At 72.9% G+C, this 224,039-nt stretch carries 230 protein-coding genes, 3 tRNA genes and 2 pseudogenes (2 of these 235 cut by a window edge); 139 read left to right on the top strand and 96 right to left on the bottom strand.

Annotated features, from left to right (window positions below):
- The 5 genes in view from ACLQ2U_RS10700 to ACLQ2U_RS10680 are tightly spaced (at most 48 nt apart) and all read left to right on the top strand, a layout consistent with a single transcriptional unit that may run on beyond the window.
- Positions 1–205 carry the 3' portion of a carbohydrate binding domain-containing protein gene (locus tag ACLQ2U_RS10700; protein ID WP_425750416.1) on the top strand. Its footprint begins 1,604 nt before the window's first position, so only the last 205 of its 1,809 coding nucleotides appear in the window; its start codon lies beyond the left edge, outside the window; the stop codon is at positions 203–205.
- A 12-nt stretch (positions 206–217) separates the two neighbouring features.
- Complete coding sequence (locus ACLQ2U_RS10695) at positions 218–823, top strand: hypothetical protein (RefSeq protein WP_425750415.1); 606 nt, start codon at positions 218–220, stop codon at positions 821–823.
- 37 nt (positions 824–860) lie between these two features.
- Positions 861–1,736: a hypothetical protein gene (locus ACLQ2U_RS10690; RefSeq protein ID WP_425750414.1), complete on the top strand. Its 876-nt coding sequence runs from the start codon at positions 861–863 to the stop codon at positions 1,734–1,736.
- 48 nt (positions 1,737–1,784) lie between these two features.
- On the top strand, positions 1,785–2,084 hold the full coding sequence (locus ACLQ2U_RS10685; protein ID WP_425750413.1) for a hypothetical protein: 300 nt from the start codon (positions 1,785–1,787) through the stop codon (positions 2,082–2,084).
- On the top strand, positions 2,081–2,365 hold the full coding sequence (locus tag ACLQ2U_RS10680; protein WP_425750412.1) for a hypothetical protein: 285 nt from the start codon (positions 2,081–2,083) through the stop codon (positions 2,363–2,365). The genes ACLQ2U_RS10685 and ACLQ2U_RS10680 overlap by 4 nt, the downstream gene beginning before the upstream one ends.
- Here the strand turns inward: ACLQ2U_RS10680 and ACLQ2U_RS10675 are convergent, their stop codons facing one another.
- Entirely contained in the window at positions 2,366–2,566 is a 201-nt protein-coding gene (locus ACLQ2U_RS10675; RefSeq protein ID WP_425750411.1) for a hypothetical protein, read from the bottom strand.
- Between the two features lie 22 nt (positions 2,567–2,588).
- Here ACLQ2U_RS10675 and ACLQ2U_RS10670 point away from each other — a divergent pair, with 22 nt between their 5' ends.
- Both ACLQ2U_RS10670 and ACLQ2U_RS10665 read left to right on the top strand, forming a co-directional pair.
- Positions 2,589–2,864, top strand: a complete 276-nt coding sequence (locus ACLQ2U_RS10670) for a holin (RefSeq protein ID WP_425750410.1) — start codon at positions 2,589–2,591, stop codon at positions 2,862–2,864.
- Complete coding sequence (locus ACLQ2U_RS10665) at positions 2,861–3,109, top strand: hypothetical protein (protein ID WP_425750409.1); 249 nt, start codon at positions 2,861–2,863, stop codon at positions 3,107–3,109. The genes ACLQ2U_RS10670 and ACLQ2U_RS10665 overlap by 4 nt, the downstream gene beginning before the upstream one ends.
- Positions 3,110–3,184: 75 nt before the next feature.
- Here ACLQ2U_RS10665 and ACLQ2U_RS10660 read toward each other — a convergent pair whose 3' ends face one another.
- The 3 genes from ACLQ2U_RS10660 to ACLQ2U_RS10650 form a co-directional block, all read right to left on the bottom strand.
- Positions 3,185–3,655, bottom strand: a complete 471-nt coding sequence (locus ACLQ2U_RS10660) for a hypothetical protein (protein WP_425750408.1) — start codon at positions 3,653–3,655, stop codon at positions 3,185–3,187.
- Between the two features lie 169 nt (positions 3,656–3,824).
- A complete protein-coding gene (locus ACLQ2U_RS10655; RefSeq protein ID WP_425750407.1) occupies positions 3,825–3,959 on the bottom strand; it encodes a hypothetical protein in 135 nt (44 codons plus the stop codon).
- A 133-nt stretch (positions 3,960–4,092) separates the two neighbouring features.
- Complete coding sequence (locus tag ACLQ2U_RS10650; protein ID WP_425750406.1) at positions 4,093–4,323, bottom strand: hypothetical protein; 231 nt, start codon at positions 4,321–4,323, stop codon at positions 4,093–4,095.
- Positions 4,324–4,428: 105 nt separating this feature from the next.
- Here ACLQ2U_RS10650 and ACLQ2U_RS10645 point away from each other — a divergent pair, with 105 nt between their 5' ends.
- From ACLQ2U_RS10645 to ACLQ2U_RS10580, 14 genes are all read left to right on the top strand, one after another.
- The gene (locus tag ACLQ2U_RS10645; RefSeq protein ID WP_425750405.1) at positions 4,429–4,605 is read left to right on the top strand and encodes a hypothetical protein; all 177 of its coding nucleotides are present in this window, start codon (positions 4,429–4,431) and stop codon (positions 4,603–4,605) included.
- Between the two features lie 53 nt (positions 4,606–4,658).
- The gene (locus ACLQ2U_RS10640; RefSeq protein ID WP_425750404.1) at positions 4,659–4,817 is read left to right on the top strand and encodes a hypothetical protein; all 159 of its coding nucleotides are present in this window, start codon (positions 4,659–4,661) and stop codon (positions 4,815–4,817) included.
- Positions 4,818–4,893: 76 nt separating this feature from the next.
- Positions 4,894–5,115 (top strand): hypothetical protein, encoded by a 222-nt coding sequence (locus tag ACLQ2U_RS10635; protein WP_425750403.1) that lies wholly within the window; start codon positions 4,894–4,896, stop codon positions 5,113–5,115.
- Positions 5,112–5,291 (top strand): hypothetical protein, encoded by a 180-nt coding sequence (locus ACLQ2U_RS10630; RefSeq protein ID WP_425750402.1) that lies wholly within the window; start codon positions 5,112–5,114, stop codon positions 5,289–5,291. The genes ACLQ2U_RS10635 and ACLQ2U_RS10630 overlap by 4 nt, the downstream gene beginning before the upstream one ends.
- On the top strand, positions 5,291–5,620 hold the full coding sequence (locus ACLQ2U_RS10625; protein ID WP_425750401.1) for a hypothetical protein: 330 nt from the start codon (positions 5,291–5,293) through the stop codon (positions 5,618–5,620). Before ACLQ2U_RS10630 ends, ACLQ2U_RS10625 begins: the two co-directional genes overlap by 1 nt.
- Positions 5,617–6,540: an ABC transporter permease gene (locus ACLQ2U_RS10620; RefSeq protein WP_425750400.1), complete on the top strand. Its 924-nt coding sequence runs from the start codon at positions 5,617–5,619 to the stop codon at positions 6,538–6,540. Before ACLQ2U_RS10625 ends, ACLQ2U_RS10620 begins: the two co-directional genes overlap by 4 nt.
- Positions 6,540–6,752, top strand: coding sequence for a hypothetical protein (locus tag ACLQ2U_RS10615; protein WP_425750399.1), 213 nt, complete (start codon positions 6,540–6,542; stop codon positions 6,750–6,752). The genes ACLQ2U_RS10620 and ACLQ2U_RS10615 overlap by 1 nt, the downstream gene beginning before the upstream one ends.
- Positions 6,745–6,966 carry a hypothetical protein gene (locus tag ACLQ2U_RS10610; protein WP_425750398.1) on the top strand — a complete coding sequence of 74 codons (222 nt, stop codon included), beginning with the start codon at positions 6,745–6,747 and terminating at the stop codon, positions 6,964–6,966. Before ACLQ2U_RS10615 ends, ACLQ2U_RS10610 begins: the two co-directional genes overlap by 8 nt.
- A gap of 14 nt (positions 6,967–6,980) precedes the next feature.
- Positions 6,981–9,032, top strand: coding sequence for a cell division protein FtsK (locus ACLQ2U_RS10605; RefSeq protein ID WP_425750397.1), 2,052 nt, complete (start codon positions 6,981–6,983; stop codon positions 9,030–9,032).
- A 141-nt stretch (positions 9,033–9,173) separates the two neighbouring features.
- Positions 9,174–9,428 (top strand): hypothetical protein, encoded by a 255-nt coding sequence (locus ACLQ2U_RS10600; protein WP_425750396.1) that lies wholly within the window; start codon positions 9,174–9,176, stop codon positions 9,426–9,428.
- Positions 9,425–9,670, top strand: coding sequence for a hypothetical protein (locus ACLQ2U_RS10595; RefSeq protein ID WP_425750395.1), 246 nt, complete (start codon positions 9,425–9,427; stop codon positions 9,668–9,670). Before ACLQ2U_RS10600 ends, ACLQ2U_RS10595 begins: the two co-directional genes overlap by 4 nt.
- 48 nt (positions 9,671–9,718) lie before the next feature.
- Positions 9,719–10,129 (top strand): winged helix-turn-helix domain-containing protein, encoded by a 411-nt coding sequence (locus ACLQ2U_RS10590; protein ID WP_425750394.1) that lies wholly within the window; start codon positions 9,719–9,721, stop codon positions 10,127–10,129.
- A gap of 374 nt (positions 10,130–10,503) precedes the next feature.
- Positions 10,504–11,385, top strand: a complete 882-nt coding sequence (locus ACLQ2U_RS10585) for a hypothetical protein (RefSeq protein WP_425750393.1) — start codon at positions 10,504–10,506, stop codon at positions 11,383–11,385.
- A gap of 127 nt (positions 11,386–11,512) precedes the next feature.
- On the top strand, positions 11,513–11,944 hold the full coding sequence (locus ACLQ2U_RS10580; protein ID WP_425750392.1) for a hypothetical protein: 432 nt from the start codon (positions 11,513–11,515) through the stop codon (positions 11,942–11,944).
- An 81-nt stretch (positions 11,945–12,025) separates the two neighbouring features.
- Here ACLQ2U_RS10580 and ACLQ2U_RS10575 read toward each other — a convergent pair.
- Positions 12,026–12,112 (bottom strand) — tRNA-Ser (locus tag ACLQ2U_RS10575).
- Positions 12,113–12,329: 217 nt separating this feature from the next.
- Here ACLQ2U_RS10575 and ACLQ2U_RS10570 point away from each other — a divergent pair.
- The gene (locus ACLQ2U_RS10570) at positions 12,330–13,307 is read left to right on the top strand and encodes an NAD(P)H-quinone oxidoreductase (protein WP_425750391.1); all 978 of its coding nucleotides are present in this window, start codon (positions 12,330–12,332) and stop codon (positions 13,305–13,307) included.
- Between the two features lie 15 nt (positions 13,308–13,322).
- Here ACLQ2U_RS10570 and soxR read toward each other — a convergent pair whose 3' ends face one another.
- Entirely contained in the window at positions 13,323–13,802 is a 480-nt protein-coding gene (gene soxR / locus ACLQ2U_RS10565) for a redox-sensitive transcriptional activator SoxR (protein ID WP_425750390.1), read from the bottom strand.
- Positions 13,803–13,848: 46 nt separating this feature from the next.
- On the opposite strand from soxR, the gene ACLQ2U_RS10560 reads away from it, so the two are divergent.
- Complete coding sequence (locus tag ACLQ2U_RS10560) at positions 13,849–14,565, top strand: transketolase (RefSeq protein WP_425750389.1); 717 nt, start codon at positions 13,849–13,851, stop codon at positions 14,563–14,565.
- Positions 14,565–15,464: a transketolase family protein gene (locus ACLQ2U_RS10555; protein ID WP_425750388.1), complete on the top strand. Its 900-nt coding sequence runs from the start codon at positions 14,565–14,567 to the stop codon at positions 15,462–15,464. Before ACLQ2U_RS10560 ends, ACLQ2U_RS10555 begins: the two co-directional genes overlap by 1 nt.
- Here ACLQ2U_RS10555 and ACLQ2U_RS10550 read toward each other — a convergent pair.
- Positions 15,450–16,157, bottom strand: coding sequence for a glycosyltransferase family 2 protein (locus ACLQ2U_RS10550; protein WP_425750517.1), 708 nt, complete (start codon positions 16,155–16,157; stop codon positions 15,450–15,452). The genes ACLQ2U_RS10555 and ACLQ2U_RS10550 overlap by 15 nt on opposite strands.
- Positions 16,158–16,280: 123 nt before the next feature.
- On the opposite strand from ACLQ2U_RS10550, the gene ACLQ2U_RS10545 reads away from it, so the two are divergent.
- The gene (locus ACLQ2U_RS10545; protein WP_425750387.1) at positions 16,281–18,530 is read left to right on the top strand and encodes a phospholipid carrier-dependent glycosyltransferase; all 2,250 of its coding nucleotides are present in this window, start codon (positions 16,281–16,283) and stop codon (positions 18,528–18,530) included.
- Between the two features lie 139 nt (positions 18,531–18,669).
- Positions 18,670–20,268, top strand: a complete 1,599-nt coding sequence (locus tag ACLQ2U_RS10540; RefSeq protein WP_425750386.1) for a ricin-type beta-trefoil lectin domain protein — start codon at positions 18,670–18,672, stop codon at positions 20,266–20,268.
- Between the two features lie 50 nt (positions 20,269–20,318).
- On the opposite strand, the gene ACLQ2U_RS10535 is transcribed toward ACLQ2U_RS10540, so the two are convergent.
- The 6 genes from ACLQ2U_RS10535 to ACLQ2U_RS10510 form a co-directional block, all read right to left on the bottom strand.
- On the bottom strand, positions 20,319–20,927 hold the full coding sequence (locus tag ACLQ2U_RS10535) for a hypothetical protein (protein ID WP_425750385.1): 609 nt from the start codon (positions 20,925–20,927) through the stop codon (positions 20,319–20,321).
- 56 nt (positions 20,928–20,983) lie between these two features.
- A complete protein-coding gene (locus tag ACLQ2U_RS10530; RefSeq protein WP_425750384.1) occupies positions 20,984–22,456 on the bottom strand; it encodes a sensor histidine kinase in 1,473 nt (490 codons plus the stop codon).
- Positions 22,449–23,141: a response regulator transcription factor gene (locus ACLQ2U_RS10525; RefSeq protein ID WP_425750383.1), complete on the bottom strand. Its 693-nt coding sequence runs from the start codon at positions 23,139–23,141 to the stop codon at positions 22,449–22,451. Before ACLQ2U_RS10525 ends, ACLQ2U_RS10530 begins: the two co-directional genes overlap by 8 nt.
- Positions 23,142–23,209: 68 nt before the next feature.
- Positions 23,210–23,716, bottom strand: coding sequence for a hypothetical protein (locus ACLQ2U_RS10520; protein WP_425750382.1), 507 nt, complete (start codon positions 23,714–23,716; stop codon positions 23,210–23,212).
- 232 nt (positions 23,717–23,948) lie between these two features.
- Positions 23,949–24,938 carry a phosphotransferase gene (locus tag ACLQ2U_RS10515; protein WP_425750381.1) on the bottom strand — a complete coding sequence of 330 codons (990 nt, stop codon included), beginning with the start codon at positions 24,936–24,938 and terminating at the stop codon, positions 23,949–23,951.
- A gap of 88 nt (positions 24,939–25,026) precedes the next feature.
- On the bottom strand, positions 25,027–26,199 hold the full coding sequence (locus ACLQ2U_RS10510; protein ID WP_425750380.1) for a thiolase family protein: 1,173 nt from the start codon (positions 26,197–26,199) through the stop codon (positions 25,027–25,029).
- A 98-nt stretch (positions 26,200–26,297) separates the two neighbouring features.
- Between ACLQ2U_RS10510 and ACLQ2U_RS10505 the strand changes: the two genes are divergently transcribed.
- Positions 26,298–26,729: a PH domain-containing protein gene (locus ACLQ2U_RS10505; protein ID WP_425750379.1), complete on the top strand. Its 432-nt coding sequence runs from the start codon at positions 26,298–26,300 to the stop codon at positions 26,727–26,729.
- A gap of 43 nt (positions 26,730–26,772) precedes the next feature.
- Here the strand turns inward: ACLQ2U_RS10505 and ACLQ2U_RS10500 are convergent, their stop codons facing one another.
- Both ACLQ2U_RS10500 and ACLQ2U_RS10495 read right to left on the bottom strand, forming a co-directional pair.
- Positions 26,773–27,714 carry a rhomboid family intramembrane serine protease gene (locus ACLQ2U_RS10500; RefSeq protein WP_425750378.1) on the bottom strand — a complete coding sequence of 314 codons (942 nt, stop codon included), beginning with the start codon at positions 27,712–27,714 and terminating at the stop codon, positions 26,773–26,775.
- A gap of 27 nt (positions 27,715–27,741) precedes the next feature.
- On the bottom strand, positions 27,742–28,269 hold the full coding sequence (locus tag ACLQ2U_RS10495) for a peptidylprolyl isomerase (RefSeq protein WP_425750377.1): 528 nt from the start codon (positions 28,267–28,269) through the stop codon (positions 27,742–27,744).
- 84 nt (positions 28,270–28,353) lie between these two features.
- Here ACLQ2U_RS10495 and ACLQ2U_RS10490 point away from each other — a divergent pair, with 84 nt between their 5' ends.
- Together ACLQ2U_RS10490 and ACLQ2U_RS10485 are read left to right on the top strand one after the other, a co-directional pair.
- The gene (locus tag ACLQ2U_RS10490; protein ID WP_425750376.1) at positions 28,354–29,181 is read left to right on the top strand and encodes a hypothetical protein; all 828 of its coding nucleotides are present in this window, start codon (positions 28,354–28,356) and stop codon (positions 29,179–29,181) included.
- A 115-nt stretch (positions 29,182–29,296) separates the two neighbouring features.
- Complete coding sequence (locus ACLQ2U_RS10485) at positions 29,297–30,163, top strand: polysaccharide deacetylase family protein (protein ID WP_425750375.1); 867 nt, start codon at positions 29,297–29,299, stop codon at positions 30,161–30,163.
- 7 nt (positions 30,164–30,170) lie between these two features.
- Here ACLQ2U_RS10485 and corA read toward each other — a convergent pair whose 3' ends face one another.
- The 3 genes from corA to ACLQ2U_RS10470 form a co-directional block, all read right to left on the bottom strand.
- A complete protein-coding gene (corA, locus tag ACLQ2U_RS10480; protein ID WP_425750374.1) occupies positions 30,171–31,313 on the bottom strand; it encodes a magnesium/cobalt transporter CorA in 1,143 nt (380 codons plus the stop codon).
- 546 nt (positions 31,314–31,859) lie between these two features.
- Positions 31,860–32,954 carry a PLP-dependent aminotransferase family protein gene (locus ACLQ2U_RS10475; RefSeq protein WP_425750373.1) on the bottom strand — a complete coding sequence of 365 codons (1,095 nt, stop codon included), beginning with the start codon at positions 32,952–32,954 and terminating at the stop codon, positions 31,860–31,862.
- 180 nt (positions 32,955–33,134) lie between these two features.
- Positions 33,135–33,524, bottom strand: a complete 390-nt coding sequence (locus tag ACLQ2U_RS10470) for a cyclic nucleotide-binding/CBS domain-containing protein (RefSeq protein WP_425750372.1) — start codon at positions 33,522–33,524, stop codon at positions 33,135–33,137.
- A 113-nt stretch (positions 33,525–33,637) separates the two neighbouring features.
- On the opposite strand from ACLQ2U_RS10470, the gene ACLQ2U_RS10465 reads away from it, so the two are divergent.
- The 5 genes from ACLQ2U_RS10465 to ACLQ2U_RS10445 all read left to right on the top strand — a co-directional run bounded on the left by ACLQ2U_RS10465 (position 33,638) and on the right by ACLQ2U_RS10445 (position 37,430).
- Positions 33,638–34,087 carry an NUDIX domain-containing protein gene (locus tag ACLQ2U_RS10465; RefSeq protein ID WP_425750371.1) on the top strand — a complete coding sequence of 150 codons (450 nt, stop codon included), beginning with the start codon at positions 33,638–33,640 and terminating at the stop codon, positions 34,085–34,087.
- Entirely contained in the window at positions 34,084–34,854 is a 771-nt protein-coding gene (locus ACLQ2U_RS10460) for a hypothetical protein (protein WP_425750370.1), read from the top strand. Before ACLQ2U_RS10465 ends, ACLQ2U_RS10460 begins: the two co-directional genes overlap by 4 nt.
- An 89-nt stretch (positions 34,855–34,943) precedes the next feature.
- A complete protein-coding gene (locus ACLQ2U_RS10455; RefSeq protein WP_425750516.1) occupies positions 34,944–35,675 on the top strand; it encodes a sugar phosphate nucleotidyltransferase in 732 nt (243 codons plus the stop codon).
- The gene (locus ACLQ2U_RS10450; protein ID WP_425750369.1) at positions 35,663–36,730 is read left to right on the top strand and encodes an iron-containing alcohol dehydrogenase family protein; all 1,068 of its coding nucleotides are present in this window, start codon (positions 35,663–35,665) and stop codon (positions 36,728–36,730) included. The genes ACLQ2U_RS10455 and ACLQ2U_RS10450 overlap by 13 nt, the downstream gene beginning before the upstream one ends.
- Positions 36,705–37,430, top strand: coding sequence for a CDP-alcohol phosphatidyltransferase family protein (locus ACLQ2U_RS10445; RefSeq protein ID WP_425750368.1), 726 nt, complete (start codon positions 36,705–36,707; stop codon positions 37,428–37,430). Before ACLQ2U_RS10450 ends, ACLQ2U_RS10445 begins: the two co-directional genes overlap by 26 nt.
- A gap of 21 nt (positions 37,431–37,451) precedes the next feature.
- Here the strand turns inward: ACLQ2U_RS10445 and ACLQ2U_RS10440 are convergent, their stop codons facing one another.
- The gene (locus ACLQ2U_RS10440; RefSeq protein ID WP_425750367.1) at positions 37,452–38,708 is read right to left on the bottom strand and encodes a glycosyltransferase family 4 protein; all 1,257 of its coding nucleotides are present in this window, start codon (positions 38,706–38,708) and stop codon (positions 37,452–37,454) included.
- A gap of 24 nt (positions 38,709–38,732) precedes the next feature.
- On the opposite strand from ACLQ2U_RS10440, the gene ACLQ2U_RS10435 reads away from it, so the two are divergent.
- The 4 genes from ACLQ2U_RS10435 to ACLQ2U_RS10420 all read left to right on the top strand — a co-directional run bounded on the left by ACLQ2U_RS10435 (position 38,733) and on the right by ACLQ2U_RS10420 (position 43,455).
- On the top strand, positions 38,733–39,593 hold the full coding sequence (locus ACLQ2U_RS10435) for an Fpg/Nei family DNA glycosylase (RefSeq protein WP_425750366.1): 861 nt from the start codon (positions 38,733–38,735) through the stop codon (positions 39,591–39,593).
- A 270-nt stretch (positions 39,594–39,863) separates the two neighbouring features.
- Positions 39,864–41,429, top strand: coding sequence for a sugar transferase (locus tag ACLQ2U_RS10430; RefSeq protein ID WP_425750515.1), 1,566 nt, complete (start codon positions 39,864–39,866; stop codon positions 41,427–41,429).
- A gap of 38 nt (positions 41,430–41,467) precedes the next feature.
- Positions 41,468–42,691 carry a sensor histidine kinase gene (locus tag ACLQ2U_RS10425; RefSeq protein WP_425750365.1) on the top strand — a complete coding sequence of 408 codons (1,224 nt, stop codon included), beginning with the start codon at positions 41,468–41,470 and terminating at the stop codon, positions 42,689–42,691.
- Positions 42,688–43,455 carry a LytR/AlgR family response regulator transcription factor gene (locus tag ACLQ2U_RS10420; protein WP_425750364.1) on the top strand — a complete coding sequence of 256 codons (768 nt, stop codon included), beginning with the start codon at positions 42,688–42,690 and terminating at the stop codon, positions 43,453–43,455. The genes ACLQ2U_RS10425 and ACLQ2U_RS10420 overlap by 4 nt, the downstream gene beginning before the upstream one ends.
- On the opposite strand, the gene ACLQ2U_RS10415 is transcribed toward ACLQ2U_RS10420, so the two are convergent.
- Entirely contained in the window at positions 43,409–45,619 is a 2,211-nt protein-coding gene (locus tag ACLQ2U_RS10415) for a protein kinase domain-containing protein (RefSeq protein ID WP_425750363.1), read from the bottom strand. The two genes, ACLQ2U_RS10420 and ACLQ2U_RS10415, sit on opposite strands and share 47 nt — an antisense overlap.
- Before the next feature lie 189 nt (positions 45,620–45,808).
- On the opposite strand from ACLQ2U_RS10415, the gene ACLQ2U_RS10410 reads away from it, so the two are divergent.
- A complete protein-coding gene (locus ACLQ2U_RS10410) occupies positions 45,809–46,399 on the top strand; it encodes a LuxR C-terminal-related transcriptional regulator (protein WP_425750362.1) in 591 nt (196 codons plus the stop codon).
- 8 nt (positions 46,400–46,407) lie between these two features.
- Here the strand turns inward: ACLQ2U_RS10410 and ACLQ2U_RS10405 are convergent, their stop codons facing one another.
- The 9 genes from ACLQ2U_RS10405 to ACLQ2U_RS10365 form a co-directional block, all read right to left on the bottom strand.
- Positions 46,408–47,319 carry a type II secretion system F family protein gene (locus tag ACLQ2U_RS10405; RefSeq protein ID WP_425750361.1) on the bottom strand — a complete coding sequence of 304 codons (912 nt, stop codon included), beginning with the start codon at positions 47,317–47,319 and terminating at the stop codon, positions 46,408–46,410.
- A 4-nt stretch (positions 47,320–47,323) separates the two neighbouring features.
- Entirely contained in the window at positions 47,324–49,225 is a 1,902-nt protein-coding gene (locus tag ACLQ2U_RS10400) for a type II secretion system F family protein (RefSeq protein ID WP_425750360.1), read from the bottom strand.
- Entirely contained in the window at positions 49,222–50,592 is a 1,371-nt protein-coding gene (locus ACLQ2U_RS10395; RefSeq protein WP_425750359.1) for a CpaF family protein, read from the bottom strand. The genes ACLQ2U_RS10400 and ACLQ2U_RS10395 overlap by 4 nt, the downstream gene beginning before the upstream one ends.
- Entirely contained in the window at positions 50,589–51,761 is a 1,173-nt protein-coding gene (locus ACLQ2U_RS10390; protein ID WP_425750358.1) for an AAA family ATPase, read from the bottom strand. The genes ACLQ2U_RS10395 and ACLQ2U_RS10390 overlap by 4 nt, the downstream gene beginning before the upstream one ends.
- A complete protein-coding gene (gene cpaB / locus ACLQ2U_RS10385; RefSeq protein ID WP_425750357.1) occupies positions 51,758–52,549 on the bottom strand; it encodes a Flp pilus assembly protein CpaB in 792 nt (263 codons plus the stop codon). Before cpaB ends, ACLQ2U_RS10390 begins: the two co-directional genes overlap by 4 nt.
- 35 nt (positions 52,550–52,584) lie before the next feature.
- Positions 52,585–53,631 carry a pilus assembly protein TadG-related protein gene (locus tag ACLQ2U_RS10380; protein ID WP_425750356.1) on the bottom strand — a complete coding sequence of 349 codons (1,047 nt, stop codon included), beginning with the start codon at positions 53,629–53,631 and terminating at the stop codon, positions 52,585–52,587.
- Positions 53,632–53,678: 47 nt separating this feature from the next.
- Positions 53,679–54,008 carry a TadE/TadG family type IV pilus assembly protein gene (locus ACLQ2U_RS10375; RefSeq protein WP_425750355.1) on the bottom strand — a complete coding sequence of 110 codons (330 nt, stop codon included), beginning with the start codon at positions 54,006–54,008 and terminating at the stop codon, positions 53,679–53,681.
- Positions 54,009–54,112: 104 nt separating this feature from the next.
- The gene (locus ACLQ2U_RS10370) at positions 54,113–54,325 is read right to left on the bottom strand and encodes a Flp family type IVb pilin (protein WP_425750354.1); all 213 of its coding nucleotides are present in this window, start codon (positions 54,323–54,325) and stop codon (positions 54,113–54,115) included.
- Between the two features lie 195 nt (positions 54,326–54,520).
- A complete protein-coding gene (locus ACLQ2U_RS10365) occupies positions 54,521–55,258 on the bottom strand; it encodes a prepilin peptidase (RefSeq protein ID WP_425750353.1) in 738 nt (245 codons plus the stop codon).
- A gap of 105 nt (positions 55,259–55,363) precedes the next feature.
- On the opposite strand from ACLQ2U_RS10365, the gene ACLQ2U_RS10360 reads away from it, so the two are divergent.
- From ACLQ2U_RS10360 to ACLQ2U_RS10335, 6 genes are all read left to right on the top strand, one after another.
- Entirely contained in the window at positions 55,364–56,026 is a 663-nt protein-coding gene (locus ACLQ2U_RS10360; RefSeq protein WP_425750352.1) for a DUF5701 family protein, read from the top strand.
- Positions 56,027–56,130: 104 nt separating this feature from the next.
- Positions 56,131–56,808: a response regulator transcription factor gene (locus ACLQ2U_RS10355; RefSeq protein WP_425750351.1), complete on the top strand. Its 678-nt coding sequence runs from the start codon at positions 56,131–56,133 to the stop codon at positions 56,806–56,808.
- A complete protein-coding gene (locus ACLQ2U_RS10350) occupies positions 56,805–57,887 on the top strand; it encodes a HAMP domain-containing sensor histidine kinase (RefSeq protein WP_425750350.1) in 1,083 nt (360 codons plus the stop codon). The genes ACLQ2U_RS10355 and ACLQ2U_RS10350 overlap by 4 nt, the downstream gene beginning before the upstream one ends.
- Complete coding sequence (locus ACLQ2U_RS10345; RefSeq protein WP_425750349.1) at positions 57,884–59,668, top strand: DUF4153 domain-containing protein; 1,785 nt, start codon at positions 57,884–57,886, stop codon at positions 59,666–59,668. The genes ACLQ2U_RS10350 and ACLQ2U_RS10345 overlap by 4 nt, the downstream gene beginning before the upstream one ends.
- A 78-nt stretch (positions 59,669–59,746) precedes the next feature.
- Entirely contained in the window at positions 59,747–60,196 is a 450-nt protein-coding gene (locus ACLQ2U_RS10340; RefSeq protein ID WP_425750348.1) for a hypothetical protein, read from the top strand.
- A 1-nt stretch (position 60,197) separates the two neighbouring features.
- Positions 60,198–61,838: a sodium:solute symporter family transporter gene (locus tag ACLQ2U_RS10335; RefSeq protein ID WP_425750347.1), complete on the top strand. Its 1,641-nt coding sequence runs from the start codon at positions 60,198–60,200 to the stop codon at positions 61,836–61,838.
- A gap of 32 nt (positions 61,839–61,870) precedes the next feature.
- Here ACLQ2U_RS10335 and ACLQ2U_RS10330 read toward each other — a convergent pair whose 3' ends face one another.
- A complete protein-coding gene (locus ACLQ2U_RS10330; RefSeq protein WP_425750346.1) occupies positions 61,871–62,737 on the bottom strand; it encodes a hypothetical protein in 867 nt (288 codons plus the stop codon).
- Positions 62,730–63,230, bottom strand: coding sequence for a SigE family RNA polymerase sigma factor (locus ACLQ2U_RS10325; RefSeq protein ID WP_425750345.1), 501 nt, complete (start codon positions 63,228–63,230; stop codon positions 62,730–62,732). Before ACLQ2U_RS10325 ends, ACLQ2U_RS10330 begins: the two co-directional genes overlap by 8 nt.
- Positions 63,231–63,373: 143 nt before the next feature.
- Here ACLQ2U_RS10325 and ACLQ2U_RS10320 point away from each other — a divergent pair, with 143 nt between their 5' ends.
- The 5 genes from ACLQ2U_RS10320 to ACLQ2U_RS10300 all read left to right on the top strand — a co-directional run bounded on the left by ACLQ2U_RS10320 (position 63,374) and on the right by ACLQ2U_RS10300 (position 68,246).
- Positions 63,374–64,138, top strand: coding sequence for an ABC transporter ATP-binding protein (locus ACLQ2U_RS10320; RefSeq protein WP_425750344.1), 765 nt, complete (start codon positions 63,374–63,376; stop codon positions 64,136–64,138).
- A complete protein-coding gene (locus tag ACLQ2U_RS10315; protein WP_425750343.1) occupies positions 64,123–65,814 on the top strand; it encodes an ABC transporter permease in 1,692 nt (563 codons plus the stop codon). The genes ACLQ2U_RS10320 and ACLQ2U_RS10315 overlap by 16 nt, the downstream gene beginning before the upstream one ends.
- Positions 65,815–65,958: 144 nt before the next feature.
- Positions 65,959–66,471, top strand: coding sequence for a SigE family RNA polymerase sigma factor (locus tag ACLQ2U_RS10310; protein ID WP_425750514.1), 513 nt, complete (start codon positions 65,959–65,961; stop codon positions 66,469–66,471).
- The gene (locus ACLQ2U_RS10305; RefSeq protein WP_425750342.1) at positions 66,464–67,696 is read left to right on the top strand and encodes a hypothetical protein; all 1,233 of its coding nucleotides are present in this window, start codon (positions 66,464–66,466) and stop codon (positions 67,694–67,696) included. Before ACLQ2U_RS10310 ends, ACLQ2U_RS10305 begins: the two co-directional genes overlap by 8 nt.
- A gap of 34 nt (positions 67,697–67,730) precedes the next feature.
- Positions 67,731–68,246, top strand: a complete 516-nt coding sequence (locus tag ACLQ2U_RS10300; RefSeq protein ID WP_425750341.1) for an SRPBCC family protein — start codon at positions 67,731–67,733, stop codon at positions 68,244–68,246.
- A 6-nt stretch (positions 68,247–68,252) separates the two neighbouring features.
- Here the strand turns inward: ACLQ2U_RS10300 and ACLQ2U_RS10295 are convergent, their stop codons facing one another.
- The 3 genes from ACLQ2U_RS10295 to ACLQ2U_RS10285 are packed head-to-tail and all read right to left on the bottom strand — an operon-like array spanning position 68,253 to position 69,228.
- Positions 68,253–68,447 (bottom strand): DUF397 domain-containing protein, encoded by a 195-nt coding sequence (locus ACLQ2U_RS10295; protein WP_425750340.1) that lies wholly within the window; start codon positions 68,445–68,447, stop codon positions 68,253–68,255.
- Entirely contained in the window at positions 68,444–68,626 is a 183-nt protein-coding gene (locus ACLQ2U_RS10290) for a Scr1 family TA system antitoxin-like transcriptional regulator (protein ID WP_425750339.1), read from the bottom strand. Before ACLQ2U_RS10290 ends, ACLQ2U_RS10295 begins: the two co-directional genes overlap by 4 nt.
- Positions 68,623–69,228 (bottom strand): helix-turn-helix domain-containing protein, encoded by a 606-nt coding sequence (locus ACLQ2U_RS10285; protein ID WP_425750338.1) that lies wholly within the window; start codon positions 69,226–69,228, stop codon positions 68,623–68,625. Before ACLQ2U_RS10285 ends, ACLQ2U_RS10290 begins: the two co-directional genes overlap by 4 nt.
- A 195-nt stretch (positions 69,229–69,423) precedes the next feature.
- Here ACLQ2U_RS10285 and ACLQ2U_RS10280 point away from each other — a divergent pair, with 195 nt between their 5' ends.
- The 13 genes from ACLQ2U_RS10280 (at position 69,424) to ACLQ2U_RS10220 (ending at position 81,788) form a co-directional block, all read left to right on the top strand.
- On the top strand, positions 69,424–69,651 hold the full coding sequence (locus ACLQ2U_RS10280; protein ID WP_425750337.1) for a hypothetical protein: 228 nt from the start codon (positions 69,424–69,426) through the stop codon (positions 69,649–69,651).
- 184 nt (positions 69,652–69,835) lie between these two features.
- A complete protein-coding gene (locus tag ACLQ2U_RS10275) occupies positions 69,836–70,462 on the top strand; it encodes a flavin reductase family protein (protein ID WP_425750513.1) in 627 nt (208 codons plus the stop codon).
- 174 nt (positions 70,463–70,636) lie between these two features.
- The gene (locus ACLQ2U_RS10270) at positions 70,637–71,008 is read left to right on the top strand and encodes a DUF485 domain-containing protein (RefSeq protein WP_425750336.1); all 372 of its coding nucleotides are present in this window, start codon (positions 70,637–70,639) and stop codon (positions 71,006–71,008) included.
- Positions 70,986–72,659, top strand: a complete 1,674-nt coding sequence (locus ACLQ2U_RS10265; RefSeq protein WP_425750335.1) for a solute symporter family protein — start codon at positions 70,986–70,988, stop codon at positions 72,657–72,659. The genes ACLQ2U_RS10270 and ACLQ2U_RS10265 overlap by 23 nt, the downstream gene beginning before the upstream one ends.
- Positions 72,660–72,783: 124 nt before the next feature.
- Positions 72,784–73,761, top strand: coding sequence for an NAD-dependent epimerase/dehydratase family protein (locus ACLQ2U_RS10260; RefSeq protein WP_425750334.1), 978 nt, complete (start codon positions 72,784–72,786; stop codon positions 73,759–73,761).
- Between the two features lie 78 nt (positions 73,762–73,839).
- On the top strand, positions 73,840–75,090 hold the full coding sequence (locus ACLQ2U_RS10255; RefSeq protein ID WP_425750333.1) for an LCP family protein: 1,251 nt from the start codon (positions 73,840–73,842) through the stop codon (positions 75,088–75,090).
- Positions 75,091–75,288: 198 nt separating this feature from the next.
- Positions 75,289–76,503 carry an LCP family protein gene (locus ACLQ2U_RS10250; protein WP_425750332.1) on the top strand — a complete coding sequence of 405 codons (1,215 nt, stop codon included), beginning with the start codon at positions 75,289–75,291 and terminating at the stop codon, positions 76,501–76,503.
- Positions 76,504–76,706: 203 nt separating this feature from the next.
- Complete coding sequence (locus tag ACLQ2U_RS10245) at positions 76,707–77,648, top strand: LCP family protein (protein ID WP_425750331.1); 942 nt, start codon at positions 76,707–76,709, stop codon at positions 77,646–77,648.
- 58 nt (positions 77,649–77,706) lie between these two features.
- The gene (locus ACLQ2U_RS10240; RefSeq protein WP_425750330.1) at positions 77,707–78,042 is read left to right on the top strand and encodes a rhodanese-like domain-containing protein; all 336 of its coding nucleotides are present in this window, start codon (positions 77,707–77,709) and stop codon (positions 78,040–78,042) included.
- A gap of 10 nt (positions 78,043–78,052) precedes the next feature.
- Positions 78,053–78,844, top strand: coding sequence for a glycerophosphodiester phosphodiesterase (locus tag ACLQ2U_RS10235; RefSeq protein ID WP_425750329.1), 792 nt, complete (start codon positions 78,053–78,055; stop codon positions 78,842–78,844).
- A gap of 52 nt (positions 78,845–78,896) precedes the next feature.
- Complete coding sequence (locus tag ACLQ2U_RS10230; RefSeq protein ID WP_425750328.1) at positions 78,897–80,354, top strand: PAS domain-containing sensor histidine kinase; 1,458 nt, start codon at positions 78,897–78,899, stop codon at positions 80,352–80,354.
- A 71-nt stretch (positions 80,355–80,425) separates the two neighbouring features.
- Positions 80,426–80,842 (top strand): ATP-binding protein, encoded by a 417-nt coding sequence (locus tag ACLQ2U_RS10225; protein ID WP_425750512.1) that lies wholly within the window; start codon positions 80,426–80,428, stop codon positions 80,840–80,842.
- Positions 80,843–80,903: 61 nt separating this feature from the next.
- Positions 80,904–81,788, top strand: a complete 885-nt coding sequence (locus tag ACLQ2U_RS10220; RefSeq protein ID WP_425750327.1) for a DUF5926 family protein — start codon at positions 80,904–80,906, stop codon at positions 81,786–81,788.
- A gap of 63 nt (positions 81,789–81,851) precedes the next feature.
- Here ACLQ2U_RS10220 and ACLQ2U_RS10215 read toward each other — a convergent pair whose 3' ends face one another.
- Positions 81,852–83,093 carry an arginine deiminase gene (locus ACLQ2U_RS10215; protein WP_425750326.1) on the bottom strand — a complete coding sequence of 414 codons (1,242 nt, stop codon included), beginning with the start codon at positions 83,091–83,093 and terminating at the stop codon, positions 81,852–81,854.
- A gap of 163 nt (positions 83,094–83,256) precedes the next feature.
- On the opposite strand from ACLQ2U_RS10215, the gene ACLQ2U_RS10210 reads away from it, so the two are divergent.
- The 5 genes from ACLQ2U_RS10210 (at position 83,257) to pheA (ending at position 86,720) form a co-directional block, all read left to right on the top strand.
- The gene (locus ACLQ2U_RS10210; protein WP_425750325.1) at positions 83,257–83,994 is read left to right on the top strand and encodes a hypothetical protein; all 738 of its coding nucleotides are present in this window, start codon (positions 83,257–83,259) and stop codon (positions 83,992–83,994) included.
- Between the two features lie 181 nt (positions 83,995–84,175).
- Complete coding sequence (locus ACLQ2U_RS10205; protein ID WP_425750324.1) at positions 84,176–84,634, top strand: hypothetical protein; 459 nt, start codon at positions 84,176–84,178, stop codon at positions 84,632–84,634.
- A gap of 75 nt (positions 84,635–84,709) precedes the next feature.
- Positions 84,710–85,099, top strand: a complete 390-nt coding sequence (locus ACLQ2U_RS10200) for an ACT domain-containing protein (protein ID WP_425750323.1) — start codon at positions 84,710–84,712, stop codon at positions 85,097–85,099.
- An 81-nt stretch (positions 85,100–85,180) separates the two neighbouring features.
- Entirely contained in the window at positions 85,181–85,753 is a 573-nt protein-coding gene (locus tag ACLQ2U_RS10195; protein WP_425750511.1) for a hypothetical protein, read from the top strand.
- Between the two features lie 10 nt (positions 85,754–85,763).
- Positions 85,764–86,720: a prephenate dehydratase gene (gene pheA / locus ACLQ2U_RS10190; RefSeq protein WP_425750322.1), complete on the top strand. Its 957-nt coding sequence runs from the start codon at positions 85,764–85,766 to the stop codon at positions 86,718–86,720.
- Between the two features lie 43 nt (positions 86,721–86,763).
- Here pheA and ACLQ2U_RS10185 read toward each other — a convergent pair whose 3' ends face one another.
- The 3 genes from ACLQ2U_RS10185 to ACLQ2U_RS10175 all read right to left on the bottom strand — a co-directional run bounded on the left by ACLQ2U_RS10185 (position 86,764) and on the right by ACLQ2U_RS10175 (position 88,523).
- Positions 86,764–87,486, bottom strand: coding sequence for an AIM24 family protein (locus ACLQ2U_RS10185; protein WP_425750321.1), 723 nt, complete (start codon positions 87,484–87,486; stop codon positions 86,764–86,766).
- Between the two features lie 93 nt (positions 87,487–87,579).
- Entirely contained in the window at positions 87,580–87,924 is a 345-nt protein-coding gene (locus ACLQ2U_RS10180) for a metallopeptidase family protein (RefSeq protein ID WP_425750510.1), read from the bottom strand.
- Positions 87,925–88,091: 167 nt separating this feature from the next.
- Positions 88,092–88,523, bottom strand: coding sequence for an OsmC family protein (locus ACLQ2U_RS10175; RefSeq protein WP_425750320.1), 432 nt, complete (start codon positions 88,521–88,523; stop codon positions 88,092–88,094).
- A gap of 126 nt (positions 88,524–88,649) precedes the next feature.
- Here ACLQ2U_RS10175 and ACLQ2U_RS10170 point away from each other — a divergent pair, with 126 nt between their 5' ends.
- From ACLQ2U_RS10170 to ACLQ2U_RS10160, 3 genes are all read left to right on the top strand, one after another.
- Positions 88,650–89,369, top strand: a complete 720-nt coding sequence (locus ACLQ2U_RS10170; protein ID WP_425750319.1) for a hypothetical protein — start codon at positions 88,650–88,652, stop codon at positions 89,367–89,369.
- A 203-nt stretch (positions 89,370–89,572) separates the two neighbouring features.
- Positions 89,573–90,394, top strand: coding sequence for an HAD family hydrolase (locus ACLQ2U_RS10165; protein WP_425750318.1), 822 nt, complete (start codon positions 89,573–89,575; stop codon positions 90,392–90,394).
- Complete coding sequence (locus tag ACLQ2U_RS10160) at positions 90,394–91,206, top strand: Cof-type HAD-IIB family hydrolase (RefSeq protein WP_425750317.1); 813 nt, start codon at positions 90,394–90,396, stop codon at positions 91,204–91,206. Before ACLQ2U_RS10165 ends, ACLQ2U_RS10160 begins: the two co-directional genes overlap by 1 nt.
- Before the next feature lie 29 nt (positions 91,207–91,235).
- On the opposite strand, the gene ACLQ2U_RS10155 is transcribed toward ACLQ2U_RS10160, so the two are convergent.
- The gene (locus tag ACLQ2U_RS10155) at positions 91,236–91,838 is read right to left on the bottom strand and encodes a bacterial proteasome activator family protein (protein ID WP_425750316.1); all 603 of its coding nucleotides are present in this window, start codon (positions 91,836–91,838) and stop codon (positions 91,236–91,238) included.
- A gap of 82 nt (positions 91,839–91,920) precedes the next feature.
- On the opposite strand from ACLQ2U_RS10155, the gene ACLQ2U_RS10150 reads away from it, so the two are divergent.
- Together ACLQ2U_RS10150 and ACLQ2U_RS10145 are read left to right on the top strand one after the other, a co-directional pair.
- A complete protein-coding gene (locus ACLQ2U_RS10150; RefSeq protein ID WP_425750315.1) occupies positions 91,921–92,718 on the top strand; it encodes an alpha/beta hydrolase family protein in 798 nt (265 codons plus the stop codon).
- Positions 92,719–92,795: 77 nt separating this feature from the next.
- Positions 92,796–94,016 (top strand): ABC transporter substrate-binding protein, encoded by a 1,221-nt coding sequence (locus ACLQ2U_RS10145; protein WP_425750314.1) that lies wholly within the window; start codon positions 92,796–92,798, stop codon positions 94,014–94,016.
- A 79-nt stretch (positions 94,017–94,095) separates the two neighbouring features.
- Here ACLQ2U_RS10145 and ddaH read toward each other — a convergent pair whose 3' ends face one another.
- Positions 94,096–94,929 carry a dimethylargininase gene (gene ddaH / locus ACLQ2U_RS10140; RefSeq protein ID WP_425750313.1) on the bottom strand — a complete coding sequence of 278 codons (834 nt, stop codon included), beginning with the start codon at positions 94,927–94,929 and terminating at the stop codon, positions 94,096–94,098.
- Positions 94,930–94,988: 59 nt separating this feature from the next.
- On the opposite strand from ddaH, the gene ACLQ2U_RS10135 reads away from it, so the two are divergent.
- From ACLQ2U_RS10135 to ACLQ2U_RS10125, 3 genes are all read left to right on the top strand, one after another.
- Positions 94,989–95,447, top strand: coding sequence for an Lrp/AsnC family transcriptional regulator (locus ACLQ2U_RS10135; RefSeq protein ID WP_425750312.1), 459 nt, complete (start codon positions 94,989–94,991; stop codon positions 95,445–95,447).
- A 118-nt stretch (positions 95,448–95,565) separates the two neighbouring features.
- Entirely contained in the window at positions 95,566–97,470 is a 1,905-nt protein-coding gene (locus ACLQ2U_RS10130; protein WP_425750311.1) for a beta-propeller domain-containing protein, read from the top strand.
- A 77-nt stretch (positions 97,471–97,547) separates the two neighbouring features.
- Entirely contained in the window at positions 97,548–98,504 is a 957-nt protein-coding gene (locus ACLQ2U_RS10125; protein WP_425750310.1) for a zinc-binding dehydrogenase, read from the top strand.
- Positions 98,505–98,586: 82 nt separating this feature from the next.
- On the opposite strand, the gene ACLQ2U_RS10120 is transcribed toward ACLQ2U_RS10125, so the two are convergent.
- The 3 genes from ACLQ2U_RS10120 to mobA all read right to left on the bottom strand — a co-directional run bounded on the left by ACLQ2U_RS10120 (position 98,587) and on the right by mobA (position 100,748).
- On the bottom strand, positions 98,587–99,690 hold the full coding sequence (locus tag ACLQ2U_RS10120; protein ID WP_425750309.1) for a T3SS (YopN, CesT) and YbjN peptide-binding chaperone 1: 1,104 nt from the start codon (positions 99,688–99,690) through the stop codon (positions 98,587–98,589).
- Between the two features lie 90 nt (positions 99,691–99,780).
- The gene (locus tag ACLQ2U_RS10115; protein WP_425750308.1) at positions 99,781–100,035 is read right to left on the bottom strand and encodes a DUF6457 domain-containing protein; all 255 of its coding nucleotides are present in this window, start codon (positions 100,033–100,035) and stop codon (positions 99,781–99,783) included.
- Positions 100,032–100,748 (bottom strand): molybdenum cofactor guanylyltransferase, encoded by a 717-nt coding sequence (mobA, locus tag ACLQ2U_RS10110; protein WP_425750307.1) that lies wholly within the window; start codon positions 100,746–100,748, stop codon positions 100,032–100,034. Before mobA ends, ACLQ2U_RS10115 begins: the two co-directional genes overlap by 4 nt.
- A gap of 114 nt (positions 100,749–100,862) precedes the next feature.
- Between mobA and fdhD the strand changes: the two genes are divergently transcribed.
- Positions 100,863–101,720, top strand: a complete 858-nt coding sequence (gene fdhD / locus ACLQ2U_RS10105; RefSeq protein ID WP_425750306.1) for a formate dehydrogenase accessory sulfurtransferase FdhD — start codon at positions 100,863–100,865, stop codon at positions 101,718–101,720.
- 5 nt (positions 101,721–101,725) lie between these two features.
- On the opposite strand, the gene ACLQ2U_RS10100 is transcribed toward fdhD, so the two are convergent.
- Positions 101,726–102,781: a DUF4192 domain-containing protein gene (locus ACLQ2U_RS10100; protein ID WP_425750305.1), complete on the bottom strand. Its 1,056-nt coding sequence runs from the start codon at positions 102,779–102,781 to the stop codon at positions 101,726–101,728.
- Positions 102,782–102,963: 182 nt separating this feature from the next.
- On the opposite strand from ACLQ2U_RS10100, the gene ACLQ2U_RS10095 reads away from it, so the two are divergent.
- From ACLQ2U_RS10095 to ACLQ2U_RS10075, 5 genes are all read left to right on the top strand, one after another.
- Positions 102,964–103,878 carry a fructosamine kinase family protein gene (locus ACLQ2U_RS10095; RefSeq protein WP_425750304.1) on the top strand — a complete coding sequence of 305 codons (915 nt, stop codon included), beginning with the start codon at positions 102,964–102,966 and terminating at the stop codon, positions 103,876–103,878.
- Complete coding sequence (gene moaA / locus ACLQ2U_RS10090) at positions 103,875–104,888, top strand: GTP 3',8-cyclase MoaA (protein WP_425750303.1); 1,014 nt, start codon at positions 103,875–103,877, stop codon at positions 104,886–104,888. The genes ACLQ2U_RS10095 and moaA overlap by 4 nt, the downstream gene beginning before the upstream one ends.
- Before the next feature lie 3 nt (positions 104,889–104,891).
- Complete coding sequence (locus ACLQ2U_RS10085) at positions 104,892–105,137, top strand: MoaD/ThiS family protein (RefSeq protein WP_425750302.1); 246 nt, start codon at positions 104,892–104,894, stop codon at positions 105,135–105,137.
- Positions 105,138–105,148: 11 nt separating this feature from the next.
- Complete coding sequence (locus ACLQ2U_RS10080; protein WP_425750301.1) at positions 105,149–106,423, top strand: metallophosphoesterase; 1,275 nt, start codon at positions 105,149–105,151, stop codon at positions 106,421–106,423.
- A 94-nt stretch (positions 106,424–106,517) separates the two neighbouring features.
- On the top strand, positions 106,518–109,706 hold the full coding sequence (locus tag ACLQ2U_RS10075; RefSeq protein WP_425750300.1) for a UvrD-helicase domain-containing protein: 3,189 nt from the start codon (positions 106,518–106,520) through the stop codon (positions 109,704–109,706).
- Positions 109,707–110,005: 299 nt separating this feature from the next.
- Here the strand turns inward: ACLQ2U_RS10075 and ACLQ2U_RS10070 are convergent, their stop codons facing one another.
- Entirely contained in the window at positions 110,006–110,989 is a 984-nt protein-coding gene (locus ACLQ2U_RS10070) for an EamA family transporter (protein WP_425750299.1), read from the bottom strand.
- A gap of 333 nt (positions 110,990–111,322) precedes the next feature.
- On the opposite strand from ACLQ2U_RS10070, the pseudogene ACLQ2U_RS10065 reads away from it, so the two are divergent.
- Both ACLQ2U_RS10065 and ACLQ2U_RS10060 read left to right on the top strand, forming a co-directional pair.
- A pseudogene (locus tag ACLQ2U_RS10065) lies at positions 111,323–111,802 on the top strand (LppU/SCO3897 family protein); the annotation flags it as partial.
- A 140-nt stretch (positions 111,803–111,942) separates the two neighbouring features.
- Positions 111,943–113,184 carry an AAA family ATPase gene (locus ACLQ2U_RS10060; protein ID WP_425750298.1) on the top strand — a complete coding sequence of 414 codons (1,242 nt, stop codon included), beginning with the start codon at positions 111,943–111,945 and terminating at the stop codon, positions 113,182–113,184.
- A 9-nt stretch (positions 113,185–113,193) separates the two neighbouring features.
- On the opposite strand, the gene ACLQ2U_RS10055 is transcribed toward ACLQ2U_RS10060, so the two are convergent.
- Positions 113,194–113,739 (bottom strand): GNAT family N-acetyltransferase, encoded by a 546-nt coding sequence (locus ACLQ2U_RS10055; RefSeq protein ID WP_425750297.1) that lies wholly within the window; start codon positions 113,737–113,739, stop codon positions 113,194–113,196.
- A 134-nt stretch (positions 113,740–113,873) separates the two neighbouring features.
- On the opposite strand from ACLQ2U_RS10055, the gene ACLQ2U_RS10050 reads away from it, so the two are divergent.
- Both ACLQ2U_RS10050 and ACLQ2U_RS10045 read left to right on the top strand, forming a co-directional pair.
- Positions 113,874–114,419, top strand: coding sequence for a DoxX family protein (locus ACLQ2U_RS10050; RefSeq protein WP_425750296.1), 546 nt, complete (start codon positions 113,874–113,876; stop codon positions 114,417–114,419).
- Between the two features lie 203 nt (positions 114,420–114,622).
- On the top strand, positions 114,623–116,068 hold the full coding sequence (locus ACLQ2U_RS10045; protein ID WP_425750295.1) for a glycosyltransferase 87 family protein: 1,446 nt from the start codon (positions 114,623–114,625) through the stop codon (positions 116,066–116,068).
- Positions 116,069–116,192: 124 nt separating this feature from the next.
- Here the strand turns inward: ACLQ2U_RS10045 and ACLQ2U_RS10040 are convergent, their stop codons facing one another.
- From ACLQ2U_RS10040 to ACLQ2U_RS10020, 5 genes are all read right to left on the bottom strand, one after another.
- A complete protein-coding gene (locus ACLQ2U_RS10040; RefSeq protein ID WP_425750509.1) occupies positions 116,193–116,624 on the bottom strand; it encodes a molybdenum cofactor biosynthesis protein MoaE in 432 nt (143 codons plus the stop codon).
- Positions 116,621–117,880: a molybdopterin molybdotransferase MoeA gene (locus ACLQ2U_RS10035; RefSeq protein ID WP_425750294.1), complete on the bottom strand. Its 1,260-nt coding sequence runs from the start codon at positions 117,878–117,880 to the stop codon at positions 116,621–116,623. Before ACLQ2U_RS10035 ends, ACLQ2U_RS10040 begins: the two co-directional genes overlap by 4 nt.
- A gap of 89 nt (positions 117,881–117,969) precedes the next feature.
- Positions 117,970–118,440, bottom strand: a complete 471-nt coding sequence (locus ACLQ2U_RS10030) for a MogA/MoaB family molybdenum cofactor biosynthesis protein (RefSeq protein WP_425750293.1) — start codon at positions 118,438–118,440, stop codon at positions 117,970–117,972.
- Positions 118,437–118,928: a cyclic pyranopterin monophosphate synthase MoaC gene (moaC, locus tag ACLQ2U_RS10025; protein ID WP_425750292.1), complete on the bottom strand. Its 492-nt coding sequence runs from the start codon at positions 118,926–118,928 to the stop codon at positions 118,437–118,439. The genes ACLQ2U_RS10030 and moaC overlap by 4 nt, the downstream gene beginning before the upstream one ends.
- A 240-nt stretch (positions 118,929–119,168) precedes the next feature.
- Entirely contained in the window at positions 119,169–122,174 is a 3,006-nt protein-coding gene (locus ACLQ2U_RS10020) for an AfsR/SARP family transcriptional regulator (protein WP_425750291.1), read from the bottom strand.
- A 595-nt stretch (positions 122,175–122,769) separates the two neighbouring features.
- On the opposite strand from ACLQ2U_RS10020, the gene ACLQ2U_RS10015 reads away from it, so the two are divergent.
- From ACLQ2U_RS10015 to ACLQ2U_RS09995, 5 genes are all read left to right on the top strand, one after another.
- On the top strand, positions 122,770–125,292 hold the full coding sequence (locus ACLQ2U_RS10015; protein WP_425750290.1) for a putative bifunctional diguanylate cyclase/phosphodiesterase: 2,523 nt from the start codon (positions 122,770–122,772) through the stop codon (positions 125,290–125,292).
- Positions 125,289–126,593: a glycosyltransferase 87 family protein gene (locus ACLQ2U_RS10010; RefSeq protein ID WP_425750289.1), complete on the top strand. Its 1,305-nt coding sequence runs from the start codon at positions 125,289–125,291 to the stop codon at positions 126,591–126,593. The genes ACLQ2U_RS10015 and ACLQ2U_RS10010 overlap by 4 nt, the downstream gene beginning before the upstream one ends.
- Before the next feature lie 10 nt (positions 126,594–126,603).
- Entirely contained in the window at positions 126,604–127,236 is a 633-nt protein-coding gene (locus ACLQ2U_RS10005; protein WP_425750288.1) for a phosphoribosyltransferase, read from the top strand.
- 29 nt (positions 127,237–127,265) lie between these two features.
- Positions 127,266–127,664 carry a zf-TFIIB domain-containing protein gene (locus ACLQ2U_RS10000; RefSeq protein WP_425750287.1) on the top strand — a complete coding sequence of 133 codons (399 nt, stop codon included), beginning with the start codon at positions 127,266–127,268 and terminating at the stop codon, positions 127,662–127,664.
- 92 nt (positions 127,665–127,756) lie between these two features.
- Positions 127,757–128,437: a maleylpyruvate isomerase N-terminal domain-containing protein gene (locus ACLQ2U_RS09995; protein WP_425750286.1), complete on the top strand. Its 681-nt coding sequence runs from the start codon at positions 127,757–127,759 to the stop codon at positions 128,435–128,437.
- Positions 128,438–128,523: 86 nt separating this feature from the next.
- On the opposite strand, the gene dnaB is transcribed toward ACLQ2U_RS09995, so the two are convergent.
- Entirely contained in the window at positions 128,524–131,280 is a 2,757-nt protein-coding gene (dnaB, locus tag ACLQ2U_RS09990) for a replicative DNA helicase (RefSeq protein WP_425750285.1), read from the bottom strand.
- A 396-nt stretch (positions 131,281–131,676) separates the two neighbouring features.
- Here dnaB and ACLQ2U_RS09985 point away from each other — a divergent pair, with 396 nt between their 5' ends.
- A complete protein-coding gene (locus ACLQ2U_RS09985) occupies positions 131,677–133,215 on the top strand; it encodes a hypothetical protein (protein ID WP_425750284.1) in 1,539 nt (512 codons plus the stop codon).
- A gap of 139 nt (positions 133,216–133,354) precedes the next feature.
- Here ACLQ2U_RS09985 and rplI read toward each other — a convergent pair whose 3' ends face one another.
- The 4 genes from rplI to rpsF all read right to left on the bottom strand — a co-directional run bounded on the left by rplI (position 133,355) and on the right by rpsF (position 135,004).
- Positions 133,355–133,801 carry a 50S ribosomal protein L9 gene (rplI, locus tag ACLQ2U_RS09980; RefSeq protein WP_425750283.1) on the bottom strand — a complete coding sequence of 149 codons (447 nt, stop codon included), beginning with the start codon at positions 133,799–133,801 and terminating at the stop codon, positions 133,355–133,357.
- A 14-nt stretch (positions 133,802–133,815) separates the two neighbouring features.
- The gene (rpsR, locus tag ACLQ2U_RS09975; RefSeq protein WP_007073789.1) at positions 133,816–134,055 is read right to left on the bottom strand and encodes a 30S ribosomal protein S18; all 240 of its coding nucleotides are present in this window, start codon (positions 134,053–134,055) and stop codon (positions 133,816–133,818) included.
- 41 nt (positions 134,056–134,096) lie between these two features.
- Positions 134,097–134,633, bottom strand: coding sequence for a single-stranded DNA-binding protein (locus ACLQ2U_RS09970; protein WP_425750282.1), 537 nt, complete (start codon positions 134,631–134,633; stop codon positions 134,097–134,099).
- An 80-nt stretch (positions 134,634–134,713) separates the two neighbouring features.
- On the bottom strand, positions 134,714–135,004 hold the full coding sequence (gene rpsF / locus ACLQ2U_RS09965) for a 30S ribosomal protein S6 (protein ID WP_067301247.1): 291 nt from the start codon (positions 135,002–135,004) through the stop codon (positions 134,714–134,716).
- A gap of 625 nt (positions 135,005–135,629) precedes the next feature.
- On the opposite strand from rpsF, the gene ACLQ2U_RS09960 reads away from it, so the two are divergent.
- Positions 135,630–136,412 carry a deoxyribonuclease IV gene (locus tag ACLQ2U_RS09960; RefSeq protein WP_425750281.1) on the top strand — a complete coding sequence of 261 codons (783 nt, stop codon included), beginning with the start codon at positions 135,630–135,632 and terminating at the stop codon, positions 136,410–136,412.
- Between the two features lie 5 nt (positions 136,413–136,417).
- Positions 136,418–138,394: a hypothetical protein gene (locus ACLQ2U_RS09955; protein WP_425750280.1), complete on the top strand. Its 1,977-nt coding sequence runs from the start codon at positions 136,418–136,420 to the stop codon at positions 138,392–138,394.
- Between the two features lie 120 nt (positions 138,395–138,514).
- Here ACLQ2U_RS09955 and ACLQ2U_RS09950 read toward each other — a convergent pair whose 3' ends face one another.
- Positions 138,515–140,014: a glycosyltransferase family 87 protein gene (locus ACLQ2U_RS09950; RefSeq protein WP_425750279.1), complete on the bottom strand. Its 1,500-nt coding sequence runs from the start codon at positions 140,012–140,014 to the stop codon at positions 138,515–138,517.
- Positions 140,015–140,120: 106 nt separating this feature from the next.
- Entirely contained in the window at positions 140,121–142,580 is a 2,460-nt protein-coding gene (locus ACLQ2U_RS09945) for a transglycosylase domain-containing protein (RefSeq protein WP_425750278.1), read from the bottom strand.
- A gap of 22 nt (positions 142,581–142,602) precedes the next feature.
- Between ACLQ2U_RS09945 and ACLQ2U_RS09940 the strand changes: the two genes are divergently transcribed.
- Positions 142,603–143,010 (top strand): hypothetical protein, encoded by a 408-nt coding sequence (locus ACLQ2U_RS09940; RefSeq protein ID WP_425750277.1) that lies wholly within the window; start codon positions 142,603–142,605, stop codon positions 143,008–143,010.
- Between the two features lie 139 nt (positions 143,011–143,149).
- On the opposite strand, the gene ACLQ2U_RS09935 is transcribed toward ACLQ2U_RS09940, so the two are convergent.
- Complete coding sequence (locus tag ACLQ2U_RS09935) at positions 143,150–143,608, bottom strand: DUF5318 domain-containing protein (RefSeq protein WP_425750276.1); 459 nt, start codon at positions 143,606–143,608, stop codon at positions 143,150–143,152.
- A gap of 174 nt (positions 143,609–143,782) precedes the next feature.
- Here ACLQ2U_RS09935 and ACLQ2U_RS09930 point away from each other — a divergent pair, with 174 nt between their 5' ends.
- Together ACLQ2U_RS09930 and ACLQ2U_RS09925 are read left to right on the top strand one after the other, a co-directional pair.
- A complete protein-coding gene (locus ACLQ2U_RS09930) occupies positions 143,783–144,421 on the top strand; it encodes a PadR family transcriptional regulator (RefSeq protein ID WP_425750275.1) in 639 nt (212 codons plus the stop codon).
- 23 nt (positions 144,422–144,444) lie between these two features.
- Positions 144,445–145,524: an inositol-3-phosphate synthase gene (locus ACLQ2U_RS09925; protein WP_425750274.1), complete on the top strand. Its 1,080-nt coding sequence runs from the start codon at positions 144,445–144,447 to the stop codon at positions 145,522–145,524.
- A 71-nt stretch (positions 145,525–145,595) separates the two neighbouring features.
- On the opposite strand, the gene ACLQ2U_RS09920 is transcribed toward ACLQ2U_RS09925, so the two are convergent.
- Together ACLQ2U_RS09920 and ACLQ2U_RS09915 are read right to left on the bottom strand one after the other, a co-directional pair.
- The gene (locus ACLQ2U_RS09920) at positions 145,596–145,769 is read right to left on the bottom strand and encodes a hypothetical protein (RefSeq protein WP_425750273.1); all 174 of its coding nucleotides are present in this window, start codon (positions 145,767–145,769) and stop codon (positions 145,596–145,598) included.
- A complete protein-coding gene (locus ACLQ2U_RS09915; RefSeq protein ID WP_425750272.1) occupies positions 145,766–146,245 on the bottom strand; it encodes a methylated-DNA--[protein]-cysteine S-methyltransferase in 480 nt (159 codons plus the stop codon). Before ACLQ2U_RS09915 ends, ACLQ2U_RS09920 begins: the two co-directional genes overlap by 4 nt.
- A gap of 397 nt (positions 146,246–146,642) precedes the next feature.
- On the opposite strand from ACLQ2U_RS09915, the gene ACLQ2U_RS09910 reads away from it, so the two are divergent.
- From ACLQ2U_RS09910 to ACLQ2U_RS09895, 4 genes are read left to right on the top strand one after another with little or no spacing between them, the layout of a single operon-like run.
- Positions 146,643–147,164, top strand: a complete 522-nt coding sequence (locus tag ACLQ2U_RS09910) for a SigE family RNA polymerase sigma factor (protein ID WP_425750271.1) — start codon at positions 146,643–146,645, stop codon at positions 147,162–147,164.
- The gene (locus tag ACLQ2U_RS09905) at positions 147,161–148,249 is read left to right on the top strand and encodes a TolB family protein (RefSeq protein ID WP_425750270.1); all 1,089 of its coding nucleotides are present in this window, start codon (positions 147,161–147,163) and stop codon (positions 148,247–148,249) included. Before ACLQ2U_RS09910 ends, ACLQ2U_RS09905 begins: the two co-directional genes overlap by 4 nt.
- A gap of 30 nt (positions 148,250–148,279) precedes the next feature.
- Positions 148,280–148,801, top strand: coding sequence for a hypothetical protein (locus ACLQ2U_RS09900; protein WP_425750508.1), 522 nt, complete (start codon positions 148,280–148,282; stop codon positions 148,799–148,801).
- A 28-nt stretch (positions 148,802–148,829) separates the two neighbouring features.
- Positions 148,830–150,350: a flotillin family protein gene (locus ACLQ2U_RS09895; protein ID WP_425750269.1), complete on the top strand. Its 1,521-nt coding sequence runs from the start codon at positions 148,830–148,832 to the stop codon at positions 150,348–150,350.
- 75 nt (positions 150,351–150,425) lie between these two features.
- On the opposite strand, the gene ACLQ2U_RS09890 is transcribed toward ACLQ2U_RS09895, so the two are convergent.
- Positions 150,426–151,889: a CCA tRNA nucleotidyltransferase gene (locus tag ACLQ2U_RS09890; protein ID WP_425750268.1), complete on the bottom strand. Its 1,464-nt coding sequence runs from the start codon at positions 151,887–151,889 to the stop codon at positions 150,426–150,428.
- A 129-nt stretch (positions 151,890–152,018) separates the two neighbouring features.
- Here ACLQ2U_RS09890 and murJ point away from each other — a divergent pair, with 129 nt between their 5' ends.
- From murJ to ACLQ2U_RS09855, 7 genes are all read left to right on the top strand, one after another.
- Positions 152,019–153,761: a murein biosynthesis integral membrane protein MurJ gene (murJ, locus tag ACLQ2U_RS09885; RefSeq protein WP_425750267.1), complete on the top strand. Its 1,743-nt coding sequence runs from the start codon at positions 152,019–152,021 to the stop codon at positions 153,759–153,761.
- A 447-nt stretch (positions 153,762–154,208) separates the two neighbouring features.
- On the top strand, positions 154,209–155,819 hold the full coding sequence (locus tag ACLQ2U_RS09880) for a protein kinase family protein (RefSeq protein ID WP_425750266.1): 1,611 nt from the start codon (positions 154,209–154,211) through the stop codon (positions 155,817–155,819).
- A gap of 43 nt (positions 155,820–155,862) precedes the next feature.
- Positions 155,863–156,657: an RNA polymerase sigma factor SigM gene (sigM, locus tag ACLQ2U_RS09875; protein WP_425750265.1), complete on the top strand. Its 795-nt coding sequence runs from the start codon at positions 155,863–155,865 to the stop codon at positions 156,655–156,657.
- Positions 156,654–157,664: a hypothetical protein gene (locus ACLQ2U_RS09870; RefSeq protein ID WP_425750264.1), complete on the top strand. Its 1,011-nt coding sequence runs from the start codon at positions 156,654–156,656 to the stop codon at positions 157,662–157,664. The genes sigM and ACLQ2U_RS09870 overlap by 4 nt, the downstream gene beginning before the upstream one ends.
- A gap of 178 nt (positions 157,665–157,842) precedes the next feature.
- Positions 157,843–158,796: a thioredoxin-disulfide reductase gene (gene trxB, locus ACLQ2U_RS09865; protein WP_425750263.1), complete on the top strand. Its 954-nt coding sequence runs from the start codon at positions 157,843–157,845 to the stop codon at positions 158,794–158,796.
- A gap of 34 nt (positions 158,797–158,830) precedes the next feature.
- Positions 158,831–159,154 (top strand): thioredoxin, encoded by a 324-nt coding sequence (gene trxA / locus ACLQ2U_RS09860; RefSeq protein ID WP_425750262.1) that lies wholly within the window; start codon positions 158,831–158,833, stop codon positions 159,152–159,154.
- Between the two features lie 201 nt (positions 159,155–159,355).
- Complete coding sequence (locus ACLQ2U_RS09855) at positions 159,356–160,513, top strand: N-acetylmuramoyl-L-alanine amidase (protein ID WP_425750261.1); 1,158 nt, start codon at positions 159,356–159,358, stop codon at positions 160,511–160,513.
- Between the two features lie 34 nt (positions 160,514–160,547).
- Here the strand turns inward: ACLQ2U_RS09855 and ACLQ2U_RS09850 are convergent, their stop codons facing one another.
- The gene (locus tag ACLQ2U_RS09850; protein ID WP_425750260.1) at positions 160,548–161,216 is read right to left on the bottom strand and encodes a GNAT family N-acetyltransferase; all 669 of its coding nucleotides are present in this window, start codon (positions 161,214–161,216) and stop codon (positions 160,548–160,550) included.
- 294 nt (positions 161,217–161,510) lie between these two features.
- Between ACLQ2U_RS09850 and ACLQ2U_RS09845 the strand changes: the two genes are divergently transcribed.
- The gene (locus ACLQ2U_RS09845) at positions 161,511–162,818 is read left to right on the top strand and encodes a PLP-dependent aminotransferase family protein (RefSeq protein WP_425750259.1); all 1,308 of its coding nucleotides are present in this window, start codon (positions 161,511–161,513) and stop codon (positions 162,816–162,818) included.
- Positions 162,819–162,826: 8 nt separating this feature from the next.
- Positions 162,827–163,825 (top strand): D-alanine--D-alanine ligase family protein, encoded by a 999-nt coding sequence (locus ACLQ2U_RS09840; RefSeq protein ID WP_425750258.1) that lies wholly within the window; start codon positions 162,827–162,829, stop codon positions 163,823–163,825.
- A gap of 136 nt (positions 163,826–163,961) precedes the next feature.
- Here the strand turns inward: ACLQ2U_RS09840 and ACLQ2U_RS09835 are convergent.
- The 9 genes and pseudogenes from ACLQ2U_RS09835 to rpmH all read right to left on the bottom strand — a co-directional run.
- Positions 163,962–164,690: pseudogene (locus ACLQ2U_RS09835) on the bottom strand (hypothetical protein); the annotation flags it as partial.
- 2,087 nt (positions 164,691–166,777) lie between these two features.
- Positions 166,778–167,806, bottom strand: a complete 1,029-nt coding sequence (locus ACLQ2U_RS09830) for a ParB/RepB/Spo0J family partition protein (RefSeq protein WP_425750257.1) — start codon at positions 167,804–167,806, stop codon at positions 166,778–166,780.
- 27 nt (positions 167,807–167,833) lie between these two features.
- Entirely contained in the window at positions 167,834–169,174 is a 1,341-nt protein-coding gene (locus tag ACLQ2U_RS09825; protein ID WP_425750256.1) for an AAA family ATPase, read from the bottom strand.
- 230 nt (positions 169,175–169,404) lie between these two features.
- On the bottom strand, positions 169,405–170,142 hold the full coding sequence (gene rsmG, locus ACLQ2U_RS09820; protein WP_425750255.1) for a 16S rRNA (guanine(527)-N(7))-methyltransferase RsmG: 738 nt from the start codon (positions 170,140–170,142) through the stop codon (positions 169,405–169,407).
- 82 nt (positions 170,143–170,224) lie between these two features.
- The gene (locus tag ACLQ2U_RS09815; protein ID WP_425750254.1) at positions 170,225–170,803 is read right to left on the bottom strand and encodes a protein jag; all 579 of its coding nucleotides are present in this window, start codon (positions 170,801–170,803) and stop codon (positions 170,225–170,227) included.
- A gap of 214 nt (positions 170,804–171,017) precedes the next feature.
- Positions 171,018–171,998 (bottom strand): membrane protein insertase YidC, encoded by a 981-nt coding sequence (gene yidC, locus ACLQ2U_RS09810; RefSeq protein WP_425750507.1) that lies wholly within the window; start codon positions 171,996–171,998, stop codon positions 171,018–171,020.
- A gap of 5 nt (positions 171,999–172,003) precedes the next feature.
- A complete protein-coding gene (gene yidD / locus ACLQ2U_RS09805) occupies positions 172,004–172,258 on the bottom strand; it encodes a membrane protein insertion efficiency factor YidD (RefSeq protein WP_425750506.1) in 255 nt (84 codons plus the stop codon).
- A gap of 32 nt (positions 172,259–172,290) precedes the next feature.
- Complete coding sequence (gene rnpA, locus ACLQ2U_RS09800) at positions 172,291–172,707, bottom strand: ribonuclease P protein component (protein WP_425750253.1); 417 nt, start codon at positions 172,705–172,707, stop codon at positions 172,291–172,293.
- A gap of 35 nt (positions 172,708–172,742) precedes the next feature.
- Positions 172,743–172,880: a 50S ribosomal protein L34 gene (gene rpmH, locus ACLQ2U_RS09795; RefSeq protein WP_007453904.1), complete on the bottom strand. Its 138-nt coding sequence runs from the start codon at positions 172,878–172,880 to the stop codon at positions 172,743–172,745.
- 636 nt (positions 172,881–173,516) lie between these two features.
- Here rpmH and dnaA point away from each other — a divergent pair.
- The 5 genes from dnaA (at position 173,517) to ACLQ2U_RS09770 (ending at position 180,023) form a co-directional block, all read left to right on the top strand.
- Complete coding sequence (dnaA, locus tag ACLQ2U_RS09790; RefSeq protein WP_425750252.1) at positions 173,517–175,367, top strand: chromosomal replication initiator protein DnaA; 1,851 nt, start codon at positions 173,517–173,519, stop codon at positions 175,365–175,367.
- 784 nt (positions 175,368–176,151) lie between these two features.
- The gene (gene dnaN, locus ACLQ2U_RS09785) at positions 176,152–177,285 is read left to right on the top strand and encodes a DNA polymerase III subunit beta (RefSeq protein WP_425750251.1); all 1,134 of its coding nucleotides are present in this window, start codon (positions 176,152–176,154) and stop codon (positions 177,283–177,285) included.
- A gap of 40 nt (positions 177,286–177,325) precedes the next feature.
- Positions 177,326–178,198 (top strand): phosphogluconate dehydrogenase (NAD(+)-dependent, decarboxylating), encoded by an 873-nt coding sequence (gene gnd, locus ACLQ2U_RS09780; protein WP_425750250.1) that lies wholly within the window; start codon positions 177,326–177,328, stop codon positions 178,196–178,198.
- A 15-nt stretch (positions 178,199–178,213) separates the two neighbouring features.
- A complete protein-coding gene (gene recF, locus ACLQ2U_RS09775; protein ID WP_425750249.1) occupies positions 178,214–179,347 on the top strand; it encodes a DNA replication/repair protein RecF in 1,134 nt (377 codons plus the stop codon).
- Between the two features lie 58 nt (positions 179,348–179,405).
- Entirely contained in the window at positions 179,406–180,023 is a 618-nt protein-coding gene (locus ACLQ2U_RS09770) for a DciA family protein (protein ID WP_425750505.1), read from the top strand.
- Positions 180,024–180,026: 3 nt separating this feature from the next.
- Here ACLQ2U_RS09770 and ACLQ2U_RS09765 read toward each other — a convergent pair whose 3' ends face one another.
- A complete protein-coding gene (locus tag ACLQ2U_RS09765; RefSeq protein WP_425750248.1) occupies positions 180,027–180,272 on the bottom strand; it encodes a hypothetical protein in 246 nt (81 codons plus the stop codon).
- A gap of 74 nt (positions 180,273–180,346) precedes the next feature.
- Between ACLQ2U_RS09765 and ACLQ2U_RS09760 the strand changes: the two genes are divergently transcribed.
- Positions 180,347–180,820 carry a MarR family winged helix-turn-helix transcriptional regulator gene (locus ACLQ2U_RS09760; protein ID WP_425750247.1) on the top strand — a complete coding sequence of 158 codons (474 nt, stop codon included), beginning with the start codon at positions 180,347–180,349 and terminating at the stop codon, positions 180,818–180,820.
- A gap of 24 nt (positions 180,821–180,844) precedes the next feature.
- Here the strand turns inward: ACLQ2U_RS09760 and ACLQ2U_RS09755 are convergent, their stop codons facing one another.
- Complete coding sequence (locus ACLQ2U_RS09755) at positions 180,845–181,399, bottom strand: hypothetical protein (protein ID WP_425750246.1); 555 nt, start codon at positions 181,397–181,399, stop codon at positions 180,845–180,847.
- Positions 181,400–181,924: 525 nt separating this feature from the next.
- Between ACLQ2U_RS09755 and gyrB the strand changes: the two genes are divergently transcribed.
- From gyrB to ACLQ2U_RS09725, 6 genes are all read left to right on the top strand, one after another.
- A complete protein-coding gene (gene gyrB / locus ACLQ2U_RS09750; RefSeq protein WP_425750245.1) occupies positions 181,925–183,871 on the top strand; it encodes a DNA topoisomerase (ATP-hydrolyzing) subunit B in 1,947 nt (648 codons plus the stop codon).
- Positions 183,872–183,999: 128 nt separating this feature from the next.
- Positions 184,000–186,522: a DNA gyrase subunit A gene (gene gyrA / locus ACLQ2U_RS09745; RefSeq protein WP_425750244.1), complete on the top strand. Its 2,523-nt coding sequence runs from the start codon at positions 184,000–184,002 to the stop codon at positions 186,520–186,522.
- A 3-nt stretch (positions 186,523–186,525) separates the two neighbouring features.
- Positions 186,526–187,416 (top strand): DUF3566 domain-containing protein, encoded by an 891-nt coding sequence (locus ACLQ2U_RS09740; protein WP_425750243.1) that lies wholly within the window; start codon positions 186,526–186,528, stop codon positions 187,414–187,416.
- Between the two features lie 140 nt (positions 187,417–187,556).
- Positions 187,557–187,630, top strand: a tRNA-Ile gene (locus ACLQ2U_RS09735).
- Positions 187,631–187,675: 45 nt separating this feature from the next.
- Entirely contained in the window at positions 187,676–187,804 is a 129-nt protein-coding gene (locus ACLQ2U_RS09730; protein ID WP_218105107.1) for a DLW-39 family protein, read from the top strand.
- Between the two features lie 42 nt (positions 187,805–187,846).
- Positions 187,847–187,922, top strand: a tRNA-Ala gene (locus tag ACLQ2U_RS09725).
- A 273-nt stretch (positions 187,923–188,195) separates the two neighbouring features.
- Here the strand turns inward: ACLQ2U_RS09725 and ACLQ2U_RS09720 are convergent.
- On the bottom strand, positions 188,196–190,406 hold the full coding sequence (locus tag ACLQ2U_RS09720; RefSeq protein ID WP_425750242.1) for a hypothetical protein: 2,211 nt from the start codon (positions 190,404–190,406) through the stop codon (positions 188,196–188,198).
- Between the two features lie 377 nt (positions 190,407–190,783).
- Here ACLQ2U_RS09720 and ACLQ2U_RS09715 point away from each other — a divergent pair, with 377 nt between their 5' ends.
- Positions 190,784–191,203 carry a DUF2267 domain-containing protein gene (locus tag ACLQ2U_RS09715; protein ID WP_425750241.1) on the top strand — a complete coding sequence of 140 codons (420 nt, stop codon included), beginning with the start codon at positions 190,784–190,786 and terminating at the stop codon, positions 191,201–191,203.
- A 792-nt stretch (positions 191,204–191,995) separates the two neighbouring features.
- Here ACLQ2U_RS09715 and ACLQ2U_RS09710 read toward each other — a convergent pair.
- From ACLQ2U_RS09710 to ACLQ2U_RS09700, 3 genes are all read right to left on the bottom strand, one after another.
- The gene (locus ACLQ2U_RS09710; RefSeq protein ID WP_425750240.1) at positions 191,996–193,078 is read right to left on the bottom strand and encodes a hypothetical protein; all 1,083 of its coding nucleotides are present in this window, start codon (positions 193,076–193,078) and stop codon (positions 191,996–191,998) included.
- Positions 193,075–193,641: an RNA polymerase sigma factor gene (locus ACLQ2U_RS09705; protein ID WP_425750239.1), complete on the bottom strand. Its 567-nt coding sequence runs from the start codon at positions 193,639–193,641 to the stop codon at positions 193,075–193,077. The genes ACLQ2U_RS09710 and ACLQ2U_RS09705 overlap by 4 nt, the downstream gene beginning before the upstream one ends.
- A gap of 295 nt (positions 193,642–193,936) precedes the next feature.
- Positions 193,937–194,344, bottom strand: a complete 408-nt coding sequence (locus tag ACLQ2U_RS09700) for a DUF6896 domain-containing protein (RefSeq protein ID WP_425750238.1) — start codon at positions 194,342–194,344, stop codon at positions 193,937–193,939.
- 903 nt (positions 194,345–195,247) lie between these two features.
- On the opposite strand from ACLQ2U_RS09700, the gene ACLQ2U_RS09695 reads away from it, so the two are divergent.
- Positions 195,248–195,769: a nucleotidyltransferase domain-containing protein gene (locus ACLQ2U_RS09695; RefSeq protein WP_425750237.1), complete on the top strand. Its 522-nt coding sequence runs from the start codon at positions 195,248–195,250 to the stop codon at positions 195,767–195,769.
- 55 nt (positions 195,770–195,824) lie between these two features.
- On the opposite strand, the gene ACLQ2U_RS09690 is transcribed toward ACLQ2U_RS09695, so the two are convergent.
- From ACLQ2U_RS09690 to ACLQ2U_RS09680, 3 genes are read right to left on the bottom strand one after another with little or no spacing between them, the layout of a single operon-like run.
- On the bottom strand, positions 195,825–196,178 hold the full coding sequence (locus tag ACLQ2U_RS09690; RefSeq protein ID WP_425750236.1) for a hypothetical protein: 354 nt from the start codon (positions 196,176–196,178) through the stop codon (positions 195,825–195,827).
- Between the two features lie 37 nt (positions 196,179–196,215).
- Positions 196,216–196,473 (bottom strand): hypothetical protein, encoded by a 258-nt coding sequence (locus ACLQ2U_RS09685; protein ID WP_425750235.1) that lies wholly within the window; start codon positions 196,471–196,473, stop codon positions 196,216–196,218.
- Positions 196,474–196,524: 51 nt separating this feature from the next.
- The gene (locus ACLQ2U_RS09680; RefSeq protein WP_425750234.1) at positions 196,525–196,752 is read right to left on the bottom strand and encodes a hypothetical protein; all 228 of its coding nucleotides are present in this window, start codon (positions 196,750–196,752) and stop codon (positions 196,525–196,527) included.
- A 135-nt stretch (positions 196,753–196,887) separates the two neighbouring features.
- Here ACLQ2U_RS09680 and ACLQ2U_RS09675 point away from each other — a divergent pair, with 135 nt between their 5' ends.
- On the top strand, positions 196,888–197,841 hold the full coding sequence (locus ACLQ2U_RS09675) for an L-threonylcarbamoyladenylate synthase (protein WP_425750504.1): 954 nt from the start codon (positions 196,888–196,890) through the stop codon (positions 197,839–197,841).
- A 58-nt stretch (positions 197,842–197,899) separates the two neighbouring features.
- Here the strand turns inward: ACLQ2U_RS09675 and ACLQ2U_RS09670 are convergent, their stop codons facing one another.
- Entirely contained in the window at positions 197,900–199,438 is a 1,539-nt protein-coding gene (locus ACLQ2U_RS09670; protein ID WP_425750233.1) for a protein kinase domain-containing protein, read from the bottom strand.
- A 358-nt stretch (positions 199,439–199,796) separates the two neighbouring features.
- Between ACLQ2U_RS09670 and ACLQ2U_RS09665 the strand changes: the two genes are divergently transcribed.
- Positions 199,797–200,216: a CBS domain-containing protein gene (locus ACLQ2U_RS09665; protein ID WP_425750232.1), complete on the top strand. Its 420-nt coding sequence runs from the start codon at positions 199,797–199,799 to the stop codon at positions 200,214–200,216.
- Between the two features lie 136 nt (positions 200,217–200,352).
- On the opposite strand, the gene ACLQ2U_RS09660 is transcribed toward ACLQ2U_RS09665, so the two are convergent.
- Positions 200,353–204,771 carry an HAD-IC family P-type ATPase gene (locus ACLQ2U_RS09660; protein ID WP_425750231.1) on the bottom strand — a complete coding sequence of 1,473 codons (4,419 nt, stop codon included), beginning with the start codon at positions 204,769–204,771 and terminating at the stop codon, positions 200,353–200,355.
- A 215-nt stretch (positions 204,772–204,986) separates the two neighbouring features.
- Between ACLQ2U_RS09660 and ACLQ2U_RS09655 the strand changes: the two genes are divergently transcribed.
- The 6 genes from ACLQ2U_RS09655 to ACLQ2U_RS09630 all read left to right on the top strand — a co-directional run bounded on the left by ACLQ2U_RS09655 (position 204,987) and on the right by ACLQ2U_RS09630 (position 209,161).
- Positions 204,987–205,247, top strand: coding sequence for a hypothetical protein (locus tag ACLQ2U_RS09655; protein ID WP_425750230.1), 261 nt, complete (start codon positions 204,987–204,989; stop codon positions 205,245–205,247).
- Positions 205,248–205,330: 83 nt separating this feature from the next.
- Positions 205,331–206,707, top strand: coding sequence for an MFS transporter (locus tag ACLQ2U_RS09650; RefSeq protein ID WP_425750229.1), 1,377 nt, complete (start codon positions 205,331–205,333; stop codon positions 206,705–206,707).
- Positions 206,708–206,758: 51 nt separating this feature from the next.
- Complete coding sequence (locus ACLQ2U_RS09645) at positions 206,759–207,430, top strand: GAP family protein (RefSeq protein WP_425750228.1); 672 nt, start codon at positions 206,759–206,761, stop codon at positions 207,428–207,430.
- Between the two features lie 79 nt (positions 207,431–207,509).
- Positions 207,510–208,295 carry an SDR family oxidoreductase gene (locus ACLQ2U_RS09640; protein ID WP_425750227.1) on the top strand — a complete coding sequence of 262 codons (786 nt, stop codon included), beginning with the start codon at positions 207,510–207,512 and terminating at the stop codon, positions 208,293–208,295.
- Between the two features lie 37 nt (positions 208,296–208,332).
- On the top strand, positions 208,333–208,527 hold the full coding sequence (locus ACLQ2U_RS09635) for a hypothetical protein (RefSeq protein ID WP_425750226.1): 195 nt from the start codon (positions 208,333–208,335) through the stop codon (positions 208,525–208,527).
- Positions 208,528–208,612: 85 nt separating this feature from the next.
- Entirely contained in the window at positions 208,613–209,161 is a 549-nt protein-coding gene (locus ACLQ2U_RS09630) for a YbaK/EbsC family protein (protein ID WP_425750503.1), read from the top strand.
- A 56-nt stretch (positions 209,162–209,217) separates the two neighbouring features.
- Here the strand turns inward: ACLQ2U_RS09630 and ACLQ2U_RS09625 are convergent, their stop codons facing one another.
- The 5 genes from ACLQ2U_RS09625 to ACLQ2U_RS09605 all read right to left on the bottom strand — a co-directional run bounded on the left by ACLQ2U_RS09625 (position 209,218) and on the right by ACLQ2U_RS09605 (position 213,096).
- The gene (locus ACLQ2U_RS09625) at positions 209,218–209,850 is read right to left on the bottom strand and encodes a DsbA family oxidoreductase (RefSeq protein WP_425750225.1); all 633 of its coding nucleotides are present in this window, start codon (positions 209,848–209,850) and stop codon (positions 209,218–209,220) included.
- A gap of 20 nt (positions 209,851–209,870) precedes the next feature.
- Positions 209,871–210,296, bottom strand: coding sequence for a SufE family protein (locus ACLQ2U_RS09620; protein WP_425750224.1), 426 nt, complete (start codon positions 210,294–210,296; stop codon positions 209,871–209,873).
- A 65-nt stretch (positions 210,297–210,361) separates the two neighbouring features.
- Positions 210,362–210,787, bottom strand: coding sequence for a CBS domain-containing protein (locus ACLQ2U_RS09615; protein ID WP_425750223.1), 426 nt, complete (start codon positions 210,785–210,787; stop codon positions 210,362–210,364).
- A gap of 56 nt (positions 210,788–210,843) precedes the next feature.
- A complete protein-coding gene (locus ACLQ2U_RS09610) occupies positions 210,844–212,613 on the bottom strand; it encodes a proline--tRNA ligase (protein ID WP_425750222.1) in 1,770 nt (589 codons plus the stop codon).
- Between the two features lie 54 nt (positions 212,614–212,667).
- On the bottom strand, positions 212,668–213,096 hold the full coding sequence (locus ACLQ2U_RS09605) for a hypothetical protein (protein ID WP_425750221.1): 429 nt from the start codon (positions 213,094–213,096) through the stop codon (positions 212,668–212,670).
- Positions 213,097–213,138: 42 nt separating this feature from the next.
- Between ACLQ2U_RS09605 and ACLQ2U_RS09600 the strand changes: the two genes are divergently transcribed.
- Entirely contained in the window at positions 213,139–213,426 is a 288-nt protein-coding gene (locus tag ACLQ2U_RS09600; RefSeq protein ID WP_425750220.1) for a DUF1905 domain-containing protein, read from the top strand.
- Between the two features lie 12 nt (positions 213,427–213,438).
- Here ACLQ2U_RS09600 and ACLQ2U_RS09595 read toward each other — a convergent pair whose 3' ends face one another.
- From ACLQ2U_RS09595 to ACLQ2U_RS09585, 3 genes are all read right to left on the bottom strand, one after another.
- The gene (locus ACLQ2U_RS09595) at positions 213,439–214,200 is read right to left on the bottom strand and encodes a DinB family protein (RefSeq protein ID WP_425750219.1); all 762 of its coding nucleotides are present in this window, start codon (positions 214,198–214,200) and stop codon (positions 213,439–213,441) included.
- A gap of 103 nt (positions 214,201–214,303) precedes the next feature.
- Positions 214,304–214,492, bottom strand: coding sequence for a DUF397 domain-containing protein (locus ACLQ2U_RS09590; RefSeq protein WP_425750218.1), 189 nt, complete (start codon positions 214,490–214,492; stop codon positions 214,304–214,306).
- Complete coding sequence (locus ACLQ2U_RS09585) at positions 214,483–215,283, bottom strand: helix-turn-helix domain-containing protein (RefSeq protein WP_425750217.1); 801 nt, start codon at positions 215,281–215,283, stop codon at positions 214,483–214,485. Before ACLQ2U_RS09585 ends, ACLQ2U_RS09590 begins: the two co-directional genes overlap by 10 nt.
- 404 nt (positions 215,284–215,687) lie before the next feature.
- Here ACLQ2U_RS09585 and ACLQ2U_RS09580 point away from each other — a divergent pair, with 404 nt between their 5' ends.
- From ACLQ2U_RS09580 to ACLQ2U_RS09570, 3 genes are all read left to right on the top strand, one after another.
- Complete coding sequence (locus ACLQ2U_RS09580; RefSeq protein ID WP_425750216.1) at positions 215,688–216,032, top strand: hypothetical protein; 345 nt, start codon at positions 215,688–215,690, stop codon at positions 216,030–216,032.
- Positions 216,033–216,129: 97 nt separating this feature from the next.
- A complete protein-coding gene (locus ACLQ2U_RS09575) occupies positions 216,130–216,897 on the top strand; it encodes an SGNH/GDSL hydrolase family protein (RefSeq protein ID WP_425750215.1) in 768 nt (255 codons plus the stop codon).
- Positions 216,898–216,899: 2 nt separating this feature from the next.
- Positions 216,900–217,346, top strand: coding sequence for an imidazolonepropionase-like domain-containing protein (locus tag ACLQ2U_RS09570; protein WP_425750214.1), 447 nt, complete (start codon positions 216,900–216,902; stop codon positions 217,344–217,346).
- Positions 217,347–217,485: 139 nt separating this feature from the next.
- Here the strand turns inward: ACLQ2U_RS09570 and ACLQ2U_RS09565 are convergent, their stop codons facing one another.
- The gene (locus ACLQ2U_RS09565; RefSeq protein ID WP_425750213.1) at positions 217,486–218,691 is read right to left on the bottom strand and encodes a hypothetical protein; all 1,206 of its coding nucleotides are present in this window, start codon (positions 218,689–218,691) and stop codon (positions 217,486–217,488) included.
- Positions 218,684–219,211, bottom strand: a complete 528-nt coding sequence (locus ACLQ2U_RS09560) for a SigE family RNA polymerase sigma factor (protein WP_425750212.1) — start codon at positions 219,209–219,211, stop codon at positions 218,684–218,686. The genes ACLQ2U_RS09565 and ACLQ2U_RS09560 overlap by 8 nt, the downstream gene beginning before the upstream one ends.
- 114 nt (positions 219,212–219,325) lie before the next feature.
- Between ACLQ2U_RS09560 and ACLQ2U_RS09555 the strand changes: the two genes are divergently transcribed.
- Positions 219,326–220,228: a sulfurtransferase gene (locus ACLQ2U_RS09555; RefSeq protein WP_425750211.1), complete on the top strand. Its 903-nt coding sequence runs from the start codon at positions 219,326–219,328 to the stop codon at positions 220,226–220,228.
- A 50-nt stretch (positions 220,229–220,278) separates the two neighbouring features.
- Here ACLQ2U_RS09555 and ACLQ2U_RS09550 read toward each other — a convergent pair whose 3' ends face one another.
- The 3 genes from ACLQ2U_RS09550 to ACLQ2U_RS09540 form a co-directional block, all read right to left on the bottom strand.
- Positions 220,279–221,457 carry a hypothetical protein gene (locus ACLQ2U_RS09550; RefSeq protein ID WP_425750210.1) on the bottom strand — a complete coding sequence of 393 codons (1,179 nt, stop codon included), beginning with the start codon at positions 221,455–221,457 and terminating at the stop codon, positions 220,279–220,281.
- Positions 221,454–221,999 (bottom strand): SigE family RNA polymerase sigma factor, encoded by a 546-nt coding sequence (locus tag ACLQ2U_RS09545; RefSeq protein WP_425750209.1) that lies wholly within the window; start codon positions 221,997–221,999, stop codon positions 221,454–221,456. Before ACLQ2U_RS09545 ends, ACLQ2U_RS09550 begins: the two co-directional genes overlap by 4 nt.
- A gap of 76 nt (positions 222,000–222,075) precedes the next feature.
- On the bottom strand, positions 222,076–222,645 hold the full coding sequence (locus tag ACLQ2U_RS09540) for a TetR family transcriptional regulator (protein ID WP_425750208.1): 570 nt from the start codon (positions 222,643–222,645) through the stop codon (positions 222,076–222,078).
- Positions 222,646–222,746: 101 nt separating this feature from the next.
- On the opposite strand from ACLQ2U_RS09540, the gene ACLQ2U_RS09535 reads away from it, so the two are divergent.
- Both ACLQ2U_RS09535 and ACLQ2U_RS09530 read left to right on the top strand, forming a co-directional pair.
- Positions 222,747–223,910: an FAD-dependent oxidoreductase gene (locus ACLQ2U_RS09535; RefSeq protein ID WP_425750207.1), complete on the top strand. Its 1,164-nt coding sequence runs from the start codon at positions 222,747–222,749 to the stop codon at positions 223,908–223,910.
- A gap of 9 nt (positions 223,911–223,919) precedes the next feature.
- A protein-coding gene (locus tag ACLQ2U_RS09530) for a VanZ family protein (RefSeq protein WP_425750206.1) crosses the window boundary here: on the top strand, positions 223,920–224,039 show its 5' portion. Its footprint extends 453 nt past the window's final position; only the first 120 of its 573 coding nucleotides appear in the window; it begins with the start codon at positions 223,920–223,922; its stop codon lies off the right edge, out of view.

Genomic DNA, 224,039 nt, shown 5'->3' with positions numbered 1-224,039 from the left:
CCGCCTGGGTGCGACGCGCACCCCGCCCGGCGGTGGGACGCCGATCGAGCGGGAGGTGTGGCTGCGCGGCATCAGCCACCAGACGGGGGACGGCCTCGCCGACTGGACGACCGAGTGGGTGTTCCAGTCCGCGGCCGAGTCGTCGTGGCTGGTGCTGGACAACCCGACGTCCGGGGTCCTGGACGACAACATCCTCGCCTACTGACCTGGGGGAAACGTGCCTTTCAAGACGTTCGGCGCCGGTGACGTCCTCACCGCAGGCGACGTGAACGACTACCTGATGGAACAGGCGGTCATCACCTGCACGTCCGGGACTAGGCCGTCGTCCCCGGGCGAGGGCATGACGATCTACGAGACGGACACCGACCGGATCTACACCTACGACGGCACGACGTGGCGGGTGGTGGTGCGGCTCGGCGCGTGGGTGGCGTACACGCCGACGGTCTCGCCGGCGTCCGGCAGCTTCGTCATCGGCAACGGCACGCTCCTGGCCCGGTACACGCTGCTGGGCCAGGCGGTCTGCTTCAAGATGAAGCTCACGTTCGGGTCGACGACCACCATCGGCTCTGGCTCGTCGTACTCGTTCGGGCTGCCGCCGGTCACCCGGGACACCACCGTCGACGATGTGTTCCCCGCGATCCTGATTGACTCGTCGGCGTCCACGGTCGGCTACCGCTCGTCGTCGGCGTTCTCGTTCACCACGAACGACTTCGGGATCATCCTGCACGAGGGATCCACCGGGCAGTTCGTGGGCCCGACAGCGCCGTGGACGTGGGCCAACGGTGACATCATCCGCGTCTCCGGCACCTACCAGGCCGCCTGATGCGCGGCCCGATTCCCGTCTGGGCGGAGGTACCCCAGTGACGTCGGCACCTGCGAACCTGCTGGCCGTGCGCCGGCTGCTGCTCGACCACCTGCACATCGAGGCGGCGGCGCTCGGCATCACCGGCGACCCTGACCACCGGGGTGGCTACCACTGCGGCGCCGACCGGGTGCTCCCCGAGGACTACTCGGTGGTGGAGTCGGCGCGGGACCGCACCGGCCTGGCTGACTGGGCGTGCGCCCTGGACGTCGGCGACTTCTCCGTGAGCGTCGCTGGGAAACGGCACACCCTGGCCACCTTCAGCATGTGGCTGGTCGCCCAGTGCAAGGCGAACGCCGCCGACACCCGCGACATCCGGGAGATCATCTACTCCCCGGACGGGCAGGTGGTGCGCCGCTGGGACCGCCTCGGCCGGCGCACCTCCGGCGACAGCTCGCACCGCTGGCACACGCACATCTCCTACCACCGCGACGCCATCAAGGCCGGCCGCGACCAGAGCGCCGTGATGCGCCGCTACCTGACCGAGATCGGACTACTGGAGGACGACATGCCGACGCTCGACGAGATCCGCACCCTGCTCCGGCAGGAGCTCGGGACCGTGCCTGGGGCTGTCATGGGCAGCCCGTCCGCGCCCTGGGTGAAGGGCAGCATCTCCGCCGGCGGTGCCATCTTCGAGATCCACGGCCAGGCCAAGGCCATCCGCGCCGGCCAGGCCGCGCTGCTCGCCGCCGTCGAGGGCGTCGACACCGAGCAGGTGCTCGCCCGCATCGACCAGCTGGCCGCCGAGGACCAGGCCCGCGATGAGCAGCTGGCCGAGCTGGTCCGCGCCGGACTGGCCGGCGAGGTGGCCGCCGAGGAGGTGCTCCGCCGCATGGGCGAGATCCTGACCGCCGGCACCACCCCCCAAGGGTGAGCCCCGCAGATTCGGCGGTGCTGCTGGCGGGAAGGTTAGGACCTGTGCGTGGCGATGAAAACAGAACGCCTCATCCGGATCGCCCTGGACGTCGGATGCATCCTCGTGGGACTGGGCGGGATCGTGCACCAGACAGTCCTCGTCCCACCCGGGCAGGCGTCAGCGGCGCTGCTGGGCACGTTCGTGGCGGTGCTGGGGATCCCGGCCGGCGTGGGGCTGCTCTCGCTGCGCAGCAATGGCGGAACGACTACAACCAGCGGGCCATCGCCATCTCCAGCGCCGGACTCACCGCCGCCACCATCATCATCGCCGTCGCAGGCGCCGTCCGAGGCGGGTGAGCGGCAGTGACGCGACCGGAGCCGGGGGCCGAGCGCGAACGTGAGCTGCGGAGACGCCTACGGCGGAGCTGGGACCTGCTCGCGGTGTCCTTCGTGTGTGCGTTCCTCGCCGCCGCCTCGTCGATGATCTACGCCAACAAGGTGTCGCGGGACAGCCAAAGGCAGTGGTGCGGCGTCGTGACCACCCTTGACGACGCGTACAAGGTGACGCCTCCGCAGACGCCGGCCGGGGTGAAGATCGCCCGGGACATCAAGCGGCTGCGCGACCAGTTCGGCTGTCCTCCCCGGTAGCTACTCGCCGTGGACGTGGTCGGGGTCGTAGACCAGCTCGTCGCACTCCCGGCACGTCCACACCCGCACGCCCCACCGGCAGGTCGGGCACGCCTGCGTGGACGGCGCCCATTCGTCATGCCCGGACAGGCACGGCTGCGGCGACCATTCCCGCCACACCCGCGAGCCGTCCGGCTTGCGCACGTATCCACCACGCACCACGACTCTGACTCTAGGAGCACCGATGGGCACCTCCTACCTGCGCACCCGCGAATTCTGGGCCGGGGCCCTCGAGCGGGCCGTCCGCGCCGCCGCCTGGACCATCGCCGCCGTACTCGGCGTGCCCAACGCCGGCGAGGCCGTCGGCGTCGACGTCCTCCACGTCGGCTGGCGTGACGCCGCCACCCTCGCCCTGGGCGCGGCCGTGGCGTCGCTGGTCGCCTCCATCGTCGCCGGGAAGGTCGCCGGCCCCGGCGGCTCCCCGTCGCTGGTCGACGACCGGCCCAACACACTGCGGTGAGCGGCTGGACCTGGCTGTGGCTGGCCTGGATCGCCTGGTTCCTGCTGGTCGAGGGCATGGCCCTGTTCAACAGCAATCCCGGCGACACGCTCTCCGAGCACGTGTGGGCTTGGTTCGGCACCCAGCGCCGCAAGCCGGGCGAGCCCGAGCGGCGACGCTCCGGCTGGACGCAGATCCGCCGGGTCATCCTCCTCAGCTTCATGGTCTGGCTGACCGTGCACTTCCTCACCGGCGGCTGGGCCTAACCTGCCCTGCACGTACTGCGCCCCCTGCTGGCTCTTCGGAGCTGGCAGGGGGCGCTTCGTCGTGTTCAGGGCCGCTCAGACGCAGGTCGCGTTCTGCCACGCCGCGTAATCGTCGTGCACCTTCCGCGCAGCTACTGCCACCGCCAATGCCGTCTTGTCGTCCGCTTTGCCGCCGATCGTCAACTCCGCGTTGAGGATCGCAAGGTCCAGGTTGTACTGCGCGATCGCCGACGCCAGCGCCTTGGACGGCTGATCGGCGTGCCCCTCCACCGCGCGGAGATACGCCTCCCCGTCCTCCATCGCCATCTTGACGTCCAGCTCGGTGATTCCGGCAGCGTCCACCGCCGACTGCGGCACCGGGGGGCCCTGCCACGCCCGGTGGGCTCGGTCGATGTTGGCGCACTCGATTTCGATGGCGGCGGGCCGGCCAGTCGTGGCGGCCGTGCTGGGGGATGGGGCTGCGGACGGCTCGGGGTCGCTGGAGCAGCCGGCCAGCGCGGCGACCAGGAGCAGCGCGGCGGGGAGAAGGCGGCGGGTGCGGGTCATGCCGGGCACCGTAGCGCCGCCTGTCAATGCCGGTTGGGGCGTGCCGCGGTTGCCAGGTAGTCGCGGCGCATCCGGCGGCGGTCCCGGCGGCACTGGCCGCACGCCCACGGCAGCAGCCACCACCGGCCGCAGATCCAGCACGTCATACCGCGCACCGTATCCACAGGCGTCAAACCAGCTCGACCGGGCGCGACTTCTCGCCGACCAGCAGGACCCGGCGGCCCCGCCCGCACCAGTCGGTGACCACGTAGGCCAGTCCGGCGAGGACGACGGCGAGGCCGACACCGGCGAGGTAGAACGCCACGGGAGGCTCCTTCGGATCGAGATTACGTCTCACATGAGACGTTAACCGATCCGAGCAAGCGTTTCAACTGACACACAAACCGGCCCCACTGCCTCCCGCTGGGAGGTGGTGGGGCCGGTCTTGTCGTCGCTGGTCAGGCTGAGCGTGGCCCGAACTTCCGGTTCAGCGTGGCCCGGTTGAACCGCGGTGGCGTCTCGTCGCCGCAGAGGTCCGTGTCGAGCACCTTCGCGTCGCGTGCCCGCTTGATCGACTGCCATGCCTTCTCTTCAGCAGCCTCGGCGGCCTGAGCGTCGGCGACAGCCTCGGCGAGCAGTGCCTTCTGCTCGTCGGTGTAGACGGTCTTGGGTCGGATCACGTCGGTCACGCTATCAGCTCCTTGTCTCAGTTGACACAGCAACCCTCGCGGCGTTAGCGTCTCATCAGAGACACGAACACGCAAGCGAGACCGAAGGAGCCCGAGTTGTTCCAGATGAGCACGAAGACCCGCAAGGCCCGAGCCGCGTACCGGGCGGCGCGCCGAGGGCTGAACCTCGACTGCGGCCACGACTACGAGTGCGCCGAGTACGTGTTCGCCCAGGACCGCGTCATCCGCGCCGAGAAGCGCCTCCCGTGGTGGAAGCGCCTCGACATCGACCTGACCGTCTGACCCACACAAGGCGGCCCCCGGGCAGCGATTCGAACGCGAGATGGAGGAACCGGATGGCCAGCACGGACAGCGAGACCCCGGCGGGCGTCCTCGCCCACATCGGGCGCGACAAGACCACCGAGAGCAAGGCCCAGCGGGCCACCGAGCGGGACCAGCGCAACACCGAGGCCCGCGACCGGTACGAGTTCCGCACCAACGAGTGGCCCAGGTAACCCACCAACGTAGGCGGCCCCCGGGCAGCGATTGCACCGCTGACCGAGGGCCTTGATCGGGAGGAAGCCCCGACCCATGGAAATGATCCCCCACGCGGCCACGCCCGCGCAGCCCACCACGAAGCGCAACTACCCGATGCCCCGCCCGGCCGATGACCCCCGGTTCACGTTCGGCCTCGTCATCGACGTGTCCCAGGCGCTGACGGAGCGCGGCTACCCGCAGCCGACCGGCGCGGACCTGGCGGAGCTGCAGCAGGCCCTGTTCCGGTTCCTGTACCGCGAGGGCGGTGACCGGTGAACGGCTACTTCGTCCTGGTCCTGATCGTCGGCCCGATCCTCGCTGGCGGGCCGCCCCTGCTCGCCATCTGGCTGTGCGAGCGGCACGCCAACCGGTACGCCGCCGCCGTCCGCAAGCAGCACGCCCAGCCCATCCCGGCGCAGACCCGCCCCCGCCAGAAGGCGCTGGTCCGCTGATGTGCCGCACCGTGCTGATCCCCTGCGACCGGCAGCACTCGACCAGCGACGGCGGCTCCTTCGCCGCCGTCCTGGCCGGCGTGGCCATCGCGCAACTCGCCCGCGCCACCTGGTGGATGCTGAAGCACTTCACCATCGGCCTCTACGTCATCGCCGCATGGACCGCCCCGCGCGTCTGGCGGCTCACCCGCACGGCGTACCGCGCCGGCCGGCGCCGCTGGCTGACCCGCACCGTCGTCCTCGACCGCGAGCCGGTCGCCGCGATCACCGCCACGACCACCCTCCCGGTCCTCGCTGACCTCCGTCTGAAGGAGCCCGCGAACTCATGACCACCACCATCGAGCCCACCGACCTCGACCTGCTGGTCGACCCGTGGGCCCACGCCGAACCCATCACCCCGCCGCCGGCACCCGACCCGGCCGGCGACGGACTCCGCCCCGCCGTCCGGACGATGCTCGCCGAGCTGGACGCCCACTTCGGCGGCGAGGACCCGGGCAGCATCGACAAGGCGGCCACCGCCATGAAGGCCGTGTCGAAGACGCCGGAGTCGTGGGGGTCGCGCGGCCAGGTCGCCGACGCGGTGAAGGCGTACCGCGCCAAGCACGGCATCGAGGCGAAGCCGGCGGCGAAGAAGGAGCCCGCCCGTACCGCCCCGCCGAAGCAGAGCCGTACCGCAGCGGTACGCCCGACGCCGACCCCGCCCGTACCGCCCGTGGTACAGGCCGACCCGCCCACCGTGGTACGCCAGCCCGTACCACCGCCGCCCACCGTGGTACAGCCGCAGCCCGTACCGCAGCCCGAGCCGGTGGTACGTACCGCGCCGCGCAAGCCGGTCGTCGTGTGGCCGGTCGTGATCCTCGCCCAGCCCGCGTTCATCGCCGTGTGGTCCGGGTGGGTCGGGCTCGGCGGACTCACCGGCTTCGGCGTCGTTCACCCCCTGCCCGGCATCGCCGACTGGATCAGCCTCAACACCGCCATCACCCTGCCGATCGGCGTGGAGACGTACGGCGCGTACGCCCTGTACGTCGCGCTGTCGGGTCGGGTGCCCACTCGGGCTCGGCGATTCGCCACGTGGTCCGCCATCGGCTCCCTGGTCATCGGCGCGCTCGGCCAGGTCGCCTACCACCAGCTCGTCGCCGCCGGCGTGAGCGCCGCCCCCTGGTGGATCACCACGGCCGTGTCGGTCCTGCCCGTCGCCGTGCTCGGCATGGGCGCCGCCCTCGCCCACCTCGTACGAGAGGACGCGTGATGAGCCTCGCCGACATCGTGGGCGTGGGCCTGGGGCTGGCCCTCGCCGCACTGGTCGCACTGCTGGCGCTGGCCTGGCTCGTCTTCCACATCCGCTCCCGCCGCGAAGAGGCCGCCTACCAGCGGCGTAAGACCGCGAAGGCAGCCGAGATCGCCCAGCTCAACGCCCAGTTCCACGCCCCCGCCCACGACAAGGAGGCCCGCAATGGCTGACCGCTGCGAGATGTGCCCCGCCCTCCGCGCCGAGAACGCCATGCTCCGGTCCCAGATCACCCTGCTGCAGGCCACGATCTCCCGGCTCATCGGCGGGACCACCGGAACCATCGCCCTCATCGACAACGAACTCGAAGAGCCCACCATGCCCCGCCACCAGCTCATCCCCGTCGTCAGGGAACGGCTCGTCGACGTCCTGTCCAGCGCCTACTAAGGGAGGTGACCACCATGAGCACCGACGTGATCCCCCACGAGCAGATCGAAGACGCCGAAACCGTCACCGTCTACCTGCCCACCCAGGGCGGACCGGTCGACCCCGACGACGCCATCTCCACCACCTGGGCGACCATCACCGGCACCGACGGCAGCGACCGCACCCCGATCATCCCGGCGTGGATGCGGTCCAAGCCCCAGCGCGGCGCGACCCTCCGGCAGATCGGCGGGACCGTCGCGTACCACGCCCTGTTCCACGCCAGCCGCTCCCCGAAGTACCTCGCCAAGGTGGCGTGGTACGCCCCGCAGGGTGCGGGGCGGGCCGTGGCGTCGACGTTCTGGTGGACGGTCGGCGGGAAGCAGAACTACAACCTCCGCCAGGACGTTGCCAACAAGAACGACGCGTTCACGTGGAAGGACCTGAACAAGGTCCGGGCGAAGGAGTCCAAGGCCCACTGGTGGCTGGTCGTACCAACCCTCGTGGTTGTCGCCGCCGCCGCCGCCGTGGCGTACCACACCGGCGCCGTACCACGGATCGGGTGGTACGCCATCGCCGCCGCGCTGACCCTGCTCGCCGCATACCACGGCCGCCCGGCGGACAAGCCCATCCTCGACCGGGTCAGCCACGGGCCGCGGTTCACCAAGCTCACCGGCACGGCGGTCCGCGACGCCGTCGTCGCACTGTCCGTCGGCGTCAAAGAGCCCGGGCAGATCACGTTCCCGCCACCCGGCATCCACCGCGACGGCCCGGGCTGGATGGCCCGGTTCAACCTGCCCGGCGCGATCGTCGCCACCGCGGTGCTGGAGAAGCGCGACGGCCTCGCCGCAGCGCTGCGCCTGCCCGTTGATCAGGTGTGGCCGGAGGTCGGCGGCGACCACCCCGGGCAGGTCGCCCTGTGGGTGGGTTTCCAGTCGGCGTCGAAGATGGGCCAGCCCCGCTGGTCCCTGGCCGCCGACAATGCCCGGACCAGCGTCTTCGAGTCCCACGAATTCGGCACGGACCAGCGGCAACGCCCCGTCAAGACGTCCCTGTTCGCGCGGAACTTCCTCGTCGGCGGTGTGCCCGGGTCCGGGAAGTCGTACGGCGCCCGCACCCTGGCGATCATCGCCGCCCTCGACCCGACGTGTGAGCTGAAGATCGCCGAGTTCAAGGGCACCGCCGACTTCGGCGACCTCGCCCACCTGTGCACCACCTACGCGTGCGGGGTGGACGACCAGGCCCTCGGCGTGGGCATGGAGATCCTGGCCTGGGGCCTGGCTGAGGCTGAGCGGCGCGGCGAGCGGATCCGTAAGGCCCGCGAGCGGGGCGAGGCGCCGGAGGGGAAGGTGACGCCGGAGCTGGCCGCCCGCCGCGGGTCCGGCCTGCACCCGGTCGTCATCGTCATCGACGAGGCGCACGAACTGTTCGGCGACACCACCGTCGGCAAAGAGGCCGCGATGGCCGCAGAACGCCTGATCAAGCGGGGTCGAGCGCTGGGCATCATCATCGTCCTGGCCACGCAGATCCCCGACAAGACGTCGCTGCCGCCGAACATCACCCGCTGCGTCACCGTCCGCTGGTGCATGGCGGTGCAGGACCAGGTCGCGAACGACATGATCCTGGGCACCGGGGCGTACAAGCGGGGCCTGACCGCGACGTCGTACCGGCCGGGTGACGACGCGGGCTGGGGTGTCATGACGGGCCTGACCAGGCCCACCACCGTGCGGTCGCAGTTCCCGGACCCCGAAACCGCGGCCTCGATCGTCGCCCGCGCCACTGCGCTGCGCGGCGGTGGCGTGGTCGGGAAGACCAGCAAGGAGAAGGTCAAGGCCAGGGACATGCTCGCCGACGCGTGGGCGTGCCTGCGCCCGGGGGAGTCCGGCATGCCGTGGGCGGTCCTCGCCGAGCGTCTCGCCGAGCTGGCGCCCGAGTTCTACACCGGCATCACCGCGGACATGGTCCGCGAGTCCCTGGCCCGCTACGACGTGCCGACCCAGGACGTGAAGGTGGAGGGCCGCAACATCAAGGGCGTCCGCCGGACCGCCCTGGACGCCGCCCAGCAGGCCCGCCAGATCGCCGACAAGTAGGTCGCGGGCCCGGTCGCGGCGCCCACCCCAGTCGCGGGTCCGCGACTGGGGCCGCGCCGGGCCTGACCTGCGTAGACAGCCGATAGTCGCGGTCGCGGCACCCTCGCCGCGACCCCCGAAATCAGCCCCTGGAGGCACCCTGTGACCCTCACGCTCGCCGCGACCGCCATGCTCGCCGCGTACGCCCTGCTGTGCGCGGTGAAACCGTTCGGGAAGTGCCGACGCTGCGCCGGCAAAGGCCACCGCACGACCGCCGTCCGCAAGCGCCCCCGCCCCTGCCGACGCTGCAAGGCCAGCGGCCTGCGCCGGCGCTGGGGGCGCAGCCTGTACGTGTGGGCGAAGAAGACGTACAAGCCGATGGTCGACCAGAAGCGCCGCGCCAGGGCGGCGGCGTGAGGGGCGGCTGGGTCGGGTGGACGCTGCTCGCCGCCCTGGTCCTCGCGTACCCGGTGTCCTGCCTGATGTACCCGCAGCGGGACTGCCGCTGGTGCAAAGGCAGAGGCGTGCGCCGGCCGGAGTCGGACCCGACGCTGTCCCGCAAGTGCTGGTGGTGCAAGGGCAGCCCGCGGCGGGACCGGTTCGCCACCCGACTGTGGAAGCGGCGCCGAAGACGAGCGGCGCGGTCGAAATTGAGCTAGCCGGGTAGCCCGCTAGCGCCCAACCAGCCGGGCCCTAGCCTCCGGGGCGTGATCTACCCGGGGCAGGGCCCGGTCGGCTACGCGGAGCTGGCCGAGATCCTCCGCGCGCAGATCACCTCCGGGCAGATCAGACCCGGCCAACGCCTCCCGTCCGAGGCGACCCTCGCCCAGACGTACGGGGTGGCCAGCAAGACCGCCCGAGCAGCGCTGATGCAGTTACGCAACGAGGGCCTGGCCGTGTCGGTGCGGGGCTACGGTGTGGTCGTGCGGGAGCACGTCGAGCCGGAACTGGTGACTGTCGACCCGGGTGACGCGGTGTCGGCCCGCAACCCGACGCCCCGCGAGCGCGACGAGTACGACGTGCCCGAAGGTGTGCCGCTGATCGTGGTCCACCACCCCGACGGTCTGCAAGATCTGTACCCGGCGGACAGGCACCGGATCGTCTTCCAGGCGGGCTGAACGGACGCACCCCCATCTGACTAGTTCGGGGCGATCTTGCAATCCGTAACAGTCAGATCACTCATGTTCGCCATCTGCGTGACCGGACCGGTAGGCCTTGCCGTGGCAAGGCTCCGCGACGGATCTTCACATGGCGCGAAGTGACCGGCCGGTAGCTGGTCACAGGGGACGAATCGTCACCGATCTTGATGGCTGAACGGACACGACCCATAGCCGAGCGTGCAAATGGCGGACACTTGTACGACGATGGACGCTTCGCCGAGCAAGGTCCACACTTGCCCGACGGAACCTTTCCCCAGCCTTAACCGGACTGGTGAGAGGATCGGGGGAAGTCCCAGCCACGGGACCGAAACGCCTTCGGGGAGGTGACGGCCATGCAGCACCACACCATCCGACGCGTGCTCCTGGCCGGAGCCTTCACCGCCGGCGCCTGGATCGGCCTCTCGGCCCTCGACGCCGACGACGCCCACGCCGCCGACAAGAAGCCGGCCGCCGCGGTCCAGCTCCCCGAGCAGGCCAGCGACAAGGCCAAGGCCGCCGTCACCAAGGTGTCCAAGCCGAAGTGCGAACCCGGCAAGAAGCCGGCCAAGCCCAAGCCGCCGGCCGAGGACCAGGGCGACGAGCCCGTCCCCAAGCCGGACCCGAAGCCCACCGAGGACCAGCCGCCGGCCGACAAGCCGGACAAGCCCGCCGAGGACAAGCCCGCCGAGGACCCCAAGCCCGAGCCAGACCCCATCGTCGAGCTCCCGCCGCTGGACCCGCCGCTGCCCGAGCTGCCCACCATCCCGCTGCCGCCGCTGCCCGAGCTGCCGCCGGCCCCGACCGCGCCGGCTCCGACCGCGCCCGTCGTCATCGGCCCCGTCGCCGGCACCACCCCGGCCGCCACGCCCGCCAACCCGCCGCCCGGCCCAGCCGTCGCCGCCCTCATCACCGCGCTCACCGCCGGCCCCGACCAGCCAGCCCTGTGCGGCGACCCCGACGACGCCCCGCCGATCGACCGGGACGCCCTCCGCGCCCTCCTGCGTGTGCCCGACGAGCCGCCGGCCGCCGAGCGCACCAGCAAGCCGTGCCAGCCTGAGCCCGCCGACAACGCCACCAGCGGCGCCACCGCCAGCAGCGGCCAAACCGGCGCCACCCACGCCGCCGACCTCACCGGCAGCCACGTCCCGCCCACCCTGGCCCGCCTCGAACACGCCCGGCCGCGGTCGACGATCCCCGCCTCCCGACACACCAGCGTCGAGCCCGGCCCAGCCTGAGCCGCCCCCTGCCCGCCTTCCCGCGGGCACACGCCGGCCGCCACCCCCTGGGCGCCCGGCAGGAGGCGGCTACCCCCCGGCCTCCGATCAAGCCACCACAGCACAACCGATCGGAGCTGATCAGACCGTGTACCACCCGAAGCGCCCCACCCCGTTGTCGTACGGCATCGCAGGCGCGATCTGCACCGCCGGAACCATCGCCGTCTTCGCCCGCGTCCTCCACAACTTCACCCCGTTCACGCTGGCCGAGCCGTTCGACACCCTGACGTTCGCCGTCGGCGCCACCTACGCCGTCGCGGGGCCCTTCCTCGGCGCCTGGCTGGCCATCAAGGTCTCGCGACGGGAAAACGCCGCCCTCCGCGCGCAGGTTGACCGGATGCGCGACGAGCGGCGCACCTTCGACAGCCTCGTCGAGCACATCGAGAAGGTCGACGCCCAGGCGGAGGTCACCACCGTCGTGGTGCGCAAGCTGCTCAAGGCGATGGAGGAGAAGGCGGCGGAAGAGGACACAGTGTTCCTCGCCAAGCTGCACTCCATCAACGGAGGGGGCGGCGCCTAGTCCCCCCACCAGCCCCCCACCAGCAAACAGCCCCCGTCGGCAAACGGGGGCTGAGCTGCGTAAAGGGAGATCCACGACGGGCGGAGGGTGTGGGATTCGAACCCACGAAGACATCGCTGCCTTACCGGTTTTCAAGACCAGCGCCATCGGCCACTAGGCGAACCCTCCCGGACCGCCACCCGAGGATGCGCGGCCGGTGCCTAGTCTGCCACGGACGCCGCACGGACGAACCGACCTCCCACCCCCCGTGTGGCAGCAGGGCAACGGTGATCATGTCGACCACCAGGATCGGGGCGGGCGATCGGTCCACAGTGGGCGGATTTTCCGGTGGGGGGATATCCCGACCCGGACGTGGCCCGGGGGATGGATCGGGTAAGACTGGGCCATGCGCGCGATCACGATCCCGGAACCCGGCGGCCCCGAGGCACTCGTCTGGGCCGAGGTGCCCGATCCCGAGCCCGGCCCGGGTGAGGTGATCGTCGACGTCCGGGCCAGCGCGGTGAACCGGGCGGACCTGCTCCAGCGGCAGGGGCACTACCCGCCGCCGCCCGGCGCGCCCGCGTACCCCGGTCTGGAGTGCTCCGGGGTGATCGGCGCGACCGGCCCCGACGTGACCGGCTGGGAGGTCGGCCAGGAGGTCTGCGCGCTGCTGGCCGGCGGCGGGTACGCGGAGCGGGTGGCCGTCCCGGCCGGGCAGCTGCTGCCGGTGCCGGCCGGCGTCGACCTGGTCGACGCGGCGGCGCTGCCCGAGGTGGCCTGCACGGTCTGGTCGAACGTGGTGCGGCTGGCCCGGCTCGGCACGGGCGAGACGCTGCTGGTGCACGGCGGCGGCAGCGGGATCGGCACCTTCGCCATCCAGCTCGGGGTGGCGCTCGGCGCGACCGTGGTGGTCACCGCCCGGTCGGCGAAGCACGACCGGCTGCGCGAGCTGGGCGCCGCGCACACCATCGACTACCGGGAGCAGGACTTCGTCGAGGAGGTACGCCGGGTCACCGACGACCGGGGCGCCGACGTCATCCTCGACATCATGGGCGCCTCCTACCTGGGCCGGAACGTGGCGGCGCTGGCCGACGGCGGCCGGCTGGTGGTGATCGGCATGCAGGGCGGCCGCAAGGGCGAGCTGGACCTGGGCGCGCTGCTGGCCAAGCGGGCATCGGTTGCCGCCACGGCGCTGCGCTCCCGGCCACCGGAGGACAAGGCGGAGATCGTCCGGGGAGTCCGGGAGCAGGTGTGGCCGCTGGTGGAGTCCGGCGCGGTCCGGCCGATCGTGGACCGGCGGCTGCCGATCACCGACGCGGCGCAGGCGCACCGGCTGGTCGAGTCGAACGACCACGTGGGCAAGGTGCTGCTCACGGTCGGCTGACGGCGCGGGGCAGCCTCACCGCCCGGCCGGCGAGGCCGAGGGAGCGGCGACGGCCGGCGGCCGGGGCAGGACCAGCCGGGCGCCCGGCCCCTCGCCGGCGAGCGAGTCCCCCGGGTTGTAGAGGGTGCAGCGCTGCAACGACAGGCAGCCGCAGCCGATGCAGCCGTCCAGGTCGTCGCGGAGCTTGCCGAGCAGCCTGATCTTCTCGTCCAGCCGCTCCCGCCAGGTGCGGGAGAGCGCGGCCCAGTCGTCCGGGGTAGGGGTACGCGAGGACGGCAGCGAGTCCAGCGCGTCCCGGATCTCCTCCAGCGAGATGCCGACCTGCTGGGAGATCCGGACGAACGCCACCCGGCGCAGCTCGGTGCGGGCGTACCGGCGCTGGTTGCCGCCGGTGCGCTCGGCCCGGATCAGGCCGAGCCGCTCGTAGTAGCGCAGCGCCGAGGGGGCCACGCCGCTGCGTGCCGCGAGCTGCCCGATGGTGAGGGATCCGTGCATCACACCGCCTTGAGTTGAAGTGAACTTGAGATTGCAGGCTAGCCGCATGACCATCACGACCGCCACCGCCCCACCCGGCCGGACCGTGCCGGGACCGGTCGCCACGCCGCTGGAACGGCTGCGCGCCGGCCGCGAATTCGGCCCCAACGTGTACTCGACGATCGACGTGCTCTGGGTGCTCCACGACCGGATCCTGCGGATCACCCCGACGACCGTCGACGACCCGGAGCGGGACCGCTTCCTGCTCTCCAAGGGCCACGCCGTCGCCGGCTACTACGCGGTCCTCGCCGCCAAGGGCTTCGTCCCCGCGAACTGGCTGGACGACCAGGGCGGCCCCGACAGCCGCCTCGGCGACCACCCGGACCGGCTGCTGGTGCCCGGGGTGGAGATCGGCTCCGGCTCGCTCGGCCACGGCCTGGGGCTCGGCGTGGGCACCGCGCTCGGGCTGCGTGCCCAGGGCCTCGGCGACCCCCGGGTGTACGTGCTGCTCGGCGACGCCGAACTCGACGAGGGCTCCAACCACGAGGCGATCGCGTACGCCGGCGCCACCGGGCTGGCCAACCTGACCGCGATCGTGGTCGACAACCGGTCCGCCAGCCACGGCTGGCCGGGCGGGGCGGCCAGCCGGTTCACCGTCAACGGCTGGACCGCCGCCACCGTCGACGGGCGCGACCACGACGCCCTGCACACCGCCCTGACCGGGCACGACCAGCACCGGCCGCACGTCGTCGTCGCGGTCGTCACCGACGGGGAGCAGCCGTGATGCGGGAGACCTTCATCGACACCATGACCGACCTGCTGGCGGAGGATCCGCGTACGGCGGTCGTGCTGGCGGACATCTCCGCCGCGTCGTTCGCCCCGGCGGCCCGGCGGCACCCGGACCGGGTGCTCAACGTCGGCATCCGGGAGCAGCTGCTGGTCGGGGTGGCCGGCGGGCTGGCGCTGACCGGGCTGCGACCGGTGGCGCACAGCTACGCCCCGTTCCTGGTGGAGCGGGCGTACGAGCAGATCAAGCTGGACCTCGACCACCAGGGCGTCGGCGCGGTGCTGGTCAGCGTCGGGGCGTCGTACGACCGGGCGGCGGCCGGCCGGACCCACCTCTCCCCGGCCGACGTGGCGCTGATCGACACGCTGCACGACTGGACGGTGCACGTGCCCGGGCACCCGGGCGAGGTGGCCGGCCTGCTGCGGCGCGCCGTGGCGGCGGACGGCTTGGCGTACCTGCGGTTGTCGACGCAGGTCAACGGGCGGGCGTACCCGGGGAGCGGCGAGCTGCGGGTGGTGCGCGACGCTGGGCCGGGCGCGGCGCTGCTGGTGGCGGTCGGACCCATGCTGGACGCGGCGCTCGCGGCGGTGGCCGACCTGCCGGTCACCGTGGCCTACACCCACCGCCCGCGGCCGTTCGACGTGGGCGGCCTGCGGGCGCTGGCCGGTACGGAGGTGATCCTGGTCGAGCCCTACCTGGCCGGGACGTCGGCCCGGGTGGTCGGCGCGGCGCTCTCCGACCGGCCGCACCGGCTGCTCAGTCTGGGGGTGGGTCGGGCGGAGCTGCGGCGGTACGGCTCGGCCGACGACCACACCCGTTGGCACGGGCTGGATGCGACCGGCCTGCACCGGTCGGTCGGCGACTTCCTGTCGCCGGCGCTGTCAGCCGCGGGCTGAGCCGGCGGGACGGCGGCGGGTGCGCTCCCGGCCGAGGATCCAGAGCGCCTCGACGCCGTCCTTCCAGGTGATCTTCTTGCCCTCCTCGCGACCGCGGGCCCGGTAGCTGATCGGCACCTCGTAGGGGCGGATCCGCTGGCGCAGCAGCTTCCCGGTCACCTCCGCCTCCATGCCGAAGCCGCGGGAGCGGATCTCCAGCGAGCGGTAGAGCTCCACCGGCATCAGCTTGAAGCAGGTCTCCAGGTCACCGATGTAGGAGTTGAAGAGCACGTTGGCGACCATCGTGACGCCCTTGTTGCCCATCACGTACCAGAAGCTGTAGGCGCTGTGGCTGCCGAAGGTCCGATTCCCGTAGACCACGGTGGTCCGGCCGTCGAGGACCGGGGCGAGCAGGCGGGGGATGTCCTGCGGGTCGTACTCCAGGTCGGCGTCGAGGATGACCATGTATTCACCCTCGGCGTTGTCCACCGCCGTCTTGATCGCCGCGCCCTTGCCCGCGTTGCGCTGGTGGGTGATCACCCGAAGCCGCGTGTCGTCGGCCCGCCCGAGGATCTCACCGGTGCCGTCCCGGCTGCCGTCGTCGACCACGACCAGCTCGATCTCGCACGGGTAGTCGACCGCCAATGCCTGCTTGAGGGCATCCGCGATGCGTTCTTCCTCGTTGTAGACCGGCATGAGGATCGAGAGCTTCACGGGGATCTCCACGGTGGCGACAGCATGTCGGCCCTAGCCTAGCCTGGCAGGTCAGTCCCACCGAGCCCGCCACCACGGACATCCGCCGGTCGGGCATCAGGAACATGGTGTTTACTTCCGCCCATGTCGGCAGCCGGCTCCCTGTTGGCGGTGACGCCCGTCGCCGCGCTCGCCCCGCCCTCCGGCGTGCTGTGGCCCCGCCGGGACAGGGTGATCGCGCCGCTGCGGCTGGCCGTCGTCCGCGCCGCGCTGCTGACCGGCATGTTCGCCGTGCTGACCGTGGAGCTGCTCGGCGCCCGGCACGCGCTCACCCGGCCGGCCTTCGTCGCGGCGTGGCTGCTCTTCCTGGTCGGGGTCGCCGGCGCGGCCGGGTGGCGGCGCCGCCGGGCCACCGTCCGCCGGGAAACGGCGGTCACCGCGACCCGGCGCGCCACGCTGGTGGGGGCGGGCGCGCCGGCCGCCGCGCCGGCCACTCTCGACGGCCCGGCCGCCGGGTCCGGCCCGACGGTCTCCCCGGGGCCGGCGTCCCTGCGGCGCGACGTCGCGACGGCCCTGGCCGGCTGGTCCGCCCGGCTGGCCCACGTCCGGCGTACGGCCGGCCGGGGCGAGCGGCTGCTGGCCGGCACGGTCGCCGGGCTGGTGCTGGTGGAGCTGTTCGTCGCCCTGCTGGCCGAGCCGAACAACTTCGACTCGCAGACCTACCACCTGCCGAAGGTGGAGCACTGGGTCGCCCAGGGCAGCCTGGACTTCTGGCCGACCGCGATCCACCGGCAGGTGACCATCCCGCCCGGCGCGGAGTACCTGCTGCTGCACCTGCGCCTGTTCACCGGCGGGGACCGGCTGCACAACCTGGTGCAGTGGGCCGCCGGGATCGGGTGCCTGGTGGTGGCCACCCGGGTGACCGCGCAGCTCGGCGGTGGGCGGCGGGCCCAGTTGTTCACCGCGTTCGTGCTGGCCACCACGCCGATGGTGGTGCTCCAGTCGACCAGCACCCAGACCGACCTGGTGGCCGCCGCCTGGGCGGCCTGCGCGGCGACGCTGGCCCTGGACGGGCTGCGCCGGCGAGCCGGCCTCGGCGCGCTGCTGGCGCTGGGCGCCGCGACCGGGCTGACCGCGCTGACCAAGACCAGCGGACTGCTCGTGGTCGGTCCGCTGCTGGTCCTCTGGGGTGTCGCCCAGCTCCGGCTGGCGTTCCGACCGGGAGCGACGCGGTCAAGACCGGTCGGAGCGGACGGTTCCGGCGGCGACCCGGGCCCGGCGCCCACCGGACCGGCGGACCGTGATGCGCGGGTCCGGCCGGCGGCCGGGGTGGCGCGGACGGCCGGTAGCTCGCTGCTGGTGCTGCTGGTCGCCGCGGTCGCGGTGGGACCGTTCCTGGCCCGGGAGATGGGAGAGTTCGGGCACCCGCTCGGGCCGCCCCGGTTGCGCGAGTCCGTCCCGATGGAACGGCACGACCCGGCGTCGATCCTGGTCAACGCGCTGCGGATCGGGCACACCGCGGTCGACACCCCGCTGGCCCCGCTGCGGGCCGGCAGCGCCGAGGCGATCATGGCCGGCTCCCGGGCGTTCGGCGTCGACCCGCAGGACCGGGCGATCACGTTCGGCCGGGCCGTCTTCCCGGTGCCGGCCTGGTATCCGGACGAGGACCGGGTGGCGTTCCCGCTGGCCGGGTCGCTGGCGCTGGTCGGCGCGATCGGCGCGCTGGCCCGGCCGGCCCGGATCAGTCCGGCGCGGCCGAGCGCGCTGCGCGCGTACGCGGTCGTGGTGGTGGTCGCCGTCGGGCTGCACACCGCGATGATCAAGTGGCAGCCGTGGGGCAACCGGCTGCTGCTCTACGCGCTGGTGGCGGCCGTACCGCTGGCCGGGCTCTGGCTGGACGCGCTGTTCCGGCGCCGGCCGGTCCCGGGCCGACGGTCGGTGGCGGCGGGGCTGGCGGTGACCGTGCTGGCCACCTCGGCGCTGGCCGGCGTGCTGACCCTCTCGTACGGCTTCCCGCGCCGGCTGGTCGGCGCCGGCTCGGTCGTCACCACCCCGGAGTGGGACACCCGCTTCCTGCGCCGGCCGCAGTGGGCGGCCGAGTTCCGCTGGGCGGCCGCGGCGGTCCGGGGCACCGGCGCCCGCCGGATCGGCCTGGTGCAGCAGAACGACAACTGGGAGTACCCCTGGTGGCTGCTGCTGCGCGATGCCGACGGCGGGCCGCCGGAGCTGGTGGCGTTGCAGTCGGTGCTCCCCGAACGGCCGCCCGCCGACCCGGCCTCGGTGGACGCGATCGTCTGCACCGGTACCCGCGCGGCCTGCGCACGGCTGGCCCCGCCGAACTGGCGGGTCGAGTTCCGCGACCACGTCGGCTACGCGCTGCCACCGTCCCGCTGAATCACCCACGGTCCGGCGGACACCGCGGCGCGCAGATGGCGGAAACCTTTCCCGAGACATATTCACATCACTGAGTCCCGCGCGTTACCTTCCGGTAACTCGATCGACGCCCCGCGATCGAGCCGAAAGGAGTGCGTCGATGCTTGGCACCCCCACCAGGCGCGCACCGGCGATCCGACGGCGGACCCTGGCCGTCGTCTCCGCCGCCGCCCTCGTCCTGCCGATGCTCCTCGGGCCGGCGTCCCCCGCCACCGCCGACGACCGTCCGACCGTCCAGCCACTCCCGACCAACCTCGAGGCGGTCCGCGCCGCCGAGGCCACCGCGCTCTACGGCTCACCGGAGATCCGGCCGCTGGAGCAGCGCCGCACCGCCCTGGTCACCATGGGCGACAGCGAGATCTCCGGCGAGGGCGTGGGCAACTACGTCCCCGGCACCCACCAGAACGGCAACTGGTGCGACCGCTCGTACGACCAGGCCGTCTTCCGTACCGGCATCCCCTCCGACACCCAGTACAACCTGGCCTGCTCCGGGGCCACCCCGTGGAACCTGGTCGCCGGCGGTCCCACCCAGCACAACGAGCTCAACCAGGGCGACTACCTCGCCGTCAAGGCCCGCAACACGCAGGTCAGGCTGATCTGGGTGGTGGTCGGGGCCAACGGCGACGGCACCATCCAGTTCGGACCGGTGGCCACCGACTGCGCGGTCCGCCGGGTCTTCTTCCAGGGCCCCTGCTACCCGACCTACACCGACGAGTGGACCATCCGCACCGACGGCAGCCGAGGCGCCGTCGAGGAGGCGCTCGCCTCCATCCGGCAGACCATGACCGACGCCGGCTACCTCCGCTCGGACTACGAGCTGGTGCTCATGTCGTACCCGAGCCCGGGCAGCCCGGACGTGGAGGACAACCCGGACTTCCCCGGCTGGTACGGCGGTGGCTGCCTGCTCTACCTCGCCGACACCGCGTTCGCCCGGAACAAGGCGGTGCCGCTGTTCGAGTCGGCGCTGCGCGCGGCGGCGACCAACACCGGCACCCGCTACCTGGACGCCAGTCGGCTCTTCCACGGCCACGAGGTGTGCACCGACAACACCTCGGTCCGCGGCCTCTACATCGAGGTGGGGATCTGGGACGAGAACGCCGCCCGGCAGTCGTTCCACCCCAACGCCCGCGGGCACGGCATGTTCGCCCAGTGCATCACCCAGTTCTGGAACTCCGGCCAGCAGCGGGCCACCTGCGTCGACCCGGCCAGCACCGGCAGCGGCGTGCTCTACACCGGGCTCCTCGAGTTCAAGCAGCTGCGCAACGCCGCCACCGGCACCTGCGTGGACGGCAAGGGGTACAACTCGCGCAACGGCACCGCCCAGCAGTCGTACGCCTGCCACGGCGGGCGCAACCAGGGCTTCTGGTACGACCCGACCCGGCAGTCGCTGCACTCCGAGCTCTCCCACGACCGCTGCCTGGACGCGGCGGGCGGCTCGCTGACCGCCAACACCGCGGTCAACATCCACGACTGCCACGGCGGCGCCAACCAGAAGTTCGTCTTCGCCGGCAACCAGCTCAAGCCGGCCGGCGCGACCAACCTCTGCGTGGCGTTCGACAACCCGTGGTTCGGCACCCCGAGGCTGCGGCTGGCGACCTGCTCCACCAGCGCCCGCCAGCAGTGGTCCTTCGAGTCCCGGTCGTTCCCGAACCCCGTCGGGTACGGGCACGACGACTTCATCGGTTCCCGGGTCTACTGACCGACGACGGGAGCGGCCGTCCCCTGCCGGGGACGGCCGCTCCCGCGTGCTCACTGCTGCTTGAACGGGACCACGATCAGTCGGGCCGTACCGCCGTCGCCGTCCTTGGCACCCGCGACACCGACGGTCGTACCGACCGTGATGTCGCTGGACCGGACCGTGGTGCGCCGCTCGATCACCCGCAGGTCGTCGCCGAACGTCCAGGTCATCGTGAAGCCGTCGGAGGACTTCACGGTCATCGAGTCGCCGTCGATGGCGGTCACCTGGCCGCGCTGGACGGCGACGGTCTTCGTGCCGCCGTCCTTGGTCTGCACCACGGCCTCGCCGTGCAGGGTGTTCTTCCGCAGCAGCACCCGGGCCTGCCGCCGCTTGCGCCACTCCTCGGCCCGCTCGCCCCGCTTGCGCTTCGGGCCCGGGGAGGCCTCCGGGGCGGGCGACTCCGACGCCGACGGCGCGGCGGCGGCGCGCACGTCCAGCTCGCCGGGGTCGAAGCCCATCGCGGCGAGCGCCTGGCCCTCCGCACCCATCGCCGCGGCCACGTCGACCGCGGCCGCCTTCGAGGCGTCCTGCGCCACCTGGGCGGGGCCGCAGCCCGTGAGACCGAGCGCGACCCCGGCGACCAGCGCGGTGGTGGCGGTGGCGAAACCCCAACGTGCCATGATTCTCCCTCTCGTCCGTGGTGCAATCAGCGTCCCCGACCCGGATGGGCGCGGGGTCAGGCCGATGTTCGGGTCAGGTAAGGATGCGCGGGGAGCCGGACGGTGAACGCCGCCCCGCCCTCCGGGGCGTGCCCGGCCGCGATGTCCCCGCCGAGCCGGCGGACCAGCCCGGCGGCCAGCGCCAGCCCCAGGCCGCTGCCCACCTTCCGCACCCCCCGGTAGCGCTGGTGCAGCGCCCCGCGCTCGAAGGCCACCGCGAGGTCGTCGTCGGTGAAGCCGGGCCCGCCGTCGCGGACCTCGACCACCCCGCCGGCCGCCGGGTCCGCACCGGCCGGCCGGACGGCGAGCACCACCGGCGCCCCCGGGGGTACGACCCGCAGCGCGTTCTCCAGCAGCCCGTCCACCACCTGCCGGATCCGCCCGGGATCGGTGTACGCCGGCACCGCCGCGGCCGGTACCTCCACCCGGAACGGCACCCCGAGCGCCGCGCACCGGTCCGACCAGGTGCGCTCGGCGTCCGCGGCCAGCCGGGTGAGGTCGACCGGGACCGGTTCCAGCGGGAAGTCCGCCGCCTCCAGCCGGGCCAGCGCGAGCAGGTCGCTGACCAGCCGGTCCAGGTGCTCGGCCTCGGCGAGCATGGTCCGGCCGGTGCCTGGCGCCTGGTCCGCGTCGATCACCCCGTCGGCCAGCGCCTCGGCCCAGCCCCGGATCGCGGTCAACGGGGTGCGCAGCTCGTGCGAGACGGAGAGCAGGAACTCCCGCTGCCGTCCCTCGCTGGTGGCCAGCGCGGCGGCCAGCCCGTTCAGCGCGTACGCCAGGTCGGCCACCTCGTCCGGCGGCTCCACCGGCACCCGGACCGCCCGGTCGCCGGCGCGCAGCCGGGCGGCGGCGGTGGCCGCGACGCGGATCGGCCGGGCCAGCCGGCGGGCGAGGAGCAGCCCGGCCGCCACCCCGGCGGCGAGCCCGGCCAGCAGCGGCAGCCAGAGGGTGCGCAGCACCTGCCGCCAGGGGCCCTCCGGGGTGGCGCGGGTGAGCACCACCCCGTCGCCGCCGGGCAGGGCGCGTCCCTCGACCAGGGCCCGCTCGCCGTCGACAAGCCTGCGGCCGGAGACGTTCCCGCCGGCGGAGACCCGGGTCACCACCTGCCGGGGCAGCCCGGGCCGGTCGACCTGGCCGCCCCGGACGACCCACACCTCGATCTCCTGCTGCCGCAGCTGGCGGATCAGTCGATCGCCGCCGGCGTCGCGCTGCCGGGCCGGGCGGACCCGCAGCACGTCGGCGGCGAGCCGGGCCTGCGCGGCGAGCGCCTCCTGGTCGCGCCGTTCGGCGCCGCGGACCGCCAGGGGGACCGCGACCAGCGCGGTGACCAGCACCGACACCAGCGCCACCGCGCAGGTGACCAGGACCGCGCGGGCGGTCAGGGTACGACCGAACCGGAGCCGGGGGGGCGCGGGCACCGGGCGGGCCCCGATCACCGGCAGCGCGACGGTGGGCTCGTGCGGCCGGTGCGGGGCGACGGGCTCAGCCATCGGCCGCGTACCCGACGCCACGGTGGGTGCGGATCACGCTGGCCGCGCCGAGCTTGGCCCGGACCTGCGCGACGTGCACGTCGACGGTCCGGGTGCCGGCGTGCGCCGCGTACCCCCAGACGCCGGCCAGCAGCTCCTCCCGGGTGAAGACCCGGCCGGGCCGGGCCATCAGATGCGCGAGCAGGTCGAATTCGGTGGAAGTGAGCTGCACGGGCACGCCGGCTGCGGTGACGGTGCGGCGGGCCGGGTCGAGGGTGACCGGGCCGACTGTGCGTGGCCGCTCGGCTCCCTCGGGGGCGCCGGCGGTGCGGCGCAGCACCGCGCGGACCCGGGCCACCAGCTCGCGCGGGCTGAACGGCTTGGTGACGTAGTCGTCCGCGCCCAGCTCCAGGCCGACGATCCGGTCGACCTCGTCGTCGCGGGCGGTGAGGAAGATGACCGGCGTCCAGTCTCCCGACTCCCGCAGCCGGCGGCAGATCTCGGTGCCGGCCAGGCCGGGCAGGGCGATGTCGAGCACGCAGGCCACCGGGCGCAGCCGGCGGGCGGCGGCCAGCCCCGCCGTGCCGTCCCGTTCCAGGTGCACACCGAACCCGTCCCGGCCCAGATAGAGCCGGACCAGCTCGGCGATGGCCGGCTCGTCCTCCACCACGAGGACGAGCCCGCGCGGCGCGGCGTCGACGGTCACCGGCCCATGATGACCGACCGCCGGGCACAGTGGCCGTACGGCTGTGTTCGGGTCAGGTAAGGATGCGGTCAGCGGGCCGCGACGGGGCGCAGGCCCGGCGCGGCGGCCGGCGTCTCGCCGATGGTGGCGACGACCCGCTCCTCGGGCTTGCGCAGCCGGGTGCGGAAGGCGTGGTGGAGCAGCGTGTCGAGCTGCCACACCTGCTTCGGGTGCTGGGTACGGATGACGAACCGCTCGCGGGCCCCGTCGATCGCGGTGGCGGCAAGCTCGACGGAGTGCGACCGCGGGTCCGGGCTCCAGGTGACGTTGCTCAGCTCGCGGAGTTCGGTGTTGAGGTGCAGGCGCAGCCGGTGCAGCACCCGGGTCTGCTGGGTGACCACCATCCGGCGGTGGGTGAGCAGGAGGAGGTATTCGCCGGCCACGGGGCGGTCGGGGCGACTGCACCGGGTGACCAGGATGGTGGCGTCGCCGGAGCCGACGCACTGCCGGAAGACCGGCATGTTCCGGCTCACCGTATGGACCGCCAACCCGGTCTCGGCGGCGGCCGGGAGGAACGTTCGCGAGAACACGTCCATGCCCTGGTCAACGAGCAGTGACCTGCGGTGATGTGGGTCACTGCCGACTTTTGGAACTTCCACGCCGCCGAGTCGCACCCCCGGTGCGACATCCGGCCGGCGGCGGGTCGGCGGTCAGGAGGTACGCGGCCCGGACACGCCATGACTGCCGTCACAGCGCCGGGCGACGGCGCACGGGTCGGCGCTCAGCGCGGGCCGGCGCCGGCGCCGGCGGTCAGAGCGGGGCCGGCGGTCAGAGCGGGCCGGGGGCGAACAGCTCCTCCAGCCAGCCGGGCACCGCCTCGGCGTACTCCGTGCGCGCCGGGTCCGGGGTGTCCAGGGCCCGCCGCCAGGAGAGCGACCGGCTGACCACGGTCACCCGCGTCGCCAGTCCGGCGGCCTCCCGCAGGGTGGCCCGGTCGTACCGGTCCGTCCACGCCTCCAGGTACGCGTCACGAAGCCGCGCCAGCGCCGGGTCGCCCCGGTCCAGGTCGAAGCCGTGGGCCACCGAGCGGAGCGTCACCAGCAGGGTGCCGAAGGGGTGGGCGACGGAGGCGTCCCCCCAGTCGAAGATGCGGTACCCGTCGTCGGTCACGAAGATGTTGCCGTCGTGCAGGTCGTCGTGCTGGATCGTGGCCGGGACGCCGACGTCGGCGAGCCGCCGGCAGTCCGCGGCGTACCCGGCCCGGTGGGCGCGCAGCCGGTCGTACGCCTCCCGGGTCAGCCCGTTCTCCGCCCCGAGCAGCAGCGACCCCTCGTCGTCCAGCAGCGCCCCGAACAGCTCCGGCAGCACCTCCGGCCGGTGGTCGGGCACGCCGGCGGCCAGCATCGCGTCGACCCGGGGGGCGGTGGCGAGCTGGAGGTCGGCGTACGCCGGCAGCACCCGCTCCCAGCGGGTGAGGTCCCGGTCACCGCCCAGCACGTCGCGCAGGCTCGGGCCACCGTCGGGCAGCAGCGACCAGCCCCGGTCGACGTCCACCGCGAGTGGGCCGAGCACCCGGTCCGGCGCGAGCCGGGCCAGCTCCGTCAGGAGCGCCGCCTCGTGCCGGGTGCCGGGGTTGTTGGCCTTGAACCAGAACGGACCGACGTCGGTGGGCACCCGCCAGACCAGCGACCAGGGGCGGACCCGGGGCTCGACCGGGCCGGTGACCCGCCGGCCGAGCTGCTCGCCCACCCAGTCCAGGGCGGTCGCCTGCCAGTCGGGGTCGGTCCAGTCGGTCTGCGGCGCCGAGGTCGCGGTCACCTCGGCAATCTAGGCCGAGGACCGGCCACGGGCGAGGGATTTCCGCCCCGTCGGGAGGTCGACGCCTGCTGCGGCGGGTCGGGTCGGGTCAGAGCAGCTCGACGATGGTGGCGTTGGCCATGCCGCCGCCCTCGCACATGGTCTGCAGGCCGTACCGGAGGCCGTTGTCCCGCATGTGCTGGAGCATCGTGGTCATGATCCGGGCGCCGGACGCGCCGAGCGGGTGGCCCAGGGCGATCGCGCCGCCGCGCGGGTTGAGCCGCTCCGGGTCGGCCTCGGTCTCCGCCAGCCAGGCCAGCGGCACCGAAGCGAACGCCTCGTTCACCTCGTACACCCCGATCTCCTCGATGCCCAGCCCCGCGCGGCGCAGCGCCTTCGCGGTGGCCGGGATGGGGGCGGTGAGCATGGTTACCGGGTCGTCGGCGGCGACCACGGCGGTGTGGATCCGGGCCAGCGGGCGCAGGCCGTGCCGGCTGGCCCACTCGCTGGTGGTGACGGCGAGCGCGGCGGCGCCGTCGGAGATCTGCGACGCGGACCCGGCGGTCACCACGCCGTCCGCGCGGAACGGGGTGGCCAGCTCGCCGAGCTTCTCCAGCGAGGTGTCCCGGCGGATGCCCTCGTCGGCGGCGAACTTGGCGCCGTCGGCCAGGGCCACCGGGGCCAGCTCCGGGTCGAACGCGCCGGCGTCCTGCGCGGCGGCCGCCTTCTCGTGGCTGGCCAGCGCGAACTCGTCGAGCTGGGTCCGGGAGAAGTGCCAGCGGGCGGCGATCAGCTCGGCCCCGACGCCCTGGTTGAACGGCAGCGGCTGGTCGTCGGCGAAGCCCTCGACGCCCCGGTAGCGCTCGCGGAGCTGGTCGCTGAACGGCATCCCGCCGCCCACGCTGGAGCCCATCGGCACCCGGGTCATCGACTCGACGCCACCGGCCACCACCAGGTCGGCCTGGCCGGAGAGGACGGTGGCGGCGGCGAAGTGCAGCGCCTGCTGGCTGGAGCCGCACTGCCGGTCGAGGGTGGTGCCAGGGACCGACTCGGGCCAGCCGGCGGCGAGCACACCGTTGCGGGCGATGTTCCAGGACTGCTCCCCGACCTGGGAGACGCAGCCCCAGACCACGTCGTCGACCTGGCCGGGCTCGATCCCGGTGCGCTCGGCGAGGGCGCGCAGCACGTGCGCCGAGAGGTCGACCGGATGCACGGTGGCCAGGCTGCCCTTGCGCCGCCCGACCGGGGTGCGTACCGCGCCGACGATGACTGCGTCACTCATATCTACTCCCCGGTAACCTGGCTGCGTCGATCCTACGTCCTCGGCGGGCCGTCGTCCTCCCCCGGGAACCGGGGACGTCCGGCTGGCATGCTGGACCCGTGCATCCACCATCGTCCCCGGCCCACCAGTGGCGGGTGCCGGCGGCCCTGCCGGCGGCGAAGCTGGCCGGCGCGGCCGTGCTGGTCCTGCTGGGACTCCTGCTCTCCGACGGCGACCGGGTCCGGCTGGTGCTGGCCGTGACGGCCGGCGTGGCGCTGGTCGGGTGGGCGCTGCGGGACCTGCTCGCCCCGGTACGCCTCGCCGTCGACCCGGAGGGCGTCACCGTCATCCACGGCTTCGCCGGCCGGCGGCGGCTGCCCTGGCCGGCGGTGGAGGCGATCACCGTGGACCGGCGTACCCGGCTCGGGCTCTCCGCCGAGACGCTGGAGATCGACGCCGGGGAGTCGCTGCACCTCTTCGGCCGGTACGACCTGGACGCCCCGCCCGCCGAGGTGGCCGAGGCGCTCCGGGCGGCCCGCCCGTCGGGCTGAGCCACCGCCGGCCGCGCCGAGCCGACCCGCGCTGAGCGAAGGCTCAGCCGGTCAGTGCGGCGGTGCGGACCAGCACCAGGCCGAGCAGCGCGACCAGGATGATCCCGGTGCCGGCGGCCTGGAACACGGACCGCTTCATCCGCGGCGCGTACGCCAGCACCCAGCCCATCGCCGCGCCAGTGACCAGGCCGCCGATGTGCCCCGGGATGGAGATGCCCGGCACGGTGAACGTGAAGATCAGGTTGATCACCAGGATCGGCACGATCGCCGAGGTGTCCCGGCCCAGCCGGCGCATCAGCACGAACACGGCGGCGAAGAGCCCGAAGATGGCCGTCGAGGCGCCGGCCGAGGCCGCGTTCGGGTTGCTGAACAGGTAGGCCGCGACGTTGCCACCGAGGCCGGCGACCAGGTAGAGGGCGAGGAACCGCAGCGGCCCGAGCAGGGCCTCCAGGTCCCGGCCCAGCACCCAGAGCGCCCACATGTTCAGCAGCAGGTGCACCAGGCCGTAGTGCAGGAACATCGCGGTGACCAGCCGGTACCACTCGCCGGCGGCCACGCCCTCGACCGGGAACTGCGGCGGCCACTGGGCCAGCACCGCGCCCCAATGGGTCAGCGGGGTACCGCCGCCGAGCAGGCCACCGAGGCCGGCGCCGCCGGCCATCGAGTCGCCGCCCCGGTCGCTGGCGATCGACAGCACCATGGCCAGCACGTTCAGCGCGATCAGGGTGCGGGTGACCAGACCGCGGCGGCCGGCGGCACCGCCACCGAAGGCGGTACGCGCCGGCCGCACGCTGCGGCGTCCCTCGTTCACGCACTCCGGGCACTGGTGGCCGACGGAGGCGTCCCGCATGCAGGCCGGGCAGATCGGCCGGTCGCAGCGGGTGCACCGGACGTACGTCTCCCGGTCCGGGTGGCGGTAGCAGACCGGAGTGGTCGGCACCGGCCCACCGGTGGCGTCGCCGGTCGGCCCGGGGCGTTCAGTCATGCGTGCAAAGGTACCTCGCGGAGGCAATCAGGCCGTGCGCTCGATCTCGACCCGCTCGATCACCACGTCCTGCAGCGGCCGGTCGCTCGGGCCGGTCGGGGTGTTCGCGATCGCGTCGACGACCTTCACCGAGTCCTCGTCGGCCACCTGGCCGAAGATGGTGTGCCGGTTGTTCAGGTGCGGCGTCGGCGAGACGGTGATGAAGAACTGCGAGCCGTTGGTGCCCGGCCCGGCGTTCGCCATCGCCAGCAGGTACGGCCGGTCGAAGCGCAGCTCCGGGTGGAACTCGTCGGCGAACTTGTAACCCGGGCCCCCCCGGCCGGTGCCGGTCGGGTCGCCCATCTGGACCATGAAGCCGCTGATCACCCGGTGCGAGATGGTGCCGTCGTAGTACGGCCCGCTGCCCGGCTGACCCGTCCGCGGGTCGGTGTATTCGCGGTTGCCGTCGGCCAGGTCGACGAAGTTACGGACCGTCTTCGGAGCGTGGTTGGGGAAGAGCTCCAACCGGATCGGGCCAGCGTTGGTGTGCAAGGTGGCGTAGACAGCCTCGGCCACGGGTACTCCTCACTCGTTGGTCAGTTCCATGCGGATCCTCCCATGTGCCCGATCTGGCAGTGCGGAGGCATCCGAAGATGGAGGATGACGAAGGAACAACTCCCAGGAGGTGGGACCGTGTTTGGAATCGGGCGGCGCAAGACCCAGGGGCAGCTCGCGAAGGCCGAACTCAACCAGGGCATCGGCCACCTGCGCCAGGCCGCCACGTACGCGGCGAAGGGTGCCGGCGCCACTGTCGGCCCGCGGGTCCAGGCAGCCCGGGGTGCCGTCGCGCCGACCGCCGTGATCGTGCGGGGCCGGGCGTCGAGCGGTTTCGCATCGACCGTCGCGGCCCTCGCGCCGCTGGCCCTGGCCGTGCGCAACGCGCGGGCCGAGGCGGCGGGCAAGGCGGTGGCCGGCCGGAAGGCCGCCGCCGCGAAGCAGTCCGCGGTGAGCAGGAAGGTCAAGGCGAAGAACCTCAAGGCCGCCAAGAAGAAGCGGAAGTCGTCGGGCGGCATGATGACCGGCCTGCTGGCCGCCGGCGCGGTCGCCGGCGTGGCCGGCGCGATGGCCATGCGTCGTCGCCGCGAACAGCAGGAGTGGGCCGAGTACGACCCGACCCGCGGCGTCGCGCCGGTGAGCGACGAGGTCGACACCCTGGTGGTGCAGACCCCGTCGACGAACGGCGGCAAGGTCACCGAGGCCTCGACGACGTCCAGCGGGGCCGGCACGGCCGGCGGCCCGACCGGCGCGGGCAGCTCGACGGTGGCCGGTGGCGCCAGCGCCTCCACCACCACTCCGGGCAGCCAGCCGGTGATCCACGAGGACGACAGGGTCCCCTCGGTCGCCGAGGGCGCCACGGACGTCACCGGTCGCCCGGCGGACGACCTGAGCAAGGCGCTCGGCAAGAACGCGGCGAAGTCCCGCCGCTGACATCCGGGCCATCGCCGGCGGCGCGGGAGTGATCTCCCGCGCCGCCGGCGTACCTGGGCGGGTGACCGTCGTCATCGGATCGTCCGGCGAGCACCCGGCTCCTACAGTGCAGGGCATGCCGACGCCCACGACCGACCCCGGCCCCCCGGCACCCGCGCCGGATCCGGAGCCGGTCCGCCGGCCGCCGCGCACCGGCGCGGTGTCCCGGCGGACGATCCTGGCCGGCGCCGTCGCCGCGCTGGGCGGCGCGGGCGCGACACTGACCGGCGAGATCGGGTACGACGAGGCGACCGCCGACAGCAAGCTGCCGTTCTACGGCGGGTACGCGTCCACCGTGCACGCCGACCGGTGCACCCCGCCCCGCGCCTCCCGGGTGGAGGTGGTGTGGGGAGTGAACACCACCCGGCGGCTGATCGCCCTCACCTTCGACGACGGGCCCGCGCCGAACTGGACCCCTCAGATCCTGTCGATCCTGGCCGAGGCGGGCGCCCGGGCCACCTTCTTCATGGTCGGGCGGAACGCCCGCCGGCACGGCCACCTGGTCGCCGACCGGCTCGCCGGGCACGAGGTCGGCAACCACACCTGGGCGCACCGGGACCTGGCCCGGATGACGTACGAGGAGAGCCGCGCGGCGATCAGCCGGGCGCACGACGAGCTGACCCGACTCTGCGGCCGGGAGCCCACCCTGCTCCGCCCGCCGTACGGGCACCTCGGCGGCAGTACCCTGCTCGCCGCGAACGACCTGGGCTACCAGGTGGTGCTCTGGAACCGGCAGATGCTCGAGTCGCAGTACACCCACGACCCGGCCGGCCTGGTCGACTACGTCGTCGGCTCGTGCACCCCGGGGACGATCCTGCTCGCCCACGACACCGGGCCCGCCGACCGGCTGATCGCCGTCCGTGGCCTGGCCGTGATGATCAAGGGACTGCGCGCCCAGGGCTTCGACTTCGTCACCGTCTCCGAGCTGCTCGCCGCCGGTTGATCCGCCGCTACAGCCAACCGTTGCGGCGGAACAGGCGGTAGAGCGTGAACGACGACACCAGCATCAGGGCCCATACGCCCGAATAGCCGTACGTCCACCCCAGCTCGGGCATGTTCTCGAAGTTCATGCCGTAGATGCCGGCGATCGCGGTCCACACCGCGCCGATCGCGGCCCACGCGGCGATCTTGCGCATGTCGTTGTTCTGGTCGACGGTGACCTGGGCCAGCCGTGCCTGGAGGATCGAGTTGAGCAGGTCGTCGTAGGAGTTGACCTGCTCGACGGTGCGGCTGAGGTGGTCCTGCACGTCCCGGAAGTAGCGCCGGATCTCCTTCGGCACGTCCCGGTTGACCTGCGAGGTGACGGTGAGCAGCGGCCGCTGCAGCGGAGTGACCGCGCGCTTGAACTCCACCAGCTCGCGCTTCATCTGGTAGATCCGCTGGATCCGACCGCTGCCCTGCCGGTCGAAGACGTCCGCCTCCAGCACGTCCAGGTCGTCCTCCAGCTGGTCGGCCACCTCGAGGTAGAGGTCCACCACCCGGTCGGTGATCGCGTACGCCACCGCCCACGGACCGTGCACCAGCAGCTCGCGCTTGGCCTCCAGGTCCGCCCGTACCGGGGCGAGCCGGCAGGCATCGCCGTGCCGGACGCTGATCAGGAAGTTCGGCCCGATGAAGAGCATCACCTGGCCGGTCTCGACCACCTCGGAGTTCTCGGTCAGCTCCGTGTGCTCGCAGTACCGGGCGGTCCGCAGCACCAGGAAGACGACCTCGCCGAACCGCTCCAGCTTGGGGCGCTGCTCGGCCTTGACCGCGTCCTCGACCGCCAGCTCGTGCAGGCCGTACGTCTCGGCGATGGCGGACATTTCGGCCTGCTCCGGCTCGTGCAGCCCGATCCAGACGAACGCGTCGCGCTCCTGGCGGGCGGCCTCCAGCGCGTCGGCGTAGTGCCACTCGCCGGGCTGGCGCTCCCCGTCGACGTAGAGACCGCAGTCCACGACGCCGCTGCGCCCCGGGTCGGTCGCCGCGGGCGTACCCGGGGAGCCGTCGGCGTTGAGGATGCGGGACATCGCGCGGACCGGGGCCGCCCAGGCGCGGGGCCGCAGGGCCCGCCCGGCGTTCGGCACCGGCGACCGCTCCGCTCGGTCCGTCATGGCATCCCCCTCCCCACGCTGCTGCGGCTTGCAGGCTACGCCGCCACCGAGATGTCGGCCCGCCCGCGAGGCGCGGCCGCCGCGGTGGCGGTCCGGCGGACCCGGTCCGAGGGTGATCGTCGCCACAGTCGGCCGGATGGCGGCGGCGGCGCGGGCGGCCGAGGAGCGGACCCGGGCGGGACGGCGGGAGGCCGACGGCCGTCCGGGGCTCCGAGGCACGTCGCGCGCACCGGCCCGGGGCGGCACCGTTCGACGGGTGGGCTCGACGGCCGTTCCCCGGGTGATCCCGGGGAACGGCCGTGGGGGCACCGGGCGGGCCGTACCGCGTCAGGGGGGTGAGGGGGCGACACGGCCCGCCCGGCGCCGTTGGGGGCGGGGGTGGTGCTGTGGAAGGTCGCGGCCCGGCGGACCGGCGCGGTGGCGACCTCGTGGTCGGCCCGCCGGTCGGGGCGTGAGCGACGCTCGCAGCATTGTGGGCCGCCGGCCGGCCCGAGGGGGAGCCCCGAGCCGGCCGGCATCGCAGAATTGTCGGAAACCCGACAGAAATCAGCTGCGGACGGCAGCCACCGCCTCCGCGAGCCGCCGGACACCCTCGTCGATCCGGTCGGCGGTCACCGCGGAGAAGGCCAGCCGGAGCGCGTGCCGGCCACCGTCGATCATGAAGTCGCTGCCCTTGACCACCGCGACGCCCCGCTCGGCGGCCGCCGGGGCGAGCTTCTCGACCAGCACGTCCTCCGAGAACTCGACCCAGAGGAAGTAGCCGCCGTCCGGCTCCACGAACCGGGCCTCGGGCAGGTGCCGGCGCAGCGAGTCGGCGAGCACCCCGGCCCGCTCGCCGAGGGCGATCGACACCGTCTCGATCGACCGTGCGATGTCCCCGGAGACGCAGAACTGGTGCACGATCGCCTGGGAGACCATGCCCGGGGAGATGTAGAGGCTGGTCGCCTTCTTGGCGATGTCGGCGATCAGGTCCGCCGGCCCGACCAGGTAGCCGACCCGGACGCCGGGGCAGACCGTCTTGGTGAAGCTCGACGCGTGCACCACCACGTTGCCGGTGTCCATCGAGAGCATCGACGGCAGCGGATCGCCCCGGAACCGGATGTCGGCGTACGGGTCGTCCTCGAAGATGGTGAACTCGTACTCGGTGGCCAGGTCGAGCAGCTCACGCCGCTTCTCCAGGGAGAGGGTCACCCCGGCCGGGTTCTGGTAGTTCGGGATGACGTGCGCCAGCCGGGGACGCACCCCGGACTCCAGCAGCTTGCGCAGCTCCGCGGTGTCCAGACCGTCCGGCTGGATGGAGACGCCGTGGATCTCGCCGCCCATCCGCTGGAGATTGAGCAGGGTCCGGTCGTACGTCGGACGCTCCACCACCACTGCGTCGCCCCGCCGCACCAGGTGGTCGAAGAGGAACGCGTCCGCCTGGAGCGAACCGTTGGTGATCAGCACCTGGTCCGGCTCGACGCCGTGCTTGTCGGCGATCCACTTCCGCAGCGGCGGGTAGCCGACGGCGGTGCCGTACGCCGTGATCCCGGCGGGATCGGCGTCGAAGGCGCGGACGGCGGCGGCCTTGAGCCCCTCGACATCCACGATGTCCAGCGAGGGAGCTCCACGGGCGAACGAGATCAGCTGCTCGGCGGTCATGCGCACGAGCCTAGGGCCTGCCCCGGCCGATCCGACCGGCATACACGCCAAGTTCAACATGCGGGCGGCGGATCGGTCGGCGGATCCGAGTCAGGTTCTGGTTTTGCCTGGTACGGACGGGGTTTCGCGGATCGGCCGGGAACCGTCGGGGGAGGGCGCGACGGTTCCCGGCCCCCCGGGTCAGCGCAGCGCGAGCCCCTGCTGCGCCCAGACCCGCATCAGGTCACGGACCGAGATCACCCCGGCCACCTCCCCACCGTCCAGCACCACCAGGTGCCGGAAGCCGCCCCGGGCCATCGCCACGGCCGCCTCCTCCACCGTCCACTCCGGACCGGCGTAGACGACCTCCCAACTCACGTGCGCCCTGGTCCGCTCGACGTCGCAGTCCAGATCGGCTCCGATCGCGTTGAGCACGTCGCGCTCGGTCATGATCCCGATCCCCTCGGACTCCGGGTCGACCACGACCGCCGACCCGACACCGCGGGCCGACATCATTCGGGCCGCCTGGCGGAGCGTGTGCTCCGGGCCGACCACAAGTACCTCATTGGACATCGCTTCTCGAACGTGCATCACGCATCACCCCTGTGGGACGGCGGCACCGGTACCAACATGGTGGCCCCGGAGGGAGATCCGGACAAGACCGGTCATCGGCGCGGTCGGCCCGGGCTCGCTACTGTCGACCCGTGCCCACCGAGCCTCTCCGCTGTGCCGGCGCGCTGATCGTGGACGACGACGGCCGCATCTTCGTCCAACGCCGGTCCCCCGAGCGGCGACTGTTTCCCAACGTCTGGGACATCGTCGGCGGTCATCTGGAACCAGGCGAGGAGATCGAGGACGCGCTGCGCCGCGAGGTCACCGAGGAGACCGGCTGGACGGTCTCGCACGTGCTCGCCGAGTTCGCCGAGTTCCGCTGGACCGGCGACGACGGCCTCGACCGGGTGGAGACCGACTTCCTGGTCCGGGTCGACGGCGACCTGACCCGGCCCCGCCTGGAGGTGGGCATGCACACCGAGTTCCGCTGGCTGACCGAGCGGGACCTCGCCGTGCTGGACGAGAACCGGGACGTCGACGACGGGCAGCTCCGGCGGATCGTCGAGGACGGGTTCGCCACGCTCCGGTCGATCGGTCTGTGAACTCCGGCGTCGAGCTGGCGCCGCACCGGCTCGCCGGGCTGGTCGCCCCGGCAGTCGACCGGACCTTCGTCGCCGGCATGCTCGCCGGCCGGGACGGCGGTGGCGCCGAGCTGAGCCAACGGTACGGCGGGCCGGCGGCCACCGGCTTCCTGGTCGAGTTCCGCACCCGGCTCGCCGCACCCGGCGGGACGGTCGACGGGCCGGGCTTCGCCGCGGTCACCCGGTACCGGGACCCGGCCACCTGCCAGCGGGCCCTGGACAAGCAGGTCGCGCACGGGATGATCAGCCGCCGGCCGGACGGCGGCTTCGCCGCCACCGAACGCGGCGCGGACTTCCTGGCCGAGATCTACCAGGTGCACGGCGAGGTGACCGAGGAACTCTGGGCCGGGCACGACGACCGGGTGGTCCGGCTGGTCGAGGCGCTGGGGCGGCTGCTCGCGTACGCGCTGCTGCTCGCCGACGAGCCCGGCACCGAGCCCGGGCCAGCGTTCGCCACCATGGCCCCGCCGTACGAGCCGGACGGCACCCCGCCGGGCGTGCTGCTGCTCAACCGGCTCGGCACGCTGCGTTACCACCGGGCGGACGCGCACGCCGCCGCGTGGACCGCCGCCGGGCACACCGCGACCAGCGTGGCCGAGCTGCCGCCGGGGCCGGAGCGCCAGGCGATCGAGCTGGAGACGGACCGCCGGGCCGGCGGGCCGTACGCCGCGCTCACCGCCGACGAGCGGCTGGGCATGCTGGCCGACCTCGCGGCGCTGCCTGGCTGAACACGGTCCCACACCGGTTGACCGGAGCACCACCGACAGGTGGCGTTATCCTCCACGTGACCGTGAGTAGCTCGTGGGAGGACGTCGGCATGATCGGGATGGTGCTCGCCGCCGGTGCGGGGCGCCGACTGCGCCCGTACACCGACACCCTGCCCAAGGCGCTGGTGCCGGTGGACGGTGAGACGACCATCCTCGACATCGCGCTGCGTAACCTCGCCGAGGTCGGGCTCACCGAGGTCGTGATCGTGGTCGGCTACGCGGCCGAGGCGGTCGTCCAGCGGCAGGCCGCCCTGGAGCAGAAGTACGGCGTGACGATCACGCTGGTGCACAACGACAAGGCCGAGGAGTGGAACAACGCCTACTCGCTCTGGCTGGCCCGGGAGCACTTCGCCCGGGGTGTGCTGCTGGTCAACGGCGACACCGTGCACCCGGTGAGCGTGGAGAAGACCCTGCTGGCCGAGCGCGGCCCCGGCATCCTGCTGGCCATCGACAACATCAAGGCGCTGGCCGAGGAGGAGATGAAGACCACCTTCGACGCCGCCGGCCAGCTGACCCGGATCACCAAGCTGATGGACCCGTTCGAGGCGTACGGGGAGTACATCGGCGCGACGCTTATCGAGCCGCAGGTGGCAGGACCGCTCGCCGACGCCCTGGAGGCGACCTGGCGGCGGGACCCGAACCTCTACTACGAGGACGGCTACCAGGAGTTCTCCGACCGGGGCGGCGAGGTGCGGGCGGCGCCGATCGGCGACGTCTCCTGGGTCGAGGTCGACAACCACGCCGATCTGGCCCGGGCCCGGGAGATCGCATGCCGCTACTAGCCCGGACGGTACTGACCCCGCTGCACATCGACGTGCGGCGGGGTGCCGTGGCCGACCTGGGTGCGATCCTGGCCGACCGGCGGATCTCCGCCGGTGGGGACGTCGCCGTGGTGGTCGGCCCCGGGCAGGGCGAGAAGATCGTCGAGTTGTGCCGGCCTTCGCTCGGCGCGGCCGACGTCTTCACGGTCGCCGGTGGCACCATCGACGCGGCGAACGAGCTCGGTGACCGGCTCCGGTCCCGCTCGTACGACGCCGTGGTCGGCATCGGCGGCGGGAAGACCATCGACACCGCCAAGTACGCCGCCACCCGGTACGGCATCCCGATGGTGACCGTGGCGACCAGCCTCGCCAACGACGGCATCGCCTCGCCGACCGCCTCTCTCGATCATGAAGGCGGCAAGGGCTCCTACGGGGTGCACATTCCGATCGCGGTCGTGGTCGACCTCGACTTCGTGGAGCACGGGCCGGACCGACAGACCCAGGCCGGCATCGGCGACGCGGTCAGCAACCTCAACTCCTGCGCCGACTGGGAACTGGGCCACGAGGTACGCGGGGAGCCGATCGACGGGCTGGCGATGACCCTCGCCCGCACCGGCGCCGAGGCGCTCATCAACCACCCCGGGAAGATCACCGACGACGCCTTCCTCACCACGCTGGCCGAGGCGCTGATCATGGGCGGGATCGCGAGTTCGGTATGCGGGTCGACCCGCCCGGTCAGCGGCGGCGACCACGAGATCTCACACGCCATCGACCGGCTCTACCCCGGCACCGGCTCCCACGGTGAACAGGTCGGGCTCGGCGCGCTCTTCTGCACCTTCCTCCGAGGCGATCTGGAGCGGTTCGGCCAGCTCGCCCGCTGCCTGCACCGGCACGGCCTGGCGACCACCCCGGCCGACCTGGGCCTCACCGACGAGCAGTTCATCGAGGCGGTGCAGTACGCCCCCCGCACCCGGCCGGACCGGTACACCATCCTCGAACACCTCGCGATGTCGCCTACCGAGACGCGGGAGCGGCTGGCAGACTACGCCGGTGCACTCCGCGACCACCTTGGCTGAGCCGAACCGCCCCACCGTCACCGACTTCCACCGGGTCAACCGGGGTGGGGGTCTGTTCAGCGAGTCGGTGAGTCAGTGGCTGGGCGCGGTCTTCGCCCTGGTCGCCCAGCGTCTCGGGCTGCGCCCGACCGCGCTGACCCTCGCCAACCTGGTGCTCGGCCTGGCCGCCTCGGTGACCGTGGTGGCGCTCGCCGGCCGGGTCGCCGCCGGGGAGGTGCCGGCCTGGGTGGTGGGGCTGGTCGCGCTGGTCGGCTGGCAGGTCGCGTACTCCCTGGACTGCGCCGACGGGCAGCTCGCCCGGGTGACCGGGCAGCGCAGCGCGGCGGGGGCCCGGATCGACGTGCTGTGCGACGTGGCCTCCCAGATCGCGCTGGTCGCCGCGCTGGCCGCGACCGCCGTGGCGCAGCGGCCGTCGACGCCGACCTGGCTGGTCGCGGTCTTCGCCGGCACCTGGATGGTCAACCTGGTGACCTCGGTGATGCAGTCCGGGCCGAACGCCGCCAGCATGGTCACCTCGACCTCGCTGCCGGTACGCCTGGTCAAGCTGGTCCGCGACTACGGCGCGGTGATCTTCGTGGCCGCGCTGGTGCTGATGATCGCCCCTGCGCTCACCTTCTGGGTGATCGTCGCCTTCACCATCGTCAACGGCGGCTTCCTCCTGGCCAGCATCGCCTTCACCGCCCGCGCCTCCCTCCGCTGACCCCCCACCCCAGCCGGTCGGTCAGCGGCGGGCGAGGTCGGCGTAGATGTCGAGGTGCTGCTTGATGACCACGTCGGGGTGGAAGGTGCGCTCGTAGCGGGCGCGGGCGGCCGCCGCGAGCGCGGGGGCGCCGGCCCGGGCCACCGGCAGGGCGGCGGCCATCGCGGCAGGGTCCGGCGGGACCACCCAGCCGGCCTCGCCCGCCACCACGCCGACCGGCATCGGCGCCGCGCCGTCCCCGGCGACGGCGGAGGCGACGGCGGCCGGACCGGTCCCGGCGGGCTCGCGGGGGGCGTCCGCCCCCACCAGGTACGGGATGCCGCCGAGCGCGGTGCCGAGCACCGGCCGGCCGCTGGCCAGCGCCTCGATGATCACGGTCGGGAGCACGTCGTGCCAGGTGGAGGCGGCGAGCACCACCGCGCTGGACTCGATCGCGGCGCGTACCCCGGCCCGGTCCAGCTGGCCCAGGTAGACCACGTCGGGCCGCTCGGCGGCGGCCGCCTCGACCATCGGGCGCAGTTCGCCGTCGCCGGCGATGCGCAGCGGGCCCAGCGCCCCCACCGGGTGCCGGCGCCACGCCTCCAGGAGCAGGCCCACCCCCTTCTCCGGGGTGAGCCTGGCCAGGAAGAGGAACCCGTCGCCGAGCGGCGCGGGTCGGCCCGGGTCCGGCACCGAGTTGGGCTTGACCACGATCCGGTCCGCCGGGATGCCGTAGTCGTGCAGGTGGTCGGCGATGGCCGAGGTGAGCGCGATGAACCGGTCCACGGACCGCCAGGTGCCCCGGTGCACGGCCAGGGTGGCCGCCATCAGCGCGCTCTGCGCCGCCGAGTTCCGGTAGCAGCGGTGCACGATCGCCGGCACGCCCAGCGCCCGGCCCTTGCAGTCCTGGCAGATGATCCCGTCCCGGAAGTAGATCCCCGAGGAGCAGACCTGCCGGTAGTTGTGCACGGTCTGCACCACCGGCACGCCGTGCCGGTGCGCGGTCCGCACCACCCAGGGCGAGAGCAGGGGGTACGGGTTGTGCAGGTGCAGCACGTCCGGCCGGTGCGCGGTGAGCAGCCGGCTCAGGTCCTCCTGCGCCCGGGGCGCCCAGATCGGGGAGATCGGCAGCAGCGCCTTGGCCGTCTTCGACATGCTCGGGATCTCGTCCGAGCTGCGGATGAACGGCAGCACCTCGACGCCGGCGGCGGTCAGCTGGGCGATCTCCGAGTCGACGATGGTGTTCTCGCCGGACGGCTGGGCTTCCCGGTACCGGTTGTGTGCCACCACGATTCTCACGGTAAAGAAGGCTACCGTTGGCACGTGCCCGAACTACCGGAGGTGGAGGCGCTCGCGGGTTACCTGCGTGAGCGCGCGGTGGGGCGGCGTGTCGACCGGTTCGAGGTCGCCGCGATCAGCGCCCTGAAGACGTACGACCCGGCGCCGTCCGCGGTGTCCGCCCGGGCGGTGGTGGACGCCCGGCGGCACGGCAAGTTCCTCGACGTGGCCTTCGACGGCGGCCTGCACCTGGTGGTCCACCTGGCCCGCGCCGGCTGGCTGCACTATCGGGAGGCGTTCCCGTCGACCACTCCGCTGCGGCCGGGCAAGGGCCCGATCGCCCTGCGGGTACGCCTCGACGACGGCTCGGGCTTCGACCTGACCGAGGCGGGCACCCAGAAGAAGCTCGCCGCCTACCTGGTGACCGACCCGGCGCAGGTGCCCGGGGTGGCGAAGCTCGGACCGGACGCGCTCGGCGCCGACCTGGCCACCTTCGCCGAGCGGCTGCGCAGCCGCCGGGGCCAGGTCAAGGGGGTGCTGACCGACCAGGCGGTGCTGGCCGGGGTGGGCAACGCGTACTCGGACGAGATCCTGCACGCGGCGAAGCTCTCCCCGTTCGCGATCAGCGACCGGCTCACCGACGACCAGGTGGCGACGCTGCACGCGGCGACCCGCGCGGTGCTCGGCGACGCGGTGCGCCGCTCCCTCGGCCAGCGGGCGGCGGAACTGAAGGGCGAGAAGCGCTCCGGGCTGAAGGTGCACGCCCGGAAGGGGCTGCCCTGTCCGGTCTGCGGCGACACGGTGCGCGAGGTGTCCTTCGCCGATTCCAGCCTGCAGTACTGCCCGACCTGTCAGACCGGCGGCAAGCCCCTCGCTGACCGACGGTTGTCCCGCCTCGTACGGTGAGTGACGACACGTTCTGATTACGGAGAGGAATCGCCCCGGGCGCGTCGAAGCTCCCGGTCCACGCCTCTACCCGACCCGTCATCCCTCGGTATAGTGGCTCGGTCCCCGGCTTCGAAAACTGACGTGGAGCCGGCCGGATCCCCCGCTGGCAGCACCAGACGCAAGGTCCCTCGGGTCAGCGTCCGGCCCGGTGGCAGCGTGGGAGACTGGAACGGTGGGCGACCCCGGGCCCCTCACGGCGAGTGAGCGGCACGTGGCATGCGGGAGGACATGGGTGAGGTGACGACAAGCCTCCAGCGCCCGGTAACCAACACAGGCCGGAGCAAACTCGTGCGGCACGTCGACAGCTTCGAGATCCAGCCGCCGACACCGCCGTCGCACAACGGCGTACCCCGGTCGGCGTGGGCCCGTGCCCGCCGACGTGTCTCCCGCTGGCACCGGCCCTACATCGCGCTGCTCCTGCTGCTCGACTTCGGGGCGGCGGCACTGGCCAGCTGGATCGCCGTCCAGACCTTCGACCAGGCCGCCTCGGGCTTCCAGGACGCCAAGGAGTCCTGGTTCCACACGGTGGCGTTCGTGCTGCTCCCGCTCGGCTGGTTGATCATCCTGTGGGGCAACGGGTCCTACGACCGGCGGTACCTCGGCCTCGGGCCGGACGAGTTCAAGCGGGTGATCCGGGCCGGGGTGGCGGTGGCCGCCACGGTCTCCTTCATCGCCTTCGCCACGCGGACCCTGCTGTCCCGGTGGTCGGTCGGCTTCGCCCTGCTCGGCGCCCTGCTGCTGATCCTGCTGGTCCGGTTCCTGGCCCGGTTCGTCCTGCACGCGGTGCGCAGCCGGGCCGGTCAGGCCGGACACCGGATGGTGCTCGTCGGCACCCTGCCGGAGTGCCTGGAGGTCTACACCGCGGTCACCCGCAACCCCGGCGCCGGCCTGATGCCGGTGGCCATCCACCTCACCGACGGGTACGCCGCCGCCCGGGGCATCGAGACCCCGGTGCCGGTCTACGCCGGCCGGGACGTCCTCGCCCTGGTCCGCGAGGTCGGCGGGGACACCATCGCGGTCTGCGGCTCGGCCAGCGCCGAGCCGGGCGAGCTGCGCCGGCTGGCCTGGCAGCTGGAGGGCTCCGGCGTCGACCTGGTGGTCGCCCCGCAGCTGACCGACATCGCCGGCCCCCGGGTGCACATCCGCCCGATCGAGGGCCTGCCGCTGCTGCACGTCGAGGAGCCGACCCTGTCGGGTCCGGCGCTGCTGGTCAAGAACCTGATGGACCGGGTCGCCGCCGGCCTGGGCCTGCTGCTGCTGACGCCGGTCTTCCTGGCCATCGCGATCGCGATCCGGCTCTCCGACCGGGGCCCGGTCTTCTTCCGCCAGCCCCGGGTGGGCCATGAGGGCCGCACCTTCCGGGTCTGGAAGTTCCGGACCATGTACGTCGACGCCGAGGAGCGGCTGGCCGGCCTGGTCGACCAGAACGAGACCGACGGCATGCTGTTCAAGATGAAGCAGGACCCCCGGGTCTTTGCGGTGGGCCGCTTCCTGCGCGCCTCCTCGCTGGACGAGCTGCCCCAGCTGATCAACGTGCTCTGGGGGGAGATGTCGCTGGTCGGGCCGCGTCCGCTCCCCGCCGACGACGGCGACTTCCTCGGCGACGTGCGGCGCCGGCTGCTGGTCCGGCCGGGCATCACCGGGCTGTGGCAGGTCTCCGGCCGCTCCGACCTGTCCTGGGACGAGTCGGTCCGGCTGGACCTCTACTACGTCGACAACTGGTCGCTGGCGTACGACCTGAGCATCCTGTGGCGGACCGTCGGGGTGGTGCTCGCCCGCAAGGGCGCCTACTAGGGCTTGGCGATCCGGCCCCGAGCGGCCAGGATCGCTGCGTGGATGGCAACCTCTCCGCCGTCGTCGGCGTCGTCTCACTGGTCACCGCGCTGGCCGCCGCGCTCTGGGCGGTGCTGCGGCTGCGCGGCCGGCGGGGCATCGCCACGGCCACCCAGCGGGCCACCTACGAGGTGCTGCACACCGCCGGCCTGGCCGCCGACCCGCTGCGCGGCGGGCTGCACCCGGCCGGCGCGGCGAAGGCCGTACGCCATCTGCGGGCCCTGGTGGGCGCGGCCGGGCTGGCGCTGACGGACACCGAAAAGCTGCTCGCCCTGGACGGGCGCGGGGCGCACCACGGCGACCAGCTGCTCGCGGCGGCCCGGCGGACGGCGGAGGCCGGGCGCTCGACGGTGCTGGGCGAGGCGGAGCTGCACTGCGACCGGGTGGACTGCCCGGTCCGCGGCGCGGTGGTCGCCCCGCTCTCCGCCGCCGGGCGGGTGGTCGGTGCGCTGGTCGCGGTCGCCGACGCGCCGCCGGCGCCCGGGCTGGTGCAGGCCACCCTGGAGACCGCGCACTGGGCCGGCAACCAACTCGCCCTGGCCGAGCTGGACTCGTCCCGGGAGCGGCTGGCCCGGGCCGAGATCCGCGCGCTGCGCGCCCAGATCAGCCCGCACTTCATCTACAACGCGCTGACCGCGATCGGCTCCTTCGTCCGGACCGACCCGGAGCGGGCCCGGGAACTGATCCTGGAGTTCGCCGAGTTCACCCGCTACTCGTTCCGGGCGCACGGCGAGTTCACCACCCTCGCCGAGGAGCTGCGCTCGATCGACCGCTACCTGACCATCGAGCGGGCCCGGTTCGGTGACCGGTTGCAGGTGCGGCTGCAGATCGCCCCGGAGGTGCTGCCGGTGACGCTGCCGTTCCTCTGCCTCCAGCCGCTGGTGGAGAACGCGGTCCGGCACGGGTTGTCCCGCAAGCCCGGCACCGGCATGGTGAGCATCGAGGCCCGGGACGCGGGCGCGGAATGCCACATAACGGTGGAGGACGACGGAGTGGGGATGGATCCGGCCACGCTGACCGCGGGGATCGCCGAGCTGGCCCGCGGCGGCAGCGACCCGAGCGACGACCCGGGCCAGCACGTCGGCCTCTCCAACGTCGATGAGCGGCTCCGGTCGGTCTTCGGGGACCGGTTCGGCCTGGTCGTCGAGACCGGCCCCGGCTCGGGTACGAAGGTGAGCCTGCGGGTGCCGAAGTTCCACCCCGGCGTACGGGCGGGGTCGTGATCGTGACCGCCCCCGGGTTCCTGCGGGTGCTGGCGGTGGACGACGAGCCGCCAGCGCTGGACGAGCTGGCGTACCACCTGCGGGCCGACCCCCGGGTGGCCCGGCTGCGCACGGCGGGCGACGCGACCGAGGCGCTGCGGGTGCTCCGGGACGCCGACGTGGACGTGGTCTTCCTGGACATCCGGATGCCCGGGCTGGACGGCATGGAGCTGGCCCGGGTGCTGCGCCGCTTCGCCCGGCCGCCAGCGATCGTCTTCGTCACCGCGTACGACGACGGCGCGGTGGACGCCTTCGACCTGGGCGCCACCGACTACGTGCGCAAGCCGGTACGCGCCGAGCGGCTGGCCGAGTCGCTGCGCCGGGTGATCGGCTCGCGGGTGGTCCCCTCGCACCCGGCGGCCCTGGCCCGGGCGGAGGAGGACCCGACCATCCCGATCGAACTGGGCGGGACGACCCGGATGCTGCCCCGCTCGGCGGTGCGCTGGGTGGAGGCGCAGGGCGACTACGCCCGGCTGCACACGGCGGACGGCTCGCACCTGGTCCGGGTCTCGCTGGCGACGCTCGCCGAGCGCTGGGCGGACGCCGGGTTCGTCCGGATCCACCGGTCGTACCTGGTGCAGTTGAAGCTGATCGCCGAGCTGCGCCTGGTCAACTCCGGCTACGTGGTGGTGATCGACGCGACCGAGCTGCCGGTTAGCCGGCGGCATACCCGAGAGCTCAAGGACAAGCTGGTCCGGGCGGCCAAGCAGGATTGGAGCCGCTGAACCCGATCGGCGACTCAGGCGACCGTGGGACCCGGGTGTCCGCCGCGTGCAGCGGCACGTAGTGGTCGAAGAAGAGCGCTTTCACCAGCTCGACCCGGCCGGACACCCCGAACGCCGTGAACAGCGACATCATGCCGTCCTGCACGGCGTACGCGGACATGCCCAGGTCCTGGGCGATCTGGCGGGTGTTGCGGCCCCGGGCGACAGCCCCGAGCAGTCGCCCCTGCCAGGGCTCCAGCCCGAGCGCCCGGGCGACGAACTCGCTCACCTGGTGCGGACGGATGCGCTGCACCGTGACCGCCACCGCGGTCTCCCGCTGCGCCGCGTGGAACGCCAGCCAGCGGCCGTCGTGGCGCACGGCCGCCGGATCGATCACGCCGGACACCCGTCCCCTGGTCACGGCCGCACCGACCTTGTCCAGCTCCGCAGTGTCCAGCAACTGCCGGGCGTCCTCGGTCATGTCGAAGAGCCGGCCGTCATGCGAGATCGTCAACGAGCCCGCCACCGGCCGCCGCGGCCGGCCCGGCAGCGTCTCCACCGTTGCCGGCCGGACGTCCGCCCGGCCGCGCCCCTTGCGGGACTTCGGGACGCGCAGCCAGCGGGGGCCGGCGGCGTTGGTCGGCGGGGCGGGCGCCTCGGGGTGTGGCGGGTCGTCGCCGGGCGCGTCTCCCCGGATGAGGCTCTGGTGCAGCACCGACCCGAGCGGCCGGCTCGCGGGCGCCAGGTGGGCGATGTCCGCGTCGGTGAAGCGGCCACCGGCCCGGTAGAGCAGGAGGGTCCCCCAGGTCCCCTCTTCGTCGTAGCAGGCCAGACGCAGCTCGTCGTCGAACCCTCGGGGCCGGAGGATGTTGCGGAACCGCGAGCTGGCGGACGGGTCGTTCTGGGTGCTGGCGCAGAGAGTGCCCACCCGCGCGCCCTCCGCCAGGTCGACGATCCGGAGGACGTCCTCCTGGCCGTACTCGTTGGCGAACAGCTCGTGCTCGAACTGCTCGTCGTGCGGGCCGCCGTCCACCACGCAGGACGCCCACATCAGCGTGGTCGGGTCCAGCACCGTCCAGATCGCCAGGTCGAAGCCGACCGTCCCGCGCAGCAGCACGCTCGCCTGCTGGCGGAGGCCGACGTGGTCGAGCGAGGTGTCGAGGTGCTGGGCGAGCCGCGCCACGTACGGGTCGCCGGCGGAGCCGGGCGCGGCGGGCAGCGCGGCCAGCGGGTCGGGTCGCACCGTGCTCCGGCCCCGGTCCGACCCGACCTGGTTGCCGCTGTCCCCGCCTCCCGAGGAGGGCTCCGCGGCGGCCACGTCGTCGAGATCGTCCTCGGCCGGGCGGTCCAGTGGCACCTGGATGCCGGCCGCGTACGCCAGCGTGACCGCCACCTCGCGGCTGTCCGGGCGCTTCGCCGGCTCCTTGGCCAGGCAGCGGTGCACGAGATCACGGACGATCGGCGGCACGCCGGGCAGCCGCGGCAGCGGCGCGGGTGCGACGAAGGCGTGCGCCTCCAGCATCTCGGCGCTGGAGTCCACCGTCCACGGCAGCCGGCCGGCCAGCAGCCGGTAGAGGATCACCCCGAGCGAGTAGACGTCGGTGGCCGCGACGACGGCATTCCCGAACAGCCGCTCCGGCGCCACGTACTCCGGGGTGCCGCGCAGCTGCTCCCCCTCCTCGGACGTGTCGCGTTGGCCAGCCACCGCCGCCAGACCGAAGTCGACCACCTTGGCACCGGCCGCCGTCAGCATCACGTTGCCCGGTTTCACGTCGCGGTGCACCACGCCGTGCGCGTGCGCGGAGGCGAGCGCCGACGCGATCTCCGCGCAGGCACGCAACGCCGACTCGACCGGAACCGGTCCGCGCTTGAGCCGCTGGTGCAGCGAGCGTCCCTGCAGCAGCTCCATGACGACGAACGGCACCCGGCTGCCCGCGTCAGTCACCGACTCGCCGTAGTCGTAGACGGCGGCGATGTGCGGGTGGGTCAACCGTGCCGCCGCGCGCGCCTCGGCCAGCACCCCCTGGCGGGAATCGACGTCCTCGGCGTACCGCGGGGACAGCACCTTCACCGCCACCTGCCGGTCCAGGACCTCGTCGAAGGCCCGCCAGACGACGCCCATGCCACCCCTGCCGATCTGGTCGACCAGCCGGTAGCGGTACCCCAGGATCTCCTCGCCCCCCACGGGTTCCAGTTTGCCCCCTCCGTACCGCCATCAACCTGTCGGAAATCGGCTTCGCTGCAGGTCAGCTCCACAGGAAGTGCCGGATTTCCGGCAGGAATGTCGATTCATCGACCCTCGACGTGGTAATCATCGTTCCCACCGGGTCTCACCGCACGGTGAGCTCGCCACCGATCACCGCGAGGGGGTCGCATGTCGGTGTCGGCGGTCTTCGCCGTCCACGCACGGCCCGCCACGCACCTGCTCGTCAGCCGGGCCGTCGCCACCCTGCCGGGCACGGAGCTGGTCGGAGCCGGCAGCTCCGCCGCCGAGGCCGCACGGGTCTTCGACAACCTGGCGCCGGACCTGCTCACCGTGGACGTCCGCCTGTCCGACGGCGGCGGGATCGATCTGGCGCGGCGGCTGCGCGCCGACCGGCCTGACCTGCGGGTCGTCCTCTTCGGGCGGACCACCGACCGGCTGCTCAGGAGCGCGGTGACGGCGGGGGTCTCCGCCTTTTTGCCCGGCAGGCCCGAGGTGGGTCCGGCCGCGGACGCCATCCGGGACAGCCTGGCGGGCCGGGCCAGCTTCTCCTCCCGCTCCCTCGCCGGTGCCCTGCGCAGCGGCCGGCCGGTCGGGCTGAGCCGGCGGGAACGGGAGGTCAACGAGTTGATCCTGGACGGCCTGAGCCCGGTCGAGATAGCCGGCCGCCTCCGGGTCAGCGAGTCCACGGTCAGGACGTACGCCGCCCGGGCGCGTGCCAAGATCGGCCCGGACGCCACCGGGCCCGACGCCCCCGGTTAGCCAGCAGTTCAGTTGCCGAAGGCGTCCAGCAGTCTGATCACGCCCGGCCCGATCACGACGACGAACAGTGCGGGGAAGAGACAGAAGACCATCGGAAAGAGGATCTTCACCGGCACCTTCTGGGCGAGCTCCTCGGCCCGCTGGCGCCGGCGCAGGCGCATCTCGGCGGCCTGCTGCCGCAGCACCTTGGCCATCGGAATGCCCAGCGTCGTCGCCTGCACGGCGGCCGACGCGAACGCCTTCAACTCGTTGACGCTGCTGCGGGCTGCCATCTCGCGCAGCGCGTCCACCCGGCGCCGACCGATCTGCATCTCGTGCAGCACCCGGGCGAGCTCGCCGACCATCGGTCCACGACCGTTCCGGACCACCTGGGCCAGGGCCGCCTCGAATCCCAGACCTGCCTCGACCGTCACCACCAGGGTGTCCATGATGTCGGGCAGGGTCCGGCGGATCTCCTGCTGCCGTTCCTGCGCCAGGTGCAGCACGAGCAGGTCCGGCGCGAAGAATCCGGCCGCGGCGCCGGCCACGACCCAGACCACCGCGGCGAGCGGAGCGGCGACCAGCACAGCCAGGAGCAGCCCGACCGCGCCGCCGACGACGAGCAGCGCACCCTTGTACGCGAGCACCGCGTCGATGCCCAGCCAGGACGGATTGCCCGCCTGGTCCAGCCGGCGGCCGAGGCCCTCGAACGCACCGCCGGGCGTCAGCCGACGGCCCACCGACCGGGCCTGGTCGACCAGCGCCCCGTGCGGCTGGCCGGCAGTTGGCGGGGCCGACGGGAGGAGGCGGTAGCCCTGGTCGGCGGCCTGGAGCGTGCGGGTGACCGCACGCCGGCCGCTCCCGCCGGTCACCGCCGTCAGGGCCACCACGAGGGCCAGGAACAGCGCGCCCAGACCAACCAGCAACAGCATCGCGTCCATGCCCTCACACCTCGACCTTGATCCAGCGCGCCATCCAGAAGATGCCGACCACCATCAGGACCGCGGCGCCGACCAGCATCATCAGCCCAACCGGCGTGGTCCACAGCGGGCTGAGGTACTCCCGTCGGGTCAGCAGCATCCAGATCGCCATCACGATCGGCAGCGCGATGAGCACGTAGGCGGACAGCCGCCCCTCGGCGGACAGCGCCCGCACGTGGCGGCGCAGCCGGTCGCGCTCGCGCAACGTCTCCACCGTGGTCTCGAGGACCTCCGCCAGGTTTCCACCGGTGTCCCGCTGGATGCGGATTGCCATCACCGCCCAGGCGAGGTCGTCGTTCTCCACCCGCTGCGCCACCCGCTCCAACGCGTCGTCGAGGTCGGACCCGAGCCGGACCTCGGCTGTGGCCCGGCCCAGCTCCACGGTCAGCGGACCCGACGGCGAGTCCTGGACCACCGCGTCGATCGCCTGCGCCAGCGAGAAGCCGGAGCGCAACGAGCCGACGACCAGTTGGAGGGCGTCCGGAAGCTGTTCGGCGAAGGCCCGCCGGCGCCGCGCCTCGCGGATCCGGCGGTAGAGGCCGGCGGCCAGCCAACCCAGCGCAAGCCCGAGCAGCGCGCCGAGCACACCACCGAGCAGCCCAAGGAGGACACCGCCGGCGACCGTCGTGCCCGAGCGGACCGCCGTCCACTCCCGCGGGCGGACCGTTATGCCCGCGCGTTCCAGGTCATGGGCGATCCGCTCCTTACCGCGGGCTCCCACCAGCCGGTCGGAGAGCCCCAGGACGGTTCCCGCGAAGCCGCCCTCCGGCCGGGACCCCGCGTCCGGGCCGCCGGTGCGGGCGCCGGGGGCGGGCAGCCGGAACTGTTCGACCTGGCGGAGCCGGCGCTGCCGGACCGACCCGCCCAGGCCGGAGGCGACGAGCAGGATCGAGACCAGCAGGACCCCGAACACGAGCGCGGCGAGCAGCTCTCGCCGGAGCGCCGGCAGACCGGGGAGCACCCGGTCGGCGGCGACCGGCGCCGACGAGGCGGCGGAGGCCGAGGCCGCGAACTTCACCTGTACCGTGCCGCGCGCCGCACCCGCTCCGGTGCCGGCGGTCACCGTGAGACTTCCCGCCTGGCCGGCCAGCTCCGGCGGGACGGCCACGATGATGGTGACCCGCAGCGGGACGCTGTCCGCGACCGCCCGCAGCACCCCGCTGAGCGCGTCCGCCCGCGCTGCCGGACGGACGGTGCCACCGGTGGCGGTGACGAGCTGCCGCAGCTCGGTCAGCCCTGCGGGCACGGCCCGGACGGTGACGAGGTCGACCCGGGTGCCGGCCGTGGTGAGGTCCCGCACCACCGGGCCAGGATCAGTGCTGGTGTCCGGACCACCCGCCACCACCAGCAGCCGTCGGTCCGCGGCCTGCTCGGTGACCTCCGCCGCCGCCCGCAGCCCGGCGTAGAGGGCGGTGTCGCCCGTCGCGCGCAGGCCGGACAGCGCCGCCCGCAACTCCCCCCGGTCCCGGGTCGGGCGGACCAGCACCGCCGGCTCCCCCGCCGCCGCCACCAGGCCGATCGCCACGTCCGCCGGGACCCCCTCGGCGAAGGCGAGCACGCCCTCCTGCGCCGCGCGCAGGGGAGCACCGGCCATGGCCGCGCCGGTGTCGAGAACCACGACGACCGTACGCGCCGGACCGGCATCCTGCACCGCCACGCTGGACGGAAGCAGCCACCCGTCCTTGGCGACGGTCACCGACGGGGTCCTGGCGGCGGAGCCGCCCGGGATGTCGGCGACGAGCCGCACCTGGTCCGGCGCCACCTCGGCGACGGTCAGAGCCAGGTCCCGGGCCGCGTGCGCCGGGGCGGCCGGGCCCAGCAAGACGGCCAGGGCGGCCAGCACAGCCAGCCCGAAACGGCGGGTCACCACGGCCGGCTGTCGAACAGGCCGACGGGCACCGGGATGCCCGCGTCGGCGAGGGTGTCGAGCAGGCGCGGACGCAGGCCGGTCCACCGCAGGGTCCCGAGATGCCGGCCGTTCTCGTCGTTACCGGCCCGGTGGTCGAAGACGAACAGGTCCTGCATGGTCACCACGTCGCCCTCCATTCCGAGCACCTCGGTCACGTGGGTCACCCGCCGGCTGCCGTCCCGCAACCGGCTCTGGTGCACCACGAGGTCGACCGCCGAGGCGATCTGCTCCCGGATCGCCCGCACCGGCAGGTCGAGGCCGGCCATCAGCGACATGGTCTCCAGCCGGGCCACCGAGTCCCGGGGACTGTTGGCGTGCACCGTGGTGAGGGAGCCGTTGTGGCCGGTGTTCATCGCTTGGAGCAGGTCCAGCGCGGCGCCGTCGCGGACCTCGCCGATGACGATCCGGTCCGGGCGCATGCGCAGCGCGTTGCGGACCAGGTCCCGTACGGTGATCTCACCGCGTCCCTCGATGTTGGGAGGGCGCGACTCCAACCGCAGGACGTGGTTCTGGCGCAACTGGAGCTCCGCCGCGTCCTCGATGGTGACGATCCGCTCCTCGGGCGGCAGGAAGCTGGAGAGCACGTTCAGCGTGGTGGTCTTGCCGGAGCCGGTGCCGCCGCTGATGACGACGTCGAGCCGGCCGCGTACGCAGGCGTAGAGGAACTGCGCGACCGCCGGGGTGAAGGTGCCAAAGCCGATCAGGTCGTCCGTGGTGAGCGCCTCGTGGGCGAACTTGCGGATGGTCAGCATCGAACCATCGAGCGCCACCGGCGGCAGGACGACGTTCACCCGGCTCCCATCGGGCAGTCGGGCGTCCACCATGGGGCTCGACTCGTCGACCCGCCGGCCGACCCGGGAAACGATGCGGTCGATGACCCGCCGCAGGTGGTGCTCGTCGACGAACGACGCGTCGACCTGGTGGATGCGCCCGAAACGCTCCACGAAGATCTGGTCCGGGCCGTTCACCATGATCTCGGTGACGTCCGGGTCGCGCAGCAGCGGCTCCACCGGGCCGTGACCGAGGATCTCGTCGATCAGCTCGGCCGAGATCCGCGCCGGGTCAGCGACGGCCATCGGCGAGTCGCTACGGGCCAGCACCTCGCTGATCGTGTCCCGGACCCTCTTCTCCAGCACGGCGTCCGGGGTGCGGTTGTCGTACAGCTGCGGGCCGAGGATCTCGAGCAGCTCGCGGTGGACCCGCAGGCGCAGGGCGGCGGTCGACCCACCGCCGGTGGGCCCGGTGATCGGGCCGGACGGGCGCCCGGTCCGGCCGCTGTCGCCGCCACCCGGGTGACCCTGCGCCAGCCGGTCGGTGAGGCTCATCGGTTGCCCGCCCGACCGATCCGCTCGCGCAGGCTGCGGCCCGCGCGGTGCGCGGCCTTGTCGGAGATCCGTTCCAGCGCCAGCTCGCGAATGGCCCGGCTGACCGGGTGGCCCGGCTTCTCCACCATGATGGGCACCCCTCGGTTGATCGACACCGGCACGTCGCGGCTGGACGGGATGTGCACGGAGGTCGGTGTCTGCAGCACCCGTTCGACGTCGGCCCCGGTCAGTCCGACCCGGGCGTCGCTGCGGTTGAGCACCACGAGTCGAGCCTCCTTGCGCAGTTCGAGGAGATCGAGCATGTCCATGGCGACCCGCAGGTTCTTGAGGGCGGGTACGTCCGGGGTCGCCACCAGCACGTGGAAGTCGGAGACGTCGAGCGCGGCGAGCACCCCTTCGGTGAACGCGGCGGGTGTGTCGACCACCACGTAGTCGGCCATCGTGCGGACCGCGGCGAGGACCTGGGCGATCAGGTCCCGCCCGATCCGCTCCGCGTCCGTCGGCCCGACCGGCGCGAGCAGCACGTCGATCCCCGGCGCGTACGGCGTCAGCAGCGCGCGTACCAGGGTCGGGTCGATCCGCTCCCGGGCGTTCACCGCGTCGGCGATGCCCCGTTCGGGCACCAGCTGCAGCATGATCCCGACGTCGCCGAAGGCGAGGTCCAGGTCGACCAGACAGACCCGCCGCTGACCGCCCTCGGCCAGTGCCACCGCCAGGTTGGTGGCGAGCGTCGACTTGCCGCAGCCGCCCTTGGCCGAGAAGATCGTGACGACCCGCGCCGCGCTGGTCGCCCGGGCCGGCGTACCGGCGCCGAGCAGGTGGCGGGACACCTCCAGCGAACGCGCGCAGGCCGCCCGCACCGCGGCGATGTCGCGGGCGTTGACCACATCCCGTACGCCGGCCCGCAGCGCCTGGCCCATGGTCTCCACGTCCAACTGCTCGCGCAGCAGGAGGACGCCCAGGGCCGGGCGGGCGAGCCGCTGCCGGGCCGCGAAGTCGAGCGCCAGCGCGGCGTCGGGGCTCGGACCGAAGAGCACCAGCGGATCGGGGTGCTGGTCGGCGAGGAGCCGCTCCACGTCCTCGAGCCGGCTGGTGGTGAGCACCCCGGTGCCCAGCAGCGAGGCCAGCTGGGCGCTCCACTGGCGGTGGGGTTCGAAGAGAATCGTCATCGCCGCTGGCCGAACAGCGACCGGTTGTCCACGCCAGAATCGGGCTTGACGTTCGAGGAGTCGCCCAGCACGCCGACGTTGAGCTCGCCGCCGAGCGCGACCGCGTGGGCCAGCCGCTCCGCGTCGACCTGGTTCAACCCGAAGGTGACCGAGAGCTCGTCCTGCGCGCCGCCTCCGGTCGTACCCCCTGCGGCGGCCCCGTCCTGCCCGGGCACCGGCCCCACCGAGATCACCTCGACGTCGGTCATCAGCAGCCGGGTGACGCTGTTGATCTCGCGGCCCTTCTCCAGGCCGGCGCCGGAGACAACGTCCCGCCTCTGCTCGCCGAGAGGGGTGTACGTGTAGAAGATGGCCACCCGGGCGCCGGCGCGCAGCGAGGCCGGGCCGAACACGGTGGACTTCACCCGGGCCGTGATCGCCATCTGGCCGTCGGGGATCGCCAGCCCGCTGCCGCTCGTGACCGCGGTACCGAGTATGGGGCGCAGCAGGAGCTGACCGCGTTGCACCGGGGCGGTGGTCACGAGGGCGTCGAGGTTGCCGCTCACCTGCTCCAGCGCGTCCTCGGGCAGGGTCTCCACCGGCATGCGCACCTGACGCACGTACCCCTTGGTGCGCAGCGCCTTCCCGGACGTGCCCGCCGGGATCTGCTTGTCGGCGACCAGCACCGTGCGGGCCCGCTTGCCCTCGAGGGCGCGGTCGTCGGCCGAACGCAGGTAGAGCATGACGGCGCCGGTGCCCAGCGCCGCCAGGACGACGGAGATCAGCACCAGGATGATGCGTCGGGCCATGAGTGGAGGTCCCCTACCTTTTCCGGTTCTCGATGTCAGCCGATGGGGGCGACGACGCGCGCGCCCAGGTCCGGTCCGCCGATCGCACCGCCGCCCGGCACGACTGTCTGGGTGAAGTAGCCGTAGACGCAGGAATTCCCGCCGTCGTCGCACGCCGACCGCTCGGCCGACGGGACTTTCAGGCCCGGCAGGTACCAGCCGGTGACGACGAACGCCGCGAAGCCGGAGACGATGTACTCCGCGTTGCCGCCACCACCGGAGATCGCGCCGAACACGGGCACGAGGATCGGCCGGTTCGCCGTGACGAGGTCGGCAAGCGTGTCCTTGCAATCCACCGGCCAGCTGTCGCCCGTGTGGACGCCGCGGCTGTCGTCGACTGAGTAGGTGACCCGGCAGTCGTCGTCCGCGTCCTTCAGCCACCGGTAGCCCCCCGGTCCGCCACCTGACCCCGCCTTGGGGGCACAGGTCGTGGCGGTGTCTTCGTCGTACACCGGGAAGGACCGCTCGACCGGCGGGCGGAATGCGTTGCCGTTGTCGGTGTACCGGTTCCAGTCGCAGGCGGAGATGGCCATCGCCAGCGTGGTCGCCCTCATCGGCGGGCCCCAGGCCACCCGGGAGCAGGCGCCGACCTCCGCACCCTTGTAGCCGCCTACGAGCGCTTGGGCGAAGACCGGCGGGAGCACGGTGGAGTCGTCCTCGCCCCGGGTGCTGGTGTGCACCTCGACGTAGCTGCCCCCTGCTGGAGGCGGCCCGACGCAGTCGGTGAGCCGGCCCTCCCAGGACGGACATGCCGACAGCTCCCCGCCCCGGCCGCAGACGGTCGCGGCGGCGGCACCGTCGTTCGCGTTGCGGTCGGCGTACGACTCGGCCACGTCCTGCAGATCTGTGCCCTGCGGGTCTGTCGCTTCCGGCGAGCAGTCGGCCGGGTCCGTGGCGCAGATCTGGGCGACCTTCACCGCGCCGGCGTCCGCCCCGTTCTGCAGCTGGCCGCGTTCGACGTAGAGGTTGCCCACGTCGACCACCAGGGCGGCCATGCCGAGCAGCACCCCCGAGCCGAGGAGCAACCCGACGGTCAGCGCCACGGCCCCGCGGTCCTCGCGCGCGCCGAGGCGAGCCCGAAGGCGACTTATTACTGGCATGGCACGACTCCCCGACCGGTGAGCTTGACCTTTTCGCCGAAGCCGCCGCCGAGGAGGCCGACCGGTGTGATGAAGGTGAACTTGTGGGTGAGGACCACCTCGGCGTCCTGGCGGGTGCCGGAGCACCCCACGGCGGTCACCCCGATGTCCTTGCCGGCGATGAGCTCGGCGCGGGCCTTCGCGTTGCCGCCGAAGGAGGCGGCCCGGGCTGCGTCCCGGGCCGCCTCGGTCAGCGCGATCTGCTTGGTGAGCATCCGTCCGAAGTCGATGATCCCGAAGATGAGGATCAACAGCAGCGGCAGGACGAGCGCCATCTCCACCGCAGCCGCCCCCCGGTCGGTCCTGCGCCTGCTGCAGCCGGCGCCGTCGCCCTGAATCCGAGCGGCCGACTCGACAGATCGCAGGTGCGGCCAGGGCCGCGCCACTAGCGCGTCTGGTCGCACTCGTTCACGCCGGCGCCCGCCGAGACGTTGTCGCAGGCCCGGTCGAACATCCAGTCGACCCGGTTACCGAGTACGAAGATGACGCCGCCGAGAACGGCGGCGATGAGGCCGACGATCAGGGCGTACTCGACCGCGCTGGCGCCGCGGTCGCGGCTCTTGGCCCAAGCCATGATCCGGAAGATGACATCGTTCATTGAAGAACGCTCCAGGGGAGGGATCGCGGCCGGTGACCGCGACGGTGGTTGACGCCGGGCAAGGAACGAGTTGAGTTTTCCCGGCCGCAACTAACTGTGTCAATGACGTCACAGGTCAAGGTGCTACCCGCCGTTCGCCGGCAGCGTCCACAAGCGAAGCCACCGGACGGTGGAGGGTGACTGTGGCCGGTCGGGCTATCGCAGCGCGGCCAGGACCGTCGCGGTGACCGCCGCGGCGAGCATCGCGGGGCCGTACGGCACGGCCGTCTTCCGGCCCGCGCGCCCGGCGATGACCAGGCCGATGACCAGCGGAAGGTTCAGCACCGGCGCGAGCAGCACGCCGGCCGCGACGGCGAACCAGCCGAGCCAGCCGAGGTAGAGACCGAGCACGGCCCCCAGCTTGACGTCGCCGAACCCCAGCTGCGATCGCGGCAGGAGCGCCAGCGTCACATATCCGACACCGCAGCTCACCGCCCCGAGACCGGCGCGGACCAGCGGTGCGCTGTCCTGCTCGACGGCCGCCGCGATCACCAGGAGGACCACGCCGCCGACGAACGCCGTCCCGACCAGGGGGTCGGGCAGCCGCAGCACCTTCAGGTCGATCAGGGCCAGCGGGACGGCGACGGCGGCGAGCAGCAGGAAGGCCGGCAGCGCCGGCGTCGGACCCAGGGCTGCTGCGACAGCGCCGCAGACCGCAGCCGACAGCGGGACGGTCAGCCACTGACCGGGAGTGGGACGAACTCCGCACTCGGGGCACCGATCCGACCGCCACCACCCGCCCCGGACGGCACCGCACTGCACGCACCCGCGTCGCCACGGGGGTTGCTGCGTACCGTCCGGCCACTCCACGGAATACCGATTGACGAGGCCGGGCAGCACCACCCCCCAGCATGCGCCGGCGAGAGTGGCGACGGCCACGACGGGAAGCAGCACGGGCGCATCGTAGCCACCCGGCAGACCGGGACCGGAATCGCGAACGGAAATGACGAACCTTGTCGTACACTGTACGGCAGACCGTACGAGTGAGTGGAGGTCCGCGTGACCGAGTCCCCGTTCGATGCCGGAACCGAGTTCGACCGCCAGGTCGCCACCCTGATCCGCCTGGGCTACCCGAACCTCGCCGGGCTGGCCGAGGAGCAGTTCACCGAGCTGGTCACCCCGCTGCGGGCGACCGCCGTCGCCGGTGCCGCGGAGTTGGCGCCGCCCACCGAGGCCCGGGTGCCGTTCCTGTTGGTGATCACCCGTGAGCTGGTCCCGGTCGAGGCACGGCTGGGGCTGACCACGCTGCCCGGCAAGCGCAAGCCGGGTTTCCTGGACCGGCACTACGCCGAGGGCGACCTGGCGACGTTCGACCCGATCAAGGAGTTGGAGGTGCCGGCCGGGCCGGCGTACCTGCTCTTCGACGTGGACCGGGGCGAGGAGACGCTCAACCTGGCGCCGTCGGCGGCCATGGAGGTGATCACCGCCCAGGACCGCCTGCCCCTCAGCATCGACGAGGGGCTCGCTTTCATCACGCTCCACCCGGCGGCACTGGCGAAGAACAGGTGCTTCTCGCTGGTCGGGTCGCGCTGCGGCGACAAGCGGGTGCCGGCGCTCTGGATCAGCCAGGGCGCGCCGAAGCTCGGCTGGTGCTGGTGGGGCAACCCGCACACCTGGCTCGGCTCCGCCTCCGCCCGACCCGAACGGGTCGGCCTCGACTGAACTAGTGCCGGCCACCGGGTTATCCACAGGAGTGAAGTGTTCTCCACAGGTTGTTCACAACGCGCCCCACCGATCTCCACGGCCGCTCCCTACAGTCAGGTCCCATGAAGGAACGCCGGGTGTTGGTGGTCGAGGATGAACGGACCATCGCCGAGTCGGTCGCCGCCCGACTACGGGCCGAGGGTTTCGCGGTGGACATCGCCGGTGACGGCCCCAGCGCGGTCGATCGGTTCCGCAGCGGCCAGCCCGATCTCGTCGTACTCGACGTCATGCTGCCGGGCTTCGACGGCCTGGAGGTGTGCCGGCGGATCCAGGCCGACCGAACGGTGCCGGTGCTGATGCTCACCGCGCGGGACGACGAGACCGACCTGCTGGTGGGGCTCGCGGTCGGGGCCGACGACTACCTGACCAAGCCGTTCTCGATGCGCGAGCTGTCGGCGCGGGTGCACGTCCTGCTGCGCCGGGTGGAGCGGGCCGCGGCCGTCCTGGTGCCCGGCCTCGAGCTCGGCGACATCGAGATCAACCAGGCCGAGCGGCGGGTCCGCCGGGGCGGCGCCGAGGTGCACCTGACCCCGACCGAGTTCGACCTGCTGGTGCACCTCGCCGGCCGGCCGCGCACCGTGCTGCCGCGGGAACGGCTGCTCGCCGACGTCTGGGGCTGGGCCGAAGGCTCCGGTACCCGCACCGTCGACAGCCACGTCAAGGCACTGCGCCGCAAGCTCGGCGCGGACCTGATCCGCACCGTGCACGGCATCGGATACGCGCTGGAGGTGCCGGAGTGATCGCGCGCCTGTTCACCTGGGTGGACCGGGTGCTGGAACTGCTGCCGCGCCCGCTCGACCCGGTCCGCTCGATCAAGGTGAAGCTGGGGATGTTGCTGGTCGGCTCCGGCGCGGCCGGATTCACCTATTTCTGGTACGCGACCGGCTGGCTGCCTCGGACGACCACGGCGACGGCCATCGCCCTTGCGCTGCTCACCTCCCAGGTGCTGGCGCACGGCATGACGTCGCCGCTGCGGGAGATGACCGCCGCCGCCGGGTCGATGGCCCGCGGCGACTACACCCGACGGGTACGCGCCACCTCCCGTGACGAGGTCGGCGAGCTGGCCCAGGCGTTCAACAAGATGGCCGAGGACCTGCACGCCGCCGACCAGCGCCGCCGGGAGCTGATCGCCAACGTCTCGCACGAGCTGCGTACCCCGATCACCGCCCTGCAGGGCGTCCTGGAGAACGTGGTGGACGGGGTGGCCGCACCGGAGCCGGCCACCCTGCGGGCCGCGCTGGCGCAGACCGAGCGGCTGGGTCACCTCGTCGCCGACCTGCTCGACCTGTCCCGGTTGGACGCCGGCGTGGTGCCGCTGCGGCGGGTACGGATCGACGTCGCCGACTTCCTCGACGAGGCGGTGAAGCGCGCCACGGCGACCGCCGCCGGGACCGGGCGGGACGTCCGCTTCCGCCTCCGGGAGCTGCCCGCACCGCTGACCCTGCAGGCCGACCCCTGGCGGCTGCACCAGGTCTTCGCCAACCTGCTGGACAACGCCGCCCGGCACAGCCCCACCGGAGGCACCGTGCTGGTCGCCGCCGAGGAGCGGGCGGGAGAGCTGTACTTCGAGGTCAGCGACGAGGGCGAGGGAATCCCGCTGGCCGAGCGGTCCCGGGTCTTCGAGCGGTTCACCCGGGGCGACCGGGCCGCCGGCGGCGGGACCGGACTCGGCCTGGCCATCGCCCGCTGGGTGGTCGAACTGCACGGCGGCAGCATCCAGGTGGTCGACCTGCCGACGACGGTCCGGAGTGGACGTGGCGGCTGCCGGGTCCAGGTCACCCTTCCCCGTACCGCACCCATTCGAGGAGAAGCAGCATGACCAGCTCACCCGTCAGGCCGGGCCCGGTACCACCGCCCGGGCCGGTCGCCGCCGGGCCGGCCGTGCCGCAGCAGCGGCCCTGGCCGCCGCCGCCCGGGCCACGCCCGCCGTCGGTGTTCCAGCGGCGGTGGGCCGGCCCGACCGGTCCGGCCCGACCGCTGATCCTCGGCGCGGTCACCGTCGCCGCCACCGTCACCGCGTCGGCGGTGCCGCTGGACCGTCCCGGCCTCGGTTGGCTGGTGGCCGCCGCGGCCGGAGCCGGCACCCTCGGTACGGCCGCCACCGCGCGGCCCGGTTCGTCAGCTCCGACGACCGCCACCGGGTCGGCGCAGTCCCCCGCCGTACCGGACGCAGCGCCACGATCCGCGACGACCCCACCCGCGCAGCCGGCGCAGCCCGCAGCGGCCAGTCCGGTCCAGCCGAACAACCCGCCGCCGCCGGTCGGCGTACCGGAGAAGCAGCAGACCAGCGCGCCAGCCGGCGCGACCGTCCGTCCCGGCGCCACGGGGGCGCCGGGGCGGGCGGCCCGGCTGGTCTGGGCGGCCGCCACGCTGGCCCTGGTCGGGGTCGGTACGGTCCGGGCCGCCGGCTGGCTCTTCGTGCTCTGCCTGCTCGCCGCCGTGGTCACCGCCACCCTCGCCGTGGCGGGCGGGCGTACCCCGCTCGGCATGCTGATGGCCGGGGTGCTGCCGCCGGCCGCCACGGTCCGGGCGCTGCCCTGGGCTGCGCGCGGCCTGCCGCGGGCCCGGCCGGACGGCCCGAGCGTCGGACGCAGCCTGGCCAGCGTGGCCGTCACCGCCGGTCTGCTGCTCGTCTTCGGCCTGCTCTTCTCCTCGGCCGACGCGGTCTTCGCCGACCTGCTCGCCGACGCGCTGCCCGACATCTCGACGCCGGGCGTGGTCGGTTGGGTCTTCCGCTTCCTGCTGGTCGGGGCGGCCCTCCTCGGTGGGGCGTACCTGCTGGCCGCGCCGCCGGACCTGGAGGGTCTGCACGCCGGTCCGGCCGGTACGGTCCGCCGGCTGGAGTGGGCGCTGCCGCTGGCCCTGCTCGACGTGCTCTTCGCGGCCTTCGTGCTGGTGCAGCTCGCCGTGCTCTTCGGCGGCTCCCGGCACGTGCTGCGCGCGGCGGGACCCACCTACGCCGACTACGCCCGCAGCGGGTTCTGGCAGCTGCTCGCGGTCTCCGCGCTCACCCTGCTGGTGATCGCCGGCGCCGCCCGCTGGGCTCCTCGGGGCACCCGCGTCGACCGCATCCTGATCCGGGTGCTGCTCGGTACGCTCACCGCGCTCAGCCTGGTGATCGTCGCCTCGGCGCTCTACCGGATGCAGGTCTACACCGACGCGTACGGGGCGACCCGGCTGCGGCTCGTGGTGGCGACCGTCGAACTCTGGCTCGGGCTGCTCTTCGTGCTGGTCGGGGTGGCGACGATCCGGCTCCGCGGCGGCTGGCTGCCCCGGTTCGTCCTGGGCGCGGCGGTGGTGGCCCTGCTCGGGCTGGCCGCGGTCAACCCCGACCGGTTGATCGCCGAGCGCAACGTCGACCGCTACCGGCAGATCGACCGGATCGACGGCGGCTACCTCTCCCGGCTCTCCGCCGACGCGGTGCCGGCCCTGGACCGGCTGCCCGAGCCGATGCGCTCCTGCGCGCTGCGGGACATCGCCGCCGAGTTGCCGGAGGACGGCTGGCGGACGGCGAACGTCGGCCGGGCCCGGGCTCGGGCACTGCTCGGCCCGGATCCGGCCGAGGCCAGCGTCGGGGGCTGCCCCAACCCCCGCTGGTGACCACCGCACCCCGGCGGCGACCTGTCCCGCCGCCGGGGGCACTCTTGACAATCCCGCTGAGCAGGCGAGACTGCCGGGATGCCCGCACCCCACGATCCGGACGCACCGGGGCGGCCCGAACGGGACCCGGCCGGTCGGCTGCCAGCACCCCGGGCGCCGGAGCCGCCCTGGCGGGCGCGGATCGTGCTCGCCGAGGTACGCCGGGACACCCGGGCCGACCGCACCCGCACCGAGCTGACCCAGCAGACCCGGGTCGGCGAGGCGCTGGTCCGGGGGCTGGTCCGCGCCCAGCTGGCGCTGGCGCTGCGGCTCAGTCTGGTGGTGCTGATCGGGCTCGGCGGGCTCCCCTGGCTGTTCGCGATCGCCCCCGCCGTCGGCCGGGTCACCGTGCTCGGCGTCAACCTGCCCTGGCTGCTGCTCGGGCTGGCCTCCTTCCCCTTCCTGATCGCGGTGGGCTGGGCGTACGTCCGGCTGGCCGAACGCAACGAGCAGGACTTCACCGACCTCGTCCACCGGCCGGAGCGCTGAGATGGGCAACGGGTTCGTCGTCCCGGCGATCGTGGCGGTCACCCTGGTCACCCTCGGGATCGGCTTCTACGGCCTCCGGTTGGCCCGGACCACCTCCGACTTCCTGGTCGCCTCCCGGGCGATCAGCCCCACCTGGAACGCCGCCGCGATCGGCGGGGAATACCTGTCGGCGGCCAGCTTCCTCGGCATCGCCGGGCTGATCCTGAAGTACGGCGTGGACGTGCTCTGGTACCCGGTCGGCTTCGCCGCCGGCTACCTGGCGCTGCTCCTCTTCGTGGCCGCCCCGCTGCGCCGCTCCGGCGCCTTCACCCTGCCCGACTTCTGCGAGCTGCGACTCGGCTCCCGGTGGCTGCGCACCCTGGCCACCGTCTTCGTCATCTTCATCGGCTGGCTCTACCTGGTCCCGCAGCTGCAGGGCGCCGGGCTGACCCTGGCCACGGTGGCCGGCTCGCCGTACCCGGTGGGGGCCCTGCTGGTCGCGGCCGTGGTCACCGCGAACGTGGCGCTCGGCGGCATGCGGGCGATCACCTTCGTGCAGGCCTTCCAGTACTGGTTGAAGCTGACCGCACTGGCCGTACCCGCGATCTTCCTGGCGTTGCAGTGGCAGGCCGACGCCCGCCCCGCGGTGACCCCGCCCGACGGGCCGGCGTTCCGGACCGCGACCACCGTCGTGGTCGAGCACCGCGCGACCCTCACCCCCCCCGACGGCACCGCCCGGGAGGTACGCCCCGGCGACCGCCTCGACTTCGCCGCCGGCGACCCGGTGCCCGAGGTCTCCGGGGTGACCACCGACGCCGCCGACTGGCTGCTGCCCAGCGCGGCCGGGGACGACGACCGTGGGCTCTTCGCCACGTACTCGCTGATCCTGGCCACCTTCCTCGGCACCATGGGTCTGCCGCACGTGCTGGTCCGCTTCTACACCAACCCCGACGGCGCCGCCGCCAGACGCACCACCCTGGTGGTGCTCGCCCTGGTCGGCGCCTTCTACCTGCTGCCCACCCTCTACGGCGTGCTGGGCCGGATCTACACCCCGCAACTGCTGGTGACCGGGCACACCGACGCGGTGGTGGTGCTGCTGCCCGGCGCGGCGCTCGGCGACGGCCTGACCGGGCGGCTGCTCGCCGCGCTGGTCGCGGCCGGCGCGTTCGCGGCGTTCCTCTCCACCTCGTCCGGCCTGCTGACCAGCGTCGCCGGGGTGATCTCCACCGACGTGCTCGGGCGGGGCTCGGTACGCGGCTTCCGGCTGGCCACCGTGATCGCCGGCGGGGTGCCGGCGGTGCTCGCGCTGAACGTCTCCGGGCTGGACGTCTCCCAGGTGGTCGGGCTGGCCTTCGCGGTCGCCGCGTCCAGCTTCTGCCCGCTGCTGGTGCTCGGCATCTGGTGGCGCGGCCTGACCGACCTGGGCGCCGCCGCCGGGGTGCTGGTCGGTGGCGGCGCGGCGATCGCGGCGGTGCTGGTCACCGTGCTCGGCCCGCCGTTGTCCGGCTGGCCGGCCACGCTCATCGCGCAGCCGGCCGCCTGGACGGTGCCGCTGGCCTTCACCGTGATGGTGGCGGTGTCGATGGCGACCCGCCGCCGCGCGCCGGCCGACGTCGGGGCCACCATGCTCCGACTGCACGCCCCGGAGGCGCTGCGGCTGTGAGGGGACCGGTCACCCGGCCCCCTCACGGACGGTCAGCAGTCGTCGGTACCGGCGCAGAGCCGGTCGGCCACCGGCTCCGCGTACCGCCGGGCATCGGTCGGGGTGGTGTCCTTGTCGAGCCAGACCTGCGCCACCAGGTCACCCTGCCGGACGAAGAGCCATCGGCTCGGGACGCCCTCGATGAGCGCGCCGACCAGCAGCGACTCTTCCCCACCGAGCCGCTCGCCCAGAATCGACAGGGAGTTGCCCTGCCGCTCGAATTTGCAGCCGCTGACCAGCTCACGTACCCGGTCCATGGCCGTGCCGGCCTGGTCGCCCGAGTGCCGGGTCACCCGTTGGGTGATGCGGGCGGTGGGCGAGTCGAAGACGGCTCCGCGGCGGGCTACCTCCCCAGGGGTGATCGACGGTGACTCGCCGCTGCAGTAGATCGTCACCGACTCCAACGTCCAGTCGCCGTCGAGGTCGCTCCCCGCGGCGCGGAAGCCGTCCGGCAGGTCCGCCAACCGAAGCATGGCGGCGGCGGGAACGGCCGGGTCGGCCGGGGTCGACGGGCTGGTGCGGCCGGGCGAGGTCAGGTCGGCCTTCGGGCTACGGGTCGTCTGGGACGGCGTCACCGACGGCGGTGGGACGACCGGGGTCGGCGCCGCCGGGGTCGGCGCGGGCGTAGTGGGGCTGACGCTCGGCGACGGAGTCGCCGGGATGACCGGCACCGGGCCAGGGCGACCGGCCAGGGCCACCGCTCCGGTGGCGACCACGCCGACGGCCACCACGCTGGCCAGGACGGCCGCGGCCCGCGTCCGGCGGGTTCGCTGCCGGCCGCGCCGGCGCACCTGCTCGGTGGCCGCCCAGGTCAGGTTCTCGGTGTCGCGGTACAGGTCGGCGAAGAACGGATCAGGCATTGCTGACCTCCTCGGGGAGGGTGGTGTCGAGCAGTTCGGCCAGCGCTCGGCGCCCGCGGCTGAGGCGGGCCTTGACGGTGCCGGTTGGGGTGTCGGTCTGCGCGGCGATCTCGGCGACCGACAGGTCGGCCAGGTGGTGCAGCACGATCGCCTCCCGCTGCTCCGCCGGCAGTTGGCGCAGCGCGGTCACCAGCGCGACCGTGTTCTCCGAGGGTGGGCCCACCGACGGTGCCACGCCGTGCCGGCGGTAGGCGGTCACCCCGTTGCGGATCTTGCGCCACCGGTTGATCAAAAGACGGTGGCCGACCGTGCGGACCCACGCCTCCGGGTCGCCGTACCCGCTGATCGTGTTCCAGCGCTGCCAGGCCCGGGCGTACGCCTCCTGCGCGGCGTCCTGGGCCTCGCTGAGATCGCCACCGAGCGCGTAGAGCACGGTGACCACCCGGTGCCTGGTGGTTCGATAGAACTCCTCGAACCCGTCGTCTGCGTCCAACGTCCCTCCCCCGTCGTGGTCCTGCCTCTGTCACCCGCCGGTAAGTCGACCGGTTGCATCCGACGCGCGTGCGTCTCGGGGAGGACGTGGGATCATCCTGCGGCCGGAGCGCGGTCTGGTGCCGGCCGGATACGGTCGGACGCATGACTGGTGAGCACCCGGCGCTCGTGCTGCGCGGCCTGGCGAAGCGGTTCGACGGCAAGGTCGCGGTCGCGGGGGTCGACCTGGCCGTCCCGGCCGGCTCCTTCTACGGCCTGCTCGGCCCGAACGGCGCCGGCAAGACCACCACCCTGTCGATGGCGGTGGGGCTGCTCCGGCCGGACCACGGTCAGGCCTGGGTGCTCGGGCACGACGTGTGGGCCGACCCCGTGGGCGCGAAGCGGCTGCTCGGCGTGCTGCCGGACGGCGTACGGCTCTTCGACCGGCTCAGCGGGGCGGAGCTGCTGGCGTACCACGGTCTGCTGCGCGGGATGGACCCGGCGGTGGTCGACCAGCGGGCCGCGGAGCTGCTCGACGTCCTCGCGCTCAGCGACGCCGGCCGGACCCTGGTGGTCGACTACTCGGCCGGCATGAAGAAGAAGATCGGCCTGGCCTGCGCGCTGCTGCACGGCCCCCGGCTGCTGGTGCTGGACGAGCCGTTCGAGGCGGTCGACCCGGTCTCCGCCGCGCTGATCCGGGACATCCTCCAGCGGTACGTCGGCGGCGGTGGAACCGTGGTCTTCTCCAGCCACGTGATGGAGGTCGTCGAGCGGCTCTGCTCGCACGTGGCGATCCTCGCCGAGGGCACCATCAAGCGGGTCGGCACGCTCGACCAGGTACGCGGCGACCGCTCGCTGGAGGACGTCTTCGTCGAGGTGGTCGGCGGGCGGACCGCGACCGGCGAGGAACTGGCGTGGCTGTCCCGGTGAGCGCACCCGCCGGCTCGGCCCGGCGGGTCCCGGTCCGACACTTCGTCCGGCTGAAGCTGCGGGTGATGGGCAACAACTTCCGCGGCCAGGGCTGGCGGATCGCGCTCTTCGTGGTCGGCGCGCTGGTCGGCCTCTGGTTCGCCGTCGGGGGCTTCCTGCTGCTGGCCGCGCCCGGCTTCGCCGACGAACCCCGGTACGCGCTGATGACGGCGGCGTTCGGCGGCGGGCTGCTGGTGCTCGGCTGGCTGCTGCTGCCGCTGGTCTTCTTCGGCGTGGACGAGACCCTCGACCCGGCCCGGTTCGCGCTGCTGCCGCTGCCCCGCCGCACCCTGGTCACCGGGCTGTTCGCGGCGGCACTGGTCAGCGTCCCGGTGCTCGCGGTGCTGATCGCGACCGCCGGCCTGGTGGTCACCGCCGGCGCGCTCGGCGGCTGGCCGGCCGGCGTGGTCGCCGCGGTCGGGGTGCTCGTCGGCCTGCTGCTCTGCGTCGCCGCCAGCCGCGCGGTGACCAGCGCGTTCGCCACCATCCTGCGGTCCCGTCGGGTACGGGACCTGGCCGCCGTGCTGCTGGCGGTGGTCGCCGCGCTGCTCGGCCCGCTGCAGATCGTGGTGCTCGCCGCGGTACGGGAGGCGGACTGGGACCGGCTGACCGGGGTGGCGCGGGTGGTCGGCTGGACGCCGTTCGGCGCGCCGTGGACGGTCGGCGTCGACGTGGCCGAGGGGCGGGCCTGGGCCGTACCGGTGAAGCTGCTGATCACCGCGGTCGCCGTCGGCCTGCTGCTGTGGTGGTGGTCCCGGTCGCTGGAGTCGGCGATGGTCGGCGCGGCGAGTTCGGCTCCGGCCCGGGGCCGGCGCGAACCGGTGGGCGGCGCGGTCGCGCAACTCTTCCCCCGGGCGGTCGGCTGGACCCGGCGGGACCGGTTCGGCGCGCTGGTGGCGCGGGAGTGCCGCTACTGGTGGCGGGACGCCCGGCGGCGGGCCAACCTGATCACCATCGCGGTGGTGGGCATCTTCGTGCCGGTGATGGTCAATCTAGGTGGCGCCGGCTTCACGGCGAGCAGCGAGGAGGGCTTCTCCACCGCCGGCGAATCCTCGCCGGTGCTGCTCAGCCTGTCGATGCTCTTCATCGGGGTGCTCGCCTCGGTCACCCTGGCCAACCAGTTCGGCTTCGACGGCAGCGCGTACGCGGCGAACGTGGTGGCCGGGGTGCCCGGCCGGCTCGAACTGCGCGCCCGGATGACGGCCTTCTCGACGTACGTGGTGCCGATGCTGGGCGTGGTCTCGGTGGTGATCACGGTGGTGCTGGGCGAGCCCGGCTGGATCGGAGTCGCCGCTGGCACCCTGCTCGCCGCGTACGGGGCCGGGTTGGCGATCAACGGGTTCATCTCGGTGCTGGGGGCGTACTCGCTGCCGGAGACGAGCAACCCGTTCGCGATGAACACCGGCGCCGGAATGGCGAAGAGCCTGCTCACCCTGCTGTCGATGGTCGCCTCGGCGGCCGCCGCGGTGCCGATGGTGGTGGCCGCGGCGCTGCTCGGCGACGTCTGGCTCTGGCTGGCCCTGCCGGTCGGCGCGGCGTACGGACTGGGCGCGGCGCTGCTCGGCTCGTACCTGGCCGGTGACGTGCTGGACCACCGGATGCCGGAACTGCTCGCCGCCGTCACCCCGCGCCGCTGACGGCAAGCCGACAGGCGGTCGACCGCAACCGTCGACGACGCCACGGGGTGTGCTGGACAGACACCGTGCAGCCGCATGGTGCGCCAGCAGGGGAGGCGCCACGTGGCAATACAGCAGCGGGGCCCCGGCGACGACAGGCCGGGGCTGTCCTCCCCGGCCGCGGGGGCCGGGGAGGACAGCTTCGAGGAGTTCTACGCCGCCAACTTCCAGCCGTTGATGCTCCAGCTCTACGCGTACACGGCTGATGTCGGTCACGCCCAGGACGCCGTGCAGGAGGCGTTCAGCCGGGCCTGGGCCCGGTGGAACACGTTGGCCCGGTACGAACGCCCGGCCGCCTGGGTGCGCACCGTCGCCCTGAACGTGGCGCGGAACCGCTGGCGCCGGCTGCGGGCCGCCCAAGCCCACGCGAGATTCCATCAGCACCCGGTGGTCGAGGGCCCGAGCCCGGACCGGGTGGCGCTGGCCCGGGCACTCGCCACCCTGCCCGAGAACCAGCGACGGGCGATCGTGCTGTTCCACATCGCCGACCTCGGCATCGCCGAGATCGCCGAGCACGAGGGGGTGGCGGCGGGGACGGTGAAGTCCTGGTTGCACCGCGGTCGCCTCGCTCTCGCCGCCGAACTCGCCGACCTGCGGACTGGAGAGCAGCATGTCTGACCACAACGTTGTGCCCGAGCTGACCGATGCCTTCACCGCCTTCCGGTCGGGTGGGCCGCTGACCGTGCCGCCCGGTGCACGGGCCGCCCGTGAGGTCGTCCGCCGTCGTCGTACGGCGCGGGTCACCGCGACCGGCCTGATGGCGGCGACGCTGATCGCCACCCCGGTGCTCGCCGGCGTGGGGGACACCGATCCTCGGCCGCCAGCGCCTCCGACGACCAGTGAGACACCCTGGGCGCCACCGTCGGCCACCACGGGTCCGCCGTCGGCGTCCCCCACCCCGTCGGTGACGTCGACGCCGTCCGCACCCGCGCCAGACGGCCGGATCAGCAAGGAGGACCTCGGGAACGCCACTCTCCGGCTGCCGGCGTGGCCCTCGTACCTGGCGGACGAGTGCCCCGCCGGTCAGGTCCGGTTCCGGGACGGCCGGGCGCAGCGCTCCGCGGCCGCGGAGCTTCGGGTCACCATCGACCAGGTCGTCCACGCCGACGTGGACCGTGACGGCGCCGAGGAGACGGCGGCGCTGATCAGATGCAGCGGCCTGGAGATGGGCGAGGCGAGAGTGCTGGCCTTCGACCGCGACCGCGGCGGATCCATCCGGACGATGGGTGTCGTGGTCGGGGAGACGGGCGACGTCGCGGGTATCGGCGGAATCCGGGCGGATGGACGGCAGATCGCGGTGGAGGTGGTCGACTACGCCGGCGACGGCATTCCGGACGACCTGGCCCAACGACAGTGGCGCGTCTACTCGTGGACCGGTCGGGGTTTCGCACAGACCGACGGGCCGACCAGCTTCCCCGCCAACCCCCGGATCACCGACCTGTCGATCAGCGGGGACGACCTGCGGCTCACGTCCGGGGTGGCGGACTCCGCGACCGGCACGCTCCGTCTGACAGTAGAGAACAACGGGCCGCAACCGGCGGACGCGCTCCGGGTGCGGGTGAATTTGCCGAAGCCGTTCACGGTCACCGCCGTGCCGTCGGGCTGCACCGCGTTCCCCTTCAGTCAGGGCACGTCGTACACCTGCCGGCCGGGTGCCCTTCCGGTCAGCGCGAGCATCCGCGTCGACCTTCCGGTGTCGGTGCCGCGGTCCCAGGTGGGCAGCGGTTCCGTCGGCGAGTACTCGGCCCTGGTCGACTGGGGCGTGGGCGACGGCGCCGCCAATCCGGAGCCGGACGGCGCCCGGAAGGACAACGACCTCAATGGGGCCCTCATCGTCGACTGAGCCCACGGTTGCCGACCGCCTGGACAATGGGCACATGCCCGTCGTCCAGGCGGTGGTGACCGTTCCGGTGCCACCCGAGTTGGCCTTCGCCGTGTCCCAGACCGCCGCCCCGGTGCGCTACCGCTGGGACCCGTTCGTCCGCGAACAGCACTTCACCGACGGCGCGACCCGGCCCGGCAAGGGGGTGCGGACCTTCACCCGCTCCCGGCACGGCCTGGTCATGGTCAGCGAGTACGTCTCCTTCGCGCCGCCGACCAACGTCGGCATGAAGATGGTGCGCGGGCCGTGGTTCTTTGAGATGTTCGCTGGCGGCTGGCGGTTCGCGCCGGGCCCGGAGCCGGACTCGACGGTCGCCACCTGGCGGTACAGCTTCCGCTGCCGGCCGGCGTTCGTTCGCCCGGTCGCCGACCGGATCGGGGTCTGGCTGCTGACCCGGGACATCCGCCGTCGCATCGCCGGCTACGCCGCCGGCTGCGCCGACCCGGAGGTGCTGGCCGCCGCCCGCCGCTCACTCACCCCCGACGACCAGGTCGACCAGCGTACGACCTGAGCCGCGTCAGTCGGGTCGGGTCGTGCGGAGCACGTCGACGAATGCGCGCCAGGCGTCCGGGGCGAAGGTGAGGGTCGGGCCGGAGCGGTCCTTGCTGTCCCGCACCAGCACCACCCCGGGCAGGTTGTCCGCCACCTCGACACAGTTGCCGTCGTTGTCCGATCGGGTAGATGTGCGCCAGAGCGGTGTGCCAGGGGTCATGACGTCACCTTCAGTTTCTTGATCAGATCGAGGGAGGCGCGCTCAGACAGGGCCTCAGCGAGGAGATACTCCCACTTTCGCTGCACCAGTCCAATCCATTCCGGATAGTCCGCAATCTGACCTCGCGCCGCATTGTCGAGGCAGAGCAGGCGCTCTTTGCCGGGCAACTCCGCGATCACGAACCCACCCAAAGCGAGACGTGCGCACCGACATCGAGCGGCAGCACGTGCAGGCGCACATGGGGCAGGTCAGCGCTCTCCAGCAGCCGGCCAAGCTGGCGATCCATCACAGCCGGTCCACCTATCGACCGGCACAGCGCACTTTCATCGATGACGAAGATGCACTCGGGTGGCTCCTCCCGGCACAGCACCTGCTGTCGGTTCATCCGCAGGCTGAGCAGTTCCCCGACCTTCTCGGAACGGTAAAGCTTGCCAGCGGTGAAGACAGCCCGGGCATATTCCTCGGTCTGAAGAAGACCTGGAACAAGACATGGCTCAAAGTGACACAGCCGGGAAGCCCGCTCTTCGTGGCCTGGCCACGACTCAAACCAGGAAGGCGAACTCCTGCCCTCGTGCTCCTTGAGCATGCTGGCGAGGAGACCGCCGGTGCTCAGGGCCTGGTCGGCGGCGACCGCGAACTCCATGGTCGGCCGGCGGCGGCCGGTCTCGATGGCGGCCACCGTGGACGGGCTCCACCTGATCAGGGTCGCCAACCCCTCCTGGGACACCTCGGCACCAGCCCGGGCGGCCTTCAACGCCCGGATCCACATCTCGACGTTCATCCTTACCTCTCCGGTAAGTACGTGACCGCGCTGCGTAGTAAGCGCTGGCATCCTCCCCTGCCATCCGCCCCGAGTCCAGGGTGGAGGGCACGCGGCCCGGCCGGTGGAGGCGACGACCCGGCGGCCGGTCCTGCGTCGGGCCGCCCCGGTCATCCCCCGGCCGGGGCGGCCCCCTTGGAGAGAGGAGATAAAGGAATGTTCGGGTACCTCCGCCGGAGGAACGCGGCGCTGTGGTCGTATCGAAGGAAGAAGGTGGCGGTGCCGACGGCCGTGCCGGGCGCGACCGGGCCGGAGCGGCCGGCGCCCCGGCCGAACCCGCCACCGACGTGGGCGACCGGGCCGACGGTGGCCCTGCCGCGACCGGGCCGGGCCGGCTGGCTGACCCCGGCGCAGACCTGGCGGGCGAACGGCGGCCGCTGGTGACGGCGGCCCGGGCGTGTCGCGCCGGGGACGGGGACATGACCGCCACGCCGAGACCCTCGGGCGATACGCGGCACACCACCGGAGACCGGTGGTGAGCAGGGCGCACCTGCCGATGCGGCCGCTGTGGCGCTGCCGGGCCTGCGGCGCGCTCTGGCCGTGCCAACCGGCCCGACTCGCGCTACTGATCGAGTACCGGCACGACCGGAAGCTCCACCCGCACGCCCGCCACGCGAACCTGCACGACCGCTTCCTCGGCTGCGCCTTGGGCCGGGGCGGCACAATGTTTCACGTGAATCATGAGCCGGGAGCCGAGATCCACCACACCGACCCGTTCGCGGTGCCGGCCGGGCAGCGTTCGCCGGTCCGCCGGTTGCGGGGTCGACTGGCCGCGCCGGTGACCCTCTGGACGGCGCCCGGTCCGGCCGGGCTGACCGTCTCGTCCACCCTGGTGGCCGAGGGCGAGCCGGACCGGCTGCTCGGGCTGATCGACCCCGAGTCGGACCTGTGGGCGGCGGTCGAGGACGCCGGCCGGTTCGCGGTGGCGCCGCTGGGTCCGCCGCACCGGCAGCTCGCCGACCGGTTCGCCGGCCTCTTCCCCTCCCCGGGCGGGCTCTTCGCCACCGGCCCGTGGACCGAGACCCCCTACGGCCCGGTCCCGACCGACGCCGGCGGGTGGGCCGGCTGCCGGCTCGACGCCGCCCGGGAGTACGGCTGGGGCCTGCTGGTCGAGGCCACCATCGAGGCGGTCGACCTGACCGAGGAGACCGCGCCGCTGCTGCACTACCGCGGTCGGTACCACGAGCTGACCTGACGCCGGCGGCGGTCGGCCGTCGACCGCTCAACGGAGTGACCTGGGTCACTCGGCGCAGCCAGCGGACCGCTCGGCGCAGCCGCCGACCGGCCCCGATCCCGGCCTTCCCCGGCGGGGAGCGCGCTCTCTACCGTGCGCGAAACTCCCCACGCCTGTGAAGGTGGTGATCCACAGATGTCCACGGACACACCCGCGTCCGCGCCCGCAGAGTCGGCGGCTGAGCGGTACCTCGCCGTACAACGGTCGGACGAGTTCGCCGGGTTGCGTCGCGCGCTGCGCGGCTTCGTCTTCCCGATGACCATCGCGTTCTTCCTGTGGTACGCGCTCTACGTGATCCTCTCCGCGTACGCGCGGGACTTCATGGGCACGAAGCTCTTCGGCAGCCACATCAACGTCGCGCTCATCTTCGGGCTGCTCCAGTTCGTCTCGACGTTCCTGATCGCCTGGCTCTACTCCCGGTACGCCGACCGGAAGCTCGACCCGATCGCCGACCGGATCCGCGCCGAGATGGGGGAGGTGACCCATGAACACGGTCCTCGCGGCTGAGGCGGGCGGCACCACCGCCCGGAACCTCACCATCACGCTCTTCCTGGTCTTCGTGGCGGTGACCCTGGCGATCACGATCTGGGCGAGCCGGCAGACCAAGACCGCCACCGACTTCTACGCCGGCGGCCGGTCCTTCTCCGGCTTCCAGAACGGCATGGCGATCGGCGGCGACTACATGTCGGCGGCATCGTTCCTGGGCATCGCCGGCATCATCGCCCTCTACGGCTACGACGGCTTCCTCTACTCGATCGGCTTCCTGGTCGCCTGGCTGGTGGCGTTGCTGCTCGTCGCCGAACTGCTGCGCAACTCCGGCCGGTACACGATGGCCGACGTGCTCGCCTTCCGGATGCGCCAGCGCCCGGTGCGTACGGCGGCCGCGGTCTCCACCATCACGGTGTCGATCTTCTATCTGCTGGCCCAGATGGTGGGCGCCGGCGCGCTGGTCGCGCTGCTGCTCGGCATCAAGCCGGGCACGACCTTCCTCGGCATGGACGCGGACACCGCCAAGGTGGCCACCATCATCATGGTCGGCGCCCTGATGATCATCTACGTGACCGTGGGTGGCATGAAGGGCACCACGTACGTCCAGATCGTCAAGGCGTTCCTGCTGATGGCCGGCGCGCTGGTGATGACCGTACTTGTCCTCGCGAAGTTCAACTTCAACCTGTCGTCGCTGCTGGGCCAGGCGGCCGAGGCGTCCGGCAAGGGGAGCGCATTCCTGGAACCGGGTCTGCGGTACGGCGTCGACACACCCGGCGACGCGCTGAAGACCTTCTACAGCAAGATGGACCTGCTGTCGCTCGGCATCGCGCTGGTGCTCGGCACCGCCGGCCTGCCGCACATCCTGATCCGGTTCTACACGGTGCCGACCGCCAAGGCGGCCCGCAAGAGCGTGCTCTGGGCGATCGGCATCATCGGCACCTTCTATCTGCTCACCCTGGCGCTCGGCTTCGGCGCGGCGGCCCTGGTCGGCGGCAAGGCGATCACCGCGCAGGACAAGGCCGGCAACACCGCCGCGCCGCAGCTCGCCGAGGCGCTCGGTATCGACTTCCTCGGCGGCAACCTGGGCGGGGCCACCCTGCTGGCGATCATCGCGGCGGTCGCCTTCGCCACCATCCTGGCCGTGGTGGCCGGGCTCACCCTGGCGTCGTCGTCCAGCCTGGCGCACGACTTCTACGCCAACGTGATCAAGAACGGGCAGGCCTCGGAACGGCAGGAGGTCGCGGTCGCCCGGATCTCCGCCCTGGTCATCGGCGCGGTCTCCATCGCGTTGTCGATCTTCGCGCAGAGCCTGAACGTGGCCTTCCTGGTGGCGCTCGCCTTCGCGGTCGCCGCCTCCGGCAACCTCCCGGCGATCCTCTACAGCCTGTTCTGGAAGCGGTTCAACACCTCGGGCGCGGTCTGGGCCATCTACGGCGGCCTGATCTCCGCCGTGGTGCTGGTCTTCTTCTCGCCGGTGGTCTCCGGGGCACCGACGGCCATGTTCCCCGAGCACGACTGGCACGTGTTCCCGCTGTCCAACCCGGGCATCATCTCCATCCCGCTCGGCTTCCTCTGCGGCTGGATCGGCACGGTCATCTCCAAGGAGCACGACGAGGAGAAGTACGCGGAGCTGGAGGTGCGCGCCCTCACCGGCGCGGGAGCGCACTGACGGCCCACCACCGGTACGGGGTCCTCGACGCGGTCGCGTCGGGGACCCCGCGCCACGCCGGACCGGCACGCGAGTGCCTCGGGCCGAAGGACGTACGACCGGTCCGCTGAGTAGGCTGACCGGCATGAAGGTAGCTCCACGCTTCGAAAGCGGTCACCGCGTCCTCGTCACCGGTGGCGCCGGCTTCGTGCCGTCACATCTGGTAGACGCCCTGATCGAGCGCGGGTGCACCGTCGTCGCGCTGGACAACTTCGTGACCGGCTCCAAGGACAACGTCGCCCACCTCGCGGAGCACCCGCACTTCACCCTGGTGGAGGCGGACATCTCCGAGGGGCTGCCCACCCACCATCCGGCGCTCGCCGAGCGGTTCGACGCCATCCTGCACATGGCCTCCCCGGCCAGCCCGACGGACTTCGAGAAGCTGCCGGTGGAGATCCTCCGGGTCGGCTCGGTGGGCACCCTGCACCTGCTGGACCGCGCGGTCGCCGACGGCGCCCGGTTCCTGATGGCCTCCACCTCCGAGGCGTACGGGGACCCGAAGGAGCACCCGCAGCGGGAGACCTACTGGGGCAACGTCAACCCGATCGGCGTGCGCAGCGTCTACGACGAGGCGAAGCGCTTCTCCGAGGCGGCGACCATGGCGTACCACCGCAGCCGTGGGCTGGACGCCGCGATCGTCCGCATCTTCAACACGTACGGCCCGCGGATGCGCCCCGACGACGGCCGGGCCATCCCCACCTTCATCTCCCAGGCGCTGCGCGGCGAGCCGATCACCGTGCACGGCACCGGCAACCAGACCCGCTCGATCTGCTACGTCTCGGACCTGGTGCGCGGCATCCTGCTCCTGCTCGACTCCCGGGAGACCGGGCCGATCAACTGCGGCACCGAGCACGAGATGAGCATGCGGCAACTGGCCGAGACGATCGTGGCGCTCGCCGGCAGCGACTCCCGCGTGACGTACGTCACCCGCAGCTCGGACGACCCGGAGATGCGCCGCCCGGACCTGACCCTCGCCCGCGACCTGCTGGGATACGAGCCGGCCGTGGCGCCCGAAGACGGCCTCCGACGCACCATCGACCACTTCCGCGAGCGGCTAGGGTAACTCCTCCCGCAGCGCGCGGGAGGATTATCGGCGTTCGCCTTCAGGCAACCCTCGACTGCGCTACGTACCCTGAGACGCATGTCAGCGACATCGTCTGCCGGCGCCCCGTTCCCGCACCTGCACCGGAGCGCCGGACGCGCCCCGGTCCCCGGCTCCGCGCAGAGCGCCGTCGGGCGCTCCCGCTCGTCCGGCTCGCAGTGGTACCCGCCGTACGACGAGGCGCCGGTCCGCACCGGCGGACCGGGCGGCCACGGCGGGCCCGGCACCCCTCAGGACCCGGGTGGGCCGGGCGGCCCCGGCGGGTCGGGCCGACGCGGCCCGCGGCCCCGGTGGGGGCGGATCGGCCTGCTCGCCGGCATCACGGTGCTGGTGCTGGCGCTGCTCGGCGGCGCTGGGGCGTGGTTCTACGCCCGCAACCTCAACGAGGACCTGGCCCGCACCGACCCGTTCTCGGAGATCACCGGCGGCCGGCCGGCCAAGGCGGTCAACGGCGCGCTCAACATCCTGCTGGTCGGTTCCGACTCGCGGGACCCGGACGCCCCGGTGGACAAGCAGAGCCAGTGGCGCGCCGACACGATCATCGTCATGCACATCCCGGCCGACCACAAGTCCGCCTACCTGGTCTCCGTCCCCCGCGACCTGTACGTGCCGATTCCGGAGAACGCCGGCGCGGACTGCGACTCCGGCCGGCGCGCGAAGATCAACGCGGCGTTCGCGTTCGGCGGTCTGCCGCTGGCGGTACGCACCGTGGAGTGCTTCACCGACGTCCGGATCGACCATGTGATGGCGATCGACTTCGCCGGCTTCCGGGAGGTCACCGACGCCCTCGGCGGGGTGGACCTGAAGGTGGAGCGGAGCGTCACCTCGATCCACAAGCCATACCGGAAGTTCACCAAGGGCACCATGCACATGGACGGCGCTCAGGCGCTGGACTGGATCCGTCAGCGCAAGCAGTTCCCCGAGGGGGACTTCGCCCGGATGCGGCACCAGCAGGAGTTCCTCCGCGCGCTGATGGACAAGGCGGCGAGTTCGGGCACGCTCACCAATCCGAAGAAGCTGAACGCCTTTCTCCAGTCGGTCACCGACGCGGTGACCGTGGACAACGGTTTCTCGCTGGTCGACATGGCGATGGAGTTCCGCAATCTGCGCGGCGAGAACCTCACCTTCGTCACCAGCCCGAACTCGGGCAGCGACACGAAAAACGGCGAGTCGGTGGTGGTCTCCGACCGGGAGAAGGCGCTGGCGATGTACAAGGCGATGTCCGCGGACACCATGGCCGCCTGGATGGCGGCCAACCAGAAGGCGGACGGAACGGGCAGCGGGAACTGAACCTCCCCGGCGGCCGGGCCTCCCGGCCGCCGGGTCCGGCCGCCAACCACCGACCGGCCCCATCGGCTCGTCCGTTCGGATGATATCCGCGCACAACTGTCGGAATAGTTGAGAATTGAGCGGGTGACGGCCTCGCCAATGCCAGGGAGCGGTCCGTAAAGTGGTGCCCCGCCCCCCGATCATCGAGCTGGAGCACGCATGCCGGTTCAGACCAGCCCCCGCCCCATGTCGCAGGAGCACGACGCGACGCCACGGGTCTCGTCAGCGATCCCGACCCAGGGCGGGCGCGGCGGACGGCGGGGCGGCGGTGGTCCCCGGAAGCGCACCATGCGCAAGGACCCGCTCTGGGCCCGACTCACCCTGATCTTCGGCGCGGTCCTGATGATGACCAGCGGAATCGCCATCGTCGGCAGCAAGGCGCTGATCAGCCAGGCGACCGGCAACATCGCGCAGAGCAACCTGCTGGGCGGGGCGGGCAAGACCGACGCCGAGGGCGGGGCCAACGTCGAAGGCCCGATCGACATGCTGCTGCTCGGTGTCGACGTGCGGCAGAACTGGGCCAAGGACGACATCCGCTCCGACAGCATCATCATGCTGCACATCCCGGCCAGCCACGACCAGGCGTACCTGATCTCGATCCCGCGCGACACCGAGGCGCAGATCCCCGCGTTCAAGAAGAGCGGCTACCGGGGCGGCACCGACAAGATGAACGCTGCGTTCCAGTTCGGCGCCCGCAACGGCGGCGGCTGGCAGGGCGGTGCCCAGCTGATGGCCCAGACGATCAAGAACATGACCGGGGTCAGCTTCGACGGCGCCGCGATCATCAACTTCGGCGGCTTCAAGAGCGTCATCGACACGCTCGGCACCATCCGGGTCTGCGTCAGCCACCAGGTGAAGTCGATCCACACCTCGGTCGTCGACGGCAAGCACATGTGGAACACGGAAGCCCAGAAGACCGGCCGCCCGATGACTCCCATGGTCTACAAGAAGGGCTGCCAGCAGATGACCGGGCTGCAGGCGTTGGACTACTCGCGACAGCGCTACGGCCTGCCGAACAGCGACTACGACCGCCAGCAGAACCAGCAGCAGGTGATCAAGGCGATGGCCCGCAAGGCCACCGAGAAGGGCGTGCTGACCAACCCGGTCAAGCTCAACCAGCTGATGCGGGCCGCCGGCAAGGCCTTCGTCGTGGACACCGGCGGCATCCCGGTGCCGGACTTCGTCTTCGCCCTGCGCGGCGTCACCGCCAACGAGTTGACCATGCTGCGGACCAACGGCGGAACGTTCCACGGCAACGCCAACAAGCGCGAGACGCTCGACGCGCAGACCCTGGCGATGTTCAAGGCGGTCAAGGACGACAAGCTGGCCGAATTCGTGTACGCCAACCCGAACGTGCTGTCGACCCGCAAGTGACGCCGGCGACCGGCCGGCAGCTGCGCCGAAACCGGCCGCGGCGGGGTGACCGGCCCGTAGCCTGACGTGAGTAAGCCTCACGTCACGGCCACGGGGAGGACGTTACGTCCAGGTCAGCGGGGGCCCACCGGGGGCGGGGTCACCCGCCGGACCGGCGGGGGCGCGGCTGGCCCCGCACCCTGCTCGGCGTCGGCCTGACCCTGGTGCTGCTCGCCACCGCCGCGGTGGTCGGCCTGAAGGCGCTGACCGCCCGGTACGACCGCACGGTCAGCCGGGAGCAACTGCTCGCCCCCGACGCACGGCAGTCCCGGACCGACCTCTCCCGGGGGCTGAACTACCTGCTCGTCGGCTCTGACCGGCGCGCCGGCACGGACGGGCCGGACCAGCGGTCGGACACCATCCTGATGGTGCACGTCCCGGCCGGCATGCGGCGGGCGTACCTGATCTCCGTCCCGCGCGATCTGCTGGTCGCCATCCCGCCCGGCGCCAATGGCTACGGCGGCGGCCAGGACAAGATCAACGCGGCGTACGAGCACGGCGGCGGTGGCGAGGGCGGCGCCCGGCTGCTCTCCGCCACCCTGACCCGGCTCACCGGCGTCCGCTTCGACGGGGCGGCGCTGATCGACTTCGCCGGCTTCCGCCGGGTCATCGACCTGCTCGGCGGAGTCCGGATGTGCGTCGACACGCAGGTCCGCTCGATCCACACCAGGACCCTCTTCACCCCCGGCTGCCAGCAGATGGACGGCGCGCGGGCGCTGGACTACGCCCGGCAGCGCTACGACCTGCCGGGCGGCGACTACGACCGGCAACGGCACCAGCAGCAGCTGCTGCGGGCGATGCTGGACCGGGCCGGCGAGACCAACCTGCGCGGCGACCCGGTCAAGCTGGACCGGGTGCTGCGGGCGGTCGGCGGCTCGCTGACCGTGGACACCAACGGCGTACCCCTGGAGGACCTGATCTTCGCCCTCCGGTCGCTGCCGGCCGACGGGCTGAGCGGGGTGCAGGTGCCGTCGTACCCGCAGACCATCGACCAGATCTCCTACGTGGTGCTGGACAGCGGCGGCGGCGGTCTCTTCGACGCCGTCCGGGGCGGGCGGGTCGGCGACTGGGTCGCGGCCAATCCGCGCTGGGTCAACCGGTTGTGACGATCAAACCGGCCCGCCCAGTGCCGGAATCGGCACCGAGGATCTAGGCTTGGTACCCGTGTTCGGACCCCAGGTACCCACCGTCCCCGTGACCGAGATCGACGACGACACCTACCTGCTCGACGTCCGTGAGGACGACGAGTGGGTCGCGGGCCACGCGCCCGGCGCCCACCACCTGCCGATGATGGAGCTGCCGGCCCGGCTCGCCGAGGTGCCCACCGACCGGGACGTGGCGGTCATCTGCCGCTCCGGCGGGCGCTCCGCCCAGGTCGTCGGCTACCTGCTCAACAACGGGTGGGAGCAGGTACGCAACGTCGACGGCGGAATGCGGCAGTGGGCCGCCGTCGGACGCCCGGTGGTGGGCGGGGACGGGCAGCCCGGCCGCGTCATCTGAGCGTCGACCCATGGGCGAACCACTGGTCTTCGCGCACCGCGGCGCGTCGGCCGACCTCCCGGAACACACCCTCGCGGCGTACCTGCGGGCCCTCGACGAGGGCGCCGACGGGCTGGAGTGCGACGTCCGGCTGACCCGCGACGGGCACCTGGTCTGCGTGCACGACCGCCGGCTGGACCGGACCAGCAACGGTCAGGGCCTGGTCAGCGCCCGTACCCTGGCCGACCTGGAGACGCTCGACTTCGGGTCCTGGCACCCGGGCTGCCTACCGGCCGACGCGGACGAGCCGCTCGACGACTCGCACACCCGGCTGCTCACCCTGGAGCGGCTGCTGGCGGCGGTGCTGGCCGCCGACCGGCCGGTCCGGCTGCTGGTGGAGACCAAGCACCCGTCCCGCTACGGCGGGGACGTCGAGCGGAAGCTGGTTGCGCTGCTACGCCGCCACGGCCTCACCGAGCCGGGCCCCGACGACCCGGTACGGGTCACCGTGATGTCCTTCTCCGCGCTGGCCGTACGCCGGGTCCGGGAGCTGGCCCCGGCGGTGCCGACCGTGCTGCTGCTGGAGGCGCTGCCCCGCTGGGTGCGGCTCGGTCGGCTGCCCTTCGGCACCCGGATCGCCGGGCCCGGGGTCGCCCTGGTCCGGGCCCGCCCGCAGCTGGTGCCCGCGCTGCGCGCCGCCGGCAACCAGGTGTACGTCTGGACGGTCAACGAACCGGCGGACCTGGAGCTGGTCCTCGCCGCTGGGGTGGACGGCGTGATCACCGACCGGCCGGCCCGGACACTGGCCCGGCTGGGCCGGTGAGCCCCACCGGGCGGAGGTGCCCGAACTCCGGTCGAGGGGGCACACTCGGGACATGCCGGAGCGTACCGATCTCGCCGCCCTGATCACCGGCCACAACGCCGTGATCGAGATGATCAATTCCGGTGAAGCGGCGCTGCCCGTCCTCACCCAGCTGCTCCAGGTGGCCCGGTCCGCCCTCGGCGCGGCCAGCCTGGCCTTCGTCGAGTTCGCCCCGACCGGCGGGCGGGTCATCGCCGCCAGCGGCGCCGCCGAGTGGACCATCGGGCGCCCGCTGCCGGCCGCCGACCCGGCCACCGTCTGCCTGCTCGCCGGCCCGCGGGTCCGCCAGGTCCGGGTGGACCGGCTCCCCGGGCCGCTCGCCGGCGAACTGGCCGACCGGGGGCTGCGGCGCATGATCGTGGCCCGGGCCGAGATCGGCGGGCTCACCGTCGGCAGCCTGCACGCCCTCTACGCCGACGGCGACGACTCGGAGGACGCCGTCCAGCACGCCACCCTCGGCTACCTCGCCTCCTGCATCGCGCACATGTACGGCGACCAGAGCGGGCTGCCGGTGCACGGCGACGGCCCGGTGGTGGCGGCGCTCGCCGACGGCCTGGCCGTGGTCGACCGGGACGGCCACGTCCGGCTCTGGAACCCGGCCGCCGCCCAGGTGACCGGCCGCTCCTGCGCCGAGGCGCTGAACCACCCGCTGCCCTTCCCGCTCCCCCCGTCCGGCCAGGTGCTCGACCACCGGCTGCCGGACGGCCGCTGGCTCACCATCACCTCGGGCGAGCTGCCCGGCCCCGGCACGCTGCGCGTGGTCACCTTCCGGGACATCACCGACCAGCAGCGCCGCGACCAGGACCGGGACCTCTTCGTCGCGGTGACCAGCCACGAGCTGCGCACCCCGGTCACCGTGATCAAGGGGTACGCGGACACCCTCACCGACCACTGGGAGTCGCTGACCGAGCACGACCGGCGGCTGGCCGCCCGGGTGATCGGGCAGCGCGCCAACGAACTGGCCCGGCTGGTCGACCGGCTGCTCTCCTCGGCCACCGACGCCCGCCCCGCCGGTGACCCGACCGTCCCGTTCGACCTCGGCGAGGCGCTGCGCGCCGCGGTGCCGGATCTCCCGGCCGACCTGCGTCACCGGCTCGTCCTCGACGTGCCGGCCGACCTGCCGAAGGCGCTCGGCGACCGGCACAGCATGGCCACCGTGCTGACCGAACTGGGCACCAACGCCGGGAAGTACTCGCCACCGGAAGCGCTGATCGAGGTCACCGCCGGGGCGGACGGGCAGACCGTCTCCTTCCGGGTCAGCGACCGGGGGATCGGCATCCGTCCCGAGCACGTCGAGCGGGCCTTCGACCGGTTCTGGCAGGGTGAGTCGGGGGACCGGCGCGGCTACCCCGGCGCCGGGCTCGGGCTCTACCTCGTCCGCCGGATCGTTGAACAGCAGAATGGATGGGTATTCCTCCGACCGAGGAGCGGTGGCGGTACGGTCGCAGAGGTGCGGCTGCCGCGGGGATGACCCGCCGGGCCGGCGGGGGCAGGGGAAGAAGGAGCGGGGTGTCGACGGGAGCGGTCGAACGATCGTGGTGCGTGGTGGTGCCCCACCACGCGACCGGAGCGCGGCTGGCCCGGCACCGGCTGGCCGACGAGCTGGCCGAGGTCGTACCCCCGGTCCTGCTGGCGGACCTGGTGGCGGTCCTGGCCGAACTGGTCGGCAACGCGGTGCGGCACGCCGACCCGCTGCCCGGCGGGGTGGTCCGGGTGGCCTGGCGGCTGCGGCCCACGCCCACCGGCCCGTGCGTGTCGATCCGGGTGACCGACGGCGGTGCTGCGGCCGCGCCGCGGATCCGGGCGGCGAGCCCGGACGCGGTGGACGGCCGGGGCCTGCACATCGTCTCCGGCCTGGCCAGCCGCTGGGGGGTCGACCGGGACGGCCTGGGCCAGAGCGTCTGGGCGGAGTTCGACCCGGCCGGCACCAGCCGGTCGGACCTGGTCGTGGCCGGCTGACCGGGGTACGGGGGCGGGTCCTGCCCACGCGGCCGCGGCGCTGGCTCTAGGCTGTCTCGTCGTGAGCAAGCGTCGAAAGAACCAGCGCGTCGTCGAAGCCGCCCCCCGCCGGGAGAAGGTCCGGGACGTCTTCGTCCCCCGCCCCTTCGAGGGGCTGGCGGACGAGCCGGAGTGGGTCGCCCTGCGCGAGCTCGTGCCGGCCGCCTCCGCGCCGCTGCGGCTCACCCCCGACCTGGTCCAGGAGTACGGCGACCGCCCGGTCACCCTGGCCACCGTGCTGCCGATGGCCGCCCCGGCGATGACCAAGCCGGACGGGCGGGTCTTCATCGGCCTTCAGCGGCACCAGCAGTCCGGTGACGTCTCCCGCGACCTGGCCGAGGCGCTGCTCTGCGCGCTGCGCACCGAGCCGGGCGGCCAGGTCACCGTGCCGCCGCTGCCGGGCCCCGGCCCGCGCCTGCAGGACATCCTGGTGGACGGTCCGCTGGAGATCACCATGCACGACGGCTTCGAGTTCTGGCTCGATCCGGGCGCGGCAGACGACCCGACCGTCCAGGCGTCCCTGGAGCGGGCGAACGCGGCGATCTACCCGACGGTCCGGCTGGCCGCCGCGAAGGCCGCCTACTGGTGCCAGGTGCCGGAGAAGGCGCACGTGCGCTGGGTGCTGCCGGAGGACGAGGACACCGCGCTGGACGCGCTGTCCCGGCTCTCCGCCGCGGGCACCCTCACCCTCGGCGAGGGCACGAAGTTCGCCGGCATCCTCCGCGCGCACGGCCGGCTGGCGCCGGTCTGGGACCTGCCCGAGAACGTCCCGGCGGCCGACTGGGAGGAACCGGTGTCCGGCTTCGCCAAGCGGTACGCCGACGCGCTGGCGGAGCAGGAGCCGCTGGACGCCGCCGGCCGCCGCGCCCGCCAGGGCCTCCTCGGCCGCCAGCTCACCCTCCGCTGACCCCCCGCGCCCGGCCGCCCCACCGCGTCGATCCAGGGCACATCGTCGTCAACGGAGATCGACTCACCGCGACATCTCCTGGATCGACGGGGTGGGGGTGGAGTGGAGTGGCTCGCGGACCAGCGGGCAGGACATGCAGCGGGGGCCGCCCCGGCCGGAGCCCAGCTCGGAGCCGGCGATCGGGATGACCTCGATGCCGGCCCGTTCCAGCTGGGCGTTGGTCTCCACGTTGCGCTCGTAGCCGACGCAGAGCCGGGGCGCGAGGGCGAGGGTGTTGTTGCCGTCGTCCCACTGCTCCCGCTCGGCGGTGACCGGGTCCAGGCCGGTGTCGATCACCCGGAGCTGGTCGATGTCCATCGCGTCGGCCGCCGCGCGCAGGAACGGCGCCGGGCCGTCCACCCGCGGCTCGCCGTCCGGTCCGGCGATCACCGTGTACGCCGAGAGCGTGCTGGCGATGTTCGGGTACATCAGCACCGCGTCGACGTCGACCATGGTGCAGACCGTGTCCAGGTGCATGGTGGCCCGCTCCTGGGCGATCGGGACCACCAGGATGGTGTGCGCCAGCCCGGCCGCGAAGACCTGCCGGGCCAGCCGCTCCGCGCCGGCCGGGGTGGTCCGCTCGCCGACGCCGACGGCGAGCACCCCGGGGGCGAGCAGCAGCACGTCGCCGCCCTCCAGGTGCTCGAGCTTGGGGTGGTAGACGAAGTCGGTGCCGGCGAAGCGCGGGTGGTGGCGGTAGATGGCGTCGGTCAGCGTGGTCTCCCGCCGGCGGGCCGGCATGGCCAGGCTGGTCACCCCGACCCGGTCGCCGATCCACAGTGACGAGTCCCGGGTGAAGAGCAGGTTGGGCAGCGGGTCGATGATGAAGTCGTGCCGGTCCATCAACGTCCACACCAGGCCGCCGGGGCGCTCCGCGGTGATCCGGACCTCCTCGTGGGCCAGCCCGGCGATGAGCACGTCGGCGAGGGCGGCCGGATCGAGGTAGGCGAGGTGGTCGGCGACCCGGCGGCGCAGCGTGTCGCCGAGCCGCCGGGACCGGAGCACCCGCTCGGTGAGCTCGGCCCGGGCGTCGCCGACGGCGAGCGTCTCGGCGAGCAGGGTGGCGAGGTAGAGCACCTCGACGCCGCGCTCGCGCAGCGCCGCCGCGAAGGCGTCGTGCTCCTCCTGCGCCCGGCCGACCCATGGGATAGCGTCGAAGAGCAACGAGTCGTTGTTGCGGGGGGTGAGCCGGGCGAGTTCGGGCCCCGGCCGGTGCAGCAGAACGGTGCCGAGCCGACCGACCTCGCTGTCCACGTAGTGGGTCACCCTCGCAGCGTAGGGCAGATGTGAATGGGGTTCAGCGGAAGAACAGCGGATGAATATGGCATTCATCCGCACTCATTCCGGCGCTCCACCTTGCCGTACCCAGGGACTGGCAACGTAGGGTAGCGAGGACATAACTTCGAGGGACCTTTTGCCGGAGGTCGCGATGACTGTCTTTCCCGCTCGTCGAGCCGTACCCACCCGGGCACTGCCGCCCGTCGCGGTGCCGCATCCCCGGGCCGAAGCGCCGTCGGCGCTCGAGCCGGCCCGACCGACCCCGCTGGAGTGGGCCCGTCGCCGCCGGGCCGAGCGGGGCGCCCGGCGCCTGGAGGCGGCCGGCGCGCGGGCACTCGGTCAGCTCGAGCACCTCGGCCCCGCCTGGCACGTCATCGAGTGGCCCCGCACGGACGTCGCCGACGTGCTGTTCGACCACGGCCAGGACGAACGGGCCGGCTTCCTCGCCATCGGCCCGAGCGGGCTCTTCGCGGTGAGCATCGCCGACCACGGCCGGGCCCGGGTGCTGGTGGCCGGCGACGTGGTCCAGATCAACGGCAAGCGGCCGCCGTACGTGGCGGAGGCCCGGCGGGACGCCAAGCGGGCGAGCAAGGCGCTCTCCGAGGCGGTCGGCCTGCCGATCCCGGTGACGCCGGTGCTGACCTTCGTCGGCTCCGGCGTCATCAGCGTCTACGGGCTGCCCAAGGACTGCCTCATGGCGACCCACCGGGAGCTCGACCGGCTCCTCGTCGCTGGCGGCAACCGGATCAGCCCGGCCACTGCCGAGAAGCTGTCCCGGGTCGCGCAGCAGCCGCAGACCTGGCTCAACGGCACCTACCGTCCGGCCGCCGACTACCGGTGGTACGACGAGGGCCGAACGGCCGCTGACAAGCCGGCCGCCCGCCGGTAACGTCACCGACGACGCCACGCGGCCCGGGCGCTTCCCGAGCACCCGCCGGTCCGCGCCGTCGCCGGCCGCCCGGTCAGGGCATCCGAAATCGTCACCGGCGGCCGGTGGCTCCAGCGCGGTCGAGCGGCCGTCTGAACGACCGGCTAGCGTGGACAGACCGTCGGTGTACATAGGAGGCGCGGTGGCCCACGTCGAACTCTCGCTCTCGGAAGTGTTCGCGCCGGCCGCGCGGACTCCGACAGAGCAGGGGTCCGACAACGTCGGTCAGTGGTCGGCGACCGTCTCCCACGCCGACGAGCCCTGCCTGCTGATCGACGCGGAGACCAAGGTCGTCGCGATCTCGTCGTCCGGGTGCGAGCTGCTCTGCCTCGGCGCCCCCGAGGACGTGGTCGGCCTGCCGCTGCTCGACGGCGGCCTGCGGCTGCTCGACTTCACCGCCGCCCGGCACGAGCTGACCGAACAGGAGACCGACAAGATCCCGCCGCTGCTCGCGCTGCACTCCGGCCGGCTGGCCCGGGGGCTGCTGCGGGTGCAGGCCGCGGGCGACGACACCACGTACGCCACCGTGGACGCCATCTCCACCCCGGTGCTCACCGACGGTTCCGTCGCCGGCTCGCTCACCTTCTTCTCCGAGGTCTGATTTGCGGTGAAGTGTGGCACGCGCCGCACGCCGCGACGCTGGGGTGAGCCCTCGCCGACGCCGTAAGGTGCCCTCATGCTCGATGTCGCTCTGCTGCCGGGGGAGTACGCCGTGTGCCGGATGGCCGCCGGTGCCCCGCTGTCGCCCATCCTCTGGGCGGATCCGGGCGACGCCGACGTGGTGACGGTGGCCTGGACCGCCGACGGGATCTCGGTGATCTGCCCGGCCGGCCGCGCCCCGGCCGGGGCGGACGTGGAGACCGACTGGCGCTGCCTTCGCGTCGTCGGGCCGCTCGACATCGCCGTCACCGGGACCCTCGCCTCGCTGGTCGACCCGCTCGCGGCCGCCCGGGTCAGCGTGGTGGCGTTCTCCACGTACGACACCGACCACGTGCTGGTGCCCGCGGTACGCCTCGCCGAGGCCACCGCCGCGCTGGAACGGGCCGGGCACCGGGTGCTGCGCTGACCTTCACCGGGCCGCCGGATCCTCCTACGATGGGCTCGGCCATCCCGGCCACCACGACCCGTCTCGATGCTCCGAGGCTCGATCCCCGAGGACCGGTCCGTGCCGCCTGACGCACCGCACCGCACCCCGTACCGCCGGCTGGTCGTCACCGGCGCGCTGCTCGCCGCCCTGCCGCTCGCGGCGGCGTGCGGCGCACCGCCCGAGCGACGCCCGGCCGCTCCGTCGACCCCGCCCCGGCCGGCCGTCAGCGCTCCGCCCGCCCTGCCCACGGCGACCCCCGCGGCGACCCCGACCCTCGGCGCGCTGCCGCCCGGGGCGCTGTCACCGAGCCCCGCCCCGGGTCTGGTCGCCGCCCCGTGCGCGGGCCGACCCACCGCCGACCGGGTGACCGGCCTGCTGCGCGACGCGGTGCTCCCCCGCGACGTGCCGGTACGGGCCACCGAGGGGCCGCTCTGCGCGGACGGCTGGCAGTACACCGTGCTCGCGGTGACCGGGCACGAGGAACTCCAGGTGGTCACCCGCGGCCGGCCGGACGCGCTGGAGCTGGTGACCGCGGGGACGGACGTCTGCTCGGTCGAGGTACGGGCCGCCGCGCCGGCCGGCATCCGGGCGTTGGCCTGCGACGCCGGCACCCAGCTGCTCCCCGGTGCGTAGGCTGGTCGGCATGCCCGGAACACCGCCGACCCGCTTCGTCTACCTCGGACCCGAGGGCACCTTCGCCGAGCAGGCGCTGCGCACCGTGCCCGCCGCCGAGCACGGCGGTCGTACGCCCGCCCGCAGCGTCGGTGAGGCGCTGGAGAGCGTACGGGCCGGGGACGCCGACGCGGCCCTGGTGCCGCTGGAGAACTCGATCGGCGGCGCGGTCGGGGTGACCCTGGACGAACTGGCCGAGGGGGACCCGCTGGTGATCACCCGCGAGGTGATCCTGCCGGTGGAGTTCGTGCTCGGCGCCCGCCCGGGCACCACCCTGGGCGCGGTGTACAGCGTCGCGGCCCACCCGCAGGCGTCCATCCAGTGCCGGAACTGGCTGCGGGACCACCTGCCCGACGCGGTGGTCGTCGACGTGCTCTCCAACGGCGCGGCGGCGGCCGGCGCGGCGGCCGGCGAGTACGACGCGGCGATCTGCGCCCCGATCGGCGCCACCCGCCACCGGCTGGCGGTGCTGGCCGACAAGATCGCGGACCATCCGGACGCGGTGACCCGCTTCGCGCTGGTGTCCCGCCCCGGCCCGCCGCCGCCCCCGACCGGCGACGACGTCACCTCGCTGGCGGTCTACATCGCCCACGACCGGGTGGGCGCCCTGCTGTCGGTGCTGATGGAACTGGCCGTCCGCGGGGTCAACCTGACCCGGATCGAGTCCCGCCCGACCGGGGAGGCGCTGGGCCGGTACGTCTTCTTCCTCGACTGCACCGGGCACGTGGCGGACGTGCGGATGGGCGAGGCCCTGCAGGGGCTGCGCCGGGTCTGCGCGGACGTGCGCTTCCTGGGGTCGTACCCCCGGCACCGCTGGACCGGCGGGGCGGGTGATCGGCCGGTCTCGGCGCCGGCCGGGCTCTCCGACGCCGACTACGCCGACGCGGCGGCCTGGCTGGCCGGGCTCCGGGCCGGCGAACTGAGCTGAGGCCGGTGGGACACCCGGACCGGGTGTCCCACCGACGGACGGGTCAGCTGAGCAGGCCGCCGAGCAGGCCGCCCTGCTGCTGCTGGGCGCCGCTGCCCATCACCGGCGGCTCCTCGGAGGGCTGGACCACCACGAAGCCCTGGCCGGCGAAGCTCATGGTAAACGCCTCACCGGTGCTGCGGCCGAGCAGCGTGCCGAGGCCGAGCTGCTCGGCCCCGTGGTAGCCGGTCTGCAGGTTGGCCGACCAGCAGACCGCGGCCTGCGGGTCGACGTAGGTGGGGGCGTCGACGTTGAGCACCACCGGGGTGCCCTTGGTGGTGATGGCGATCCGGCCGTGACCGGTGAAGACGCAGTTGAACAGCCCGGACGACGAGGCCATCCCGGCGCCGCCGACCATCTTGATGTCGTACGACAGGGTGGAGTCGAAGGCCAGCACGCTGGAGCCGTTGATGGACAGGGCGTCGCCCTGCTCCAGGTCGACGATGTGCACGTCCTTGCTCAGGTCGGCGAGGAAGACGTCACCCCGGCCGGAGAGCTTCATCAGCGGCACGCCCTCACCGGTCAGCCGCTGCTTGATGAACTTGCCGATGCCGCCCGAGCCGAGCGCCTGGAACTGCACCTGCCCCTGGTAGGCGACCATCGAGCCAACCCGGGCCATCGCCTCGCCGTTGAGTTCGATCTTCAGCATCTTCGAGTTCTGCAGCCGCATGCCGGGCTGGGCGGACTCCTTCTCCAGGTTCTCCGCGGAGAACAGCGCGCTGCGCATGGATTTCCTCCTGATTCGGGGTGTGCTGCCCCGAAGGTAGGCGACCGGCGCAACGGCGGCCATCGGCCGAGCGGGGACGCCGAACGGGCCCGGTCAGCCCCAGCCCAGGGCGTGCAGCCGCTCGTCGTCGATGCCGAAGTGGTGGGCGATCTCGTGCACCACGGTCACCGCCACCTCGTCGACCACGTCGTCCTCCGAGTCGCAGATCCGCAGGATCGGGTGGCGGTAGATGAGGATCCGGTCCGGCAGCACGCCGGAGTAGTCCCAGCCCCGGGCGGTCAGCGCGTGGCCCTCGTAGAGGCCGAGCAGGTCCTCGCCGGGGGGCGGGTGGTCCTCGACCAGGATCACCACGTTGCTCATCAGCCCGAGCAGTTCCTCGGGCACCTCGTCGAGGGCCTCGCCGACCAGTTCCTCGAAGCGCTCCCGGCTCATCTCCACCGCCACGCGCCCATTCTCCCCGACACCCGCACACCCCGCCCCGTCAAGATCCGCGCAGATTCACGGAAAGAGTGGCCATGCGGCGTCCGATGGGCAACTCTTTCCGTGAAAGTGCGGTCCGCGGGGTGCGGTCTGCGGCGTGCGGCCCGTGGGGGCGGGGTAGTGGGTCAGGAGGCGAGGCGGGCGGCGAGAGTGATCTGGGCGCCGGGGGAGAGCAGCCGGGAGATCGGGCAGTTCTCCTTGGCCGCCTCGGCCAGCTTGGTGAACTGGGCCTCGTCCATGCCCGGCACCTGGCCGACGGTCTCCAGGTCGATCCGGGTCACGCTCATGCCCGCGTCGGTCTTGTCGAAGTGCACCTTGGCGGTGGTCTCCACCGAGGTGTCGGTCGCGCCGGCATCGGCGAGCTGCTTGGAGAGCGCCATCGAGAAGCAGCCAGCGTGGGCCGCGCCGATCAGCTCCTCGGGGTTGGTCCCCTCGCCCTCCTCGAAGCGCGACTTGAAGGAGTAGTTGCCGGCCAGTCCACCCTTGCCGGTGCGGACGGTCCCGGAACCCTCGGTGATGTTGCCCTGCCAACGTGCGGAAGCGGTACGGATAGGCATGCTCCGACGCTAACCGATCCGGCACCGCCCGGCGACCGACTGTCGGTGGGCCGGCCGATGATTCCGGGTCCGCGGCCCCGCTCGTGCCATGATGCGGGGCAGGCCCGTGACGGCGGAAGGTGGCCGATGTCCCAGGATCCCCCCATCCCGCGGCAGGACGACCGGTCCGACGGCACGGCCGTCGTGGAGTGGGGTGCGGTCGAGCGCCCGCCGGCCGGGCGGTTCGGGCCCGCCCTGGCCGGTCTCGGCCGGGACCGCCGGCTGCCCCTGGTGCTGACCGCCCTGGGCGCGGTCGCCGCGATGGCCTCCCTGGTGGGCGAGTGGCTGGTGATGACGGTGCCGAACGGCGGCCCCGACGGCGACAGCACCATCCGGGTGCCGGGCGGGGTGGCCGAGCTGGCCGGCTTCGGCGTCGCGTACCTGGTGGGGCTGCTCCTGCTCGCCGGGGCGGTGGCGCTCGCCCTGCGCGGCCGGCCGGCGGTCCGGCACGACGCGCGGGTGGCCGGCCTGGCCGTGGCGGGGGCGCTGCTGGCGCTGCTCACCGCCACCGCCCTCTCGCTGGAAGACTCCGGCCAGCGGGCGCTGTTCTACTCCCCGGAGGACGGCTTCCGGGTGGTGTACGGGCGCGGCCTGGTGACCGCCTTCGTGGCGGTCGTCCTGCTCGCCGCCGCGCTGAAGCTGGCCGGCCGCGCGCCGGCCGACCGGTCGTCGGCAGACCCGGGCGCCGACCCGGACGTCGCGCCGACCGATTCCCGGCGGGCGGAACCGGACGACCGGCCACCCGCTCCCGCCGACCTCACGGTCACCCCGGCGGTGCCGTTCGCCCGCCGCGAACCGGGGGTCTGAGGCCCGTTCCCGGGGCGGCCGGGACGGGTCCGGGCCGGTCGCGGAGCGCCGGAGCACCGTCACCGGGCGTTGGCGCCCGATTCGCCGGGAAGCCATGGTTGCGACCCGTTCCGCGAGGTACGGTTGCTGCCCGCCGTCACTCCGGGTCGACGCACCGACGACCGAAACGGTTGGCTGCGACGGCGGCGGGCGAAGGAGGAACGATGCCCCGCCCGGGACTGCCCAAGCTGATCGCCACCGACCTCGACGGCACGCTCGTCCGTAGCGACGACACCGTGTCGGCGTACACCCACCAGGTGCTCGACCGGGTGCGTGCCGCCGGGATCCCGGTGGTCTGCGCCACCGGCCGTGGCCCGCGGCTGGCCGAACTGACCCGCAACGACATCCGTGCCGCGGACTTCCTGGTGATGGCCGGGGGCGGCCGGGTGGTGGACCAGAGCGACCCGGCCGGTCCGGTGGTGCTCCGCGACGAACGCCTCCCCGGCGAGGTGCTCGCGCACCTGCTCGGCGAGCTGGAGGCCGAGGTCGGCCCGCTCACCGTGATGGTCGAGGCGTCCGACGAGCAGGACGCCCCGCTCTGGGGCGACTACCACCCGAGCTGGCCCTACCAGGACCGGTTCGAGGAGCGCAGCCGCGCCGAGTGCCTCTCCTGCGACGTGATCAAGGCGTTCGCGCGGACCGCCGACCACCACGTGGACGAGCTGCTGGCGACCGCCCGCCGGATCATCCCGCCGCAGGTCGCCACGCTCACCCAGGCCGGCCTCGGCTTCATCGAGATCTGCCCGCCCGGGGTGGACAAGGCCACCGGGCTGACCGTGGTGGCCGAGCGGCTCGGCGTCGACCCGGCGGAGGTGCTGGTCTTCGGGGACATGCCCAACGACCTGCCGATGTTCGCCTGGGCCGGCTGGGCCCGGGTGGCCGTCTCCAACGCCCACCCGGAGGTCCGGGCCGCCGCCGACGAGGTGACGCTGCGCAACGACGACGACGGGGTCGCGGTCTACCTGGACCGACTACTCTCCCGCTGATGGGAGAGAGACCCCGGCTCGTCGCCACCGACATCGACGGCACCCTGCTGGCGGACGACCGGACGATCAGCCGGCGTACCGCGGCGGTGCTGGAGCGGATCGCCGCGGCGGGCACGCCCGTCGTGCTGGTCACCGGCCGTCCGATCCGCTGGCTCCAACTGGTGTACGACCAGCTCGCCGCCCCGCTGCCGGCGATCTGCGCCAACGGGGCGGTGGTCTACGACCCGGGCTCCGACGAGGTGCTGCGGGCCGACCCGCTCGCCCCGGAGCTGCTCGCCGAGGTGGCCCGCCGGCTGCGCGCCGCGGTGCCCGGGGTGAGCTTCGCGGTGGAGATCGTGGACAGCCGGCAGATGCGGCACGAGACGCACTACCCGCTGCGCTGGGACGCCGACCACGACGCCATCCGGGCCGTCGAGTCGCCGGAGGAGCTGCACTCCGTACCGGCGGTGAAGCTGCTGGCCCGGGCCGGCGAGCAGGATCCGGACGCCTTCGTCGAGGTGGTGGCCGGGGCGCTGGAGGGGCTGGCCGAGGCCACCCACTCGTCGTACAGCGGGCTGGTGGAGATCTCCGCGGCCGGGGTGACCAAGGCGGCCGGGTTGGCCTGGTACGCCGCCCGGCTGGGTGTGGACGAGCGGGACGTGCTGGCCTTCGGCGACATGCCCAACGACCTGCCGATGCTGACCTGGGCCGGTCGGGCGGTGGCGGTGGCGAACGCGCACCACGCCGTCCTGGCGATCGCCGACGAGGTGACCGCGGCGAACACGGAGGACGGCGTGGCGGCGTACCTGGAGAAGGTCTTCGGAGTGGGCTGAGCCGGTCGGGCGCGCGATGCCCGACCCGGTCAGAGGTACTGGCCGGTGGGGTGCCCCTCGCCGCCGGACGGCTGGCCCACGCCCGGCATGCCGGGCATCACCCCGCCCGGCCCGCTGGGCAGCGCGGGCCGGCCGGACCGCATCTGCTCCAGCTGCACGCGGGCGGCCATCTGCTGGGCGACCAGCGCGGCCTGGATGCCGTGGAACAGCCCCTCCAGCCAACCGACCAGCTGGGCGTGGGCGATCCGCAGCTCGCCCTCGCTGGGCGCCTTCTCCTCGGTGAAGGGCAGCGAGATCCGCTCCAGCTCGTCGCGCAGCTCGGGCGCGAGGCCCTCCTTGAGCTCGACGATCGACCGCTCGTGGATCTCCCGCATCCGGTGCCGGCTGGCGTCGTCCAGCGGGGCGGCCCTGACCTCCTCCAGCAGCTGCTTGATCATGCTGCCGATCCGCATCACCTTGGCCGGCTGCTCGACCAGGCGGGTCGGGTCCTCCCCCGCCGCCTCGTCGGTCTGCACGGTGCCGACCGGGCGGCCGTCCGGGCCGACCACCACCACGGTGCCCGGGTGCCCGGCGCCGTCGCGGTCCGGCTCGTCGTTCTGTCCAGCGGAGTGCGCTTCGGTCATGGGTCCCATCTTTACCCACGCTGGCGAGGCACACGCGCCCGGACCGGTTCCCGACCCCCGCCGTCCGGCGGGTCGCGCTACCGTCGCCGGCATGTCCACCGATCCGCGCGCCGTGCTCACCCGCCCGGCCCCGCCACCCGACCTGACCGTCGCGTACGGGGACCACCCGGACCAGCTGGTGGACCTGCGCCGCCCGGCCGGCGACGGTCCGGTCCGCCCGCTGGTCGCCGTGCTGCACGGGGGGTTCTGGCGGGCCGAGTACGACCGCGCCCACACCGGCCCGCTCGCCGCCGCGCTGGCCGGGCTCGGCTGGCCGGTGGCCCAGCTGGAGTACCGCCGCACCGGGCAACCCGGGGGCGGCTGGCCGGGCACCCTCACCGACGTGCTGGCCGGAGTGGCGGCGCTGCCCGCGCTGGCGGCGCGCGCCCTGCCCGGTCGGGTGGCCGCCGGTCCACCGCTGCTGCTCGGGCACTCCGCCGGCGGGCACCTCGCGCTCTACGTCGCGGCGCACGCCCCGGCCGCCGTGGCCGGGGTGCTCGCGTTGGCGCCGGTCGCCGACCTCGCCGAGGCGTACCGGCTGGACCTGGACTCCGGCGCGGTGGCCGCGCTGCTCGGCGGCGGACCGACCGACCACCCGGACCGGTACGCGGCCGCCGATCCACGGACGTTGGTGCCACTACGACCACGCACGGTGATCGTGCATGGGCTGCGGGACCGACAGGTTCCGGCTACGGTCAGCCGGTCGTTCGTGACCGCCGCCCGGGCGGCGGGATCGGACGTCACCCTCGTTGAACTGCCCGAATGCGAGCACTTCGGGCTCATCGACCCGGATTCGGCGGCCTGGCCGCAGGTGAGAGCTGCGTTGCAGTCCCTGCACAAAGATCAATAGCCATTGACGCAGCGTCGTCGAGCAGGTAGAACGCCGAGGGGGCGGTGACGCCCGGCAACGCTCCCGGAAGGATTTTGGTGTCGCAGATGAACCGCAGGCGGGCCCTTCAACTCCTGGCCGCGCTCGGTACCACCGGGCTGGCCGCGGGGTGTGGTTCGGAGGACGACGACACACCCGCCAGCGACGGCTCCCCCATCAAGATCGGGCTGATCGCCCCGAAGAGCGGTGCCGGCAAGGCGATCGGCCAGGACATCGTCAACGGTTTCCAGATCTACCTGACCCTCAACGGGCAGCGGCTGGGCGGGCACCCGGTGACCCTGGTGACCGCCGACGAGGGCACCACCAAACAGACCGGTCAGGCCGCCGTCGACGAGCTGCTCAAGCAGGGGGTGCTCGCCCTCACCGGGGTGGTGAACTCCGACGTGATGTCCGGCATCCGGGACACCGTCGAGAAGGCCCGGGTGCCGCTGGTCGGCTCCAACGCCTCGCCCACCAGCCTGCAGAGCGTGGTCTACATCTGGCGCACCTCGTACGTGCTGGACGAGCCGGGGCGGGCGCTCGGGACGTACCTGAAGCAGACGATGCCGGCCGACCAGCGGATCGCGATCATCGCGCCGGACAGCCCCGCCAGCCTCGACGTCATCCAGGGCTTCCGCCACGCCTTCGGGGCCGACGACCCGCGGATCCTGGGCGAGCCGGTCTGGACGACCGCCGCCGCCGACCCCCGCAGCAACGCCTACCTCGACGACATCCGGCAGGTCCTGAGCCGGAAGCCGAACGCCCTGTTCTGCTTCTACTCCGGCCCCGCCGCGGTCCAGTTCATCAAGCAGCTGCGCACCGGGCTGGGCTGGCGCGGGCCGGTCTACGCGCCCGGGTTCCTCACCGAGGGCACCGTCCTCAACGACCTGCATTCCACCCTGGTGAAGGACAACGACAACCTGAAGCCCGGCACGATCCACACCGCGTCGAACTACTCGGCCGACCTGAGCAGCAACGCCAACCGGGTCTTCGCCGGCGCGTACCGCAAGACGTTCGGCGCCTCCCCCACCACCTACGCGATGGCCTCGTACGACGCCGCGCAGGTGCTCGACAAGGCGATCGGACTGGCCGGGCCGAACCCGACCCCGCAGCTGGTCAACCTGAGCATGGGCAAGATCGGCCAGGTCGACAGCCCGCGCGGGACGTGGCAGTTCAACCAGCCGCGTACCCCGCAGCAGAAGTGGTACCTGCGCAAGGTCGGGTTCGACGGCCGGCTGCTCTCCAACGTCCTGATCAGCGAGATCGCCACGCTCGGCTGAGCCGCCGAGCCCCCGTACGCGCGAAGGGTCGGTCCCCCCGCGGGGGGACCGGCCCTTCGCGCGTACGGCGCCGGTGCGTTCAGTGGCGCAGCTCGGCGATGCAGCACTTCACGCTGCCGCCGCCCTTCTTCAGCTCGGCCAGCTCGACCGGCACCGGGGTGTAGCCGGCCGCCTTGAGCTTGCCGGCCAGCCGGGTCGCCTCGCTGTTGAGCACCACGTTCGCCCCGTCGCTGACCAGGTTCAGGCCGAAGGCCATGGCGTCCTCGTCGTCCGCGATCACCGCGTCCGGGAAGAGCTGGGCCAGGACCTTCTGGCTGGCCGCCGAGAAGGCGCCCGGGAAGTAGACGACGTTCTCGTCGTCGATCGAGGCGAGCGCGACGTCCAGGTGGTAGAAGCGCGGGTCGACCAGGCGCAGCGAGACCACCGGCCGGCCGAGCGCCTCCTGCGCCTCGGCGTGCGCCGGCAGCTCGGTGCGGAAGCCGTGCCCGGCGAGGATCAGGCCACCGTGCGCGTCCGGCAGGTACGCGAAGTCGCCCTCACCCTCGTTCGTCTCGCTCGGGGCGATGAAGTGCCAGCCCTGCTCCTGGTAGAAGGCACGGTGCGCGGCGGCCTCGGCGGCCCGCTGCTCGTGCTTGAACTGCGCGCCGTAGACCGTCCCGTCCACCACGAACGCGCCGTTGGCCGCGTAGACCATGTCCGGCAGTCCGGCCTCGGGGGTCAGCAGGTGCACGTCGTGACCGAGACCGACCAGGGTCTCCCGCAGTCGGTCCCACTGCTTGACCGCCAGGTCCGCGTCGACGGCGGTGGTGACGTCCATCCACGGGTTGATCGCGTACTCGACGGCGAAGTGCTCGGGCGAGCACATGAGATATGTCCGCTTTCGCGGGACTCGCTGCTGGTTCACGGTGACCAAGGGTAGGTAGCGTGGAACCTTGGTAACAGCCAGAACCGTTGCTTCCCAGAGGCGGAACGTTGCAGATCGACGCGGTAGACCAGCGAATCATTGCGCTGCTCGTGGCGGACGCCCGAGCGTCGTACGCGGACATCGGAATCCGGGTGTCACTCTCCGCTCCGGCGGTCAAACGACGCGTCGACCGGCTCCGCGCCACCGGCGTGATCCGGGGCTTCACCGCGGTGGTCGACCCGGCCGCCGTCGGCTGGACCACCGAGGCCTTCGTCGAGCTCTTCTGCGCCGGCCGGACCACCCCCGCCCAGATCGGGGTGGCCGCCCGGCGGCACCCGGAGGTGGTCGGGGCGTACACGGTCTCCGGGGAGGCGGACGCGCTCGTGCACCTGCGGGCCGCGGACATCTCCCATCTGGAGGATGCCCTGGAACGGCTGCGCGCCGAGTCCTTCGTGACCTCCACCCGCAGCACCATCGTGCTCTCCCGGCTGGTCGAGTCGCCCGGCGTCGGCCCGTCCACCGGCTGACGCCGCCCCGGCCGCCGGATCGCGCGGCGGACGGACCGGGCGGCGGGTCGGGCGGCGCTCGGACGGACCGGACGGGTACGGCGGGAACCGGGCGGCGCCGGGCCGCGTCCGAACCGACATGACACGGGGAACCACCCACGCCGCCGCCGGAACCCTGCTCGCCCTCGGCCTGCTGGCCGGGAGCACCCCGACCGGAACGGGATCGGGCGGGACGCCGGCCGTCGCCGCCCCGCCCCGGCTGGTCGCCTACGACTCGTGCGCCGAGGCCCTCGCCGACCTGCGGTCGGCCGCCAGCGCCGCGGTCGGCCCGTGGGGCTTCGACCCCGGCTGGCGTACCGGGATCCAGGAAGACCTCGCGCTGCCCGCCGCCGCCGCAGCGGAGAAGGCCGCGGCCCCGGAGCACTCCACCACCAACGCGCACGAGCCGGACGCCGACGAGCCGGACCTGGTGAAGACCGACGGCCGGCGGATCGTCACGGTGACCCGGGGCGTGCTGCGGGTGGTCGACCCGGCCACCCGGGTGGTCACCGGGCGGCTCTTCCTCGCCACCGCCGGGTGGGACGCCACCGGGCCCGGTGGCGGGCTGCTGCTGCACGGCGGCCGGGCCCTGGTGCTCACCCGCGCCGCCGCGCCGGACGCCGGACCGCTGCCCCGTCCCGCCGGACCGCTGGTCCGTCCCGGCGCGCCGGACGCCGGAACAGCGACCGAGCGCCCCGCCGGCCCGGCCGGACCGCGCCTCGTCCTGGTCGACCTCGCCGGGGCGCCGCGCGTGCTGGCCACGTACCGGATCGACGGGAACCTGCTCGACGCGCGCCAGACCGGCGCGACCGCCCGGGTCGTGGTCCGCAGCACCCCCCGGCTGCCATTCCCGTACACCGAGCAGGGCACCGACGCCGAGCGGACCGCGGCGAACCGCGCGGTGATCGCCCGCGCCGGCCTGGACGCCTGGCTGCCCCGGTACGAGTGGACGGCCGGCGCCGACCAGGGCGCCGGCCGGGTCGGCTGCGACCGGGTCAGCCGACCCACCACCGGTTCGGCCGCCTCGCTGCTCACCGTGCTCAGCTTCGATCTCGGCGCGGACCGGCTCGGCGACGGGGACCCGGTCGGCGTCGCGGCCGACGCGGACACCGTCTACGGCACCGCCGGCAGCCTCTACCTGATCGGCCAGCGCGGCCCGGCGATCCCGGGGACAGCCCGGGGCCGGTGGTCGGAGCTGATCGCCACCGACGTCTACCGGTTCGACCTCACCGGCCCGGGCCACCCCCGGTACGTCGCCGCCGGGCGGGTCCCCGGCGCCCCGCTCAACCAGTACGCGCTCTCCGAATGGCAGGGTGACCTGCGGATCGCCACCACCACCGAACGCGCCTGGGGTGGCGATCCCACCTCCGAGTCGGCGGTGCACGTGCTGCGCCGGCGGGGCGACACCCTGGACGAGATCGGCCGGGTCGGCGGCCTCGGCCGGGGCGAGCGGATCCAGGGGGTGCGCTTCCTCGGCCCCACCGGGTACGTGGTGACCTTCCGCCGGACCGACCCGCTGTACACCGTCGATCTGTCCGATCCGACCGCGCCGCGGGTCACCGGCGAGCTGAGGATCACCGGCTGGTCGGCGTACCTGCACCCGCTGCCGGACGGCCGGTTGCTCGGAGTGGGGCAGGAGGCGGACGAACAGGGCCGGGCGCTCGGATTCCAGGTCTCCCTCTTCGACGTGACCGACCCCGCCCGGCCGGTCCGGCTGGCCCGGCACCACGTACCCGGCACCGCCTCGGCGGCCGAGTTCGACCCGCACGCCTTCCTCCACCAGCCGACCACCGGCCTGGTCGCCCTGCCGGTGCAGGACGCGGTCCGGCTGCTGCGGGTCTCCGCGACCGGGATCGCCGAGGTCGGCACGGTCGACCACGGGCCGGGCACCGCGGTGACCCGCTCGTTGCTGGTGGCCGGCACCCTCTGGACCGTGTCGGACGGGGGCCTGAAGGCCACCGACCCGGTCACCGCCCGCGAGGTCGGCTGGCTTCCGGCGACCTGACCGGCCCGCCGGCCGCCGTTGACCTCACCCCCGGTTGAAGTTGTCGAATGGTGGCGGGTGACGACGGAGGGGGAGTTGTGCGGGCGGTGTGGTTGCGGGAGTTCGGCGGCCCGGAGGTGCTGACGCCGGGCGTCGCGGAGGATCCGGTTCCCGGCGCGGGACAGGTGCTGATCGAGGTGGCCCACGCCAACCTCACCTTCGTCGAGACGATGTTCCGGGCCACCGGGTTCGGGCCGTTCCGCGCCCCGTTGCCGGTGATCCCCGGCAACGGCGTCGGCGGGGTGATCGGCGCGGTGGGCCCGGGCGTGGAGCCCGGGATGATCGGCCGGCGGGTGGTCAGCGGCACCGGCGGCACCGGCGGGTACGCCGAGCGGGTCGTGGTGGACGCCGCCGCGCCGATCGAGGTGCCGGACGGGCTGCCGCTGGACCGGGCGGTGGCCCTGTTCGCCGACGGCCGTACCGCGCTGATGCTGATCGGGGCGGCCACCCCGCGCCCCGGCGAGCGGGTCCTGGTCGAGGCGGCCGCCGGCGGGGTGGGCGGCCTGCTGGTGCAGCTGGCCGCCCGGGCCGGCGCGCGGGTGGTCGCGCTCGCCGGCGGGCGGCGCAAGACGGACGTGCTGCGCGCCTCAGGCGTCGAGGTGGTGGTCGACTACCGGGAGCGGGACTGGGCCGACCAGGTCCGGGCCGCCGTGGGCGGCGCCGACGTGGTCCTCGACGGGGTGGGGGGCGAGGTCGCCCGGACGGCGTTCGACCTGCTCGACCCGGGCGGCCGGATGCTCAGCTTCGGGCTGGCCGGCGGGAGCTGGGCCGACGTGCCCGAGGAACTCGCCGCCGAGCGCGGAGTGACGCTGCTCCGCCCGGGGGCCGACCCCGTCGAGATGCGCGCCCTCACCGAGCGGGCGCTGGCCGAGGGCGCGGCCGGGCGGCTCCGCCCGGTGATCGGGCAGCGCTTTCCGCTGGACCGGGCCGCCGAGGCGCACGCCGCGATGGAATCGCGGGCCACCGTCGGCAAGACCCTGCTCGACGTCGGCTGAGCAGGCCGGCGGGGCCGAGGCGCACGCGTTCCGGGCCCGGAGGCGCGGCCCGGAGGCGCGGCATCCGCCGGCTCCCGGCGAGTCAGAGGTACATGCCGGTCCGGTGCTCGGCCTCGCCGCGGCCCGGCTTGTCGCCCTCGCCGAAGAAGCGCTTGCCGCCGAACTCGCCGTGCAGCCGGTCGTCCAGCTCGTCGGCCAGCCCGGTCATCACCTGCACGGCGAGCATCAGGTGGGTGGCCTGGAAGTTTCGGCCGAAGACCGGGATGGACGCCCAGACCGTGTCGTCGGCGCAGTAGAGCCGGCCGATCGGCATCCGGTTGGTCAGCTCGGAGAGCTTCACGTAGAGCCGCTCGGTCGGCTCCACCTCGGTGAGCACCGGGGACAAGACGTCGACCAGGGGCGGGTTGTCGCGGACCCGGACGAAGACCATCGCCGAGCCGGCGCGGATGTTGATGTCCCCGTCCGAGTCGACCTGGAGCTGGTCGGACTTCGACTTGAGCATGGTGGAGACGACCGTGCGGACCCGCTCCTCCAGCGCCAGCACGTCGTTCTCGCCGTTCTGCGCGGTCGCGGCGGCGCCCAGCGCCTCGTCGAGGTCGGCCTCGACGTCCCGGGCCGGGCCGAAGTCGCTGCGGGCGGTGCCGAGCGGCTCGACCGGCAGCGGCTCGCCATCGGCGTCGTGCACGAGGTAGACCAGGAAGGCCGGGTGCGGCGCGCCGTAGACGTCCCGCAGGGTGCGGGAGAGCAGCGCGGCCAGCTTGCCGGCGTCCGTCGTCGAGCCGTCCAGGCCGAACTGCTCGCCGGAGCCCTCCAGCACGCCGGGGGGCGACCAGCCGAGCGCGATCATGTCCGCCACCGCGGCGCGGTCCAACCGGTAGCCCTGCGGCAGGGTGGCGTTGCCGACCGCGCGCGCCGACAACCTGCCTCCGTCGCCGGCGTCGACGCTGATCGAGTAGACGGCGTCGCCGGTGCCGGAGGCGGTCGGGTCGAGGGTCAGCTCCAGGTGGGCCCCGGTGGGCAGCCCGCGCAGCCGGTCGGCCAGCGCCCGGGCGAACTCCCGCCACGCCTCAGTGACCTTCGCCCGCAGGTCGGCCGTGGTCGGCTCGTCCAGCAGGACCGATTCGTGCTGCTCCGGCGAACCGCCGGAATGATCACCGGTCGGCACCGAGGGGTGGTCTGCCGTCATGATCGCCTCCGTCCGTCAAGGTCACCCTACCCAGGCGGACGCGGGATCAAATCCACCGCGACCGGGATCGGACAACCCGGCGGGGGACGCTCACTCCGGGCGTTCGCCGCCCAGTTCCACCGGCCAGGTGCCGGCCAGGGCACTCAGCCGCGCCGCCGCGTCCGCCGGGTCCGCGCCCCGACCGACGGCGACCCCGAACAGGTACGCGGTGACCGGCGCGCCCGGCCGCAGCACCTGATGGGCGACGTCCTTGGCCAGGTCCAGCACCGTCGGCACCGGCACGTCGACCGGGTCGAGGCCCAGCTCCGCGCAGGCCGCCGTGACCCAGTCGTCCATCACCGTCATCGTGTCCACTCCTCCGCCCGGCGTACGTCGGAGTCAGTGTCGCAGTCGAACCAGGGCGGCGGGCCGCTGCCGGACCAGGGCAGGTCCCGCACGGTCAGCTCGCCGAGCAGGTCTCGCATGGCGGCGCCGTCGAGCGTGCCGTCGCGGCGGGCGGCGAGCCGCCCGAGGGCGGCGCGCAGCGGCGCGACCCGCCACACCCCGCAGAGCGGTTGACGCCGCCCCCGGTCGTCGAGGAAGCAGACCCCGTCGGGACCCGCCTGCGGCTCCGGCTCGACGTGGGGCTCGGTGTGGGGCTCGGGGTGCTCGAGGCGGACCTCCGCCACGGCCGCCCGGGGCGCGGACCCGTCGGCCGGGCTCGCGGATGCGCCCGGATCCGCCTCCAGCGCCTCGAGCAGGGCGGCGACCGCCTCCCGGGTGAGCAGCGGCAGGTCCGCGGCGAGCAGGGCGACGGTGGTCGTACCGGGGTGGAGCAGGGCCAACCCGGCCGCGGTGGCGGCCACCGGCCCACCGCCGGGCGGCTCCTCCCGGGTCACCAGGACGTCGGCGGGCACCGGCCCGGCCGGCCCGACCAGCACGCGCGGGGCGGCGTCGGCGACCGCCGCCAGCACCCGGTCCCGCATCGACCGCCCACCCACCGGCAGGGCGGGCTTGTCCCGCCCACCCATCCGGCGGGCCGCGCCTCCGGCGAGCACCACCGCCGCGTACGCCGTCACCCGGTCACCGTATCCGCGCCGGCCCCCGGCCGCAGACGCGCGCCAGACCGCCGTGGTCTGGCCCGAACGGCCCGAGCCGTGCGGGCCGCCCGGGGGGCGGGGCAGGATGGCGGGATGGGACGGGCGACTGATCGACGTGGCGTGCTCCGGATCGACCTCGACGCGGTGGCCGACGGACGCGCCCCGGAACGCCGCCCGGACAACCTGTCGGTGGAGGAGCCGTTCGAGATCCGGGTCGGCCCGGCCGGCGCCGGCCGGCGCCGCCCTCTCGCGGTGACCATGCGGACCCCCGGCGACGACATCGACCTGGCGATCGGCTTCCTGCTCACCGAGGGGCTGATCCGGTCGACCGAGGACGTGCTCACCGCCCAGCTCTGCGCGGGCGCGGAGACGCCCAACACGTACAACGTGGTCGACGTGGTGCTCGCTCCCGGCGTGCCGGAGCCGACCACCGACCCGTCGCGCAACTTCTACACCACCAGCTCGTGCGGGGTCTGCGGCAAGGCCAGCATCGACGCCATCCGGACCCGCTCGCCGTACCCGGTGGCGGAGGACGCGCTCACCGTACGGGCGGACGTCCTGGCCGGGCTGCCGGACCGGCTGCGCTCGGCCCAACGGGCCTTCGACCGCACCGGCGGGCTGCACGCGGCGGGACTCTTCACCCCGGACGGCGAACTGGTGGTGCTCCGGGAGGACGTCGGCCGGCACAACGCGGTGGACAAGGTGGTCGGCTGGGCCGTGCGGGAACGCCGGCTGCCGCTGGCCCGACACGTGCTGCTGGTCTCCGGCCGGGCCAGCTTCGAGCTGACCCAGAAGGCGTGGATGGCGGGCGTGCCGCTGCTCGCCGCGGTCTCCGCGCCCAGCTCGCTCGCGGTGGACCTGGCCGACGAGGCAGGGATGACCCTGGTCGGCTTCCTGCGCGGCCGGACGATGAACGTCTACGCCGGCGCGCAGCGGGTCGCCGTCGACTGAGCCGCTCACCCGATGCCCCGGCGCAGCCGGCCCCGGCGACGGGGGCGGCGACGCACCACGCCCGGCTCGCCCACCGCCGGCCAGCCGTCCAGCTCGGACGGGGGCACCCCGCGCCGGAGCAGGTCGTCGAGGAGCTGGGCGAGCGAGTAGTCGGGGTGGGCCGCCAGCGCCCGTTCCAGCGCCACCGCGGCCAACGCCCCCTGGCCGGCCCGCCACGCGGCGAACGCCAGCAGGCTCGCGGGCGCGGCGATCAGCTCCTCCTCGGCGCGGCGCAGCACGTCGCTCCAGAGGCTGATGTCCTCCTCACGCCCGTCGGTACGCTCCCAGGCGTGGTCCCGGACCGGCAGGTGGGTGAGAAGCAGGCTGAGCCAGGCCACCTCGTCGTCGGTCAGCCGCTCCCCCCGGCGGTGCCGGCGCAGCGCGGTCCGGACCGCGGTCACCCCGGCGGCCCGGACCGACCGGCCACCCAGCAGATCGGCGCTGGGTGCCTGCTCCAGGAAGTCGAGCAGCCGCCGCTCGGCCCGGACACCGGCACGTCGCATCGCGTCCCGGTCCGTCCCGACCGGCGCCACCTGGGCGGTGAGCGCGGCCCGGTCGGGGAGCGCCACCTGGCCGGCGAAGACCGCCGCGGCGGTGACCTGGCTGGTTCCCGGGTCGTACGGGGTGCCGTCGGGCGGGCAGCAGTCCGCCTCGGTGCAGAGGTACGACCAGTACCGCCCGTCGGTCACCCGGAGGGCGTCGAGCACCGTCAGCCCGGCATCGGTGAGCGCGCCGCCGACCGCGTCCACGGTGGGGGTGACCCGCTCGGCCGGCCCGTAGCCGATGACGGTGACGGACTCGGCGTCCTGCCGGCCGAGGACGCCGCCCAGGTGACGGGCGGGCAGCCGCGGGTCGGCGTCACGGTCGGGCAGGTCCGCCCGGGCGGCAAAGACGATCCGCCGACCGCGCAGCGCCACCACGACCACGCTGTCGGCGGGATGGAAGCCGAGCAGGTAGGGCACGGCGGCGATCAGGTCGGCGGGCGAGCGGACGGTGAGCCGGGGGCGGTCGGTCGCGTTCATGGGGGCAGCCTGCGGCCACTCGGGCGCGGCCGACAGGCCCTGTGGACGACACGCGGGTTGTCCACAGACACGGAGAGTATTCCCGCAGGTGGCACGGATTCGGGGAGTCTCGGAATCCACCCGGCGCTCACCGATGGCCGCGCCGGGTCACGTCCGGGCCGGGGAGCGGATACGTTGCGCTGATGGATCTGGCGTACCTGCGGGCGCACCCGGAGCACCTGCCCACGTTCCTGACCCACCAGCGGATCCGGGAGACCCCGGTCTCCGGCGGGGACATCTGCGCCGCCTCCCGGCTCACCCTCGACGACGGCCACTCGGTCTTCGCCAAGGCCTGGCCGGAACGGGCGGGCCGGCCGGTGCCCGAGCACTTCTTCGCCACCGAGGCCGCCGGGCTGCGCTGGCTGCGGGAGGCCGGCACGGTGGCCGTACCGGAGGTGATCGTGGCGTTGCCGGAGCTGCTGGCGCTGGACTGGGTGGAGCCCGGCGAGCCGACGCCGGAGGCGGCGGAACGGTTCGGCCGGGAGCTGGCCGGGATGCACCGGGCGGGCGCGCCCGCGTTCGGTGCCGACTGGCCCGGCTTCATCGGCGCGCTGCCGCAGGACAACACCCCGCACGAGGGCCCCTGGTCGACCTGGTTCGCCCAGCGCCGGCTGGTGCCGTACCTGCGGATGGCGGTGGACGACGGCGCGCTCACCGGAGCGGAGGCCACGCTGGTGGAGGAGATCGTCGACCGGATCGGCGAGTTCGGCGGTGACGAGCCGCCGACCCGGGTGCACGGCGACCTCTGGTCGGGGAACATGCTCTGGGGCGCCGACGACCGGGTCTGGCTCATCGACCCGGCGGCGCACGGTGGCCACCGGGAGACCGACCTCGCCCAGCTGACCCTCTTCGGGGGGCCGCCGCACCTGGACCGGATCATGGACGCCTACCGGGAGGCGTGGCCGTTGGCCGACGGGTGGCGGGAGCGGCTGCCGCTGCACCAGCTCCACCTGCTGCTCGTGCACAGCGCGCTGTTCGGCACGTCGTACCGGGACGCGGTGGCCGGCGCCGCCCGCATGGCGCTGCGCGGGGCCGGTCGCGCTACGGTCGACGGGTGACCGCCACCCCGACGACCGACGGCGTCCTCGTCGACCGGTACGGCCGCGTCGCCCGGGACCTGCGCGTGTCGTTGACCGACAAGTGCAACCTCCGCTGCACCTACTGCATGCCGGCGGAGGGGTTGCCCTGGCTGGCCGGGCCGCAGCTGCTCGGCGACGACGAGATCGTCCGGCTGATCCGGGTCGCCGTGGAACGGCTCGGGGTGACCGAGGTGCGGTTCACCGGCGGTGAGCCACTGATCCGGCCCGGTCTGGTCGGCATCGTCTCCGCGGTGGCCGCGCTGACGCCCCGCCCCCGGATCTCGCTGACCACCAACGGCCTCGGGCTGGAACGGCTCGCCGCCCCCCTGCGCGGTGCCGGGCTGGACCGGGTGAACGTCTCGCTGGACACCCTCGACCGGGACCGGTTCACCCGGCTGACCCGCCGGGACCGGCTCGCCGACGTGCTCGCCGGGCTGGCCGGCGCGGCAACGGCCGGGCTGACCCCGGTCAAGGTCAACTCGGTGCTGATGCGGGGCGTCAACGACGACGAGGCCCCGGCCCTGCTGCGGTTCGCCCTCGACCACGACTACGAGCTGCGGTTCATCGAGCAGATGCCGCTGGACGCCCAGCACGGCTGGGACCGTACGACGATGGTCACCGCGGACGAGATCCTCGCCTCCCTCGCGGCGGAGTTCGAGCTGACCCCGGACCCGGCCGAGCGGGGCGCGGCACCCGCCGAGACCTGGCTGGTCGACGGCGGCCCGGTCCGGGTCGGGGTGATCGCCAGCGTGACCCGACCCTTCTGCGGCGACTGCGACCGCACCCGGCTCACCGCCGACGGCCAGGTCCGGGCCTGCCTCTTCGCCACCGAGGAGTCCGACCTGCGCGGCGCCCTGCGGGCCGGCGCGGACGACGCCGAGCTGGCCCGGCGCTGGCAGGCGGCGATGCGGGGCAAGCGGGCCGGGCACGGCATCGACGACCCGACGTTCCTGCAACCCGCCCGGCCGATGTCCGCGATCGGAGGCTGAGCCGTGGACGTCACCGTCCGCTACTTCGCCGGAGCCCGGGCCGCCGCCGGCCGGACCGAGGAGACCGCATCCGCGGGCCGCAGTCTGGACGAACTGGTCGGTGAGCTCACGCAACGGCACGGGCCCCGGCTGGCCGCGGTGCTGCAGGTCGCGAGTTTCCTGGTCGACGGCGTGACCTGTCATGATCGTCGGACACCGCTGCCGGCCGGGAGCACGATCGACGTGCTGCCCCCCTTCGCGGGCGGCTGAGAAGGGGCGGCATGTTGGCGACTCTGGCTTTCGTGGCCACCCTCGCGCTGATCACTGGTCTGATCCACTTCTACCTGTGGAAGCGACTGGTCGGGGACACCACCGGCCCGGGGCGGTGGCGGCGGGTCGGCGGAGTCGTCGCGCTGGTGCTGGCGCTGCTCGTACCGGCCACCATGGTGGGCACCCGGGTCGGGGCGCACTGGCTGGCCTGGCCGGGCTACCTGTGGCTTGCGGTGATGTTCTACCTGCTGGTGCTGCTGCTGGTGCTGGAAGTGCCGATGGCGGTCGCGAAGCTGGTGCTGCGCCGCCGGGCGACGGTGGCCGAGGCGACCACCGCCGCGCCGGAGCCGGTGCTGGTCGGGGCCGCCGGCGCCGCCGACCCGCCGGCCGCCGACCCGCCGGCCGCCGACCCGCCGGCCGCCGAGGCGGTCGCCGAGCCGGACCACGACCCGTCCCGCCGGTTGCTGCTCGCCCGGGGGGCCGCGATCTTCGCCGGGCTCACCGCCGCCGGCGTGACCGGGTACGGCGTCCGCAGCGCGACGGGTCCGCCGCAGCTGGACCGGGTACGCATCCCGCTGGCCAGGCTCCCCCGCGGCATGGACGGCCTGCGGATCGCCACCGTCTCGGACATCCACCTCGGCCCGCTGCGCGGCCGGGCGCACACCGAGCGGATCGTCGCCGCGATCAACCGGCTCGACGCCGACCTCGTCGCGGTCGTCGGCGACCTGGTCGACGGCTCGGTGGCCGAACTGGGCGAGGCGGCCGAGCCGCTGCGTGACCTGCGCTCGCGGTACGGCAACTTCTTCGTCACCGGCAACCACGAGTACTACTCCGGCGTGGAGGAGTGGGTGCAGGAGCTGGACCGGCTCGGCCTGCGGGTGCTGCAGAACCAGCGCCAGGAGATCCGCGCCGGGGGCGGCGTGCTGGACCTGGCCGGGGTCAACGACGTCACCGCCGCCGGGACCGGCCTGGCCGCCCCCGCCGACTACGCCGCCGCGCTGGGCGACCGCGACCCGAGCCGCCCGGTGGTGCTGCTGGCCCACCAGCCGGTGGCCGCGCTCGAGGCGGCGAAGTTCGGCGTCGACCTGCAGCTCTCCGGGCACACCCACGGCGGCCAGATCGTGCCGTTCAACCTGCTCGTCGGGCTCCAGCAGCCGGTGGTCTCCGGGCTGGGCGAGGTGGACGGCACCAAGGTCTACGTGACCAACGGCGCCGGCTTCTGGGGTCCGCCGGTCCGGGTCGGCGCCCCGCCGCAGATCACCCTGGTCGAGCTCCGCACCCCATAACGCGGGTGGGCCGCACAGTCCAGCACCGCATTGCTCAGGTCACGCCCACGCGTGGCGGCGGGCGGGCAGTGGACCGGCCGTGACAGGATGCGGCGTGCCTCCGTTCAGCGCCGCGTCCCCCGGTGGCGTCCCGTCGTTCGTCGCGGACCTGCACATCCACTCGAAGTATTCCCGCGCGTGCAGCCGTGACCTGACCCTGCCGAACCTCGGCTGGTGGGCCCGGCGCAAGGGCATCGGGGTGCTCGGCACCGGCGACTTCACCCACCCCGCCTGGTACGACCACCTCCGCGAGACGCTGCACCCGGCCGAGCCGGGCCTGTACCGGCTGAGCCCGGAGGCGGAGCGGGACATCGCCCGGCGGCTGCCGCCCCGGCTGGCCAGCGCGGCGGAGACCGACCCGGTCCGGTTCATGCTGAGCGTGGAGATCTCCACGATCTACAAGCGGGACGACCGGACCCGCAAGGTGCACCACCTGATCTACCTGCCCGACCTGGACGCGGTGGCCCGGTTCAACACCGCGCTGGGCCGGATCGGCAACCTCGGCTCGGACGGCCGGCCGATCCTCGGCCTGGACTCCCGGGACCTGCTGGAGATCACCCTCGAGGCGAGCCCGGACGGCTACCTGGTGCCGGCGCACATCTGGACGCCCTGGTTCTCCGCGCTGGGCTCGAAGTCCGGCTTCGACGCGATCGCGGACTGCTACGCCGACCTGGCCGAGCACGTCTTCGCGGTGGAGACCGGCCTCTCCTCCGACCCGGAGATGAACTGGCGGGTCGGCAGCCTGGACCGCTACCAACTGGTCTCCAACTCGGACGCGCACTCGCCGCCGGCGCTGGCCCGGGAGGCCACCGTCTTCGACTCGGGTCGGGACTACTTCGCGATCCGGGAGGCACTGCGCACCGGCGACGGGTTGGCCGGGACGATCGAGTTCTTCCCCGAGGAGGGGAAGTACCACGCGGACGGGCACCGGCTCTGCGGCGTCAACTGGTCGCCGGAACGCACCCGCGAGGCCGGCGGACGCTGTCCGGAGTGCGGCAAGCCGCTCACCGTCGGGGTGCTGAGCCGGGTGGGGGAGCTGGCCGACCGGCCCGAGGGGCACCGCCCCCCGCACGCCCGCGAGGTCACCCACCTGGTGCCGCTGGCCGAGATCCTCGGTGAGATCAACAAGGTGGGTGCCCGGTCGAAGAAGGTCGAGGGGAAGCTCAACGAGCTGATCACCGCGCTCGGCCCGGAGTTGGAGATCCTCACCGCCACCCCGCTGAACGAGATCGGCCGGGTCGGCGGGGAGCTGCTCGCCGAGGGGATCGGCCGGCTGCGGCGCGGCGACGTCCGCCGGGTGCCGGGCTACGACGGCGAGTACGGCGTGATCACCCTCTTCGACCCGGCGGAGCTGGGCGCCTCCGGTGCCCCGACCGCGCAGGAGACGCTCTTCGACGTACCCGTGCCCGCGCAGCGCACCCCGGCGGAGCAGGCGGCGAAGGCGAAGGCCAAGCGCCCGGCGGCAGCGAAGCCCGAGCCGAAGCGGAAGTCCGCGCCGCCCCCACCGATCGCGCCGGCGCCCTCCCCGCACGAGCCGTTCGAGCCGATGCTCGCCGGCATGGAGGAGGTCGGCACCGGCCTGCTGGACCGGCTGGACGCGATGCAGCGGGTGGCCGCCTCCGCGCCGGGCGGGCCGCTGCTCATCGTGGCCGGCCCGGGCACCGGCAAGACCCGGACGCTGACCCACCGGATCGCGTACCTCTGCGCGGAGCTGAACGTCTTCCCCGAGCAGTGCCTGGCGATCACCTTCACCCGCCGGGCGGCCGAGGAGCTGCGGCACCGCCTGGACGGGCTGCTCGGGCCGGTGGCCGAGGACGTCACCGTGGGCACCTTCCACTCGCTCGGGCTGACCATCCTGCGGGAGAACGCGGACGCGGCCGGGCTGCCGGCGGACTTCCGGATCGCCGACGACGCGGACCGGTCGGCGGCCCGCGCCGAGGCCGGCGACGACCCGGCCCGCTACACCGCGCTGCTGCGCAAGCAGGACCTCGTCGACCTGGACGAGCTGCTCACCCTGCCGGTCGCGCTGCTCAGGGCCGACAAGAAACTGGTGCGCGGCTACCGGGAGCGGTGGCGGTGGATCTTCGTCGACGAGTACCAGGACGTCGACGCGGTCCAGTACGAGCTGCTGCGCCTGCTCAGCCCCGCCGACGGCAACCTCTGCGCGATCGGCGACCCGGACCAGGCGATCTACTCGTTCCGCGGCGCGGACGTCGGTTACTTCCTGCGCTTCTCGCAGGACTTCACCGACGCGCGGCTGGTCCGGCTGAACCGCAACTACCGCTCCTCGGCACCGATCCTGGCCGCAGCGGTGCAGGCCATCGCGCCGGCGTCGCTGGTCCGCGGCCGCCGGCTGGACCCGGCCCGGCTCGACCCGGAGGCGCCGCTGGTCGGTCGCTACCCCGCGGCCTCCGTCTCCGACGAGGCCGACTTCGTGGTACGCACCATCGACGAGCTGGTCGGCGGCCTCTCCCACCGGTCGCTGGACTCCGGCCGGATCGACGGCCGGGCGACCACCCTGTCGTTCTCCGACATCGCGGTGCTCTACCGCACCGACTCGCAGGCCGCGCCGATCGTGGACGCGCTGGCCCGGGCGAACATCCCGGTGCAGAAGCGCTCGCACGACCGGCTGCGGGACCGGCCCGGGGTGATGGCGATCGCCCGCGAGCTGCGGCACGCCGACGGCCTCGGCGGCGGGCTGCCCGCCCGGGTACGCCTCACCGGCCAGGTGCTCGCCGAGCGGTTCGCCGCCCCCACCCTGGATGGCTCCGGCGCGGTACGCCCCGAGGACGTTCGTACCGCCGTCGACCTGCTCACCCCGCTGGCCCGCCGCTGCGGCGACGACCTGGAGCTGTTCCTGTCCCAGCTGGCCACCGGCGCCGAGGTGGACGCGCTCGACCCGCGCGCCGAGGCGGTCACCCTGCTGACCCTGCACGCCGCCAAGGGGCTGGAGTTCCCGGTGGTCTTCCTGGTCGGCGCGGAGGACGGGCTGCTGCCGCTGCGCTGGCCCGGGTCCGCACCGGACGACGACGCGGTCGCCGAGGAGCGCCGGCTCTTCTTCGTCGGGCTGACCCGCGCCCAGGACCGGCTCTACGTCAGTCACGCCGCCCGGCGGGTCCGGCACGGGTCGGAGCGCGAGTGCCGGCCGTCGCCGTTCCTCGACGTCATCGACCCGGGGCTGTTCGAGCGGTTCGGCGAGGCCGAGCCGCGCCGCCCCAGGGACCGCCAGCTCCGGCTGATCTGACCGCCCGGCTCCCCGCCCCACGACGGAGGTGGCACGCGGCCGGACGCTCGGACGAGCCCATGGCGTCACGCACCGTGATCCCGGTGCGTCCCGTCATCGTCATCAGCGATATGACTGAGAGGCATATTCATGCCTCTCAGTCATGTCGATCACCGCGGAATCTGCCCGGCCGGCCCGACACGCCGTGGCCCAGCACGCGCGACGGGCAACCGGCCGGGGGCGCCGGCGACCAGCGCCGCCGACCAGCGCACCGAGCAGCACGGCGGTGGCCACCAGGCCGACGGACACGGCCCGGGACGTTACCGGCGGGCCGGCTCCACGGCTGTCCCCACCGCGGCTCCCTCGACCGGCCGCCGGGGGCGCTCGGTGCTCACCACCAGGGCCACCCCGGCCACGATCACCGCCCCGCCGAGCAACACCTGCGCGGTGACCGGCTCGGCGACCAGCAGCGCGCCCAGCCCCACCGCGACCACCGGGTTGACGTACGCGTAGGTGGCGACCAGCGAGATCGGCGCGTGCGCCAGCAGCCAGACGTACGCGGTGAAGGCGACCAGCGAGCCGGCCACCATCAGGTACGCCAGGGCGAGCCAGGACCGGGTGGTCACCTCGGCCGGGGAGAAGCCCCGCAGCTCGCCCCGGCCCACCGCCAGCACGGCGAGCGCCGCCGCGCCGGCGAACATCTCGTACACGGTGGCGACGAAGGGATCGGCGGGCATCCGCAACCGGCCGGAGAGGAACGAGCCGATCGACCAGCAGGTGGCCGCGGCGACCACGGTCAGCGCGCCGGCCAGCGGTGCCGCGCCCGCGCCGCCGGTCGGCAGGACCAGCAGCACCAGCCCGAGGAAGCCCAGTGTCACCCCGGCGAAGGTCCATCCCCGGGGCCGGTCCCCGGTGGCCGTGCGGAGCACCACGACCAGCAGCGGGACGGTCGCCACCAGCAGCGCGGCGATGCCCGACGGCACCGCCACCCCGGGCGGGCCGGACTCGGCGAGCACCACCAACCCGTTGCCACTGGCGAGCAGCAGGAACCCGACCAGGGCGGCCGAGCCGAGCTGGCCCCGGTCGACCCGGAGTGCGCCGGGGCCCCGGCGCCACCGGAGGACGGCGGCCAGCACCAGGCCGGCGGCGGCGAACCGGGTGGCGGCCGAGGCGAGCGGCGGCAGCGACTCCACCGCGATCCGGATGCCGAGATAGGTGGAGCCCCAGAGGACGTAGACCAGGATCAGCGCGGTCCAGATCAGGGCGGGGCGGGCGGATGTCGCACTCGCGGGAGGTGAGCTCATCGGTGGACCAGGCTACGGTGACCAAGGCGTCGGCGTCCCTCCCGGGGTGGCCGGCCTTCAGCACTCGTATGCGGGAGGGCGTGCATGGCCAACTACGGACCCCCGGGTGGCGGTTCCGCGGAGCCGTGGGGTGGGCGACTCCCCGACGACGGGTACGGGGCCGCGCCGGAGCAGCGCGGCTGGGGCGAGCCCGCCCCGGGCTACCCGCCGCGGGAGCCGGCCGCCGCGCCGGGTCAGCCCTACCAGTCGTACGCCGGGCAGTCGGGCTACCCGCCGCAGGCCCCCGGCGGGTACGTCCCGACCGGGGCGTACGACCCGTATTCGACGGCCGGTCCGGCGGCGTACCCGGGCAACCCGGCGCCGAAGCGCGGCCGGGGGCCGCTGATCGCGGTGCTGGCGGTGCTGGCGGTGCTGGTGCTCGCCGGCGTGGGCACCATCTGGTACCTGCTCGGGCACGACGACGAGCCGAGCCCGGCGGCCGGCACCACCGCGCCCGCTCAGTCGAGCGCGGCGGTCCCCGGGCCGGCCGAGCCGGCGCCCACCACCCCGGCCCCCGCCTCGTCGGCCGACCCGCGGTTCGTCAAGGCGGGGCAGTGCGTGCGCAACGAGGGTCCGGCCGGCGGCAAGCCCAAGCTGCTGATCAGCGACTGCGCCCCGAAGACGTACGAGGTGCTGCGCCGCTTCGACGGGGCGACCAGCGGCGAGAGGGACGCCGAGGCGAAGTGCGCCCAGGTGAAGGGCTACACCAACTGGTACTTCTTCGACAGCGAGCTGGACACCCTCGACTTCGTCCTCTGCCTCAAGCAGCGCTGATCCCACCGGTAACCGAATCTGGGGCTCTCTAGCGTGGACGCTAGACAGCCCCAGATTCATCTCGAGGGCCCGAGACACGCCGGTAGCCCTGTCTATGCATCTCTAGCCCCGCGGCTAGACGGGCCGATACTGTGCGATGCGTGGATCCGGTCCGCAACCCGTACGCCCCCGGCGCCGGCCAGCGCCCGCCCGAACTCGCCGGCCGTGGGCGGGAGCTGGACGTCTTCGACGTGGTGCTGGAACGCATCGCCCGGGGCCGCCCCGAACGCAGCCTGATGCTCACCGGCCTGCGTGGCGTGGGCAAGACCGTCCTGCTGAACACCCTCCGCTCGCAGGCGATCAACCACCTCTGGGGCACCGGCAAGATCGAGGCCCGGCCGGATCAGTCGCTGCGCCGCCCGGTGGCCGCCGCGCTGCACATGGCGGTCCGCGAACTCGCGCCCCGGCACCGCGCCCCGGACCGGATCGACGCCTTCCTCGGCGTGCTCAAGGCGTTCGCCCAGCGGTCCGCCCCGAGCGGCCGCGGCGGCGCCGCCCCGAAGCTGCGCGACCGCTGGCAACCCGGCATCGACGTACCGGCGACCAGCGGCCGGGCCGACTCCGGCGACATCGAGATCGACCTGGTGGAGCTGCTCAGCGACGCCGCGGCGGTCGCCGCCGACGTGGGCACCGGGATCGCGGTCTTCATCGACGAGATGCAGGACCTCGGCGCGGAGGACGTCTCCGCGCTCTGCGCCGCCTGCCACGAACTGTCCCAGCTCGGCGCGCCGCTGATCGTGGTCGGCGCCGGCCTGCCGCACCTGCCGGCGGTGCTCAGCGCGGCCAAGTCGTACTCCGAACGGCTCTTCCGCTACCAGCGCATCGACCGGCTCGATCGGATCGCCGCCGACCACGCGCTCTGCGCGCCGGCCGAGCGGGAGGAGGTCGAGTACGAGCAGAAGGCGCTCGACCTGCTCTACGAGAAGTCCGGCGGCTACCCGTACTTCGTCCAGTCGTACGGGAAGGCGACCTGGGACCACGCCCCCCGCTCGCCGATCACCGCCGCGGACGTCCGGGTCGCCGCGCCCGAGGCGGAGTCCGAGCTGGCGGTCGGCTTCTTCGGCTCCCGGTTCGAGCGGGCCACCCCGGCCGAGCGGGAGTACATGCGGGCGATGGCGACGCTGTCCCTGGTGGCGGGGGAGGCCGACGGCGGCGGCCGGGACGACATGGACGCGGCCGTACCGACGGCGGAGATCGCCCGGGCGCTCGGCCGGAAGCCGGCCAGCCTCTCCCCGGCCCGGGACGCGCTGATCAAGAAGGGGCTGATCTACTCCGGCGAGCGCGGCACGGTCGCGTTCACCGTCCCGCACTTCGGCCGCTACCTGCGCACCCAGCCGGCATGAGCCCGGCGGTCAGACCCGGGACCAGGGCGCCGGGAAGACCGCCTCGCCACGCGGCACGGGCGGCTCGCCGCTGGTGGCCGGCGGCAGCACCAGCGCCTGCCAGGGCTCGCCCAGGCCCGACCAAGGGCTGGTCAGGCCCATCCGGTCCGCCCGGGTGAAGCCGAAGCGCCGGTAGTAGGCCGGGTCGCCGAGCACCACCACCAGTCGCTCGCCCAGCTCGGTCGCCCCGTCCAGCGCGGCCTGTACCACCGCCGTGCCGTGCCCGACCCGCTGCCGGTGCGGGGCCACCGCGACCGGGCCGAGCGCCAGCGCGGGGGCGCGGACGTCGTCGGACTCCACCCGGACCCGGCTCAGCAGGGCGTAGCCGACCACCTCGCCGCCGTACTCGGCCACCATCGCCAGCTCGGGGATCCAGGCGTCGGTGCCCCGCAGCTCCTCGACGAGGGCGACCTCGCCCGGGGTGGTGCCGTCCGGCCGGGCGAAGGCCGCGGCCAGCACCTGGCGGACCGGGCCGTGGTCGGCCGGGTCCTCGGGGCGGAGCCGCAGGGTGGTCACCCGCGCGACGTTACCCGCCGACGCCGGTCCATCAGCGACGGTCGCTCGGATCGGCGTGGCGTGATGTCCACGCCGGCCGGTCCGGATCGGCCGTTGCCCGGGTAGCAGCCGCCGCGACGGGGTATGACTGATCCATGAAACCCGTGCGCTCCCTCGCCCGTGTCATGTTGAGCGGCATCTTCGTGGTCAGCGGCGCTCGCATTCTCCAGGACCCCCAGCGCCTGGTCCCGGCCGCCAAGCCGCTGACGGACCGGGTCGCCCCGCTGATCACCCGGGTCGCCCCCCAGCTCCCCACCGACACCGAGACACTGATCCGCGCCAATGCCGCCGTGCAACTCGCCGCCGGTCTGATGCTGGCCACCGGGAAGTTCACCCGGCCGGCCGCGCTGGTGCTCGCCGGCACGCTGGTACCCACCACGGCCGCGGGACATCCCTTCTGGAACAACGACGACCCGGCGATGCGGAACAACAACCAGGTCCACTTCCTGAAGAATCTCGGGCTCTTCGGTGGCCTGCTGCTCGCCGCCGCGGACACCGAGGGGAAGCCGGGTCTGCGCTGGCGGGCGGGTCACCGCATCGGCCACTCTCAACGTTCCGTGCAGCGCGCGGTGCGTACCGCCCGCCGGGAAGCCCGGATCGCGGTCCGGTCCGCGTCCGCCGCCAGACGACTTCCGGGCTGACCTGCGTCAATACGGCCATCACCCCCGCAAGGCCGCGAATTACCTGAACCACCCGACAGCCGTTAACGCGGTGGAAATGTCAAAAACATGTGTGGGATCGGACACGGTCGCATAACGCGGGAGGCATCAACGTGAGGCGCCGTTCTAGGCTCCGTACCGGACCTGGACGGGTAGGACGATCTTGGTACGGGGGTGGCCACGCCATGCCGGCGACCGTCGGTAGACGGGTGGACCGCCTCGCCCCAGTCCGTCGCGCAACGCGTGGTATCGATCGAAGGACAGTCGTACGGACCGGCGTCGTGGCCACCGTCGCCTACACCGCATGGCTCGCCATCGGTGCGTTCGGGCGGCCGTACAACTTCTTCGACATGAAGATCTACCACGGCGCGGTGGTGTGGTGGGCGAGCGGTCATGACCTCTACGAGTTCATCGCACCCACCACCACCCTCGGGTTCACCTACCCGCCCTTCGCCGCGCTGATGATGCTGCCGATGGCCCGCCTTCCGATCGAGGCCGCCGGCTGGATCAACGCGGCGGTCAGCATCGCCGCTCTGGCGGTCGTGCTGGCCGCGCTGCTGCGCCCGATCGTCGACCGGCTGGCCTGGCCGCTCTGGTTCACCGTGGCCGTCGCGACGCCGATGGCCGTCGCCCTCGAGCCGGTCCGGGAGACCCTCGGGTACGGCCAGGTCAACCTGCTGCTCTTCGCGCTGGTCATGGCCGACCTGGTGGGGTTGCGCTGGCGGTCCCGGCGGGGCACCCACGGCCGGCCCACCGACGGCGCGTTCCTGCGCTTCCTGCACAGCGGATCCTGGGCGGGCGCGGGCATCGGCCTGGCCACCGCGGTCAAGCTGACCCCCGCGCTCTTCATCGTCTACCTGCTGATCACCCGTCAGTGGCGTACCGCGGCCACCGCCGTCGGCACCACGATCGGCGTGACCATGGGGACGTTCGCGCTGGTCGGGACGGAGTCGCGGGCCTACTTCGGCGGCGTGCTGTGGCATACCGAGCGGGTCGGGGCCGCGGACATGACCCCCAACCAGTCGCTGGCCGGCCTGCTGGCCCGGCTCTACGACTCGATCGAGACGCCCGGCCTGCTCTGGCTGGCGTTCTCCGTGCTGATCCTGGCGCTCGGGCTCTCCCGGGCGGCGAACGCGCGCGCCGACGGTGACGAGCTGACCGCGTTCACCCTGATCGGGCTGACCGCCAACGTGATCAGCCCGATCTCCTGGTCGCACCACCTGGTCTGGGTCATCCCGGCGATCGTCGTGCTGGCCGACGCCGCGGTACGCCGCCGCGAGGCGAGCCGGGGCCTGTCCCCGCGGCCCGGACAGGTCTCCGCGTACGGGGGGCCGCCCGGGGTCAACGGGCTGCGCCCGCCGATCTGGTACCCGACGCTCACCGGCCTGCGGCACGGCGTCGCGGCGGCCGGGCTCTACCTGCTCTTCGTGATCTCGCCGATCTGGCCGTACGAGCACCAGCTCCCCGAGGTCTCCCACTACCAGGACGGCCTGTTCGGCGCGCTGATGGAGAACTCGCTCGCGCTGGCGTTGATCGTGCTGGTGGCCGCGCTGCCGTGGCGCCCGGGCGCCGAGCCCGCCTTCTACACCGACCGGCTCGCCCGGGTCGCCACCGCGACCGGCCGCCGCTGACCCTCCCGCTCACCGCCCCCGCCCGATCGGTGCGGGCGACTTTTTCAGAGAAAGAGCGGCTTTCCGACGCGGAACAGCCACTCCTTCTGTGAAAGTGCGCGGATCTTGGAGGGGCGGGGGGCGGCTAGGGGCAGTTGACCCACTCTTCGGTGCCGTCGGCGAAGACCTGCCGCTTCCAGATCGGCAGCCGCGCCTTGACCTCGTCGACCAGCCGGGCGCAGGCCGCGAAGGCCGCCGTCCGGTGCGCGGTGCTGACCGCCGCCACCAGTGCCACGTCGCCGATGTCCAGCCGGCCGATCCGGTGCGAGACCGCGACCGCGTACACGTCGGGGTCGGCGGCGACCTCGGCCGCCACCTCGCGCAGCACGTCGACGGCGCTGGGGTGGCCCTCGTACTCCAGCAGGGTGACCGGCCGGCCGTGGTCGTGGTCGCGGACCACGCCCTGGAAGGAGACCACCGCGCCGGCCCGGCGGTCGGCGACCGCCGCCTCGTGCGCGGCGAGGTCGAGCGGCTGGTCGGAGACCGCGAGCACGGTCACCGCCGGGCCGGCGGTCACCACGACCGCTCCCCGGGCAGCAACGGCAGCGGTACGACCGGCACCCGCGCGCCGACCTCGCCGATGGTGCCGGGGCGGATCACCGCGAAGCCGTCGGCGCCGGCCAGCCCGCGCAGCATCGCCGAGCCGACGTGCCGGACCGGGTGGGCGGTGTCGGTGGCCCGGTCCAACCGGACCAGGGCGAGGTGGGTCTGGTCGCCGCGACCGGGCACGGGCTCGGCGAGTGTCGCGTGCGGCAGCACCGGCATCGGCCGGCCCTGGAGGCCGGCGAGGAGCGGGGCGACCAGCGAGACCAGGGCGACGATCGCGGACTGCGGGTTGCCGGGCAGGCCGGCGACGAACCGGACCCGGCCGTCGTCGCCGGCGAGCCGGGCGAGCAGCATCGGGAAACCGGGGCGGACGGCGACCGTGTTGACCACGTAGTCCGCGCCGAGCGCCTCCAGCGTGGGGTGCAGGTGGTCCACCGGGCCGTGCATGGTGCCGCCGGTGGTGCAGACCAGGTCGGCGCCGGCCAGCGCGGCGCGCAGGGCCGCCACGTGGGCGGGGAGGGTGTCCGCCACCGGGCCGACCACGTCGGACGGGCGGACCTGGCAGCCGTAGCGGCGCAGCCAGGCCGGCACCGCCGGGCCGAGCGCGTCGCGGACCCGGCCCGCGCCGGGCGGACCGCCGGTGAGCAGCTCGTCGCCGAAGACCAGCAGCGCGGCCCGGGGCTGCCGGCGGACCCGCAGCTGGTCGTGGCCGCAGGAGGCGGCCAGCCCGATCAGCGCCGGGTCGACCGGGGTGCCGGCGGGGAGGAGCTCCTCGCCCGCGGACGCCTCCTCGCCCGGCTCGCGCCACTCCGGCGCCGGCCGGGGCGTGCCGGCCACCCGGCCGTCGGCGGTACGGCGGGACTCCTCGATCCGCAGCACGGCGGTCGTGCCCTCGGGGACCATCGCGCCGGTGGCGATCTCGACGGTGGTCCCGTCGGCGGTCAGCGGGGGCGGGCTGTTGCCGGCCAGCACCCGCCCGACGACGTCCCAGGGGCCCTCGCCGCGCACCGCCCAGCCGTCCACGCTGGAGGTGGGGAAGGCGGGCAGGTCGGTCTGGGTGGTCAGCGGCTCGGCGAGGGTGTGCCCGTCGGCGTCGGCGAGCGGCCGGCTGACCGCGGGCAGCGCCGCGGCGAGGCCCACCGCGTAAACCCGGGAGCGGGCCTCCTCCCAGCCGGCCGGCGGCGGCGCCGCGACCTGCGCCGCGGCGGCGGCGGCTTCCGTGCTCACCGGGGGGCCTCCGTTCGCCGACTGCGGTGCGCGCGTCACCTCCGCGCGGTCACCGGGCGAGCCTATCGCTGTGGACGGTCGGCCGTGCATCAGTGGTCGCCACCGCGCAGCTGGTCGATCGCGTGCACGAGGATCGGGCCGAGCACGGCGAGCCCGTCCTTCGCGCCGCCGGTCGACCCGGGCAGGTTGACCACGAGCATCCGGCCGGCCACCCCGGCGAGCCCCCGGGACAGGGCGGAGGTGGGGACGCGATCGCGGCTGTGCGCCCGGATCGCCTCGGCGATGCCGGGGATCTCGTAGTCGAGCAGCGCCCGGGTCACGTCGGGCGTCCGGTCGGTGGGGGTGATCCCGGTGCCACCGCTGGTCAGCACCACGTCGACCCCGTCGGCCAGCGCGGCGCGCAGCGCCTCCCCCACTGGCTCGCCGTCGCGGACCACCACCGGCTCCTCGACGGCGCAGCCCAGCTCGCGCAGGCCCGCCACGAGCAGGGGTCCGCTGGTGTCGGCGTAGACGCCGGCCGCGGCCCGGTTCGAGGCCACCACCACCCGCGCCCGGATCACGGCCGGTCCTCCGGGCGGACCCACTCGCCGGTCTTGCCGCCCTCCTTGCGGAGCACCCGGACCGCGTCGACCGAGGCGGCCGGGTCGACCGCCTTGACCATGTCGACCAGGGCCAGCCCCGCCACCGCCACCGCGGTCAACGCCTCCATCTCCACCCCGGTCCGGTCGGCGGTCCGGGCGGTGGCGGTGATCTCCACCGTGTCGACGGTGAGCGTCAGGTCGACCGTGACGCCGTGCAGCGCGATGGGGTGGCAGAGCGGGATCAGGTCGGGGGTGCGCTTCGCGCCCATGATGCCGGCGAGCCGCCCGACCGCCAGCGCGTCGCCCTTGGGCAGGCCGTCGCGGCGGAGCAGGTCGACCACCTCGGCGGTGGTGCGCAACCGGCCGGCGGCGACGGCGAGCCGGCCGGAGACCGGCTTGGCGGAGACGTCGACCATGCGGGCCGCGCCCGCCGCGTCGACGTGGCTGAGCTGCGCGGGTTCGGTCACGGTGGCGAGCCTATCTGCCGGGTACGACCGGGGCGCCCGGCCGGTGAGGGAGGGGCCCGGCCGGTTCCCGGGCCGCGCCCCTCCCTCACCTACCCGCCGTCAGGAGTCGCTGGGGGGACCTCGACGTGCGGGGGCTTCGACGGCCCGGTTCTGACCACGGCCAGAACCTCCCCCGTTCGCCGGCTGTTGGCACGCTAACGGTAGCGGCGATAAGAAATCGATAAGCGGCGAATCAGCAGGTCAAGCTTCACGGGCCGGACGGGGCGGCTCCGTCCCGGAGAGGCGGCGGCGCACCTCGTCACGCTCGGGTACGTCCATCCGTTCGAAGATCGCCAGCGCCCGCTGCCAGTGCCGGCGCGCCTGCGCGGGATCGGCCTCGACGAACCGTTCAGCGAGTCCGGCGAGCGCACGGCCCTGCTCGTACGGATGGGCGATCCGGGTGGCCACCTCGAGCGCCCGCTGGTGGAAGCGGGCCGCCTGTCGGAGTTCTCCCTGCGCGGCGAGAGTCAGGCCCAGTTCGTTCAGGGCCATACCCTGGGTGTGCCGCTCCCCGTGGTCGATCGCCAACTCCAGGGCCAGCTCGTGTTGGCGTCGCGCCTCGTCGAGGAGACCCAGTCCGCGCAACGCGGCTCCCAGGTCGGCCCGGGTCTCCGGCTCGCCGTACCGGTGCCCTGTGCGGTCGCGGAGTGTCAGCGATGCCTCGAGGAGTCGGACGGCCTGCCCGAACCGACCGAGTCGGGTCTTGACCGTGCCGATGTGTGCAAGCGCGTTCAGCAGGTGGAACTGGTCGCCGAGGAGCCTCGCCATGTGCAGGTGGAGCCGGTGCACACGCAGGGCGTCGTCGTACCGTCCCATCGTTGAGTAGACGAGGCCGAGGTTGGGCAACAGGAGCCCCAGTTGCAACCCGCCGCGACACCGCTCCTCGAGGAGCAGGTCCTCACCCAGCCGGACGGCCGCCTGGAGGTCGCCGGTCAGCCAGTGGATGGCCGACAGATTGCTGCGGAACCGGATGACGGTGGTCCGGTCACCGAACTCCTCGTACGTCCTGATCGCGGACTCCAGGAGGCTCAGCGCCGCACGGTAGTCACCGGTCCGGACGTACGCGGACGCGAGATAGTTCTTCATCGCCGCCGCGGCGGCCCGGTCACCGCTGCGCTCCGCGGCCGCGAGCCCCTTGTGGTGGGTCAGGATGATGTCGTCGAAGTAGCTGCGCATGTAGCAGAAGCGCCACAGGGCCCGGGCCATCCGCCACGCGTAGCCGTCGCGGCCGGTGCTCTCGGCGAATGCCACCAGTGCCGTCAGATTCGCCCGTTCCCGCTCCAGCCACTCCACCTCGGCCGGACCGAACGCGTCGATGAGGTCGGGGCGCGGCGCGGGCTCCCGCACCAGCCGCGCCTCCGCGAGCATCGGCTGGATGACCACGGCGATCTTCAACGCCATCCGCAGACAGAGGTCCAGGAGGCGGTCGACGGCCTCGATGCGGACCCGCGGTTCGTCGAGGTGCCGGGAGAGCTCCGTCGCGTACTGCCGCATCAGGTCGTGCAGTCGGTACCGCCCGCTGCCGACGTCCTCGAGCAGATGACGGTCGACCAGTTCGTCCACGGTCCGGGCGGCCTCGTGCAGCGGAAGATCGGCGAGCGCCGCCGCCATCGGGAGGCTGAAGTGGCTGCCCGGGTGGATGGCCAGCATCCGGAACGCGTACCGGGTCCGTTCGCTGAGCGGCCCGTACGAGGTGCCGAACGCGTCGGCCACCGTCCGGTGTTCCACCGCCAACTGGCTGACCGCGCCCCGGCCGGAGGCGAGCTGCTGGACCAGGTCCGCCACCCGCCAGCTCCCGCGATGCGCCAACCGGGCGCCGGCCAGCCGGATGGCCAGGGGGAGGTACCCGCACCGGCGGACCACCTCCAGAGCGGCTTCCGGCTCGGCGCCGACCCGTGCCGCCCCGGCCGTCACGGCCAACAGCTCCACCGCCCCTTCCGGACTGAGGACGGGAAGCGACTCGGGCACGCCCGCCTCGGCCGCGAAGAGCCGGTTGCGGGCGGTCACCAGGACCACCGCGCCCGGCCCGCTGGGCAGCAACGGCATTACCTGTTCGCTGCCGCCGGCGTTGTCCAGGACGATCACGGCGTGGCGGCGGCTCAACTCCCGGCGCCAGAGCTCGATCCGGTCGTCGAGGTCGCTCGGCACCCGGCCAGCCGGCACACCGAGCTGTCTCAGCAGGGTGAGCAGGATCGCCGACGGTTCCAGCGGTGGCGCGTGACCGTGACCGCGCAGGTCGATGAAGAGCTGCGCGTCCGGGTACGCCGGGGCCAGGCGGTTGGCGAGGTGCACGGCCAGCGCCGTCTTGCCGCAACCCGGCATACCGTCAACGACTCGAACCACAGAGCCAGAACCACCCTCACGGGTGATGTTCCTCAGCAGTCTGCCGACGACGGCCTCGCGCCCGACCAGCTCCGGCACGGCGCGCGGAAGCCAGTTGAGCACGGAGGGGGCCGGCTGCTCCTGCGAAGGTTCCTCCGGCCTGGTGGAGTCGTCCACAGACCCACGGGGGCGGCGGGCACCGACAGCTACCCGACGAAGTCGCTCCAACTCCTCGCCGGGGGCGACTCCCAACTGCTCCGCAAGCGCCCGGCGAGTCGCGTCATGTACCGAGATCGCCCCAGCCACGTCGTCCGCCTCGATCAGCGCCCGCATCAGCAACGCCTGGGACTGCTCGCGAATCGGCTCGTGCGACAGGCGGGTACGCAGCAGTGACACGGCGAGTTCGGTGCGGCCGGCCTCCAGGTGCAGTTCGGCGAGGAGTTCCACCGCCGAGCGGCGCTCCTCCTCCATGATTTCCCGGCAGGCGGACAGCGCCGGCCCGAGGGGCAGGCCGGCGAAGAGCGGCCCCTGCCAGGACTCGACCACCGAGGCCAGCAGCTCCGCCGCGCGGTCCAACCGGCCTCGCCGGACCAGTGTCCGGGCCTCGGCGCACTGCACCGTCGCGCGAGTCGCGTCGACGAGGTCCTCGTCCACCGAAAGGCGATAGCCGCGGTTCTCCCGGACCACCACTGCGTGCGCCCCGGCGGAGTCGAAGGCCCGGCGCAGGTTGGCGGCATAGGTACGAATGTTGGGGACGGCGGACCGAGGCGGGTCGGCAGGCCACACCTCGTCCACCAGCCGGTCCACGGTGACCAGTTGGCCGGGGTGCACGGCGAGCATCGCCATGACGATCTGCTGCTTGGGTGTGCCGAGGCGCACCGCCATGCCGCCGATCCTCACTTCGAAGCCACCCAGGGTCCGTATTTCCATGAACGCAACGGCTCCGGTTAGGCGGATGTTCAGGGAATCATCCGCGAAGCTTAGCGATCACCGGCAATTCCGACCCGCCGCGACGAAACGGCGTCCCACCCGGGAAGCGTGAAGGCTTCGGATGCCCCCTCCGCTGATCCGTTCCGCCGATCGAACTGAAGTGCGGATGAGATCTCCCCGTCCAGGTATCAGACTGTGGGCGGGGCGAACGTCACTTCTTCGGACTGACCACCCGACCACATTGCGCAGCGGATCGCACACGCAAAGGAGGCCTCGGCCGCTCTCCGCACAGCCCAGGTGGACGGAAAGTCATGAATAGCCAGAGTATTGACTAATGTTGAATACAATCACATATATCCCTGCTTAACGCCTCCATCCTGATTTATGCTGCCATTCATCAACGAAGTGGCACACGGCATTTGTCGAGTGCCGGGGGTCGAAGGAGGCAGGGACATGCGCGGTAGTGACTGGGGCTGAAAACCTGACGTGAGAACCGCGGCGATCGCACGATAGGCTGCGCTCACAGGGCAAGTGGTCAGCCGGGAGTGGTATGACGCTTACCAGGCGACGTGAGAATGAGACCGATCGGCAGCTCCGGCTGCTCGTCGGTCTCGTCGTCGTTCTCGCCGCCTGCGTGACCGTCGGCGCGCTCTGGACCGGGTGGGCGCAGGCACGCCCCCGCTCGGGCGACGACGCGATCACCGCGCTGATGCTCACCCTACTGATCGCGCTGGGCACTCTCGTCAAGGCCCGCATCCGCATCCGGTCGACAACACACCTCATCAGCTGGAACGAGACCGCGATCGTCCTCGGTGTCGCGGTGGCACCAACGTCCTGGGTGGTGCTCTGCACCGGCATCGGGGTAGCCCTCGCCTCGCTGCGGCTGCCCGCGATCAAGCTGCTGTTCGGGGTCAGCAAGAACATCATCGTCGCCGCCGGGGCCGGTGGCGCGCTGGCCTTCCTGCACTGGGGCTCGACGTCGGACCTGCCCCGCATGGTCGCGGTGCTCGCCGGCGCGTACCTGGTCGCCGCGGTCCTGGACGACGTCCTGGCGATACCCGTCATCGCCCTCGCCTCGGGCACCCAAATTTCGCGCCAGTTCCGGAGCAACCTCGACCTGCGACTCGGCGGTTTCGCGGTGCGCTTCGTGGTAGCCGCCTGCACCCTGATCATCCTGCGCGCCGATCCACGGCTGCTGCTGGCCATGCCTCCCCTGGTGCTCAGCCTGCACCTGGCCTACTCCACCCGGATCCGCACCCGCACCGAACAGCAGGCCTGGCAGCGCCTCGCCCGCACCACCGACGCGCTCAACGTGGTCGACCTGGACGACGTCCTCACCACCGCCGTCACCCAGGCCGCCGAGCTCTTCTCCGCCGACGAGGTCGAGGTCGAGCTGCGCGACCGCAGCCGCTCCGTCCGCGGCGCCAACGGCACCATCACGTACGACGGGCCGGCCGGTGAGCCGAGCACCGTCGACGGGTCGGTGATCCCCTCCCGACTGGAGGGGCACGACGGCACCGCGGACGTCGGGATGCTGAGGCTGCGCTTCCGCGGGCCGGTGCAGCTCTCCGAGCGGGAGCAGTACACCCTGCGTACCTTCGCCTCGGCGCTGTGCACCGCGGTCCGCAACGCCCAGGCGTACGCCGAGCTGGCCCGGGTGGCCGACGAGCACGCGCACGCCGCCACCCACGACGCGCTCACCGGCCTGGCCAACCGTCGCGACCTGCTGGAACGGGGCACCGAGCAGATCGCCGAACGGCACGCCGAGGGGGTGACCGCGCTGGTGCTGATCGACCTCAACCACTTCAAGGAGGTCAACGACACGCTCGGTCACGCCGCCGGGGACCAGGTGCTGATGCAGGTCGCCGACCGGCTGCGCGCGGCCGCGTGCCCCGACGACCTGGTGGCCCGCCTCGGCGGCGACGAGTTCGCCGTGCTGCTGCGTGGCCTGCCCGCCCCGGCTGTCGCGGCGCACCGGGCGGAGGCCCTGCTCGGCGCCCTGCACGAGCCCCTCGACGTGGACGGCATGCGGATCAGCGTGGAGGCCAGCGGCGGCATCGCGGCGGCCCCGGCCAGCGGCGGCATGCCCGAGCTGCTGCGCCGCGCAGACGTGGCGATGTACCAGGCCAAGCGGGCCGGCCAGCGGATCTCCACGTACGCCCCGGGCCGGGACACCGCCGACCTCGGCCGGCTCACCCTCGGCGGCGAGCTGCCCCGCGCGGTCGCCGACCACGAGTTCACCGTCAACTTCCAGCCGATCGTCGACCTGGGCACCGGCGAGGTGACCGGCGCCGAGGCTCTGGCTCGCTGGCACCATCCCACCCACGGCATCATCGACCCGCTGCGCTTCCTGGACGCGGTGGAACGCTCCGGCCTGCTGCCGGCGTTCGCCGAGGCGATCCTGGACCAGGCGCTCATCGCCGTCGGCAGCTGGCGGGCGGCCGGCTTCGACCTGCCGGTGTCGGTGAACGTTTCCCCCCGCAGCCTGCTCGACGCCCGGTTCCCGGGTGCGGTGCTGGCCCGGCTGCGGGCACACGACCTCCCGCCGGACCGGCTGGTGCTGGAGCTGACCGAGACGCTCACCCTCAGCCAGCTCGACGTGGTCGACCGGGTGCTCAGCCGGCTGCGCGAATCCGGCGTCCGGCTGGCCCTGGACGACTTCGGCACCGGCTACTCGTCGCTCTCCCTGCTCTCCCGCATCCCGGTGCACGAGCTGAAGATCGACCGCAGCTTCGTCACCGCGATGGAGAGCTCGGCGGAGGCGGCGGCCGTCATCCGCTCCACCCTCGACCTGGGCCGCAGCCTCGACCTGGCGGTGGTGGCCGAGGGGGTGGAGAGCGAGCCGCAACGCCGGGCGCTCTGGGAGCTGGGCTGCGCCGCCGGCCAGGGTCACCTCTTCGCCCGTCCGCTGCCCGCCGGCAGCCTGCTCGCCGCCCTCCAGCGCGGCTCGGGCGGGCGCCCCGGCGCGCTCGTCCCGCCGCTGCACGACACCGGCGCGGTGATCCGCCTGTCCACCGGCCGCCGCCAGCCCGGACGGAACCGCGCGACGGGTCTGCCACACTTGCCGGCGTGACCGCCGCCGACCGAGCCACCCGCGCTTGGCGGGCCGTGGACTCCGCCGCCGGCCGCCTCGCCCTCGACCTCGGCCTGTACGCCGCCTCGGCCGCCTTCGCCGCGGTCACCGCGATCACCTCCACGCTGCCGCCGCACCGCTCCTGGGGTAGCGTCGCCGCGCTCGGCTACCTGCTCGCGACGCTGCTGGTCACCGGTCAGCTGCTCGCCCGACGGGCGCGTCCGGCGTGGGCGGGAACCGGCGCACGCGGGGTGGTCACCGGGCTGACCTGGGCGGCCACCGCCCTGCTGCCGCTGGCGCTCCAGGCCGTCCAGCGGGCGTCCGGGCGGACCGACCGGGCGCAGGAGGAGGTGGTGGTGGTCGAGCAGGCCGGCATCCTGCTGGCCGGGACCGGCACCCCCTACCTGGGGCACGACGCGATCGCCGCGCTCCCCGCCGACGAACGGCTGCTCGGCTACACCCCCTACCAGCCGGGGATGGCGCTGTTCGGGCTGCCCCGGGCCGCCGTCGACGCCTGGTGGACCGACTCACGGGTCTGGTTCGCGCTGGTCACCGCGCTGGTGCTGGCCGTCGCGGTGGTCACCCTGCGGGCCGGCGGTCGGCCGGCGGCGGACCGGCCGGCCGGGTCGGCGGTGCTCCGGGGCGTACAGGCCGCGACCGTGCTGCCGGTCTGCGCGCTCACCCTCGCCACCGGCGGCGACGACCTGCCCGTACTCGCGCTCTGCCTGCTGGCCCTGGCCTTCGCCGCCGCCGACCGGTCGGGCAGGGCCGGCGTGGCGGTCGGGCTCGCCGGGGCGTTGAAGCTCTTCGCCTGGCCGGTCGCCCTGGTCCTGATCTTCTGGGGGGCCACCCGGCGGTCCGGGGTCAGGGTCGCCGCCGGCGCCCTCGGCCTGCCACTCCTCGCCCTGGTCCCGGCCCTGCTGGTGGACCGGGACGCGCTGGTGGAGAACGTGCTGCGCTTCCCGCTCGGCCACGGCCTGGTGACCAGCCCCGCCCAGTCGCCCTTCCCCGGCCACCTGATCGCGACCGCGCTGCCGGCCGGCCGGGTGGTCGCCGCCGCACTGCTCGTGGCGGTCGGCGCCGCGATCGCCGTCCGGCTCGTCCGCCGCCCGCCGCGCACCGCCGCCGCCACGGCGGTGATCTGCGGGTACGGGCTGCTCGCCGCGATCCTGCTGATGCCCTCGACCCGCTTCGGCTACCTGCTCTACCCGCTCGCCCTGCTGGTCTGGGCACCCGCCCTGCACCCGCTTCCGGCCACGGTTTCGGCGGAGTCACCGGCGAAGGTCCCTCTCAGGGCGTAGACCTGAGGGCATGAGCACCTACCGCGATCGTGAGGACGCCGGCCGGCAGCTCGCCGACCGTCTCTCCGGCCTGGTCGGGCAGCCGGACGTCATCGTGCTGGGGCTGGTCCGGGGCGGGGTGCCGGTCGCCCGGGTGGTCGCCGACCGGATCGGCGCGCCGCTGGACGTCCTGGTGGTCCGCAAGCTCGGCATGCCCTGGGCGCCGGAGTTGGCCTTCGGCGCGCTCGGCCCCGCTGGCGTGCGGGTCCTCAACGAGTCGATCGCCTCCGGGCTCGACCCCGACGCCATCGCCGAGGTGCAGCGCCGCGAGCAGGCCGAGCTGGAACGCCGGGAGGCCCGCTACCGGGCCGGCCGACCGCCGCTCGACCTCTCCGGCAAGACCGCGGTGATCGTCGACGACGGTCTGGCCACCGGCGCCACCGCCCGGGCCGCCGTCCAGGTCGCCCGCCACCTCGGCGCCCGCCGGGTCGTCGTCGCCGTCCCGGTCGGCTCCCAGGAGGCGTACGAGCTGCTGGCCGCCGAGGCCGACCAGGTGGTCTGCGCCCAGCGCCCGCCCGAGTTCGGCGCGGTCGGCGCCTACTACGAGGACTTCCACGAGATCTCCGACGACGAGGTCACCGAGACGTTGATCGCCACCGCCTGAAGGTCGCCTCGACCGGGTACCGTCGAGCAATGCAGCTCACCTGCCCGAAGTGTCACGGAGACATGCGCCAGTACGAGCGCAGCGGAGTCGTCATCGACCAGTGCACCGAATGCCGGGGGATCTTCCTGGACCGCGGCGAACTCGAGAAGCTGTTCGAGGCCGAGGCCAACTGGAACCAGCAGCAGGGTGCCCCCGGGCAGCCGGCCCAGGCCCCCGGCCAGCAGCACGTCCACACCCAGGGCGGGTACCCCCCGCCCCCGCCGCCCCCGCCCGCGCACCAGCCGGGCTACGGCGCGGTGCCGCCACCGCCCGCCCCCGGCTACCCGCCGCAGCCCGCGTACGGCCACGGGCAGCAGCAGCACCACGGCTACCACGGGCACTACAAGCGCAAGAAGCACAAGAGCTTCCTCGACGAGATGTTCGGCTGAGCACCTCGGCGACCGGGCCGGTTCCGCGCCGGCCCGGTCGCGCCACCCGGGCCGTCGTACCGACCGGTCGCCCCCGTGCGACGCTGGACGTCATGACGCTCGCCCGGCAGCACTCCGCGCTGGCGCAGGCCTACGACGGGATCACCCGGGTCGTGGCCGAACTCGACGACGCCGGCCTGCAACGACCCACCCGGCGCCGGGGCTGGCTCGTTGCCGACCTGCTCTTCCACGTGCTCTGCGATGCCCAGCGCGCGCTGGTCACCCTGGCCAGCCCCGCCGACGGCCCACCCGACGTGGACGACGTCAGCTACTGGCGGTCCTTCCCACCCGGCGGCGACGGGGACGGCGCCCGGCACGCCTGGTGGGCCCGCCGCTCCGCCGCCGCCTTCGAACGCCCGAGCGGAGTGGTCCGGATCTGGTCCGACACCGCCCCCGCCGCGGTCCGCGCGGCGGCAGCGGCGGACCCGGACGGCTGCGTCACCACCCAGGGGCACGTGCTGCGCGTACCGGATTTCCTGGCCACCCTGACCACCGAGGCCGTCATCCACCACCTCGACCTGGTCCTCGACCTGCCGGACGCGCCACCCCCCGGCCCGCTCGCCACCCGGGTCGCCGTGGCCACCATGGACGGCCTGGTCAGCGACGACACCGTCCGCCCGGCCGGCTGGGACGACGCCGAATACCTGCTCAAGGCCGCCGGCCGGGAGCGGCTCACCGACCGGGACCGGCAGGAACTGGGCGAGGCCGCCGGTTGGTTCCCGTTGGTCGGCTGACCCTCAGTCGAGCACCGCGCCCGCGCTGGTGTGACGGTTCCGGCGCCGGAAACTCATCGCGCCGCTGTTGCCCGCTCACGATCAGGTCAGACGATGGCCATGTCGACGAAGCGGGACAGGTGCAGCTGGGCGGCGACGGTGATGCTGTCGGTCGGGCCATTTCGATGCTTGGCCACAATAAAATCCGCCTCACCGGCGCGCGGCGACTCCTTGTCGTAGTAGTCATCCCGGTGCAAAAGGATGACTACGTCGGCATCCTGCTCAATTGATCCCGATTCGCGCAAATCGGACAACTGCGGGCGCTTGTCCGTCCGCTGCTCCGGGCCACGATTCAGCTGGCTGACCGCGATCACCGGGCACCCGACCTCCTTGGCCAGCAGCTTCAGGCCACGGGAGAGGTCCGCGACCTCCTGCTGACGGCTCTCCGTCCGCTTTGGCGAGGTCATCAGCTGTAGGTAGTCGACCACGATCATCTTGAGGTCGTGCTTCTGCTTGAGCCGACGCGCCTTGGCCCGGATCTCCATCAGGTTCATGCTCGGGGTGTCGTCGACGAACAGTGGCGCCTCGCTGATCTCGCCCATGCAGCGGGCCAGCTTGGTCCAGTCGTCGTCGGAGAGCTGACCGCTGCGCAGCACGTGCAGCGGGACCCGGGCCTCGGCCGAGAGCAGTCGCATGACGATCTCGACCTTGCTCATTTCCAGCGAGAAGATCGCCGCCGCCTGGTTCGCGCGGATGGCGGCGTGCCGCGCGAAGTCCATGCTCGCCGTGCTGTTGTGGGTGGGGATCATCGACCGACCGGCGAGATACAGATGCTCGTCGTTGTCGACCGTCACGCAGCGCACCGGCACACTCGACACCGGACGCACGTCAACGATGAAGCGACTACCCGTGCGGGTGTTGGTCTCGCTTCGAAGGCGCAGGCGGTGAACCTCCCGCTTCCGGGACAGACGGAAGACCTCATCGGTGGTGGTGAAGTTCAGGTTGTAGGCGACCGAGGACTCCGGGGTCCGGCCCTTTACCGCCTTGCGCGCGACGGAGCAGCGGTACCCGAGGCTCACGATCAGCTCGTAGACGCCCTCGGCGAGGCGAGCCGAGGTGGTGGTGTACTGCACGTTACCGACGTTGGTGACCGTCCCGTCGGTGTCAAGGAGGCCAGCGAGCAGGGCTCGCCGTTGGCTCTCCGAAGCGCGCAGATACTCGGCCGGGATGTGCTTGTTGTCGAGCACATCAACCGCACGCAACATCTGCACCAGCGACCATGTGCTGTGGACGCACCGCGGGCAACCGCCGCGCCCGGCGCACGACGGACACGAACTGGGCCGAACCGTGTAGAGGGTCGAAACGGCGGCCGACGGCACCGTCTCAAATCCCTCGCTCTCGATGCAGCGCAGGATTTCCGGGTCGACCGTGGTGATCCGGCTACCGGCGCTGTGTCCGTCTCCCAGCCACGCGCCTAGCGTGTACGGAGGAACGGCGAGGTCCCGGGCTGGGAGTTGAAGGGCGCTGGCGTTAGGTACGGCGTGATTCAGCCGCCGGTCGGCGGTCTCGGTTCGCAACGTCGCGCGGATCTGCTCGGTCGTCACCACCTCGGCGTGCTCGGCGGCCGACAGGGCGGCCGTCCACTGGTCGACACGATGCAGCAACCCTTGATAGAGCTCCCGAGCCGGGTAAGTACGCGCTGGCCCGGCCCCTGGGCGGTCACGCATGCGGGAGGGCGTTCTCGCCGGCAGGCCCCGCGTGACCCGCTGAGCCGTGTGCACGAACTCCGCCCCGATCGCGTCAGCCAGCTCAGCCATGGTGACGTCGCCCCCACCTTGGGCGTCCCTGGCGACCCGCCGAAGACGCTCGGCGGCTTCCGGAGACCAGTAGCTCCGCCGACGGGTGCCGCTGGCCCGGCGACTCGCGCGGGTGGTGGTCTTCCACAGATGCTCGCCGTCGGCCACGATCACCGAGCCGTCCGAGAACTCGACCTCGTAGCAGGGACGGTCATGACGGACCTCGAAGGCGTTGGTGACAGTCGTCGGCTGGCCGTCGGCAGCAATGAGCCGGTCACCCACCTTCACCTCGCCCATGGTCGTCCAACCGGCCGGGGTGGGCAGCGGGGTGTCGAGGGCGAGGGCCTTACCCAGACCGGGCCTTCCGGCCACAATGATGAGCTGCCCCGGGTGCAGGCCGTTGAGCAGCCGATCGAGGTCGGTGAACCCGGTCGGCACGCCGCTCATCACGCCGCCCTGCGCCCCGACCGCCTCGATCTCGTCCAGGGTCGGCTGGAGCATGTCGGCCAGCACCGCGAAGTCCTCGCTGACCCGGCGCTCGGTGATCTCGTAGACGGCCTGCTGGGCGAGGTCGACGACGTCGTCGACGTCGCGGCTGCCGCCGTTGGCGGTGCCGTAGCCGAGCTGCACGATCCGGGTTCCGGCCTCGACCAGCCGGCGCAGCACGGCCCGCTCGCCGACGATCCGGGCGTAGTACGCCGCGTTCGCCGCGGTCGGCACGCTGGCGATCAGGGTGTGCAGGTAGGGCGCGCCGCCGATCCGGCCGAGGTCGCCGGAGTCGGAGAGGGCCGCCGCGACGGTGATCGGGTCGGCCGGCTCACCCCGGCCGTAGATGTCGAGGATCGCGTCGAAGATGGTGGCGTGCACCGGCCGGTAGAAGTCGGTGGACTTCAGAATCTCGACTACGTCGGCGATGGCGTCCTTGGAGAGCAGCATGCCGCCGAGGACGCACTGCTCGGCGGCGACGTCCTGGGGCGGGGTCTTGTCGAAATGCCCGTCGCGCGGGGCCGGTGCGGGCGACTGCCCGCCGGCTCGGGGCTCCGCCCGCATGTCGTCGGTGACCGACACGGATCCCCCTCCACTGCATCGTCGACTACCAGCTCTACCGCCCGGGTGCGACAACTTCCGACGGACCGGTCCGGTCGGTCGGGGGCCATCGCGCGACCGGGTTGGTGCCCCACGATACGGAGTCCGAGGTCAGACCCCAACCAGGCCGGTGGACAAGCCTCGGGACAACCTGTGGACGTCGGCGGACGAGCATGTGCGCAGCGTGTGCACAGGTTGTGGACAACTGTTGGGGAATTTCGACCGGACCGGCTCTGACCTGCGAAGACACGATCCCCAGCCTGTGGACGAGAATTTTCCGGTAAGGCTGGAGGGACGGTTTTCCCGTACTATCTCCTGCGAACGGCTACACCTGGACAGCGGATTGCACTTTCGGTTGAGAAGGGTCACGCTCCGGCCGTGAGTTACCGGGACTGGGAGCGCGGGGAGGGCAGCCCGCGCGAGCGTCAGCCGATCGCTCCGTGGGACGACCTCGGCGAGCCGGTCCCGGCCGATCCGTACGCCTCCGGGCTGGACCGGTGGCGGACGCCGAGCCGTCGGCGGGCGGTCGAGCGCGGCCAGCAGGAGCCGGTCGACGCCTACCTGCCGCGCTGGGCGGTGGAGTCCGGGATCGCGCACGCCGACGGCCGGGGGCGGCACGCCGCACCGGATGACGACGAGGATGACAAGGTGGGCCGCCGCGCGGCCCGCTGGCGGCAGGAGAGCGAGCGCGGCGGGTTGCCGGCGATCGGTACCGCGCCCGAGTCGGACCACACCCGGGAGTGGACCTTCGACCGCCCCCAGGAGCAGGGGTACGTCGGCAGCCGGCGGGCCGAGCCCGTCGAGGACGAGCCGGTCTCCGGGGTGATGCCGACGAGCCGCCCGCGGCGCTCCGCGTCCCGTCGTCCCCAGGTGATCTGGTCGGGTGTGGAGGAGTCCGACGTCGATTCCGCGACGCCCGCCTACCGGGAAGCGGAACGGCCGACCCGGCGCTCCCGGCGTGCCGTCGCGGATTCCTCCTGGTCGCGTCCTGCTGCCGATCCGTGGAGCCGCACAGCCGGACCGGCCGCGGAGCCGGAGCCGGAGTACCGGCCCGCGGTGGACCCGTGGGACGCCTCCGGCGTGCATACCTGGCAGGGCGCGGGTTCCGACGGCCGGTGGGACCGGGCCGCCGGCACGGGGCGCCGGGACCAGGACCAGGACGAGAGCACCGGTCAGTGGGACCGGTTCACCGACGTCGGCCAGTGGGGTGGGGCCGTCGAGGCCGGGCGGCGGGACCGGGCCGACGTCGGTCGCTGGGACCGGACGGAACCGCCACGGTCGGCGGAGCCGGCGGCCGGGGAGGGCTGGCCCTGGTCGGAGCAGCCCGAGGGTTTCTGGTCGGGGACCCGCCTGGCCGGGGACGATCCGAGGTGGATGGAGGTGCCGCCGTCGGCGCCGCGCTCACCGGTGGTCGCCTACAGCGCCCCGCGCCCGCGTACGGCACCCCGGCGGACGGAGCCGGTCGACCCCGGCCATACGGCGGGTTCCTCGTCGTTGCGCGATCGGGTCGGGTCGGTGGGCGGCGGGGTGTGGAGCCGCCGACTCGAGGACGACCTGCTGGATCCGGATCCCGGTGGTCCGCTCCGCCCGCTGATCTACACCGCGGCGTGCTATCTGGTGCCGGCGGTGCTGGTCTTCGTGTTCCTGTTGACCCTGAGCGGCCAGGCGCCGGCGGGGTGTGTCACGGACATCAGCGGCGGCGGGTGCGATTCGCCGCGGGCGCACGCGTTCGGCTCGCTCGTCGCGGGCGCGCCGCGGTTCGGGTTGGCGCTGCTGAGCAGCCTGGTGGTCGCGGTGCTGCTGCGCCGGGTCGGGACGACCTGGCGGTCGACGACGGTGGCGTTGGCCGCGGCGGTGGTGGGGGGCGGCCTCTCCACCGTGATGATCAGCGCGGTGACCGGTCAGCCGATCGGCTGACCGCCGGGCACCGGCACCCGTCCCGGCCTCGGGCGGGCCGGGTCCGTCGGAGCGTCCCGGGTGCCCGCGGCCAGGCCGTCGGATACGGGAAGGGCCCGCACCGGAGTCCGGTGCGGGCCCTTCCGTCGTGCGGTGGGTGTCAGCCCTGGACGACGTTGAGGTCGAACTTGGCGGTCACCTCGGGGTGCAGCTTGATCCGCACCGGGTAGGAGCCGGTCGACTTGACGTGACCGGGCAGCTCCAGCCGACGACGGTCCAGAGCCGGACCGCCGGCCGCCTTGACGGCGTCGACGATCTCGGCCGGGGTGACCGAGCCGAAGAGCCGACCTCCCTCGCCGGCGCGGGCCTTCAGGCTGACCTCGAGACCCTCGAGCTGGGCCTTGACCTCGTTGGCGTGGTCGAGGTCGCGGATCTCGCGGGCCGAGCGGGCCCGCTTGATGACCGTGACCTGCTTCTCCGCACCCTTGGTCCAGGTGATCGCGAAGCCCTGCGGCAGCAGGTAGTTACGGCCGTAGCCGTTCTTGACCTCGACGATGTCACCCGGGGCACCGAGGCCGGACACCTCCTGAGTCAGGATGATCTTCATATCGGTGCCCCCTCTCAGCGGGCCGTGGCGGTGTACGGCAGGAGCGCCATCTCACGGGCGTTCTTGACCGCACGGGCGATCTGCCGCTGCTGCTGCGAGGTCACGCCGGTCACCCGCCGAGCGCGGATCTTGCCGCGGTCGGAGATGAACTTGCGCAGCAGCGCGGTGTCCTTGTAATCGATATAGGTGATCCCGTCCTTGTCGAGCGGGTTCACCTTCTTCTTCGGCTTGCGAAGTGCCGCAGCCTTGGCCATTGACCTTGCTCCTGGTTTGCGATCGCGGGCGCTCGGCGCCATTAGAACGGAGGCTCCTCGTCGAAGTTGCCGCCCGAACCGGCACGCGCGGGAGAAGGTGCGGCAGAAGCCCACGGGTCGTCGAAGTTGCCTCCGCCGCCCTGGCCACCACCGCCGCCGGAACCGAAGCCGCCGCCACCGCCACCGCCACCGGAGCGGGACATCTTCTGCACCTTCGCCGTGGCGTAGCGCAGCGACGGGCCGATCTCGTCGACCTCGAGCTCGATGACGGTGCGCTTCTCACCCTCGCGCGTCTCGTACGACCGCTGACGCAGTCGGCCCGAGACGATCACACGGGCGCCCCGCTGGAGCGACTCGGCGACGTGCTCCGCCGCCTGCCGCCACACGGTGCAGGCCAGGAAGAGCGGCTCGCCGTCCTTCCACTCGTTGGTGGTCTTGTCCATGAACCGGGGCGTCGAAGCGACCCGGAACTTGGCGACCGCCGCACCGGACGGGGTGAACCGCAACTCGGGGTCATCGGTCAGGTTGCCGATGACCGTGATGGTGGTGTCTCCTGCCATGACCATCTCCTCGCGCACTCATCAGTTCTGCCGTACAGGCTCTCAGAGCCGTACGACAGCGCCGATGAGGCTGATCCGGGCGAAACGGGGTTGAATGCTTAGCGCATCTCCGGCCGGATGACCTTGGTGCGCAGCACGGACTCGTTGAGCCGCAGCTGACGGTCCAGCTCGGCCACCGCCTCAGGCGTCGCCTGCAGGTCGATGACGGCGTAGATGCCCTCGGCCTTTTTGTTGATCTCGTACGCGAGGCGCCGGCGGCCCCACACATCGGTCTTCTCGACCGAGCCACCCGCGGTCCGAATCACGTTCAGGTACGTGTCGAGCGACGGGGCAACGGTGCGTTCCTCGAGGCTGGAGTCGAGGATCACCATGACTTCGTAATGACGCAAGACGTGCTCACCTCCTATGGGCTTGGCGGCCACGGTCCTTCCGTGGCAGGAGGTCGTGCGTCGTGCCCGCTCCGGGTCGGGGGAACCCGACCGGACGCGGACAACCTGACCAGGATACCCGGTCCAGACGATCATGCCCGGGCAGGTCGGGGCGACCGGCCGGGCGTGACGACAGGGGCCCGCCCCGGCGCCCGAAGGCCGGCGGCGGACCCCTGTCCACGAGGCCGCGGGGCGTCCCGTCCGCATTCCTTGGGTGGGACCTGGGGAGGAACGACCACACCGATGAGGTTGGACCGAGGACGCCCCGCGGAGCTTTTCCTGTTGTTATCCGACGGTACAACGGCACTCGTTGCGCGATGGCCGAAATTAAACTATTAGTCCGAGATTTCTGCCGCTCTCGGCGGGTGCCGACGGGGCGGTGGCCCCCGCCGTGCCGGGCCGCACGACGGGGTGCACCGCTGCGGGACCGGTCCGGCTCGTCCGCAGAACCGGAAGAGCCGGCTGTCGATCCCAACCGGGTCAACGACCACGGGGCCGGCGGGTGACGCGACACCGCCGGACCCGCCGTCGCGACTCCCCGCGACCGTCACCCCCGCCGTCGGGGGCGCGACGTAGGCTCGCCTGCATGCGTATCGGAGCCCATGTCGACCAGACCGACCCGCTGGCGGAGGCGGCCGCCCGCTCCGCCGAGGCGGTGCAGTTCTTCCTCTCCGACCCGCAGGGTTGGAAGGCCCCGAAACCCCGGGAGGACGCGGACCGGCTGCGCGCCGCCGAGGTCGACGTCTACGTCCACGCGCCGTACGTCATCAACGTCGCCACCCTGAACAACCGGATCCGGATCCCCAGCCGCAAGCTCCTGCTCGGGCACGCGACCGCGGCGGCGGAGGTCGGCGCGAAGGGCCTGATCGTGCACGGCGGGCACGTCAACGCGGGCGACGACCTGGCCGTCGGCTTCGACAACTGGCGCAAGACCTTCGCGTACGCGGCGGACTCGGGCGGCTTTCCGCTCCCGGTCCTGATCGAGAACACCGCTGGCGGCGACAACGCCTGCGCCCGGCGACTCGACGCGCTGGCCCGGCTCTGGGACGCCCTCGGCGACTACGAGGTGGGCTTCTGCCTGGACACCTGTCACGCCTACGCCGGCGGCGAGGAGCTGCTCGACCTGGTCGACCGGGTCAAGGCGATCACCGGCCGGATCGACCTGGTGCACGCCAACAACTCCAAGGGCGGGTTCAACTCCGGGCAGGACCGGCACGACAACCTCGACGGCGGCACGATCGATCCGGAGCTGGTGGTGGCGGTGATCCGCGCCGCCGGCGCCCCGGTGATCGTGGAGACGCCCGGCGGCGCGGCCGGTCAGGGTGCGGACATCGCCTTCCTCCGTGGGCAGTTCGGCGTGGGAGCCTGACCCGCATGACGACGAACGCGACCGGCGGCGGCCAGCCGACCGGGCAGGCCGGGAAGTCCGACGACGCCGGGGCCGGCGGCAGCGACGACGCCGGGGCCTCCGACGAGAAGGCCGTGACCGACGGGAAGCGGGCCGGCGCGGACGAGAAGGCCGACGCCGCGAAGGCCGGCGCGGAGAAAGTCGGCGCGGAGAAGGCCAGCGCGGAGCCGGACCCGTGGTCGGCGTTCGCCCCCGCTCCCGAGCCGGTGCCGGGCCGGCCCCGGCGGGCGGCCCGTGCGGTCGGCCGGCTGCTGCGACACGAGTGGACGCTCGCCGCGTTCGGTGCGCTCGCCCTCGCCGTCGCGCTGACCTGGCCGACGCTGCGCTACCCGCTCTACACGCTGCCGCAGGACTACTGGGACCCGAGCCTGCAGTCGTGGCAGATGGCCTGGTCGGGGCACATCCTGCGGACGAACCCGGGCCAGCTGTGGCAGTCGAACACGTTCTTCCCGGAGGCGTACAGCTTCGCCTTCTCCGACACCCTGCTCGGGTACGCCCCGGTCGGCATGATCGGCACCGGCCCGGACGCCGCCGTCCTCCGCTACAACATCATGTTCGTGCTTGCCCACGCGCTGGCCACGTTCGGGGCGTACGTGCTGGCCCGGCAGCTGGGTTCGGGCCGGATCGGCGCCGCGGTGGCCGGGGTCAGCTACACGTACGCCCCGTGGCTGCTCGCCCAGGCCGGTCACCTGCACATCGTCTCCAACGGCGGGATCCCGCTGGCGCTGGCGATGCTGGCCCGGGGGCACGGCTGGTCGCTGCGCCACGGCTACCGCCCGGAGCGGCGGCGGGTGGGCTGGGCGTACGCCGGGTGGCTGGTGGCGGCCTGGCAGCTCAGCCTGGGCTTCGGCATCGGCCTGCCGTTCGCGTACCTGCTCGCCGGCATCGTGCTGGTCGCCACGGTGACCTGGTGCCTGCGACGCTGGGTGGTCCGGCCGGTGCGGCGTCCGTTCGGCGCCCGGCTGCTCGTCGCGGACCTGGTCGGCGGGGCGGTCTTCGCCGCCGTGGGCGCGCTGCTGGCCGTCCCGTACTTCAAGGTCGCCGAGCAGCACCCGAACGCGGAGCGGACGATCGGCGACATCGCCGTCTACTCGCCCCCGGTGAGCGGCTTCTTCACCGCGCCGGCCGAGTCCCGGGTCTGGGGGGCGCTGCACGAGGGAGCGCGGGCGGCGCTGCCCTGGCACCCGGAGATGACGCTGCTGCCGGGCTTCGTGCTCTACGCGCTGGCCGCCGGCGGTCTGTTCTTCTCGGTCTGGCGGCTGCGGCACCGGCTGACGCTGCTCGCCGGCGTGCTGGTCACCATCGCGCTGGGCATGGGCACCCGGTTCCTCGACGGCACCTTCACCTACGTGCCACTCTTCGACCACCTGCCCGGCTGGAACGGGCTGCGGACGCCGGGCCGGATGATGCTCTGGACCACGCTGCTGCTCGGCCTGCTCGCGGCCGGCGCGGTGAGTGCCTTCGCCGAGCGGGTACGCGAGATCTCCGCCGAACGGGTCCCGGCCCGGCCGTCGCCGTGGCTGCGCGCGGCCGCCCTGCTGCCACTGCTGCTGGTCGTGGTGGAGGGCTTGAACACCACGCCGCACCCGGTGGTGCCCGAGCAGCCTGCGGCGATGCGGACCGTGAACGGTCCGATGCTGGTGCTGCCGAGCAGCCAGAACCTGGACCAGCCGGTGATGCTCTGGTCGACCAGCCAGTTCCAGGACGTGGTCAACGGCGGCAGCGGCTTCACCCCGACCCAGCAGGACGATGTGCGCCGGGTGACGCTCTCCTTTCCGGACCGGACCAGCGTCGAATACCTGCGCACCCTGGGGGTGAGCAACGTCGTGGTGCTGCGCGACCAGATCGTCGGCACGCCGTGGGAGGTGACCGTCGACGCGCCGGTGGACCAGCTCGGGATCACTCGCGAGGAGGTCGGCAACGCGGTGGTCTTCCGTCTCTGAGCCGTTCGGGGTGGGGTTTGCGGGGAGCCCGACCGGCTCCGGGCGGTCAGGCTTGATCCCTGCGCCGGTCGGGCTCCCCGCAAACCCTGACCACCCGAGGCCGTCTTGGACTTGCGCGTCTCAGCCGGTGGCGGGAACCGGCTCGGGTTGCGGCGTTCGTCGGCGGTCGGCCAGCCAGGGCGCGTCGGGGGCGCCGTCGAGCACCCCGCCGTCCGGGTCGTCGGCGTAGGTCCGCCGCACCGCGTCCCGCTCGGGGTGCAAAATGTCCCTGACCACCAGTACGCAGAGCAGCACGACCGTGCCGAGCCGCAGGGTGGCGGCCAGCACGAAGACACCCTCGGGGAAGACCGGCCGATTCGTCGCGGCGCCGAGCAGCTCGCCGTAGAAGGCGACGAAGTAGCAGACCTCGGCGAGCTGCCAGGCGAGGAGGGCGCCCCAGCGGGGTCGGGCCAGCACGGCCAGCGGCAGCAGCCAGAGCACGAACTGCTGCGACCAGACCTTGCTGAAGATCAGGAACGCGGCGACCACCAGGAAGGCGAGTTGGGCGAGCCGCGGGCGGCGCGGCGCCCGCAGCGCCAGCGCGGCCACGCCGAGGCAGGCCAGCCCGAAGAGGGCGTACGACAGGTAGTTCAGCGTCGGAATGTTGGCGTTCAACCACTGGAACGGCCCCTGCTCACCGGGGCCGCCCGTGTTCACCTTGCCGTCCAGGTACCGCCCGATGTACCAGAGCGTGCCCCAGTCGATCGGGCGGGTGGTGTTCAGCTCGAAGAAGCGGTTCCAGTTGTCCCAGTAGGGCACCGCGGCCGGCAGGTTCACCGCGACCAGCGCCACCAGTGCGGTGGCGAGCGCGGTCAGCGCGGCGCGCATCCGGTTGGCGCGCAGCGCGAGCACCAGGATCGGCCCGAGCAGGAACAGCGGCCACATCTTCGCCGCGCCGGCCAGGCCGAGCAGCACCCCGGCCACCGCCGGCCGGCGCTTCGCCCAGGCCGCCAGCCCGAAGGCGGCCAAGCCGATGGCGAGGAAGTCCCAGTTGACCGTGGCGGTGAGGAAGAGCGCGGGGGCCAGCGCGAAGAGCGCGGCGTCCCAGGGTCGTCGTCGGCGCAGGGCGAGGATCACCGCGACCGTGGCGACGGCGAGCGCGCCGAGTGTCAACGCGTTCAGGTTGTAGAACCACTGGCCCTGGTTGAGCTGCGGGTCGTCGGCGCCGAGAGCGTGCACCGGCAGCCCGATCGCGCCCATCATGTAACCGGTGAGCACCGGGTACTCCACCGGGTGGTCCCGGTAGGGCACCTTGCCCTCGTTGAGCCCCTCGGCGTAGTAGAGGGCGAGCACGTCGGAATAGCAGAGCCGGGTGTACTGCACGTTGTTCTGCCAGGCACCGTCCTGGCAGGGCGACTTCTGCACCCAGTGCAGGGCCAGGGTCAGGCAGGCCAGCGCCAGCACGATCCGGGCCGCCGTCCAGAATCGCCGTTCCCGGCCGGCGGGGCGGTCGAGCGCGACCGCGTGGTCACCAAGGGGGCCGCCGATCACCTCAGAGACGCCACGGACAAAGCCGTCCGACCGGGACGGGTGGTCGCTGGTCCCGGCGTCGTCGAGGCCGGCCGTCGACTGGGTGCTCATGGAGAGGCATCCTGCCGTACGCCGGGGGGTCCCGTCCCGTCCCGGACCGCAAAAAAGCCGACGGCGGCCGGACACGTGTCCGGCCGCCGTCGGCGGTGTCGCGGTGTTACTCCCGGGTGCGGGGCGACAGGGTCGGCAGGATGCCGCCGCCGTTGCCACCGTTGCCACCGCCGCCCGGCCGCGGGTCGGTCGGGTTGCCGCCGCCGTTGGGGTCCTGCGGGCAGAAGAGGCCGAGCGGGCCGCAGTCCTGCGGCTGCTGCGGGAGCTCGGGAGCCGGCGGCGGCAGGGCCGGGGTGCCGTTGCCGGAGTTCGGGTCGCCGACGTTCGCGGCGGGCGGGAAGTCGAGCTTCTCCTTGCCCTTGAGCGCGTTGTTCATGATGCGCTCCCAGATGTCACCGGGCATCAGCGAGCCGCTGATGTTCTTCCCGTTGTTCATCTTGATGGCTTGCCGCTTGCCCTTGTTGCCCACCCAGACGGCGGTGGCGAGCTGCGGGGTGTAGCCGATCGTCCAGGCGTCGCCGTTCTCCGTCGTGCCTTCCTTGAGCTCCCAGGTGCCGGTCTTGGCGGTCGCCTTGCGGCCGTCGGCGAGCTCGTGGTTGATCTTGGCCGGGTAGCCCTCCAGCACGTTGGTGACGTCGGCGACCACGCCGGGGTCGATCCGCTTCTGCGGCTTGAGCTGCTCGCCGCCCAGCTTCTCCCACTTGCCGGTGTCCTTGTTCTGCTTCTCGGCGGAGACCAGGAAATGGGCCTTGTTGTAGACGCCCTTGTTGGCGAAGGTGGCGATCCCGTTCGCGTGGTCGAGCACGGTGATCGGGTACTGACCGTAGGCGACCACGTGGTAGAAGGGGTCGCCGGCCAGGTCCTTGACGTCCGCCTTGGTGAGGTCGTGCCCCTTCGGCGGGTTCGTGTTCGTCTGCCACATCATGCTGACGCCGGCCCGCTTGGCCACGTCCAGGATCTTGTCCTCACCGATCGCCAGGCTGACGTGGTAGAAGGGCACGTTCAGCGATTTGAGGGTCGATTCCCGCAGCGTGCAGGAGTCTCCACAGCTGGGGTTGTCGGTACCGGCGTTGCTGACCTTGAACTTCACGCCGTCCGGGGTGAACGCCTTGCCCTTCCAGCGCGACTCAATGGACTTGCCCGCCTCGAGGGCCGCCGTCAGGGTGTAGATCTTGAAGCTGGAGCCCGGCGAGTGCCCGCCCGTGATGTTGCCGCTCGCATCGGTGTTCCGGCCGGCGAAGTCGGTACCCGTGCCGTCGTCCCCACCGTAGTAACCGAGCACCCGACCGTTGCGCGGGTCGATCGACACCGCTGCCGCCATCAGGTTCGGCCTCGCGCCGTCCAGCTCCGAGCCCTTGCTGCTGCGCTGGGCGGCGTCGGTGACGGCCTTCTGCACCGTGGGGTCGATGGTGGTCCGGATCCGGTAGCCGCCCTCGCGGAGCATCGTCGAGCAGAGCGGCCTGCGCTCGGTGATCTCCGCCTCGTTGTCGGTGCAGAGCTTCTTCTCCCGCATCTCCGGCACCAGGTAGTTGATCACGTTGCCGATCGGGGTGTTGACCCCGAACTTCACGCCGGCGCTCGACTGCTTCGGGCTCTTCAGCTTCTTCGTCGGGTAGGCGGTGGGGTGCGGCTTCCGGCCGGGCGCGTCGAGCCAGTGCTCGTCGACCATGTTCCTGATGACGTAGTCCCACCGCTCCTTGGCAGCGGTCGGGTTGACCGCCGGGTCGTAGCCCCTGTGGGTGGGGCTCGGCTCCGGCTGCTTGATCAGCGCCGCCAGCACCGCGGCCTCGTCGACGTCGACATTCGAGACCGACTTGCCGAAGTACGCCTGTGCCGCCGCCTCGATCCCGTACGCGTTGCGACCGAAGTAGATCGTGTTGAGGTAGTGCTCCATGATCTGTTCCTTGGTGAACTCGTCATTGAGCTTGGAGGCGACGATCGCCTCCTTCACCTTCCGGGCGTACGAGTCGTCCTGGAGGTTCTCGTAGGCGTTGCGGGCGTACTGCTGGGTGATCGTCGAGGCACCCTGCTTGTCGCCGCCGCTGAGGTTGTTCCACGCGGCCCGGGCGATGCCCTTGTAGTCCACACCGGAGTGCCGGTAGAAGTTCTTGTCCTCCGCCGCGGCCACCGCGTCCCGCATGTGCTGCGGGATCTGGTTGATCGAGACGAAGGTGCGGTTCTGCTCGCCCACCTTGGCGATGACCGTCTTGTTGTTGCTCGCGTAGATGGTGGTGGCGAGCGGCAGGTTGATCTGGTTGGGCAGCACCACGTTGGTCGAGTAGTAGGTGAAGCCGATGACGCCGATGCCGGCCAGCATGATGAAGACCGCGAAGCCGGCGATGAGCATGTTGACCCGCCGGCGCTTCTTCGCCCGCGCCGCCGCCTCCGGACCACCCGGCCCGCGCCTGCCGCCGCGGCCACCGCCACCCGGACCGCCGGGACCACCCGGACCGCCCGGACCGCCCGGACCGCCGGCGTACGACGAGACGCCCGCGCGGGCCACCGTCGCCCGGCCCGCGGAACCGACCGCCGCCGCGCCGACGCCCGCCCGGCCGGCGGAGCCCACGCCGACACTTGCCCGGCCGGCCGTGCCGGGGGCTGGGGAGACCGGCACCGAGGCCCGCCCCGCACCGGCCCGACCGGCCGCCGCGCCCGGCGCCGCCGGGGAGACCGGGACCGAGGCCCGTCCCGCGCCCGCCCGGCCGGCCGAGGCCGACCCGGCCGCGCCCGTTCCGCGCGGCGGCGGCACCGCCGCCGAGGCGCGCCCGGTGGGCGCCGCGCCCTGCGGGCCGACGGAGGCCCGGCCGGCCGACGCCGCGCCACGGGCGTCGCCGGTGGGACGGCGGTACGCGTCGTCCGCCCCCGGTCCGGGGCCACCGTTCGAGCCCGGTACCTGGCCCCGCCCGCGCGGAGAACTGGGATCGCCGTACGAGTTCATTCCTCACACCCTGCCGGTCGCGGTGGGGCGCAGCGGCGCCGCCACCGGGTTGCCGTGAGTTGACACACGTGACGCGGGCCCCCGGAGGGGCCCCGAACGCGTCTCGGTATACGCACTAATCGGGCTAATCGAACCATCGAGCTGTCGGTCGGGGTACCTGTCGACCACGGCACCGAGTTCGACCGGTCCAGCCAGGTTCACCGTTGCGCCTCTCGCCTTCGCCCCTGGGCCGGGCCGGCGCCGGGGGCGGTCATGCCGCCCACCGCGCCCTGCTCCGACCCGTCCTCGGCCAGCCCGTCCCGGCCGAGCAGGAACTGCTCGACGAGTTGGTTCCAGTCACAGCCGAGGCACACCTCCACCACGAAGACCTGGAACTCGCGCAGCGTCATCGCCAACGCGGGCAACTCAGCCAAGGTACGCGCCTGGCCGGCGGACTGCCTGAGTTCGTCTCCGTAAATGTAGTGGACGCGGGTCAGATTCTCGCTCCGGCAGATCGGGCAGCGCTCCTCGGTGGGCTCGCCGTGGAACCGAGCGGCGTTCTTCAGGTACGGCGAGGCGTCGCAGACGTCGTACGCGCCGACCCGGCCGGCCAGGAGCTCACGCAGCACCGCTCGCTTCCGGAGCGAGTAGTCCACCACCTGGCGCTGCGTACGCATGCGGAGAAGGGTACGCGGTCCGGCCGGGCGAGGCGACCACCGTCACGATCAGTGACTGTAGTGGCGCGGAATGAGGGTTTGCCCTGATGGTCAGTGAGGTACTAACGTGCGATGTATCGGTCCGATACATCGCAGCGGTCAACGACCCGTGCCGGGGGTAGGAAGGGATGGCCCGTGCTCGAGTTCGCCATCCTCGGCCTCCTGCAGGAGTCTCCGATGCACGGCTACGAGCTCCGCAAGGAGCTCACCGCCAAGCTCGGTGCGATCCGGGCGGCGATCAGCTACGGCTCGCTCTACCCGACCCTGCGCCGGCTGCAGGCGGCGGGATGGATCACCGAAGCCGCCGAGACACCCGCGACCGCCGAGGAGGTTCCCGCGCTGACCAGCCGACGAGGTCGGGTGGTCTACAAAATCACCGCCGAGGGCAAGGAACGCTTCGGCCAGCTGATCGCGCAGGCCGGGCCCGAGACGTACGACGACACGGGCTTCGGCGTGCACTTCGCGTTCTTCGCCCGGACCGACCAGGCGACCCGACTCCGCATCCTGGAGGGTCGCCGACGCACGATCGAGGAACGTCGCGAAGGCCTTCGTGACGTGCTGGGCCGGGCGGCCGAGCGCCTCGACGCGTACACCCTGGAACTGCAACGCCACGGGCTCGACGCCTGTGAGCGCGAGGTCCGCTGGCTGGAGGAGCTCATCGCCAACGAGCGCTCCGGCCGTGCCCCGACGGTCCCGCAAACCGGGACGGCCGGCGGTCGACGAGAAGACAACAGCCCGCCCCCGCCTGGAAAGTCCAGGAAAGAGCGGCCGTGATGAAGAAGAAGGAGGCAGACGCTATGGGCTCCGTCCGCGTCGCCATCGTCGGTGTGGGTAACTGCGCCTCGTCCCTCGTGCAGGGAGTGGAGTACTACCGCAACGCCGACCCGAACGACCGCGTCCCGGGTCTCATGCACGTCACCTTCGGCGACTACCACGTCTCGGACGTGGAGTTTGTCGCGGCGTTCGACGTGGACGCCAAGAAGGTGGGCATGGACCTCGCCGAGGCGATCGTGGCCAGCGAGAACAACACCATCAAGCTCTGCGACGTGCCGCCGACCGGCGTCAGTGTGCAGCGCGGCCCGACCTTCGACGGTCTGGGTCAGTACTACCGTGAGATCGTCGAGGAGTCCGACGCCAAGCCGGTCGACGTGGCCCAGGCGCTGCGTGACGCCCAGGTCGACGTCGTCGTCTCGTACCTGCCGGTCGGCTCCGAGCAGGCCGACAAGTTCTACGCCCAGGCGGCGATCGACGCCGGCTGCGCGTTCGTCAATGCCCTGCCGGTCTTCATCGCCTCCGACCCGGAGTGGGCGAAGAAGTTCGAGGACGCGGGCCTGCCGATCGTCGGTGACGACATCAAGAGCCAGGTCGGCGCCACCATCGTGCACCGCGCGCTGGCGAAGCTCTTCGAGGACCGCGGTGTTGAGCTGCTGCGCACGTACCAGCTCAACTTCGGCGGCAACATGGACTTCATGAACATGCTGGAGCGCAAGCGGCTGGTCTCGAAGAAGATCTCGAAGACCCAGTCGGTCACCTCCCAGATCCCGCACGAGATGGCCAAGAGCGACGTGCACATCGGCCCGTCGGACCACGTGCCGTGGCTGGACGACCGCAAGTGGGCGTACATCCGCCTGGAGGGCCGTTCCTTCGGCGACACCCCGCTGAACGCCGAGCTCAAGCTCGAGGTGTGGGACTCGCCGAACTCGGCCGGCGTCATCATCGACGCGGTCCGGGCCGCGAAGATCGCGCTGGACCGGAAGATCGGCGGCCCGATCCTGTCGGCCTCGTCGTACTTCATGAAGTCCCCGCCGGTGCAGTACGCCGACCACGACGCGCACGTCGCCGTCGAGGAGTTCATCAAGGGCGAGGTCGAGCGCTGACACGCTGACCACCAGCACGGCCGAGGGGCCGGGTCCGTTCGGACCCGGCCCCTCGTCGCGTACGCGGGGTGCTACTTCGCCCAGGACGGCTTGACGGGGGCGGCCAGCCCCCCGTCCCCCGCCTGGAAGTTGATCGTCGAGACCGTCGGCACCGAGCCCGGGTCCGGGAAGATGCTCAGGAAGCCCGCCTGGAGTGCGCCGGTCACCGTCAGGTTTGCATCGACCGAACGGGTCGGATCCGTCACGACCAGGCGCGTCGCAGGGCGACCCCGGCCTCCAGCTCCAGCAGCCGTACCTTGCGCGGCAGGCCGCCGCCGAAGCCGACCAGCTTGCCGCCGGCGCCGACGATCCGGTGGCACGGCACGATCACCGGGATCGGGTTGCGGTTGCAGGCCACTCCGACCGCCCGCGCCGCGCCCGGGTCACCGACCGCCCTCGCCACCTCGCCGTAGGTGAGCGTCTCCCCGTACGGGATGCCCGTCATCTCCCGCCAGACGGCCCGCTCGAACTCCGAGCCCCGGCGCACCACCACCGGCACGGTGAAGTCGGTGAGTTCGCCGGCGAAGTAGGCCCGCAGCTCCGCCAGCGCGTGACCCGACAACTCGTCCGAGGGCTCCTCGTCCGCCGTCTCCACCCGCCCGAAGTGCGCCCCGCAGACGCCGGCCTCGTCGGTGGCCACGGAGAACTCACCGATCGGGGAGTCGAGCACGGTCCAGCGCATGACCTGATTCTCCCCGCCGTCGCGCTCCGGTCAGCACCGGCATCCGCCGACCGGCTACAACAGTGCGATCCCCGGCAGCAGCGCTCCGGCGCTGAGGCTCACCCCGCCGGCGACCGTGAGCCAGATCAGCTTGTTCGGGCGGGTGTCGGCGGGACGGGGTACCGCGAGGAAGAAGCGCGACCGCGACGACCGTGATCAGCAGGACTCCGGCCGTGGTGAGCGTCTCCGACGACATCACGTACCTTCCTCCCTCATCGCTGACGAGGTGCGCCGTGGTCCACATCTCCAACCGCTGATCCGCAACCGTGCAACGGGTTCAGCCGCAGCGGCATGAACGATCTTGACGGTGAGGCAAAGTTCCACCCGTGGCCCGCGTCTGTAGTACGGGAGGTGGGCGGTGGCTGAGGTGACCGACGGGGAGTTCACCGCGTTCGTCAACGAACGGGGGGCTGCCCTGCTGCGCGTCGCGTACGCGCTCGCCGGCAACCAGCACGCGGCGGAGGACCTGCTGCAGAGCGCGCTCGCCAAGGCGTACGCCCGGTGGCCGCGGATCCGGGGCGACGCCGAGCCGTACGTACGGCGGATCCTCTACAACGACCAGGTCTCCGGCTGGCGACGGCTGTCCCGACGTCGCGAGGTGCCGGTGGCCGTGCTGCCGGAGCAGGCCGAGGAGCGGGACGGCGGGTACGACGCCGACCTGCGGCTGCTGCTGCGGGAGGCGCTGCGGGCGCTGCCGCCGCGGCAGCGTGCCGTGCTCACCCTGCGCTACCTGGAGGACATGAGCGTCGAGCAGACCGCCGCGGCGCTGGACTGCCAGCCCGGGACGGTGGCGAGCCAGGCGTCCCGGGCGCTGGCCCGGCTCCGGCAGCTCGTGCCGGCCTTCGACGACCTTGTCACCCGCCCGGAGGTGAACCGATGAGCAGACCGGTGGAGGACGCGCTGCGGGCGGCCGTACACGATCTCGCCGGGCAGGCCCGGCCCGCGCCGGACCTGGCCGCGGCGGCGCTGGAACGCGGCCGCCGGCGACGGGCCCGGCGGCGGGCCACGGTGACGGGCGCGGCGCTGGTGGCGCTGGCCGCCCTGGCGCTGCCGTTCGCGCTGCTTCGGCCGGACCGTCCGGCCGAACCGGCGCACCCCCGACCGACGCCCACCCCCAGCACCGTGCGGCTGCCCACGCCGGGCGCCGACTGGCAGAACCGGCCGCTGACCCTGCCCGGCGGGTGGGTGGTCACCGGCGGGGTGACCAACGGATTCGGGTACGTGCTGGACCGCACCCGGTCCCGCTACGCAATGGCCGAGGGGTACGCCGAGGTGTGGCCGGCGCCCGCCGGCACGGTCACCGCCGTCCGGGACGACCAGCGCCCCGGACAGCTCGGCCTCGCCGACACGGCCACCGCGAAGGTGCGCTGGCAGCGGATCCGCGGCTGGACGAGCCTCCAGTGGTCGCCGGACGGCCGCCGGCTCGCGGTGACCGCTTCGCGTGGCGGCGAGCGCTACCTGGGCGTGCTGGAGGTGGGCGGGCGGTACCGGGAGTACCGCGTGGACCGGATCCGCTACTTCTGCACCGATTTCTGCGCCTTCACCTGGACACGGGACGGCCGGGAGGTGACGCTCCCGCTGACCGACGAGTTCAAGCCGCACGACGAGAGCAAGCCGCGACAGGCCCGCTGGGGGGTGCAGTTCTTCTCCGCCGACGAGGGCCGGCCGACCCGGTTCGTGAAGATCCCCGGCGACCCGGCCGGCCCCTGGGCCTGGTCCCCGGACGGGGAACGGGTGGTGGTGCAGGGACAGCAGGAGCCGCTGCTGGTCGACGCGGCCACCGGCACGGTGCTCGGCACGCTGCCCGCGGCCGACGTCGCCTGGGTCACCGACGAGCGCCTGCTCTACCGCCGACCGGGCGGCTACCGGGACGTCGTGCTCGCCGACACCGCCGGTCATGAGCTGGAACGCCTGCCGCTCCCCCGGGAGCTGGCCGAACGGACGGTGAGCGTCGCGCCGAAGTGATCACGCGGGACGTTGCGCCGCGTCGATACCGTGCTGGTCGTGGCCACGGGGACGTTCACCTTCCTGATCATCGGCGGAGCGGGTGTCGCCGTGCTGGCGCTCGCCCTGCTCGGCGCCGAACTGCTCCACTTCGGCCACCCGGACGTCGACGGTCCGGTGTCGGTCGAGGCGGTCGCCGGCTTCCTCGGCGCGTTCGGCTTCGGCGCCGCGATCGTCAACGAGCTGGTCGGTGGGCGTACCCCGGGGATGATCGCGGCGGCGGTGGCCGGCGGCGCGCTCGCGGCCGTGCCCACCGCGTGGGTCGCGCGGCGGCTGAGCCGGGCGGCGCGGGACATGCGCACCGACCCCCCTCCCACCCGGGACGACCTGGTCGGCGCGCTCGGCCTGGTGGTCACCCCGGTGCCGGCCACCGGCTACGGCGAGGTGCGGGTACGCGTCGCCGGCCAGCCGGTGAAGCTCAACGCCCGCGCGGACCACCCGATCCCGGTCGGCGCGCAGATCTTCGTCGTGCAGGCGCTGAGCGAGACCAGCGTCCACGTCGAGACCTACTGACCTCCCTTCTCGCAGAGACGGAACCCCCATGCCCCTCGTCATCGCCGTCGGCGGCGCGATCCTGCTGGCCCTCGTCCTCGTGCTGTTCGTGCTCTCCCGGATCAAGGTGGCCGGCCCGAACGAGGCCTTCATCGTCACGGGCCGCAAGGGCCGGACCACGCAGACCGCTGACGGCGGCCGCTCCACCGACATGTCCGGCCAGAAGGTCGTCCTCGGCGCCTCCGTCTTCGTCCTGCCGGTGGTGCAGAAGCTCCAGTCGCTCGACCTGTCCAGCCGCCGCATCGACGTGGGCATCCGGGGCGCGGTCAGCAAGCAGGGCATCCGGACCGACCTGCACGGCGTGGCGATCGTCAAGGTCGGCGGCACCGAGGACGCCATCCGCGCCGCGGCCCAGCGGTTCCTGCACCAGCAGGACGAGATCGACAACTTCACCCGCGAGGTGCTCGCGGGCGCGCTGCGGTCGATCGTCGGCCGGCTCACCGTCGAGGAGGTCATCCGGGACCGGGCCGCCTTCGCCAGCGCGGTCGCCGAGGAGGCCGAGCACTCGATGACCAACCAGGGGCTGGTGCTCGACACCTTCCAGCTCCAGGACATCCTCGCCGAGGGTTCCTACCTGCAGGACCTCGGCCGTCCGGAGGCGGCCCGGGTGCTCAAGGACGCGGCCATCGCCGAGGCCCGGGCCCGGCAGCAGGCCGAGCAGGAACGGCTGCTCGCCGAGGAGGCGATCGCCGAGGCCAACCGGAACCTGTCGCTCAAGCAGGCCGGCATCCAGGCGGAGATCGACGCGGCCAAGGCGAGGTCGGCGGCGGCCGGCCCGCTCGCCCAGGCCGAGCGGGACCAGGCGATCCTCTCCGAACAGCAGAAGGTCGCCGAGCGCAACGCCGAACTGAAGCAGCGTCAGCTCGACACCGAGGTGCGCAAGCCCGCCGACGCGGCTCGCTACAAGGTGGAGCAGGAGGCCGAGGCGGCCCGCAACGCGGCGGTGCTGAACGCCGACGCGCAGCGGCAGGCCGTCATCGCCGCCGCGCAGGCCGCCGCGGAGCAGTCCCGGCTCACCGGTGAGGGCGAGCGGGCCCGCCGGGCCGCGCTCGCCGAGGCGAACGCGATCGAGGGCGCCAAGGAGGGCGAGGCCGAGCAGCGCCGCCGCTCCGCGATCGCCGAGGCGGTGGAGCGGGAGGGCCAGGCCGAGGCCGCGGCCATCCTGGCCAAGGGGCAGGCCGAGGCGGAGGCGATGGCCCGCAAGGCCGAGGCGTTCGCCGCGTACGGCGAGGCTGCGGTGCTGGACCTGCTGGTCAAGGTGCTCCCGCAGGTGGTCGAGGCGGCCAGCGCCCCGATCGGTGCGATCGACAAGCTGACCGTGATCTCCACCGACGGCGCCTCCTCGCTGACGAAGTCGGTGGCGGGCAACGTGGCGCAGGGCCTCCAACTCGGTTCCGACCTCACCGGCATCGACCTGGCCGGCCTGCTCGCCAGGCTGGGCTCGGCGTCGACGGCGCCCACCGGCAACGGCCAGCCGCCGGTCGAGGGCACGGCGGTCGAGACCCGCTGACCATGCGACAGGGCGCCGTCCCCCGATCGGGGGCGGCGCCCTGTCGTCGTCGCGGTCCGGCCGGCGGGGACGCCGCTACCCGGCGATGCCCTCGTCGCGGGCCCAGCGCAGCAGCTCCGCCTCCGCCTCCTCGCGGTCCAGCGGGCCGCGCTCCAGGCGCTGCTCCTTGAGGTGCTGCCAAGCCTTCCCGACCACCGGCCCCGGCGGTACGCCGAGCAGCTCCATGATCGCGTTGCCGTCCAGGTCGGGGCGGACCCGGGCCAGGTCCTCCTCGGCCGCGATCCGGGCGATCCGCTCCTCCAGCGCGTCGTAGTCGGCCGCCAGCTGGGCCGCCTTGCGCCGGTTGCGGGTGGTGCAGTCCGATCGGGTCAGCTTGTGCAGCCGGGGCAGCAGGTCACCGGCGTCGGTGGCGTACCGGCGCACCGCCGAGTCGGTCCACTCGCCCCGGCCGTACCCGTAGAAGCGCAGGTGCAGCGCGACCAGGGCGACCACCTTCGCGGTGACCTCCTTGGAGTAACGCAACGCCTTCATCCGGGCCTTGGTCAGCCGGGCGCCGACCACCTCGTGGTGGTGGAAGCTGACCCGGCCGTCCGGGCCGACCGACTTCGTGGCCGGCTTGCCGACGTCGTGCATGAGCGCGGCCATCCGGAGGATGAAGTCACAGCCGTCCTCCTCGAAGGAGACCGCGTTGGTGACCACGGTGAGGGTGTGCTCGTAGACGTCCTTGTGCTGGGCGTGCTCGTCGATCGTGAGCTTCAGCCCGGTCAGCTCCGGCAGGAAGCGATCGGCCAGCCCGGTGTCGACCAGCAGCCGCAGCCCGGTGATCGGGTCGGTGCCGCAGAGCAGCTTGGTGAACTCGTCCCGGATCCGCTCGGCGGTGATCCGGTCCAGGTCCGCGGCCATCCGGGTCATCGCCGTGTGCACGTCCGGGTGGACGGTGAAGCGGAGCTGGGCGGCGAACCGGGCCGCCCGCAGCATCCGCAGCGGGTCGTCGCCGAACGACTCCCGCGGCGGAGCGGGGGTACGGATCACCTTGGCCGCGAGGTCGTCGAGGCCGCCGTGCGGGTCGGTGAACCGGTGGTCGGGGAGGCTGACCGCCATCGCGTTGATGGTGAAGTCCCGCCGCTTGAGGTCTTCTTCCAGGCTGGTCCCGTACACGACGATCGGGTTGCGGCTGACCTGGTCGTACGCCTCGGCGCGGAAGGTCGTGATCTCCAGCCGCAGCCCGTCGCGCTGGCAGGCGATGGTGCCGAACTCCCGGCCGGTCTCCCAGATCGACTCGGCCCAGCCCTTGATGATCCGCAACGTCTGCTCGGGGTGGGCGTCGGTGCAGAAGTCCAGGTCCTCGCCGAGCCGGCCGAGCAGGGCGTCGCGGACCGATCCGCCCACCAGGTGCAGTTCGTGTCCGGCGTGCGCGAACCGGCGGCCGAGCTCGTCGGCGACCGGGGAGACGCGGAGCAGTTCGGCGACGGCGTTGCGCTGCGCGGCGGTGAGCTCGCGGCGGTCGGCGGCGTGAGGTGCGGAGGCAGCTTCGGACATGGGATCGCCAGCCTATCGGGCCGGGGCGGGATCGGATCCGCCGGGCGCGGGTAAGACGCGGGCGTTGACTAAGGTCTTGGGCGTGCGGTCCGGTGGTCCGGCTCCGACGTACCCCCTTGGAGGCTGGAGATGAGCGGCGGGCTCTACCGCAGCGCGAACGCCACGCCGGACGGCGCCGTGCCGCCGACCGACGAGGCGACCTTCATCTCGGCCGAGCCGCTGAACCAGCCGGCGGTGGAGGCGACCGCGCCGCCGCCGGAGCAGGTCGCGGAGACCAGCGCCGCCGCGAACAGCGCGGTGATGGCCGTCGGCAGCCTGATCAGCCGGGGTACCGGCTTCATCCGCAACCTGATGATCGGCGCCGCCCTGGGCAACCTGGTCGGCAACGCGTACACCACCGCCCAGTTCCTGCCGAACCAGGTGTACGAGTTCCTGCTCGGCGGCGTGCTGACCAGCGTGCTGATCCCGGTGCTGGTCCGGCGACGCAAGGCCGACCCGGACCGCGGCGAGGCGTACGCGCAGCGGCTGCTCACCCTGGCGGTGATCGCGCTGGCCGCCGCCGCGCTGATCGCGATGGCCCTGGCGTCGGTGCTGACCGCGATCTACGCCAGCGGCAAGGACGGTGACTACACCGACCTGGTCACCAATCTGTCCTACCTGATGCTGCCGATGCTGTTCTTCACCGGCGTCAGCGCGCTGATCGCCGCGGTGCTGAACACCCGGGGCCACTTCGCCGCGCCGATGTGGGCGCCGATCCTGAACAACCTGGTGGTCATCGGCATCTTCGGCCTCTACATCCTGGTCTACGGCGCCGAGGCGCTCAAGCCGGGCGAGCTGAGCCGCGGTCAGATCCTGCTGGTCGGCGGCGGCACCCTGCTCGGCGTGGCGGTGCAGGCCGCCGGGCTGCTGCCGGCGCTGCGCAAGGTGGGCTTCCGGTGGAAGTGGCGGTTCGACTTCCGCGAGTTGGGGCTGCGCGAGCTGGCGAAGCTCGGCGCCTGGATGTTCTGCTACGTCGCGGTCAACCAGCTCGGCCTCTTCGTGGTGGTCAACCTGCTCACCCGCGCGGCCGGCGAGGACAGTGCCGGCCTCCTGATCTACAACAACGTCTTCCTGCTGCTGATGATGGCGCACGGCATCATCGCCGTCTCGATCATCACCGCGCTGATGCCCCGGATGAGCGCCGCCGCCGCCGACGGCCGCCTCCGTGACGTCACCGCCGACCTGTCCCGGGGCACCCGGATGGTGACCGCGGTGCTCGCCCCGATCGCGGTCTGCTACGCGGTGCTGGCCGGGCCGATCTCCCGGGTGGTCTTCCAGTACGGCGCCTTCGACGGCGACAACGCCCGCGCCACGTCCACCGTGCTGCTGGTCGCCGCGGTGGGTCTGGTGCCGTTCGCGATCAGTCAGCTCTTCACCTTCGCCTTCTACGCCCTGCCGGACACCCGCACCCCGGCGCTGGTCAACATCCCGGTGGTGGCGCTGCGGGTGCTGCTCCAGGTCGGGCTCTTCGTCGCCTTCTCGGCCACCTTCGCGGCGGCCGGCATGATGCTCGGCAACGCGATCTCGTACGTGGCGGCGGCGGTCATCTCGGCGATGCTGCTGCGGCCGCGGGTCGGCCGGATCGGGCTCGGCGGAATCATGCGGACCATGGGCAAGGTGGTCGTCGCCGCGCTCGGGTCGGCGCTGGTCGGCCTGCTCGTGGTGAAGCTGCTCCCCGGCGATCCGGCCAACCTGAGCTGGGTGGCGGCCGCGGTCCAGTTGGTCGTCGGCGGCGCGGTGATCGGCGCGACGTACCTCGGGTTGGCCATGATGCTGCGGATCGGCGAGATCACCGAGGTGGTCGGGATGGTCCGCCGCCGGCTCGGCCGCTGAGCTTTCCGATCGGCGCCCGGCCTCTGGCACGGAGCGGAGCGTGAACGAGGATCACCAGCCTGGGGACACGCCTGTGGACAACTCCGCGTTTCCCCGGTCAGCAACCGGATCGACCTGTGGACAACCAACCGTACGGACGAGCATGGGCGACCGTTCGGAGGGAACCTGACGGGATGTCGTCGGGGCAGCCCGCTCAGGTCGGCCCCCCGCGGCGACTACTTGCGGTCAACCTCTAGATTGGCTAGTACATGTGCCAGCAACGTGGCCAACAACGGTCGTAACCGGACACTTACCCAACAATCGGATCCTCCGCCGGGCGCGGCGGGAAGATGACATGTCGGGATGAGGGGCAGTCCGGGTAAGGTCGCTCTCGACGGATACGGCAGGCGATCGACGCTCGCGTCGACGCCGCCGGCCGGTTCCTTCGAAGGCGGAGCGGGAAGCCAGATGCCCAGCAGCGCGGGTCCATCGATCGGCACGATCACCGAGGGAGGACGGGTGACCCAGGTCGGCGAGGGTCAGGAGGCGGAGGAGACTGCTCCGCCCGTCATGACCTTCGGTGCCCCCACGGCCGGTGAGGTCCTCGCCGACCGGTACGAGCTGGTCGAGCACATCAACAACGACAGCGCCGGCCGGCTGGTCTGGCGCGGGGTCGACGTCATCCTGCGCCGGCCGGTCGCGGTCGTGCTGCGCTACCCGGGCGGCGACTCGGCCACCGAGATGCTCCAGGCCGCCGTGGCGGCCAGCCGGGTCATCCACCCCAACCTGGTCGGCGTCTACGACGCGATCGACGAGGACGAGCGGGCGTATGTGGTCCGCGAGTGGGTCGACGGCCGGTCCCTGCGGGAGATGGTCGCCGAGGGGCCGCTCGACCCGGCCCGCGCCACCGCCATCGGCAACGCGGTGGGCAGTGCGCTCGCCGCCGTGCACGCCACCGGCATGGTGCACGGCAACGTGCACCCGGGCACCGTGATGATCAGCGACGACGGCCGAGTGGTCCTCGCCGACGCGCGCACCGATGGCGCGGACAGCCAGGAGAACGACATCCGGGCGGTCGGCGGCATCCTCTACTTCGCGCTGACCGGCCACTGGCCGCACGCCGAGGCCCCGCTGCACGGCGCCACCGCCGGGCACGGCCGGGCCGCCATCCCGGACGCGGTCCGCGACGGCAGCGGTTCCATCGCCGCCCCGCGGCAGGTCCGCGCGGGGGTACCCGCGTACCTGGACGACCTGACCATGGACCTGCTCGACGCCGAGATCGTCCCGCCCTCGTCGGACGTGCTCGCCGCCGAACTGGCCCGCCTCGACGTACCGGCCGACGACCACTTCCTCGACCAGGGCGGCCCCCTGCGCTTCACCTCCGACCCGGGCGAGGAGCCCTCGCCGCTGGCCGCCGCCGGGGGCCGGAAGGTCGCGATCGGCATCGCCGGCCTGCTGGCGGTCGCCCTGGTCGGGCTGTTGATCGGGATCAGCGCGCTCGGCGGGGACGACAAGGCGCCGAAGACCGAGCCGGTGGCCCGCCCCTCGGCCAGCACCCCGGCCGCCGGTGAGCCCACCCCGGCCACTGTCGTACGGACGCTGCACGTCGAGGACGTCCGGATCATCGACCCCGAAAGCGGGGACCGCGCCGAGGTGCGCGACGCCGAGAAGGTGATCGACGGCAACGACGACGAGGGCTGGGAGACCGCGAGCTACCGGAACAACGGGAAGTTCGGCGGCCTCAAGAAGGGCATGGGGGTCTGGATCGACCTGGGCGCGCCGCACACGCTCAAGTCGTTGCAGGCCACCCTGTCGTCCACCGGCGCCTCCGCCGAGCTGCGCGCGGGCACGGCCGAGTTCCCGTCCAGCTCCTCCGGCGACCGGCAGCTCGTCGCCAGCTACACGGCCCGGATCGGGCAGCCGTTCGAGGAGCACGACGGCACCAAGATGACCTTCAACGGGTTCAACCCGGAGGAGAAGTACCAGTACCTGCTCTTCTGGATCACCGAGCTGCCGGAGAAGGACAGCGGGGACGGCTGGAAGCTCGGCGTCCAGGAGATCAGGGTCCAGGGCTCGTGAGCCGTCCGCCGCGACCCCGGCACCGCCTCCGACGGACGTGGTGATGGGCGGTCGCGGCGGGCGTACGCCCGATCCGGCGACCGGCGGGGCGGTGCCGGTCGTACCGGCCCGGCCGACGCCCGTCGGCGAGGCGACCGACGTCGACCTGCTCCGCGCCCACGTCGCCGGTGACCGGGACGCCTTCGCCGAGCTGTTCCACCGGCACCGCGACCGGCTCTGGGCGGTGGCGCTGCGGACCCTCGGCGACCGCGAGGAGGCGGCGGACGCCCTCCAGGACGCGCTGCTCTCCGCCCACCGCGCCGCCGCCCGGTTCCGCGGCGACTCCGCTGTCACCACCTGGCTGCACCGGATCGTGGTGAACGCCTGCCTGGACCGGATCCGCCGGCGCCAGGCCCACCCGACGGTCCCGCTGCCGGACGGTACGCGTACCGAGGAGGGTGGCCGCGGCGGCGTCGAACCGGCCGCGCCGGCCACCGACCACGACACCGCGCTGGTGGTCCGCCAGGCGCTCGCCGCGCTGCCCGTCCAGCAGCGGGCCGCGCTGGTCCTGGTGGACGTGCAGGGCTATCCGGTCGCCGAGGTGGCCCGGATCCTCGGCGTGGCCGAGGGGACGGTCAAGAGCCGCTGCGCCCGGGGCCGGGCCCGGCTGGCCGGCCTGCTCGGGCACCTGCGCGCCGGCGCGGCGGAGGGCCCGTCGGACACCGGCGACGGCCGGCCCCCCGGCACGGAGGACGCCGCGGACGTGCCCGGCGTCACCCTCGGGAACCCGCGGCCGCCGGAGGGCGTCCGATCGGGGTCGGGACAGGCCCGGCGGGACGCCCACCAGGAGGAGACGTGACGGGCCGGGAGTTCAGGGAGGTCGACCACGACCTGCTCGCCGACTACGCCGGCGGGGCGCTGGACGGCACCCCGGACCAGGCGACGGTCGCACACCTGGTCGACGCGGACCCGGCGTGGGCCGACGCGTACGTCGCCCTGGCCCCCGCCGTGGCCCGGGTGCGCGACGACCTCGCCGGTTGGGGCGAGCCGGCGCCCGAGATGCCCCTGGCGGTCGTGGAACGGCTCACCGCCGCGCTCGCCGGCGCCGGTCCCGCCGCCCCCGCCGACGCAGCCACCCCCGCCGACCCGCCGGTCGACCACCTCGCCACCGGATCCGACGGCGTCGGGCCGGCGGTGCCCGGCGTACCGGCGCAGGCCGGGAGCACGGCACGGCGTACCGGAGCATCCCGGCCCGGCGAGGCCCGGGCGGCGCCGACCGGTCCCGGGCGGCGGCGCCGGCGCTGGACCCGGTTCGCCGGCCCGGTCGCCCTCGCCGCGGCGTCGCTCGCCGCAGTCGGGCTGGGTGTCGGGCAGCTCGTCGACCGGACGGGCGACGGCACCGCCGACTCCACCGTGGCCGAGCCGGCGGCGAGCGACGCCGCAGGCGCAGCGGCGCCGTTCCGGTTCACCGGTGAGCCGCGGCACAGCGGCACCGACTGGACGCCGGAGACGCTCGCCGGCGCCCGGGCCGTCACGGCGCTGCCCCGGGCCGCCACCGCGGCACCCGGTCTCCAGCCGGGTGACGGGCCGACCGAGAGCGCGGGGAAGCGGCAGGCGATGGCCGACGGGCTGGACCGGCTCGTCGACCGGCCGGCGCTCGACGCCTGCCTGACCGAGATCTCCGCCGAGCACGGACGCGGGGCGGTCACCGTGGAACTGGTCGACTACGCCTCCTTCCGGGGCGAGCCGGCGCTGGTGGTCCGCTTCGCCGACCCGGCCGGGGAACGCTGGGCGTGGGTGAGCGGCGCCGGCTGCGGCGTCCCGGGATCCGGCGCCGACACCCGCTACCAGGCGCGAGTAGGGTGAGGTCGCGGTCATCGGTCGTCCGTCCACGCGTGACGTGACCCACCGGATGACCGGCTCGGGAATCCCCGGTTCGTACGATGACGTTCTGAAAGTCAGTCGCCGACGTCGCTGAGCCGTCGGCACTCGGATCGACATCGGTGCGCATGCCGGTGCCGAACACACACATCGGGAGACGGCAGTGGACGAGGTCCGCAACCTGATCATCATCGGCTCCGGGCCGGCCGGCTACACGGCGGCGGTCTATGCCGCGCGCGCCAACCTGAAGCCCCTGGTCATCGAGGGTGTGCAGTCCGGCGGCGCGCTGATGACGACCACCGAGGTGGAGAACTTCCCCGGGTTCGCCGACGGCATCCTCGGCCCCGAGCTGATGGACAGCATGCGCAAGCAGGCCGAGCGGTTCGGCGCGGAGTTCCTCACCGATGACGTCACCCGGGTCGAGCTGGCGGACACCGGCATGATCGGTTCGGACGCCGTCAGCACCGCGTGGGTCGGCCAGACCGCGTACCGGGCGAAGGCCGTCATCCTCTCCACCGGCTCGGCGTGGCGTCCGCTGGGCGTGCCGGGCGAGCAGGAATACCTCGGCCACGGCGTGTCGTCCTGCGCCACCTGCGACGGGTTCTTCTTCCGCAACCAGCACATCGTGGTGGTCGGCGGCGGTGACTCCGCGATGGAGGAGGCGAGCTTCCTCACCCGCTTCGCCGAGTCGGTGACCATCATCCACCGGCGCGACTCGTTCCGGGCCAGCAAGATCATGGCCGGGCGGGCGCTCGGGAACGACAAGATCAAGGTCGAGTGGAACACCACCGTCGAGGAGGTCCTCGGCGACGACGGCAAGGTCAGCGGGGTCCGGGTCCGCAACGTACACACCGGCGAGATCAAGGTGCTGGACGTGACCGGCGTCTTCGTGGCGATCGGCCACGACCCCCGCAGCGAACTCTTCCGCGGACAGGTGGAACTGGACGACGAGGGGTACGTCAAGGTCCAGGCGCCCAGCACCCGGACCAACGTGCCCGGTGTGTTCGCCGCCGGCGACGTGGTGGACCACACCTACCGGCAGGCGATCACGGCGGCCGGCACCGGCTGTGCCGCCGCCCTGGACGCCGAGCGCTTCATCGCCACGTTGCAGGGCTGAACAACAGGAACGAATGCCCCCGAGGAGGGTCATAGTGGGAGCAACAAAGGTCGTCACCGATGCGAGCTTCGCCACCGACGTGCTGAAGTCCGACAAGCCGGTGCTGGTGGACTTCTGGGCCGAATGGTGCGGGCCGTGCCGCAAGGTCTCCCCGCTGCTGGAGGAGATCGCGGGCGAGATGGCCGACCAGGTCACCATCGTCAAGCTCAACATCGACGAGAACCCGGAGACCGCCCGCACCTACCGGGTGATGTCCGTGCCGACCCTCACCATCTTCAAGAACGGCGAGCCGGTGCAGTCGATCGCCGGCGCCAAGCCCAAGGGCGAGCTGCTCCGGCTGATCGAGTCGGCGCTCTGACCCGTCGTACCACCGGAACCCCGCACCCGATCCCGGGTGCGGGGTTCCGTCTTGCCGGGCCGTGACCTGCACGAAGCCCGACCCCTGTGGTGACGGTCACGGTACGCTCCGTAAGCGTCCGCTACGGGGAGCACCCGTCGGAGGTCCGGTCCCGCGACCGTGGCGCCCGGCCAGCCAGCATCCGTGCAGAGGGGGTCGAGCGTGCGTCCGATCCGATCCGGTGACCGGGGGCCCGCAGTGACGGAGATCCGCACGGTCCTGACCGGCCTGGAACTGCTCCCGCCGTCCACCGACGACGAGTTCGACGTCGACACCGAACGCGCCGTCCGGGCCTTCCAGCAGTCCCGCGGTCTCAGCGTCGACGGCCGGGTGGGCGCCGAGACCTGGCGCGCCCTGGACGCCGCCCGCTGGCGGCTCGGCGCCCGCACCCTCTACCACGCCGTGCCCGAGCCGCTCACCGGCGAGGACGTCCGGTCGCTGCAGGAGCGCCTCATGGAGATGGGGTACGACGTCGGCCGCGCCGACGCGATCTACGGCATCCGGACCTCGCGGGCGGTGGCCCAGTTCCAGCGTGAGGTCGGACTGAAGCCGGACGGCTCCTGCGGACCGCACACCATGGGCGCGCTCCGCCGGCTCGGCCGCAAGGTGGTCGGTGGTCGTCCGCAGTGGCTGCGCGAGTCCGACGCGATCCGGCAGTCCGGACCCACCCTGGTCGGTCGGACGGTGGTGGTCGACCCCGGACACGGCGGCACCGATCCGGGCGTGGTGGTGGCCGACGGGCCGCTGCGCTGGACCGAGGCGGAGCTGGTGCACGACCTGGCCAGCCGGCTGGAGGGGCGGCTCGCCGCCGCGGGCGTACGGGTGCAGCTGACCCGCGGCCCGGCGCCGGAGACCTGCCTGCCGGACACCGACCGGGCCCAGCTGGCCAACTCGCTCGGGGCCGACGTCTTCATCTCGCTGCACACCGACGGGCACGCCAACCCGGAGGCGGACGGGGTGGCCACCTACCACTACGGCACGGACAACGGCGTGACCTCGGCGACCGGCGAGCGGCTGGCCGGGCTGGTGCAGCGGGAGATCGTGGCCCGGACGGGGCTGCGGGACTGCCGTACCCACGCCAAGACCTGGGACCTGCTGCGGCTGACCCGGATGCCGGCGGTACGGGTCGAGGTCGGCTACCTCACCTCGCCGCACGACCGGGCCCGGCTGACCGACCCCCGGTTCCGGGACCGGGTCGTCGAGGCGATCGTGGCCGCGGTGCAGCGGATGTTCTTCCCGATCGAGCGGGACGTGCCGACCGGCTCGATCGACGTGAGCGAGCTGCGGGCCGTGATGGCCGCCGGCACGGTGGTGGACTGACCCGCCGCCGGCGCGGTCGGGACCGGGCCGGCCGTCAGCCGGTGGTGCCGCGGGTGGCCGGGGCGGGGCGCACCGGGCGGAGCAGGGTCTCCGGGCTCATCGAGCCGAGCAGCTTCTCCAGCGCGTACTCGACGTCCGACTTCCAGCTCAGCGCGGTCCGCAGCTCCAGGCGCAGCCGCGGGTAGCGCGGGTGCGGCCGGACCGTCTTGAAGCCGACCGAGAGGAAGAAGTCGGCCGGTGCGACGCAGGCCCGGGTCGGGTCGTCCGCGTCGTCGCCGAACTTGGCGTCGCCGAACGCCTCGATCGCCTTGATGCCGCGCTTGGTGAGATCCCGGGCGACGCCCTGGACCAGCATCCGGCCCAGCCCGCCGCCGGCGAAGGCGGGAACCACGTTGGCGGTCATCAGCAGCGCCGCGTCGGCGGAGACCGGGGAGGTGGGGAAGGCCATCGAGCGGGGGACGTAGGCCGGCGGGGCGTACATGACGAAGCCGGCCGGCATGCCGTCGACGTACGCCAGCTTGCCGCAGGAACCCCACTCCAGCAGGGTCTGGGAGACCCAGGCCTCCTTCTCCAGCCCAGGGTCGCCGGCCGCGCAGGCCCGGTCGGCCGAGACCGGGTCGAGCTCCCAGTAGACGCACTGCCGGCACGGTCGGGGCAGGTCTTCCAAGGTGTCGAGGGTCAGACTGACCAGACGTCGCGACATTGGCGCATCCCCACAATAGGCTCGGAGGTGAAACCAGCGCGGTACGACGCCGCCGCCTTCCAGCCCCCCGACGAGCGATCGTACGCCGCCAGTCGACCGTACGGGAGGGGACGCGCGAACGCCCACCCGAGCCGGGGACGCCGGTCCGGAATGTGGACGTACGCCCCGCCACGGCGGCCGGGGCTGCGGTCGGGGACTACGATCGACCAACGGCGCCCCGCCCCCGCCATGGTCGCCGGCACCGCGGGTACCACACCGGCGGGAGCCCGACCGACACCTGATCGAGGTGATGTCATGACCGGCACGACGCTCGACGACTACACCGACCGGTACGCCCGGCGGGTCCGCGGGATGACCGCCTCGGAGATCCGGGCGCTCTTCGCGGTGGCCAGCCGGCCGGAGGTCGTCTCGCTCGCCGGCGGCGCCCCCTACATCGCCGCGCTGCCGCTCGACGCGGTCGGCGAGATGCTGGGCAAGCTCGGCTCCGAGCACGGCGTCACCACCCTGCAGTACGGCATCGGTCAGGGCACCCCGGAGCTGCGCGAGCGGATCTGCGAGGTGATGGCGCTCTCCGGCATCGACGCCTCCTGCGGCGCCTCCCCCGAGGACGTGGTGGTCACCGTGGGTGGCCAGCAGGCGCTCGACCTGGTGGCCCGGATCTTCCTGGATCCAGGGGACGTGGTGCTCGCCGAGGGCCCGACGTACGTCGGCGCGCTCGGGGTGTTCCAGGCCGCCCAGGCGCAGGTGGTGCACGTGCCGATGGACGACGAGGGCCTGGTCCCGGAGGCGCTGGAGGTGGCGATCGCCGACCTGGCCCGCGCCGGCCGACGGGTGAAGTTCCTCTACACCATCCCCACCTACCAGAACCCGACCGGCGTGACGCTGAGCGAGGAGCGCCGCGAGCGGGTGCTGGACATCTGCGAGCGCGCCGGCCTGCTGGTGGTCGAGGACGACCCGTACGGTCAGCTGGGTTTCGAGGGAGAGGCGCCCGCGCCGCTGCGGGCCCGCCGCCGGGACGGCGTCTTCTATCTGAGCACCTTCTCCAAGACCTTCGCGCCGGGCCTGCGGGTCGGCTGGATCCTGGCCCCGCACGCGGTCCGCGACAAGCTGGTGATCGCCAGCGAGGCGCAGATCCTCTGCCCGAGCGGCTACGCGCAGGCCGCCGTGGCGACGTACCTGTCGACCATGCCGTGGCGGGAGCAGCTGAAGGTCTACCGCGAGGTCTACCGGGAGCGGCGGGACGCGATGCTGGCCGCGCTGGAGGACCTGATGCCGGCCGGCATCACCTGGACCACGCCCGCCGGCGGGCTCTTCGTCTGGGCCAGCCTGCCGGACGGGCTGGACGCCAAGGCGATGATGCCCCGCGCCATCGCCGCCCGGGTGGCCTACGTGCCGGGCACCGGCTTCTACGCCGACGGCTCCGGGACCGGCAACATGCGGCTCAACTTCTCCTTCCCGCCGCCGGAGCGGATCCGGGAGGGCGTGCGCCGGCTGGCCGGCGTGATGGAGCAGGACATCGCCATGCGGAAGGTCTTCGGCGCGGTCACCCCGACCGGGCGCCGACGGGGCGGCACGGACGCCCCCGGACCCGACTTGGCATGATTCCCGGCATGGCTGACACCCCCGTCGAGCGATCCCTCGTGACCGATCCCGCCGTCGCCACCGATCCGCACGTGCTGGTGCTCGCCGGCGGCCTCTCGTACGAGCGGGACGTGTCGCTGCGGTCCGGCCGGCGGGTGTTGGACGCGCTCCGCGCGGTCGGTGTGGATGCGGAGCTGCGGGACGCCGATGTGGCCCTGCTGCCGGCACTGGCCGTCGACCCGCCGGACGCGGTGGTGATCGCCCTGCACGGCGCCACCGGCGAGGACGGTTCGCTGCGCGGCGTGCTCGACCTCTGCGGCGTCCCCTACGTCGGCTGCGACGCGCGCGCCTCCCGGCTGGCCTGGGACAAGCCGTCGGCGAAGGCGGTACTGCGGGAGAACGGCATCCCGACCCCCGACTGGGTGGCCCTGCCGCACGACCGCTTCTCCGAGCTGGGCGCGGTGGCGGTGCTCGACCGCATCGTGGACCGGCTGGGGCTGCCCCTGATGGTCAAGCCGGCCCAGGGCGGCTCGGGCCTGGGCGCCGCCGTGGTCCGGGACCCCGCGGCCCTCCCGGCCGCGATGGTCGGCTGCTTCGCGTACGACTCGACGGCGCTCGTCGAGCGGTACGTCCCCGGCATGGACGTGGCGGTGTCGGTGGTCGACCTCGGCGAGGGCCCGCGCGCCCTGCCGCCGGTGGAGATCGTGCCGCGCAACGGCGTGTACGACTACGCGGCCCGCTACACCGCGGGCCGGACCACCTGGCACGCCCCGGCCCGGCTGGACCCGGCCGTGGCCGCCACGGTCGCCGAGGTCGCCCTGGCGGCGCACACCGCGCTCGGCCTGCGCGACCTCTCCCGGGTGGACCTCATCGTCGACGCCGAGGGGCAACCGCACGTGCTGGAGGTCAACGTGTCGCCGGGCATGACGGAGACGTCGCTGCTGCCGCTGGCGATCCAGGCGGCCGGGCTGGACTTCGGGCGGGTGCTCGGGGCGCTGGTGGGTCGCGCCGCTTCCCGCCGCTCCTGACCCGACTCGGCCGTCCTCGACCGCGACCGACCGTCGGGCAGTGCCCCGGCGGTCGGTTCGTGCGCCACCAGATCGCGGTCCCGGGGGCCGCTCACGGGCGCTACCGCTGGCCCGGGACTTCCTCGGTGCTGTCGGCGTCGGTCGCCGCCCCCTCCGCACCGTCGTCGGGGCCGGCCTCATCCTGCGGCGGCACCGGGACCTCCTCGGCGGCCTCGATCACCGACACCGGCTCCTCCTCGGCGGCCTCCGCGGCCGCCGAGGACTGCGCGGAGAGGCTGGACGGCGCCTGCCACTGGATCCGCGGCGGCTCCGCCAGCGGACGCCCCCCGAACTCGGCCAACCACGCGGCGACCATGGCCAGGTTCTCCCGCCACTGCGACTCGGAGATGGGTGGAAGGATGGAGTCCCAGAGGGAGAGGAAGGTGCCCCGCAGTTGGAGCCGCCCGTACGGTCGGGCCAGGAACCACATGTGCAGGTGCGCCGAGCCGTCACCCCAGCGGTTGACGTGGACCCGGGCGACGCCGTCCAGCGAACGGATGGCGCGCTCCAGCCGTACCGTCATCACCCCCAGCTCGGCGGCGAGCAGGTTGGGCAGGTCGCCGAGGTCGAGGTGGGAGCGGGTCTCCAGGATCAGCACCATCGGCAGGCCGGTGGGGCGGTCCATGGCGCGTACCCGCCACCGCTCGCCCACCCAGATGTAGGCGTCGTCGGGGGCGTTGCAGGCGATGCATTCCCGGTACCCCTCGCCCTTGCGGGGAGGCTCGACCGAGACCGGATCATCGAGATGCTTGACGCGGATGTCCCCCTCGAAGGGGAACGAGGGCCACTGGGTGAAGTCCGGGACTGAGGGAGGGGTGTCGTGCACGACGCTGACCCTAACCGAGTCAGCGACCCCTGTCCCTACCCTGAACCGGGCGGTCGCGAGGAGATCTCAGGTGGCCGAGCACCGTCACCGACGGCATTCGAAGTCGACCTGAGTGGGGTTGTCCACAGGCTGATGAGGTCACCACCACAGCCCGTCATCCACAGGCCAGAGCGCTGTCTGACGCGCTGTTTCACGTGAAACGACGGGTGCCTGTGGAAAACTGCTGTGGATAACTTTGGGGGCTCATCCACAGCATCGGTCACAGCCGTCGTGGGCCCGTTCTTCCCAACGAGCGAACGGGCGGTTGGCTGCTGCCCGGCGGGGGCTTTTAGCCTTCGAGACGCCCGGGGGGTGACCGGTCGGCACTGCTCGCGACGCTCCCCGCCGGCTCGCTCCCGGCCGCGTCCCTCCCGGCCACCCCGGCCCTCCCGGACGCGTCGCCCCCCCGGCCCGCATTGCTCCCGGCCGCGACACCCTGGCCGCTTCGCGGTGCCGACGACGGGCACTGGCCCGGTGCGCCGCGCGCGACGGCGCTCCGTGGGGGCCCGGAGTCGGAAACCGCCCGTGGGGCCAAGGGCCGAAACCGCTCGTGGGGGCCGAGGGCCGGGACCGCCCGTAGGGCCGAGGGCCGGGACGCCCGCGGCCTTCATCGCCGCCACTCCGGGTTTCACGTGGAACAGCCGCACCTCGCACCTGCCAGCGCGTCGTCGAAAGCCGGAGTCCCGGACGCGGCCATCTGCCGAAGGCCGAAGAGGCAGCCGGCTGCCAAGCGACGGATGGAGGTGAACACAGGCAGGCGGCACCGAAGTCGGGGCTCGGCTGGCAGCGGAGTCGGAAGAATTGGCCGGGGCGGGAGCCGGATAGACGTGGCGCGGTAGTGGACCGTCCCCGTACACGGCGGGCGAACCACCCCGGTGGTCGTGCCGCAGGGCCATCCCGCCAGCCGCTCAGCCGGCTCCGCGGGCTCCGTTGAGGCGAAGGCCCAGCGTCATCGGTTCCACGTGACGCGACGGGCCGGGCGTCCTGCTTCACGTGGCGCGACGGGCCGGCATCCTCAGTTCCACGGGACCCCCCGGGCAGGTACCCCAGTTCCACATCACACGGCGGGCCCGGGGCGGCCACCTGGACCACAGCGGCAGCCGCGAGCAGAGGCGAGGGGGTGGTACGACGGCGGCCGGAACGATCGACCTTGCCGCGCCACCAGTTCCACCTCAACAGCGGCGCCGCCGGTTTCACGTGAAACGACGAGCCGGCCCCGCCGTTCCACGTGAAACGACGACAGCACCCGCAGGGACGAGCCGGTCGCCGGTGCGGGTACCGACCGTCCGGCTCGGCCATCTCGCGGCTCACCCCGCGCCGCGGATGTGCGTCCCGGCACGGGATCGAGTCCGCAGCTCGCGCCTGCCGGCTGGCCAGGTCCACCGGGCCGAGCAGCAGGGCGGCCACCGCAGCGCGCCACTGGCACTCGGTGCCGCCCAGGCCAGCACCCGCCGGGCAAGCCAGGCCACGGCCAGCGCGCTTGGGGATGCCGCGCAGGCGAGCATCGCGTCAATGCCAGCTTCGGATCCCCGAAACAGGGCGGCACCGAACAGCGCCCGTGAAATCAGCAGCCCTGGAAATCGGCCAGCCCGCCGGTCCGCACCCCAGCTCGACTACCGGTTTCTCCGATCACTGCCGGCCACCCATCGGACGCCGGCAGAGCCGCATTCCGGGCCCTCAGAGAGACGCAGCGGCGGTTTCACGTGAAACGCGGACGCCGACCAGGGCGCGGCCGCATGAGGGTTCCTCGGGCCCTACGGCGGCTTGCGGGTTGCCCGCGTCGGCGGGAACAGCCAGTCGGCCGACGCCGGGAACGAGGAGGGACGACTCACAGCGCCCACCGGGGTCGGCTCCTCCAGGCGCCGACGAGAGCCGGAACCTCCGAATGGACGAACCGACGGCAGACGGCAGACGGCAGGCGGCAGGCAACGACGGTCCAGTGGCCGGCCCGGTTGCCGTCCGAGGGCGGAGCCACGAGCCGGGCCGAAAGCGGACCGGCCGCGTACCCCGGAGAGGGGCCGCGGCCGGTGATGCCGGATGGTGCCAGCTCAGCCCTCGGGCTCCTGCTGCTCGACGCCGATGATCCCCACGATCCGCTCGAGATCGTCGACCGTGGCGAACTCGATCGTGATCTTGCCCTTGCTCCGCCCGATGTCGACCTTCACCCGGGTGTCGAAGCGGTCGGAGAGGCGATCGGCGAGATCGGTCAGCGCGGGTGCGTGCGGCTTCGACCGACGCTTCGCGGCCGGGGTCTTCGCCGGCCCGTCGCTGAGCGCCAGGGCCACGATCTCCTCGGTCGCCCGTACGGAGATGCCCTCGGCGACGATCCGGAGGGCGAGCTGCTCCTGCGCCTCCGGCTCGTCGAGGCTCAGCAGCGCGCGGGCGTGCCCGGCGGAGAGCACACCGGCCGCCACCCGTCGCTGCACCGGCGCCGGCAGGTTCAGCAGTCGGATGGTGTTGGAGATCTGCGGGCGGCTCCGGCCGATCCGCCGGGCCAATTCCTCGTGGGTGGCGCCGAACTCCTCCAGCAACTGCTGGTACGCGGCCGCCTCTTCCAGCGGGTTGAGGTTGGCCCGGTGGATGTTCTCCAGGAGCGCGTCCCGGAGCATCGCGTCGTCCTTGGTGTCCCGGACGATGGCCGGGATGTTCTCCCGGCCGACCGCCTGCGCGGCCCGCCACCGCCGCTCGCCCATGACGAGTTCGTACTTCTCGCCGTCGAGCTGGCGGACGACGATCGGCTGGAGGAAGCCGACCTCCTGGATCGAGGTCTTCAGCTCCTCCAGCGCCTCCTCGTCGAAGACCTGCCGGGGCTGCTTCGGGTTCGGCACGATCGCGTCGACCGGGATCTCGGCGAACCGTGCTCCCGGCACCGGGCTCAGCTGCGGCTCGGGCTGGGCGGGCGTGGTCGCTGCCACCGCCGGCGACGGCGGGGTCTCGGCAGACGCCTCGACCGCGGACCGTGCGGCGTCGGCCTCTGCCACGGGCGCGGCCATGGTGCCCGATGCGTCCTGCACCGGCCCGGTGGGGATCAGCGCCCCGAGTCCTCGACCCAGACCGCCACGGGGTCGGTTCTTCATGCAACGCCTCCCAGCGACTCGTCCGCACTACGCATTCCGGCTCACCGGCTCCCTGGCGCCGCGCTCCGCGATCTCCTGGGCGGCCTCGAAGTAGCTCGTGGCCCCCCGTGAACCGGGATCGTAGGTCATCACGGACTGGCCGTAGCTCGGTGCCTCCGACACGCGGACGTTGCGCGGGATGACGGCCTGGAGCACCTTGTCGCCGAAGTGGTTCCGGACGTCCTGCTCCACGGCGTCGGCCAGCCGGGTACGGCGGTCGTACATGGTGAGCAGGATGGTGGAGACCTCGAGCTTCGGGTTCAGGTGCTGGCGTACCAGGTTGATGTTGTTGATCAGCTGGTTCAGCCCCTCCAGCGCGTAGTACTCGCACTGGATGGGGATCAGCACCTCCTGCGCGGCCACGAGCGCGTTCACCGTCAGCAGCCCGAGCGAGGGCGGGCAGTCGATGAAGATGTAGTCGAAGTGCCCCGGATACGCGGTGATGGCCCGGACGAGCCGGGACTCCCGGGCGACGACCGAGACCAGCTCGATCTCCGCGCCCGCGAGGTCGATGGTGGCCGGTACGCACCAGAGGTTCGGGATGCCCTCGACCTCCTGCGCCACCTCCTCCAGCGGCACGCTGTTGATCAGGCAGTCGTAGACGTCCGGGATCCCGGTGTGGTGCGGGACGTTCAGCCCGGTCGAGGCGTTGCCCTGCGGGTCGAGGTCGACCACCAGGACCCGGTTCCCGTGCAGGGCCAGCGCCACCGCCAGGTTCACGGTGGTCGTGGTCTTCCCCACGCCGCCCTTCTGGTTGGCGACGCACATCACCCGGGTCCGCGCGGGGCGGGGCATGGTCACCTCGCCACTCGGATTAAGGATCTGCACGGCGCGCATCGCCTCCATAGCCAACGGTGGGTCATCCTCTTCGCGCGTCGGGGTTTCACGTGAAACGTACGCGGCCCCGGCAAGATCGCCGGGCGCCGACTCCGGGGTGTCAACGATGACGGACGTGGAGTCCGGCACGTCGCCCGCTTGGGGTTGCTGCGGCACCGTGGGCGGCACGTTGCCCGCGGCGGGATTCTCGAACCGGGACGGCGCTCCGGCGTTACCCCGTGCCGGCGCCGACCGGTCGGCCGGCGCGTTGGCCGGCCGGCCGTCCGGCGTGGACGGTGTCGGCGGAGCGACGTACGACTCCGGGTGGGGACGCGCCGCACCGACCGCGGGTACGTCCCGACGTACGGTCGGATCGCTGTCCGGCGGACGGACGGTGGGCTGACCACCGGTCGACCACTGCTGGTCGGTTTCACGTGAAACGGGGTCCGGTCCGGAGGGAGGGCCCTCGGGGCGGATCACCCGTGAATCGTCGTACCTGCCGTCGTCATGCACCTGTCATCCCTACCCGCTCCGGATGGTCGGTCCGCACCTCGTCAACTGGCCGCACGCATGCTCGGCACCGCGGCGCGTACCGCTTGGCGGAAACGGTCGGAGCCCGGTGCCCCCGCACCCGCCCGCTCCACACTATCGACGCGCGGTCAGCCTACGGGGGACGGGCGCGGTGGGTCCATCGCGGTTATCAGCCCGCCACGTCCGGCCCGACGAGGCGGAAGCGCGCGGGGTCAGCGGGCCCGCTTCCGCCCGCCCCGCGAGCGCTTCGGCGCCTTCTTCGCGCCGGGCGGCCGGACCACCCGCTCACGCACGATCTCCACGACGGTCGCCGGCGGATCGATCACCCCGACGCCGCAGAGGTGCACGGCGGGCTCTCCGCCGCCGAGCCGGGCCACGGCCTCGGCGTGCTCGGCGATCTCCTCGGCGGCGGAGGCGCCCTTCAGCGCGACGAGCCGACCACCGGGTACCGCCAGCGGCAGGCACCAGCCGGAGAGCCGGTCCAGCGGGGCGACCGCCCGGGCCGTCACGACGTCGGCGCTGAACGGGCCGACCCCGGTCTCTCCGGTGGCCGCCTCGTCCGCGCGCCCCCGGAACACCCGGACCATCCGGGCCAGTCCGAGTCGCTCCACCGCCTCGATCAGGAAGGAGGTACGCCGGGCGAGCGGCTCGACCAGGGTCACCGTCAGGTCGGGCCGGGCGATCGCCAGCACCAGCCCGGGCAGGCCGGCGCCCGAGCCGACGTCGATCACGGACGCGCCCTCGGGGATCCGTTCCGCCACGGCGGCGCAGTTGAGCAGGTGGCGGTCCCAGATCCGCGGCGCCTCCCGCGGACCGATCAGGCCCCGCACCACGCCGTCGGTGGCGAGCATTTCGGCGTACCCGGCCGCCAGGTCGAGCCGGTCGCCGAAGAGCGTCTGCGCCGCAGCGGCCAGCTCGGCCGGCAGCGCGGCGTCCTGCGGGGAGGGCACGGGGCGGACAGGCGACGGCCCGGGCGGCGTACCACCCGGGCCGCTCACGGCACCCGCCGTGTCGTCGTCGCGTGTCACCAGGTCAGTCCGCCGGCCGTACGACGATGCGCCGGTTCGGCTCGACACCCTCGGACTCGCTCTCCACGCCGGTCATCGCGTTGACCACGTCGTGCACGCACTTGCGCTCGAAGGCCGACATCGGCTCCAGCCGGACCGGCTCGCCCTGCTCCTTGACCTTCTCGACCGCGTTCTTGGCGACCGCGGCGAGCTCCTTGCGCCGGTTGGCGCGGTAGCCGCCGACGTCGAGCAGCAGCCGGCTCGGCGTGCCGGTCTGCCGGAACACCGCCAGCCGGGCCAGCTCCTGGAGCGCCTCCAGGGTGGCGCCGCGCTGACCGACCAGGTTCTGAAGCCGGTCGCCGACCACCTCGACGACCGGACGGCCGCCGGAGACCAGCTCATCGATGTCGCCGTCGTAGTCGAGGACGTCGAGCAGGCCCTCGATGTAGTCGGCGGCGATCTCACTCTGCGCGAACAACTCGGTCTCGCTGGCGGCCTTCTTCTCCTTGCCGCCCTCCTCGGGCTCGCCCTCACCGGTCGCGGCGGTCGGCACGGCCTCCTCGTCCAGGGAGGCGTCCGCGCTGGGGATGCTGGTGTCGGTCACGGTCTCAACTCCGTACTCGCTCGGCCGGACCGTCGGGTCCGCTGGTTTCCCGGGGTGACCGGCGGGAGATGGCCGGTGCCCACGGGCACGTCTGTACGGGCAGTCTCGCCCGTGACCGCGCTGCGCGCGGCGGTTCCGGCCCGGCGCCGGCCGTACGGCGGCTGCGCGGTGCCGGGCCCGGGCCGCCGGCGGTGGTGCCGGCGACCCGGGGAGGTCAGCCCTGCCGCTTGGCCGGCCGGCTCTTCTTCGGGTTCGCGGGCTTCGCGCCCGGCTTCGGCCCGGCGACCTTCGGCGCGGCCGGCTTGGCCGGCGCCTGCGCCACCGGCTTGCGCCGGTTCAGGAAGCCGCCGGTCTTGGCCGGCTGCACCGGGCCGCGGCTCGGGGTGCCCGCCTTGGGGTTGGTCACCAGCGGCGGGAACTTGCGGAGCACCCACTGCTGCTGGCCGAGGGTGAAGAGGTTGTTGGTGACCCAGTAGATGATCACGCCGATCGGGAAGATCGCGCCGGAGATCAGCAGCGACGCCGGGATGCCGTAGAGCATCAGCCGCTGCACCATCCGCTGCTGCGGGTCCTCCGCCCAGCCGGTCTTGAGGATCATCTGGCGGCTGGTCAGGTAGGTGGTGCCGATCATGACCAGCACCAGGATGCCGGCCATGACCTTGACCGTGGTGCCGTTGGCGCCGAGCCGGGCCAGCTCGTCGGCGGTGGACCCGAACTTGCCGGCGATCGGGGCGGTGAAGAGCTTCGCCTGCGACGCGGACTCGAACTGGTCGACCGTCCAGCCGTAGAGGGTCTTGCTCTCCTTGGCCGGGTCGAGCCGGCGCAGCACGTGGAAGAGGCCGAGGAAGACCGGGATCTGGAGGAACATCGGAAGGCAGCCCATCAGCGGGTTGGCCTTTTCCTTCCGGTAGAGCTCCATCATCTCCTTCTGGAGCGTCTCCCGGTCACCCTTGTGCTTCTCCTGCAGCTCCTTGACCTTGGGCTGGAGCGTCTGCATGGCCCGCTGGGACTTGATCTGCTTGACGAAGACCGGGAAGAGGATCACCCGGACGGTGACCACCAGGAACACGATGGCGAGGATCCAGGCCCAGTTCGTACCAATGACCGCGTCGAGCGGCACCCCGATGGCGTCCCAGGCCGAGTGCCAGGTCAGCAGGATCCACGAGATCGCGTAGTAGATCCAGTCGAGACTCAGACTCACTACAGGGCTCCAGTCACATCGGCACGACGGCGGCCGCCCGGCTCCGGCACCGGGTCATGTCCACCTGGGTGGAAGGGGTGGCAGCGCAACAACCGCCGGACCGTCAGGCCGGCTCCCCGGAGCGCGCCGTGCCGGGCCACCGCCTCCAGGGCGTACGCACTGCACGACGGGTAGAACCGACAGCGGGCCGGCAGCGCCGGGCTTATCCAACGACGGTACGCGATGATGGGGCCGGTCAGCACCCGGGCACCCATGCTCGCCGGCCGCGGCGGGGCGGATCCACCGCTCACCGGGACCGCCGCCCCCGGGGCGCCCGCGCGGCGGCGATCGCCGCGTCGAGGTCGGCCCCGAGCCGGGAGTACGACGCCTCGGCGGCGGCGGGCAACGCCCGGACCACCAGCGTGCTTCCCTCGGGCAGCTCGGCCAGGCGCTCGCGGACCAGGTGCCGCAGCCGTCGCCGGACCGTGTTGCGGACCACGGCGGGGCCGACGGCCTTGGACACGACGAAGCCGGCGCGGGTCGGCACGGAGATCGTCTCCGTGCCGCTGTCCCGCGCCGGCTCCGGCGAGGTTGTCGCGGTGGGTTCGGGGCTCGCCGGCAGGGTCAGATGGACGACGACCGCGCCTCGCCCGGCGCGTCGACCACCCCGGACCGCTGCGGCGAAGTCGGTACTGCGCCGCAGTCGCTGTGCGGCCGTCAGCACGACTGCCCACGTCCCCCGGACCGGACCGGTCGGCCTCAGGCCGACAGGGTGGTGCGACCCTTGGCGCGGCGGCTCGACAGGATGGCGCGGCCGGCACGGGTGCGCATGCGCAGCCGGAAGCCGTGGGTCTTCGCGCGCCGGCGGTTGTTCGGCTGGTAGGTGCGCTTGCTCACGTCAGGCTCTCCGTTTTCGTACGTCCCCGGCACGGGGTCGCCCAGGGTCGTGTGGTGGTCCAGGCCACCTCGGCGGTGGCCCCCGATCGGTGCTGCCCGGCGACGCGGGACCTCGGCGATGCGAGGACGCGACCGCGGACAGCAAGCAGCCATCACCCTAGCAGAGGGCGACAGAGCAGCCCCTCCAGCCTACGCAGGGGGGCAATGACCGTCAAACAACCCACGACGGGCGACGCGGCGGCCGGCGGCGCGACCGATCAGGTGGTTTTCACTGATGCCGACAAGGACGGGGAGAATCGTCGGTTGATGGTGCCCCGTCGTCGCTGTTACCGTGCGCGTTTGCGGTCAGCGTCGGGGGTGCGAGGTGTCGCTGACCGCCAAGACCGGACAAGGCAGTGAATCGTTCGGCACGGTGAACCCGCTTCAACGCCCCTCCCGCCAGGGGGCAGGTCCGACCCGCGTCCGGCGGGCGGCCACAATCGGTCGGTACACACAGGCTGTGGATAACTTGTGGATGCCGGTCGGTCAGCCGTCCGGTGGGTGAGGCACCACCCGCTCGAACACGGTGGCGGGCCCGGAACGGCCGACTGGACCACAGCGGCGGCCGGGAGCAGAGGCGAGGGGGGTGGCACGACGGTGGCCGGAACGATCGACCTTGCCGCGGTGTGGACCGCGGCGACGGACGAACTCGCCGACGAGATCATCTCCGCGCAGCAGCGTGCGTACCTGCGGCTCACCCGGCTGCGGGCGATCGTGGAGGACACCGCCCTGCTCTCCGTCCCGGACGCCTTCACCCGGGACGTGATCGAGTCCCGGCTGCGGCCCGCGATCACCGAGGCGCTCACCCGCCGGCTGGGCCGGCCGATCCAGGTGGCGGTCACCGTCCGGGTCGCGGAGGACGCCTCCGGGGCGGCCGCCGGCACCGTCTACCGCAGCGGCCCGGAGACCGCGCTGGAGCTCGACGGCGGTCGGGACGACTTCGCCGCCGCGCACCCCCCGGCCTTCGGCGACCACGAGCAGGCGTACCAGGAGCCGGCCTTCCAGCAGCAGCCGTTCCCGGGGCCGGACTACCCGGAGCAGGCGTACCAGGAGCGGCCCGCCGAGCCGGACCCGGCGACCGCGCCGGCGTCACACGACGGGCACCGCCCGGGGCTGATCCCGGCCAGCCGGGACGGCGGCCAGGACACCCTCTTCGGCGCCGGCTTCGCCGAGCCGCTGAGGGTGAGTCGCCCCACACCCGAGCAGCGCGGCTTCGACCGGCGCCCCCGCGCCGACGCGCCGGAGGGCGACGGCCGCGGCTTCGAGCCGCCGTACCGCGACCAGGCCCGGCCGTCGCGCGACCCGCACCCGCCCCGCGGCCTGGCCCGCGACAGCGGTACGGACAGCGGCCCCGGCCGGGCCGGCGCCGACCGCCGCCCCGGCGGGGGGAGCGACCGCCGCCCCGGCGGCGCGGAGAGCGGCAACCGGCTCAACCCGAAGTACATGTTCGAGACGTTCGTCATCGGCTCGTCGAACCGGTTCGCCCACGCGGCGAGCGTCGCGGTGGCCGAGTCACCGGCCAAGGCGTACAACCCGTTGTTCATCTACGGTCACTCCGGGCTCGGCAAGACCCACCTGCTGCACGCGATCGGGCATTACGCCACCACCCTCGGCAACGCCCGATCGGTGCGCTACGTCTCCACCGAAGAGTTCACCAACGACTTCATCAACTCGCTCCGCGACGACAAGACCAGTGCGTTCCAGCGGCGCTACCGGGACGTCGACATCCTCCTGATCGACGACATCCAGTTCCTGGAGAACCGCGAGCGCACCCAGGAGGAGTTCTTCCACACCTTCAACACCCTGCACAACGCGAACAAGCAGATCGTGATCACGTCCGACCGCTCCCCGCGCCAACTGGCGACCCTGGAGGACCGGATGCGGACCCGGTTCGAGTGGGGCCTGCTGGCCGACATCCAGCCGCCCGACCTGGAGACCCGGATCGCGATCCTGCAGAAGAAGGCGGCCCAGGAGCGGATGTACGCCCCGCCGGACGTGCTGGAGTTCATCGCCTCCCGGGTGTCGAGCTCGATCCGGGAACTGGAAGGGGCGCTGATCCGGGTGACCGCGTTCGCCAGCCTCACCCGTTCGACGGTCGAGCTGTCGTTGGCCGAGGAGGTGCTGCGGGACTTCATCCCGGACGGCTCCGGCCCCGAGATCAACGCCGACCAGATCATGGCCTCCACCGCCGACTACTTCGGGGTGAGCCTGGAGGACCTGCGCGGCCAGTCCCGCTCACGGGTGCTGGTCAACGCCCGCCAGGTGGCCATGTACCTGTGCCGCGAGCTGACCGAGTTGTCGCTGCCCCGGATCGGGCAGGCGTTCGGTGGCCGCGACCACACCACGGTGATGCACGCCGACCGCAAGATCCGCCAGCAGATGGCCGAGCGGCGCTCGCTCTACAACCAGATCGCCGAGCTGACCAACCGGATCAAGCAGAACACCTGAGTCGTACGCCACACCGGCGACCGCCGGCGAGGGGATTGGGGGCGCCCGGCCAAGCTATCGGCCGGGCGTTTTCCGTACCTGTGGAGATCCCGGGGTTGACCCTGGAGCGGGTCGAGGGTCCACGATCGGTGTCATGTTCGTCCACAGCACGACCCGGTTGTCCACATCCCCTGTTCCACAGTCGGTGGACAACCACGCTCCGTCCGGAGCCGGTTACCCACAGGCTGTGGACAAACCCTGGGGACGACCTGTGGACGCCTGGGGACGACCGCGGGGTTGTCCACCGACGACGGTCGACCTGTGGGCGGCCTGTTGAAGGTTCTGGGGACAACGTCGATCACGGTCGTCCGCGGTGTCCACAGCACTGGGGAGAAACCCGGTGGATTACCCGTGGACAACCGGTGGACAACCGTGGACAACTCTGGGGACAACGCGGGCTGTGGACCGGCACACGGGTTTACCCCCCGGTTCTCCACAGCCAACTCACCGGTGGATAACCTTCCTGGCCTGCGCGGACGCCGGTTCTCCACAGTTTGCACAGGTGCGATGAAGACGATGAGTTATCTCTTCTAAACAACAAAAACCAATCATCACCGTTGGACTTCCTGTGGATCGGGCCGGAACGGCCGGGGACAGCCCGTCAGCACCGGCAGGATCCACGGGGTCGGGCGCACAGCCGATGCCAATGCGCCCTAAGGTGCGAGGGGTACCCGCACGGTCGGGCGGGGCGGTGGGCAGCGGTCGGCATGAGAGAGTTGTCGATGACGTCGACGCGGAGGCATTGATGAAGTTCCGAGTGGAGCGCGACGCGCTCGCCGAAGCGGTGGCGTGGACCGCGAAGAGCCTGCCCAACCGGCCGTCCGTACCGGTGCTGGCCGGGGTGATGCTCCGGGTCACCGACGGCAACCTGCAGGTCTCCGGCTTCGACTACGAGGTTTCCAGCCAGGTGACCGTCGAAGTGCAGGGGGACGCCGACGGCGCCGCCCTCGTCTCCGGCCGACTGCTCGCCGAGATCACCAAGGCGCTGCCGGCCAAGCCGGTGGACATCGCCGCGGTCGGCGCGCACCTGGAGCTGGTCTGCGGCAGCGCGCGGTTCACCCTGCCGACCATGCCGGTCGAGGACTACCCCGCCCTGCCGGAGATGCCGGAGAGCGCCGGCACCATCGACGCGGCGGCCTTCGCCGCCGCCGTCGCCCAGGTCGCCGTGGCCGCCGGTCGGGACGAGACCCTGCCGATGATGACCGGCGTCCGGATCGAGCTCTCCGGGGGCACGCTGGCCATGCTCGCCACCGACCGCTACCGGCTCGCGCTGCGCGAGATGGACTGGAACCCGGACGACCCCGAGGTCAGCATCAACGCCCTGGTGCCGGCCCGCACCCTGCACGACACCGCCAAGGCGCTCGGCCCGGTCGGCGGCCAGGTGACGATGGCCCTCTCCCAGGGCGCCGCCGGCGAGGGCATGATCGGCTTCACCGGCGGTACCCGGCGCACCACCAGCCGGCTGCTCGACGGCGCGAACTACCCGCCGGTGCGCTCGCTCTTCCCGGCCACCCACAACGCCGAGGCGCGGGTCCCGGTGAGCAACCTGATCGAGGTGGTCAAGCGGGTCGCCCTGGTGGCCGAGCGGACCACCCCGGTGCTGCTGAGCTTCAGCTCCGACGGCCTGGTCGTCGAGGCGGGCGGCACTGAGGAGGCCCGGGCCAGCGAGGCGATGGAGGCCACCTTCACCGGTGAGCCGCTGACCATCGGCTTCAACCCGCAGTACCTGATCGACGGCCTGACCAACCTGGGCGCCCAGCACGCGGTGCTCTCGTTCGTCGACGCCTTCAAGCCTGCGGTGATTTCCCCCGCCGGCGAGGATGGCGAGGTCATCCCGGGGTACCGGTACCTCATCATGCCGATCCGCGTGTCCCGCTGATCGCACTCCAGCAGACCCCGACGCACGGAGGTAGGAGCAGATGCAGCTCGGCCTGGTAGGACTCGGCCGGATGGGCGGCAACATGCGCGAGCGGTTGCGCGCCGCCGGCCACGAGGTGGTCGGCTTCGACCACAACGCGGAGCTGAGCGACGTCGCGACCCTGGCGGAGTTGGCCGAGAAGCTGGAGGCGCCGCGCGCGGTCTGGGTGATGGTCCCGGCCGGCGTGACCGACGCGACCATCGACGAGCTCGCCGGGGTGCTGGGCGAGGGCGACATCATCATCGACGGCGGCAACTCGCGGTTCAGTGACGACGCGCCGCGGGCCGAGCGGCTCGCCGAGCGCGGCATCGGCTACCTGGACGCCGGCGTCTCCGGCGGCGTCTGGGGCCGGCAGAACGGGTACGCCCTGATGGTCGGCGGCGCGCAGGAGCACGTCGGCCGGCTGATGCCGATCTTCGAAGCGCTCAAGCCGGAGGGCGAGTTCGGCTTCGTGCACGCCGGCCCGGTCGGCGCCGGCCACTACGCCAAGATGGTGCACAACGGCATCGAGTACGGCCTGATGCACGCCTACGCCGAGGGCTACGAGCTGCTGGCCGCCTCCGAGCTGGTGACCAACGTGCCGGGCGTGTTCAAGTCCTGGCGCGAGGGCACCGTGGTCCGCTCCTGGCTGCTCGACCTGCTCGACCGGGCCCTCGACGAGGACCCGGAGCTGGCCGAGCTGAGCAGCTACACCGAGGACACGGGCGAGGGGCGCTGGACGGTCGACGAAGCGGTACGGCTCGCCGTACCGCTGAACGTCATCACCGCCTCGCTCTTCGCCCGGTTCGCGTCCCGGCAGGACGAGTCGCCCGCGATGAAGGCGGTCGCCGCGCTGCGCCAGCAGTTCGGCGGGCACGCCGTCCGCAAGCGCTGACGGTATCCACAGCCTGTGTACGTCCGCCGGCTCGAACTGGTCGACTTCCGCTCGTACGAGCGGGTCGGCGTCGACCTGGAGCCGGGGCCGAACGTCCTGATCGGCGCCAACGGTGTCGGCAAGACCAACCTGGTCGAGGCGTTGGGCTACGTGGCGACCCTGGACTCGCACCGGGTCGCCACGGACGCCCCCCTGGTCCGGATGGGCGCCTCCTCGGCGGTGATCCGCTGCACGGTGGTGCACGACGGCCGTGAGCTCCTGGTCGAGCTGGAGATCGTCCCCGGCAAGGCCAACCGGGCCCGGCTCGGGCGCTCCCCGGCCCGGCGGGCCCGGGACGTGCTCGGCGCGCTGCGGCTGGTGCTCTTCGCCCCGGAGGACCTGGAACTCGTCCGCGGTGACCCGGCGGAACGCCGCCGCTACCTGGACGACCTGCTGGTCCTCCGCCAGCCCCGGTACGCCGGGGTGCGGGCCGACTACGAGCGGGTGGTCAAGCAGCGCAACGCCCTGCTGCGCACCGCGTACCTGGCCCGCAAGACGGGCGGGTCGCGCGGCGGGGACCTGTCCACCCTGGCGGTCTGGGACACCCACCTGGCGCAGCACGGCGCGGAGCTGCTGGCCGGCCGGCTGGAGCTGGTCGCCGCGCTGGCCCCGCACGTCACCAAGGCGTACGACGCGGTGGCCGCCGGCCGGGGCGCGGCGGGGATCGCGTACCGGCCGTCGCTGGAACTGGCCGAGCCGACCACCGACCGGGCGGTGCTGACCGAGGCGCTGACCGCCGCGCTCGCGGAGTCCCGGTCGGCCGAGATCGAGCGCGGCACCACCCTGGTCGGGCCGCACCGCGACGACCTCACCCTCACCCTCGGCCCGCTGCCCGCCAAGGGGTACGCCAGCCACGGCGAGTCCTGGTCGTACGCGCTGGCCCTGCGGCTGGCCGGCTACGACCTGCTGCGCGCCGACGGCATCGAGCCGGTGCTGGTCCTCGACGACGTCTTCGCGGAGCTGGACGCGGGCCGGCGGGAGCGGCTGGCGGAGCTGGTCGGCGGGGCCGGTCAGCTCCTGGTGACCTGTGCGGTAGACGACGACGTGCCGGCGGCCCTGCGCGGCACCCGGTACGCGGTGGGCGAGGGGACGGTACGACGTGTCGACTGATCCGGAGCGCACCGGCGGAGCTGGCGAGCCGACGAAGGCGACGGGTGGACCGGGCCGCGTGGCCGGGGGCGGGGCGCGCGGCGCGCGTACTCCGAAGGGTGCCGGAGCCACCGGCAAGGGCGACGCCGCGCGACCGGCTGACGCCGGTGCGGACGCCGGGCCCGGGACGGCTGAGGGTGCGGCCGGTCCGGAGCTGGCCCGGGCGGTATTGGACGCGGCGAAGGCCCGCCGGGGGGCGGCGCAGACCCGCCGGAAGAGCGTGGTCGGCGGGGAGGGCGGCGAGCGGCGGCTGCGTGGCTACTCCGGGCCGGGCCCGGACCCGCGCGACCCGCAGCCGCTCGGCGTGGTGCTGGAGCGGCTGATGAAGGCGCGCGGCTGGCAGCAGCCGGCCGCCGAGGCGACCGTCTTCGGCGCCTGGGAGAAGGTGGTCGGGCCGGAGATCGCGCAGCACAGCCGGCCGGTGAAGCTGGAGGACGGCGAGCTGACGGTGGAGGCGCGCTCGACCGCCTGGGCCACCCAGCTGCGGCTGCTCGCCGGCTCGCTGCTCAAGCGGATCGCCGGCGAGGTGGGCCACAACGTGGTGCGCAAGCTGCACATCCACGGCCCGGCGGCGCCGTCCTGGTCGCGGGGGCCGCGTCGGGTCCGCGGCCGGGGCCCGCGGGACACCTACGGCTGACGATCAGCGCTCGGCGCGCCGAGCCTCCCGCGCGGCGCGCTTGCGTTCCCGCTGCTCACGGCTCCAGCGCTTGCGGTTTTCCAGGTCCTGCTTCCACAGCTCGCGGGCCTGCGTCGACCCGCCCTGGACCGCGCCCTGCACCCCCTCGGCGGGACCGGCGACGTACTTGTAGGCCCAGGCCCAGAACCGACCGCCCTCGCCCGGTGCCTTCGAAGCCTTCCCGTCCTTGCCCATGCCTGACCTCTCCATCGCCGACCGTTTGTGCGCCAATAATTGGTACACCAAACGTTGGTACGATGGCAACGACGATGAGGAGGTCGACGGTGCCCGATCAGCTCGACGGGGATCCCCTGGCGCTCGAGCAGCAGGTCTGTTTCGCGCTCTCCGTCGCCGCGCGCGGCGTTGTCGCCGTCTACCGGCCGCTGCTGGAGCCGATCGGGCTGACCCATCCGCAATATCTGGTCATGCTCGCGCTCTGGCAGTACGCGCCGCTGTCCGTACGGGAGCTCAGCCGGCTGCTCCAGCTCGACCCCGGCACGCTGTCGCCCCTGCTCAAGCGCCTGGAGGCGGCCGGTTACGTGCGGCGCGAGCGGGACGCCTCGGACGAGCGGAGCCTCGCCGTCACGCTCACCGCCAGCGGTACGGCGTTGCGCGCCCACGCCGAGCGGATCCCGCCCGCCATCGTGGAGCGGCTCGGGCTGCCGGTGGAGGAACTTCGGCACCTGCACACCGTTCTCACCGAGGTGATCGCCGCGGCCAACCGCGCCGCGACGCCGGGTCCGGCGACCCCGTCCTGACTGCGACCGGGTCGGTGATCCGGGTCAGGCGTCGGCGTAGACGGCGAAGCCGCGGTCCGCGCAGCGCCGGAAGAAGGCGGCCAGCACACCCAGCTCGGCGCAGGTGAAGTCCCACTGCGGCGGTTCGCCGCTCTCGTCGCGCAGCTTGTCGAGCCGGCTGTCCAGCCAGCGCAGCTGCTGCTCGGCCAGCCGGCCGTCGCCCAGCAGGGCGCGCAGCACCTCGCTGACCGACTCGAAGGTCACCACCTCGCCGTACAGCCGATGCTGGACGACGAACTTCTCCATTCCGTCGGCGATCCAGGAGCAGCCGTCCGGGTCGATCACCGGGTCCTCGTCCTCGGCGGCGGCGTCCGTGGCGTAGAGCACATTTTCCAGCCCGAGGATCAGGTCGACCAGCTCGGTGTAGGCGGTGGCCCGGACCGTGCCGGTCTTGGCGATGTGCTCGGCGATCGCGGCGGTGGGCGCGGAGATCCGAGGGATGTCCACAATCTCGCCGAAGTCCACGAACTCGGCCGGCGCGACCGGGTCGTAGAAGCGGCCGGTCCGCGGCCAGTGCACCGCGACGTTGTCCAGCCCCATCTGGCCTCACCCCTTGTGAGCACGTGTCGGACCGATCGGGTCGATCGTCCCGCTTGCGGATAGAAAAGATCAAGACGAGCACCGGTGGCGCCGCAAAGGTACGGTACGACCGGTCCGCGCGCGACCCCCGCCCGGGCGTCGACCCACCGGCGTTTCTCCGCGCGGCGCCGCCCCCGATCTTCCCCTCGCGTGTAGGGGGAGTCGCGGACAGCACGATTCGGCCCGCTACGGAGGTCTCAGCCGCCGCGAAGGGGTGCCGAGTGGTGGTTCTGTCGTCTGCGCACAGTAAGATTGACGGCGAGACGAAGACTCGACACGGAGCGACGGACACGGGCCCGCAGGGCCCTTGATCATTGTCCCGCGTCGGGTGGAGCCGATCGCGATCCGCGGGCAACCGCGGCGACCGGCGCATGCGATCCGTGACCGGGACTCCCGGGGCCGGTCCGTGGGCGCCGACGTCGCGTCCTGTCCGCCGAACCCGCGCCCCCGCGCCCTGGCGCGGACGGCGCGAGAAAGTGGCCGAGGGTGGCAGCGCAGGACAAGCAGGAGTACGGCGCCGAGTCGATCACCGTCCTCGAGGGGCTCGAGGCGGTCCGCAAGCGGCCCGGTATGTACATCGGGTCGACGGGTGAACGCGGTCTGCACCACCTCGTGTGGGAGGTCGTGGACAACGCCGTGGACGAGGCGCTGGCCGGCTACTGCGACACCATCGACGTGGTGCTGCTGAAAGACGGCGGGGTCGAGGTCACCGACAACGGCCGTGGCTTCCCGGTCGACCTGCACCCGAAGCTGAAGAAGCCGGGTGTCGAGGTTGCGCTCACCGTGCTGCACGCGGGCGGCAAGTTCGACGGCAAGGCGTACGCGGTCTCCGGCGGTCTGCACGGTGTCGGCGTCTCCGTGGTGAACGCCCTCTCCACCCGGATGGCCGTGGAGATCCACAAGTCCGGCTTCGTCTGGCGGCAGCAGTATCACAACTCGAAGCCCTCCCCACTGGAGAAGGGTGAGACGACCGACCGCAGCGGTTCGGCCGTCACCTTCTGGCCGGACCCGGACGTCTTCGAGACGGTCGACTTCGACTTCCAGACCATCTACCGGCGCCTCCAGGAGATGGCCTTCCTCAACCGCGGCCTCACCATCCACCTGCTCGACGAGCGGGTCGCGGAGGAGGAGGACGGCCGGCAGCGTGAAGTCACCTTCTGCTACCAGGGCGGCATCGCCGACTTCGTCCGGCACCTCAACGCCTCGAAGAACCCGATCCACAAGACGGTGGTCGAGTTCGGCGCCGAGGAGGAGGGCATGTCGGTCGAGATCGCCATGCAGTGGAACGAGTCGTACGGCGAGTCGGTCTACACCTTCGCCAACACCATCAACACCCACGAGGGCGGCACCCACGAGGAGGGCTTCCGGTCCGCGCTGACCAGCGTCGTGAACCGGTACGGCACCGACAAGAAGCTGCTCAAGGGTGACGAGAAGCTCTCCGGCGAGGACATCCGCGAAGGGCTCGCGGCGATCATCTCGGTCAAGCTGGCCAACCCGCAGTTCGAGGGCCAGACCAAGACCAAGCTCGGCAACACCCCGGTGAAGAGCTTCGTGCAGCGGGTCTGCAACGAGTGGCTGGTCGACTGGTTCGACCGCAACCCGGCCGAGGCCAAGATGATCATCACCAAGGCGTCCCAGGCCGCCCGGGCCCGGATCGCGGCGCAGCAGGCGCGGAAGCTGGCCCGGCGCAAGTCGCTGCTGGAGTCCGGCTCGATGCCCGGCAAGCTGGCCGACTGCCAGTCCACCGACCCGCGCGAGTCCGAGGTCTTCATCGTCGAGGGCGACTCGGCCGGTGGCTCGGCGAAGCAGGGGCGCGACCCGCGTACCCAGGCGATCCTGCCGATCCGCGGCAAGATCCTCAACGTGGAGAAGGCCCGGATCGACCGGGTGCTGAAGAACAACGAGGTCCAGGCGCTGATCACCGCGCTGGGCACCGGCATCCACGACGACTTCGACATGGAGAAGCTGCGCTACCACAAGGTGGTGCTGATGGCCGACGCCGACGTGGACGGCCAGCACATCCAGACGCTGCTGCTCACCCTGCTGTTCCGCTTCATGCGCCCGCTGGTCGAGTTGGGGCACGTCTACCTGGCCGCCCCGCCGCTCTACAAGATCAAGTGGAACAAGAAGGGCGACGACGCCCAGTACGCGTACTCGGACCGGGAGCGGGACGGGCTGATCCGGCTGCGCCAGCAGAAGAAGCCCAACGCCCGGCCGGACGACATCCAGCGGTTCAAGGGTCTCGGCGAGATGAACTATCCCGAGCTCTGGGAAACCACCATGAACCCGGCGACGCGTACGCTGCGCCAGGTCACGCTCGACGACGCCGCGACCGCCGACGAGCTGTTCAGCGTGCTGATGGGTGAGGACGTCGAGGCCCGCCGTTCGTTCATCCAGCGCAACGCCAAGGACGTGCGGTTCCTCGACATCTGACGGACCTCGCCGGGCCGGTCGGAGCTCACCGACCGGCCCCCGGTCCACAGGGTTATCCACAACTTGGCCGGTTTCCACAGCCGTTATCCACAGCACGAACACGACTCTGAGTCTGATAAGGGTTAACAGTGACCGATACTCCCGAGTCCACCCCGAACGAGCCGGAGACCCCGGAGACCCCGCTCGCGGCCGTCGTGCAGCACGACCGGATCGAGCCGGTCGGCCTCGAGGTCGAGATGCAGCGCTCGTACCTCGACTACGCGATGAGCGTGATCGTCGGGCGGGCCCTGCCGGACGTCCGGGACGGGCTCAAGCCGGTCCACCGCAAGATCCTGTACGCCATGTTCGACTCCGGCTACCGGCCGGACCGCGGCTACGTGAAGTGCTCGCGGGTCGTCGGCGACGTGATGGGTCAGTTCCACCCGCACGGCGACTCGGCGATCTACGACGCGCTGGTCCGGATGGCGCAGCCCTGGTCGCTGCGCTACCCGCTGGTCGACGGCAACGGCAACTTCGGCTCCCCGGGCAACGACCCGGCCGCCGCCATGCGGTACACCGAGTGCAAGCTCGACCCGCTCGCCATGGAGATGCTGCGGGACATCGACGAGGACACCGTCGACCTGCAGGACAACTACGACGGCCGGGCCAAGGAGCCCACCATCCTGCCGTCCCGGATCCCCAACCTGCTGGTGAACGGCTCCGAGGGCATCGCGGTCGGCATGGCCACCAAGATCCCGCCGCACAACCTGCGGGAGATCGGCGCGGCGGTGCAGTGGTGCCTGGACCACCCGGAAGAGGACGAGGCCACCACCCTCGACGCGCTGCTGGAGATCGTCAAGGGCCCGGACTTCCCCACCCACGGCCTGATCGTCGGCACCACGGCGATCCAGGACGCGTACCGCACCGGTCGTGGCTCGATCCGGATGCGGGCCGTGGTCGAGGTCGAGGAGGACAAGCGGGGTCGCCCCTGCCTGGTGGTCAGCGAGCTGCCCTACCAGGTCAACCCGGACAACCTGGCCGAGCGGATCGCCGAGCTGATCAAGGAGGGCAAGCTCGCCGGCATCGCCGACATCCGGGACGAGTCCTCCGGGCGTACCGGCATGCGGATCGTGCTCGTGCTCAAGCGGGACGCGGTCGCCAAGGTGGTGCTGAACAACCTCTACAAGCACACCCAGCTCCAGGAAACCTTCGGCGCCAACATGCTGGCGCTGGTCGACGGGGTGCCGCGCACGCTCAACCTGGCCCAGTTCCTCCGCTACTACGTCGAGCACCAGATCGACGTGATCCGCCGGCGGACCGCGTACCGGCTCCGCAAGGCGGAGGAGCGGGCGCACATCCTGCGCGGTCTGTCCAAGGCGCTGGACGCCCTGGACGAGGTGATCGCCCTGATCCGGCGCTCGCCCACCGTCGACGACGCCCGACAGGGCCTGATCCGGCTGCTGGAGATCGACGAGATCCAGGCAACCGCGATCCTCGACATGCAGCTGCGCCGGCTGGCCGCCCTGGAGCGGCAGCGGATCCTGGACGACCTGGCCAAGCTCGAGATCGAGATCGCCGACCTCAAGGACATCCTCGCCAAGCCGGAGCGGCAGCGGAAGATCGTCTCCGAGGAGCTCGGCGAGATCGTCGCGAAGTGGGGCGACGAGCGGCGGACGAAGATCATCCCGTTCGAGGGTGAGGTCTCGATGGAGGACCTGATCGCCCGCGAGGACGTGGTCGTCACCATCACCCGCACCGGGTACGCCAAGCGCACCAAGGTCGACCTCTACCGCTCCCAGCGGCGCGGCGGCAAGGGCGTCAGCGGCGCCACCCTGCGGCAGGACGACATCGTCAGCCATTTCTTCGTATGCTCCACCCACGACTGGATCCTGTTCCTCACGAACAAGGGCCGCGTCTACCGGGCCAAGGCGTACGAGCTGCCGGAAGCCAGTAGGGTGGCCAAGGGCCAGCACGTGGCCAATCTGCTCGCCTTCCAACCGGACGAGCAGATCGCGCAGATCATCGAAATCCCGAACTACCAGGTGGCTCCCTACCTGGTACTGGCCACGAAGAACGGCCTGGTGAAGAAGACGCGGCTCGAGGAGTTCGACTCCCCCCGTTCCGGCGGCATCATCGCGATCAACCTGCGCGATGAGGACGAGCTGGTCGGTGCTGCCCTCGTCGCGCCCTCCGACGACCTGCTGATGGTCTCCAAGAAGGCGCAGGCGATCCGGTTCAACGCCAGCGACGAGGCGTTGCGGCCGATGGGCCGGGCGACCACGGGCGTGATCGGCATGCGCTTCACCGACGACGACGTCCTGCTGGCCATGGAGGTGGTTCGCGAGGGCATGGACGTTCTGGTGGCCACAAACGGGGGATATGCGAAACGCACCCCGATCGAGGAATACCCGGTCCAGGGCCGGGGAGGTAAGGGCGTGCTGACTGCGAAGATCACCGAGCGACGCGGTGGTCTGGTCGGCGCGGTCGTGATCGACCCGGATGACGAGTTGTTCGCCATTACCAGCAACGGCGGCGTCATCCGGACTCCGGTGAAGCCTGTACGCCGTACGCGTGACCGGAACACAATGGGGGTCAAGCTGATGGACCTCCCGGACGGCGTGACTATCGTGGCGATTGCTCGCAATGCCGACGAGCCTGACGAACAGGACTAGTTGATGACGGAGACACAGGCGAAGTCGGGGAACATGGGGACCTCGGCCACCCCGGTCGACGAGGAGGCCGCCAAGAGCGGCACAACCGCGGCCGGTCGCGCTGCCGTGGGTCGGGCGACCGTCCCCGCCGACGCGCCTGCCCCGAAGTTCACCCGGGCCCCCGGCATGGCACCGCCGCCGGAGAAGCCCGGCGACGACTCGGGGACGAGCGAGCAGACCCAGACACCGGGTGTCGACGCGCCCAACTCCGCCCCCGCGCCGGTGACCAGCCCGGCGAGGTCGAGCAACACCACCCAGCCGATCAGGGCGGGGGCCGCCACCTCCGCGTCCGGCACCGGCACCCAGCCGAGGGTGGGCGGCGGGGCCAGGCCGTCGCCGGACGGAGGCCGTCCGGCCGGCGCGGGTCGGCCCGCCAACGGCGGGGGCCTGCCGCCGGGCATCGGCGGCGCGGCCGCCGTCGGGGCCGCGCGGGTGGGTGACGCGGTACGTGCCGCCCGTACCTCGGTCAGCTCGGCCGCCTCCCGCGGACCGCGCCGGGCCCGGCTGAACCTCAAGCGGATCGACCCGTGGTCCGTGATGAAGTTCGCGTTCTCCGTGTCGGTGGTGCTCTTCATCGTGGTGGTCGTCGCCACCTCGGTGCTCTACCTGGCCCTGGACGCCATGGGCGTGTTCCAGAGCGTCAACGACAGCCTGACCGACCTGGTCAGTGCCGGCGGAGGGCAGAGCGCCAGCGGCTTCCAGATCACCGCCAAGGGCGTGATCCTCAGCTCGGCGCTGATCGGCCTGGTCAACGTCGTCCTGTTCACCGCGCTCGCCACGCTCGGCGCGTTCGTCTACAACGTCTGCGCCGACCTGGTCGGCGGGATCGAGCTGACGCTCGCCGAGCGCGACTGACCCGACCCACCGCCGGGGCACCGCGAAGGCGGTCGCCCCGGCGGTGGGAGGCCGGGTACGGTCGGGCTGGCGCGGGCGCGCCGGCCCACCCCGATTTGGGAGCGGACGGCGCGATGGGTTAACCTTGCTCGTCGCCACGCGGGGCTATAGCTCAGTCGGTTAGAGCGCAGAGCTGATAACTCTGAGGTCGCTGGTTCGATTCCAGCTAGCCCCACCGCACACCGTTCCGACGGCACAGTCGAGCGCGAGGGGTCGCCCCATGTTCAAGAAGCTTCTTTTCCTGGTCGGCGTCGTCGGCGTGGCCGCCGTGGTGGCCAAGAAGGTCAAGGCTTCCAACGACGAGCGCGCCCTCTGGCACGAGGCGACCACCGCCCCCGACCTGCGCTGACCCGCTCGTCACTGCCAGCACCAGGCGGCTCCACCCGCCCTCGGGGCCCTAGCTCAACTGGCAGAGCACTGCCTTTGCAAGGCAGGGGTTAGGGGTTCAAGTCCCCTGGGCTCCACCATTTACGCTCCTCAACTGCGGTTTCTCATTTTGCCTGATCGACTAGTACAACCCCCTCGGTCGGCATCCCACTTCGGCGCACGAGAGAAGCCCCGGAGCACCTGAGCCAGCTTCACCCAGTCGCAAGGGTTGTCCGGAATGACCTTGTCGGTCACCGCAGCATTCAGCAACGTGTCCAAGAACTCGAAGTAAAGCTTGAGCGACGTGCGCGGCGTTGCCCGTGAGGCTCACCTATGTTCGGCAGATGCCGAGTCGGGACTGGCGGTCCGAGGGGTCATTTCCTTGGCCGGTTCGATTTGGCCTCGCAAGCCTGTGCGGCAAGTTCTTGGACAGCTGTCTGATATGCCGGCTGCGTGTAGTACGGCCAGTGCCGCTCGATGGGTGGTGGCACGGTGTCGGTTGGGTCGATGATCAGGCTGCGAGGGTCACGGAGCCTGATGTCGACCGACTCGGCAGCCGGGCTGTTGCAGGGTGGCTGTTCGCCCGGATGCGGCGCGAACACAGGCCCGCCGACCGGGTCGGTCTCTCGCCACAGGTTCCGCCACCGCCAGTCGAGCCGCTCACCCAGCTCGCACGGTATTCCTCCTCCCAGGTAGGTCGGATAGAGGTGGGCGTAGATGCGGTGCAGCGGGGAGCCGTGAGTGAGCAGTGAGACTCGGCGCAGGATCGTCGGCGGCAGTTGCAGGATCGTGGCGGCGGCGAGGACCGAGCCGTGACTGTGCCCGGAGATGATCACGCTGCCTTGTGCAGCGAGGGCGGACACGCGCTTGACGAGTTCGGGCACGGCTCGGGCGGCGTAGCAGGGGGGCGCGAACGGATGAACCGTCCGGGGCCAGAAGTCGCCCAGGTCCCAAAGGATCGCCACGATGCGCCGGGTCTCGGTTGACCGGTAGGAGCGGTAGCCGAGAATCATCAGGGCGATCACGAGTAGGCTGATCAGCCAGACTCCCGCATCCGTGGCGTAGGTGGTAAGCAGCGTCGCTTGTCGGCGCTGCTTACTGAGCTCAGCCGCAAGCTGGATGGGACCGATCCCGATCAGGTCGAGGGAGATGATGGCCAGGCCCAGCGAGGAGATCAGGAAGGACGCCGTTAGCACCGGCCCTATTTCCTCGGTCACACGGGATCTCGCGATGGCCTCCCGGACGTTCATGAGCCGGGGCATCGCCTGTGTCGGCACGTCCGGGTAGTCCTGCTCGATGATGCGTTCGGCCAGCCGGCGTCGCCGCCGTCGGCCTATGACGAGCATGCCGCAGGCCGCCACGGCGATGATCATCAGTGCGGCGAGCCCGGCGAGTGCGGCCCACCAGTAGGCAACCGGTGGTTCCAGGAGAGCGACGCTGGGTGGACCTGGGTGGGTCGGACCGGGAATGGACCCGCGGTCGAGTTGATCGGCGACCCGGAAGACCAGGGTGGCGGCGAAGGCCGCAGCGACGGTCGCCGACGCCGCCGCCACGATCGGCGTTCCGAGCCCGCGCAGGAGAGGGCGGGTCCCGGGCACGGTCACCCGCGCGTGCACCATGGTGACCATCGCTAGCAGGACGAGCAGGACACCCTGTCCCGCGATCAGGCCGCCGGCGGTGCCTTCGTACCCAGGCAGCTGTCCGGCCACGGCGGGATTGCCCGCGAACAGGGCGGCGTAGCCGAGGGCCAGGACGGTCACCGCGACCGTGGCCGCCCACAGGGGGCGCAGAACGCGACGAATCCCCGCGCGGGTCGTCGGCACGGGCAGGCACACCAGCACCGCACAGAACCCCAGCAGGCCGATGGCGGCGACGAACAGCAACCAACCTACGGAAGCCTCCCCGTGGGAGATCCCGGCGAGCAGGCTGGCATCGAGCGTGCCGGCGCCGATCCCCACGTGGATCCGGCGCAGCCAGGCGGTTGTACGCTCGTCGTCCCAGAACCCCCGGGTGCTGAGGCTCTCGGTCATCTCGGAGGTGTCCGGACGCGGTGGGGGCGGTCCGAAACCCTCCAACGCCCGCGCGGGCCGCGCGCCGATCCACCAGATCACGCGCAGCGCGAGCAGCGGGACGAGCGACAGCAGGGCCAGACGGGGCCCCATCGGCAGCGCACCAAGCCAGGACAGGTAGGGACGGCCGCCCCGGCACTGGTCGTACGGCACGCACTGCCAGCCGACGAGGTCCAGCGTGATGCCGATGACCGAGAGCACGAAGGCGGCGGTGAGGGTGCCGGCGAGCAGTCGGCACAGCGCACCGAGCAGACCGAACCGGTCGGTCGACGTCGGGCGCAACCAGATCGCGAGGTTACCCAGCATGAACGGCAACAACAGCAGCGTCGAGGCGGTCCGCACCGCCGCGCCGGCGGTCAGGGCACCCCAGCGGTACGCCTCCACGGCAACACCGTCAGTGGAACCGCCGGCCGCGCCGAGTCCCGGCCGCGGTCGGTAGAAACCGGCGTGAGTATCCCCGGCGACACGCACCACGATCGGGTGGTCGAGAATCTTCTCCGCCGTCCCCCCGGACACCCCGTGCACCCTCAACTCGACGACGCCACATGCAGGTCCTGTACTCACGCGGATAGGGTCACAGACAAGCAGCGGGCTGGCAGCCGATACCGCACAAACAGTGAAACGCCCCTGTAGGCCGGACTGTGGAGCATCTCCCGTGACAGGACACGCGCCTAACGGCATTGCGTTGCCCGCCGCCCCGAAAGGGGATGAAGCCGCGCAGGCCACCGGGGGCGCCAAGTTCTGGGCCGGGGTATGTGCCGAGCCGCGTCTGGCCGCACGTCCCGTACGGCCGAAGGGTCGTCTCGTCGAGGAGCCGTCCGTCCGGTCGAGGAGGCCGTTTCACCGTGAGGGGCGCGGGTAGACGGTGGCCTCGTCGGAGAGGAGGCTTCGAGGTGAACTACGCCGAATTCATAGAGGCCGTGGCAAGGCGCGCCGGGATGCCGTCGGAGAAGGCCGAAGCAGTCAGCCGCGCGACATTGGAAACGTTGACCGACCGGGTCACCGCCGGTCAGGCGAGCAACATCGCCGGGCAGCTTCCGAGAGAGCTACGGCAGCATCTGCACAAGACCACCACCGCTATCGGGTCGCAGAACGCCGAGCCGTTCGAGCTGGACCAGTTTGTCGAGCGGGTGGCAAGACGCGCCGGGGTCGACGTGGCGATGGCCGACGCAGGTATGCGGGCCGCGCTCAGCACCATCGGTGAGGCCGTGAGCAAGGACGAGTTGGAGGACCTGGTTTCGCAGCTCCCGAAGGAGTTCTGGGAGATCATCCAGGCCGGCGCGGGGGTCGAGGTCAGGCCGCGCGGCGCATAGCGGAGGGATCGCAGGCTCCGAGCAGCAGCAACGGGTCGACACGGCGCTCCCGCACCCCCCTTTCTGGGGGCTGCCCTCTGAAGTGCCTGGGAGCCGGTCAACGTTGGCAGCAGCGGTGACGGGGCCAGACTGCGGGAGGCTCAGGCGCCGGAAGGCGTGCGGTAGAAGACCCGGGGACGAGCATGAGCAACCGGGCGGCAGCTGGTAAGCGAGAGCCCGGTCGGATCTGAGGCATCGGGAAGGCAGCAAATACCTCGATCGAGGTCGCTTCGACCCGGCAACAGGTGACAGGTGGCAGGTGCATACCCGCACCGCTCGGCACTGACCGACTCAGGTGGATGGCCCGAAGCGGCGTCTGACGGATGACCTAGGTCTTTGGCCGAGACATCACCGTCGATGATCGTGCCTTCGCCAGGCGAGACACCCGCTCATGCCGAGATCCGGTCGTTCGGGAGCAGGCGTCAGTACCTTCGGGAATGCCGCTCCACGATGCAGTAGCCAACGATGGGTTCCAGCGTAGGACCCGACGGTTGACGTGGAGACCGGACGCTGCGGCCTGCGGGTCGTTGCGGCGGCTGGTGGACCAGCCACGCCGACAGCGGATCGCCCGGCCCTGAGGTTCGTCTCGGTGCAGGGAGGCGTCGAACGCCCGGGGTTCATTCAGCGAAAGGTGACCCGGTTGCTGATGCAGGCGTCGAGCACCGACCAGACCACCTCACCATCGCGGCGCTACTCGGCGTTGATGAGGTGGGCGTCATGGTCGGCCTCGCCGTCCTGCTGGTCCAAAGGCAGCTAGTCGCAGCCCAACCCTGGGGCGTAGTCGGCCGGCGGGTGCCCAGCGGCGACCTTGTCTGCGATCTCCCAGAACACCTTCGGCCAGTCACCTTCGTCGTTCATCTGGTGCAGCACCCGCCACTTGTGGCTGCTGCGCAACGCGTCGCTGGCCCGCTGGAGTGCGGCGTCGTCGCCGGCCCGCTTCGCGCGTAGCCATTCGGCGATCCATGCGCAGCCGACACGGGAAGTTACCTCGGCGCCGAACTGGTAGGAATCGTTGGTGCCGACGTCATCCAGCGCAGCGGCGTCGAAGCTCGGCGGAAGCGGCACGTCGGCGAGCACCTTGGCCGCCGCCTCGTCGACCCGCGCCGGCGTGACGATTTCCGCCGGAAGCGCGGCCAGCCATGTGCGCACGTCGACGCGAACGACGTGGGCGAGAACCCGGTCGAACTCGTCGCGGGTCCAGCCGCCTCCGGCACGGAGTTCGACGAAGACACCGTCGCGAGGGCGAAGCATGACCGCGAAGTCGTCTGCGCTGTAGCGGAACAGATCACCCGGCCAGCTGTCGACCTTCACCGGTTCCGGGGCGCTGACGTTGAGCCGGTCGGCGTGGTAGCCGTCGTACTGGCCAGCCGGGTACCAGTTCATCTCCAACCGCCGCCCGCCGTTGCTGAACGCGATGGTGCCCTGCTGCTTGGCGAACCCGTAGACGGTGGTCACCTTCCAACCGGACTGGTCGATCAGCAGCCGCGGGTTCTCCTCGGCGGCCTTCATGGCCACCGGCGAGTAGACGATGGGGGTACCTGCACTGGCGGTACCTGTGGGAGCGGCCTCGCGGTCATCCGGATGCTCGCGAAGCATGGTGGATACGGCGAGGACGCCGGTGAGAACCGCGGCCGCGGTCAGCGCGCCGGCGAAGCGGCGAACCATGCCGCGGCCCGCCTGGGGGCGCGGTTGCGGTGGTTCAACGACGCGATCGAGCGTCGGCTCGGACATGATCTCCTCCAGGAGGGTCTGCTTCGCCCCGTCGAGGTGCCCGATGACATCGGGTCGGTAGGGGTCGGCGTCTCGAACCATCCGGTCGAGGTGCTCCTCGGTCATCTGCCCTCCTTCGGGGTGCGTGCGGTCAGGACATCGAGTACATGTCCGGGTGGGCCGAGGTCGTCACCGACGAGATCGCGCAGCCTGGCTCGCGCGCGCGACAGGCGGGTACGGACCGCGGCCGGGCTCACCTGAAGGACCGCGGCCGCCTCGCGCGGCTCCAAGCCCTCCCAGATGGTGAGCATCAGCACCTCCCGGTCCACCTCGCCCAGACGGGCCAGCGCGGCCTGAACGGCGAGCCGTTCGGGCACCTCACTGCCCGGGTCGGCGGCGAATGCGCCGGTGATCCGTTGCCGTAGCCGCTCACCCAGCCGCTGCCGGCGTATGCCGCCGCGGTGGTGGTTGGCGAGCACGCGTCGGGCGACGCCGTACAGCCACAGCCGGGCTTCGGCGTCGGCCGGCATGTCGTGTCTGCGGCGCCAGGCGACAAGGAAGGTCTCAGCGACGGCGTCGGCCGCGTCCTCGGGGTGCTCAACGCGCCGCAGGGCGTACGCCAGCAGAGGCTCGAAGTTGCCAGCGTAGACGCGTCGAAAGCGGTCCTCGTGCTCAGTCCCGGAGCTCACGTTCGCCCCATGTCCGGTCGGGCGCCAATCGTGACAGGCCGGGTCCAGGAATGTCCGGCCTTCGGTTTGATGGCGCCGATCACCATGGGCCACCGCAGGGACCGACTTCGCCCGCCTAACTGGTCGCCAACGAACCGGCGCGAAATGGCGGCGAGCCAGCCACGTGCCAGTAGCCGGTGTCCCGAACGGACACGAGCGGGCATGAGCGGTGACCGCTCCCCTGCCACGAGCAGGCGTCTCGGGCATCTCGGGGCGGTGATCCTCGTCCTTCCAAACTGAGGATTCGTCGGCAAGATCAGAGCGCGTACCAGCGGTGAACCCGCACCTCGCGCAGCTCAGCCCAACCAGCGAGGCGGGAGCAGGCAGCGTGCAGTTCATCAACCGACAGGCTCTCGCCTTCACGTCCCTCAAGGAAGGCATGGACCCGCCAGCCGTCGAAGGCTTCCACGCCGTCGACCAGGTCGACATCAACCTCTGTGCCCTGCTCGTCCGTCATTCGACAACCGGCGCCATGGACTGAGTAGGCGATGCCCGTGCTTGATCGTCCCTCCCGAGGCAGTACTCGAGTTGACCTCACCGCCGTCAGTAGGTCGGACAAGCCGGTCAGCTCCGGATAGGCCGCGAAGAGGCGGTGGCGGATCCGCTTAAGGGCTACGACGTAAGACCTCACGGCATCCACCGCCAACTGTTCACGCTGGTCCACGTGATCACTATGCGGTGCCGCCGAGGCGATGAGTACAGCAATCCGTACAGCCAAGCCGGACGATCCCCCAACCGATAGGGACGGACACAAGGCAACGAGCCGAGCAGGTCAGCCGCAGTAGCCGACGCCAGCCGACACTAGTCTTGATCTTTGCAAAGCAGGGCTCGATCTGGCTTCATGGAAGAGGCGCGACCCAGACGGGGAATGGCGGCGGTAGCTCGTCTTCAGCGGTGGGCGAAGCCGCGGTGGGCCCAACGGTCGCTAGCTCTGCCCATGGGACGACCCCCGGGTTCGAGTCAGCGGCGACCAGGGCGACGACTTCGGCGGCATCGGTACTCGAGCGATATGGTGCCCCAAACGGAAGTTGGTCGGAGGGTGCCGACGTCAACGAGCACCGAAGTTGGCCGGCCTGCTCGTCGTACCAGGCGTAGAAGGCGCCCGGACCGGCCCACCGTTGCCTGAGTTCGCGGTGAACTAGCTGAAGCGCTGCGACCACGGCCGGCACGTCGACCGGTCCGTCGGGCACCCCGTAGCACCAGGTGTTCACGCGACACTCGCGGTCAGGGTCGTCGGGCAGCAACATCACCTCGCCGTCGTCCAAGTACGAGCGCACCAGGGTCGCAAGGTCACTGTCGCTCACGGCCGACTCCCAACAGAGATCAACTAGTACAACGCCAGTACAGATGATCGCCGCAAGAGCTGTGAAACGTAGCGAGGGGTTGAGCGCCGTGACAGAGGTCAGGAGCTGTGATCGGTCCGTTTGCGCATGGTCTGCTGGCCGCAGGCGGCTTAGGGGTTCAGGTCCCCTGGGCTCCACCAGCTGAACACCCGGCCGATCCCGGTCCCGGTGCTCGCTTCGGCAGACGCCCAGCAGTACCCGTGCACCAGGGAAGGGCGGGAAGTGTGGGCCGGTACGTCATGGCGGCCGAGGACGTGACCACACTGCTCGACGGCCTCAACGAGCACCAGGTGGAAGCCTGCGTCGGCGGCGGCTGGGGCGTGGACGCGCTGCTCGGGGAGCAGACGCGCGAGCACAGCGACCTCGACCTGTGGTTACCGGCCGCGCACCTCGAGCGGCTCTTCCTCGCGTTCGCCGCACGGGGTCTCGACCGGATCCATCCCTGGCCGGGTGACAGACCGTGGAACTTCGTCCTCCACGACGGTGTCCGACTGCGGGTGGACCTGCACCTCTACGAGGTGCTCCCGGACGGGTCGATCCACTACGGCTCCGCGGTCGACGGCGTCTCGTTCCCCGCCGAGGCACTCGCCGGTCGGGGCACCATCGCGGGCAGGGCGGTGCGCTGCGATGCCCCGGAATGGGCGGTTCGCTGGCACACGGGTTATCCGCCCCGACCGGTCGACCGGCACGACGTGCCTCTCCTCTGCGAACGGTTCGAGGTTGACCTGCCGGAGGGCTTCGCCTGACCGGGCGACGGTCCCGACCGTCTCGGAAGTGGCTTCCATGGTCGGAGTCCGAGGTTCAGCTGACGTACCAGTCGAAGAGTTCCCAGCCGGCGGGCGTCACCATCACCAGCAGCATCAGGCCGCTCAACACCGAGGCGACCAGAAGGCCGGTCCACCGCGGCCGATCCCGCCGGAGTTCGGGAGAGGTCAGCCCGGGCAGCGCCAGCATCAGGCACAGCAGGGCCGGGACGAAGCCGATCCCGACCGCGATCACCGCGGGCCAGGCCCAGCCGGGTGGCGACTGCTCGGGGAAGTACTCGGCCTCGGTGGTCAGGTACGCGACCGCGGCGTAGCCGTACATCGCGACGACCAGCAGCTGGACGGCCGACAGGATCCACGTGCCGCGCCCGGTCCCGATCTTGCGTCGCATCGACGCAGGATAGTCGTTGCGGCGGGCCCACGGGGGGTCACGCCGACGCGGCCGCCTGGCACGGATCGCACTGGTGGATCGGCCCCCACTGCTCGTCCAGGAGATCGTCGAAGAAGTCGGTCACCGGACGTGCCACGACGACCTCCGCCACGCACAGGGCGGCGCCCTCGTCCTCGGTGACGGCGTGCCCGACCACCTCCCGCGGCGGCCGGGAGTGGTCCCGCCGTACCGCCTCGACCTGCTGCCAGTCGACCGGCGACAAGGCCAGACGGGTACGGATTCGACGGCGTCGCATGGTGTGACGGTAGACGTACAACGACGGGCAGGGGAGCCCGCAGGGCGGGGGTCAGTAGTGGTGGCAGGCGGCGTACAGCACGTCCGCCACGAGCGGCCAGGTCGGCCGGCCCGGCGCCGCCCCACCGGCCCGACGCTGGAGCCGGCCACGGTCGCGCAACTGGGTGGCGCAGGCGGCCAGGAACTGGTCCAGCTCCGGGTTGACCACCGCGTCCGGGGCGCGGGCCACGTCGTCCAGGCTCTCCACGCGCTTGCGGGACGGGCTGTCGTCGGCGGTCACCTGCTCCTCCTGGCTGGTGGGGGACGTCCGGACCAACGACGGTCCGGTGCTACCGCAACGTTCCGCGCGGCCGGTCCGGAGCCGTCGGCCCCGGCAGGCTAGCGTCGAGGCGTGAGCACCGGAACTCCCCGCGTCCTGCCTGCCGACAGCGGCATCGCCGAGGCCGCCGCCGTCCTGCGCGCCGGCGGGCTGGTGGCGTTCCCCACCGAGACCGTCTACGGGCTGGGCGCGAACGCCCTGGACGCACGGGCCGCCGCCCGGATCTTCGAGGCCAAGGCCCGGCCCAGCTTCGACCCGCTGATCAGCCACCTCGCCGACGCCGCCGACCTGGAGAAGCTCGTCGGTCCGGTGCCGCCGGCGGTGGCCGCGCTGGCCGAGCGGTTCTGGCCCGGCCCGCTCACACTGATCGTGGACCGGCCCGCCGAGATCCCGCCGATCGTCACCTCCGGGCTGGACACCATGGCGGTGCGGGTGCCGGACGAGCCGTCCGCGCGGGCGCTGATCCGGGCCGCCGGGGTGCCGGTGGCCGCCCCCAGCGCCAACCGGTTCGGTCAGCTCAGCCCCACCCGGGCCGAGCACGTGGTGAAGGGGCTCGGTGCGGCCGTCGACGTGGTGCTGGACGGCGGGCCGACCCGGTGCGGGATCGAGTCGACCATCGTGGACGCCCGGAGCGGGCAGCCGGTGGTGCTCCGGCTCGGTGCGCTGGCCTTGGAGGACCTGGTCGAGGCGGTCGGGCCGGTGAGCGTACGGCCGGGTAGTTCCGGGCAGCCGGTCGCGCCGGGGACGTTGGCCGCGCACTACGCGCCGCGTACCCCGCTGCGAGTGGTGGCCGGCGCGGAGCCGGCGCCCGGCGACGGCGGCCGGCGCGGCTTTCTGGCCTTCCGGGAAGGACCGGCGGACGGGTACGCGGCGGTGGAGGTGCTCTCGCCGACCGGCGACGTGACCGAGGCCGCCGCCCGGCTCTTCGACGCCCTGCACCGGCTCGACGCGGCCGGGGTGACCGAGATCGTCGCCGAGGCGGTTCCGGACGTGGGGGTGGGACGGGCGATCAACGACCGGCTGCGACGGGCCGCCGCCACCTGGCACTGACGCCGCATCAGAGCCCGGCATCCCTGTGGTCGTGAGCGGCCGGACGGGCGGACCGTCCTCACTGCAGCTCGGCGGCGATCCGGTCGACCCCGGCCGTCAGGTCGTCGTAGCCGGCAGCGGTGAGCTTGCCGCCCCCGAGCAGTTCGGTCAGCTTGTCGCGCAGCTTCTTGATCTGCTCCTCGGCATGCTCCAGGTCGTTCTCGGCGATCTCCTTGGCGATCGCGTCCACCTTGCTGTGCAGGTCCTTGGCCACGTCCGGGTTCAACTGGCCGGTCTCCACCTGCTCCTGGATCGACAGGCGCATCGCGACGACGGGGTCCGCGGGCGGAACCGGCGTACGGGAAGTGGCTCGCGGGCTGGGCGCCCGGCTGGTCGGGGTGGTGGGAGCCACCGTCCGCGGCCTCGGGGTGGTCGGGGCGACGGTGATCGGCACGGTCACGACGCTCGGCTGTGCGGCCGGGCTGGCGGGGGCGGGTGCGACGGTGGGCCGCGCGACCGAGGTGCCGCTGTCGACCGACGTGTCGCTGTCGGGGGCCCGGAGCGCGGCGGCGGCCAACGCGAGCAGCGCGACGCCGAGGACGCCCGCCGCCACCAGCAGGACCGCGCGCCGCCGCCGCCGCACCGGCCGCCCTCCGGTGCCGGGATCTCCCACCGGAGCGACCGGGCCTGGAGCGCTCGGACTGGCACTGGCCGCGCCGGGATCGGATGGACGTGGCGCGCCGGCTGGCGCCACCGTGCCGGATCCGAGCCGCGTGCCGGTCGCCGACAGGGCATTCGGGGAGGCCATGAGCGCCGCGAGACGGTCGCGGACCTCCCGGGCGCCGGTCGGACGGGCCGCCGGGTCCTTGGCCAGCAGCTCCGACATCAGGGCGTCCAGCGCGACGGGTACCTCCGGCCGGCGGTCGCGCAGCGGCGCGGGCGGATCGTTGACGTGCTGGTGCAGGACGCTCAGCGGATCCCCGGAGAACGGCGGAGTGCCGGCCAACATGGCGTAGAGGGTGCAGCCCAGGCCGTACAGGTCGGTGCGCGGGTCGACCGGCTTGCCGAGCGCCTGCTCCGGCGACATGTACGAGCTGGTGCCGAGCTTGGTCGCCGGACCGGTGAGGGTGTTGTGCCCGGCGGTCTGCGACAGGCGGGCGATGCCGAAGTCGCAGATCTTCACGGTGCCGGACGGGGTGACGATCAGATTTCCCGGCTTCACGTCCCGGTGGACCACCCCGGCCGCGTGCGCCGCGGCGATCCCGTCGCAGACCTGCACGGCGATCGACACGGCCTGCTCGACGGGGAGCGGGCCGTCGGCGATCAGCGCCGACACGGTCCGTCCCTCCACGAGCTCCATCACCAGGTAGGAGCCGTCCTGCTCGGTGCCGAAGTCGTACACCCCGACGATGTGGGGGTGGGTCAGCCGCGCCGCCGCACGCGCCTCGCGGTCGAACCGTTCGGCGGCCATCGGCTCCTCGAGGCCGGCCGCGGAGAGCACCTTGATCGCCACCGGCCGGTCCAGTCGCAGGTCCCGGCCGCGCCACACCTCGCCCATGCCGCCGCTGCCGAGCAGCTCCTCGGACTCGTAGCGGCCATCCAGCACACGTCTCAGCACGGGATCAGTGTTTCCAGCCGTGGTCGCCGCTACACCCGCCCGGCGTCGGCGCGGGGACGACCTTGCGCACGCAGCCGAGCAGGGTTGTGGGCCGGGCGCAGTCGGGACAGGTCCTCAGCAGCAGCTGCCCGTCGACCATCCCTCCAAGCTAGTGCACCTTTCCGACCGGGGGAACGAGCCACGTCGGGACCGGGGCGGCTCACGTCCTCGCCCCGACGCCGTTCGGCCCCGACGGGGAGGCCGGGCGGTGACCTGAAGGCTGCGTTCCCGCCAGGTCGCCGTCCATGTGCCGGATTGCCTCCCGACCGCCCAGGGTAGGAGAACAGGCAACAACCCCCGAAAGTGAGGTGTCATGCCAATGCCGACCGCACGCGACATCATGACCAGTGACGTGACCTGTGTCCGCGAGCAGGACGACCTGCGGGCCGCCGCCCGGCGGATGGCCGAGCTCGGCGTCGGTTCGCTGCCGATCTGCGGCGACGACAACCGGCTCAAGGGAATGCTGACCGACCGGGACATCGTGGTGAAGGTCCTCGCCGAGGGCCGCGACCCGGCCAACGTGACCGCCGGTGAGTTGGCCCAGGGCAAGGCCGTCACCATCGGCGCCGACGACGACGCCGCGGAGATCCTGCGCACCATGGGCCAGCACAAGGTACGCCGGCTGCCGGTGATCGACGGGCACGAGCTCGTCGGCATCGTGGCCGTGGCCGACGTGGCCCGGTCGCTGCCCGAGCGCCCGGTCGGTGACCTGATCGAGGCCATCTCCGAGCGTTCCTGACCCGCCCGACCCCCGATCGCCGCCGCCGGTTCCGCCCGGGAGGCGGCGATCGGCGTACGCCCGCAGGGCGCCGTCCGTGATCTCGGTGCGCCGCCCACGCCCGGAACGCCCCCGGGCAGCCGCGCAACGGAGCCCGTCAGTGGCCCGGCGGCGGGGGGATGCGCTCGAGCAGGCGGGTGAGCGCGCCATTGGCGAAGGTCGCGCCGAGCGCGGAACCGGCCGCGATGCCCCAGCCGACCGGCCCGAGCGGGGTGCAGCCGAAGAACTGGCTCACCCCGGGGGTCTGCACCACCGCGCCCAGGACGCCGAGCGACACGGCGGTGGAGGCGAGCACCATCGGGCTGGTGCCGCCGGCCAGCACGGTCTGGCCCAGCTGGGTGCCGACCAGCGACACCAGTGCCACCGTGCCGGCCCGGCGCCGCCGACCGGTGTAGCGGGCCAACGTCCAGCCGGCGGTCGCGCCCAGCGTGGTGGCGGCGGCGCGCAGGCCGATCTCCCGGGTCATCGTCCCGCCGAGCGAGGTGTCCGGCCCCTCCCGCAGCAGCCCGTCGGCGTGGTCGGCGGCGGGCGGCCGGACCGCGATGGCCAGCGCCGGTGCCAGGTCGGTGAGCAGGTTGACCAGGAGCAACTGCCGGCCGGTCAGCGCCGAACGACCGGTCGAGGCGGCGGTGAGCACACTGAACGCGATCTCGCCCAGGTTGCCGCCGACCAGGATGCTCAGCGCGTGGCGTACCGAGGACCACATCGCCCGCCCCTCCACCAGGGTGGCGATGATGGTCTCCAGCCGGTCGTCGGTGACCACCAGGTCGGCGGCGGCCCGCGCCGCCGGGGTGCCCCGCTGGCCGAGGGCGATGCCCACGTCGGCCAGCCGGATCGCCGGCGCGTCGTTGGCGCCGTCGCCGGTCATCGCCACCGTACGACCGCACTTCTGCAATGCCTGGATGATCCGGACCTTGTGCGCCGGGGTGCACCGGGCCACCACGTCGGTACGGGCCAGCCGCTCGCCGAGCGCGTCATCGTCGAGCTGGTCCAGCTCGCTGCCGGTGGCCACCCGCTGGCCCTCGTGGTCCGGGCTGATGATCGAGGCGATCGCCGCCGCGGTGGCCGGGTGGTCCCCGGTGATCATGATGGTATGCACGCCGGCCTGTCGGATCCGGCGGACCGCGGGGGCGGCGCTCTGGCGTACCCCGTCGGCGAGGGCGACGAAGCCGACGAAGACCAGGTCGCGCACCTCGTCGTCGGTCACCGTCGGCGCGTCGACCCGGCACTCGGCGACGGCGAGGATGCGGTGCCCGGCGCCGGCCCGGTCGGCGAGCATCGCGTGCAGCCCGTTTCGACCCTCGTCGTCCAGCGGCTCGTTCCGCCCACCCGGCGTACGCCACGCCGAGCAGCGGGGCAGCACCGTCTCCGGCGCCCCCTTCACGCTGAGCAGCAGTCGGCCTTCGGTCCGGCCGACCGTGGCGTGGTAGCCCCGGGACGGCTCAAAGGGCAGGCCGCCGACCGCCGCCCACCCCTCCGCGCCGGTCCGCTCGGTCACGCCGGCGTCCCGGGAGCCGTACCGGACCGCCCGGTCGGTGTGCTGCGGCAGCTGCTCCGGGTCCTCCGCGTCGGGGGTGGCCCGCAGCGCTGCCGCGAGGGTCGACCGCAGGCCGTCGTCGAGCCGGTCGACCGGGGCGTACCGGCCGTCGTCGCCGACCCCGGCGAGCATCAGCTTCCCCTCGGTGAGGGTGCCGGTCTTGTCGAAGCAGAGCACGTCGACCCGGCCCAGCGCCTCGATGGTGCGCGGGTTGCGGACCAGGGCGCCGTGCTCGGCCAGCCGCCGGGCCGCCGCCAGCTGGGCGGCGCTGACCAGGAACGGCAGCCCCTCCGGCACCGACGCCACGGCCAGGTTCGCGGCGGTCGCCGCGGTCTCCGCCAGCGGTACGCCCCGGAGCAGCCCCGCCCCGGCCACCGCGATCGCCGACCCCGCCGCGAGCGGGAGCGCCGCACTGGTCAGCTTGCCGAGCCGGACCTCCACCCCGCTGGCCGGAGGCGCCTGCCGGGCCATCGCGATGCTGCGCCCGGCCTCGGTCTCGGCGCCGGTGGCCACCACCACGGCGGTGCCGTGACCGGCGGCGACGGTGGTGCCCTCGTAGAGCATCGAGTGACGGTCGGCGACCGCGGCGGCCACCACCGGCTCGACGGTCTTGCCCACCGGCAGCGACTCACCGGTCAGCGACGACTCGTCGGCCTCCAGCCCGTCCGCGGTCAGCACCCGGCAGTCGGCCGGCACCGCGTCCCCCGGACCGAGGGCGACCACGTCCCCGGGCACCAGGTCCTCGGCGGCGACCACCCGCTCGGCGCCGTCCCGGCGTACCCGGGCGGTCACCGCCGAGCGGGACAGCAATTCGGCCAGGGACCGTTCGGTGTTGCGCTGGTGCACCGCCCCGATCAGCGCCGACCCGCCGACCACGCCGCCGACCAGGCCGGCGTCGATCAGCGACCCGAACGTGGCGGAGAGCACCGCCCCGCCGGCCAGCACCGGGGTGAGCGGGTTGGCCAGCTCGTCGACGAAGGCGCGCAGCAGCCCGCCGGTGCCGGGCCCGCCGGCCGGACCGCCGCCGTGCCGCCGCCGGTGCGCCTCCGCGTCGGCGAGCCCGTCCGGCGTGCTGCCCAGCTGTCGGAGCACCGTGTCGACCGGCATCAGGTGCCAGGCGGTGGTCGCCGGGGCCGGCCCGTCGGTCGGGTCGGGTAGCCGGTGGGCGCGCCACACCCCGTGCACGAAGGCCAGCGCGGCGGCGCCGTTGACCGCGCCCAGGGTCCGCCCCGGCAGCCGCTGGGGGTCGGCGGTGAACGCACCGATGGCGCCCAGGCCGGTGCCGGCCAGGTCCAGCCGGATGTTCTGCCCGGTCATCCGCCGGGCCACCCCGGCCGCCTCGATGAGCAGCGCCGGGATCCGCAGGTCGGTGCCGACCAGCAGGTGGGCGCCCCAGGGCGGCAGCTCCTCCGGGGCGGCCACGCCGAGGCCGCAGTCGGAGGCGGCGAGCGCCCTGCGGTCCCCGGAGACCAGCATCACCACCGCGCCGTCGCGTTGCAGGGTACGGACCGAGTCGGCCAGCTCCGCGCCGCCGGGCAGGACGGCGTCGGCGAAGGCGTACCGCTGTGGGTCGTCGGCGGCCACCACCAGCCGCAGCCCGGCGGCCCGGGCGGCGGCGGGAAGCGCGTCCACGCCGGGGGCGGGTTCCGGCTCGACCCGGATGACGGCGGCCAGGGTGCCGTGGTGGGCGAGGCCGAGCAGCGGGCCGCCGCCGTCGCGCAGCCGGCGGCTGTCCGGGGTGTCCCCGGGATCGTCGGCGGCCAGGTCCTCGGGCGGTCCGAGCCGCCAGCCGTCGGACTCCCGGGTGCCGTCCGGGTCGGCCGGGTCGAAGAGCGCGAACGCCCGCCCGGCCACCTCGCCGGTGTCCGCCCCGCCCAGCGGCGCCAGATCGGCCAGCACGGCACGTTCCGAGCCGAGCACGGCGGCGTCCAGCACCACCGTGTCGATCCGGTCGAGTTCCCGCAGCACGCCGCGGTCCATCGCGATCACCCCGCGCCGGGCGAGCATCCGGCCGAGCTGGGCGGCGTACCCCTCGCGGCCGCTGCCCGGGGCCTTGGGCAGCGACGCCAGGGCCAGCGCCGCGGCCCGCTTGCGGCCGGCGACCGGCAGCGCCGCCGCCCCGGCCGCCGCCCCGGTGGCCAGCATCGAGGAGATGTACCTCTCGGCCGGGCCGTCGGGTCGGGGGCGGGGACGCTCGTCGGTGTACGCCCGGGCGACGGCCCGGTCCGGGTCGCCGGTCAGCCGGGGTTCGGCCTTCGCCCACGCGGAGAGCTGCGCCCGCGCCTCGCCCCACTGCACGATTCGCTGGGCGCCGTCGAGCACTATCCCGGTCCATCCGCCGGTGAGGCCCTGCACGACCGCCTCGGCGAGCGGGAACAGCACGTCGGCGCGGGGGTCGGCGCGCAGGCCCCGGGCGGCCAGGGCGTGCAGCTTCGGGTGCAGGTCGACCGCGCTGAGCAGGCCGGCCACCTCTCCCGGCACCGGGGTGAACGGCAGGATCCGGATGGCCGCCGAGATGGTCAGGCCGAGCGCGTCCGAGGCGAGCCCGCCGAGCGTCCGGGGAGTTCGGGGCCCCTCCTCGGGCGGGTGCGGTGGTGGGATCTCCGGGTCCGGCTCGTGGGGGCAGACCCGCTCGGTGCGGGCCACCGTGGCGATCAGGTCGCGCAGCGCCGGCTTCGGCTCCTCGACGGCCACCACGACCCGGCCGGAGGGGGCGTTCACCCGGGCCCAGGCCACCCCGGGCATCCGCTCCAGCGCCCTCTCCACCTGCCGGGCCAGCCGGTCGCCGCCGTCCTGGCAGACGCCGTGCACCTCGATGTGGTGCCGGCCGTCCCGGGTCCACACCCGGCGCCGGGTCAGGCCGGCCGCGCGGGCCAGTCGCGTCGCGGCCGAGCCGACGGTACGGGAAGCGTCGGCAACCAGCGGCGGCACCGGCACCGGCGGAAGCACGCGACCGGCGAGCCGGCCCAGCGTCGTCATCGAGCGGTACGGCCGCGCCGCCGGCCCCGCTCCCCGCCGTCCACGCCGCTCCTGCCGTCCGCCATCTCGCCTCCCCGGTCGTGAGACGCCCTGGCTTCCCGGTGAACCGGTCGTTATGCCGCACCGGAGTGGGGAAGTTCGCGCAGCTGGTGGGGCATGGACCCGGGCGCCGGTGGAATCCTGGCCGGGTCGAGGAAGCGGAACTGGGAGGCCGGATGAGCACGCTCACGCGACGCCTCAGCGGGGGCCAGGAGATGGTCCGCGCGTACACCCACCGGGTGGAGATCCCGATGCTGGGCGAGGTGGCGGTGCCGCCACCCGACAAGGTCGCCTACTACGCGGGGCTGGGCGTGCTGGCCGCCCTCCAGGTCATCGAGTGGCCGCTCGCGCTGGTCATCACCGCCGGCCACCTGCTCGCCGACCAGCACATGTCCGGGCTGGCCAAGGGGCTCGGGGAGGCGTTGGAGTCGGCCTGACGAGACCGAGCTCACCGTTGACCTGAACCCGGGTTGAGGTCGCAGGCTGGGCGCGTGCGAAACCACCTCCCCCGGGCGCGCCGATGACGGCCACCGTGGCGGCGGCCCACCCGGCCGCCCGCCTGTACGACCCCCGGCTCCGGGCGATGACGGTGGGCAGCGTCGCGCTGGTCTCCCTGCTGGCGTTCGAGGCGCTGGCGGTGGGCACCGCGATGCCCACCGTCGCCCGCGCCCTGGACGGTCTGGCCCTCTACGCGCTCGCCTTCGGCGGTCCGTTCGCGGCCGGGGTGCTCGCCATGGTGCTCTCCGGCATCTGGTGCGACGCCCGGGGACCGCGCGCCCCGATGTGGGGCGGGGTGGCGCTCTTCGTGGCCGGGTTGCTGCTGGCCGGCAGCGCCGGCGCGATGGGGGTGCTGGTCGTCGGGCGGGCGGTGCAGGGGTTCGGCTCCGGCCTGCTCTCCGTCGCGCTGTACGTGGTGGTCGGGCACGCGTACCCGGAGGAACTGCGCCGGAAGGTCTTCGCCGCGTTCGCGGCGGCCTGGGTCGTACCGTCGCTGGTCGGTCCGGCGGTGGCCGGGCTGATCGTCGAGCATGTCGGCTGGCGGTGGGTCTTCCTCGCGGTGCCGGTGGTGGCGGTGCCGGCGGTGCTGCTGGTCGAGTCCGGCCTGCGGACCCTCGAGGCGCCGGCCGCCAGCCGTGCGCCGGCCGGGGCGGTCGCCCGGGTCGGCTGGGCCGCCGGGGCGGGGGTGAGCGCCGCACTGCTGCACCACGGGGGGCAGCAGCGCGGCCCGCTCGCCGTCCTGCTGGTGGTGGCCGCGCTGGCCGGTCTCGGCTGGTGCGCGCCCCGGCTGCTGCCGCCCGGTTTCCTGCGCGCCGGGCGGGGCCTGCCGACCGTGGTCGTCCTGCGCGGGCTGGCCGCGGCGGCGTTCGCCGGGGCCGAGGTGGTCATCCCGCTGATGCTCTCCCGGGAGCGCGGCTTCTCCCCGACCGCCGCCGGGCTGGTCCTCACCGTCGGCGCGCTCGCCTGGTCGGTCGGCTCGTGGTTGCAGGGGCGGCTGCCCACGCCCCGCTCGTCGGCGACGTTGCCCCGGATCGGGCTGGTCTGCATCACCGCCGGCACCGCCACGGTCGCGCTCGCGGTCGCGCCGGCCGTGCCGGTGGCGGTGGGGGTCGTCGGATGGGCGCTCGCCGGGACCGGGATGGGAATGCTCTACCCGTCGCTGTCAGTGCTGACCCTGGAGCTGTCAGCCCCCGGCGAGCAGGGGCGGAACAGCTCATCGCTGCAGCTGGGCGACTCGCTCTTCGCCGCCACCGTGCTGGCGCTGACCGGCGCCGTGCTCGCCGCCGGGGCGGCACCGGGCCCGGCGAGCTACGCGGGGACGCTGGCGGTGGCGGTCGGCTGCGCCCTGCTCGGCGCGCTGCTCGCCGGCCGGGTGGTGCCGGCTCCCGGACCCCGCTGACCGGCCGGTCGCCCCGCAGCCGGCGGGCACCTGCCGGCGGGGCGGTCGGGGATGCGGGAACCGATCCGGGTCGGCCGGGTGAGCCGGGAGGATGGGGAGGCGATGAGCCTCCCGACGATCCTGCCCATGGCCGTGGTCATGGTGGCCGGTTCGCAGCTGGTGGCGGCGGTCTTCCTCGCCTCCGGCGATCGGCCACGCCGGGCGTCGCTGGGCTTCCTGACCGGCGCGGCGATCGTGGTCGCCGCCGGTACGACGATCGCCTGGCTGGTCACCCGGGGCGTGAAGGGCGGCGCGGGCGGTGGCGGCGGGGATGGCCGCAGCCCGATCGAGACGAAGATCGACTGGGCGGTCCTGGCGCTGCTGGTCGTCCTTGCGGTGGTGGTGTTCCTGCGCCGGCACTCGACCGACGAGCCGAGGTGGATGGGCCGGCTCCAGCACGCCGGGTTCGGCTACGCCCTGAAGCTCGGGCTGGTGCTCTTCGTGGCGATGCCGGCCGACGACATCACCATGGCCGCCGTGGGGGCGAGCGCCGCCCGGCACGACCTGCCCTGGTGGCACCTGCTGCCATTCATCCTGCTCACCCTGCTGCTGCTGGCCTTCCCCTGCTCGCCCTGCTGCTGCTCGGGCGGCGGGCCGCGCGGGTGCTGCCGCGGATCCGGGACTGGGCCGACCACCACTCCTGGATCGTCAGCGAGATCGTGGTCGTCTTCGTCATCCTGGTGACCGCGGCCGACCTGCTGAAGTGAGCGGTCACGATCGGCCCGGCTGACCCGTCGTCACACGTGGACAGGGAGGAGTCGCGATGAAGGTACTGGTCACCGGTGCGGGCGGCACGCTCGGCCGGGCGGTGCTGCCCCGGCTGCGCGCGGACGGCTTCGCCGTCCGGGCGATGAGCCGACGGCCCCGGCACGACCCGGGGGCGGACTGGGTGGTGGCCGACCTGGACACCGGGGCCGGGCTGGCCGGGGCGGTGGCCGGGGCGGACGCGGTGCTGCACCTGGCCTCGCTGCCCGGCGGCGGTGCGCGTACCCACCGGGTGGACGTGCTCGGCACCCGGCGGCTCGCCGTCGCCGCCACGTCCGCCGGCGTCGGCCACCTGCTGTACGTCTCGATCGTCGGCGTGGACCGGGTGCCGTACCCGTACTACCGGCACAAGCTCGCGGCGGAGCAGGTGGTGGCCGCCGGTCCGGTGCCGTGGACGGTGCTGCGGGCCACCCAGTTCCCGCCCTTCCTCGACCGGCTGCTGCGCACCATGAGCCGGCTCGGCCCGGTGATCGGCGACCCGGGGGTGCTCGCCCAGCCGGTCGACCAGCACGAGGTCGCCGGCCGGCTCGCCGAACGGCTCACCGCCGGACCGGTCAACGGCATCGAGGAGTACGGCGGGCCGCAGGTGCTCCGCTTCGACGACGCGGTCCGGGCCTGGCGGGCGGCCCGTGGCGGGTACCGTCCGCTGCTGCCGGTGCGGTTTCCCGGCCGGCTCGGGCGGGAGTTGCGGGCCGGTGGACTGACCACCACCGCCACCCCGACCGGGAAGCGGACCTGGGCCGACCACCTGGCCGACACGTACGGGGGAACCGGCCAGAGATGAGAACTCTCCCCGTTCACGTTCGTCCTACCGTGACGCCATGTTCACCATCATCGCCACTGTGATCCTTTACGTGTTCGGGTTCGTCTTCCTCTACGGGGTGATCCGGCTCGCCTTCCGGCACGCGATGGAGGACCTGGAGGCGCACCGGAGCCAGACGCTCCACGCCGAGCAGATGGCGGCGGTCCGGGACCGGACCTTCGCCGCCGAGAACGCGTTCCTCACCGGGAGTTGATTCCCGCCCGGGCGGTCGCCTCTCGGCTGACGCGGCGGTTCCCGCCGGGCGGATCGGGGCGACGGGTGCGAGGATCGCATCCGTGATGGGGACGCTGAAGACCGAACCCGCCCGTACCCGGCTCGACCTGCTGGCGCCACCGGTCGCCGCGGCGCTGGACCAGTGGGCCCTCGAGGCGCCGGTGGACGCCGACGACGTCCTGGTCGCCCCGATCGACGCCGACCTCGCCGACACGGCCGCCTTCTGCGCGGCGTACGAGGTGGGGCTCGACGTGTCGGCGAACTGCGTGGTGGTGGCCGGCAAGCGGGAGGGCGAGACGCGGTACGCCGCCTGCGTGCTGCTCGCCACCACCCGGGCCGACGTCAACGGGGTGGTCCGGCGGGCGCTCGACGTGCGCAAGGCGAGCTTCGCCCCGATGGCCGAGGCGGTCGAGCTGACCGGCATGGAGTACGGCGGGATCACCCCGATCGGGCTGCCCGAGTCCTGGCCGATCCTGGTCGACTCACGGGTGATCGCCGCGCCGCACGTGATCATCGGATCCGGCGTACGGCACAGCAAGATCGCCATCCCCGGGCCGGCGCTCGGCGCGCTGCCCGGGGCGCGGGTGGTCGAAGGGCTGGCCAGACCGGCCTAGCTCGTCACCCGCGTCGATACCGTTGCACGTGAAACATCACCGAGGTCGATGCCCGGTCAGGCGCCCGACTCGCGGCGCTCCACCTCGGCCAGCGCGGCCAGCAGCGTCTCCGGCTCCTGCGCGCCGGTGACGCCGTACTTGCCGGCCAGCACGAAGGTCGGCACGCTGGTCACCCCGAGCTGATGGGCGGCGGCCAGGTCGGCAGCCAGCTCGCGACGGCCGGCGTTGGACTCCAGGTGGTCGCGCACCTCGGCCTCGTCCAGGCCGATCCCGGCGGCGAGCCCGATCAGCGCCTCCCGCGAGCCGACGTCGACCCCGTCGGTGAAGTGCGCCCGGTAGAGCGCCTCGACCATCTCACCGGCCCGGCCGCGCTCCTCGGCGAACCGGACCAGCCGGTGCGCCTCGAAGGTGTTGGCGCTCACCGCCCGGTCGAAGTCCAGCTTCAGGCCCACCCCAGCGGCGACCTGGGTCACCTGGGCGAACATCGCCTCGGCCCGCTCCCGGCCACCGAACTTCTCGGCCAGCGCGTCGACCAGCGGCCGCGGCTCGCTCACCGGGGACGGGTCGAGCTGGAACGGCCGGTACCGGATCGTCACGTCGCCGTCGTGCGACTCCAGGGCCTGTTCCAGCCGGCGCTTGCCGATGTAGCACCACGGGCAGACCACGTCGGCGTAGATCTCGATCTCCATGACCGGGAACAACTCGCAGGTCAGCCGGCTTGTTCCCGGACCTGCCGCTTGAGCCGGGCCAGGATCGCCGTGCCGCCGCGTACCCGCAGCGGGCTGATCGCCTGGGCCAGCCCCATCCGCTGGTAGAGGTCGTCCGGCACGGCCAGCACCTGCTCGGCGCTCGCCCCGGCCAGCCCCTCGGCGAGGATGCCCGCGAAGGCGCGGGTGGTCGGCGCCTCCGGCGGGCAGTCGAAGACGGTGCGCACCGACCGGTCCGGGTCCACCTCAGCGCGGAGGAAGAAGGAGGTCTGGCACTCCGGCACCTGCTCCATGCCCTCCCGGTCGACGTCCGCCGCCAGTGGCGGGATGACGTCGGCGTACTCGAGCAGCATCTCCAGCACCACGTCGCGCGGGGCGGCGGCGAACTCCTCGACGATCTCGGCCAGCTTCGTCGGCATCTCGGGCATCCCGTCAGGCTACCGCCGTCGACCCGGTGCCCCCGGAGGTCACCGGAGGGCACCGGGTCGCCCGGTCAGTTGTTCGGCGAGGCCTCGCTGATGTCGGCGAGCGCCGAGCTGGGGTCGAGCTGCATCGCCAGGTCGCCGAGCGAGACGATGCCGACCAGCTTCCGCTCGTTGTCGCAGACCAGCACCCGCCGGATGTTGCGCTCCCGCATCAGGGCGACCGCCTCCCCGGCCGTGGAGTGCTGCTCGATCATCACCACCTCACGGGTGATGATCGAGCCGATGGTGGTGGCCGAGGGATCACTCCGCTCGGCCACCGCCCGGACCACGATGTCGCGGTCGGTCAGCAGGCCGGCCAGGCTGGCGCCGTCGGTGACCACCACGTCGCCGATGTCCGCCTCCTTCATCACCCTGGCCGCCTCGTCCAGGGTGGTTTCCGCCGACAGGTAGACGACCTGCTTGGTCATCACGTCGCTGACCCGGTAACCGGTCATGAGAGCCTCCGAATGCACATAAGCCGATCGGAGAGCGGTACCCCGTGACGCGATCGCTACACCACGTCCCCCTTCGCCCGCCGCACCTCGTCGACCAGTCGCTCGACCAGCCCGTCCAGCGGCAGCTCGACCCGCTCGCCGGCGGCCCGGTCACGTAGCTCGACGTACCCGTCGGCGAGCCGGCGGCCGACCACGACGGCGCGCGGGATGCCGATGAGCTCGGCGTCGGTGAACTTCACCCCGGCGGAGACGGTGGTCCGGTCGTCGACCAGCACCCGCAGGCCGGCGGCGGAGAGGCGTCCGCCGAGGTCGAGCGCCGCGTCCAGCTGCGGCCCCTTCCCGGCGGCGATCAGATGTACGTCGCACGGCGCGACCGCCGCCGGCCAGACCAGTCCCCGCTCGTCGTGGTGCTGTTCGGCGATCGCGGCCACCGCCCGGGACACCCCGATGCCGTAGCAGCCCATGGTCGGCCGGACCGGCTTGCCCGCCGGGCCCAGCACGTCGAGCGCGAAGGCGTCGGTGAACCGGCGGCCGAGCTGGAAGATGTGCCCGATCTCGATGCCCCGCCGTATGGTCAGCTCACCCGTGTCGCAGGCCGGGCAGGGGTCGCCGGGACGCACCTCGGCCGCCTCGATGGTGCCCTCCGGGGTGAAGTCCCGCCCGCAGACCACGCCGGTGGCGTGCCGGCCCGGCTCGTTGGCGCCGGTCAGCCAGGCGGTGCCGGTGACCACCCGCGGGTCGACCAGGTAGCGGAGGCCGAGCTTGGCGAGGACCTGCGGCCCGATGTAGCCGCGGACCAGCTCCGGGTGGGCGTCCCAGTCGTCGAAGACCGCCACGGTGGCCGGGTGCAGCGCCGCCTCGACCCGCTTCAGGTCCACCTCCCGGTCGCCGGGCACCCCGATCACCAGCGGCTCGGCCGCCTCGGCGCCCGGCCGGCGGACGGTCAGCACCACGTTCTTCAGGGTGTCCGCGGCGGTCCAGTCATCCCGGCCGGCCAGCCGGCGGGCGTTGGCCAGCTCCACGAGCGCGGCGATGGTCGGCGTCTCCGGGGTGTCGTGCACCTCCAGCGCCGGCTGCGCGACCGGGTCGGCGGCGGCCGGGGCGCGGGTCAGCACCGCCTCGGTGTTCGCCGCGTAGTCGCAGGCCGTGCAGCCGACGAAGGTGTCCTCGCCGACCGGCGTCGCGGCCAGGAACTCCTCCGACGCCGAGCCGCCCATCGCCCCGGACATCGCGTGCACCACCGTGTAGTCCAGCCCGAGCTGGTCGAAGACCCGCCGGTACGCCGCCCGGTGCCGGTCGTACGACTCCTGGAGACCGGCGGAGTCCAGGTCGAACGAGTAGGCGTCCTTCATCAGGAACTCGCGGCCGCGGAGCAGCCCGGCCCGGGGGCGGGCCTCGTCGCGGAACTTGGTCTGGATCTGGAAGAGCGTCACCGGGAAGTCCCGGTACGAGGTGAAGAGGTCCTTGACCAGCAGCGTGGCAAGCTCCTCGTGGGTCGGGGCGAGCAGGTGCTCGGCGCCCTTCCGGTCGGCCAGGGTGAAGATGAGGTCGCCGTACTCCGTCCACCGCCCGCTGGTCCGGTACGGCTCGGCCGGCAGCAGCGCCGGGAAGTGCACCTCCTGGTCGCCGATGGCGGTCATCTCCCGCCGGACGATCTCGGTCACCCGGTCCAGCACCAGCTTGCCCAGCGGCAGCCAGGCGTACCCGCCCGGGGCGGCGCGGCGGATGTAGCCGGCGCGGAGCAGGAGCCGGTGGCTCGGCACCTCCGCGTCCGCCGGGTCCTCACGCAGGGTCCGCAGCAGCAGGGTCGACGTACGTAGCAGCATCCGCGCAGCGTACGGCGGGTGCGGGTGGATCGGCGATCCAATTCGGTCGGCCGGTCAGGAGATGGGCGGCCGCCACCGGCCGATGATCAACTCGCCCATGTGGTCCCTCCGGTCCAGCTCGACAGCGGCGGCGTCCAGCAGGTCGGCGACCTCCGCCCACAGCTGCGTCAGGGACTCCCACCGCGGTGTGCCGGCGTGGTCCTCCCGGGTGAACTCCACCAGGCACCCGTGCAGCGGACCCTCACGCAGGTCCATGAACAGGCCACCGCCCATGCCATCACCGGCCACGGGCAGCCATCGAGGCAGCCAGTACAACCCGCCTTTCATGGTGCCCGCCGGCTGGCTGTTCTGGGACGCCACGAACCGCTCCATCTCCGCCCGCGTGTCCGGCGGGTTCAACTGCGCGTGGAATCGAGGGGCGTACCGGGACAGCCAGTCCTCGATCCGGTGCCAGGCCCGTTCCACCTCGCTGTCGGTATCCACGGGCGTGATCACACCACGCCGACCCGCTCCTATGCTGACCGGATGGACCTGGCGTTCAGCGGTGAGATGTGGTTCTGGAAGGGCCCGGCGCCGTGGCATTTCGTCACCGTTCCGGAAGAGGAGTGCGCTGAGTTGGAGGCGGCCTCCAGGCTCGTGACCTACGGCTGGGGCATGGTTCCGGTGACGGCGCGGATCGGGGACACCGGATGGAAGACCTCGCTGTGGCCGAAGGACGGGCGGTATGTCGTGCCGGTGAAGGCGTGGGTGCGGAAGGCCGAGGGGCTTGAGGTGGGCGACTTGGTGACGGTCCGCCTGGCCGTCGACGTCTGACCAGCCGCAGACTCAGCGCGCTTCGAGCAGCGCGAGGTCGCGCACCGCGTAGCGGCGGTGTTCGCAGTGTTCTTCCAGCACCACGCGGAGGCAGTCGCCGACCGAGTGCGACTCCACGCCCCACGCGGGAGCGGGCGCGGCGGTGCGGATCTGTTCGAGCTCGGTGTCGGTGAGCGTCTCGACCACGCCGCGCATCCGTGCCGCGCGGTCGGCGTGCAGCGCCAGCATCTCGGCGTACGACGGCCGGGCGGCGAGGTCGAGGCCCAGCTCCGCCGCGCTCGCGGCGGGATAGTCCGTGGGCGGCAGGCCGAGCCGGTGGTACGGCATCGAATCGTCGAGGACCATCCGACCCACCCACGTGTCGACGGCGAAGACGAGATGGCGCAGCGTCTCGACGAAGGACCACTCGTCGTCGACCCGTTCATGGCGCGCGGCCTCGGGTAGCCGCTCGGCGCGGGCGACGGTGTCCGACCAGAGGCGTTCGACCGTGTCCCACATCCCGCGGTGGTCGTCGGCTGTCCGAACTGCCCGCAGCTGCACGCGCTCCGGGTGTCGCCGGTCGAGCTCGGCCGCGACGTACGCGGTGACGTCCACATCGTCGACGACGACCGTGCCGAGGCGTCCGGCGAACCCGGAGACCCGGAGGTCGGCGACCTCCGACCCGACGATCCTCACCCGGGTCAGGTCGCAGTCGCGGAACGTCGCGCCGGTGAGGTCGGCGTCCCGGAAGGTCGCACTGCGGAACGCGTCGGTGTGGGTGTACTCCGCTGCCATCGCGCCATTGTCCCCTGATCGATCGCGTTCGCCAGCCAGCCGATTGCCTGGCACCACGATGGCCCCGACTGCTCGCGCGGGGCGTTCGCGTCGTGCCCCTCGGTCAGCGACGCTTCGCGAAGTCGACGAAGGCTCGCCAGTTCTTCGGCGCGAAGGTGAGCACCGGGCCGGCCGGGTCCTTGCTGTCGCGGACGCCGACGACGCCGGGCAGGTTGTCGGCGACCTCCACGCAGGACCCTCCGTTCGAGCCCGAGCGTGTCGACTTGTGCCACCGGCCACCCGTCATGTCCATGTCTGCGCCACTTCCTTGATCAGCTCGAGTGACTGCCGGCGGGACAGAGCTTCCCCGCGGACGGCCTCCCACTGGCGTTGGAGGGTAGCAACGTCATCGGGCTGGTTCACTACCTGCGCGCGCACCTGGTGGTCCAGGTGCGCCAGCACCGATCCGTCGCCCAAGGTGGCCAGGATGAAGCCTCCTTGCAGCGCAGGGTAGAGCCCGGCGTCCTCGGTCACCACGAGTATCTGGACGTGCGGCAGCTCGGCCGTCTTCACCAGGTGGGCGAGCTGCTCGCCCATCACCCCGGGCTGTCCGTTGATCGGTCGCCGCAGCACCATCACGTCGAGGACGGTGACGATCTGGCACGGATGCTCCCGCGTGAGGATCGCCTGCCGCTCCAGCCTGGATGCGACCCGTTGCTCGATCTCCTCGGCCGTGAGGAGTCCGTTGGCCAGTGTCATCCGCGCGTACGCCTCGGTCTGGAGGAGGCCGGGCACGTACGCCGGCTCGTACCAGCGCAGCAGGGTTGCCTCGCGCTCGTTCTCAATCCACGCGCGCAGCCAGGGCGGCGTTCCCTCCACGAGCGAGGCGCGGCGCAGCATCCGGCCGAACATTCCACCCGTCTTCAGCGCGTCGTCCATCGCGGCGAGGTAGTCGGCCTTGGGTGGGCGCTGTCCCGTCTCCACTCCGGACACGTGGGAGGCCGAGTAGTTGATGCGCTTGGCAAGGTCCTCCTGGCTGAGCCCGGCTCGGATGCGGGCCTGGCGCAGCTCGCTGGCGATGAAGTCCCACCACGATTCGCCCATGCTCTGCCCTGTCTCTCCCATGGTCTTCCCGGGGCCTCCCATGCCCTGCCGCTGACCCACACAACCGCTGCTCAGGGCATCGACATCTCTTCTGACAGTAGTTTCGTCCTCACCAGACTGTCACGGAGCGAACCCCATGTGGGTCCGGTCCGGGGCCGCCCGGGAGTCCCCCAGTGCAGAGGCGGCCTCCCAGTTCCACGTCTAGAGGAGGTCGAAATGCACAACCCGGGCTGCTGGGTTCCGGTGCTGGCCCGCCGTCCCGCCGCCACCCCTGCCCGGCCGGGTGAGGGGGACCAACCTGCCCGAATGGATGCGCGAGCCGACCGCGTGTTCCCGACCATGCGGCCGGGAAGCCCCGGCCGGCTGACGCGGGCGCAGGAGTGGCGGGCCAACGGGAGACGCTGGTGATTTTCGGTCAGCTCCCGGTGCCGCGCCTCGGCCCGTACGCCGACCGGCCCCGGGCGTACCCGTCGGGCCGCCGCCCCCACCTGCCGATCCGCCCGCTGTGGGTGTGCCGGGCCTGCGGGCTGCCGTGGCCGTGCGCCGAGGCCCGGCTGCTCCTCAAGATCGAATACGCCGACCGCCACGTCGACCTGGCCATCTACCTGTCCGGGCTCTACCACGAGGCGAGCCACGACCTGTTCCGGCTCAACCCGCACGACGGCCCGACCCCGCGCGAGCTGTTCGAGCGGTTCGTGGCCTGGGGTCCGTATCGGAAGCCTGTGGTGGAGCCGCGCGAGCGGGATTGATGACCTCCGCCACGTTCATCCGGTGGGTGGCACCGGCCGCCGGCCACCCGGTGACAGACTGGTCGCCGCAGGCAACGAAGAGCGTGAGGGAGGCGGCGTGCGCTGGCGCAGCTTCGTGGCGGTGGGGGACAGCTTCACCGAGGGCATGGACGACGCGTACCCGGACGGCACCTACCGCGGCTGGGCCGACCTGGTGGCGACCCGACTGGCCGTGGAGGTCGGCCCGGACTTCGGGTACGCGAACCTGGCGATCCGGGGTCGGCTCTTCCCGAGCGTGGTGGCCGAGCAGGTGCCGGCCGCGCTGGGCATGAAGCCCGACCTGATCAGCTTCGCCGCCGGCGGCAACGACGTGCTGCGGCGGACGTTCGACCCGGACTCGTTCGTCGCCCGCTTCGACGACGTGGTCGGCGAGCTGCGCTCCGGCGGTGCGGACGTGATCCTCTTCCGGTTCGCCGACGTGATGGCCCGGCTGCCGGGCCAGCGTCTCGTGGCGCCCCGGGTGACGTTGCTCAACCGGGTGGTCGGGGAGGTCGCCGAGCGGCACGGTGCCATCCTGGTCGACCTGTACGCCGATGACACCTACCTCAACCCGATGCTGTGGAGCACCGACCGGCTGCACCTGTCGGCCGCCGGCCACCGGCGGGTCGCCGCGCAGGTGTTGACCGCGCTCGGGGTGGGCTGCGACGAGGAGTGGCTGCTGGTGCCGGAGCGCCCGGCGCCGACCCCCTGGCTGGCCGCCCGCGCCGCCGACCTGCGCTGGGCCGGCCAGCACCTGGGCCCGTGGATCAAGCGCCGGCTGACCGGGCGCTCCTCCGGCGACACGATCACCGCCAAGCGCCCGCTGCTCGGCCCGGTCACGGACTGACCATGCGGACCGTCCACGCCGCCCCGCTGCTGCGGTACACCCTCGACGAGGAGCCGGCCGCCGGGATGGCGGTGCTGGTGACCGGGAACCGGATCGAGGCGGTCGCACCGCTGGACGAGCTGACGGAGGCGTACCCCGGGGTGCGGGTGCGGCGGTGGGCCGGCACTCTCGGGCCGGCGCTGGTGCACGACGGGCCGCTGCCGGCAGCCCCGACCCCGCGGGAGCGGGTGCACGCCCTGTTCCGGCTCGGCGCCGGCGCGGTGCTCAGTGCGCACGTCACCGATCCCGAGGTGCGGGCCGCGGTCGTCCGCAACGACGTCGCGGTGTTCGACACGCCGCGGCCACCGGCGCTGATCGCCACCGGCCGCGCCGACCTGGCCGTCTTGGCCGACGACGGGAGCTGCCTGGCCACCGTCGTCGCCGGCCGGCTGGTGCACCGCCGGGCGTGATCTCCGGCACCAGCCGCCGCGCGCCGTTCCAGCGTCGCGGACCGGCTCGCCGAGGAGCTGGCGCTACGGCGACCGTCCCGCTGGGAGGAGCGCTCCCCGACGGACCCGACCGACGAGGACGGGTCCGTCGGGAGAGCTCTCAGGAGAACCGGGTCCAGGTGCGGTCGACTCCCGAGCCGACGCCGACGATCCGCCAGGCGCCGTCGCCCTGGAGCACGATCGTGCCGTCGCGCAACGAGCCGACTCCCACCACGCTGCTGCCGCTAGACGCCAGCGCGGTGCGCAGCTCGGGCTGGTCGACGTACCGGCCGTCGACCCAGAAGCCGACCCGCCCGTGGCTGTTGACGAAGATCGCCCCTTCCCCGGCCGCCGCGAAACCGCCGTCGATGGGCACGTTCGGCAGTGCCGGTCGCTGCTGCCAGCGGTCGCCGGCCAGCCGCCACACGCCACCCTGCCCGCTGTCGACGAGCCAGACCTCCTTACCGTCCGGCGACACGGCCAGCATCGCCGGAGCGTTGACGACCGGTAGCCGCTGCCAGGTGATTCCCCGGTTGTCGCTGACCACGACAATCGAACGGCCGTCCTTCATCGTGGCCAGCCAGAGCCGGCCGTCGCCGCCCTCGATGAGCTGGGGCGCGGCGTCCGTGTCGAGGGAGAGGGGCGGCTGGCGCCGCAGCGGACCCGGCCCGACCTTGGCTAGCTGGAAGCGCTTGCAGTCCTCACCGCGCTCCTTCTGCTCCGCCGGGCAGGCCAACCTGAACCCGCTGGGAGATGCCGAGGCGAACCGGGCGGAAAGCGGTGGGGTGCCTGCCGCATATCTGGCGAAGGTTTCCCCGCCGTCCGTGGTTTCCAGGTACTCCCGGTTGGTGGCGACGGTGAGCCTCTCCGCGTCGTACGGAATCAGTTGGGCTCCCCCGTCGGACACGGGGAGCTGCTGACTCTGCCAGGTCACCCCACCGTCGGTGGTCCGTCCGACCGTCCGCCGGCAGTCGGTCGGCGCCTGCCGGGTGCAGGTGTCAAAGAGGGCCCAACCGTGGCGCGCGTCGACGAAGCGGAGGTCGGTCAGGGTGCCGGCCGCCCCGGGCATGGTCACCTTCCGCTCGGACAGCGGGGCCGACACCACGGTCGGTGGCGTGGGGCGGGGGGCGTCGTCGCGGCCGGCGACGGCGTACGCGCCCGCCGGGGCGCCCACGAGCAGGGCGGCGATCCCGGCGAGAAGGCCGCGCCGGAGATGTCGGCGCTCGCGTACCCGGCGCTGCGCCGCCGTCGCGCCCGGGGGGCGGAAGGTCCGTACGGCGTCCGCCTCGAGTTCGGCGAACAGTTCGGTCACCGCGGTCTCACGCATCGTGCACCTCCGGTCGCTCGGTGAAGTAGTTGGCGAGCGTGGCGCGGCCCCGGGAGAGCCAGGAGCGGACGGTGCCCTCCGCCACACCGGCCTGCTCGGCGATCTCCCGGGTGCTCAGTTGGGCCAGGTGGTGCAGCACGATCGCCCGCCGCTGCGACGCCGGCAGGGCGGCCAGCGCCCGGACCAGCGCCACCCGGTCGGGCCCCGGCCCGGGTGCGTGCTCCTCGCGCTGCCGGGCCAGATGGCGTACGGCGGTGCGGACCCGGCGCAGCCGGCTGGTGGCGAGGTTCCAGGCCACCCGTCGGACCCAGGCGGACGGGTCGTCGTATCCGCTGACCCGCTCCCAGCGCTCCAGCAGCCGGCAGAACGCCTCCTGGGTGAGGTCCTGCGCCTCGGCGTGGTCCCCGAGGTACGCGTAGAGCTGCACGGCGAGCCGGTGGAAGTGCGCCTGGTAGAAGTCGGTGAAGTCCACCGCTGGCGGGACGACCCGGGGTGGCCCGGTCTCTTGCCGTACGGTCATGTCGATCCTCAGTGGTCGGGGGTACCGGCACTGTCACGTGTCACGTGTCGCATCCGCTGCACCCGATTCTCGATGACCGGTCGACAGGTCGGGATCCGGCGTACCTTGGGGATCATGCCTGTCCCGAGCGATCCGAATCCCCGCCTCCAGTCGTACGCCGATCCGCAGCGCCTGGTCACCACGGAGTGGCTGGCCGAGCACCTGGGCGACGAGGGCCTCGTCGTGGTCGAGTCCGACGAGGACGTGCTGCTCTACGACACCGGCCACATCCCGGGCGCCGTCAAGGTCGACTGGCACACCGAGCTGAACGACGAGGTGACCCGGGACTACCTGGACGCGAAGAGCTTCGCCGAGCTCTGCGCCGCCAAGGGCATCGGTCGGGGCGACACGGTGGTCTTCTACGGCGACAACTTCAACTGGTGGGCCGCGTACGCCCTCTGGGTCTTCTCGCTCTTCGGCCACGCCGACCTGCGGCTGCTCGACGGCGGCCGGCAGAAGTGGATCGCGGAGAGGCGGGAGCTGACCCGGGAGAAGGTGACCCGGCCCCGCGCGGACTATCCGGTGCCGGAACGCAACGACGCGCCGCTGCGGGCGTTCCGGGAGCAGGTGATGGCGCACATCGCCGCCGGTCGTCCGCTGGTCGACGTGCGCTCGCCCGGCGAGTACACCGGCGAGATGCTGCACATGCCGGACTACCCGCAGGAGGGCGCGCTGCGTGGCGGGCACATCCCGGGCGCGGTCAGCAAGCCGTGGAAGTCGGCCGCCAACGACGACGGCACGTTCAAGTCCGCCGACGAGCTGCGCGCCATCTACGCCGACCAGCTCGGGCTCAGCCCATCCGACGACGTGGTCGCGTACTGCCGGATCGGCGAGCGGTCCAGCCACACCTGGTTCGTGCTGCACCACCTGCTGGGCTACCCGCAGGTGCGCAACTACGACGGCTCGTGGACCGAGTGGGGCAACCTGGTCCGGGCCCCCGTCGCGAAGGGCGACCAGCCGGGCGGCCTCGCCGGTTGACCCGGTTCGTCGGCCCCGCGCGGCGGCACGCCCCGCGCGGGGCCGACGGCTCAGCCGGCCAGCGCCACCATCCCGGCCAGGGCCCGGACCACCCCTGTCACCTCGCCGGTCTCCGGTCGCCACCGCACCAGCTGCCCGTCGAGCCGCAGCAACACGTCGTCGCCGTCCCAGCCCAGCACCTCGCAGCAGCCCTTGGACCGGTTGTCCCGGCCGAGGTCGAGCAGCTGGGTGACCGCGCCGGTACGGGCGTCGAGCACGGCGACTCCCTCGGCACCGTCGATCACCCCGTTGGTGATCCAGGCGGCCTGTGCGATCCGGCCACCCCGCTGCCAGCCGCGCCCGTAGAACTCGTTGACCTGGAATGGCCGGGGCAGCGCGGCGCTGCTGATCCGGCGCTGGTCCTGGAGCGTGCCGGCCGGCATCGCGCGGCTGCGCAGGGTCAGGCCGTCCCGCATGCCGCTCGTCTCGGCCACTCTCGTCGGGCGGGTGGCCGGGTCCGGCGCAACTGTCTCCCAGATGGAGCCGCTGACCCTGCCGGCTTCCCGGGAGACGGGGTCAACCAGGTACGTCCGGTCGTCGCCGCCCACCAGCACCCGGTCGCCGATCCAGACGACCAGCTCCAGATAGCCGTCGAGCGGAACCCGCCGCACCGTCGCCGTGGTCAGGTCGACCAGGATCAGTTCGTTGGTCTGCGGGAACACAGCCGTCCGTCCGTCCGGGGAGAGCTGACCCGGCTTCAGGGCGGGTGCCTCGTTGCCGTGCCGGTCCCGGGTCGCCGAGGGGGTGACCACGTCGAGGGACCGAACGATCCCATCGTCGCCGAGCACCCGGATGACTCCGCCCGTGTAGGTCTCATGGTCGACGGGCTGGTAGAGCGCCAGCGCCTGGCGTACCGGGCGGGCGGAGAGCGTCGCGCCGACCGGGTCGCCGAGCCGGCTCAGTGGGTCACCGGGATAGCTGAGCTCGGCCGGTGGCCGCTGCACCGGGGAGGCGCTCGGCACCGGGCCCGGGGTCGGCGAGGCGGGCCTGGTCGGGGCCGGTGCATCGGCGAGGCCCAGGGCCAACGTCGCACCGCTGGCGAGCAGGACGACGGCGAGCGCGGCGGCCCCGGCGGCGCGGCGGGCGCGCCGGGTCCGGCGGGCCCGCTCCCAACCCCGCAGCGCCGGGTGGGACGGCCGGACGTCCTCGGCGGCGGCCGTCAGCAGCCGGTGCAGTTTCTCTTCGATCACGGGTTCACCTCCAGCCGTGTGGTCAGGCCGTCGTCGCACCGTCCCTTGTCCGGGCCCAGCTCGGGTGCGACCTCGCGGAGCCGGCGCAGCGCGGCGTGGCACTGGCTCTTCACGGTGCCGACGGTGACGCCGAGCGCTTCGGCGGTGGCCACCTCGGTCAGGTCCTCGAAGTACCGCAGCACCAGCACGGCCCGCTGGCGCGGCGGCAGCCGGTCGAGCGCGGCGTGCACGGTGAGCCGCAACGCGCCGTCGCCGTCGCGGTCCGGCTGCTCCGGTGGGTACGCGCTCAGCCATTCCCGTCGCCGCCGTCGCCACCAGGAGACCGCGTCCCGGTACAGGATGGCTCGCACGTACGCGGCCGGGTCGCCGTGCCGCACGTGGGGCCAGCGGAGCGCCAGCTTGAGCAGCGCGTCCTGGAGCAGGTCCTCGGCCTGGTGCCGGTTGCCGCAGACCAGGTACGCCGCCCGCAGCAGCCGTCGCTGGTGGCACTCGACGAAGCTGACGTAACCGTCCCGCCCGTCGTCGGCCGTCGCCGGTCCCATCCGCCCTCCCCTCCGGGGGTCGTCGCGCGCCCCTGTCAGCAGACAGACGCACGGGAACCCGGAAATGGTTGGGCGGTCAGTGCCTGGGTGTTCCGGTCAGGTAGCGCTGAAGGGTGGGGGCGATCCAGGCGACCAGTTCGGCCGGCTCCGCGTCCACCATCGGCGGCAGGCAGACGATGTAGCGGGTGAAGGCCAGGCCGAGGATCTGGCTGGCCACCAGGCCGGCGCGGCGGGCGGTGGTCGCCGGGTCGGTGCCGAACCGGGCCACGGTCGCGCCGAGCTGGTCGGCGAAGATGCCGCGCATCCGTTCCGCCGCGCCTGGGTTGGTGCTGGCCGCCCGGAGCAGGGCGGCGAGCGTCTCGTCGCCCTCCCAGCGGTCCAGGAAGTGCCGGACCAGCACCTCCCCGAGCCGTTCGGTGGGTACGTCGGCCAGCTCGGGCAGGCGCAGGTCGAACTCGGCCGCCGCCGCGAAGAGCCCCTCCTTGCTGCCGTAGTAGCGCATCACCATCGACGGGTCGATCCGCGCCTGGGCGGCGATGGCCCGGATGGTGGCCCGCTCGTACCCGTCGGCGGCGAACCGCTCGCGGGCGGCGCGCAGGATCGCGGCACGGGTGGCGTCCGAGCGTCTGGTGGGAGATGCGGTCATGCCCACGACTGTAGGCCAACGCCCGTTGACATCGATGCCGATGCCGGCCTAACGTTGCCAACAAGTGTTGGCACACAGTTGTTGGCAACCGGAGGTGGGAGATGCTGCCCGAGCGCACCGACGTCCTGGTGGTGGGGGCCGGTCCGACCGGCCTGACCGTGGCGGCCGCCCTGGCCGGGCGCGGCGTCGACGTGACCGTGGTCGACCGGCAGGCACGCCCGCCGGTCACCTCCCGAGCCGCCGTCGTGCACGCGCACACCCTGGAGGTGCTGGACCGGATCGGGGTCGCCGCGCCGCTGGCCGAGCGAGGGCTGCACTCGGCGCGGTTCACCGTCCGGGACCGGGACCGGGTGCTGCTCCGGGTGCCCTTCGGCGGGCTGCCGTCCCGCTTCCCGTACGCGCTGCTGGTGTCCCAGGCGGTGACCGAGGCGGTGCTCGCCGACCGGCTGGCCGCGTTCGGCGGCCGGGTGCTCCGGCCGTACGCGATGACCGGCCTGGACCGCGATGGCGCCGGCGCGGTGGTCCGCTTCGCCGACGGCGCGGCGGTCCGCGCCCGCTTCGTGGTCGGGGCCGACGGCATGCGCAGCACGGTCCGTGAGCTGGCCGGCATCGGCTTCATCGGACCGGCGGGCGCCGGGGAGTCGTTCCTGCTCGCCGACGTCCGGGTACGCAGCGCGCTGCCGCGCGACGAGGTCTCGCTCTTCCTGGCCCGACCCGGGCCGCTGATCTGGGCGCCGCTGCCGGACGGCGTCGTCCGGCTGGTCGCCGCGGTGGCCGAGGCGCCGCGTGACCCGGGCGCCGCGCTGTTCCAGGCGCTGCTGGACGAGCGCGGACCCGCCCGCCGGCCGGACCGGGTGACGGAGGTGCTGTGGGGCTCGCGGTTCCGGATCCACCACCGGGTCGCCGACACCTTCCGCGCCGGGCCGGTGCTGCTCGCCGGCGACGCTGCGCACGTGCACAGCCCGGCCGGCGGGCAGGGGATGAACCTCGGCATCTGCGACGCGGTCGCGCTCGGAGACGCGCTCGCCGGCGTGCTCGCCGGCGGCCCCGACACGCTCCTCGACTCGTACGCCGCCGCGCGTCGCCCGCTCGCCGAGGAGGTGGCCGGCTTCTCCGACCGGTTGACCCGACTCGCCACCATGCCGCCGGCCGGCCAGCCCCTGCGCGACCTGCTGCTCCGGGCGGTCTCGGCCGTGCCGCCGATGCGGCGGCGGCTCGCGCTGAACCTCTCCGGACTCACCCACCGGGAGGCGATGCCCGGCTAGGCTGCGCCGATGGGTCAGGTCTGGCGGGACTGGGGTGGCGTCCTGCTCGCCACGGTGGCCGCGGTGCCGGTGACGGCGCTGGTCGTGGCCGTGCTGGCCCGGTGCCGGCGGGACGCGGCGACGCCCGCC

Origin of the sequence: Micromonospora sp. DT47 (genome assembly GCF_049844475.1) — a bacterium.
GTDB lineage: Bacteria > Actinomycetota > Actinomycetes > Mycobacteriales > Micromonosporaceae > Micromonospora.
Note: the sequence above shows the minus strand (reverse complement) of the source record. Positions and strands in the feature narration are given on the sequence as shown.

Coding starts and splice junctions, on each gene's coding strand:
- ACLQ2U_RS10670 (WP_425750410.1), top strand. CDS start 2,589: ATGGGCACCTCCTACCTGCGCACCCGCGAATTCTGGGCCGGGGCCCTC.
- ACLQ2U_RS10660 (WP_425750408.1), bottom strand. CDS start 3,655: ATGACCCGCACCCGCCGCCTTCTCCCCGCCGCGCTGCTCCTGGTCGCC.
- ACLQ2U_RS10645 (WP_425750405.1), top strand. CDS start 4,429: ATGAGCACGAAGACCCGCAAGGCCCGAGCCGCGTACCGGGCGGCGCGC.
- ACLQ2U_RS10640 (WP_425750404.1), top strand. CDS start 4,659: ATGGCCAGCACGGACAGCGAGACCCCGGCGGGCGTCCTCGCCCACATC.
- ACLQ2U_RS10635 (WP_425750403.1), top strand. CDS start 4,894: ATGGAAATGATCCCCCACGCGGCCACGCCCGCGCAGCCCACCACGAAG.
- ACLQ2U_RS10625 (WP_425750401.1), top strand. CDS start 5,291: ATGTGCCGCACCGTGCTGATCCCCTGCGACCGGCAGCACTCGACCAGC.
- ACLQ2U_RS10620 (WP_425750400.1), top strand. CDS start 5,617: ATGACCACCACCATCGAGCCCACCGACCTCGACCTGCTGGTCGACCCG.
- ACLQ2U_RS10615 (WP_425750399.1), top strand. CDS start 6,540: ATGAGCCTCGCCGACATCGTGGGCGTGGGCCTGGGGCTGGCCCTCGCC.
- ACLQ2U_RS10610 (WP_425750398.1), top strand. CDS start 6,745: ATGGCTGACCGCTGCGAGATGTGCCCCGCCCTCCGCGCCGAGAACGCC.
- ACLQ2U_RS10605 (WP_425750397.1), top strand. CDS start 6,981: ATGAGCACCGACGTGATCCCCCACGAGCAGATCGAAGACGCCGAAACC.
- ACLQ2U_RS10585 (WP_425750393.1), top strand. CDS start 10,504: ATGCAGCACCACACCATCCGACGCGTGCTCCTGGCCGGAGCCTTCACC.
- ACLQ2U_RS10570 (WP_425750391.1), top strand. CDS start 12,330: ATGCGCGCGATCACGATCCCGGAACCCGGCGGCCCCGAGGCACTCGTC.
- soxR (WP_425750390.1), bottom strand. CDS start 13,802: ATGCACGGATCCCTCACCATCGGGCAGCTCGCGGCACGCAGCGGCGTG.
- ACLQ2U_RS10560 (WP_425750389.1), top strand. CDS start 13,849: ATGACCATCACGACCGCCACCGCCCCACCCGGCCGGACCGTGCCGGGA.
- ACLQ2U_RS10555 (WP_425750388.1), top strand. CDS start 14,565: ATGCGGGAGACCTTCATCGACACCATGACCGACCTGCTGGCGGAGGAT.
- ACLQ2U_RS10545 (WP_425750387.1), top strand. CDS start 16,281: ATGTCGGCAGCCGGCTCCCTGTTGGCGGTGACGCCCGTCGCCGCGCTC.
- ACLQ2U_RS10540 (WP_425750386.1), top strand. CDS start 18,670: ATGCTTGGCACCCCCACCAGGCGCGCACCGGCGATCCGACGGCGGACC.
- ACLQ2U_RS10535 (WP_425750385.1), bottom strand. CDS start 20,927: ATGGCACGTTGGGGTTTCGCCACCGCCACCACCGCGCTGGTCGCCGGG.
- ACLQ2U_RS10530 (WP_425750384.1), bottom strand. CDS start 22,456: ATGGCTGAGCCCGTCGCCCCGCACCGGCCGCACGAGCCCACCGTCGCG.
- ACLQ2U_RS10520 (WP_425750382.1), bottom strand. CDS start 23,716: ATGGACGTGTTCTCGCGAACGTTCCTCCCGGCCGCCGCCGAGACCGGG.
- ACLQ2U_RS10510 (WP_425750380.1), bottom strand. CDS start 26,199: ATGAGTGACGCAGTCATCGTCGGCGCGGTACGCACCCCGGTCGGGCGG.
- ACLQ2U_RS10500 (WP_425750378.1), bottom strand. CDS start 27,714: ATGACTGAACGCCCCGGGCCGACCGGCGACGCCACCGGTGGGCCGGTG.
- ACLQ2U_RS10490 (WP_425750376.1), top strand. CDS start 28,354: ATGACGAAGGAACAACTCCCAGGAGGTGGGACCGTGTTTGGAATCGGG.
- ACLQ2U_RS10485 (WP_425750375.1), top strand. CDS start 29,297: ATGCCGACGCCCACGACCGACCCCGGCCCCCCGGCACCCGCGCCGGAT.
- corA (WP_425750374.1), bottom strand. CDS start 31,313: ATGACGGACCGAGCGGAGCGGTCGCCGGTGCCGAACGCCGGGCGGGCC.
- ACLQ2U_RS10475 (WP_425750373.1), bottom strand. CDS start 32,954: ATGACCGCCGAGCAGCTGATCTCGTTCGCCCGTGGAGCTCCCTCGCTG.
- ACLQ2U_RS10470 (WP_425750372.1), bottom strand. CDS start 33,524: ATGCACGTTCGAGAAGCGATGTCCAATGAGGTACTTGTGGTCGGCCCG.
- ACLQ2U_RS10455 (WP_425750516.1), top strand. CDS start 34,944: ATGATCGGGATGGTGCTCGCCGCCGGTGCGGGGCGCCGACTGCGCCCG.
- ACLQ2U_RS10450 (WP_425750369.1), top strand. CDS start 35,663: ATGCCGCTACTAGCCCGGACGGTACTGACCCCGCTGCACATCGACGTG.
- ACLQ2U_RS10430 (WP_425750515.1), top strand. CDS start 39,864: ATGGGTGAGGTGACGACAAGCCTCCAGCGCCCGGTAACCAACACAGGC.
- ACLQ2U_RS10410 (WP_425750362.1), top strand. CDS start 45,809: ATGTCGGTGTCGGCGGTCTTCGCCGTCCACGCACGGCCCGCCACGCAC.
- ACLQ2U_RS10405 (WP_425750361.1), bottom strand. CDS start 47,319: ATGGACGCGATGCTGTTGCTGGTTGGTCTGGGCGCGCTGTTCCTGGCC.
- ACLQ2U_RS10395 (WP_425750359.1), bottom strand. CDS start 50,592: ATGAGCCTCACCGACCGGCTGGCGCAGGGTCACCCGGGTGGCGGCGAC.
- ACLQ2U_RS10390 (WP_425750358.1), bottom strand. CDS start 51,761: ATGACGATTCTCTTCGAACCCCACCGCCAGTGGAGCGCCCAGCTGGCC.
- cpaB (WP_425750357.1), bottom strand. CDS start 52,549: ATGGCCCGACGCATCATCCTGGTGCTGATCTCCGTCGTCCTGGCGGCG.
- ACLQ2U_RS10370 (WP_425750354.1), bottom strand. CDS start 54,325: ATGAACGATGTCATCTTCCGGATCATGGCTTGGGCCAAGAGCCGCGAC.
- ACLQ2U_RS10355 (WP_425750351.1), top strand. CDS start 56,131: ATGAAGGAACGCCGGGTGTTGGTGGTCGAGGATGAACGGACCATCGCC.
- ACLQ2U_RS10345 (WP_425750349.1), top strand. CDS start 57,884: ATGACCAGCTCACCCGTCAGGCCGGGCCCGGTACCACCGCCCGGGCCG.
- ACLQ2U_RS10340 (WP_425750348.1), top strand. CDS start 59,747: ATGCCCGCACCCCACGATCCGGACGCACCGGGGCGGCCCGAACGGGAC.
- ACLQ2U_RS10335 (WP_425750347.1), top strand. CDS start 60,198: ATGGGCAACGGGTTCGTCGTCCCGGCGATCGTGGCGGTCACCCTGGTC.
- ACLQ2U_RS10330 (WP_425750346.1), bottom strand. CDS start 62,737: ATGCCTGATCCGTTCTTCGCCGACCTGTACCGCGACACCGAGAACCTG.
- ACLQ2U_RS10320 (WP_425750344.1), top strand. CDS start 63,374: ATGACTGGTGAGCACCCGGCGCTCGTGCTGCGCGGCCTGGCGAAGCGG.
- ACLQ2U_RS10305 (WP_425750342.1), top strand. CDS start 66,464: ATGTCTGACCACAACGTTGTGCCCGAGCTGACCGATGCCTTCACCGCC.
- ACLQ2U_RS10300 (WP_425750341.1), top strand. CDS start 67,731: ATGCCCGTCGTCCAGGCGGTGGTGACCGTTCCGGTGCCACCCGAGTTG.
- ACLQ2U_RS10295 (WP_425750340.1), bottom strand. CDS start 68,447: ATGACCCCTGGCACACCGCTCTGGCGCACATCTACCCGATCGGACAAC.
- ACLQ2U_RS10285 (WP_425750338.1), bottom strand. CDS start 69,228: ATGAACGTCGAGATGTGGATCCGGGCGTTGAAGGCCGCCCGGGCTGGT.
- ACLQ2U_RS10280 (WP_425750337.1), top strand. CDS start 69,424: ATGTTCGGGTACCTCCGCCGGAGGAACGCGGCGCTGTGGTCGTATCGA.
- ACLQ2U_RS10270 (WP_425750336.1), top strand. CDS start 70,637: ATGTCCACGGACACACCCGCGTCCGCGCCCGCAGAGTCGGCGGCTGAG.
- ACLQ2U_RS10265 (WP_425750335.1), top strand. CDS start 70,986: ATGAACACGGTCCTCGCGGCTGAGGCGGGCGGCACCACCGCCCGGAAC.
- ACLQ2U_RS10260 (WP_425750334.1), top strand. CDS start 72,784: ATGAAGGTAGCTCCACGCTTCGAAAGCGGTCACCGCGTCCTCGTCACC.
- ACLQ2U_RS10255 (WP_425750333.1), top strand. CDS start 73,840: ATGTCAGCGACATCGTCTGCCGGCGCCCCGTTCCCGCACCTGCACCGG.
- ACLQ2U_RS10250 (WP_425750332.1), top strand. CDS start 75,289: ATGCCGGTTCAGACCAGCCCCCGCCCCATGTCGCAGGAGCACGACGCG.
- ACLQ2U_RS10235 (WP_425750329.1), top strand. CDS start 78,053: ATGGGCGAACCACTGGTCTTCGCGCACCGCGGCGCGTCGGCCGACCTC.
- ACLQ2U_RS10230 (WP_425750328.1), top strand. CDS start 78,897: ATGCCGGAGCGTACCGATCTCGCCGCCCTGATCACCGGCCACAACGCC.
- ACLQ2U_RS10210 (WP_425750325.1), top strand. CDS start 83,257: ATGACTGTCTTTCCCGCTCGTCGAGCCGTACCCACCCGGGCACTGCCG.
- ACLQ2U_RS10200 (WP_425750323.1), top strand. CDS start 84,710: ATGCTCGATGTCGCTCTGCTGCCGGGGGAGTACGCCGTGTGCCGGATG.
- pheA (WP_425750322.1), top strand. CDS start 85,764: ATGCCCGGAACACCGCCGACCCGCTTCGTCTACCTCGGACCCGAGGGC.
- ACLQ2U_RS10185 (WP_425750321.1), bottom strand. CDS start 87,486: ATGCGCAGCGCGCTGTTCTCCGCGGAGAACCTGGAGAAGGAGTCCGCC.
- ACLQ2U_RS10175 (WP_425750320.1), bottom strand. CDS start 88,523: ATGCCTATCCGTACCGCTTCCGCACGTTGGCAGGGCAACATCACCGAG.
- ACLQ2U_RS10170 (WP_425750319.1), top strand. CDS start 88,650: ATGTCCCAGGATCCCCCCATCCCGCGGCAGGACGACCGGTCCGACGGC.
- ACLQ2U_RS10165 (WP_425750318.1), top strand. CDS start 89,573: ATGCCCCGCCCGGGACTGCCCAAGCTGATCGCCACCGACCTCGACGGC.
- ACLQ2U_RS10160 (WP_425750317.1), top strand. CDS start 90,394: ATGGGAGAGAGACCCCGGCTCGTCGCCACCGACATCGACGGCACCCTG.
- ACLQ2U_RS10155 (WP_425750316.1), bottom strand. CDS start 91,838: ATGGGACCCATGACCGAAGCGCACTCCGCTGGACAGAACGACGAGCCG.
- ACLQ2U_RS10150 (WP_425750315.1), top strand. CDS start 91,921: ATGTCCACCGATCCGCGCGCCGTGCTCACCCGCCCGGCCCCGCCACCC.
- ACLQ2U_RS10130 (WP_425750311.1), top strand. CDS start 95,566: ATGACACGGGGAACCACCCACGCCGCCGCCGGAACCCTGCTCGCCCTC.
- ACLQ2U_RS10120 (WP_425750309.1), bottom strand. CDS start 99,690: ATGACGGCAGACCACCCCTCGGTGCCGACCGGTGATCATTCCGGCGGT.
- ACLQ2U_RS10115 (WP_425750308.1), bottom strand. CDS start 100,035: ATGACGGTGATGGACGACTGGGTCACGGCGGCCTGCGCGGAGCTGGGC.
- fdhD (WP_425750306.1), top strand. CDS start 100,863: ATGGGACGGGCGACTGATCGACGTGGCGTGCTCCGGATCGACCTCGAC.
- ACLQ2U_RS10100 (WP_425750305.1), bottom strand. CDS start 102,781: ATGAACGCGACCGACCGCCCCCGGCTCACCGTCCGCTCGCCCGCCGAC.
- ACLQ2U_RS10095 (WP_425750304.1), top strand. CDS start 102,964: ATGGATCTGGCGTACCTGCGGGCGCACCCGGAGCACCTGCCCACGTTC.
- ACLQ2U_RS10080 (WP_425750301.1), top strand. CDS start 105,149: ATGTTGGCGACTCTGGCTTTCGTGGCCACCCTCGCGCTGATCACTGGT.
- ACLQ2U_RS10070 (WP_425750299.1), bottom strand. CDS start 110,989: ATGAGCTCACCTCCCGCGAGTGCGACATCCGCCCGCCCCGCCCTGATC.
- ACLQ2U_RS10050 (WP_425750296.1), top strand. CDS start 113,874: ATGAAACCCGTGCGCTCCCTCGCCCGTGTCATGTTGAGCGGCATCTTC.
- ACLQ2U_RS10045 (WP_425750295.1), top strand. CDS start 114,623: ATGCCGGCGACCGTCGGTAGACGGGTGGACCGCCTCGCCCCAGTCCGT.
- ACLQ2U_RS10020 (WP_425750291.1), bottom strand. CDS start 122,174: ATGGCGGTGCGCCTCGGCACACCCAAGCAGCAGATCGTCATGGCGATG.
- ACLQ2U_RS10015 (WP_425750290.1), top strand. CDS start 122,770: ATGACGCTTACCAGGCGACGTGAGAATGAGACCGATCGGCAGCTCCGG.
- ACLQ2U_RS10005 (WP_425750288.1), top strand. CDS start 126,604: ATGAGCACCTACCGCGATCGTGAGGACGCCGGCCGGCAGCTCGCCGAC.
- ACLQ2U_RS10000 (WP_425750287.1), top strand. CDS start 127,266: ATGCAGCTCACCTGCCCGAAGTGTCACGGAGACATGCGCCAGTACGAG.
- ACLQ2U_RS09995 (WP_425750286.1), top strand. CDS start 127,757: ATGACGCTCGCCCGGCAGCACTCCGCGCTGGCGCAGGCCTACGACGGG.
- rplI (WP_425750283.1), bottom strand. CDS start 133,801: ATGAAGATCATCCTGACTCAGGAGGTGTCCGGCCTCGGTGCCCCGGGT.
- rpsR (WP_007073789.1), bottom strand. CDS start 134,055: ATGGCCAAGGCTGCGGCACTTCGCAAGCCGAAGAAGAAGGTGAACCCG.
- ACLQ2U_RS09960 (WP_425750281.1), top strand. CDS start 135,630: ATGCGTATCGGAGCCCATGTCGACCAGACCGACCCGCTGGCGGAGGCG.
- ACLQ2U_RS09955 (WP_425750280.1), top strand. CDS start 136,418: ATGACGACGAACGCGACCGGCGGCGGCCAGCCGACCGGGCAGGCCGGG.
- ACLQ2U_RS09950 (WP_425750279.1), bottom strand. CDS start 140,014: ATGAGCACCCAGTCGACGGCCGGCCTCGACGACGCCGGGACCAGCGAC.
- ACLQ2U_RS09935 (WP_425750276.1), bottom strand. CDS start 143,608: ATGCGTACGCAGCGCCAGGTGGTGGACTACTCGCTCCGGAAGCGAGCG.
- ACLQ2U_RS09925 (WP_425750274.1), top strand. CDS start 144,445: ATGGGCTCCGTCCGCGTCGCCATCGTCGGTGTGGGTAACTGCGCCTCG.
- ACLQ2U_RS09915 (WP_425750272.1), bottom strand. CDS start 146,245: ATGCGCTGGACCGTGCTCGACTCCCCGATCGGTGAGTTCTCCGTGGCC.
- ACLQ2U_RS09905 (WP_425750270.1), top strand. CDS start 147,161: ATGAGCAGACCGGTGGAGGACGCGCTGCGGGCGGCCGTACACGATCTC.
- ACLQ2U_RS09895 (WP_425750269.1), top strand. CDS start 148,830: ATGCCCCTCGTCATCGCCGTCGGCGGCGCGATCCTGCTGGCCCTCGTC.
- ACLQ2U_RS09890 (WP_425750268.1), bottom strand. CDS start 151,889: ATGTCCGAAGCTGCCTCCGCACCTCACGCCGCCGACCGCCGCGAGCTC.
- murJ (WP_425750267.1), top strand. CDS start 152,019: ATGAGCGGCGGGCTCTACCGCAGCGCGAACGCCACGCCGGACGGCGCC.
- ACLQ2U_RS09880 (WP_425750266.1), top strand. CDS start 154,209: ATGCCCAGCAGCGCGGGTCCATCGATCGGCACGATCACCGAGGGAGGA.
- sigM (WP_425750265.1), top strand. CDS start 155,863: ATGGGCGGTCGCGGCGGGCGTACGCCCGATCCGGCGACCGGCGGGGCG.
- ACLQ2U_RS09850 (WP_425750260.1), bottom strand. CDS start 161,216: ATGTCGCGACGTCTGGTCAGTCTGACCCTCGACACCTTGGAAGACCTG.
- ACLQ2U_RS09845 (WP_425750259.1), top strand. CDS start 161,511: ATGACCGGCACGACGCTCGACGACTACACCGACCGGTACGCCCGGCGG.
- ACLQ2U_RS09840 (WP_425750258.1), top strand. CDS start 162,827: ATGGCTGACACCCCCGTCGAGCGATCCCTCGTGACCGATCCCGCCGTC.
- ACLQ2U_RS09830 (WP_425750257.1), bottom strand. CDS start 167,806: ATGAAGAACCGACCCCGTGGCGGTCTGGGTCGAGGACTCGGGGCGCTG.
- yidD (WP_425750506.1), bottom strand. CDS start 172,258: ATGGGTGCCCGGGTGCTGACCGGCCCCATCATCGCGTACCGTCGTTGG.
- dnaN (WP_425750251.1), top strand. CDS start 176,152: ATGAAGTTCCGAGTGGAGCGCGACGCGCTCGCCGAAGCGGTGGCGTGG.
- gnd (WP_425750250.1), top strand. CDS start 177,326: ATGCAGCTCGGCCTGGTAGGACTCGGCCGGATGGGCGGCAACATGCGC.
- ACLQ2U_RS09765 (WP_425750248.1), bottom strand. CDS start 180,272: ATGGAGAGGTCAGGCATGGGCAAGGACGGGAAGGCTTCGAAGGCACCG.
- ACLQ2U_RS09755 (WP_425750246.1), bottom strand. CDS start 181,399: ATGGGGCTGGACAACGTCGCGGTGCACTGGCCGCGGACCGGCCGCTTC.
- ACLQ2U_RS09740 (WP_425750243.1), top strand. CDS start 186,526: ATGACGGAGACACAGGCGAAGTCGGGGAACATGGGGACCTCGGCCACC.
- ACLQ2U_RS09730 (WP_218105107.1), top strand. CDS start 187,676: ATGTTCAAGAAGCTTCTTTTCCTGGTCGGCGTCGTCGGCGTGGCCGCC.
- ACLQ2U_RS09710 (WP_425750240.1), bottom strand. CDS start 193,078: ATGACCGAGGAGCACCTCGACCGGATGGTTCGAGACGCCGACCCCTAC.
- ACLQ2U_RS09690 (WP_425750236.1), bottom strand. CDS start 196,178: ATGCGACGCAAGATCGGGACCGGGCGCGGCACGTGGATCCTGTCGGCC.
- ACLQ2U_RS09685 (WP_425750235.1), bottom strand. CDS start 196,473: ATGCGACGCCGTCGAATCCGTACCCGTCTGGCCTTGTCGCCGGTCGAC.
- ACLQ2U_RS09665 (WP_425750232.1), top strand. CDS start 199,797: ATGCCGACCGCACGCGACATCATGACCAGTGACGTGACCTGTGTCCGC.
- ACLQ2U_RS09660 (WP_425750231.1), bottom strand. CDS start 204,771: ATGACGACGCTGGGCCGGCTCGCCGGTCGCGTGCTTCCGCCGGTGCCG.
- ACLQ2U_RS09655 (WP_425750230.1), top strand. CDS start 204,987: ATGAGCACGCTCACGCGACGCCTCAGCGGGGGCCAGGAGATGGTCCGC.
- ACLQ2U_RS09650 (WP_425750229.1), top strand. CDS start 205,331: ATGACGGCCACCGTGGCGGCGGCCCACCCGGCCGCCCGCCTGTACGAC.
- ACLQ2U_RS09645 (WP_425750228.1), top strand. CDS start 206,759: ATGCGGGAACCGATCCGGGTCGGCCGGGTGAGCCGGGAGGATGGGGAG.
- ACLQ2U_RS09640 (WP_425750227.1), top strand. CDS start 207,510: ATGAAGGTACTGGTCACCGGTGCGGGCGGCACGCTCGGCCGGGCGGTG.
- ACLQ2U_RS09635 (WP_425750226.1), top strand. CDS start 208,333: ATGTTCACCATCATCGCCACTGTGATCCTTTACGTGTTCGGGTTCGTC.
- ACLQ2U_RS09630 (WP_425750503.1), top strand. CDS start 208,613: ATGGGGACGCTGAAGACCGAACCCGCCCGTACCCGGCTCGACCTGCTG.
- ACLQ2U_RS09625 (WP_425750225.1), bottom strand. CDS start 209,850: ATGGAGATCGAGATCTACGCCGACGTGGTCTGCCCGTGGTGCTACATC.
- ACLQ2U_RS09620 (WP_425750224.1), bottom strand. CDS start 210,296: ATGCCCGAGATGCCGACGAAGCTGGCCGAGATCGTCGAGGAGTTCGCC.
- ACLQ2U_RS09615 (WP_425750223.1), bottom strand. CDS start 210,787: ATGACCGGTTACCGGGTCAGCGACGTGATGACCAAGCAGGTCGTCTAC.
- ACLQ2U_RS09610 (WP_425750222.1), bottom strand. CDS start 212,613: ATGCTGCTACGTACGTCGACCCTGCTGCTGCGGACCCTGCGTGAGGAC.
- ACLQ2U_RS09600 (WP_425750220.1), top strand. CDS start 213,139: ATGGACCTGGCGTTCAGCGGTGAGATGTGGTTCTGGAAGGGCCCGGCG.
- ACLQ2U_RS09595 (WP_425750219.1), bottom strand. CDS start 214,200: ATGGCAGCGGAGTACACCCACACCGACGCGTTCCGCAGTGCGACCTTC.
- ACLQ2U_RS09590 (WP_425750218.1), bottom strand. CDS start 214,492: ATGGACATGACGGGTGGCCGGTGGCACAAGTCGACACGCTCGGGCTCG.
- ACLQ2U_RS09585 (WP_425750217.1), bottom strand. CDS start 215,283: ATGGGCGAATCGTGGTGGGACTTCATCGCCAGCGAGCTGCGCCAGGCC.
- ACLQ2U_RS09570 (WP_425750214.1), top strand. CDS start 216,900: ATGCGGACCGTCCACGCCGCCCCGCTGCTGCGGTACACCCTCGACGAG.
- ACLQ2U_RS09565 (WP_425750213.1), bottom strand. CDS start 218,691: ATGCGTGAGACCGCGGTGACCGAACTGTTCGCCGAACTCGAGGCGGAC.
- ACLQ2U_RS09560 (WP_425750212.1), bottom strand. CDS start 219,211: ATGACCGTACGGCAAGAGACCGGGCCACCCCGGGTCGTCCCGCCAGCG.
- ACLQ2U_RS09555 (WP_425750211.1), top strand. CDS start 219,326: ATGCCTGTCCCGAGCGATCCGAATCCCCGCCTCCAGTCGTACGCCGAT.
- ACLQ2U_RS09545 (WP_425750209.1), bottom strand. CDS start 221,999: ATGGGACCGGCGACGGCCGACGACGGGCGGGACGGTTACGTCAGCTTC.
- ACLQ2U_RS09540 (WP_425750208.1), bottom strand. CDS start 222,645: ATGACCGCATCTCCCACCAGACGCTCGGACGCCACCCGTGCCGCGATC.
- ACLQ2U_RS09535 (WP_425750207.1), top strand. CDS start 222,747: ATGCTGCCCGAGCGCACCGACGTCCTGGTGGTGGGGGCCGGTCCGACC.